The sequence below is a fragment of the Arthrobacter sp. zg-Y895 genome, assembly GCF_020731025.1.
Classification (GTDB): Bacteria; Actinomycetota; Actinomycetes; order Actinomycetales; family Micrococcaceae; genus Arthrobacter_B.
On sequence record NZ_JAJFZY010000001.1, the window covers coordinates 57,672 to 287,168 of the forward strand.

Consider the following 229,497-nt stretch of genomic DNA (forward strand, 5'->3'; position numbering starts at 1 on the left):
TCCAGGTACGGGATGCCGTAGACGGCCACCGGACGGCCCTCGGCGGGCAGGATCACGGGCCGGGCAATGTCCTCATACCGGGTGCGCAGGTGCACGCCGGCCCGCTCGAAGAGTGCGCTGCCAAAACCCAGCCGGGCGGCGGAATCGTGGTTGCCGCTGGACAGCACCACCACCGCGCCGGCACCCGTGATGCGTTCCAGTGCCGAATCCAGCAGGCGCACGGTGTCCACCGCCGGAAGCGCCCGGTCATATACGTCTCCCGCGATCAGCACGGCATCCACCCGCTGTTCCCGGACAGTGTCCACCAGGCGGTCGATGAAGTCCGCCTGGGCATCGAGCATGCCCACGCCGTGGAAGGATCGGCCCAGGTGCCAGTCTGAAGTGTGCAGTAAACGCATGTCTTAAAAACTACAGCCCGGCTCCGACAGTTAACGGATCGGGGGCAGCGGCGTGTGCCGCTGCCCCCGGGGGTGTCCTGCTGTTAAGTGCCTTAGGTCCTAGGCGCGGTTGCCCGGCGTACCGTCCTCCGGACGGGCGGTGCCGTCGGCAGGCTTGTCGAAGAAGCCGCGTGCTTCCTCGTCAACAACCGGCTTCGTGCTGCCGGTTGCCGGCTTGGTGACAACGGGCTTCACGGTATCGGCGTCGTCCGTATCCTCGCCCAGCTCGGCGGCGGCGGCGTTGTTGCTGTGTGCGTCGATGGTCATGTCCACGCTCCGGAAAATCAGGCCGGCAATCACTGCGCCGAGCAAGGGTGCAACCCAGAAGAGCCATACCTGTTCCAGCGCCCAGCCTTCGGAGAAGATGGCGACGGCGGTGGAACGGGCGGGGTTGATACCGCCGTTGGTGACGGGAACAAGGACGGTCAGCAGGACGGCATAGGTCACGCCGACGGCGAAGGCGCCTGACACGGCGAGGGACTTGCGGGAGCCCGTGCCTGCCTTGCGGGACGCTGCGCCGAGGAAGACGGCGGTCAGCAGGGCACCGGCAACAACCTCCATCAGCAGCGCGCTGGGAAGCGGGAAGAGGTTCGTCGAGTGCTCGCCGTAACCGTTGGCCGTACCGCTCAGGAACTGACGGGCCTGCTCACCGATCTGGTCATGGCCGGTGATAACCACCCACAGGATCGCAACACCGAGGATGGCGCCGACCAGCTGGGCCAGGATGTACGGCAGGACGAACTTCCAGGCCGTGCGTCCGGCCACTGCGCTGCCGAGCGTGATTGCGGGGTTGAAGTGGCCGCCGGAAATGTAACCGAAAGCCACCATCGCACCGGCAAGGGCCAGGCCGAAGGCCAGCGGCGAGCCGATGCCGCCACCGGCGGTGTTGCCGAAGATGGCAATCCCGATGCCGACGAAGAGAAGCAGGAACGAACCGATGGCCTCGGCTACCGTCCGTCCGACAAACCCGTAGTTGTAGCCACCGTTCGCAGGCGCTGCATCGCGGGCGGGCACTGCGGCCCGGGCTCCGCTGAGTGGTAAGGACTCAGATGACATGGAAGAAGGATTCCTAACGTGTGGGTGGCGGCACCGGATTCACGGCTGCCGGTATAAAACAGAAGCGGTACTCGGCATGGCCTGCACCAAACGGTACGGAAGCGGGACATGCGCGGACTCACTACAAACTACCCCACCGTGTCAGCGCAGCCTGTTAACTTCCTGAATTTGCCCTGTACGCCACTGGGACGCTGTGCTTCCTGGACCCCGGCCCTGCGCTCCTATCGGACACAGGATCCCACCCGGTGGTGCTGCTGTTGCCAGTGGGACCACACCAGCGCACACCCGCCCCACACGCTGGGACGCTGTGCTGCCAGGACCCGGCAGAGCCCGGGCCCGGCCCCGAACCCGGCCCCGAACACAGGATCCCACCCGGTGGTGCTGCTGTATGTACGGATTCCCGCCGATTGTCCCCGCAAGGTGTCCGAATCCCCGCAGTATGTCCGGATCCCCGCACCGCGCGGCGCAGGAATTGTCACAAACCGCGGGGATCGCGACAAACCGAAGGGCTTTTCCCGACCGATGCGCCCTGCTGATCCGCGCACTGCCGGTGGGACTACAGGAGGGCGCTCCAGCCCCACACGCTGGACGCTGTGCTGCCAGGGCCAGGTCGGCCCGGCTCCTTAGCGACACAGACCCCCTGCCCCCGCAACCCGGCGCCGACATCCCCCTCCGGAGCCGGCATTATGCTGGAAGAGTGATCCCCGAACCCGCTTCCGCTCCTGTTTTCCTTTCCTCCGCTGCCCTGTCGCCGAAGATCCGAGGCTGCCTGCTCGGCGGCGCATTGGGCGATGCCGCCGGCCATGCCTCCGGGGAGCCCGCCGTCTCCGGCACCTCGATCACCGCGGATACTGAGCTGGCCCTGTATTCCCTCGACGGGCTGCTTGAGGCGATCGAATGGGCAAATCAGGGAGTGGGAGCGGACGAGACGGCGTGCATCTGGCTGGCCTATCTCCGCTGGATGCGGGGCCGAGGCCTGCCGCTTCCCGAGAACGGCCCGTCGCCGCTGCCCCGCCCCATCGATGCGGAGCCGCTGCTGCCGCCGGCCGGAACCGAGCAGTCCGCAGACCTGGATCCCGACGTCCTGCAGGCGCTCTCCACCGGGGAAATGGGTACCCGGCAGCGCCCGCTCAACACCGGTGTCGACACTCCTGCCGCGCTGGTGCGCTCGGCTCCGTTCGGACTGCTCCCCTATGTCGGGACCGAAACGGTCTACAAGCTGGCCCTTGACGCTGCCTCGCTGACGCACGGACATCCTTCGGCCCGGCACAGCGCAGCAGTCTTCGCGTCGATGGTGCACGGCCTGCTGGCGCCGCGGGCAACGCTCCGCAGCGCGGCAAAGGAGGCGTTGGCGCAGGCCCGCGCCAACGGAGTTCCGGAGCTCGCGGACCGGCTGCAGGCGGTACTGGCCGACGACGGCGGTGCGGGCGCAGCAGGCGCCGGCACCTCGGGCGGGACGCCCACATCGGAAGAAGCACTGGCGATCGGACTGCATGCCGCCCAGGCCGTGGAAGACGCAGCGGACGCCGCCGTGGGGGACGGGGACCCCGGTGCCGCAACAGCAGCTGCCATCCAGGACGCGGCGACGGCAGGCGGCGCGCCGGCCGCCGTCGTAACGGGAAGCCTGCTGGGGACCCGGTACGGCACCCTTCCGGAAACCGGCCTCGACGCGCTGCGGGAGCGCGGCGTTATTGAGAACCTGGCCGCGGGGTTCATTGCGGCCACGGTCGCACCCTAGGAAATTCTCCCGGCGCCTGGTCCCGCTACTGCGATGCCCGCGGCCAAATGCCGCCTAGGGTCTGCAGGAATTCGGCTTCCGACAGGACTTCGATGCGCTGGCCGCGCTCGTGCAGGTCCAGCACCCGCCGTGCCTTGCCGGTCAGCCGCCCGCTGCGCAGGTCCCCGGGCTCAAAGCCGTCCCCGACCACCAGCACACTGGTGGCGCGGGTGACGTTGCTGGCCGTACGGGCACCCACCTCCGCCGCCCGGTCCTTGGCGGCCTGCCGGGCCATGCCCAGGTTGCCGGTGAACACAACAGTCTGGCCGAACAGCGGATGCGCCGGGTCCGCCAGCGGATTAGGCGGCGGATTCTCGCCCTCCGACGGCCAGCCCTGCCACCCGCCGCCGGCCGCGGCCGCAGCCGGAGTACCGGTCCCCCGGGCCAGGGCATCCCTCGTGGCCTTGGAGAGCGGGTGCTGCCCCGGCACGTAGGCCGGCAGGTGGGACGCAGGCCGGCCGTCGCGCAGGAAAAACTCCGGCATGGACCGGGCGCCGCTGCGGCGGGCAATATCCACCATGATCCCGGCGCAGGCGCGTGCGTCCTCGGTGGCGTCGTGGTGGTTCAGCAGGGGCACTCCGGCCGCTTCGGCGGCAAAGGGCAGTGAATGCGAAGGCAACTGGTAGGTGCGCCGCGAATGGACGACTGTGCAGGTGTAGTCATACGCCGGTCCGGCCAGCTCGGAGACCTCCAGCGCGGAACGGATAACGCCCAGGTCAAAGGCGGCATTGTGCGCCACCAGCAGGTCATCACCGATGAAGGCGCCGATCTCCGGAAAGAGTTCACCGAACCGGGGAGCTCCTGCCACCATCCCGGGTTCAATGCCGTGGATCCGCACGTTACGCGGGTCAAAGTAGTCGTGCCCCTCCGGAGGCCGCATCAGCCAGGACGCTTCCTCGACTACCTCTCCCCCGCGGACCCGGACGAGGCCCACCGAACACGGCGAGCCGCGGAAGCCGTTGGCTGTTTCAAAATCTATTGCGGTAAAACTGAGCCCTGCCTCAGGCATTGCCGCGGGCCGCCTGCTTCCGCCGGGAGCTACGCACCTTGGAAACCACGAACCATACCGCCGCGGCAATTACCGCCACGATGACGATCTTCTGGAAAACGCCGGCGTACTCTTCGACGATGTGCCAGCTTTCACCCAAGTAGTAACCGGCCGCGATGAAGATTGCGTTCCAGATCAGGCTGCCTGCAGTGGTCAGGGCCGTGAAGGTCAGCAGGTGCATCCGTTCGATGCCGGCAGGTATCGAAATGAGGCTGCGGAACAGCGGGATCATCCGGCCGAAGAACACGGCCTTGTTCCCGTGCCGCCCAAACCAGGCCTCGACTTTGTCCACGTCCTCCAGGTCCACCAGCGGCACCTTCGCCACCAGCCTGCGCATCCGGTTCCGGCCCAGCCACGCGCCGAGGCCGTAGAGCGCCAGGGCCCCGACGACGGACCCCAGCGTGGTCCAGAACAGCGCGGCGGCAATGGAGAAGTTGCCCTGGCTGGCGGTGAAGCCGGCCAGCGGCAGGATGATCTCGCTCGGCAGCGGGGGGAAGAGGTTTTCCAGGGCGATGGCCAGCCCGGCGCCGGGAGCGCCGATGGTTTCCATCATGCCGACCGCCCAGTCCGCCACACCCCCGAGGGCTGAGGGGTCGCCTGAGGCTTCGGCGAGGACGGAGGTGGCTGGGGTAACGGCTTGTGTAATAGTCATCTCGCGCTCAATTCTGCCCTAGGCTCCCTGACAGGGAAGAATCCGGGTCGCATTCCCGGGCGTGTTTGGGACACATCACACACCCGGGAAGCAGGTCAGGAAATCGCCGGTGCCCCGTCGTCCAGGGCGGCGACGAGGGCGGGCAGCAGGGCGCGGAAGGCCTGGCCGCGGTGGCTGATGGCGTTCTTTTCCGCACTGCTCAGTTCGGCGCAGGTGCGGTCCATTCCGGCCGGCTGCAGGATCGGATCGTAGCCGAACCCGCCCGCTCCCCGCGGTGAGTCCTGCAGTGTTCCGCGCAGCTCGCCGCGTTCCACGGTCTCGCCGCCGTCGGGCAGTGCCAGGGCAGCAGCGCAGACGAACGCCGCCCCGCGGTGCTCGGCGGAAATGTCACCCAGCTGGGCCAGGAGCAGTTCGAGGTTCGCCGCGTCATCGCCGTGCCGGCCGGACCAGCGCGCCGAAAAGATCCCGGGCGCTCCCCCGAGGACGTCTACGGCGAGCCCGGAATCGTCGGCGACAGCGGGCAGGCCGGTGGCTGCGGCTACTGCATGGGCCTTGAGCAGCGCGTTCTGTTCAAAGGTCACGCCGGTTTCGGCGACATCGGGGACGCCGGCCGCGGCGGCATCGATCACCTGCGTGTCGACGTCGAGGCCGGGCACCTGCCCGCGGAGCAGTTCCCGCAGCTCGCGCAGCTTGCCCGGGTTGCGGGTGGCCAGGACCAGACGCGCTGTTGGCTGCGGCATTTAGGCCAGGCCCAGGGTCTGGCGCTGGATGACGGCCAGTTCTGCGGTACCTGCCAGGGCCAGGTCGAGGAGGGCGTCAAGCTCTGCACGGTCGAACGGGGCGCCCTCCGCGGTGCCCTGCACCTCGACAAACTTGCCCGAACCGGTGACCACCACGTTCATGTCGGTTTCGGCGCGGACATCTTCGACGTACGGCAGGTCCAGCATCGGGACCCCGTCGATGATACCCACGCTGATGGCTGCCACGGTGTCCAGCAGCGGTGAAGCGTTGCGGGCAATGAGCTTGTTTTCCTTGGCCCAGGCCACGGCGTCGGCGAGGGCCACATAGGCGCCCGTGATGGCGGCCGTGCGGGTGCCGCCGTCTGCCTGCAGGACGTCGCAGTCCAGGACAAGCGTGTTCTCGCCCAGGGCCTTGGTGTCGATGATGGAGCGCAGCGAGCGGCCGATCAGCCGGGAGATCTCGTGCGTGCGCCCGCCCAGTTTCCCCTTGACCGATTCGCGGTCGTTGCGGGTGTTGGTGGCCCGCGGGAGCATGGCGTATTCGGCGGTGACCCAGCCCTTGCCTTCACCCTTGAGCCAGCGCGGAACGCCGGGGGTCAGCGACGCGGTGCACAGCACCCGGGTATTGCCGAACTCGATCAGCGCCGAACCTTCGGCCTGCTTCGACCAGCCACGCGTAATGGTGATGCTCCGCAGCTGGTCGGGAGTACGGCCATCGGAGCGGACGACGGTGGAAGAAGAGGTGGAAACAGGGCTGTTTGCGGCGGTTGTCATAGGCCCAGTCTATCGGCCGGGCGGCGGCGTGCCCGGCGGTCGGGCCGGACCATAATGCGCCCCTACCCTTTCTCTCCCGCTGCCCCGCTCCTAGGGTGGCGCCGTACCGTCGGACCCGGAACTCCTGCAATGACGCAGAAAGGATCGGCACGCACATGCGCAGACTTTCATCTTTGGGAATTGCCGTTTCGCTGGCCCTGGCAACCGCCCCGGCAACGGCAACAGCGGCAGAACCCGCCGTCACGGAGCTCGGGGGGACGCTTCCCGGCGGAGCAACGTGGGCAGCTCAACTGCCGCAGGCCTGGAACGGCAAGCTGGTGCTCTACAGTCACGGCTTCCGGCCCGGACCCGACAATCCGGCCAGGGACCCGGGTTTCGAATCCACCGCCCAGGCACTGACCTCCCGGGGATTCGCGGTGGCATCCTCGTCCTATGCAGCCACCGGCTGGGCCCTTGGAACAGCGCTCGAGGACCAGTTGGGCACCTTGGCCGCCTTCTCGGCTGCGGCGGGCGAGCCTGTCCGGACCATCGCCTTCGGCACCTCGATGGGCGGCCTGGTCAGCAGCCTCATCGCCGAAACCCCGGACAGCGGCGTGGACGGAGCGGTGAGCACCTGCGGGCTGCTCGGCGGCGGAATCAACCTGAACAATTACCAGCTCGACGGCATCCACACTCTCGCAGAGCTGCTCCTGCCCGGAGCGGACCTGCAGTTGACGGGATTCCGCACCGCCGAGGAAGCCGGCGTCACCATCAATGCCCTGATGGGTGCGGTACAACAGGCTCAGGCGACGCCGGAGGGCCGGGCCCGGCTGGCCTTGGCGGCGGCCCTGATGAACACACCGACCTGGTTCAGCGGGGACATGGAACCGGACCGGAAGGATTACGCCGCGCAGCAGGAGGCGCAGTACAACTGGCTGCTGCAGACGATCCCGTTTGTGGTCGGTTCCCGTGCCTCGATAGTCAACGCCGCGGACGGTGACAGCGGCTGGAACCAAGGGGTGGATTACCGCTCCCTGCTGCGGGACTCGGCGCAGCGGCAGCAGGTTAAGGCGCTGTACCGCAGTGCCGGCCTGGATCTGCGCCGGGACCTGCATACCCTCACCTCCACCGCGGACACCGCACCGGATCCGGAAGCCCTGGAGTGGATGGACCGCACCTCGACCCCGCACGGGGAGCTCCTCATGCCGGTGCTGACCATGCATACCCTGGCCGACATCCTGGCGCCGGTGGAGTACATGGAGGAGTACGCGGAGACGGTTCGGGAAGCCGGCGCCGGTGCGCTGCTGCGCCAGTCCTACGTCGAACGGACCGGGCACTGCACCTTCACCGACGCGGAGCGGGTCGGCGCGGTGCTGGCAATGGACGAGCGCCTTGACACCGGCCGCTGGGGGAACCTGGCCGAGCCCCGGCAGCTTGACCGGGCAGCCGAATCACTGGGACTGGGGGAAGCGGACTTCATCAGGTACCGCCCCGAGGAGTTCGTCAACGACCGGGACTACCCGCAGGATCCGGGCTCCGGTCACGGCCACGGGCACGGACACGGGAACGGGAAGGGCCGCTGACGGCGGGCCTATCCCGCCGGATGCGCCCCGCCCTGCACGGCGAGCGGTGCGCTGAAGGGGCTGCCGACGTCGTAGGAGACACCGGCGACGGCGACGGCGAGGTCCCCGCTGTAGGTTTCGCGTGCTTCCGAGACGCTGACGCTGGCGTCGTTCCAAACCGGCAGGTGCGTGAGCAGCAGGCGCCGGGCCTGCGCTGCGGTGGCCGCCGCTCCCGCGCGGCGCCCGGTCAGATGCACCCCTTCGATGGCGTCATCCCGGCCCTCATGGAACGCAGCTTCGCAGAGGAAGACATCGGTGTCCCGGGCAGCATCTTCCAGCCCGGGGCAGGAATCGGTATCCCCGGAATACGCCAGGGTCCGGAGCACGGGTTCGCCGGCGGCGTCCAGGGTGCGGGCCTCCACGCGCAGCGCGTAGGCCTCATCGGCCGGGTGCCGCACCGGGTAGGGGGTCACGGTGAACGGCCCGATCTGCACTGCGCTGCCGGCGGTCCAGTTGGAGAACTCGAAATCCTCGTGCATGCCCGGGTCCAGCTCCAGCCCGTAGGCCGTTGCCATCCGGTCCGCCGTTGCCGCCGGCCCCCAGACCTTGATCCGGTCCCGGTTCCAGCCGGAGGGATCCCAGTGCACGGCTACGTGGAGGCCGCACAGATCCATGCAGTGGTCCGGATGCAGATGGGTCAGCAGGACTGCGTCTATGTCCCGCAGGTCCATGTAGCGCTGCAGCGCACCCAGCGAACCGTTGCCGAGGTCCAGCAGGATCCGCCAGTCGCGGACGCCGTCGTTGGCGGTCACGAGGTAGCACGACGCCGGCGAGGCCGGGCCGGGGAAGGATCCGCTGCAGCCCACAATGGTCAGTTTCATACCTTGCCGTTCCAAGAGGCGCCGATGTGCGCCTCCGTGCGTTCAGGGGCGTCAGCCCGGGCTGCGGCAATCATCTGCGGGGTCACCCGCGCCATGCTGCCCGTGGGGTAATGCGCGGCCACATGTTCCACCTGCTGGACGCTGAGCACCTCGGGGCCAAGGAAACGCCGGGCAAGCAGCTCGAAGGAGGCCGAGTCTCCGGTGGCAACGAAGGTGTGCTGCGGCGGGGTCTGCGAGCGCCGTTCGATCCCGTGCGAGATCAGGGCGCGGTAGACATCCTTCGCGGTCTCCTCGGCACTGGAAACGAGCGTGACGCCGTCGCCCATCACATAGGAGATGACGCCGGTGAGCAGCGGGTAGTGGGTGCAGCCAAGGACCAGCGTGTCCACGTCCCGGGCCTTCAGCGGAGCCAGGTATTCCTCGGCCGTGGCCAGCACATCGGGGCCGGACGTGATGCCGGCTTCGACGAACTCCACGAACGCCGGGCAGGCCACCGAAGACACCTGCAGGTGCGGGGCCGCGGCAAAGGTGTCGTCGTAGGCCCGCGAACCAACAGTGGCAGCCGTTCCGATGACACCGATCCGTCCGGTCCGGGTAGCAGCCACTGCGCGGCGGACCGCCGGCTGGATGACCTCGATGACGGGGATGCCGTACCGGTGCGTGTAACGCTCGCGGGCGTCACGCAGGACGGCGGCGGAGGCGGAGTTGCACGCAATCACCAGGAGCTTGACGCCGGAATCCACCAGTTCGTCCATCACGCCCAGGGCTTTGGCCCGGACTTCGGCGATCGGCAGGGGCCCGTAGGGTCCGTTGGCGGTATCCCCCACGTACATAACGGCTTCGTTGGGCAGCTGGTCCAGGACCGCGCGTGCCACTGTCAGGCCGCCGACACCGGAGTCAAAGATGCCGATCGGGGCGTCCGGGTCCTTGACCCGGACTGCTTCGTGCACGGACGTGCCCAGTGGATGGGTGGAGGAGCTGGCCGGGTTCGAACTCATAATGTAACGACCATAGTCCTCCCCCGCGCACGGGCACATTCACCGGGCCGTGCCGTTGCTCACAAAGTCGCCTGCGGACGCAGTCGATTCCCTATCAGGGCAGGGAGTCGAGCAGCGCCTGCATCAGTGTCTCCTGCAGCCATGTGACGAAGTTGTACACCAGCGCAAGGTAGCCGTCCAAGTCCTCGGCCTTGGACGGGTCAGTGATGTCATGCAGCCGCTCGGCGTCTTCGTCATCTTCCAGTCCCAGGCGGTCGGCCAGCACCAGCCGGACATCGTTCAAGGCGCGGGCAAAGAGCTGCGCCTGCTCGGTGTCCAGGCGCAGCGGTGCCGCTTCCAGCTGCAGCGCGGCGGCGCGCAGGGCGCCTTGTTTTGATTCGCGCAGCGTCCGTTCGGTAAACCGCCGGAACTCCAGCGCGTCGTCGTCGTTCCCCGTGGTGCCGGCGGGGAGTAGCCGCAGCAGGGCGGAGTCGTCCGGAACGGCCGCCGACGGGTCGATGCCGACCATGGCCGCGAGGGGATCGGTGTCCGCTGCAGTGTCAGGTTCCAGCAAAGCCTGCACATCGGAAAAGAGCTTGCGCAGCAGGTCCCGCTCCCCCGGTTCCAGGTTTGCGGTAATGCCCTTACGGGTGAGCTTGAAGCCGGTGGCCACGAATATCCGTTTCTGTTCTGCGTACTGGTTCTGCGGAGTACTGGGTTCTGCGGCTGAGGCGGCCTAGGCCGCGTCCGCCTTCTGGAAGGTGGCCCACAGCCCGTAGGAATGCATGGCGAGGGTATCGCGTTCTGCGGATTCCCGGGATCCGGTGGCCACTACGGACTTCCCGGCCTGGTGGACCTCCAGCATGAGGCGGTGGGACTTGGCCTCCGAATAGCCGAAATAGCTCTGGAAGACGTAACTGACATAGCTCATCAGGTTCACCGGGTCGTTCCAGACAATCACGACCCAGGGAACGTCCGAAGACGTGAGGGTATCCGTCTCCTCACGTGTCAAAGTGTCCGTTCCGGTCGCGGTGCTGGTAGCCATAGGTCCAATTGTAGTGAGGAATCGGTTGCGAACCTCCGCAGTGCGGCCTTCTACTCAATGGGTATCCGCGGGTTAGAGTTTTGCCTGTGAACAGTCCCGCCGTCCGGCACACCCCGAATTCAGCCCTCTATACGGACCACTACGAGCTCACCATGCTCCAGGCCGCCCTCCACTCGGGTACGGCTTCCCGCCGGTCCGTGTTCGAAGTCTTTGCCCGGCGGCTGCCTGAAGGCCGCCGCTACGGCATCGCGGCGGGAACGGGCCGCATTCTCGAAGCCCTGGAAAACTTCCGCTTCGAACAAACGCAGCTGGACTTCCTGGCCAGGACCAACGTGGTGGACGAACGCACGCTGGCGTGGCTCGCGGACTTCCGTTTCTCCGGCAACATCTACGGCTACGCCGAGGGCGAGGCATACTTCCCGCAGTCCCCCCTGCTGATCGTTGAATCCACCTTCGGCGAAGCCTGCATCCTCGAAACCATGATCCTGTCCATGCTCAACCATGACAGTGCCATTGCCTCCGCGGCTTCCCGCATGACCTCCGCAGCCGACGGACGTCCGTGCATCGAAATGGGTTCACGGCGCACGCATGAGGAAGCAGCCGTTGCCGCTGCCCGCGCGGCAGTGATCGCCGGTTTCGACAGCACTTCCAACCTCGAGGCGGGCCTGCGCTACGGCCTGAAAACCGTGGGCACCGCCGCGCATTCCTTCACCCTGCTGCACGATTCCGAAAAGGAAGCCTTCACCGCGCAGACAGCATCGCTGGGTTTGGGCACCTCCCTCCTGGTGGACACGTACGACGTCGAGCGGGGGGTCCGCACCGCGGTGGAAGTTGCCGGACCGTCACTGGGCGGCGTGCGGCTGGATTCCGGCGACCTCGTAGCGCAGGCGCGCTGGGTCCGGGACCTGCTCAACGAACTGGGCAACACCAAGACGCGCATCATGGTCACGTCCGACCTGGACGAGTTTGCGATTGCAGCGCTAGCTTCGGCTCCCGTGGATGCCTACGGCGTCGGCACCTCCCTGGTCACCGGCTCCGGGGCTCCGACCGCCGGCATGGTCTACAAACTGGTCAGCCGTGAGGGAGACGACCACGAGTTCGTCTCCGTTGCCAAGGCCGCGAAGAACAAGGTCTCGCTCGGCGGGCGCAAGTACGCACTGCGCCGGCTGGACGAACACGGCACGGCAACCGCCGAGGTCATCGGCATCGGCCACGCGCCGGCGGACGACGGCAACGACCGTAGCCTGCTGCACCAGTTCGTGGCCGACGGCGTTGTCCTGCCCGGCTGGACGGGACCGGAGGCCGTGACGCGTGCTGCCAAGCAGCACGAGGCGTCCCTTGCCGAACTGCCAACCTCGGTGAACCGCCTGCAGCGCGGCGAGCCGGTCATCCCCACCGAATACGAGGAGTAAGCAATGGCCCGCGCCCTGATAATCGTTGACGTGCAGAACGACTTCTGTGAAGGCGGCTCGCTGGCTGTGGCCGGCGGGGCCGACCTCGCGGGGGAAATCACCGACTACGTGGAAACTTCCGCCGGCCGGTACGATCTGGTCGCCGCCACCCAGGACTGGCACATCGATCCCGGTGCGCATTTCTCGGATACCCCGGACTTCGTGGACTCCTGGCCTCCGCACTGCGTCGCCGGCACCCCGGGCGCCCAGCCGCATCCGGATCTGGACACCGAACTGGTGGATGCCTTCTTCCGCAAGGGCCAGTACGAAGCAGCGTATTCCGGTTTTGAGGGCGTCCTGGCCCCGGACGTTGAGGTTCCCCTCGGGGAGCCGGAAGCCGAGCCGGAGACCGAGGCCGAGACGTTGAGCCTTGACGACTGGCTGCGGGACAACGACGTGGACGAGGTCGTGGTGCTGGGCCTGGCCGCTGACTACTGCGTACGCGCCACTGCCCTGGACGCCATCGCTGCCGGCTACACCACCGCGGTGATCCCGGAACTGTGCCGCGGCATCAAGCGCGAGACCACGCTCGCGGCCTGGGCCGAACTCGAAGACGCCGGCGTGGAGATCATCGACCTTTAGCAGAGGCGCAAAACAGAGGGGCGGGCCCGGGGGGGGGCGGCCCCCGGCTGTTGCCTTGGGCGGCTCCGTTGGGCTGGTCCCGGGGGGCGCCGCTACTTGCGGCCGATGAACCAGTCCTGCAGCTTCTTCAGCCGCTTGTTGAGCTGTTCCTCGTTGGCCTGGGCCACGGGCGGTCCGCCGCAGATCCGGCGCAGCTCGCTGTGCACCACGCCGTGGGGCATGCCGGAGCGGGCGGACCAGGCGGAAACGTTCTTTGCCAGCTCGCCCCGCAGTTCGGTCAGCCGGCGGTGGTCCACCACTTCGGGGGCTTCCACCGGGGCTTCCTCAGCTGCGGCACCGAAACGGCGGCCCCTGCGGGAAAGCTGCTCGTGCTGGCGCTGGCGCAGCAACGTGCTCATCTGGTCCGCGTCCAGGAGGCCGGGGATGCCGATGAAATCCTGTTCCTCCTCGCTGCCCAACGCACCGCCGGTGCCGAACTCGCCGCCGTCGAACAGTACGCGGTCGAAGGACGCCTGGGATTCCAGGGCTTCGAACTTCTGCTTGGTCAGCTCGCCGGAGGCCTTTTCCTCACGGTTGGCCGCCTCCATCAGGCTGTCCTCGAGGCCGAAGCCTTCCTCCTCCAGATGGTTGTCCGGGCGGTCCAGTGCGTGGTCGCGTTCGACTTCCATCTGGTTGGCCAGCGCCATCAGGTTCGGCACGGAGGGCAGGAACACCGACGCCGTCTCGCCGCGCTTGCGGGCACGCACGAAACGTCCCACGGCCTGTGCGAAGAACAGCGGGGTGGCGGTGGAGGTGGCATACACGCCGACGGCGAGGCGCGGCACGTCCACGCCTTCGGACACCATCCGCACGGCCACCATCCAGCGCTGGGTGCCGGCGGAGAATTCCTCGATCTTTTCCGAGGCCTTGGCATCGTCGGAGAGGATGACCGTAGGTGATTCGCCCATGATCTTCTTCAGCCAGCCGGCGTAGGCACGGGCGTCGTCGTGGTCCGTGGCGATCACCAGCCCGCCGGCGTCGGGCACGGACCGGCGGACCTCCGTGAGGCGGCGGTCCGCTGCGGCCAGCACGGCGGGAATCCACTCGCCGGTGGGATTCAGGGCGGTGCGCCAGGCCTGCGCCGTGATGTCCTTGGTCACCGCGGCTTCGCCAAGCGACGCCGCCATCTCGTCGCCGGCACTGGTCCGCCAGCGCATCTGCCCCGAATAGGCCATGAACATCACCGGGCGGACCACATGGTCCTTCAGCGCCTGTCCGTAGCCGTAGGTGTAGTCCGCCTTGGAACGGCGGATGCCGTCCCGGTCCTCGACGTACTCCACGAACGGGATGGCGGCGGTGTCCGAGCGGAACGGCGTACCCGTGAGGGAAAGCCGCTTGACGGCCGGCTCAAACGCTTCGCGGATGCCGTCACCCCATGACAGGGCGTCACCGCCGTGGTGGATCTCGTCCAGGATCACCAGGGTGCGGGCGGCCTCGGTCTTGGCACGGTGCAGCATCGGCTTGGACGCCACCTGCGCGTAGGTGACGGCCACGCCGATGAACCCGTGCCCGTGCCGTCCGTCGGCGTTCTTGAAGTTCGGGTCGATGGCCAGGCCCACCTTCGCGGCGGCGTCGGCCCACTGCCGTTTCAGGTGGTCCGTGGGAGCGACAACGGTGATGCGGTTGACGATTCCACGCTCCACCAGCTCGTTGGCTACGCGCAGGGCGAAAGTGGTTTTACCAGCGCCCGGGGTTGCGACGGCCAGGAAATCACTGGCATTGGATGCGAAGTACTTCTCCAGGGCCTCTGCCTGCCACTGACGCAGCTTCGGGGCGGTGCCCCAGGCGGCGCGTTCGGGGTAGGCGGGCGGCAGGGACGCACCGGCGCCGAACAGGGTTTCGGAACTCACGCGGGAAACGCAACCTTTCTCATTGCTCGATTGGTTGTTGCCGTGCGGGCACCGGACGGGCGCAGCGCTGAGCGACTGCGCACGGGCGCAGGCGTAAACACATAGGTCATGCAGGCATCAGGACTAACTGCCTTCGCGGAGGAAGGCTGGGAAACGGAGCGAGCAGAAAATCGGCCGGAGAGGACGAACTACTTCTTGCCCTTGGGGTTGTCGCCTTCGGGACGCAGGCCCTCGTAGATTTCCTTGCAGGTGGGGCAGACGGGGAACTTCTGGGGATCCCGGCCGGGCGTCCAGACCTTGCCGCAGAGAGCAATCACCGGTTCGCCCGAAAGCGCCGATTCCATGATCTTTTCCTTGCGCACATAGTGGGCAAAGCGCTCGCTGTCGCCGGGTTCCAGCTCTTCGCGCAGTTCTTCGCGCTCGATGGTGGCCGTGGACGTACCGTTGTCATCCAGGCGGCGGGGATCGTTTTCGAAAGGATCGGGAGGCAGGCTCATGCGTTCCATCTTAGTACCCGCCGACTATTTGTTGATGGAGACCTGCTGCAGCAGTTCCGGCCCGCGCGCGTCCAGCCACCGCCCGCCCAGCCGGATCCCGAGGATCAGCACCGCCGCACCCAGCAGCAGTCCCGCGAGCAGGGTCACAACACCCCAGAGAGTGCTTTCCAGAACGACGGCGGCCACTCCCGGAACGAGCACAGGCACCAGCAGCGCGAAGGTCACCAGGCTGAAGGCGCCCTGTACCAGCAGGGCCCGGCCGGTGGAACCGGGCGGGGTCTTGAAGGCGTTTTCCCCGGGCAGCGGCACGTTGTAGGTGTAGCGCGCGGACACCGCGCTGGAGACTCCCAGCCCGATCATCAGCGCCGCCAGGGAAACCCCCAGTACGGGGGCTATGAGATCCGCGTGCCCGGTCAGGGCCGCCGGCAGGACGGCTGCGGCAAGCACGGCCGGCACGCTTACCACCGCGCAGGCCAGTGCCCGGCCGGCGCGGTCCGCCCGCCCGGACACACCGGTGGCCAGATGCAGGGCGAACGCCGTGTTGTCATAGGAGACGTCCGCGCTGATGGAGAAGCCCAGCATAAAAGCCACCAGCGGCCCCAGCGCCAGCGGTACCATCAGCCCCGCCTCTGCGCCGGCGTTGTTTCCCGCGAACAGCAGGACCACAACGAGCAGCGGGACAATAAGCAGTGAAGCGCTGTAGCGGGGGTCGCGCAGCCAGTAGATCAATGCCCGCGCGGCCACCGCTCCGGTGGGAGTGGCCGGGAAACGCGAGAAGAGCCCGAGCCCGGCGCTCTTCCGCCCGGCGGCGGCCTGCGGCGGGCTGACCAGCGCCCGCAGCAGCAGGGCCTTCCAGGCCAGTACCAATACCGACAGAAAAGCTCCAGCGATAAGTGCCTTGGCACCCGCCGCGCCGTAATGGCCGAGTGCAATGTCGCCGGGTACTGCCCAGACGGCGCCCAACGGCGTCCATGCGAGCACGTCGGCCAGGCCCGGAAGGAACTCTGCGCCGGCCCGGATTCCGTCGGCTACACCGGCAATGATGGGCCCCAGGAGCACCAACGGGATGACCAGCAGCAGCCCGGTAAAGTCGCGGAACCTGCGGGAGCCGGTGAGGGAGACGGCTGCGGCCACGGTAACGCGCGCGGCGATCAGGCAGGTGAAGACCGCCACGACGGAAAGCACCAGTGCTGCGGCCAGCGCCCCCGGAAAGCGGTACCAACTCGCCGCCTGCGCGAGTACGGCCAGCAGCATGGCGGCCCCGGGAATACCGATCAGCCCGCCCGCGGCCAGACCGGTCAGCAGCTGCGGGGTGGGGACGGCATAGGTGGTGAACCGGGCCGGATCCAGGGTGAGGTCCAGGCCGGAGAACACCACCGGGATCAGGGCCCAGCCCGCAACCGCTGCGGCTCCGGCCAGGATGACCGCTGTTCGGGCCGCCGCCGGATCATCCCCCACGATAAACAGAGCCGCGATCAGCACGGCCAGGATACCCAGCGCATAGAGCGCACCGAGGACAACCCCGACCAGCTGCCAGGGACTGCGCTTCAAAGAGTTGCGCAGCAGCAGCAGCTTCAGCCTCAGAAGGTGCGCAACCATTCCAGCCCCTCCGAGTGGGTCCGGCCGCCGACCAGCGACACAAAGCGGTCCTCCAGGGTAGCGCCGCCGCGGACCTCGTCCACCGTTCCTGCGGCCAGCAGGTTACCGCCCGCAACCACTGCGACGTGGTCACACATCCGCTGGACGAGGTCCATCACATGACTGGAGACAATGACTGTTCCTCCGGAGGAAACGTACCCGGCGAGAATGTCGCGGATATTGGCCGCAGAGACCGGGTCCACAGCCTCGAACGGTTCGTCCAGGACCAGCAGGCGCGGGGCGTGGATCAAGGCGGACGCCAGGGCTACTTTCTTCGTCATGCCCGCGGAGTAATCCACCACGAGCTTGCCTGCGTCAGCACTGAGGTCCATGGCGGCCAGCAGGTCCTTGGTGCGCGTCCGGACCGTCTCCCGGTCCATGCCGCGCAGCAGTCCCGCGTACGTCACCAGCTGCTCACCGGTCAGCCGGTCGAAAAGGCGGACGCCGTCCGGCAGGATCCCCATCAGCCGCTTGGCCTCGAGGGGGCTGGCCCACACATCGGTGCCGTGCACCCAGGCGGAGCCCGCGTCCGGACGCAGCAGCCCGGTAGCCAGGGACAGCAGGGTGGTCTTGCCGGCTCCGTTGGGGCCCACCAGCCCGTAGAACGAGCCCTGCGGCACATCCAAGGTGATGCCGTTGACGGCCGTCTTGGAACCGAAGCGCTTGGTGAGTCCGCGCACGGACAGCGCCGGGACGGAGTCCGGTTGTGATGTCATGGGCCCAGCCTATCCACCCGGCGCCGGGACGTCCTCGGCCCAAAGGACCAATTCAGCGCCCCTCCGGACCGCGGTATCCGTCGCGGGGACTAGCCTGTCCGGTTAGAAGGTACCGGGGCGTGCGGCGCGCTCGTACTGCGGCACCCAGGGCAGCTTGGCGTCCAGTTCGGCCGCTGCACGCATCCACCAGTGCGGATCCCGCAGGGCGGCACGGGCGATGAGGACCGCGTCCGCGGAGCCGGCCTGCAGGATCTCCTCCGCCTGCGTGCCGAAATCGATGAGCCCGACGGCGGCGGTAGGCACGCCTGCGCCGTGCCGGACCGCTTCGGCGTACTCCACCTGGTAATTCGGTGCCACGGGAATCACGGCTCCGGGAACGGCGCCGCCGGTGGAAACGTCCACCAGGTCCACTCCGCGTTCCCGCGCGGCGCGTGCCAGGACCACCGAGGACTGGGCATCCACTCCCCCGGGTATCCAGTCCGTCGCGGAGATCCGCAGCAGGAGCGGCATGGAATCGGGGATGACAGCACGTACCGCATCGATGACCTCGAGGGTCAGCCGGTTCCTCCCTGCCTCGTCCCCGCCCCACGCATCGGTGCGGGTATTGACCAGCGGGCTGAGGAACTGGTGCAGCAGGTAGCCGTGTGCGCCGTGGATTTCGATGGTGTCGAAGCCCGCGTCAACCGAGCGGACAGCCGCGTCGGCGAAGTCGCGGATTACCTGGCGGATGCCCGCTTCATCCAGCGCCGCGGGAGCCGCGTAGCTGCCGAACGGGTCCGCCGTGGGGCCGACGGTCTGCCAGCCGCCGTCGGACAGTGGAACGCTGCCGGTCCCGGGTGCGAACGGAGCATAGGTGGAGGCCTTGCGTCCGGCATGGGCCAGCTGGATGCCGATACGCGCCTGGACGGCGCCGTGCCGGTGGACAAAGTCCGTGATGCGCTGCCAGCCGGCGGCCTGCTCCTCGTTCCAGATCCCGGCGTCCTGCGGGCTGATCCGTCCTTCCGGGGAAACTGCTGCGGCCTCGGTGATGATCAGGGCCGCCCCGCCTGCGGCGAAGGAGCCCAGATGCATCAGGTGCCAGTCATTGGGTACGCCGGGCGCATTGGCGGGGTCCGCGGGATCTACGGAGTCCGCGGAATACTGGCACATGGCGGCTACCCATCCGCGGTGGGCCAGCTCCATTCCGCGCAGGGTGATGGGGTCAAAAAGCGATGCCGTCTCCATGGAAAAGCCGGGCCGCCTAGAACAGCGCCCGGGCGAGGGCGGAGCGGGCCTTGGTGACCCGGGGATCGGCGATGCCCACCACTTCGAAGAGGTCCAGCAGCCGCAGCCTGGCGGTTTCGCGGTCTTCGCCGTGCACCCGGCCGATCAGGCCGGTAATCCGGCGGAAGGCGTCCTCGACGTGCCCGCCGGCAATGTCCAGGTCCGCGACGGCCAGCTGCGCCTGCACGTTGTCGGGCTCTTCGGCGCCTGCCCGGCGGACGGCCTCCGCATCGGCATCACGCAGCCGGGCCATGAGTTCCACCTGCGCAAGGCCGGCTTTCGCTTCCGCGTCGGCCGGCTGCTCGGCAAGGGCACGGCGGTAGGCGGCAGCCGCGGCGTCGTAGTCCTCGGCGTTGATGGCGTCAAAGGCCTCCTGGTGGAGCGGAGACAGCGGCACTTCCGGTGCCTCTTCCGGGGTGCCGCCTTCGAGGGTTCCGTTGACGCCGTTGGCGGCGGCCACCTGCATCAGCTCGCCGACCAGGGCGCGGATCTGTTCCTCCGGCATCAGCCGGTCCAGGAGCGGCACCGGCTGGCCCTTGATCACCGCTGCCACGGTGGGCACGGCGACGGCGGAGAAGGCCTGTGCAATCTGCGGGTACGCTTGCGCGTCCACGCGTGCCAGCAGCATCCGCCCGTTCTGTTCCACGGCGATGGACGCGAGGATTGCGGACACCTGCTGCGAGTCGGGGCTCGCATCCGAATACAGGTCAATGACCACCGGTACTTCGGCGGAAAGCTGGACAACCTGGGGGAAGGTCTGTTCCGAGACCTGCACCACGAACGGTGACGGCGCGGGAGCGGTTCCGGGGGCAGCGCCACCCGGAGCGGCTCCGCTCGGGGCCGCCGGGGCCGCGGGCGCTGCCGGGGCCGCGGAACGTGCCTTGAGTGCGGAGAGGTCAACTGCACCCCGCAGGTTCATGGATGAGGGGGCTGCCGGTGACGGGCGATGGTTCGGTGTGCTCATTTCTTCACCTTATTACGCCGTGCCCGTCCACCGGCAAGCCTCACGCTTTCCGCTACTTGAGGTTGGCGGACAGCAGTTCCTGCGCTGCACCCACTACCAGGGCCTGGCCGGTGCCGCCGGAAGCCGGAACGTAGAGCATTACGGCTTCGCCGTGGGTGACGTCGATGCCCTTGTCGGTGTTCGTCTCGCCGGTCAGTGCCTGGTAGACGGTACCTTCAAGGTTGACCGAGTCGCCGGCTTCCTTGGGTGTGCTGGAGAACGTGTTGGACAGGTAGCCGAACACGATCGCCCCGCCGTCGTCGGTCCGCAGTGCGTACGTTTCCTTCGGATCCGCGGCGTGCTGGAACGTGTTGGTGGCGAACTCATTCTTCGGGTCGCTCTGCACCTGCTGCTGGAACTTGACCACGTCCTCGCTGAACCGGTTGGCGCCGAAGGTGTCCTTCTTTTCACCCTCCGGATTGGTCAGGGAGTCCGCCAGCGCAGCGACGGCGTCCTGCGGCGACATGGCCAGCCCGTTGTCCGAGTCTGCGGGAATCTGGGCCGAGCCGTCGGTGGCAGCGGGCGGCTGCGGGAACGTGCTCGCGGGCAGCATCTGGACAGCGGAAACGAGCTTGTAATTGTCCCTGGCCGACTCCTGGACCAGCAGCAGCGCCTGGGGCACCGGGTTCCCCTCGCCCTGGGTCACGGCGACGACGGTGCGCGGCCAATCGGCAGCGGTGCCGATCGACTGGGTCCGCAGCGTTTCGGCAGCCACCGGCACCGGGGCTTCATGATCGGCGGACTTCGCGGCCACGGCGTAGTTCGCTGCACGCATGGCGTAGGCGGCCCCGCCGACGCGCGGCGTCAGCATCGATGCGTCCTTGGCTGCGTCGCCCGCCTCGACCGTGCCGGCCACGGAATCCAGGATGCGGGTCAGCTGGGAGTCCACGATGACCGGCTGGCTTCCGGCGGACTCGTCGGCCATGGCCGCTGCGGGGGCAGAGCCCGCTGCCAGTACGGCGGCGGCAGCAGCGGCCAGGAAGGCCGGACGACGGCGGCGGGAGACAGCGGCGGCAGTGAAGGCCGACGTCGTTCCCGAGACGCTGGGCTGCCTGTCAGCCGTTCCGGCATCCGGACCGGCGCTGCGGCGGCTGCTGCGCCGCGGACCGTCGGAGCCGCTGCGCAGGAAGGCAAGGGCCAGGCCCAGGACGGCCAGCAGGGCACCGATGACAATCAGCGGCACGGCGAACGGGCGGGTGGCGTCGTTCTCCCAGGTCAGGGTCACGTCGGTGGGTGCGGGAGCGGTGCCGTCCGTGGCGAGCAGGATCCGCCAGTCGCCTTCGCCCGGCGCTTTCCAGTCGTAGGACAGTTCGCCTTCACCGGACTCTTCAACGACCCAGAGATCGGAACCGGCTGGATTCGGAGCGGTCTTCCCGGTCTTATCGGTGCCGACTGCCAGGGACGAGCTGTCCTCTCCCGGAGTGAGCCGGGCGGCGGCGGCGTCTGCCACCCAGGCCTGGACATCGTTGGCCCGGCCGACCGCCAGCGTGAAGGGAGCGTCGGAACGGACGGTAATCTCCGTACCGTCGGAGTATTCGGCCAGCAGTTCCGGTTCCAGTACGGTGACCACGGCGTCCTCCGCGCCCTCGGCTTCCATGGAAACCGACTGGGTCTCGGGGGGCGCCCAGAATGTGCGCTGGCCAATGCCTATCAGCATCAGCAGCACCCCAAGGACGATCAGCGGAACTGCAAATTTGTTTCGCACAACTTACCTATCTTCAGTCTGGGCAAATGACATGGCAGGGCGGCGGATTTTCCGGGCCGGCAGGCCCGAACGCGGGCTCCGGAATGCGGCGGCTAATTCGCAGCTGGTCATTGATGTCCTGGCACTTGATAACCCAATGGTAACGAAATCCCATCAGAGCACCCATTCGGGCGATGCCCCCGAGCGGTAACCGCCGCATGTGCCTAAGGGGAAAGCGGTTTCTGCGGCGCGTCGGCTGGTAAGGTTTCGGTTCGTATCAGCAGCCCAATCAGGCAGAGGAGAAACGCGCGAAATGAGCGACAACGAGGACGTGCCCGTCCACGCGCCGCTCCCCGGCCCTGCGGACAAAAAACCGGAGGGCGGGAATGCCGCCGGGGGAAATACGCCCCGTACCCCTCTGCCCGGATTCCTTTCCACGGCTGCGGACCGCGTGCGCTACAGCCTGCGCCACGGTGTTCCCGGGGCCCGGCCGCGGCCGCGCTTCGAATTCCCGCCCGAGGACGCCGCGGGACCGGAGATTACGGTCGACGACGACGTGCGGCTTCCCGATGAACGGCTCAGCATCAGCGGCGGCGGACAGGGGCATGACGCGGAAGGGGGGAGCCTGCGCGCCCACCCCATCTACTTCGGTTTTATGCTCACGGTCGGCGTTGGCCTGGCCCTGCTGCTGTTCTTCGTCATCACCAATGTCGGCGAGCTGCTGGTCTGGATCGGCGCTGCCCTGTTCATTGCCCTGGGGCTGGATCCGGTGGTCCGCTGGCTGGCCGCGCGGCGGATCCCCCGCCCCGCCGGCATCGCCATCACCGTACTGGTGCTCGCCGGCGTCGTCACGGCCTTCTTTGCGACACTGATCCCCACCATCGTCAGCCAGTCGACCGAAATCATCGCCAACGCTCCGGGCTACATCAACAACTTCCTTGCCTCGGATTTCTTCGTCAACATCGACAAGCAGTTCCAGATCCGTGACCGCATCGAGCAGGAAGTCGGCAGCTTCTTCTCCAACAGCTCCGCCGTGGGCGGCATTTTCGGCGGGGTCCTCAGCGTGGGCACGGTGATTGCCAACGGTTTGTTCGGCGCACTGATCATCCTCGTCCTGACCCTCTACTTCCTGGCTTCGCTGCCGTCGATGAAGAAGTGGGCCTACCGGCTCGCCCCGCGCAGCCGCCGCCGCCGGGTGGAGGCACTCTCAGAGGAAATCACCGGCAGCGTCGGCAACTACGTGATCGGCCAGGGCCTGGTCGCGATCCTGGACGCCACCTATGCCTTCATCGTGATGACCATCACCGGCGTGCCGTTCTCGGTACTGCTGGCCTTCCTGGTGGCGCTGCTGGCCTTCATCCCGCTGGTGGGCCCGCCCATAGCGCTGGTGCTGGTCTCGCTGGTGGCCCTGACCGAGGGCTGGCAGACGGCGGTGGTTTTCGCCATCCTCTACATGGCCTACCTGCAGTTCGAGGCGTATTTTGTCTCCCCGCGCGTGATGCAGCGGGCCGTGGCGGTGCCCGGCGCCGTCGCCGTCATCGCCGTGATTGCCGGCGGCAGCCTGCTCGGCGTACTGGGGGCGCTGATAGCCATCCCGACGGCGGCCGCCACCCTGCTGCTGCTCAAGGAAGTCTTCATCGCCCGGCAGGACCGGCAGTAGCCCCTCAGTACCTGCGGCGGATCCGCCAGCAGTGGTTGTGCCAGTGCCGCCGGCCCTCGACGGCAGTCTGGCGGCCCAGCAGCGAGTCCTCCTGCCACACCACCAGGTGCGCGGTTCCGGGCGGGATGACCTGCCCGCAGCCGGGGCACCGGTAGTCCTTTGCGGCGTTGCCGGCCGTGATCTGCCGCACCGACCATTCGCCGTCGGGACCGCTTTCACGGCGCGGAATACCGGCACGCGTGCGTTCCAAATCCCCCTCCGGCGGGGCGGACGCCCACTTGCGGCGGGCGTTCCGGCCGGCGGCGCTGCCGGCGGCAGGCGTGCGGCGGGGATGGTTCGAACGGGGCATAGAAGTCATTTTGCCGCAGTTCAGCCGGTAAAGTGCAACTGTGCGTTTAGTAATAGCCCGCTGCTCCGTTGACTACGTCGGCCGCCTCCGTGCCCATCTGCCCCTGGCCGTAAGGCTGCTTATGGTGAAGGCCGACGGTTCCGTCCTGATCCATTCCGACGGCGGATCCTACAAACCGCTGAACTGGATGAGCCCGCCGGCCACCATGCGCAGCGTGGAACCGGACGAGACGGACGCCGAAGCCGGCGTGACCGAAGTCTGGAATGTCCAAAGCGCGAAGACCGACGACCGCCTGATCATCAGCATCCACGAGCGGTTCTCCGATGTCTCCCATGACCTCGGAACCGACCCGGGCCTCATCAAGGACGGCGTGGAAGCGGACCTGCAGCGACTGCTGGCCGAACAGATCAACCGGTTGGGCGAAGGCCACACGCTGATCCGCCGCGAATACATGACGGCCATTGGCCCCGTGGACATCCTGGCGCGCGACGCCACGGGCGCCACCGTGGCCGTGGAGCTGAAGCGACGCGGAGACATCGACGGCGTGGAGCAGCTGACCCGCTACCTGGAACTTCTCAACCGGGACCCGCTGCTGGCTCCGGTCCGCGGTATTTTCGCCGCCCAGCAGATCAAGCCGCAGGCACGCGTGCTGGCCGAGGACCGCGGGATCACCTGCCTGACGCTCGACTACGACGCGATGCGCGGCGTGGATGACCGGGATTCCCGCCTCTTCTGACTCCCCGCCCCGCTCCCGGCCGCCGGGCAACATGCCTAGAATCGGTGCATGAACCCCACAGCACGCAGCCGGGACCGCGGCTACCTCCGCGGCAGCCTGCTGACCCCGGACGAGCTGGTTCCCGACGGCGCACTCGCGTTTGTCGGCGACCGGATCACCTACGCCGGCCCGGCCAGCGGTTTTGACGGCGCCGGCTGGCCGGAGCCCGCGCACCTGCCGGCCGGGTCGCTCATCCTTCCCGGACTCGTTGACCTGCACTGCCACGGCGCAGCGGGAAGCGATTTCACCACCTCCGACGCAGCGGGAATCCGGCGGGCAGCTTCCTTCCTGCATTCGGCGGGAACCACCACGTTGCTCGCCAGCATGGTGACCGCGTCCCGTCAGGACATGCTCGCTGCCGCCGCCCGTCTCGGCGCCCTGGCGAGGGAAGGACTCATTGCCGGAATCCATGCCGAAGGGCCGTTCCTGTCCCCGGAGCGCTGCGGTGCGCAGGACCCGAAGTTCCTGATCCCGCCGGACCCCGGCTTCGTGGATGAGCTGCTTGCGGCCGCGGACAGCGAACTGGTCACCATGACCTATGCGCCTGAACTGCCCGGAGCAGATGACCTCGTGGACCGCTTGGTCCTCCACGGCGTGACGCCTTCGCTGGGGCATACCGCCGCTGCGGACCCCGTTGCTGCCGAGTCGCTGGAGTCCGCCCGGGACGAAATGGAAGAGGCCGGTTTCGGAGGCTACGCTCCCCGGCCCACGGTGACGCACCTGTTCAACGGCATGGACCCGCTGCACCACCGCTCCCCCGGCGCCGTCGCAGCGAGCCTGCGGGCCGCACGGAGCGGAGCGGCCGTAGTGGAGCTGATCGCCGACGGTGCGCACCTTGACCCCGCACTCGTACGCACCGTCTTCGAGCTCGCAGGAGGCGCCAACGTGGCCCTCGTGAGTGACTCCATGGCGGCCACCGGGCTTGGCGACGGCACCTACCGGCTTGGGCCTGCCGGCGTTGTGGTGGGGAACGGGACGGCCCGCCTGCCCGACGGCACGCTGGCCGGTGGCACGGCCACCCTGCTCCAGTGCGTACGCACGGCTGTCGCTGCCGGTGTGCCGCTCGCGGAAGCAGTGGGCGCAGCCACTGCGGTACCCGCGGATGTGCTTCGGCTCGCCGATGAAGTAGGTGCCCTGCGCCGCGGCCTGCGGGCCGATGCCCTGGTGGTCTCACCGGACCTGGAGCTGCACGCAGTCCTGCGCTGCGGAACGTGGCTGCCGCGCTGAAAAAACACGGTAAAAAAAGTTCCAAATATTTCGTTTCGAGCATTGACCAGGCATTTCGGTTATGCAACGCTGTTACCAAGTCTTTGTGTAGGTGTTTTTTCATGCTCGCAAGACCGTTGCGAGTGAGAAGCTCCTCAAGGAACTGCTGAACGGCAAGAACTTGGGCTTTCTTGCTTCAGTAACATATCCGGCACGGACTGTGCAGGTAAGTTCCACATTATGAGGAGAAACAAATGGCTCAGGGTACCGTCAAATGGTTTAACGCCGAAAAGGGCTTCGGCTTCATCACCCCGGACGACTCAGACGGCGATGTCTTCGTTCACTACTCCGAAATCCAGACCAACGGATTCAAGACCCTCGACGAAAACCAGCGCGTTTCCTTCGAGATCGGCCAGGGCGCCAAGGGCCCCCAGGCCACCGGCGTTACCGCCCTCTAGGGTATAACCCTAAAAAGGTTCCGCTCTTTCTTCCGCAAGGAAACAAGGAAAGCCCCCGGCAAATGCCGGGGGCTTTCCTTGTTTTCCATTCGCTTTCTTACCCGCGGCTTACATACCCACGGCCTACTTACCCGCCGCCTACTTACCCACGGCGGCGGACTACGTTCGCACCGAGACCCCGGAGATTCTCCATGAATCTTTCATATCCGCGGTCAATATGGTCCACGCCCCGCACTTCAGTGGTTCCGTCAGCAGCCAGGCCTGCTATGACAAGGGCCGCGCCGGCCCGGATGTCGTTGGCAACCACCGGTGCACCGGAAAGCAGCTCGACACCCTGGATCAGGGCGTGGTGCCCGTCCAGCCGCACCACTGCTCCGAGCCGCGCCAGTTCGGAGGTGAAGCCCCAGCGGGCCTCGAAAACATTCTCGGTGACCATGCCCGAACCGTTCGCGACGGCGTTGAGGGCCACCACGAAGGGCTGCAGATCGGTCGGGAATCCGGGGTACGGCAGTGTGGACACGTTGATGGGCTCGGGACGGGCCGGTCCCTTCACCGTGAAGCCGTTCTCCCCCGTGCTGACTTCGCACCCCGCCTGGGTGAGCTTGTCCAGAACCACTGCCAGAGCTGAGGCATCCGCGGAGCGCACCTCGATCTCGCCGCCGGTGATCGCTGCGGCGAAGGCCCAGGTGCCGGCAACAATCCGGTCCGGCACCACGCGGTGTTCCACGGGGTGCAGCTCCTGGACGCCGTCGATGATGAGCGTGTTGGTGCCCACGCCGCTGATCCGGGCCCCCATGCTGTTGAGCATGCGGGCAATGTCAGTGATTTCCGGTTCCCGGGCAGCGTTATCGATCACCGTGCGTCCGCGGGCCAGAGTGGCGGCCATCATGAGGTTTTCGGTGGCGCCGACGGACGGAAAGTCCAGGATATGGTCCGCTCCGTGCAGGCCTTCCGGGACCGAGGCCACCAGGTAGCCGTGATCGATGCCGATCTCGGCACCCATGAGTTCCAGTCCGGCGCGGTGCATGTCCAGTCCACGGGAACCGATGGCGTCTCCACCCGGCAGCGCCACCTCTGCCCGCCGGCAACGGGCCACCAGCGGGCCCAGCACGGAGATGGAGGCCCGCATGGCCCGGACGAGGTCATAGTCCGCCTGGTGGCCCAGCTCCTGCGGTACGTCCACGGCAACGGAGGCGGCGTCGACGTCGTAATCCACCGAGCATCCCAGCCGGCGCAGCAGCTCCGCCATGATCCAGACATCCTGGATGTTGGGGACATTCGTGATGACGGACCGGCCCTGCGCAAGCAGCGTCGCCGCCATCAGCTTCAGGACGCTGTTCTTGGCACCCGGGACAGTGACGGCTCCGCGAAGGGTGGACGGGCCGGTAACAACAATGACGTCTTCCATTACTCCATAGTAGGGGGCCGGAGCAGGCACCCGCGGGGCGGCAAAAAGGGGCAGCAAAAAAGGCACAGGGAGAATTCCCTGTGCCTTCTAAGCAAGACTCTATTGCCCGGCCCGGCGCTAGCGCCAGGTACCGATGCCGACCACGGGGCCGGCTTCCACCCATGAAGACAGGCCCGTATAGGCCTCGTATTTCATGGCCACCAGGATGATGCTGCCCTGGTAGTTCAAGCTGACGACGACGGCTCCTGGCTGGATTCGGGCACGCTCAGCCTCGGTGGGCTCCCGCCAGCCGGCCATTTCCAGCGAACTGCGCAGGAAACGGTACGGGGGACGCGGACTCAGCGAGACCAGGCGCAGCCATTCCAGATGGGTGTCCGTATAACGGCAAACCCCCATCCGCCACCCCGCAGGGGGGAGGCAGATGGAGGCATCGAAGGTCCCCAGGGCGCGCCGCAGCTGGCTGCGGCGCACCCCGAAGAGCACTACTGCAAGGACAAGCAGCCCAAAGAGGGCGGCCAACGCAATGAACACATAGGAGCTGTCCATCGGAAGGAGTCAGCGGGTCCCGGCGGTTGCTTCGTTGGTCACCTTGGCATTGTCGGCCACGATGACCACCCGGTTGTTGTCCACGGAGAAGAATCCTCCGTCAACGCTTACCTCAATGCGGGAACCGGACACCGGTTCGATGGCCAGTCCGCCCTCTGCCAGGATGGCCAGCACCGGTGAGTGCCCGGGAAGGATCCCGATCTCGCCGTCGCTGGTGCGGGCCTTGACCATCTTTGCCGCTCCCGACCACACGAAGTGGTCGGCAGCAACAATCTCAACTTCGAGTTCAGCAGCGTCCGCCATGGGGCTCACTTCCCGGTCTGCTCTTGGATCTTCGCCCACTGACGCTCAACGTCATCCATGCCGCCGACGTTGAAGAACGCCTGCTCGGCAATGTGGTCAACGTCGCCGTCGCAGATGGCCCGGAAGCCTTCGATGGTGTCCTTGATGGAAACCGTCGAACCCTCAACGCCGGTGAACTGCTTGGCGGTGTAGGTGTTCTGGGAGAGGAACTGCTGGATGCGGCGTGCACGCGACACGACGATCTTGTCCTCTTCGCCGAGCTCGTCGATGCCGAGGATGGCGATGATGTCCTGCAGTTCCTTGTTCTTCTGGAGGATCTGCTTGACGCGGATGGCCGTGTCGTAGTGCGCCTGGCCGACGTACTGCGGGTCGAGGATACGCGACGTCGAGGTCAGCGGATCCACGGCCGGGTACAGGCCACGGGAAGCGATTTCACGGGAAAGTTCCGTGGTCGCGTCCAGGTGGGCGAACGTGGTGGCCGGGGCCGGGTCGGTGTAGTCATCTGCAGGCACGTAAATGGCCTGCATGGACGTGATCGAGTGGCCCTTGGTGGACGTGATGCGCTCCTGCAGCAGACCCATCTCGTCAGCCAGGTTCGGCTGGTAGCCCACAGCGGAAGGCATGCGGCCGAGAAGGGTGGAAACCTCGGAGCCTGCCTGCGTGAAGCGGAAGATGTTGTCGATGAAGAGAAGCACGTCCTGGTTCTGCACATCGCGGAAGTATTCCGCCATGGTCAGAGCCGACAGTGCCACACGGAGGCGCGTTCCCGGCGGCTCATCCATCTGGCCGAATACAAGGGCGGTGTCCTTCAGGACGTTCGCCTCTTCCATTTCAACCCAGAGGTCGTTGCCTTCACGGGTACGCTCGCCGACACCGGCGAATACCGAGGTACCGCCGAAGTTACGGGCAACACGGGTGATCATTTCCTGGATCAGCACGGTCTTGCCGACACCGGCACCGCCGAACAGGCCGATCTTGCCGCCCTTGATGTACGGGGTGAGAAGGTCAATCACCTTGATGCCGGTTTCCAGCATCTCGGTGGAGCCTTCAAGGTCCGCGAAGTTCGGAGCCGAACGGTGGATCGGCCAGCGCTCGGTGATCTCCAGCTGGTCTTCGGTAACGTCAAGGGGCTCGCCCAGGACGTTGAAGATGTGCCCCTTGACGCCGTCGCCTACGGGGACGGAGATGGGAGCACCCGTGTCGTACACGGCAGCGCCGCGGACCAGGCCGTCGGTGGCCTGCAGGGAGATGGCACGAACGAGGTTGTCACCCAGGTGCTGGGAGGTCTCGAACGTGATGGTGCGGGTCTGGCCGTCGAGCGTCAGCTCGGTGGTCAGGGCGTTGTAGATGGTGGGGATTGCGTCAGCCGGGAATTCGACGTCGACAACCGGGCCGATGACACGGGCGATACGGCCGGTGGCACCCGAGGCTACGGAATCAGATCCGTGCTCGACAGTTTGGGCAGTCATCTCTCTCACTTCACTCAGTTAGATGGCGTGTGGACTAAGTTTTTTATGCGTTGGAACTTATCTTCGAGCGGGGCAGGCTAGGAGGCGCTGAGCGCGTCCGCACCGGCTACGATCTCGGAAAGTTCCTGGGTGATTTCGGCCTGACGGGCGTTGTTGCGAAGTCGCGTGTACTTCTTGATCAGGTCCGTGGCGTTGTCCCCTGCGGACTTCATGGCGCGCTGGCGGGCAGCAAGCTCGGAAGCGGCGGCCTGGAGCATGGCTGCAAAGATGCGCGACTCGATGTAGCGCGGCAGCAGTGCGTCCAGGACCTTTTCCGGCTCGGGCTCGTATTCGTAGAGAGGCAGGAACTCAGCGTCTGACTGGGCTTCTTCCTCCACTACCTCCAGCGGCAGCAGTCGGATGACCGCAGGTTCCTGAATAACCATGGACTTGAAGCGCGTGTAGACGATGTGGATTTCGTCCACGCCGCCGTCTTCGTAGGCCGTGTTGAAGTCATCGAGGAGTGCCTTGCCGATTTCACGGGCTGTTTCGAACTCGGGTGCGTCGGTACCGCCGGTCCAGACCCGTTCCACTGAACGGTTCCGGAATTCGTAGTACGCCTGCGCCTTGCGTCCAACAAGGTAGGTCTTTACTTCCTTGCCCTCGTCACGGAGCAATTCATTCAGTGCTTCGCCCTGCTTGAGGACACCGGCGGAGTACGATCCGGCAAGACCGCGGTCGGAGGTCATGATGACCACGGCTGCGCGCCGGATCTGCTCCGGTTCGGTGGTCAGCGGATGATCGATCTCCGACTGGGATGCCACAGCAGAAACGGCACGGGTGATCGCATTGGCGTAAGGCAGTGACGCAGCCACACGGGTGCGCGCCTTTCCAATGCGAGAGGCAGCAATCAGCTCCATCGCCTTGAAGATCTTCTGCATCGACGTGGTCGACGCGATCTTCTGGCGGTAGACCCGAATTTGGGCTCCCATACTCTTCCTTTCAGTTCCTAGCGTTGAAGCTAGGGGCTAAGGCAATGGCCTAAGGTTCCGCTGCCGGGCGCACGGCCCGGCAGCGGAACTTCAAAGCCGCTAGCGCTTCTGCTTGACGATCTTTTCCTGGTCTACGGCGTCCTCGTCCAAGGCGGAGGTAGCTTCGTTGCCGGCGGCGACCATGCGGTCGTCACCTTCGCCGAAGAAACCCTGCTTGAACTTGGTGATGAGGCTCTTCATCTCATCAACCGTGGAGTCCTCGAGCTTGTTCGTCTCGGCCAGGACGGTCATGACGGACGAGGAGTGGCGTACGTGTTCCAGGAACTCGGACTCGAAGCGGCGGACGTCCTCAACGGGAACATCATCCAGGTAGCCGTTGGTGCCCATCCAGATGGAGACAACCTGGTCTTCCACCGGGTACGGGGCGTACTGGCCCTGCTTGAGCAGTTCCATGAGGCGTGCACCGCGGGTCAGCTGCTGGCGGGAAGCCGCATCCAGGTCCGAGGCAAACATGGCGAACGCCTGCATGTCGCGGTACTGGGCCAGTTCCAGCTTCAACGTACCGGAGACCTTCTTCATGGCCTTCTGCTGTGCAGCACCACCGACGCGCGAGACGGAGATACCGACGTCGACGGCGGGGCGCTGGTTGGCGTTGAAGAGGTCCGACTGGAGGAAGATCTGGCCGTCGGTGATGGAAATAACGTTGGTCGGGATGTAGGCCGAGACGTCATTTGCCTTGGTTTCGATGATCGGCAGACCGGTCATCGAGCCGGCACCGAGCTCGTCGGAGAGCTTGGCGCAACGCTCCAGCAGGCGGGAGTGCAAGTAGAAGACGTCGCCCGGGTAGGCTTCGCGTCCCGGCGGGCGCCGCAGCAGCAGCGACACGGCGCGGTAGGCTTCAGCCTGCTTCGACAGATCATCAAAGATGATCAGGACGTGCTTGCCGCCGTACATCCAGTGCTGGCCGATGGCCGAGCCGGCGTACGGTGCCAGGTACTTGAAGCCGGCGGGGTCGGATGCCGGGGAGGCCACGATCGTGGTGTACTCCATGGCGCCCTTGTCTTCCAGCGTGCGCTTGATTTCAGCGATCGTGGAAGCCTTCTGGCCGATGGCTACGTAGATGCAGCGAACCTGCTTCTGGACGTCACCGGAATCCCAGTTGGCCTTCTGGTTCAGGATGGTGTCAACGGCAATGGCGGTCTTACCCGTCTTGCGGTCACCGATGATCAGCTGGCGCTGGCCGCGGCCGATCGGGATCATGGCGTCGATTGCCTTGAGGCCGGTCTGAAGCGGCTCGTGGACCGACTTGCGCTGGGTAACGCCCGGCGCCTGGAGTTCCAGTGCACGGCGTGCCTCAGCGGTGATCGGGCCGAGGTCATCCATCGGCTCGCCCAGCGGGTCGACAACGCGTCCCAGGAAGGCATCGCCTACGGGTACGGACAGGACTTCACCGGTGCGGTGAACTTCCTGGCCTTCTTCGATACCGGCGAAATCGCCAAGTACAACGACACCGATTTCACGGGTGTCAAGGTTCTGGGCGAGGCCCAGCGTGCCGTCCTCAAACCGAAGCAGCTCATTCGCCATAACGGAGGGCAGGCCCTCCACACGGGCAATGCCGTCGCTGGCGGTTGTTACGCGGCCAACTTCAACGCGCTCTGCGTTTCCGGGTTCGTAGGACGCCGCGAATTCATTCAACGCATTACGGACGTCGTCGGCGTTGATGGTCAATTCGGCCATCTGCAGTCCCTGCTCTCCTATGTTGTGATCATCGCGTAAGTGCCGATGACCGTGATTGGTTCTCAAAAATTCTGAAGGCCGTTTAGGGCCGTCAAGGTGACTAGACAGCGAGCTTTCGGCGAAGTTCAGTCAGGCGCGTCGTAACGGTGGAATCAACTACTTCATCCCCCACTGTGACACGAATGCCGCCGAGAATCGCCGGGTCCACATTGACGTTGATCTTCAGCTCGCGGCCATACAGTCCGTTGAGAGAGGACTGCAGACGCTTTTGCTGTTCCTGCGTCAGCGGACGGCTGGACTGCACTTCTGCAATCCACCGCTGCTGGCGGCCGGCTACCAGTTCCGCGAAGCGAGCTACCAGTGCTGCCGGACGCAGTCCGCGCGGGGCGGTTACTGCCTGCGTGACCAGCACCTTGGCTTCGGCTCCCATGCCCGGCACGAGCTTCTGTGCCAGCGTGGCCTTGGCCGAGGCGGAGGCCTGCGGTTCCTGCAGCGCACGCTGCACCTCATGGTTGGCTGCAACGGCCTGGTTGAAGCGGAACAAATCGCTTTCCAGTGCTTCAAGGCCGGACAGGCCGGGACCCTTGTTCTCCGCTACAGCGGAGACAACCGTTGCACCCAGGGTTTCCAGGGCATCGCCCAGGTCACGCGAAGTGCGCCACCGGGACTCCACCAGAGAAGCAACCAGCTGCTCGGCGTCGGACGAAACCTTGCCGCCGACCAGCTTGGAGACCAAGGCTGCCTTGGCAGAGGCTTCACGAGCCGGATCCGTCAGGGCACGCATGAGTCCAGCGTCGCTGTCCAGCAGGCCCAGAATTCCAAAGAGTTCCTCGGCCAGGGACAGGGTTGCACCGGGAAGCTTTGCTTCCAGCTTCTCCTGCGCCGCGGCCAGTGACTCGCTCGATATACCTGCCATTACTTAACCGCACCTGCGTTCTGGGATTCCAGGTCGTCAAGGAAGCGGTCAACCACACGGGCGGCACGCGCATCGTCTGCGAGGGACTCGCCGACGATCTTGCCGGCCAGCTCGGTGGCGAGCGTCCCCACTTCGCTGCGGAGGGAAACGACAGCTGCCTGGCGTTCCGCTTCGATGGCGACGTGGGACTGTTCCATGATGCGGGCGGATTCGGCGCCTGCCTTGGCCTTCAGGTCAGCGAGGATCTGGGCGCCTTCGGCGCGTGCTTCCTCGCGGATCCGGTTGGCCTCGGTACGGGCGTCGATGAGCTGCTGCTTGTATTCATCCAGGGCCGCGCTGGCTTCAGCCTGTGCGGCTTCGGCCTTCTTGAGTCCGCCTTCGATGGCCTCGGTACGCTCTGCATACGTCTTCTCGAACATCGGGACGACGAACTTGACGACGATGTACATCAGCACGGCGAAGCCAAGCAGTGTTACGAGGATCTCCCAGATGTTTGGGATCAGAGGATTCGCGCCTTCTTCGGCGGCGAGGATTAGTGCCTCGTTCATTTCAATCCGTCCTATCTACTTGGTTGGAAAATACGCGCTGACGTTAGAGAACGAACGCGAAAACCAGACCAAGGATAGCCAGTGCTTCGGTCAGAGCCAGGCCCAGGAAGGCGATGGGCTGCAGGACGCGCTGGGCTTCCGGCTGGCGGGCAACGCCGTTGATGTAGGCCGCGAAGACCAGGCCCACGCCGATGGCGCCGCCGATAGCGGACAGGCCGTAGCCGACGAGGTTGATGTTGCCTTCGATATCCAAAACACCAGTCATTTGGTTTTGTTCCTTTCAAGATGCCCGTTGGGCAGGTTGCATGGTTCAGGGGGTTCCCCGGTGAGGGGAGGTTTAGTGTTCCTCGGCCAGGGAGCCTTGGATGTAGATCGCGGTCAGCAGGGTAAAGACGTAGGCCTGCAGGACCTGGATCAAAACTTCGAACAGGAACATGGCGACGCCGCCTACCAGGGTGAGCGCACCCAGCGGCTTCAACAGTCCTTCAGCCTCGAGCAGCAGGAACGCGGTTCCGCTGCCGGCAAGCATGATGATGAGGTGGCCCGACAGCATGGTCGCGAAGAGTCGCAGGCTGTGCGTGATCGGACGGACCAGGAAGGTGGAGATGATTTCGATCAGCACCACGAGGGGCAGGATCGCCATCGGCACGCCGGACGGGACGGTGGCGAACTTGAAGTAACCCAGACCGTGCTTCCGGATCCCGACGATAATCCAGGTGAAGTAGACAATCGCGGCCAGTGCATAGGCCGTACCCACGTGCGACGTGGTCGGCAGCTGGGCCAGCGGGATGGTGCCCCACAGGTTGTTGATCAGGATGAAGAAGAACAGCGCGAACAGCAGCGGAGTGAAGGACCGGAAGTCCTTTTCACCGATGATGTCCCGGCCGATCGAGTTGCGGACGAAGTTATAGCTCCATTCGCCCAGGAACTGCAGCCGGCCCGGGACCATCTGGCCCTTGCGGGCTGCGGCTATGAAGAACCACCCGATAAGGATGACGGAAAGGAGGATAAGCAGCATCTGCTTTCCGAATCCTTCACCGCTTTCGGCGCCCCAGGGAAGGATCTCAGGGAGGTGCATGTCTTCGAGGGTAGGTGCGACGAATCCCTCGTCATTGGAGGCGGGAAGCGCAAGCGCGATCAACGCGTTTCCTCTCTGCTGTGTCCATCGTTGGGCATATCATTGGTGGGCACGCATGATGTGCGCCCATTAGTTCGGTTTTGTGAAATCAATTCGATTTATCCGTATCCGGCTGTTTTCCGCCCGTGACGGGTCGGTCCGCACCCGAGGTGCGCCTGTGTGCGGAGGCCACATAGTAGCCACTGACCGCGCCCAGAACGATACCGGCCGGTAAAATCCAGCGAGTTCCCAGGAGACTATCCAGGCTCCACCCTATCAAACCCAAGGCGATGATTCCCGCCAGGACATACTGGAGCAGTGCGCGCCGCCTGGAGGACGGCGCCTGGAAGGCCGCAGGGCCGGACGAAGGCCGATTCTTAGGCATTTGCGCCTCCTTGGGGACTGGAATCGTCAGCATCGTTGTAAATCAGGTGGCGGGTCGTCGAAAAGGCGCGGATTTCCGCCGCCTGCCAAAGGACCACTGCACCGACGGCCGTCAAGGCGAACCATTCCCGGTGCAGCCAAACAGGTGTTCCGAGCCCGAAAAGAATAACGGCAAAACCCACAACCTTTATGGCATAGGTAACGGCGAACATTCCAATGGCTCCGGAGGGATTGCGCCGTCCGACGACGTGGCCGACCAGGAGGCTGATTCCGAAGAATGCGGCAATAACGAACCAGCCCAGAAGGGAGCTCGCCGCTGCAAACAGATCCGCCGTGAGAGCCGCCGCGGCTGCTGCCAGGACGGCGGCGGAGCCGGTCACGGCAAGGGCCTTCCAGAGGATCCCCAACCAGGGGGCCTTCGTTGGCCCGGAGGGGGTCAGGTATCCGCCGGGGCGGGTACCGTCTGCGGATCTCATGGTGGAGGCAATCTTCCTTGCTGGTTCTGCTGGAGCCGGAGGGCTTCGTGACGGGGCGGGCTACCGCGACCCTTGAATTCTACAGTACATAGAAGATGCCCCCGGCAGGGCGTGCGCTGCCTCTGGTCAGGCCACTGTCCGCCGGGCGAACAGGCGCGGCGACGCGAGGTAGAAGGCCAGCACCGCGACGGCGAAGAGGACCCCGCCTACCGTCGCACCTGCACCGGCACCGGCAGTGAGCAGCCCGGTAACTCCGACGGCCACGGTGCAGCCGGTGACAACCAGGGACACCTGAACGTGGCTCAGCCCGGCATCGGTCAGCCGCTGGTAGACGTGCTGGCGGTGCGCCGAGTACCACCGCTCCCCGCGACGCATGCGGCGCAGGAGCGTGGTGAAGGTGTCCGCCAGATAGATAACGATCGGGAACAGCAGGTATTCCACGTAGACACCGGCCAGGAACGCGGCGACGGCAATACCGGCGATGGATGACCCCAGCAGGTAGCTGCCGACGTCGCCCAGGAAAACCTGTCCCCTGCCGAGGTTCCAGGGCAGGAAGGCGGCAAAAGCCGCGGCCACCACTGCTCCCGTAACGGTCAGCCAGACGTGGTCCGACAGCACGCCGCTGATGGAGTACAGGGTGCCCACCACCAGTCCATGCAGCCCGGAGATTCCGTTGATGCCGTCCATGAAGTTGGCGACGTTGATGTAGGCCGCTATTGCAAGGCCGCCCACGGGAACCCACCACCAGCTTTGCTCCATGGTCCAGGCCAGTCCGGCCGTTCCAAGCAGGCCGATGGCGAGCTGGGTAGCCGCCCGGGTCCGGACGGAGACGCCGCGCCAGTCCTCGATCCAGCCCAGCAGCGATGCCGCGCCGATCACGGCAATCAGAATGGCGAGCACCGAACGGTCAACGGCCACCAGCCCCGTCAGCAGCGCCAGCAGGAGGCCGGCCAGGACACCGGCGGCAGTGGTTGCACCCACTCCGCGGATGACTGCCTTGGTGTGCGAGGACCGCTCATTGGGGACATCGAGGACACCCAGCCGGCGCAGCAGGGGGATAAAAAGGAAGGGCAGCAGCAGGCTCGCCAGGAAAGCCGCAGCGGCGCACAGCACCAGCAGCATTAGCCGGTCCGCCGTTCGCTGTAGGGTTCCCCGGGCTCATTTGCCGCGTCACCGGGGGCGCCGGGATGGCGGGCACCCGGAATGCGCACAATCTCGCCGGCATCGGTTGCGGCGCCGTCCGTCGGCACGCTGCCGGGTTCGATCCCGCAGCGCCGCAGCCAGTCGGTCAGGTCCAGCTCATCGGGATCCAGCACGGCAACCGCGGCGTGGGAGATCTTCGGATGCAGGGGACGGGAGTCCTCTTCCCCGGTGCCGACGAGGATCTCGTGCAGCTTTTCGCCCTGGCGCAGTCCGGTGAAGACAATTTCGATGTCCTTGCCGGACATCGCGATCATGCGGCGGGCGACGTCGAGGATCTTCACGGGCTCGCCCATGTCCAGGATCATCACCTCTCCCCCGCGGCCGATCGCGCCGGCCTGGATCACCAGCTGGCAGGCCTCGGGGATCGTCATGAAGAACCGGGTCACCTCCGGGTCGGTCACGGTGACCGGTCCGCCCTGCCGGATCTGTTCGCTGAAGAGCGGCAGCATGGAGCCCCGGCTGCCGATTACATTGCCGAACCGCACGGACACGTACCGCTCGCCGGTGGCGCGGGCCATCCATGCAGTCAGCTTTTCGGCGACCCGCTTGGAATGGCCGAGGACGGTGGTGGGGTTGGCTGCCTTGTCGGTGGAGATATTCACGAAGTGGCGCACGTTGGCCTTGCGGGCCGCGGCCAGCACGTTCGCGGTGCCGATGATATTGGTCTTCCAGGCTTCCTGCGGGTACTGCTCCAGCAGGGAGACATGCTTCAGGGCGGCGGCGTGGAAAACGACGTCGGGGCGGCGTTCGCGGAAGATACGGTCCAGTGCTTCGGGGTCGCGGATGTCCGCCAGGACCGTGTCCGGGCCGTCCAGCAGGCCGCGGCCGGTGATGGAGAGCTGGGTCAGCTGCAGGCCGGTCTCGTCCCGGTCCACCATGATCAGTTCGCCGGGATTGAAGGCGGTGATCTGGCGGCAGAGTTCGGAGCCGATGGAACCGCCGGCACCCGTGACGAGGACCTTCTTCCCGGACAGGTAGCCGGCAACTTCGTCCACATGGATGTCGACCGGCCGGCGCCCGATGAGGTCTTCGACCGCCACGTCGCGGAAGTCGCCCAGTCCGGCGCCGTCGCCCTTCGAGAGCATGTCCTTGAGCGGCGGAAGCACCAGGACGCGCAGGTCCAGGCCTTCGGCGAGATCGGAAATCTCACGGACCTGCTTCGCTTCCACATCGGCAATGGCCACCACCAGCACCGTGGCACGGGTCCGCTGCACCAGTTCGGGAAGGTCTACGAGTTTGCCGAGCACCGGAACAGTAGCCAGCCTCAGGTGCTTCTTGGACGGGTCGTCGTCGACCAGGCCAACCGGGTAGTACGGCGACTCCGGGTCCTTCATCATCCGTGACACCAGGGAACCGCCAAGGAATCCCGCGCCGTACACAAGGGCACGCTGGGCTTCTTCCCCCGGCCGTGCCTTGCTCTCCACGTACATCCGCTTGACGTACCTGATTGCCGCCATAAACAGGCAGGCGAAGGGGAAGGCGATCATTCCGGTGCTGCGCGGGATATCGATCACGAGTCCGAACAAGGCGCTTGCGAGGACCAGGATGGCGGAGACAATGAGCGTCACCACCGCCAGCAGGCGCATCTCATGGAAACTGCCGAAGCTGTAGCGGCCGCGGTAGAGGGCAAACGAATAGCCGACTATCAGCTGGGTCAGGACGGCTACGCCGCAGAAGACGGCCAGTCCGCCCGGGTTGATCTGCTCGACAGTGAGTTCATAGCGGAGCACCAGCGCGAGGCCGATGGACACGATCCAGGCCAGGGAGTCCAGCATGTACTGCGACCAGAGCCACAGGACGGGCTTTTCCTCCCTGGGAAGGTGACTGTTGTCCGTAGGTTTTTGCCTCATGGTCCTCAACGGGTAGGTACCCGGCTTTCTTCTCGGTGATGCGAAGAGCTGGCGGAAGAATCCGGTGTAATAGACTGGAATCTATTCAGCATACTAACTGCACACCCTCTCCGGTTTCGGTCTTGGCCGATCCCCCGGGTTGCCTGAAAGGACCATCTTGCCGGACTCAGTGGCCGTAGCAGCAGTGACCTTCGACCGTCCGGACGATGTGAAGATCCTACTGGAGGCACTGGCCGCGCAGAGCGGCAACATCACGTCCGTGGCGCTCGTGGACTCCGGCAAGAGCCCGGTTTCGGAGATCGCCGAAGCGTCGTCGGCACCGGTCAATTACATCCGGTCAAACACCAATCTGGGCGGAGCCGGCGGTTTTTCGCTCGCCATCCTTTCGGCCATGGCCTCCGGCGCCGAGTGGATCTGGATCATGGACGACGACGCCCATCCCGAAGATCCCGAATGCGTCGCCACCCTGTTGGCTGCAGCGAAGGAACGCGGCCTCGACGTCGTCCTGCCGCTCGTGGTTGCCCCGGGTGCGCCGGACACGCTGTCCTTCCACTTCCGCCTCGACGGGAAGCTGACCCATGACCGGGCCGAAGTTGCCGCCCGCAGGTTCCTGCCCAATGTGGGGCACTTCTTCAACGGCGCCCTGATCCGCGCGGATGTCTTCTACCGGGTGGGACTGCCGGACCTCCGCCTGTTCATCCGCGGCGACGAGACGGACTTCATGATCCGGCTGCGCCGGGCGGGCATCGAATTCGGCACGGTCACCACGGTGGCCCTGACGCATCCGGCAGCCTGGGCCGAAGTGCAGCCCGTCCTGGGCGACCGGATGCATGTCCTGGTCCCCGAGACCCCGTTCAAGCAGTTCTACTTCTACCGCAACCGGGGCCACCTCACCCGCCGCTACACGAGGGTGAAGTCCTTCGTGGCCGACGCCGTGGGATACCCCATCCACTTCGCTCGAACCCGGGATCCCCGCGGCTTCGCCAACTGGCTGCGCGCCTACGCGGCAGGCATGGGCGGGCGCCGGTTCGGTCCGCCGTCGGACTTCGGGTTCTAACGTGGACGTCGTCCAGGAACCGGTCCCGCTGACGATCGTCATCACGACGTTCAACCGCTCCGGCTACCTCACCGGCCTGCTGGAGAGCATCAAGCGGCTCGACCCCGCACCTGCGTCGGTTGTTGTGGTGGACAATGCCAGCACCGATGACACGCCCGAGGTTCTGGAAGCAGCCCGCGCCGGGTTCCCCGTCCCGCTGACCGTCCTGCGGCTGGAGACCAACACCGGCGGTGCCGGCGGGTTCGCAGCCGGGGTCGAGGCTGCCCTGGACTCCGGCGCACAGTGGCTGTGGCTGATGGACGACGACGTCGAGGTCCTCCCGGGTGCCGTGGCTGCGCTGCGCAAGTGGACCGGCAGTTACGACTGCATCCACGGCCGGCGGTTCGATGCCGGCGGGGAACCGTTCTTCTGGCAGCACCGCTTCGTCCCGTTCCTGGGCGTGCACCTGCCGGTGCCGGGCAACGTTTTCCGCGATTCCCCCGTTTTCGACACCAACGTGGGCTGCTTTGAGGGAATGCTGATCAGCGCCGGCCAGGTGCGCCGGATAGGCCTCCCGGATGCCCGCTACTTCATCAACGGCGACGATGTAATATACGGCTGGCTCGCCTCCCTGGACCGGCCGGTGGCCTATGTCAACGATTTCGTCATCCGCAAGGTCCGGGTGCAGAGACAGATCGATCTCGGTATCCGCCACCTCAACGATTCCAGCGACCTCGGCCGCTTCACTGCCATGCGCAACCGCGGCCATACAGCCCGGTACCTGCAGGTCCACGGCCGGTATCACCGGTTCGGATTCGGACTCGGGACCTTCCTGACCGCAGGCAAGGAACTGCTCAGGCTGGTTGCCGTGGAGCATTCACTGCGCGGTGCCGGGCGCCTCTGGGCCGGCTGGCGCGGTGCCCGGCGCATCCTCCGGGACCGGTCCTGGTCCCCGATGCCCCCGTTGTCCGCGCCGGAGCAGCCATCGACACGAAAGCAGCAGGTTTGAGCACTCCTTCTCCAGGCCCCGTCCCTTCCCCCGCCACCCCCTCGGTGTGGACGGTCCTGGGCGGCACCGGATTCATTGGTTCAGCCGTCCGCGCCGCCCTGGCTGCGCGCGGGGTCGAGGTCCGGTCCGTTTCCGCTCCCCGGCTGCGTACCGACGCTGCGGACGTAGCCGGTTTACTTTCGGATGCCGCAGCACTGGACACGGAGCGGAGCCGCCTGGCCGATGCCTTCGCGGGTGCCGACGTCGTAGTGAATGCCGCTGGACTGGCGACGCCGGGAGCAACGGACTCCCCCGAACTCCGGGGTGCGAACTCGCTGCTGCCTGCGTTGGTTGCCGATGCCGCGGATGCCGCCGGTGTCCGCCGGTTCGTCCACCTGAGCAGCGCCGCGGTGCAGGGGCACCGTCCGTTCCTGGACGAAAGCCCGCATGTGGAGCCGTTTTCGGCCTACTCCCGTTCCAAGGCGCTCGGCGAACAGGTCCTTTCCGCCCGGAACGGCGGGTCCTGCAGCGTTGCCACGGTCCGTGCCACATCGGTCCAGGGGCCGGGCCGGGCGACGACGGCTAAGCTAAGCCGGCTCGCGGCCTCGCCGCTGGCATCCGTAGCCGGTCGCGGAACCGCACCCAGCCCCGTAAGTTCAGTAGATTCACTGGTCGACTTCGTCCTGCGGGTAGGCACCCACATCGGCCCGGTTCCTGCAGTGGTGCTGCAGCCCTGGGAACAGGCGTCGGTGTCCTCCGTCCTTGAAGCCGCAGGCGGCCGGCGTCCGGCACATCTGCCGGTCTGGTTCTGCCGCATGGCACTGCGGTCCGGCTATGCGCTCTCCTCATTGGCCGGGGAGCGGCTGCACGGAGCACTGCGACGCGTGGAGATGATGTGGTTCGGGCAGCGCCAGGAGCCCGGCTGGGCCGAGGCCACGGGCAACGTCCCGGTACCCCGCGTCCGCGAGGTCCTGGAAGCTTCCCGGAACTAAACCGGCTTCTGGTCTTTGGCCAGGGAGGGCGCAGTACCGGCGGCTGCGGGTTCTTCGCCCAGATCCAGGATCCCCGGAACCACTTCGCGCAGGGCGGCAATGCTGATCGCACCGCTGCGCACCACCCGCATCGGTTCGCTGGTGGCGTCCACAATGGTGGACGGCACTCCGTCGCTGCCGGCCACCGGACGGTGTCCGGCCTCCAGATAGACCTCCACGGATTCGCCCAGCTGTTCGCGGGCCTGCGCCGCGGTCTGTCCGGCCGGTGATCCCGTACGGTTGGCCGAGGACACGGCCAGCGGCCCGGTCACAGCCAGCAGGTCCAGCGCAACGCTGTCGTCGGGCATCCGCAGGGCGACGGTTCCCATGGTGTCGCCCAGGTCCCAGCTCAGGGACGGCTGGGCGTGGAAGATCAGTGTCAACCCGCCCGGCCAGAACATACGCGCCAGGCTGCGGGCGTCGTCGGAAATGTCCATGGCCAGGCCGTCCATGGTCTGGAGGCGCGGGATCAGCACGGGCGGGGGCATGCTCCGGCCGCGTCCCTTGGCTGCCAGCAGCGTAGCCACTCCCTGCGGGGAGAAAGCGTCGGCACCGATTCCGTACACGGTGTCGGTGGGAAGCACCACGCAGGACTTGGCGGCTATGGCGCGCTGGGCTGCCGCCAGCCCCTCACTGAGTTCATCGGGATTACTGCAGTCATAACTGGTGCTCACGTCTTCATTCTTTCACTAGGGGATGCCATCGATACGGAGCGCCGGACAGCCGACGTCGCCCGCGGGCGGTTATTGAGGTCCCGGTGGGACTGGACATCGGTCCAGGCCGGATCGTCGGCCAGCAGCCGGGCGATGGCCGGCGCCTGCACCTCGGCATGTTCCATCACGAAGTAGCCGCCTCCGGCAAGCAGCCGTGCCGCGGTCCGTGCCGCGGCCATCGGCAGTTCCAGACCGTCCGCTCCCCCGCCGTACAACGCCATGGCCGGATCATGCTCGGCGGCCTCCGGCTCGTTCGGAACGGCTTCGGCAGGGATGTACGGGGGGTTGGACACCACCACGTCGAAGCTGGATTCGTGGCCGGGCAGGGCGGTCCGGAGGTCTTCCAGGACCAGGTGGACGCCCAGCGGAGCCAGGTTCCGTTCCGCCCACGCGAAGGCGAGGGGGCTCAGTTCCACGGCATGCACCTCGGCTGCGGGAACTTCCGAGGCCACCGCAGCCGCAATGGCGCCGGAGCCGGTGCCGAGGTCCACGACCTTGGCCGACCCGGCCCGCCGCGCAGCATCGATCGCCAGCTGCGCCACCGTTTCGGTTTCCGGCCGAGGCACAAATACTCCGGGGCCGACGGCCAGTTCCAGGTACCGGAAATGGGCCTTTCCGGTCAGGTGCTGCAGCGGCACCCGCGCGGCGCGTTCGGACACCAGTGCGGCGTATCCCTGAGGTGCCGGCACATCGGTGAAGGCCAGCGCCCGGATCCGGCCGGGGCTTTCTCCCAGCAGGTGCGCCGCCAGCAGCTCGGCGTCCACCCGCGGTGACGGTACCCCGGCCGCGGCGAGTTCCGCCGTCGCACGGCGCAGCGCCTCGGCCAGGGTGCCGCCGCCACCGGTCGCGGAACCGGTAAGGCTATTAGCTTTCGTCACCGATGGCGTCCAGCCGTGCCTGCTCGTCCATTTCAATGGCGGCCTGCACCACTGCTTCAAGCTCGCCGTTCAGTACGGTGTCCAGGTTGTAGGCCTTGTAGCCGGTGCGGTGGTCCACAATCCGGTTTTCCGGGTAGTTGTAGGTCCGGATCCGCTCCGAACGGTCCATGGTGCGGATCTGCGACTTCCGGATGTCCGAGTTCGCGGCGTCGATCTTCTCCTGCTCGTGCGCGAGGATGCGTGAGCGCAGCACGCGCATGGCCGCTTCGCGGTTCTGCAGCTGCGACTTTTCGTTCTGCATGGCCACAACAATGCCCGTGGGCAGGTGGGTGATGCGCACGGCCGAGTCGGTGGTGTTCACCGACTGTCCGCCGGGACCGGAGGAACGGTAGACGTCGATCTTCAGGTCATTCTGACTGATCGCGACCTCTTCCGGCTCGTCCACTTCGGGCAGCACCAGGACGCCGGCAGCCGAAGTGTGGATCCGGCCCTGGGACTCCGTGACGGGGACGCGCTGCACGCGGTGCACGCCGCCTTCATACTTCAGGCGTGCATAAACGCCTTCGGCCGGATCGTTGGAGTTGCCCTTGATGGCCATGGAAACGTCCTTGTAGCCGCCCAGGTCCGACTCGGTGGCCGAGATGATTTCCGTACGCCAGCCGCGGTGCTCGGCGTAACGGGTGTACATACGCAGCAGGTCACCGGCGAACAGGGCAGCTTCGTCGCCGCCTTCGCCGCCCTTGACCTCGATGATGACGTCGCGGCCATCATTGGGGTCGCGGGGAATCAGCAGGCGGCGCAGCTTCTCCTGCGCGTCTGCGAGCTGCTCTTTGAGCACGGGTACCTCGGCGGCGAATTCCGGGTCCTCATCCGCCATTTCGACGGCGGCGGCAAGGTCATCCTCGAGTCCGTGCCAACGGTTGTAGGCGTCCACAATCCGGCTGAGCTCGGCGTAGCGCCGTCCCAGCCGGCGGGCCAGGCCCTGGTCCGCGTGCACTGCCGGGTCGGACAGGCGCAACTGAAGTTCAGCGTGCTCATCCAACAGGCCCTGTATGGACTCAAACATGTTCTAGATTCCTCTTTCAGCTGGGTTTCCCACATGGAAGTTTATCGGTTCGCGCGCCCGTCGGTCCCCGGGCGTTAACGAACGAGCCGCCCAGGCCCCCTGCCCGCGTTAGCGGGAGGGGGCATGAGCGGCTCGTAAGGCAGCTAGTTGTCCTTGGTGCCCAGGGTGGTCTGCTGGACCTGCATCAGGAACTCGACGTTGGACTGCGTCTCCCGGATCTTGCCGGTGAGCAGTTCCAGCGCCTGCTGGGTGTCCAGTCCGGACAGGACCCGGCGCAGCTTCCACATGATCTTGACTTCATCCGGGGAGAGCAGGTTCTCTTCGCGGCGGGTACCCGACGCGTTGACATCCACGGCCGGGAAGATGCGCTTGTCCGCAAGGTTGCGGGACAGGCGCAGCTCCATGTTGCCGGTGCCCTTGAATTCCTCGAAGATGACCTCGTCCATCTTGGATCCGGTCTCCACCAGGGCCGTAGCCAGGATGGTCAGCGAGCCGCCGTTTTCGATGTTGCGGGCAGCACCGAAGAAACGCTTGGGCGGGTACAGTGCGGACGAATCCACACCGCCGGAGAGGATACGGCCCGACGCCGGAGCGGCCAGGTTGTAGGCGCGTCCCAGGCGGGTCATGGAGTCAAGCAGCACCACGACGTCGTTACCCATTTCCACCAGGCGCTTGGCGCGCTCGATGGCGAGTTCGGCAACAGTGGTGTGGTCATCGGCGGGGCGGTCGAAGGTGGAGGCAATGACCTCGCCCTTGACCGTGCGCTGCATGTCCGTGACTTCCTCGGGACGCTCGTCCACGAGGACCATCATGAGGTGGACCTCAGGGTTGTTGATCGTGATCGCGTTGGCAATTGCCTGCAGGATCAGCGTCTTTCCGGCCTTCGGCGGGGAAACGATGAGGCCGCGCTGGCCCTTGCCGATCGGTGCCACGAGGTCAATGACACGCGGGCCGATCACCTTGGCGGACGTCTCCAGGCGCAGGCGCTCGGAGGGGTACAGCGGAACCAGCTTGGAGAACTCCACGCGGTCCTTGTTGTCCTCGGCGGGCTTGCCGTTGACGGAGGTGAGGCGTACCAGTGCGTTGAACTTCTGGCGCTGGTTTCCGCCCTGGTTTTCGCCTTCACGCGGGGCGCGGATGGCGCCGACGACGGCGTCGCCCTTGCGCAGGTTGTACTTCTTCACCTGGGCGAGGGAAACGTAGACATCGTTCGGGCCCGGCAGGTAACCGGAGGTCCGTACGAAGGCGTAGTTCTCCAGGACGTCGAGGATGCCAGCCACGGGCAGCAGGACGTCGTCTTCGGTGACCTCGACGTCGTCGACCTCGGGGTTCTGGTTGCGGTTGCGGCGGCGCTCGTTGCGGTCGCGGAAACGATCGTTCCGGTCACCGCGGTCGTTGCGGTCATTGCGCTCGTTGCGGTTCCGGTTGCGGCGGTTACGCCCGCGCCCGTTCTCGTCGTTGTCGTCGCGGTTGTTGTCGCGGTCGCGGTTGTTTTCGCGGTTGCCGCCGTTGTCGCGGTTGTTGTCGCGGTCCCGGTTGTTCTCGCGGTTGCCGCCGTTGTCGCGGTTGTTGTCGCGGTCCCGGTTGTTCTCGCGGTTGCCGCCGTTGTCGCGGTTGCCGCCGTTGTCGCGGTCCGAACGGTTGCGGTCACGGCGTTCACGGCGTTCGCCGCGCTCGTCGTCGCCCTGGGTCCGGGCCTCGGCACCGTTGGCAGCGCCGTTGTTGGAGGCAGCACCGTTGCTGGCAGCGCCGTTGCTGGAGGCGTCCTCTGCAGGCGCCTCGGCGGAAGCGTTGTTGACCGTGCCGTTGGACTCGTTGGAGTCGCTGCGGCGGTTGCGGCTGCGGCGGTTGCCGCGCTCGCGCTGGCCCTCTTCACGTCCGTTGTCTTCGCGTGCCTCGCGGTTCCGGGCCGGAGCCGCGTCTGCTTCCGGCGAGGCGGCGGGTGCCGGTGCCTCGGCCGCCGCAGTTTCCGCGGGGGCGGAAGTGACGACGCCGTCACTGGCTGCACGCCGGTTGCGGTTACGGGTACGCGTCGGGCGGGTCGTCTCGGCCTCTGCGGACTGCTCCGCGGGTGCTGCTGCCGCCTTCTCGGGCGCCGAAGCACCCTTGGCTGCGTCGTCGCCGGCCTCGCCGCGGGAACCGCGGACCGGTCGGTCGGCTACTGCGCCGCCGCGCTGGTGGTTGGAGATGGCCGTAACCAGATCTCCCTTACGCATGCGGGAGCCCCCGGTGATGCCGAGCTGGCCGGCAAGCGCCTGGAGCTGCGCGAGCTTAAGGCCTGCAAGGCCTGCGCTCTTTGATGCGTTCTCGCCGGTTGAACCGGCGGATGCTGAATCCACGCCTGCAGTCAGGCTAGTGGTATCTGTCACGAAGGATCCTTCCCCCTCGTCGGGCGGTCCGGCGCAATGCCGGCCGCGGTGATTGGCCCTGGTCCCAAAATCAGACATTGGGTCAGGGTTCGCTTGACTACCGGCCCGATGGCCGGAGAAAGGCGAATCTGCTGGGTGCCTTATGTAAAGAAGAATCCACGCAGAGTCTGGTCAGCTTCGCTGCCGAACACGCGGCATTCAAGCGGGACACGCCGCTTCTTGGCGGTTCCTTTGAAGGCTGCACCGGAGACTGCGCCTCCGCGGGTGGGCATTTGAATCAACGGAAATCACCGCGGGACGAGTGCAATCACACCTGACGGCGGCAAAGTGTTTTCAACTAAAGCCCGGGGCGGCCCGAAATGGACGGCTACCTGCGGGAGCACAGGACGGAAAATTACCGCTGGTGCCCTTCCACTCTAGCACCATCTCGCTCGACGCCAAGCCGCAGAACACGCCAATTTTCGCCGAATTCCGCTGCCTGCAAATGTTTGGTCATGGCCTGCTCCGCTTCCAGGGCGGCCTCCTCGCCGTGGGCTAGGCACATCACCGTGGGACCGGCACCGGAAATCACGGCAGCGAATCCCGCAGAGCGCAGTGACTGCAGCAGCCGGGCACTCGGGAGCATCGCAGGTGCCCGGAAGTCCTGGTGAAGCGCGTCCTGCGTTCCCTCAAGCAGCAGCGACGGATCCACCGTCAAGGCGTGGATCAACAGCGCCGCACGGCCGGCATTGGCCGCTGCCGTCCGGTGGGCCACGGTGGCCGGCAGCAGGCCGCGGGCACTCTCGGTGGAAAGTTCCACGGCCGGTATGGCGACGACGGGAACCACATCGGGATGGACTGAGGCCCGCACGGAGCGGAAGACGCCGTCGTCCTCCCAGGAAATGGCGAGGTCACCGACGAGTGCGGGAGCCACATTGTCCGGGTGGCCCTCCAGCGCCGAGCAACTGTGCAGCACACCTGCGGCATCGAGCCGGGCTTCGACCGGCAGCAGGGAATTCGCAGCCAGGACGCCGGACACAATAGCCGACGCCGAAGAGCCCAGACCGCGGCCGTGCGGAATAGCGTTCTCTGCGCTCAGGTGCAGCCCCTGGGCGCTGTACCCGGCGGCGGCCAGAGTGGACAGCAGGGTGCGGACCACCAGGTGGGAGGAATCCAAGGGAACGTTTCCGGCGCCTTCACCCGCGACCTCGACGAAAATGCCTTCATCCTCGGAGGTGCGCACCCGGACCGTGTCATACAACGTGAGCGCCAGCCCAAGGGAGTCGAACCCCGGGCCGAGGTTGGCGCTCGTTGCGGGCACGGACACGGTCACGTCCTGCCCCGGCGCAATGATGCGGGAACCGGAGCGGGAACCGGAGCGCTGCCCGCCGGGCAGATCCACCTGCATGCTTCAGCCCTACTTGCCGGATCCGGCGGGCTGCGCCGCTTCCAGGCCCAGCGCTGCCGCCACGCTCACAACATCGAAGTCCACCTTGGTGGGCTCGACGTCGGAACCGTCGGCGGTGCGCAGTGCCCACTGCGGGTCCTTCAAGCCGTGGCCGGTGACCGTAATGACGATGGTCTTGCCGGCCGGGACTTCCCCGGCAGCGTGCTTCTTGAGCAGCCCGGCCACGCCGGCGGCGGAGGCCGGTTCCACGAAGACGCCCTCGCGGGAGGACAGCCAGCGGTGCGCGTCGAGGATTTCGGTGTCCGTGACGGCTTCGATCAGGCCGCCGGATTCGTCGCGGGCGGCAATGGCCTGATCCCAGGAGGCCGGGTTGCCGATCCGGATGGCGGTGGCAATGGTGTCCGGATCGGTGATCGGGTGCCCCTTCACCAGGGGCGAGGCGCCTTCGGCCTGGAAGCCCCACATGTGCGGGGTCTTCGTGGCCACCGGAGCCAGTTCCTCGCCGGCCACGTTGGTCCAGGGCTTCGCGTATTCGGAGTAGCCCTTCCAGTAGGCGGTGATGTTTCCGGCGTTGCCGACGGGCAGCAGGTGGTAGTCGGGGGCATCTCCGAGGTAGTCCACCACTTCGAAGGAGGCCGTCTTCTGGCCCTCGATGCGTGCCGGATTGACGGAGTTCACCAGGAACACCGGGTAGGCCTCGGCAAGCTTGCGGGCCACCTCCAGGCAGTTGTCGAAATTTCCGCGGACCTGGAGCAGCTGGGCGCCGTGTGCAATGGCCTGGCTGAGCTTGCCCATGGAGATCTTGCCGTCCGGCACCAGCACGGCGCAGGTGATGCCCGCCTGCGTGGCGTAGGCGGCGGCCGAGGCGCTGGTGTTGCCGGTGGACGCGCACACCACAGCCTTGGCACCGGATTCCACGGCAGCGGTCATGGCCATGGTCATTCCGCGGTCCTTGAAGGAGCCGGTCGGGTTCATGCCTTCGACCTTGAGGTACACCTCCGAGCCGGTCAGCGCGGACAGCGCCTTCGCACGGACCAGCGGCGTACCGCCCTCACCGAGGGTAATGACCTCGGTGCTCTCGGTGACCGGAAGACGGTCGGCGTATTCGCGGATAACGCCGCGCCATTGGTGAGCCACGGCTCAGACTCCTTCTACCCGCAGGACGGATTTGACGTTCTTGATGACGTCCAGGCCCTTGATGGCCTCGACGGTGGCCGCAAGGGCGGCCTCGGAAGCACGATGCGTGACGAAACGCAGTTCAGCGCTGGCCCCTTCACCGTGGATGGTCTGGCGCATGGTTTCGATGGAGACGCCGTGCTCGGAGAACACCCGGGCGACGGCGGCCAGGACGCCGGGCTGATCGGCCACTTCCAGGCCGATCGAGTAGCTGGTGGTGACCTTTTCCAGCGGCAGGGCCGGCAGCGAACCGCTCGGACAGCCGGCGGGAACGGGACCGCCCAGGACGAGCCTGCGGGCGGCGGTGACGACGTCGCCCATGACGGCGGACGCGGTGGGCGCACCGCCGGCACCCTGGCCGTAGAACATCAGTTCACCGGCGTTTTCCGCTTCGACGAACACGGCGTTGAACGCGCCGTGCACTGCGGCCAGCGGATGCAGGCGGGGCAGCAGGGTGGGATGCACGCGTACGCTGACGCCTTCGGTGCCGTCCGTGTCCGTAAACTTCTCGGCGATGGCGAGCAGCTTGATGACGAATCCGGCTTCCTTGGCGGCGCTGATGTCCTCCGCAGTAACCGAGCTGATGCCCTCGCAGGAAACGGCGGAGAGGTCGAACCCGGTGTGGAACGCCAGGGACGCGAGGATGGCACCCTTCGCGGCGGCGTCGTGCCCCTCGACATCCGCGGTGGGATCCGCCTCGGCGTAGCCAAGCCGCTGGGCCTCGCCCAGGGCATCTGCGAACTGGGCTCCGGTGGAATCCATGGCGTCGAGGATGTAGTTGGTGGTGCCGTTGACGATGCCCATGACCTTGGTGATCCGGTCCCCGGAGAGGCTGTCCCGGATGGGGCGGAGGATCGGGATGGCCCCGGCTACGGCGGCCTCATAGGAGAGCTGGACACCGGCGGCGTCGGCCTTCTCGTAGAGGGCGGCGCCGTCTGCGGCGAGCAGGGCCTTGTTGCCGGTCACGACCGCGGCGCCGGAGTCCAGTGCGTGCAGGATCAGGGTGCGGGCCGGCTCGATGCCGCCCATCAGCTCAATCACGATGTCCGCGTTGCGGACCAGGGTCTCGGCATCGGTGGTGAACAGTTCCTTAGGCAGGTCCACGTCGCGGGGAGCATCAACATTGCGCACCGCGATGCCGGAGAGCTCCAGCCGCGCGCCGAGGCGTGACGTGAGGTCCGCGGCGTCGTCAATAAGGATCCGGGCAACCTGCGAACCCACGTTTCCGCACCCCAGCAGGGCTACTTTCAGGGTCTTCATATGTTGTGCCAACTCCTCTAAGAATTAGGAAACGTCCCGGGCCAGCAGGTCGTCTTCGGTTTCGCCGCGGACTATCAGCCGCGCAGCGCCGTCCCGCACCGCAACAACGGGCGGGCGGGCCACATAGTTGTAATTGCTGGACAGGACCCAGCAGTAGGCGCCGGTACCCGGAACAGCCAGCAGATCCGACGCCGTGACATCGGCAGGCAGGTAGGCGTCCCTCACCACTATGTCGCCGCTTTCGCAGTGTTTGCCAACTACGCGCGAAATAACCGCGTCATCTTCGGAGGTCCGCGACGCCAGCACGGCGGAGTAGTCCGCCCCGTAGAGCACGGGCCGGGCGTTGTCGCTCATCCCGCCGTCCACGGAAACGTACCGCCGCGGCGAGGTGCCGCCGTCGGGCGTGTCCACCCGGACCGTCTTGGTGGTGCCTGCCCGGTAAAGCGTGAAGGTGCTCGGGCCTACGATGGCACGGCCGGGCTCAATGGAGATCCGCGGAACCGCCAGTCCCAGCTCGGTGCAGGTACTGCCGACGACGGCGGCCATCGCGTTGGCGATCTCGGCCGGCGGACGCGGGGCGTCTGCCTCCGTGTAGGCGATACCGTAGCCGCCGCCCAGGTCCAGTTCGGCCAGCTCAACGCCGTAACCCTGCTTCACCTCGGCCAGGAAACCGAGCAGCCGGCGGGCGGCCAGTTCAAAACCGGCCGATTCGAAGATCTGCGAACCGATGTGGCAGTGCACGCCCACCAGGTTCACACCGTCGTGCTTGAGTGCGGTTTCCACGGCGGCCATGGCCGGGGACATTCCGTCCAGCTCCGGGTCGGCCACCATGGACAGGCCGAACTTCTGGTCCTCATGGGCGGTGGCAATGAACTCGTGCGTGGAGGCATGTACACCCGGGGTCAGCCGCAGCATGACGTTGGCGCGTTCACCGCGGGAGGCGGCCAGGTCCCCCAGCATTTTCAGCTCGCCCAGGCTGTCCACCACAATCCGGCCCAGCTCCATGTCCAGGGCACGGGCCAGCTCGGCCAGAGACTTGTTGTTGCCGTGCAGTCCGAGCTGGCTGCCGTGGAGCCCTGCACGCCGGGCCACTGCCAGCTCCCCGCCGGAGCAGGTGTCCAGGCGCAGCCCCTCGGAGGAGACCCAGCGGGCCACCTCGGTGCAGAGGAAGGATTTGCCGGCGTAGTAGACATCCACTCCCCCGCACAGCCCCGCGAACGCAGCGTCGAAGGAGTCCTTGAAGTCCCGGGCACGGGCCCGGAAATCCGCTTCCGACATCACGAACACGGGGGTGCCGAATTCCTCGGCGATCCGGGAGACGGGGATGCCGGAGATCTCCAGCTCGCCGCCGTCGCCGCGCATGACGTCCTGCGCCCACATCTGCGGGCGCAGGGCGTTGCTGTCTTCCGGGTGGCTCAGCCATGCGGGAGCCAGGGGTGAAGCAGTCATGAATTACATCCGTTCGGGTGCGGAGACTCCCAAGAGGCCCAGGCCGTTGGCCAGGACCTGGCGTGCGGCAAGGTTCAGCCACAGGCGGGTGCGGTTGGTGTCGGTGATTTCCTCGTCGCCCTGGGGTGCAATGCGGCAGGCGTCGTACCAGCGGTGGTAGGTGCCGGCGATGACCTCGAGGTGGCGGGCCACGCGGTGCGGTTCGCGGAAGGCGCTGGCCTGCGCGACGACGCCGGGGTACTGCCCCAGTGCGGCCAGCAGCGCGCTCTCGGTGGGGTGGCTCAGCAGCGAGGCATCAAACGCGGAATCGTCGACGCCGGCGGCCTCGGCGTTGCGGGCCAGGGCGTGGGTGCGGGCGTGGGCGTACTGGACGTAGAACACGGGGTTCTCGTTGCTGCGCTTGGTCAGCAGGTCCAGGTCAACGTCGATGTTGGAATCGGCGGAGAAGCGGGCCAGCGTGTAGCGGGCGGCGTCCACGCCCACGGCGTCGACCAGGTCCTCAAGGGTGACCACGGTGCCGGCGCGCTTGGACATGCGCACGGGCTTGCCGTCCTTGACCAGGTTCACCATCTGGCCGATGAGTACCTCGACGCACTCCGGGTCGTGGCCCAGGGCTGCGGCGGCGGCCTTCAGGCGCGCTACGTAGCCGTGGTGGTCGGCACCCAGCATGTAGACGTTCAGGTCGAAGCCGCGCTCGCGCTTGTTGTGGATGTAGGCAATGTCACCGGCAATGTAGGCGGCGTTGCCGTCCGACTTGATGACCACGCGGTCCTTGTCGTCGCCGAACGCGGTGGAGTTCAGCCACCAGGCGCCGTCCTTCTCGTACAGGTTCTCGGAGCCCTTGAGCTGCTCCAGCAGCTTGGCGACCTGGCCGTTTTCGTGCAGCGAATCCTCGTGGAAGAACACATCGAAGTCCACGCCGAAGTTGTGCAGGGATTCCTTGATGTCGCCGAACATGAAGTCCACACCGACGGCGCGGAAACGTTCCTGCGCCTCGGCGTCGGGCAGCTCGGTGATGTTCGGCTCTGCGGCCAGCACGCGGTTGGCAATATCCACGATGTACTCGCCGGCGTAACCGTCTTCCGGCGCAGGTTCGCCCTTGGCCGAGGCGAGCAGGGAGCGGGCGAAGCGGTCAATCTGCGCGCCGTGGTCATTGAAGTAGTACTCGCGGGTGACCTCCGCGCCCTGGGACTGGAAGACCCGGGCCAGGGCATCGCCGACGGCGGCCCAGCGGGTGCCGCCCAGGTGGATGGGTCCCGTGGGGTTGGCGGAGACGAACTCCAGGTTGATCCGGGTGCCCTTGAGGATTTCCGAGGTGCCGTAGGCGGGTCCGGCCTCGACGATGGCCTTGGCCAGTTCACCGGCTGCACCGGCGTCGAGGGTGATGTTCAGGAAGCCCGGGCCGGCAATATCGACCTTGGCCACTCCGGCGATCTTTTCCAGCCGGCCCTTGAGGATCTCGGCGAACTGGCGGGGATTCATGCCGGCCTGCTTGGACAGCTGCAGGGCGATGTTGGTGGCCCAGTCACCGTGGTCCCGGTTCTTCGGGCGCTCGACCCGCACCTCACCGGGCAGCTCGATGCTGAACTCACCGGCATCGATGGCGTCTTGGAGGCAGGCAGTTACGGCGGAGGAAAGTTCTTCAGGAGTCACCGGTTAAGCATAGCCGGGTGCAGCACGGGTCCTGTTTTGTATGACAGGCCTTACGCTGTGCGGATCCAGCACCGGCACCAATGATGCGATGTAATGAAAGGGAACGTTCCCAAGCGCCCCCACTCCAAGGAGAACCGTGAACCGAGCGAGCAAGTCCCTGCTGTGTGCCGCCGCCGGCCTGTCCCTGCTGTCTGCCGCCGGCTGTGCCGCGGGCGAGGAAACCGTCGACGCCGGCGAGGCTCCGGCGAAGTCCCCCGCGTCATCCCCCGCTTCCTCCCCTGAGTCTTCCGCAGCATCCTCCGACGCTGCAGCCGGTTCCGGCAGCTACGCCGACGGTGAGTACTCCGGCACCGGAAGCTACATCCCGCCGTCGGGCACTTCCGAAGACGTGGACGTAACGCTGCGGCTCGAGGGCGGCGTGGTGACGGAGCTGGAGGTGGAGACCTCGCAGAAGAACCCGACGTCCAAGCAGTACCAGCGTGAGTTCACCGCCGGTGTCAAGGAGCAGGTGGTCGGCAGGAACCTCGACGAGCTGGACGTGGACAAGGTGGCCGGATCCTCGCTGACCAGCGAGGGCTTCAACCGCGCCTTGGACGCCATCCGGTCCGAAGCTGCCTCCTAGGACAGCACCCGTGCACACCCTGGGGTTCGAGGCGATCGGCACGCAGTGGTCCCTCTCCACTGCCGCGCCTTTGGATTCCGCCACCCGGGCTGCGGTCGCGGACGTGGTCGACAGTTATGACCGCACCTATTCGCGCTTCCGCTCCGATTCCACGGTTGCGCGGATGGCCGAGGCTGCGGGCAGCTTTGCCCTGCCCGCTTCGGCCGCGCCGCTGCTGCGGCTCTTCGATTCGCTGCAGCGGATCACCCGTGGCGCGGTTAACCCGCTGGTGGGGCGCTCGCTGGAGGTGTTGGGGTACGACGCCGGATACAGCTTCCTGCCCTCCGGGCCGCCTGCTCCCGCAGCTGCTTGGACGGATACCGTGTCCTGGACCGCCGACGGCCGGGGAACCACGCTGACCACTGCCGTGCCGGTGACCTTCGATATCGGTGCCGCCGGAAAGGGCCAGCTGGTGGACCTGGTCAGCGAGGTCCTGGAAACCGCAGGTCACCGGGAGTATGTGGTGGACGCCGGTTCGGACCTGCGCCATGCCGGCGCCGCTCCCCTGCGGATTGCGTTGGAGCATCCGTATGACGCGAAGCGGGCCCTCGGGGTGCTGACCCTCTCGGACCGTGCACTGTGCGCCTCGGCCGTCAACCGCCGGCAGTGGGGAGACGGACTGCACCACGTGCTCGACGCCCGCACCGGTTCCCCTGTGGATACCGTGGCGGCCACGTGGGTGCTGGCGGCGGACGCCATGACGGCGGACGGCCTGGCCACTGCCCTGTTCTTCGCCGATCCGCAGGAACTGGCCGGTACGTTCACCTTTGACTATGTCCGGATGTTCACTGACGGCCGGGCCGACTATTCCCCTGCAATGGCTGGAGTCCTATTCCCATGAGCATTTCCGCCCCCGCCGCTCCCCGCACCCTGAACACCTTCCTGGGGCGTTGGACCATGTACCGGTTCACGGTCTGGGTGCTGCTGGCAATTGCTGCCTGGTCCTTTGTCCTCTCCTTTGCCGGCGTGCTGTTCTACACACCGGCAGAGCTGGGAGCGACGGCGGTGACGGCGGTGGCCTCCACCCTCGTCACCAGCCGTGTGGCCGGGCTGCTGCTTCGCACCCGTCCGCAGACCGACTCCTCACTGATCACCGGCCTGCTCCTGTTTTTCCTCTTCTGGCCCAGCACCGACGGTGTACAGCTGGGTTGCGTGGCCCTGGCCGGAGCAGTGGCGACGGCTTCCAAATATCTCCTGGTGTTCCGGCGGCGGCACATCCTCAACCCGGCTGCGGCGGGTGCGTTTGCGGTCGCAGTGACCGGGCTGGGCGGTGCCGTCTGGTGGGTGGCGACTCCGGGCATGCTGATCGCGATCCTTCCGGCCGCCATCCTGGTGCTGTACCGGAACCGCCTGCTGCCAATGGCCGGGGTTTTCGTCCTTACTGCCGGGGTTATTGTCCTGGCCCGCTTCCTCGCGGGCGGTGAGTCCGTCTCCTACGCCCTGGCCACCATCGTCGGAAGCTATCCCCTGGTGTTCCTGGCCGGCTTCATGCTTACCGAACCGCTGACCCTGCCTCCGTTGCGCGCCCAGCGCCTGGCGGAGGCCGTCGTCGTTGGTGTTCTCTTCGCCGTTCCGCTGTCCCTTGGCCCGGTGATGATGTCCCCGGAGCTGGCGCTGCTGGTCGGGAATGTCCTCGCGTTCGTCGTGGGCCAGCGCGGAGCTGTCCGGCTGCGGCTGCGCGAAACCCGGGAGCTGACCCCTACGGCCCGTGAACTGGTGTTCGAGCCGACTCATCCTGTCCGCTTCCGTGCCGGCCAGTACATGGAACTTGCCGTGCCGCATTTTGAGCCGGACTCGCGGGGGTCGCGGCGCATTTTCAGCATCACTACCGCGCCGTCGGAACCCGGCACGGTGGCGGTGGGGCTTCGCGTGGCCGAACCGGGCAGCACTTTCAAGACTGCCCTGTTGAAGATGCGCCCCGGAGCGGAGGTGGCCGCCACGACCATTGCCGGTGACTTCCTCTTGCCGCGGGACGCCCGGACACCGGTGCTGATGATCGCTTCGGGTATCGGCATCACTCCTTTCATCAGCCAGCTGCGGCAGGTCCGCGGGGAGGGCCGGGACATTGTGCTGGTCTACGCGGCATCCTCTGTTGACGAGCTTGCCTATGCCGGGGAACTGCAGGAACTGGGGGTTCGGGTTCTGGTCTGCACGCCGTCGGATCCGGGGATCCCGGGCTGGACCTGGTTGGGTCCGGGGCTTCCCGATGCTGCGGTCCTGCGTGCGGAAGTTCCCGACCTGGCTGCTCGGACAATCTATGTTTCGGGTTCGCCGCAGGCGGTGGCTGCTGCCCGCAAGGCCGTCCGCGGTGCCGGCGGCAAGCGGATCCGCACCGACCCGTTTCTGGGGTACTAGTCCGCTCGGCCGCTGGAAGTGTTGTCCCAGCGGCCCATACGTCTGACAATCTCCAAGTGTTTACCCGGCGGCATAGCCTGCAGAGCAACAAGCTGTTCCAGCTCTGAGACTCCATAAAGAGCACGGGAAAGGCCGCCGGCCCGCTAGACGCAGGCCGCTAGATGTCGGCTCCTCTAGGTGCGGGTCCAGGCTTGTTCCCGCGGACCTGCTGCCGGGGTTGCGACAGCGGTCCTCCTGTGCGGGCCGCTCAGAACGGCGGCACTTGTTCCGGTTGCGTCTGCTCAGGGTTCGTTCGCGCGTGGTCCTGCCGCGGATCAGGTGCCGTGTCCGGTGAGTCGAATTCCAAAAACGGTTCTGTGCGATAGACACGTCCGGTAGGCGAAGTCCACTCGATCACCCCGGGTTCGGGCTGGCACGCTTTCCAGAAACCCAGGGTCTTGAACCGGTGGTGACGCCGGCACAGGTGTTCCAGGTTTCCGTGATCGGTGGGACCTCCTTTTGCCCAATCGATGGTGTGGTCAATGTCCGCGTTCGCGGTGCTGACCCGGCAGCCGGGGAATCTGCAGGTTCCGTCCCGGGCCCGGAGCCATCGGCGGAGCCCGGCCGGGACTTTTCGCCGCCGTCCCACGCCCAGGATTTCTCCGGTCTGCGGATCCTGGGCCAGCCCGGTCCATCCGACGGCGTTGCGGGCGAGCCTGCGGGCCGCTTCGGCGCTGATGGGCCCGTAACCATGCAGCTCTGCTGGCTGGTCATCGGCGCCAAAGAGGGTTTCCGCGCTGATCAGGACCATGATTTCCGCCCGAGGGACGATCCCCTCGTCTGGTCCAGCGTCGCCTCCCCCGGTTCCGTGCGCACCTGTTGCTGCTCCGCCACCGGTTCCACTCTCACCGGCTGCCTCTCCCGCCTCGCCAGCTCGAGCCGGGCCGCGACTGGCAGCACCGCCACTCCGGCCGGTCCAGCCTGCACCGTCACCCGTATGGCCTGCCCCGTCGCTACCGCGACTGCCGGCCCCGCCGGTATCCGTGACACGGGTTGAGCCGAGGCCGCCCATCAGCAACTGAGCCAGAATGTCCGCACGCAACTGATCCGTAGTCCGGGAATCCCCGGCGGACTGTTCGCCATGGGCCGCAGTGCTCAGTGCCGTGTAGATCTGCTGCGCTTCCGCAGCTCGCAGGTGGGCGGAGAGGCAGGACATTCCGTCCTCTTCCCGGTCCAGGGTGACCTTCCGCTGTTCGAACGCGGTCAGGTGCCGTTTGCTGACGGTGTCCGGAAACTTCCTTTCGCGCAGGCGGCGGGCTTTGCAGGAGAACTGTGCCCGGGTCTGGCCCTCCGCAGCTGCCAGTAGGTCGGCTTCAAACCCAGGCAGTTTCGCCTCTGGCACGTCTTGGCATTGGTCCAGCACAACCAGGGCGTGCTGGTAGGACAGCCGTCCTTCCTCCAGCCCGGCCAAGGTGGCGGTGTGGGTCCCGCAAAGTTTGCCCGCTTCGAACATCATCCGCTGGGCGGTGACCTGCGGAATGTTCAAAATGGCTGCACATTCTGACGCTGCCAGGCTGAACGCCATCCCGGGTTCGAGCCGCCCCGAAGCGGCGTGGAAGTCCTCCCGGAAGATCTCCTGCATCCGGACCATCAAACGTGCCTCCAGCGCCTGCACCCAGGACATCAAATGCGCCATCCGGGACAGGGCTTCACCAACCGTGTGCTCGTCGAAGGCTTCAATGTTCTGCAGCGCCAACCTCCCGGTGAACCCGTCCGGGTAGGAGGCAGAACTATCAGCTCCGGAATCGGGGGTGGCGGGAGCCTCTGATTCGGGGGCGGGAGATCCGGAATCAGATGGCTCTGCGTCGGATGGATCGGGAAGGCCAGGCCCGGCATCAGGAACAGGATTGCCGGCTGGCCCGGTGCCGGACTCGGCGTCGTTCTCGGGAGTGGCAGCAGAAGCAGGGGTACCCGCGGCAGCGGCCCCGGCAGGGCCGGCAGGTTCGACGGCAGGTTCCGCCCAGTAGACCGCCAAAGTGACGGGAGAGCAGGGCGCCTCCGAGTCACCGGCCTGCCCTTCCGGCTGCCGGCCCTGACCGCCCTGCTCTTCAGTTGTCGGTTCTGTATTCCCGAGCTGATCCATACCTCAGGATTTCATCCGGCACTGACATTTCCGGCCGATAAAAGTCTCAAAAACGTCCCTTCCGGAAACCGGAAATACCTGTCTTTCGACGGTCACTACCTACCCGCACAAACGAACCAACGGGGCCGGTTTTCAGACGACGAAATTAAGCCTTCGGGAACAACACCGGAAACGAGTCCGGCGCCCGGCCCATCCGCGGTAGGAGCAGGTTTTCCCCGCCCGCCTGAAACCTGCTAAGCTTCTTGAGTCCCACAGGACCTGCCGGTTTACCGGAGTCCTTGCCCTCGTAGCTCAGGGGATAGAGCGGTTGCCTCCGGAGCAACAGGCCGTAGGTTCGAATCCTATCGAGGGCACATTGAGACATAAGAGAAGAACCCCGCAGCCCCCGGCTGCGGGGTTCTTCTTGTTTTGCGCCTGCGCCTAGGCCCCGGAGTCCCCGGCAGCGCCGGCAACACCCTCTGCCCCGGCAGCTCCGACGGCCCTGGCAACACCCTCTGCCCCGGCAGCTCCGACGGCCCTGGCAACACCCTCAGCCCCGGCAGCCCCGGCATCCTCGACGGCGGCACGCACTGCCGGCGGGCAAAGGAAGAACCGCGGCTGAAGCTCCTCCCACCCGGGATGCTTGGTCAGTTTCCCGTACTCCAGATGTGCCTGGTCCAAGGGGTTGTCGGGTACGAGCCCGGGGCTCGCATTTCCCATCAGCTGGAAGTGGTACATCCACCAGGACCCGTCCGCCTCCTGGTTCAGGAACGTGGCTTCCAGCGCCATGAGTTCCCTGCCCAGCGTGGCCAGGCATTCGTCGTAGCGCTCGTGGAGCATTGTCATCCAGTCGTCGAACGAAGACTCGCGGGAATCCAGCAGCCGTGCCCTGCTCAACTCCATCCGCATGCCCTGCGGCACGGACGGCGGCATGGTCCAGCCGGGGAAGTCCCGGGCAGCAGGCTCGAACGGAATGGGCGGGTGCACGGAAGGAGTCATGCGCACGACTTTAGGGGAACCGCCGGGGACGCATGGGACGCTTCACGCACGGGCTGAAGGGGTGTCGGGACCGCCCGCCGGAATTCTTTCGGCCAAACCCTTGCGCAGCCTGCCCCCTTCGGGGTTATGGTGTTCGCACATACCAACCGGTCGGTTCCTACCGCCGGTCCGCATCACGAGAAACCCGGACACCACCCCGCATGAAGACCCTGAACATCAAGGAAGAGCTCGCACGGACCTCCGTGGAGCTTTTCGCGCGGCACGGCTACGCAAAAACGAGCGTGCAGCAGATCGTTGACGCGGCAGGGGTGACGAAAGGCGCTCTCTATCACTACTTCAATTCCAAGGACGACCTGCTCTTTGACATCTACGACCGCATCCTGACCCTCCAGCGCGAGCACCTGACCGAGATTATCGGGCGGGGGCTGCCGGCGGTTGAAACCATGCGCCTGGTCTGCGAGGACGTGATCATGACGTCCATCGACTGGATCCGTGAAGGATCCGTGTTCTTCCGCTCCCAGCACATGCTCAGCGAGGACCGTCAAGAGGAAGTGAAGCGGAGGCGACGCGAATACAACGAGGCGTTCACCGCCCTACTGGTCCGCGGCCAGTCCGACGGCGTCTTCCGCACCGATATTCCGATACCTGTGCTGGCGGCCAACTTCTTCTCCGACCCGCATTATCTCTCGTACTGGTACTCCCCCGGCGGGTCCATCAGCCGCGAACAGGCAGCGGCGCAACTGACCGATCTTTACCTGGCCGGACTGCAGGCAAAGTAACCGATTTACCGCACCAGATCACCACAGCACCTCCTCAATACCGCACCACCGCACCTCCCGCACCACCTTCAAGACAGCACCATGCAAGGTTAGAGCAGAGACGATGGAGTACTCATGCAGGAGCAACATACCGACCGGTCGGAACCGCCGCGTCTCCGCTTGGACGGGATCACCGTTCGGTTCGGCGGACTCACCGCGCTGGACTCGGTGTCCCTGGACATCCCCGCAGGCAGGATCGTGGGGGTCATGGGTCCCAACGGAGCAGGAAAGACCACCCTGTTCAACGTGATCTGCGGGGTGTTCCCACCCACGGAAGGCAGCTTGGAGCTGGATGGACAGGGATTCATCCCTCGTCCGCACCGCCTGACCCGCTTCGGAGTAGCACGCACCCTGCAGGGGCTCGGCCTGTTCCCCGGGTTGACCGTGCTGCAGAACGTCACGGCAGGTTTGGCAGCCGGCTCACGCGGAGGGCTCGATCTCCTGGCCCTGCCGGGCTCCGTCCGACGCGAAGCCCGGCTCGCGGAGCGGTCGATGGAAGCACTGGAGGCCCTCGGCATTGCCGGGTACGCTGCCTCCCTGCCCGACACCCTCCCCTACGGAATCCGCAAGAAGGTGGCCCTGGCCCGGGCACTGGTCAGCGAACCGAGGCTGCTGCTGCTGGATGAACCTGCCGGCGGACTGAGCCATGACGACATTGAGGAACTGGCTTCCATCATCCGCACCGTACCCGGAGACGGGTGTTCGGTGGTGCTCGTGGAACATCACGTGGACCTGGTCATGGAGGTCTGCGACCGCATCGCCGTGCTGGACTTCGGCCGCCTCATCGCCGAAGGCACACCAGCCGAAATCGGCGCCGATCCGGCCGTCGCAGATGCCTATCTGGGAGTTGAGGTGGCATGACCGGCGCACTGGTATTGGAAGGCGTCAGTGCAGGCTACGGCGCCGTCCGCGTACTGCACGGGATCGACCTGTCCGTTCCGGAAGGCTCCATCACCACTGTTGTGGGGGCCAACGGCGCCGGAAAGACCACCCTCCTGCGGACCATCACCGGCCAGCTGCGGCCCTCGGCCGGCAGCATCCGCATCAAGGACGGCAAGGACCTGACCCGGGTGCCGGTCGAGGACATGGTGCGCCACGGCGTCGCGCTGGTTCCCGAAGGCCGCGGCGTCATCACCGAACTGACGGTGGATGAAAACCTGCGCCTGGGCGGACTGTGGCGGAAGGACCGTAAGGCAGCGGATGAGGTGCTCACTGGGATGTACGAACTCTTCGAGCCGCTTGCACGACGCCGGAAGGCTGCCGGACACCAGCTCTCCGGCGGCGAGCGCCAGATGCTTGCGCTGGGGCGGGCCCTGATGGCCGCACCGTCGCTCCTCCTGCTGGACGAGCCGTCCCTGGGGCTGGCACCCAAGGTGACCGCACAGATCCTGGGCATGCTGCGCCGCCTCCGCGACGACACCGGCCTGACCGTACTGCTGATCGAGCAGAACGTCCGGAGCGCGCTCGCGGTCGCGGACCACGGCGTCGTACTCAACCTGGGCCGGATTGTCGCCTCACGGCCGGCGGCCGAGCTGGCCGAAGACACCGACCTCCGCCACACCTACCTGGGGTTCTAATGGACAGATTTCTTTTCCTCACCTTTGACGGCCTCGCCCGCGGGGCAGTACTTGCTGCCTTCGCGCTCTCCCTGGTGCTGATCTGGCGTGCCGCCCGGATCGTGAACTTTGCGCAGGGCGCCATGGCGGTGGCGGCAACCTACATCGCCTTCACGGTCACCGCCCTCACCGGGAGCTACTGGGCGGGACTTGCCGCAGCGCTCCTAGCGGGTTTCCTGATCGGAGCCCTGGTGGAACGCGGCGTTATGCGCTTTGTGGGCAACGGCTCCGCCTTGAATCCGGTCATTGCCGGCCTCGGCCTGCTGATGCTGATCCAGGCCATCCTGGGCATGGTGTTCGGGAACAGCTACCGGACCATGGTGACGCCGTTCAGCTCAAACCCGGTGGAGATCTTCGGCATCACCGTCTTCTCCTCCTATGACCTCTTCGTGTTTGCCTGCATAGCCCTTTTGGTCGGCGGCCTGGTCCTGCTGTTCACGAAGACGCCGCTGGGACTGCGGCTGCGGGCCTCCGCCTTCGCCCCCGATCTGGCCCGGCTCCTCGGCGTGCGGACCTCGCGGATGCTCACCCTTGGCTGGGCCATGTCCTCCGCCCTGGGCGCACTCGCCGCCCTGCTGGTCATCCCCACCGAACTGGGGCTCAACCCGCATGCCGCGGACACGGTCTTCGTCTATGCGTTCACCGTTGCCGTCATCGGCGGACTGGACTCCCCCGCCGGTGCCGTCCTGGGCGGATTGGCGGTGGGCGTGCTGCTGAGCTGGGTCAGCGGCTACGGGGGCGCCACGCTGGCTCCCATCGCCATCCTGGTCCTGCTGCTGGCCGTGCTGCTGGTCCGCCCCGGCGGAATCTTCTCAATGACCAAGGAGCGGACGGTATGAGCGTCACCAAGCGGTACGGCTTTGCCGGGGCAGCGATGGTCCTGCTGATTGGCCTCACGTTCGTCATCCCGTCGTTCTCCTCGTATCAGCTCGCCATTGCCTGCGCCTATCTGTGCGGCATCGCCGGACTCACCCTGCTGACGGGCGCCGGCGGCCAGCTGTCCCTTGGGCAGGCAGCCCTCATGGCCGCCGGAGCGTACAGCTACGCGTTGACCGCCAACACGATGGCCGACGCCGGCACGGAGGGCCCGCTGCTGCTCCTGGTGCCGCTGGTTGCAGCCGTCATCGGTGCAGCCGTCCTCGGCCTGGTGATCGGACTCGCTGCCGGGCGGCTTCACGGCCCCTATCTGGCCGGGTTCACCATGGCGCTGGTGGTGGCCCTTCCCGCGGTCACCAGCACCTTTTCCTCAGTGCTCGGCGGCGACCAGGGTTTGTGGATCTCCGTGGAAAAACGCCCGTCCTCGCTGCGCGGCATGGTGTCGAATGAAGCGTGGCAGGCGTGGCTCGCCGTCGTCTGTTCCGTCCTGGTCCTGACCCTGCTGGCGAACCTGCTGCACGGACGCTTCGGCCGGCACTTGAGGGCCGTGCGGGACAACCCGGTGGCGGCGGCACTCGCCGGCATCAACCCGGCCCGCACCAAAGTCACCGCCTTCGTCCTCAGCTCGGCCGCAGCCGGCATGGGCGGCGGCCTGCTGGCGTACACCACGCAGAGTGCCAGTCCAGGGGCCTATTCACTGGTGTTCTCCCTCTTCCTGCTCATGGCCGCCGTGGTCGGCGGCATCGGTTCCCTGACCGGAGCAGTCTGGGGCGCCGTGCTCCTGGTTGCCCTGCCGCATCTGATCAGCACGGCCACTTCCCGGCTCGAACTCTCCACGGACCTGGCCCAGCGGCTGGACGGCAACCTTGCGGTTGCCATCTTCGGACTGGTCCTGGTCCTCGTGGTGCTGCTGGCCCCGCAGGGCATCCAGGGCCTGCTGGTCCGGGCCGGCCGCCGGCTGGGTCCGTCCCGTTCCGTTTCCGTTCCGCCGCAGTCCCCCAAAACCGCACCATCACCAGCATCCAGTACACCAACCCGGTTATCCGCCCGGCACGAGCCCGAGCAGCTACCGGCAACCCCGAAAGGTCAATGATGATCCGTTCCAAGCTCCGACTGGGTACCGCCGTCCTTGCAGCCGCTGCCCTCGGCCTGGCTTCATGTGCTTCACCGGACGAAGGGGGCGAGCCAGCTGCCGAAGACGTTCCCGGAATCACCGACACCACCGTCACCGTCGGCACCCACCAGCCGCTCACCGGACCGGCAGCGGCCGGCTACTCCACGATTTCACCGGCCACGAAGGCGTACTTCGACTACGTGAACGATAACGGCGGAGTCAACGGCCGCACCATTGAGTACATCGTGAAGGATGACGGCTACAACCCCGCCAACACCCAGACAGCGGTACGCGAGATGGTGCTCCAGGACGAGGTCTTCGCCCTGGTGGGCGGTCTCGGCACGCCGCCGCACAGCGCCGTCCTGGACTTCGTGAACGACAACGAGGTGCCGGATCTCTTCGTGGCTTCCGGCAGTCCCACCTGGAACCAGCCCGAGGACTACCCGTACACCTACGGTTTCATGGTGGATTACCCCACCGAGTCCCGGATCCTGGCCACTTACGCGCAGGAAGAGTTCCCGGACAAGACCTACTGCTTCTTCGGCCAGGATGATGACTTCGGCGAGGAATTCCAGGCGGGGCTTGAAGCGGTGCTCGGAGAGGACGGCCTGGCCGACGCCCAGGTCTATTCCACGGCCAATACCGACATCGCGGCGCAGATCAGTGCGATGAAGGAAGCCGGCTGCGAGGTGAACTTCCTGGCCACCATCAACGGCTTCAGCGCCCAGGCAGTGGGGACGGCCGCAAAGCTCGGCTACTTCCCGCAGTGGATGGCGTCCTCGGCCGGCGGAGACTACAACACCCTGTCCGGATACCTGGGCGAGAACACGAACAAGCTGCTCCAGGGCTTCGTCAGCGCCAACTACCTCCCTGCCTACTCGGACACCGAGGACGAATGGACGGCAAAATTCGCCGAGATCAACGAGGAATACAACGCCGGGGCTCCGTTTGACGGCAACACCATTTTCGGAATGTCCATCGGCTACCTCTTCGTTGAGGCACTCAAGGAAGCCGGGGAGAACCCGACCCGGGAGTCCCTGCTCGAAGCACTCGAATCCGGCAACGTCACCGGCAACGGCCACGCACCGCTGGGCTTCGGCGAAGACAGCCACCAGGGATACACCGGCGCAATGCTGACCCGGGTGGACAACGGCGTGCAGTCCTACTTCGGCACCCCGTTCGTCGTAACAGGTGACGAGGTGGAGGAGTACACCGAAGAACGGCCTGCCATGCCGGCAGACGGCCTGCCCGAGTAGGGGCGGCGCCGGCCAACCGGCAAGCAAAGCCGGCAACCGGCACGCAGGCAGCCCAACAGAAACGAGGGCCCGTCCAAATCGGACGGGCCCTCGTTTCTGTTGCAGCGGTGCCGGGTCAGCTACCCCAGCACGTAAAGCGAAATCGACTCCGCGACGCAGGCAGGCTTGTCCACGCCCTCAATCTCGATGGTGACCAGGAGTTTGACCCGCACGCCCTGTGCCACGGTCTCCACCGAGATGACCTCCGACCGGGCACGCACCCGGCTGCCCACCGGCACCGGGTGGGGGAAACGCACCCGGTCCAGGCCGTAGTTCACCCCCATCACCATCCCGTCCACCCGGAACCGGCCGGAGGCGAGCGCCGGCAGCAGGGCCAGGCTCAGATAGCCGTGCGCAATGGTGCCGCCGAAGGGACCCTTGGCCGCCCGTTCGGAATCCACATGGATCCACTGGTGGTCATCAGTGGCCTCGGCGAACAGGTTCACGCGTTCCTGGTCAATGAGGACCCACTCGCTGGTCTCCTGGTGCCCCACTGCCTCCTCGAGTTCCTGCACGGAACCGAAATGCGCCACCGCTAGGCCTTCGGTCCGCCGGCGACGTAGAGCACCTGTCCCGAAACGAACGAGGCCTCTTCGCGGGCAAAGAAGGACGCCGCCGCAGCGATGTCCGCCGGGTTCCCGGCCCGTCCCACGGGAATCTCCTTCGCCGCATGCGCCACGAAGTCTTCGAACGGCACTCCCACGCGTTCCGCCGTCGCCCGCGTCATGTCCGTCTGGATGAAGCCGGGGGCAATCGCGTTGACCGTGACGTTGTAGCGGCCCAGTTCGATGGCCAGCGTCTTGGTGAAACCCTGGATGCCGGCCTTCGCGGCGGCGTAGTTCGCCTGGCCCCGGTTGCCGAGGGCGGAAGTGCTGGAGAGGTTGATGATGCGCCCCCATTTCTGCTGCACCTGGTGCGCCTGCACCGCCCGGCTCATGAGGAACGCTCCGCGCAGGTGCACGCCCATCACGGCATCCCAGTCCGTGTCCGTCATCTTGAACAGCAGGTTGTCCCGGAGGATGCCGGCGTTGTTGACCAGAATGGTGGGCGCCCCCAGTTCCTCGGCGATGCGGCCCACTGCCTGCTCGACGGCGGCGGCATCGGCGACGTCGGCGCCTACGCCCACGGCCTTGCCCCCGGAGTTGTTGATGGCCTCCACGGTGGCGGCCGTGTCCTCCTCCCGCAGGTCAAGGACGGCGACGCGGTGTCCGTCCGCTGCGAGCCGCATGGCAACCGCTGCGCCGATCCCGCGTCCTGCTCCGGTGACGACGGCGGTGCGCTGGTCCAATTGTGCTGGTGCCTCTGTCATGTTTCTCCTGCCGGTGGCGGCAGCCCACGGAGTGTGTGCTGCGTCTCTTTTGCCGAGGGTACCGACCGGACGGTACGGGCGCAACGGGAGGCCGGCAAGCCCGGGTCTCAGCGGGGCTGGCGTACGGTGCCGCCCCGGAAGGTCCGACGGTAGGCGGCAGGGCTGGCCCCGACATCCCGGTGGAAGTGGTGGCGCAGCAGTTCGGGCTGGCCGAATCCTGCAGCCCGCGCCACCTCCTCGATGCCGAGGTCCGTGTCTTCCAGCAGTTCCTGCGCGTAAAGCACCCGCTGCGCGTTGATCCAGGCAGCCGGAGTTGCCCCGGTTTCGGCCCGGAAGCGGCGGGCGAAGGTCCGCGGCGACATGGCCGCCCGTGCTGCCAGCGCCTTGACGGAATGTTCCTGCGCCAGATGTTCACCGATCCATTCCAGTACCGGCTCAAGGGTGTCGCCGACACCGCCCGGCACGGCGCGGTCAATGTACTGTGCCTGTCCCCCGTCCCGATGGGGCGGCACCACCATGTCGCGGGCAATGGCGGCAGCGGTCTTTGCCCCGCATTCAACGCGGACCAGATGCAGCGCCGCGTCAATCCCGGCCGCGGTGCCGGCGCTGGTGATGACGGTGCCGTCCTGGACGTACAGCACATCCTCGTCCACGTGGACGGCCGGATAGCGGGCGGCCAGATCCGCCGAGTACATCCAGTGCGTGGTGGCCCGCCGGCCGTCCAGCAGCCCGGCCTCGGCGAGGCGGAAGGCGCCCGTACAGATACTCATTACCCAGGCACCGCGCTGATGGGCGTCGCGCAGTACATCCAGGACCCGTGTATCCGTTCCCATCGCGTCGTAGTCCCCGCCGGGGGCCATCACTACGAGGTCTGCCTCCGCCGCTGCCTCCAGCCCGGCGTCTACGGTGATGCTGAAGCCGGTCTTGGTGGACACCAGGCCGGGGTCCGGAGTGCAGAGCCGGAAATCAAAGGCGGGCACTCCCCCGCCGCGGCGGGATCGGTCGATGCCGAACACCTCTGCCATCACGCTGAACTCGAACGGTGACACGCCGTCCAGGACTATGACCGCTACCGATTGGAGCATGCCGCCAGTGTGCTCCTCCGATGGCAGGATTTCTACGGTAATGGGCATTTCAGCCACTTATTCTCCTGCGGATCCGGCGCCAGCATGGAGGCATGGTTATCGTGCTCTTGATCCTCGCCGCAGCTGTTGCGTTCGCACTTGTTCTCCGCGCGACCGTCCGTGCGTTGTCCAGTGACGGTCACGGCCGGCTCCCCAACGTCCCGTCCCACCGTTCGTGGGACGGGACCGTCTACTGACCCGCCTACTGACCCGCCGACTCCCCGCCGACAAAGGCAGCCACCCGGCCGGAATAGTTCCGGAACAGGTCAGCTTTCGACCGCATTGGCGCGTAGTTTTGATTCCATGTTGGAGACTTCCGCTCGGCTCCTGCAGCTGCTTTCGCTGCTGCAGCTGCGGCGCGAGTGGACCGGGGCAGCGCTCGCGGAACGGTTGTCCATTACCGAACGCACGGTACGCCGGGACATCGGCAAGCTGCGCACCCTCGGGTATCCCATCTCAGCATCCCCGGGCATTGCCGGCGGTTACCAGCTCGGGGCCGGCGCGCAGCTGCCGCCGCTGCTGCTCGACGACGACGAAGCCCTCGCCGTCGCACTCGGGCTTGCCGCCGTGGCAACCGGGCCGGTGACCGGGATCGGGGAAGCCTCGGTCCGGGCACTGGCAAAGCTGGAACAGGTCCTGCCCGGGCGGCTCCGGCCCAAGTTCTCCGCCCTGCGCGAATCCGTCTCCACGTTGGCCGGGCCGCCGGGCGGCGTCGACCCGGTGATCCTCACCGCCTTTTCCGCCGGCATCACCGAGCACCGGGTCCTGAGCTTCCGTTACACCGCGGCCGACGGCGGCTCCGGACGCCGGATCGTGGAACCCTACCGGCTGGTCGGCACAGGCCGGCGCTGGTACGCCGTCGCGTGGGACCTGGACCGCTCCGACTGGCGGACCTTCCGGGTGGACCGCTGCACCAGTACGCCCGCCCCGCGCGAGCGGTTCGCGCCCCGGCCCCTCCCGGCCCGGGACCTCGCCGCGTACGTCCAGGAATCGATTACCCGCAACCCCTACCGCTACACCGTGGTGGTGCGGCTGGCTGCACCGCTGGCGGCGGTTGCCGAGCGGGTGCCCCCGGATGTGGCCAGCATCGAAGCGGACGGCCCCGGGCACACCATCGTGCGCGGCGGCTGGGATTCCCTGGACCTGCCCCTGATCAACCTGACCGCCTGGGGTGTGCCCTTCGAAATCCTCGACCCGCCGGAGATGCGCGAGCGGGCCCGCCGCGCAGTCGCCCTGCTGCAGCGCGCCATCGAAATCCCGCCCACGGCGGAATCCGGAAAGACCGTCCGGCCAAGCCACTAGACTGGTGGCAATCATGGCACTGACAATTTCCTATCCCGAACAGCTGCCCGTTTCCGAGCGCCGCGAAGACATCATGGCAGCGATTGCCGCCAACCAGGTCACCGTCATCGCGGGCGAAACCGGGTCCGGAAAAACCACGCAGATTCCGAAGATGTGCCTGGAACTGGGCCTGGCCGAGAACGGCCTGATCGGGCACACCCAGCCCCGGCGCCTTGCCGCGCGCACCGTCGCGGAGCGGATCGCTTCCGAGCTCGACGTCGAGCTCGGCGAGGAAGTGGGCTTCCAGGTCCGCTTCACCGGTGAGACCGGCCGGAAAACCAAGGTCAAGCTGATGACCGACGGCATCCTGCTGGCCGAGATCCGCCATGATCCGAAGCTGAAGAAGTACAGCACCATCATCATCGATGAGGCCCACGAGCGCAGCCTGAACATCGACTTCATTCTCGGGTACCTGCGCCGGCTGCTGCCGGCACGCCCTGACCTGAAGGTCATCATCACCTCGGCCACCATCGATCCGCAGCGGTTCGCCGAACACTTCGCCCTCAACGGCACCCCGGCACCCATCATCGAGGTGTCCGGCCGTACCTTCCCCGTGGAGATCCGCTACCGCCCGCTGAACCAGCCGGCGGACGGGGGCAGCGACGAAGACGGCATCGAAGACGAGCTGGAAGAGGACCGGGACCCGGTGGACGCCGTCTGCGACGCCGTCGACGAGCTTTCCCGCGAGGCACCCGGCGACGTCCTGGTGTTCTTCTCGGGCGAGCGGGAAATCCGTGATGCCGCAGAAGCCCTGCGTTCCTCCGTTTCCCGCAATCCCCGGCTGGCCAACACCGAAATCCTGCCGCTCTTCGCCCGGCTTTCCCTTGCCGAGCAGCACAAGGTCTTTTCCCCGGGCCGGAACCGCCGGATTGTCCTGGCCACCAACGTTGCCGAGACCTCCCTGACGGTTCCGGGCATCAAATACGTGATCGACACCGGCACGGCGCGCATCTCGCGCTATTCCCACCGCACCAAGGTCCAGCGGCTTCCGATCGAGCGGATTTCCCAGGCCTCCGCCAACCAGCGGTCAGGCCGCTGCGGCCGCGTTTCCGACGGCATCGCCATCCGGCTGTATTCGCAGGAGGACTTTGAGGCCCGGCCCGAATTCACCGATCCCGAAATCCTGCGCACCAACCTCGCCGCCGTGATCCTGCAGATGGCCGCCATGGGCGTGGCCAAGGGACCCAAGGACGTTGCCGACTTCCCGTTCGTCCAGCCTCCGGACTCCAAGGCAATCAACGACGGCGCCGTGCTGCTGCGCGAACTCGGGGCGCTGCACCCCCAGGGCGGCATCACCGAGGTGGGCCGCAAGCTCTCCCAGCTTCCGGTGGACCCCCGCCTGGGCCGGATGATTGTCGAAGCGGGCAACCGCGGCTGCACCAAGGAAGTCATGGTGCTCACTGCCGCCCTGACCATCCAGGATCCCCGCGAGCGCCCCTCCAAGGATGATCCCGCCCGGGCCCAGAAGGCCGCCGAAATGCACAAGCGGTTCGTGGACGAGAACTCCGACTTCACCGGCTTCCTGAACCTGTGGCGCTATGTGGAGGAAAAGCAGAAGGAGCTCTCCTCCTCGGCCTTCCGCCGCCTGTGCAAAAACGAGTTCCTGAACTTCCTGCGCATCCGCGAATGGCAGGACCTCTTTGCCCAGCTGCGGCAGCTGGCCAAGCCGCTGGGAATCACGCTCGCCCCGGAGCCGGTGGACCCGGTCGGCAAGTACCGGGAGATCCACATGTCCCTGCTGGCCGGCCTGCTCAGCCACATCGGCCTCTACGACCAGCGCAAGCGCGAATACGCCGGTGCACGCGGTACCCGGTTCGCGGTCTTCCCGGGCTCTGCGTTGTTCAAGAAGTCCCCGGACTGGGTGATGGCCGCCGAACTCGTGGAAACCTCGCGCCTGTGGGCACGGGTGGCGGCGAAGTTCGATCCGCTGTGGGCCGAGGAAGTGGCCCCGCACCTGGTCAAGCGCAGCTACAGCGAACCGCACTGGTCCAAGAGCCGCGGAGCCGTGATGGCCTATGAGAAGGTCACCCTCTACGGCGTACCGGTGGTTCCGCAGCGGAGCATCAACTACGGCCGCATCGACCCGGTGCTCTCCCGCGAAATGTTCATCCGTCATGCCCTGGTCGAGGGCGACTGGCGCACGCACCACAAGTTCTTCCACCGCAACCAGGCGCTGCTGGCCGAGGTGGAGGAGCTGGAGAACCGGGTCCGGCGCCGCGGGCTGCGCGTGGACGATGAAACCCTCTTCGAGTTCTACGACGAGCGGGTGGGCGCCGACGTCGTCTCCGAGCGGCACTTCGACAAGTGGTGGAAGCACGCCCGGCACGAAAACCCGTCCCTGCTGGACTTCGACCCGGACGCGCTGCGGACCGACGATGCCGAGGGCCTCGACGAGAACGACTTCCCGAAGTCCTTCTTCTACGGGTCCTTCGAACTCCCGCTCACCTACGAATTCACCCCCGGCGTCCCCTCGGCCAACGACGGCGTGACCGTCGAGGTGCCCGTATTGTTCCTGAACCAGCTCACCCCGGGGCCGTTTGCCTGGCAGATCCCGGGCCTCCGCGCGGAGCTGATTACGGCCCTGATCAAGTCCCTGCCCAAGGCGGTGCGGAAGAACTTCGTCCCGGCGCCCGACGTCGCCCGCTCGGCTGCCGCTGCGCTGGCTGCGGATTTCGACCCGGCATCGGACGAGCTGGAACCGTCCCTGGAGCTGGTGCTGCGCCGGTTGAAGGGTTCCATCATTCCCCCGGGGTCCTGGAACTGGGATGCCGTGCCGGACCACCTGCGGATGACGTTCACCGTGGTGGATTCCGCCGGACGGGTGCTGGACGAAGGCAAGGACCTGGCGGCGCTGCAGGAGTCCCTGGCCCCGGCCACGCGCCGCGCCATTGCCGAATCCCTCGGCGCCACCCCGTCCACCGTGCAGCCGCGCGGGCCCAAGGGCAAGGCCTCAGCTGCCGCAACCGGCAACGGTTCCATCGGCGCCGGCGGCGCTGGTTCCGGTTCCTCCGTAGCGGAGCAGACCGGCCTCACCGAGTGGAGCATCGGCACCTTGGAGAAGCAGGTCCAGCGGCTCGTGGCCGGCCACACCGTGACCGGCTACCCTGCGCTGGTGGACGAGGGCAGCACCGCCGGGGTGCGGATCTTCCAGAGTGCCGGCGAGCAGCAGGCCGCCATGCGTGCCGGCGTCATCCGGCTGCTGGTGCTGCGCGTTCCCAGCCCGGCCAAGTACGTGCTCGAGCACCTGAGCAACACCGAAAAGCTGACCTTCAGCCAGAACCCGCACGGCAGTGTGGCTGCGCTCATCGAGGACTGCACGCTGGCCGCGGTGGACAAGCTCACGCCGGAGAAACTCCCGTGGACGCGGGCCGAGTTCGACGCCCTGTATGAAACAGTGCGGGCCGAACTGATCGACACCGTCTTCACCGTCACGGCGATCGTGGAGAAGATCCTGGCCAGCACCCGGCGGATCACCAAGGCGCTCAAGGGCACCACCTCGCTGGCGCTGATCAGTGCCCTGAATGACATCAGGGCGCAGCTGGATGCCCTGGTGTACCCCGGTTTCGTGGCCCGCACCGGCTATGCGCAGCTGATGCACCTGCCCCGGTACCTGGCCGGTATTGAACGGCGGCTGGAGAAGCTTCCGGGCAACGTACAGCGGGACGGCCTGTCCATGGCCGTGATCCACCGCCTCGAGGACGAGTACGACGACGCCGTGGCGGCGCTTGCGCCCGGCCGCGGCACTCCCCCGGAACTCGCGGAGGTCCGCTGGTTGATCGAGGAGCTGCGGATCAGCTTCTTTGCACAGGAACTGGGAACGGCCCGGACCGTTTCGGAGAAACGGATCCGGACCGCCCTGAACTCAGCGCTGGCTCCGGCCTAGGCCGGGGCCCTCCCGGGCGCCTGGGCCGGGGCCTTCCCGGCTGCCTAGGCTGCGGGAACGAATTCCCCGTGCCCGGCGTCGCGCAGGCCCCGGCGCAGCTTTTCCGCGTTGGCCGCCATCCGCTCGGGATCCGGGTTGGATTCCGCCCGGCTGAAGTCGAAGTCCTGCAGCGAGTTGGCCGGCCAGACGTGCAGGTGCAGGTGGTCCACCTCGAAGCCGGCAATGCTGAGCCCGGCCCGCTCCGAGCCGAAGACGGCCACCTGCGACTGGCCGATGGCCTGCGCCACCGTGGTGAGCTTGCGCATCAGCTCCGCCGGTGCGTCCGTCCACTTGTTGATCTCCGCGCGCGGCACTACCAGGGTGTGTCCGTCGCTGAGCGGACCGATGCTGAGGAACGCGACGACGTCGTCGTCCTTCCAGACGAAATGTCCGGGAATCTCGCCGTTGATGATCCGGGTAAAGAGTGTAGGCATGGGTGCTCCTTCAGGTTGTCCCTTTGCGGCGGCAGCGGGCAGGGGTGCCCGCAGCGGCGGAGGAACGGGTCGGCCGGTAAACATGATTCGACGCTACCCCTTTTCCGGCGGGTTTTCGGGCCGGCCCGGATCCGCGCCAACGGCCGCAGGGGTGCCGGGGGTGTTGGACCACTGTGACCAGGAGCCCGGGTAGAGCGCCGCCGTGATGCCGGCCTGCGCCAGTGCGGCAACCTCGTGGGAGGCGAAGATCCCCGAACCGCAGTACGCCGCAACGGGCCGGTCCGGCCGCACGCCGAGGTCTTCGAAGGCGCGGGACAGTTCCCCAGGTGCACGGAAGCTGCCGTCCGGAGTGAGGTTGTCGGTGGAGGGCCGGTTGACCGCTCCCGGAATATGTCCGGCCCGGGGATCCACCGGTTCGGTTTCTCCGCGGTAACGTTCCGGTGCCCGGGCGTCGATGAGTACTCCCTCGGCGGCCACCCGGCTGACGTCCCGGCGGGAAGCCACCGGCATGTGCCCCCAGGACAGGTGCGCCGTCCCGGGCTTCGGCTGCACCGGACCGCTGTCCAGCGGCAGTCCTGACCTGCGCCAGGCCGCGAGGCCGCCGTCGAGCAGGAACACGTCCTTACAGCCGGCGTGCCGCAGCAGCCACCAGGCGCGTGCGGCGGCCGTGCCCCCGGCGTCGTCGTACACCACCACTGTGTCCCCGTCATTCAGGCCCCAGCTGCGGGCAGCCTCGGCGAAGGCAGCGGGATCCGGCAGGGGATGCCGCCCTTCCTCGGGAACGGCGGGGGCCGAAAGTGCGGTGTCCATATCCACGTACACCGCACCGGGCAGATGTTCGTGCAGGTACTTTTCCTCGCCGTCGGCAGCGCCCAGGACCCAGCGCACATCCAGCAGCACGGGCGGACGCGCCGTGCCGAGGCGTTCGTGCAGCTGCTGCGGGGAGATCAGGACATCCATTACAGGTCCACGATTTCCCCGGCGTCCAGATGCCGGAACTCGGTGCCGTAAACCTTGCCGAACCGGGTGACATGGCCCTCGACCATCCCCAGCCCCCGCTCATTCAAAAGCGCGTCGTGGATGGGATAGGCCCGCTCCGCACCGGTGGCGATGACGAAGTCGATGACCTCCCCCGCCTTGGACCAGGGTGCATGCATCGGCACCAGCACGGTCCGCGGCCGCAGCCCGTTGGGGACTACGAACGAATCCCCCGGGTGGTAGACCCGGCCTTCCACGAGGTAGCCGATGTTGGCCACGACCGGAATCAGCGGATGGATCAGGGCGTGCTGGCCGCCGAAGGACTGGATGCCGAAGCCGGCAACGGTGAAGCTGGTGTTGGGTTCAACATCGTGGATGCGGCCGCCCACCTCCTGCGGGGCTTCACTGCGAAGGAGTGCAGCGAGACCCGCCGGGGCATGGAGCTCCAGCGACGGCTGTTCCTGCATCGCGGCAAGCACCCGCGGGCGGTCCAGATGGTCCGCATGCTCGTGGGTCACCAGGATGGCATCGGCATCCTGCAGCGCTGTTTCAACTTCGGAAAAGGTGCCGGGATCCAGCACCAGGACGTGCCCGCCCTGCTCGAACCGGACACAGGAGTGCGTGAACTTCGTCATTTTCATAGCGCCACCCTACTCCGGAGGCGTTCGGCCGTGCAGGACGGGCGTTGCGGTACTGCTGATAATCTTGGGGTCTATCCATCCCTGCGGCCACGGTGCCGCCCGCCTGCCGTCCCACCCGCTGGAGGAACCTCCGTGTCACCCGAGACATCCCGGACATCCAAGCGCGCACCGGAGCAGCGTGTGACCCGCCAGCGCCTGGCAGTGGGCCGCACCCTGGATGAACTCGACGACTTTGTCAGCACCCAGGAACTCTTCCGGCTGTTGCAGGAGCGCGGCGAACGGGTTTCCCTGGCTACTACCTACCGGGTCCTGCAGTCCATGGCGGACGAAAACCTCGTGGACGTGCTGCGGGGCGGCGACGGCGAGGCGCTGTACCGCCGGTGCGCCGTCGAGCACCACCACCACCATCTGGTCTGCCGGAACTGCGGCAAGGCCGTGGAGGTGGAAGCACCTGAGGTGGAGAGCTGGGCCGCGGGCCTGGGCGCCAAGTACGGCTTCACCGAAGTGGCGCACACCGTTGAGGTCTTCGGCCTGTGCCCGGAGTGCAGCGCCCGTAAGGGCTAGGCTGCGGCCGTAGCCGTGTTGGCGCTGAGCTCCCTGCGCCGGTGCCCGCCGCGCGTGCGCCGGATGATCCGGCAGACCAGGTAGATCGCGAAGGACACCGTGGTGACGTACGGGCTGATTGGAATCCGGCCGCCCAGCGCCAGCAGGATGCCGCCGACCGAGGAGGCCAGCGCGAAGAGCACGCTCAGGAACACCACCAGGCGCGGCGAGGACGTCACGAGCAGGGCTGCCGCCGCGGGAGTAATCAGCAGGGAGAGCACCAGCAGGGCCCCCACCACCTGGATGGACAGTGCCACGGCCAGGCCTAACAGGAACATAAAGACAATCGACAGCATCCGCACGGGCACGCCGCGGGCCTCTGCGAGGTCCGGGTCCGCGCTGGCGAAGGTCAGGGGGCGCCAGATGAAGAGCAGGGCAGCCACCACGACGGCGGCAACCCCTGCCAGCAGGTTCAGCTGCACGGTATCCACCGCGACTATCTGGCCCGTCAGCAGCCCGAACTTGTTGGCGGAGCGGCCCTCGTAGAGGCCAAGGAACAGGATGCCCAGGCCCAGCCCGAAGGGCATGATGACGCCTATGATCGAGTTCCGGTCCCGGGCCCGCAGGCCCATGACCGCCAGCAGGACGGCTGCCGCCACCGATCCGACCAGCGAACCGACCACCACGTTCACTCCGATCAGCAGGGCAAAGGACGCCCCGGCGAAAGAGAGCTCGGCAATGCCGTGCACGGCGAAGGCCAGGTCACGCATCAGGACGAAGGTGCCGATCAGCCCGCCGACCAGGCCGAGGATCGCGGCGGCCCAGATGGAATTGCTCACCAGCGGAAGCAGCTCGCCGTAATCGCTGAAATCAAAAACCGCATCGAAGAAACTACGCAGGTCCAAGGTCGCCCTCGCTTTCTCCGTGGTGGTGGGTGGTGGCGTCCGGGATGCCCAGGACCACAATCCTGCCGTGGCTGCGCAGGACTTCGACGCGGCTGCCGTACATTTCCGAAAGCACGTCGCTGCGCAGGACTTCGGCGGGAGTGCCGGTGCGGAACTGTCCGCCGGCCAGGTACAGCACGCGGTCCACGTACTCGATGACGGGATTGATTTCGTGGGTCACGAAAACGACGGCGGCGCCGTCGTCATGGCAGCGCCGTTCGATCAGGGAGCTGATGGCCTGCTGGTGGTGCAGGTCCAGGGAGAGCAGCGGCTCGTCGCAGAGCAGCAGATCCGGGTTGGTGGCCAGTGCCTGGGCCGCGCGCAGGCGCTGCAGCTCGCCGCCGGAGAGCCGTCCCACGGGTTCATCCGCGTAGGACGTGGCCCCCACCTGCTCGAGCAGCCGGTCCACGCGGCGGCGCACCGGCTTTCCGCGCAGCCGCAGGCCCCAGCGGTCGCCGTCGACGCCGAGTCCCACCAGGTCCCGTCCACGCAGCGGGGTGCCGGGACTGAAGGACTTCTGCTGCGGGATGTAGCCGATGTCCTTGCTGCCCCGCTGCACGTTGCGGCCGTTGACGGTGACGGTGCCGCCGGTGAGCGGCTGCAGGCCCAGCAGGACCTTCAGGAAACTCGTTTTGCCTGATCCGTTTGGGCCGAGGACGGCGAGGAATTCACCGGCATTGATGTCCAGGTCCAGGTTCTTCCACAGGGTACGGTCCCCGTAGGACAGGCCTGCGTCCCGCAGGCGCACCACCGGGGCGGGCTGCCCGGAAGCATTCACTGCAGCACGCTTTCCATGTTGGCTGTGTTATCGGCCATCCACTGCAGGTAGTCCTGGCCCTCGGGAAGGGTTTCGGAGAAGTCCACCACGGGAACGCCAGCGTCCAGCGCGGCCTGGCGTACCGCCTCCGTCTGCGAGGTAGAGGTCTGTTGGTTGTAGCCAAGGAAGGCAATGGAGCCGCCCGTCACCAGGTCCTGCATGTCCTTCAGTACGTGCGGCGGAACATCCGAGCCTTCCTCGACGGCCTCCGTGAAGTCCGCCGGGGTGGCGTTGTGCAGCCCCGCCGCTTCCACGAGGTAGTCCGGCACAGGTTCGGTCAGGGCGACGTCGCGTCCGCCGGCGGTTTCCCGAACCGCGGCAAGGGAAGCGTCGATGTCCGCAATGCCCGCATTGAAGTCCGCGGCGTTGCTGCGGAACGTGCCTGCGGCATCGGCGTCCAGTTCGCCGAGGCGTTCGGCGGCGGCGTCGGCAAGCCGCCCCATGGCCTCGGGGCTGTACCAGACGTGTTCGTTGAAGGAGCCGTGGTGATGGCCGTGGTGGTCATCGCCCTCGTCGTGGCTCTCTTCCTCTTCTGCTGAGTCGGAGTCGGAGTCCTCGAGGCCGGAGATCTCCACGGCATTGAGGATGTTCTCGGCGGGGATGCCTTCGTCCGCCGCGAGCTTCTCCAGGAAGGTGTCGTAACCGCCGCCGTTGAGCACCACCAGGTCCGCCTTGGATACCGCGAGCCGGTCCCGCGCCGAGGCCTCGTAGGAGTGCGGATCCTGGCTGGGCCGGTCAATCAGGGCGGTCACTTCGACGTTGTCCCCGCCGATCCCGGTGAGGATGCTGCCGTAGACGTCGGTGGACGCCACCACGTTGATGACTCCTTCACTGCCCTCGGCTTCACCGCCGTCGCCCCCATTGCCGCCGCTGCAGCCGGTCAGGGCGAGTGCGGTTGCTGCAAGGAAGGTTCCGGCCAGGCGGACGGGAAAGCGGCGCATAAGGTTTGGTATCCCTGGGTAGGCGGTTCATGGCGGCGAAAACGGGCCCCGGCACCGCCGAAGCTTTTTCAGCATAACCTAAACGCGAATCATTCGCATCTAGGCGTTAGAGGCTTTCGCCGGTCCTGCGGATGCCCTGTGCCTGGGTGGCATCCCTGATCTCGCCGACCAGCTGTTCAATGATGTCTTCCAGGAACAGGACGCCGCGGGTGGTTCCGTCCGGGCCCAGCACGCGGGCCAGATGGGAGCCGGTCCGCTGCATCACGGCCAGGGCGTCCTCGATTTCGTCGTCCAGGCGGAGGTTGGCAAGGGTACGGACCTTGTTCTCCGTGATCGGCCGTTCATAGGCCTCCAGCGGGATGGACATAACGTCCTTCAGGTGCATGTACCCGGTGAGGTTCCCGGCGTCGTCCACGAGGACGAAGCGGGAGAAGCCGGTCCGGCCCACCGCGCGCTCGAATTCCGCCGGAGTGGAGTCCGTGCCCAGGCTCACGAGTTCATCCAACGGCACCATCACCGTCCCCGCGGTCTGTCCGGAGAACTCAAGTGCTCCCGAGATCAGGCCGGAATTGTCGGCGACGGTCCCGTGCTTCGTGGATTCCTCCACGATGGACTGCATCTCCTCCAGCGTGAAGGCCGAGGCGACTTCGTCCTTCGGGGTGATCCCCATGAGGCGCAGCGCGTGGTTGGCCATCCAGTTGAGCGTGCCGATGATCGGGCGTACCAGGCGGGAAATGAAGACCAGCGGCGGGGCGAGCAGCAGCACGGCGCGGTCCGCAACGGACACCGAGATGTTCTTCGGAACCATCTCGCCGATGGTGACGTGCAGGAAGGTCACGAGCAGCAGCGCCACCAGGAAACCGGCTCCGTCGGCTATTTCGATCGGCAGGCCCACGGCCTTCAGCGGCACCGAAAGCAGGTGGTGGATAGCGGGTTCGGCCACCGAGAGGATAAGCAGGGAGCAGACGGTGATACCCAGCTGCGCACACGCGAGCATCAGGGACACGTGCTCCATGGCCCACAGGGTGGTCTTGGCCCGCTTCGATCCGGCTTCGGCATGCGGCTCGATCTGGCTGCGCCGCGCGGACATCACCGCGAATTCGCTGCCGACGAAGAACGCGTTGCCCAGGAGCAGGACAACCAGCCAGAAGATTCCCGCCAGGTCGCCGCTCATCGGATGCCTTCCCTGCGTGCCGGGCGCTCCGTGCTTCGGCCGGCTTTGTCTTCGTCTTCAATGTGTTCGGGCTGGCCGGAACCGGCCCCCTCGTCGGCGGGGATGAAGCTGACGCGGTCAATGCGCCGACCGTCCATCCGTTCCACCTCGAGCACGCCGCCGGGCACCTCTACGCGGTCCCCTGCCTCGGCGATGCGGCCGAGCTCGGCCATGATGTAGCCGCCCACGGTTTCGTATCCGGCTTCGTCCGGCATCCGCAGCAGCGGAACCAGAGCGGTGACTTCGTCGGGGCGCATGATGCCCGGGAAGTACCAGGCGCCGGATGCGCTTTGCAGCACGCCGGGCTTGGCTTTGTCGTGCTCGTCGGAAACTTCGCCGACGATCTCTTCCACCAGGTCCTCCAGGGTGGCGACGCCGGCGGTTCCGCCGTATTCGTCCAGGACGACGGCGAGCTGCAGGTTGGCGTTGCGGAGTTCGGAAAGCAGTGAGTCCAGATGGACCGTTTCCGGCACCCGGAGGATCTCGCTCATGATCGCGGCCGCAGGCAGGGTGGCCCGCCGGCTGCGCGGCACGGCCACGGCCTTCTTGACGTGGACAACGCCGCGGATATCGTCCGGTGAATCTCCGAGGACCGGGAAGCGGGAGTACCCGGTGCGCCGCGCCGCCTCGATGACATCAGCCACGGGCTGCTCGGCGTCGATCGTTTCGAGCCGGATGCGCGGCGTCATGACATCGGCAGCGGTTCGTCCGGCGAAGGAGAAGGTCCGGGAGAGGAAGTCGGCAGTGCCCTTGTCCAGGGTGCCCATCTCCGCGGAGCGCCGCGCCATGGAGGACAGCTCGGCCGGCGTGCGCGCTCCGCTGACCTCTTCCTTGGCCTCAAGGCCGAAGAGGTGGAGGATCTTGTTCGCGAAACCGTTCAGCAGGAGCACCGCGGGCTTGAAGACCACGGTGAAAGCCAGCTGCGGCCGTGCCAGTGCCTTACCGACACGGAACGGCATGGCGATGGACATGTTCTTGGGGATCAGTTCGCCCAGCAGCATCGAAAGGAAGGTCGCCAGGATCATCGCAACGGTCACGGACACCGAGTCCACGGCCACGGGCGGCAGGCCAAGGGAGGCCAAGGGCCCCTCCAGCAGGCGCCCAACGGAGGGTTCCATAACGAACCCGGTCAGCAGGGTGGTCATGGTGATGCCCAGCTGGCAGCTGGAGAGCTGGGTGGAGAGGGTGGTCAGGCAGCGCAGCAGTGGTTCAGCTGCTTTGTCGCCCTCGTCCACTGCCCGGCGGACGGCAGGCTGGTCCAGCGCCACGAGGGCAAATTCGACGGCGACGAAGAATCCGGTGCCGAGAATAAGAAGGAGGCCAAAGAGAAGGTAAAGCCACTCCATGTCAGCACTCCCCTGCCGTCGGGGCAGACGGCCTTAAAAGAGAGGGATGAATCGCTGCACGGAAACGTTCAGACGGAGGGTGGTCGGCTGCGGCCGGACTGGAAGGCTCCGATGACGAGGCAGGTGAATGCTGGGCCGTGGGTGTGCGGGCGTTGCCGGCTCGTGGCGCACCGACTGCGGCAACCGCAGTCCGTGACGCAGGCCGGCGCCTAGAGAAACTGTCCATAGAAAGCCCAGTTTACAGGTTTGCTCCGGGGCCGCCACAGCGGCTTCCCTGGGCAGTTCCCGCCGGTCTGCAGCCACCGCCGCCTTCATCAAGCGGTGCGGGATTGGCCACATGTTCGACTATGTCACTAGACTGGCATGAAGTCTCGGTCACTGCGCACCGGGCCGCACCAGTACTTGAGGCGGAAGCGTCAGAACATGGTGCCATCAGGGCAAACGGCAACTCATGGAAGAGGCGTATATCTAGTGCCAGACCAATCCAACCACCGCCTGCCGGAGGAATTCGGCGGCAACGAGTGGCTTGTCGATGAACTGTACGAGCAGTATCTGTCGAACAAGGACTCCGTTGACAAAAAGTGGTGGAGCATCTTCGAATCCTTCAAGGCTGAAGACTCCCAGTCCGGCAACGGCTCCAACGGAAACGGCGCCGGCTCCCCGGACGGTTCCCGGCCCGCCACCCGCCAACTTCCGGTAGTGAAAGCCGAGAGCACGGCACCCAACGCGCCGAAGGCATCAGGCGAATCGCCCGCTGCAACGCAGCAGTCGGGCAAGCCGCCGGTAGCCAAGGAACCGGCGAAGGCCGAGCCCGCTGCGAAGAGCGAGCCGAAGGCCGAGGCCAAGGCCGCCCCGATTCCCGCGCAGCTGCCCAAGACCCAGCCCAGCGACGCCGCTGCGGAAGAGGACAAGGTCACCGTGCTGCGTGGTCCGGCCAAGGCCATCGCCACGAACATGGACCTCAGCCTCAGCGTCCCCACGGCAACCACCGTGCGTGCCATTCCGGCCAAGCTGCTGATTGACAACCGCATTGTCATCAACAGCCATCTGGAACGTGCCCGCGGCGGCAAGATCTCCTTCACCCACCTGCTGGGCTACGCCATCATCCGCGCTGCCGCCCAGTTCCCGTCGATGAACGTGCACTACGACGAAGTGGACGGCAAGCCCGTTGCCGTCCAGCCCGCACACGTCAACTTCGGCCTGGCTATCGACATGCCCAAGCCGGACGGAACCCGTCTGCTGGTAGTGCCGAACATCAAGAAGGCCGAAACCCTGAACTTCTCGGAGTTCTGGCACGCCTATGAAGAGCTGGTCAAGCGGGCCCGCAACGGCAAGCTCGGCGCGGACGACTACCGCGGCACCACCATCTCCCTGACCAACCCGGGCGGCATCGGCACCGTACACTCGGTGCCCCGCCTCTCCAAGGGACAGGCCGCCATCATCGGCGCCGGCGCCCTTGAGTACCCGGCTGAATTCCAGGGTGCCAACGAGAAGATCCTGGCCCGCAACGCCATCAGCAAGATCATCACCCTGACCTCCACCTATGACCACCGCGTCATCCAGGGTGCCGGCAGCGGCGAGTTCCTGCGCATCATCCACCAGTTGCTGCTGGGTGAGCAGAACTTCTACGACGAGATCTTCGAGTCCCTGCGGATCCCGTACGAGCCGGTCCGTTGGAGCCCGGACATCCAGGTCAACCCGGACGAGCAGATCAACAAGGTTGCCCGCATCCAGCAGCTGATCCACGCCTACCGGGTCCGCGGCCATCTGATGGCGGACACGAACCCGCTGGAATACGTCCAGCGCCGGCATGCCGACCTGGACATCCTGAACCACGGCCTGACGCTCTGGGACCTGGACCGGGAGTGGCCCACGGGCGGCTTCGGCGGCAAGCCGATGCTTAAGCTCCGCAAGATCCTCGGAGTGCTGCGGGACGCGTACTGCCGCACGGCCGGCATCGAATACATGCACATCCAGGATCCCGAGGAACGCCTCTGGTTCCAGGACCGCCTGGAGACCAAGTACACGAAGCCGACCCGCGAAGAGCAGCTGCGCATCCTCAGCAAGCTCAACGCTGCCGAGGCCTTCGAGACCTTCCTCCAGACGAAGTTCGTTGGACAGAAGCGCTTCTCGCTTGAGGGCGGCGAATCCCTGATTCCGCTGCTGGACGCCGTGATTTCCGGTGCCGCCGACGACGGCCTCGAGGAAGTCGGCATCGGCATGGCCCACCGCGGCCGCCTCAACGTCCTGACAAACATCGCAGGCAAGACCTACGCACAGGTCTTCCGCGAATTCGAAGGCACCCAGGACCCCCGCAGCGTGCAGGGTTCGGGCGACGTGAAGTACCACCTCGGCACCGAGGGAACCTTCACTTCGGACAACGGGAAGCAGACCAAGGTCTACCTGGCGGCCAACCCGTCCCACCTCGAAGCCGGCGATTCCGTGCTGGAGGGCATTGTCCGCGCCAAGCAGGACCGGCTGGACAAGGGCGACGAGTTCCCCGTGCTGCCGATCCTCGTGCACGGCGATGCAGCCTTCGCGGGCCAGGGCGTGGTGGCGGAAACGCTCAACCTCTCCCAGCTGCGCGGCTACCGCACCGGCGGCACCATCCACATAGTGGTCAACAACCAGGTGGGCTTCACGACGTCGCCCACGTCCTCGCGTTCGTCGGTCTACTCCACCGACGTCGCGAAGATGGTCCAGGCACCGATCTTCCACGTCAACGGCGATGATCCCGAAGCAGTCGTACGGGTTGGCCAGCTGGCCTACGAGTACCGTCAGCGCTTCCACAAGGACGTCGTCATCGACATGGTCTGCTACCGCCGCCGCGGCCACAACGAAGGCGATGACCCTTCGATGACCCAGCCGATGATGTACAGCCTGATCGAGGCCAAGCGTTCCGTGCGCAAGCTGTACACCGAGTCCCTGATCGGACGAGGCGACATCAGCCAGGACGAGGCCGAGCAGGCGCTGCGTGACTACCAGGGCCGCCTCGAGCGCGTCTTCGCGGAAACGCATGCCGCCCAGACCTCGCCCATCCCGGTGATCACCAAGGATTCCGAAGCGGTTTCCGATCTGGAACGTCCTGCTGCCCAGCAGGAAGGTACGACGATCATCAAGCCGGCAAGCACTGCGGTCTCCGCCGAGGTCCTGGCGCACATCGGCAAGGCCCACGTGGCCGTTCCCGAGGGCTTTACGGTCCACCCGAAGCTGAAGTCCCTGCTGGAAAAGCGTGACCAGATGTCCCGTGAGGGCAACATTGACTGGGGCTTTGCCGAAATCGCCGCCTTCGGTTCGCTGCTGATGGAAGGCGTCCCCGTACGCCTCGCCGGGCAGGATTCACGCCGCGGAACCTTCACGCAGCGCCACGCCGTCTTCCACGACCGCGCCACCGGCGCAGAGTGGATGCCGCTGGCTGAGCTGGACCCGAACCAGGCCAAGCTGTGGATCTACGACTCCCTGCTTTCCGAATTCGCCGCCATGGGCTTCGAATACGGCTACTCGGTGGAGCGTCCGGACGCCCTCGTGCTCTGGGAAGCCCAGTTCGGCGACTTCGTCAACGGCGCCCAGACCATCATTGACGAGTTCATCTCGTCGGCCGAGCAGAAGTGGGGCCAGCGGTCCTCGCTGGTGCTGATGCTTCCGCACGGCTACGAGGGACAGGGACCGGACCACTCGTCCGCACGGATCGAGCGTTTCCTGCAGATGTGTGCCGAGGACAACATGATTGTTGCCAACCCGACCACGGGCGCCTCGCACTTCCACCTGCTTCGCCGCCAGGCGTACAGCCGTCCGCGCAAGCCGCTGGTGGTCTTTACTCCCAAGCAGCTGCTGCGCCTGAAGGCGGCCGCGACGTCGGTGGAGGAGTTCACGCACGGCGAGTTCCAGCCGGTCATCGCCGAGCATGCCGAACTGGATGCCAACGCCGTCGACCGTGTGCTGCTGGTGTCCGGCCGCCTGTACTACGATCTGCTGGCAAACCGCCAGAAGACCGGCGACGACAAGACGGCGATCGTCCGCGTGGAGCAGCTCTACCCGCTCCCCGTCGATGAGATCCGGGCCGCTGTGGGCAAGTACCCCAACGCCGACATCGTCTGGGCGCAGGACGAGCCGGCGAACCAGGGTCCGTGGCCCTTCATCGGCCTCAACCTGCCCCAGCACCTGGACAGCCGCCTGCGCCTGGTCTCACGCCCGGCGTCGGCCTCCACCGCTACGGGCTCTGCCAAGCGCCACGCAGTGGAGCAGGACATCCTGGTGAAAAAAGCCTTCGAACGTCAGTAGGCTAGATTTAGGGTGGGGCGCTTCGGCGTCCCACCCTGTTTTTTTGATTCGAGAAGGTGACTAGTGGAACAACGCAGAATTCGGCTTGCTGCTGTGGGTGATGAGCTGCTGGCCGGACACGGGGATCCGCGCGCACTCGGCTGGCTGGGACGTGTCCTGGCACGAACATCGCCCGAGAACGTCAACCTCCAGGCATACAGCCTGGCTGCACCCAACGAGGGCACCGAGGCGCTGGCCAACAGATGGCTCGCCGAAGCCGGGAGACGATTCGAGGACGGGTGCGAAAACCGCCTCGTGATCGGGCTGTCGGACCGGGACCTGGACCTTCAACTGACGACGGCGCGAAGCCGCCTGAACCTGGCGAACATCCTCGACGGCGCCGCACAGATGAGCATCAAGGTCTTCGTGGTGGGCCCTCCCCCGGGCCTGGACCCGGAACGGAACCGGAAGCTCGCGGATCTCTCCGCAGCGTTCGGCGACGTGACCACGCGGCGGAAGCACGTCTATGTGGACACCCTCAACCCGCTGCTGAACCATGAGCAGTGGCGTACGGACCTGGCCGCCAACGGCGGAACGCCGGGCCAGGCCGGCTACGGCCTCATGGCGTGGCTGGTGCTTCACCGAGGCTGGTACCAGTGGCTCGACCTGCCCGACATGAACTGAAAATTCCGTCATAAACAGACGCCCAAAAACCCTCCCGGCTATTGCCGGGAGGGTTTTTGCGCATGCCGGGGCGGTCTCGGGTAGAAAAACCCCCGTGTCCGTCATAACGATCGGTTAACAACGTGTAACTTGTCTCACAGTGGAAACAATATGTGGCTAGTGTTGCTCCACATGCGGCGGTCATCACGGCCGCTTTGGGGGGCCATCATTGGTGGTTCCTGACTCCTCATCACCAGTTAGGACTACTTATGCGTACTAAGCGCACGGCAGCTCTTGCCGCACTCTCCGTGGGGGCCCTGTTCCTGGGCGCCTGCGGCTCCGCCGGGGGCGGAACCGAAAGTGAAGGCGGCTCGGAGGAAACAACCGAGAACATCGCTTCCACCATCAATATCGCCATCAGCCAGGCACCTGATGCCTACAACTCGAGCACCGCCAACACCAACAGCACTTACAACAGCTACGTCGACAACCTGGTGCACAGCAACTTCGTCGAGTACAGCCCCAACGGCGTCATCCACGATGAAGAGTTCGGCACCTTCGAAAAGACCAGCGACGACCCGCTGACGGTGCACTACAAGATCAACGAGGACGCCAAGTGGTCCGACGGCACCCCCATCGACTTCGATGACATGCTGCTGAACTGGGCCGCTTTCTCAGGCCAGGTCGGTCCCGCCGAAGGCGAAAACATCTTCCAGCCGTCCTCCACCAACGGTTTCTCCCAGACCAAGATGCTCGAGGGCGAGGCCGGCGACAAAGAGTTCGACATGGTCTTCGAAACCCCGTACGCGGACTGGGAAGCTTTGATGATCGGCCCCATCATGCCCGCACATGTCGCAGCGGAAAAGGGCGGCCTCGCCACCGATAACGACGGCGAAGCCCTGATCAAGGCCATCCAGGACAAGGACGTCGCGGCGCTGACCCCGCTGGCCGAATTCTGGAACACCGGCTGGAACTACGAAGCCGATCTCACCAAGCTTCCGGACGCCGAAATGATCCCGTCCTCCGGCCCCTACATGCTGGACAACGCCACCGACGGCACCCTGACCCTCAAGCGCAACGAGAACTACTGGGGCGAAGAGCGCAAGGGCAAGACGGACACCATCGTCTTCAAGACCATTGCAGACACCGAAGCAGTCCAGGCCCTGGAGAACGGCGAGGTCGATATCATCGAGCCGTCCGGCCCCACGGTTGACACCAAGACCGCCATCCAGAACATCGGCGAGACCGTCGAGATGCTCACCGGCCCCGAGCTGACCTTCAGCCACATCGACCTGGACCAGTCCGAGAACGGCGTATTCAAGGACCTGGCCGTACGCCAGGCCTTCGCCAAGTGCGTACCGCGCGAAGACATCGTCGAGAAGTTCGCCAAGCCCATCGATGAAAACGCCACGGTGGACAACCTGCGCGAATACCAGCCGGGCCAGGAGGAGTACGAGGAAGTCCTCGAAGGTGCTCCGTCCGCCAGCGAGTACGACGAAGTGGACATCGACGGCGCCAAGAAGCTGCTTGCCGATGCAGGTAAGACCGAACCCGTATCGGTCCGCCTGATGTTCTCCTCCACGAGCCAGCTGCGCGCTGACATCGTCACCCTGATCAAGACCTCCTGCGACCAGGCCGGCTTCAACATTGTTCCCACCCCGGACCCCAAGTGGAGCGCCAAGCTCGCCGAGCCCGGAGCCTGGGACGCCATCCTGTTCGCCTGGGCCGGTTCCGGCCTGGCCGCCAGCGCACAGTCGATCTACGTCTCCGACGGCGAGCAGAACTACGGCAAGTTCGCCAACGCTGAACTCGACAAGCTCTGGGACCAGATTGCCACCTCCACTGACGAAGAAGAGGTCAAGGAACTGAAGACCAAGGCAGAGGAAATCCTCGCCGCCGAGGTCTACAACGTGGTCCTGTACGCGAACTCCGGTGTGGTTGCACACTCCTCCAAGCTGGAGAACGTGGAACTGAACCCGAGCCAGAACGGCATCACCTGGAACGCCTACAAGTGGACAAAGCAGGTCTAGCCGCAGCACCACGCTAGCCGCATCCTAAGCGGGGATGGGCAGACACAAAGTCTGCCCATCCCCCTGCTTATGTCCGCGGCGTTCTTTAGTCCCACCCCAAGGAGCCCCACGGTGTTCTACTTCATTCTTAAAAGAGCGGTCACTTCGTTCTTTATCCTCCTGGCCGCCACGGCACTGATGTTTGTCCTGGCCGTCAACTCCGGCGATCCCCTCCATGACCTCGCCGAGCTGCGCAACGATGACCGGGAATCCCGCATAGCCGCCCGTACCGAAGCCATGCACCTGGATCAGCCGATCCACATCCGTTACCTCCTCTGGCTGCAGGAAATCGGCCGCTGCATCATGCCCGGCGGCGCACAGTGCACGCTGGGCCTGGACCGCGTGGGCAACCCCGTCATCGAGCAGCTGCAATCCGCCGTCGGTTCAACCTTCCGCCTGGTGGTCGTAGCAACGGTGCTCGCGATCATCCTGGGCGTGCTCATCGGTGTTGTGACCGCCCTGCGGCAGTACAGCGTGTTCGACTACTCGATCACGTTCGTTGCCTTCCTCCTGTTCTCCATGCCGCTCTTCTGGCTTTCCACACTCCTCAAGCAGTACCTCGCCATCGGTCTCAACACGTGGCTGGAGAATCCAACCATGTCCTATCTGGGCATAGTGCTGCTGGGGTTGGTGGCCGGGGTGATCTGGATGGTTGTCGTCGGCGGCGACCGCCGACGCCGGATCCAGGTATTCGCGGTAGCAGCCGTGGCAACTTCGGCGACCATGCTCCTGTTGCTGATGTCCGGTTGGTTCAAGACCCCCGGCTTCGGTCCCGTCGGCATCCTGGTGAGCGCCTTCGCCATCGCCCTCGGAGTCACTGCATTGTTCGCCGGGTTCCGGCGTCACCGGATTGTCTACGCAGCCCTTGCTACGGCCGCAGCAGGTTTTGTCGGCTATCTGGTCACGATGAACATCATGAAAGACCCCGACTGGCTGACCATTGCCGGCCTGGCACTGGTGACCGTTGCCGTTTCCGCTGCCATCGGGCACTTCGTGGGCGGACCGTACGCCAAGCAGACCCGGCAGATTACCGCCGTCGTCGGCCTGCTGATCGGTTTCATCGTGTTCCTGGATTCGCTCCTGCACGCCTACCCGACGCTGTCCCGCAAGACCGGCGGCCGGCCCATTCCCACTACCGGTTCCTCCACACCCAACCTCGAGGGAACCTTCTGGGAAGTAAATCTCGATTACGCGCTGTACCTGGTTCTGCCGACCATCGCGATCATGCTGATTTCGTTTGCCATGTACACCCGCTACACCCGCGCCAGCCAGCTGGACGTCATGACCCAGGACTACATCCGCACCGCTCGGGCCAAGGGCCTCAGCGAGCGGACCGTCGTGGTCAAGCACGCCTTCCGCAACGCGATGATCCCGATCACCACCCTGATGGCCTTCGACTTCGCCGGTGTGCTCGGCGGCGCCGTGGTCACGGAATCCGTGTTCGGCTGGAACGGCATGGGCAAGATGTTCACCGACGGACTCTCCAACGTGGACCCCAATGTCATCATGGCGTTCTTCCTCGTCACGGGCGTGGCTGCGGTGACCTTCAACATGCTGGCTGACATCGCGTACGCGTTCCTCGATCCGCGCATCAGCCTGAACTGATTGGTAGAGCAATGACTGATAACAAGATTCCCGCGGACGGGCCGAAGGAAAGCAGCCCGGAGCTGACGGCCATGACGCTGGAGAGCCAGCGGACCGTCACGGCGGACTCCCCCGCAACCAGGGGCGTCGTAGCTGAACCTAGAATCACCGAGGCCAAAAGCCAGTCCAAGCTGGTCCGCGAACGCTTCCTGCGGCATAAGGGCGCCATGGGCGGAATGATCGGCCTGCTCTTTATCGTGCTGCTGGCATTCTCCTCAATCGGCTTCAACGTCGGCCCGCTGCATATTCCGGGCTGGTGGCAGCACACCTTCTACGAAGTGCAGGAAACCGCCGACGGCGGGAAGCCGACCCTGTCCTGGACCGGACTGGGCGACCATCCGTTCGGCCAGGACGCCCTGGGCCGGGACTACTTCGCGATGACCATGCGCGGGGCGCAGATCTCCCTGATCATTGCCTTCATCGTGGGCATTGTCGGCACCGCCATCGGCACCGTCGTCGGTGCCCTGGCCGGCTATTACCGCGGCCGGGTCGAAGCCGTCCTGATGCGCTTCACCGACGTCATCATCACCATCCCGCTCCTGGTGGTCGCCGCAGTGCTGGCCACCATCGTGGCCGACTTCGGAATCGTGGTCTTCGCGGTCTTCCTAGGCATGCTCACCTGGACCAACCTCGCCCGGATTGTCCGCGGCGAGTTCCTTTCCCTTCGGGAAAAGGAGTTCGTGGAGGCGGCGAAGTCCGTGGGCGCCAGCTCGGCGCGGATCATCTTCAAGCACATCCTGCCCAACACCGTGGGCGTCATCATCGTCTCGGCCACGCTCGCCATCTCGGGCGCCATCCTGCTGGAAACGGCGCTCGGCTTCCTGGGCCTGGGCGTGCAGGAGCCGGACACCTCGCTGGGCAAGCTGATCAATGACAACCGGTCAGCCATGACCGTGCGCCCCTGGGTTTTCCTCTGGCCCGGCGTGTTTATCGTGGCCATTGCCCTCGCCGTCAACTTCATCGGCGACGGGCTCCGGGATGCGTTTGATCCCCGACAGACAAGGAACAAGCAATGACCTCCACACCGGTATACAGCGACACCCCGGCAACGGGAACCGGTTCCCCCATCCTTGAGGTCACCGGACTCGGCGTCGATTTCAACGTTGACAACGAATGGGTCATGGCCGCCGAAGACGTGAACTACAAGGTTTATCCCGGGGAGATCCTGGCGATCGTCGGCGAATCCGGCTCGGGAAAGAGCATGTCCTCCATGGCACTGCTCGGCCTGCTGCCCGGCAACGGGCGGTCCACCGGCAGTGCGAAACTGCACGGCAAGGAACTCATCGGGGCCCCGCAGTCGGCGCTGCGGAAGATCCGCGGCAATGACATTGCCATGATTTTCCAGGAACCCATGACGGCCCTGAACCCGGTCCTCACGGTGGGTGAACAGGTGAAGGAGATCATCGAGCAGCACACCGATGCGTCCCCCGCCGATGCCAAGGCACGCGCCATTGAGCTGCTGCGCATGGTGGAGATTCCGGATCCGGAGACCCGTTACGACAGCTACCCGCACCAGTTCTCCGGCGGGCAGCGCCAGCGGGCCATGATTGCCATTGCCATTGCCAATGATCCGATCCTGCTGATCGCCGATGAACCCACGACCGCCCTGGACGTTACGGTCCAGGCGGAAGTACTCGAGCTGCTTCGCAAGCTCAACAAACGCCTGAACAGCGCCATCCTGCTCATCACCCATGACATGGGCGTAGTGGCCGACCTTGCGGACAACGTGGTGGTGATGCAGAACGGGCGGATCGTGGAAGCCTCCGCCGTGGTGGATCTCTTCGCTGCACCGCAGCAGGACTACACCAAGGCCCTGCTCGACGCCGTGCCGCACCTCGGTTCCAAGGTGGGCGGCGTGCTGGCAGCCGTCGAGGTGGAGGATGACGGATCGCTGCAGATCACCGACGCGCCCCTGTCGGTCATGAAGGCCTCCGAGGAAGTGGCCGAACCGACGTCGTCGCAGACGCCCGCCCTGCAGCTGGAGAATGTGGCCATCGAGTATCCGGGACGGTTCCGCACCGCGGCCTTCCGTGCGGTGTCAGATGTTTCCTTCACGATCATGCCCGGCGAAGTCATGGGTTTGGTGGGCGAATCCGGTTCCGGCAAGTCCACAATCGGACGCGCCGTCACCGGTCTGCTGCCGGTGGCCGAGGGAAGTGTGCGGATCAACGGAACAGACATCGCAGGGCTGTCGCCGAAGAAAATGCGGCCCCTGCGGCGGAAGTTCGCCATCGTCTTCCAGGACCCGGCGGCATCGCTGAATCCTCGGATGTCCATCGGCGAGAGCATCGGCGAGCCGCTGTTCCTGCATGAGAAGCTGTCCAAGGCCGAGCTGGATAAGCGGGTGGAGAACCTGCTCGATGACGTCCAGCTGCCCAAGAGCTTCCGCAACCGGTACCCGCACGAACTCTCCGGCGGCCAGCGCCAGCGTGTGGGCATTGCCCGGGCGCTCTCGCTGCGGCCGTCCCTGCTCGTGGCGGATGAGCCGACGTCGGCGCTGGATGTGTCAGTGCAGGCACGGGTGCTGGCGCTGCTGCAGGACCTGCAGAAGGAGTACGGCTTTGCCTGCCTGTTCGTCAGCCACGACCTGGCGGTGGTCGAGATCCTGGCCAGCCATATCGCCGTGCTGAACAAGGGCAGGATGGTGGAGCAGGGTTCCACCGAGCAGGTCCTGAAGTACCCGCAGGATCCCTACACCCGCCGCCTGCTGGCCGCGGCACCGGTGCCGGACCCGGCCGAGCAGGCCTACCGCCGCGAGCAGCGCTACGCGCTCCTCGCGGCCGGCAACACCGAATAGGGCACGTTGCCCAGCAGGTAAACACAGCAGAACGAAACCGCGGCGGCGTCAGTGGCGGAAGACCATCTTCCCCACGGCGCCGCCGTCGTCGTTGCCCCGGCAGTACGGGCAGTATGGAATTTACTTGGATGTCCGACTATGTTGGGGTGGGAAGATAATGTCACGGCTCACACCCGGCCGGGATGCAGCTTCGAAATTCCACGGTGCAAAGGAGCATTCCATGATGGTTCGCGAGCTATCGCATTACGTTGACGGACAGCATGTTGGAGGCAGCTCCGGGCGCTTCAGCGATGTCTACGATCCCTGCACGGGCAAGATCTCCGCCAGGGTGCCCCTGGCCAGCACCGAGGAAGTCCGCAACGTGGTTTCCAACGCGGAGAAGGGCCAGCTGGAATGGGCGGCCATGAACCCGCAGCGGCGCGGACGGATACTGCTTCGGTTCGTTGACCTGGTGAACCAGAACCTGGATGAACTGGCCACCCTGTTGTCCTCGGAACACGGCAAGACCCTCCTCGACGCGAAGGGCGACATCCAGCGGGGCATCGAGGTGGTGGAATTCGCTGCCGGCGCCCCGCACCTGCTCAAGGGCGAGTTCTCGGACAACGCGGGGGCCGGCATCGATGTCCACTCGCTGCGCCAGCCGCTCGGCGTCGTAGCCGGAATCACGCCGTTCAACTTTCCGGCCATGATTCCGCTGTGGAAATCCGGTCCGGCACTGGCTGCAGGCAATTCCTTCATCCTCAAGCCCTCCGAGCGGGACCCTTCCGTGCCGCTGCGCCTCGCCGAGCTCTTTACGGAGGCAGGCCTTCCGGCCGGCGTCTTCAATGTGGTCAACGGCGACAAGGAAGCGGTTGATGCACTGCTGGAGGATCCGCGGGTATCGGCCATCGGGTTTGTCGGCTCCACCCCGATTGCGCAGTACATCTATGCCACTGCCGCTGCCCACGGAAAGCGCGCCCAGTGCTTCGGCGGCGCAAAAAACCACATGGTGATCATGCCGGATGCCGACTTGGACATGGCAGCAGATGCCCTGATCGGTGCCGGCTTCGGCTCGGCCGGTGAACGCTGCATGGCCATCTCCGTGGCCGTGCCGGTCGGCAAGGACACCGGCGACGCGCTCGTCGCGAAGCTTGAGGAACGGATCGCGGCTCTGAAGGTAGGCCACAGCCTCGCAGATGATTCGGATTTCGGCCCGGTGGTCGCGGCTTCCGCGAAGGAACGGATCGAGGGGTACATCCAGGCCGGCGTGGAGGAGGGCGCCACCCTCCTGGCCGACGGGCGCGGCCTCGCGGTAGAGGGCTACGAGGGCGGCTTCTGGGTGGGGCCCACTCTCTTCGACAACGTCACCAAGGACATGACGATCTACAAGGAAGAGATCTTCGGGCCCGTGCTCAGCGTGCTCCGCGCGGAGGACTACGACGAAGCCCTGCGCCTGTGCAGCGAGCACGAGTTCGGCAACGGAGTGGCCATCTTCACCCGGGACGGTGACGCCGCCCGTGATTTCGCAAGCCGCGTCCAGGTCGGCATGGTGGGCATCAACGTCCCCATCCCGGTCCCTATTGCCTACTACACCTTCGGCGGCTGGAAGGCTTCCGGATTCGGCGACCTCAACCAGCACGGCGCGGATGCCTTCCGCTTCTATACCAAGACCAAAACGGTCACCACGCGCTGGCCGTCGGGGATCCGCACCGGTGCCAGCTTCGTGATGCCGGAAGGCAGCTGATGGCAGGCATGGGCCCCGGGACGCCTGTCACGGACGAGGTGCTGTTCGAATGCCGCGGCCGGCTGGGCGTAATCACGCTTAACCGCCCACGAGCCGTCAATGCGCTTACGGCCGGCATGGCATCGGCCATGCTGGAGCAGCTCCGGCTCTGGGCCCACGACGACGCCGTCGCAGCCGTGCTGGTACGCGGCGCCGGCGAACGGGGATTGTGCGCGGGCGGCGACATAGTGGCCATCTACCGCGACATGCTCGACGGCGGCAGCGCCACGGCCGCGTTCTGGGCGGAGGAATACACGCTCAACTCGCTCATTTCGAACTACTCCAAGCCTTACGTGGCCTTTATGGACGGACTGGTGCTCGGGGGCGGAGTAGGGATCTCCGCCCACGGCTCAGTCCGGATCGTCACCGAGCGCACCCGGCTGGGCATGCCGGAAACCACCATCGGCTTCGTGCCCGACGTCGGCGGAACCCTGCTGCTCTCCCGCGCGCCCGGGGAGGCCGGCACCCATGCAGCACTCACCGGCGCCCATCTGAACGCCGGCGATGCGGTATTCCTGGGGTTCGCGGACCGCTACGTTCCGTCGGCGAAACTGGCGGACCTCGCCAAGGCGCTCGAAAGCGAACCCGTGGACTCCGCCGTCGCACGCTTCGCGGAGGAGGCCCCGCCGTCCGGACTCGCAGGGCAGGAATGGATAGAGGCCTGTTACGCGGGGAACGATGCCGAGGAGATTCTGCGGCGGCTGCAGGCCTTCGAGGGGCAGGCACAAGCAGCCAAGGCTGCCGAGGCAATGGCAGCCAAGTCACCGACAGCGGTGAAAGTGGCGCTGGAATCGCTGCGCCGGGTGAAGGGGCTAAGCCTGGAGGAAGCCCTGGAACAGGAGTACCGGGTGGGCCTGCGGTTCCTCGCCGGAACCGATTTCCGGGAGGGCATCCGTGCCCAGGTGGTGGATAAGGACTATTCCCCGCGCTGGCAGCCCGCCACGCTGGCAGAGGTCAGCGACGACGACGTCGAATCCTATTTCGCGCCGCTGGGGAACCGTGAACTCATACTTTCCAAGGAGCACAACAATGTCTGAACCATTCGCTTCGGCGCTGGGTGCTGCGGAGCAGACCGCTCCGGTCGCCTTCCTCGGGCTGGGCCACATGGGCGGGCCGATGGCCGTTCGTCTCGTAAACGCCGGATACTCCGTGACCGGCTTCGACGTAATGCCCGCCGCCCTCGAGACGGCGAAGGCAAACGGCATCGCCACAGCCGGCAGTGCCGCCGCCGCGGTGGCCGGCGCCGGCGTGGTCCTCACCATGCTGCCCAGCGGCAAACATCTGCTGGACGCGTATCGGGGCACCGGAGACCAGCCGGGCCTGCTCGCCGCTGCCGCGCCCAACACCCTTTTCCTGGATTGCTCCACCATCAACGTGAAGGAAGCCCGGGAAGCTGCAGAACTCGCGGTTACTGCCGGCCACCGTGCCGTAGACGCGCCGGTCTCAGGCGGCGTCGTGGGCGCCGAGGCAGGCACTCTGACCTTTATGGTGGGCGCGCTGCCGGAGGACTTCAAAGCAGTCAGCCCGATGCTTGAAGTGATGGGCCGGCGCGTAGTGCACTGCGGAGATCACGGTGCAGGCCAGGCCGCCAAGATCTGCAACAACATGATCCTCGGAATCTCGATGATCGCGGTCAGCGAAGCCTTCGTGCTGGGCGAAAAGCTGGGCCTGACGCACCAGGCCCTCTTCGACGTTGCCTCCGCGGCCTCCGGCCAGTGCTGGGCGCTGACCACCAACTGTCCCGTGCCGGGTCCGGTGCCCGCCAGCCCCGCCAACCGCGACTACCAGCCGGGTTTCGCCGGAGCCCTGATGGCCAAGGACCTGAAGCTCGCCCTCAACGCACTCGAAAGCACAGGCGTCGCCGCGCAGTTAGGACCGCTCGCTTCCGCAATTTACGATGACTTTGCTGCGGAAGGCGGCGCGGGCCGGGATTTCTCCGGCATCATCACCGATATCCGGGACAAGTCCGCGCACTAGGTTTTTGCACACCGGACAGACCTGAACAACACGATTTGAAACAGCAGCTGAGGGGCCAGAAATGACGGAGCAGTACACCAGTATTCTCGTAGAGCAGCGCGGGCGGGTGGGGCTCGTAACGCTCAACCGGCCCGAGGCGCTGAACGCGCTGAACAAGGCAACCATGGACGAACTCGTGGGCGCCGTGACCGCCATGGATGCCGACCCCGCCATCGGGGCGGTCGTGGTGACCGGCTCCGGCAAGGCCTTCGCCGCCGGGGCGGATATCAAGGAAATGCAGTCCAAGGGCTACATGGACATGTATGCCGCGGACTGGTTCCGCGGCTGGGAAGACTTCACCCGCCTGCGCATCCCGGTGATAGCTGCGGTGTCCGGATTCGCCCTCGGCGGCGGCTGCGAACTCGCGATGATGTGCGATTTCGTCATTGCCGGTGACAATGCCAAATTCGGCCAGCCGGAAATCAATCTCGGGGTGCTCCCCGGCATGGGCGGCTCCCAGCGGCTCACCCGCGCCGTGGGAAAGTCCAAGGCGATGGACATGATCCTGACCGGGCGCTTCATGGGTGCCGAGGAAGCCGAACGCGCCGGCCTCGTTTCCCGGGTGGTTCCGGCCGCGGACGTGGTCGAGGAGGCGATGGAGGCCGCCGCGGTCATTGCCTCCAAATCCAAGCCGGTGGCGATGGTTGCCAAGGAAGCCGTCAACGCAGCGTTCGAGACAGGGCTGGCCCAGGGAGTGCTCTTCGAACGGCGCGTCTTCCACTCGCTGTTTGCCACCGAGGACCAGAAGGAAGGCATGGCGGCCTTCGTCGAGAAGCGCAAGCCGGACTTCTCCCACCGCTGAGGCGGCGCGTCCGGCCGTGCCGTTCAGTCGCTGAAGTCGCCGGCGTTCCTGCGGAAGCTGCCGAGGATCTGGATCAGCTGGTCCACATCCTGCTCTCCGAATCCGGATTGTGCGAACACCGCCGAGTTCAGGGCCAGGGTTGCCTGCTTGGCCAGCGTCCGGCCGGCCGGAGTCAGCTCAATCAAGGTGGTACGCCCGTCCGTGGGATGCGGTGAACGGATCACCAGTTCCGCGTCCTGCAGGCGGTCGACGGCGTTCGTCACCGATGTGGGGTGCACCTGGAGAAGCGCGCTGGCCTTGTTCATGGGCAGCGCGCCGCTGCGGGCAAAGCTGAGCAGGGCGAGGAGTTCGTACCGGGCAAACGTCAGCCCGAACGGCTTCAGGACCCCCTCGATCCGGGCCAGCAGGATCTGCTGGGTCCGCATGATGGCAGTGATGGCAGCCATCGGTGCGGCGACGTCGGACCAACCGTGCCGTTCCCAATTTCCCCTGGCATCCGCAATGGGATCACGCGGCAGCGGCGTTGCCACGGCACCCCCGGCTTCCCGTTCTGGATTTCATAGGCCCAGCCTAGCTTTTCAGCGTCGGAAAGTCGGCGTCGGCGGCTTGCGGCCTGCGGCCTGCCGCCGTGGTCCGGGCTCCGGACCCTGGCCGGCTTCCGACGGGATGGTGATCTGCGTCACCCTGCAATATAGTAGGACGTCCAAGGGTTAGGCGGATCCGGTTCCTTTATGCCGGGTCACTACGAAGGGATGCTCGCCCGTGCAGCCACAGAGACGTGCCACCGGACAGAACCGCACAGTTGCGGACGACGCGTTTGTCCCGCCTTTCCCGGACGTTGACCTGATGTACATCGTTGACCTGCTTTCGCCGGAGGAACAGTCCCGTTACCTGGAGGTCCGCAGCTTCCTCCAGTCCCGGATCCGGGCTGCTTCGATCGACTACTGGAACAGGGAGGAATTCCCCTTCGAGCTGGTCGCGGAGCTGGGCAAGTACGGCCTCGGCGGCCTGCAGACAGACGGAACCTCAAAGCTGTTCAAGGGACTGATGTACGCGGAAGTGGCGCGGGCCGATGTGTCCCTCTCCGCGCTGGTGGGGATCCACAACGAGCTGATCGTCGGCATGGTTCACCAGCTCGGCTCCGAGGAGCAGAAGGCACGCTGGCTGCCGGGCCTCACCGCCCTCACGCAGATCGGTGCCTTCGCACTGACCGAACCGGACCACGGCTCGGACATAGCCGGCGGACTGGCCACTACGGCGCGCCTCGAGGGGGACGAGTGGGTGATCAACGGCGCCAAACGGTGGATCGGCGCCGGTACCATCGCCGACTTCGCCCTGGTCTGGGCGAGGGACGTCGCCGACCAGCAGATAAAGTGCTTCCTCGTCGAAACCGACCGCCCCGGCTACACCGCCGCAAAGATCGCAAACAAAATCGGCCTGCGCATCATGCAGAACGCGGACATCGTCCTTGACGAAGTCCGCATCCCGGCGGCGAACCTCCTGCCGGGTGCCACCGACTTTTCCAAAGCCAATGAGCTGCTGCGCGATTCGCGTGCCTGGGTGGGCTGGCAGGCCGCCGGCATCCAGCTGGCCGCATTCGACGTCGCACGTTCCTACGCCTTGAACCGGAAGCAGTTCGGCAAGGAGCTCGCCCGGTTCCAGCTGATCCAGCAGCAGCTGGCCGAAATCCTGGGCAACGCCTCCGTCTCGCTCGCACTGATGGCACAGCTTGCCCGGATCCAGCAGGACGGCAAGCTCGAAATGGTGCAGGCGGCGATGGCCAAGTCAACCACTACCCGGCTGGCCCGGGCATCGGTGGCCATGGGGCGGTCCCTGCTGGGCGGCAACGGGATCAGCACGGACTATGAGATGGGCAAGCTTTTCGGCGATGCCGAAATCCTCTACACCTACGAGGGCAGCTACGAGATCAATTCCCTGATCGTGGCGCGGGCCGTGACCGGGAAATCGGCATTCGTCTAGGCCGCCGGATCCGCGTTAGGCGTGCGCGTGAGGCATGTGGGACACTGGAGGGCAGAACTTTACGAATCAAAGGAGGCAGCTATGAGCAAGCGTGCACGCAAGCGTCGTGACCGTAAGCGCGGCGGCGCTAACCACGGTAAGCGTCCCAACGCCTAAGCAGAGCTTAGGTAGCCGCGTGACCATTCTGGTCAGGCAAAAAGAACCCCCGGAACCAATTGGCACCGGGGGTTCTTTGTGTCTGCGATGGTGACCTGCGGAATTAGTGGTCCGCCGTCTGGATCTGGCTGATGCGGGTAAGGATGCTGGCCTTCAGCGTCTCGGGAGCTGCCTCAGTGCAGGACCGTTTCACGACCGAACGGATGACGCACTCAAGGTCATGTTCCTGGGCGCATTCGGGACATCCGTCGAGGTGTTCCTTGATTTCCACCAGGTCCTCGTGGGACAGGGCGCCGTCCAGGTACTCGTACAGCCGTTCGATGCGGGCGTCGTCGCAATCGCCCAGGCTCTGGCAATCGCTCATAGCTCATTCCCCTGTTTCTTGGTTGATGCGCCGGCGGCTTCGGCTGCGGGCACTTTGCCCTTGATACCGCGCTCGTGTGCATACTCCGCCAAGAGCTCGCGGAGCATCTTGCGTCCACGGTGCAGCCGGGACATCACGGTGCCGATCGGCGTATTCATGATTTCTGAAATTTCCTTGTACGCGAAGCCCTCCACATCGGAGAAATACACGGCAAGCCGGAACTCCTCCGGAATGGACTGCAGGGCATCCTTGACATCGGAATCCGGCAGGTGGTCCAAAGCAACTGCTTCAGCGGACCGGAGTCCGGTTGAGCTGTGCTCGGCCGCACGGGCCAGCTGCCAGTCCTCCACGCCGTCGGAGTTGGCCTGCAGGGGTTCCCGCTGCCGCTTCCGATAGAGGTTGATGTACGTGTTGGTCAGGATGCGGTACAGCCAGGCCTTGAGGTTGGTCCCCGGCCGGTACTGGTGGAAAGCGGAGAACGCCTTCGTGTAGGCCTCCTGTACGAGGTCCTCCGCGTCCGAGGGATTGCGAGCCATGCGCATGGCGGCTGAATAGAGCTGGTCCACATACTGCATGGCGTCCTGCTCAAAACGAAGCTTGCGTGCCTCATCCGATTCGGTGGCAACGTCGAGTTCGAAGTTTTCCACGTGGGGGCTGCCTTCCGGCGCATCAGTTCTCATCACCTCCCAGTCTACGGTGCGGGCGGGAACCCGCACGTGTAGCTTCGGCCCGCGGGCAGTCGGCGCTGAGGTCAGCGTGGCGGCTGGCACGATGCTTTTCTCCTGACTGTCGACGAAGCACATCCTGATACTGGTGCCAACGACGACGCCGGGCCCGCTATTCCCGCACTCCCCTCCCCCTTCCCCCCCGGCGGGCGGCGGGAAAGGCCAGCCGAGAGGCCGCGGGACGAAACGTGTGCCGCAGGCCGCAGAATGCCAGACTAAGGTGGAAGCAGCACCACATGTTGTTTTTTCGCGTAACTGAGGGATTTCCCAGGAGGCACTATGTCGATAGTCCGTTTGATCGCCCGTCCTTTGCTCGCAACCGGCTTCGTGGCGGTAGGCGTGGAGCGCCTTCGCAACGCTGACCAGACCGCCGAACAGCTCGCCCCCACGCTGAAGAAGATCGGCAGCACGGTTCCTGCCGCCGCAGCATTCACGTCCAATCCGGCACTCGTAGCCAAGGTTGTCGGCTTCACGCAGGTTGGCGCTGCCTCGATGCTCGGCACGGGCAAGTTCGCCCGCCTGGCGTCCCTCCTGCTCGCCGGAACCGCCGCACTGAACTCCGTGGTGGAATACCGCAATGCCGAGGCTTCCACCGCGGCCGCGCGCAAGGAACGCCGCAACCAGCTGCTCAAGAACCTCTCCCTGATCGGCGGCGTCCTGCTCGCTGCCGTTGACACCAACGGCCGTCCGGGCCTTGCCTGGCGCGCCGGGCACCTTGCCTCGGGCACCAGCCGCAAGACCCGCGCCGTCTCCAAGTCGGTTTCGAAGAGCACGCGCAAGCAGCTCAAGGCAGTGTCCAACGCCGCTTCGGACATCGTCGGTTCCTAGCAGCAATGAGTGCTCCGAATGCCGGGGTGCCGGCTACCTGGCCGGCACCCTTCGTCACCTCGCCCGTGGACGCAACAATCGCGGTGCCGGGTTCGAAATCGCTGACCAACCGATATCTGGTCCTCGCCGCCCTTGCAGACGGCAGGTCCCGGCTGCGGGCACCCCTGCATTCGCGGGACTCGGAGCTTATGGTCTCCGCCCTGCGCTCCCTCGGAGCAACAGTTACCGAAATTCCCGGCGACGGCAGCTTCGGCCCTGACCTGCTCATAGATCCGGTCCCGGCAGCAGCCCCGGGCACCCGGCAGATTGACTGCGGCCTGGCCGGGACGGTCATGCGCTTCGTCCCTCCCCTGGCAGGACTCGTCACCGGAACCACCGGGTTCGACGGCGATCCGCACGCCCGCACCCGGCCCATGTCCGCCATCATCGACGCCCTGCGCTCGCTCGGGGTGCAGGTGGACGACGGCGGCGCCGGTTCCCTGCCCTTCACCGTCACCGGCTCCGGCCGCATTGCAGGCGGCCGCCTGGAAATAGATGCCGGTGCCTCCTCCCAGTTCGTCTCGGCCCTGCTGCTGGCAGCGCCCCGTTTCGACAACGGCCTGCACCTGGTCCACCGCGGCAGCACGCTGCCCAGCCCGGACCACATTGCCATGACGGTCTCCGTCCTGCGCGGCGTCGGCGTGGACGTTGATGATTCCGTTCCCCACGAATGGCGGGTGGCCCCCGGCCCCATTGCCGCCTTCGACACCGTGATTGAACCGGATCTGTCCAATGCCGGGCCCTTCCTCGCCGCGGCGCTGGTGGCCGGCGGAACCGTACGCGTGACCGGCTGGCCCGCCTCAACCACGCAGGTGGGCGATAAGTGGCGGAGTATCCTCCCGGCCCTGGGCGCGTCCGTGGACCTGGCCGACGGCACCCTCACCGTCACCGGCACCGGCCGCATCCGCGGCGCCGACCTGGCCGACACCAGCGAGCTGGCCCCCACGGTGGCCGCGCTCTGCGCCCTCGGAAGCACGCCGTCCCGCCTCACCGGGATAGCCCACCTCCGCGGCCACGAGACGGACCGGCTGGCCGCACTCGTCACGGAAATTAACCGGCTCGGCGGCGATGCGGAAGAAACAACAGACGGCCTGGTCATCCGGCCGTCGGCACTGCACGGAGGCACCTGGGAAACCTACGCGGACCACCGGATGGCCACCGCCGGCGCCCTGATCGGCCTGGCCGTGCCCGGCGTCGTCGTACGCGATATCTCCACAACAGCCAAGACCCTGCCGCAGTTCCCCGAACTCTGGCAGCAGCTGACCCGATCGGCGGAAGCATGACACGCAGTACAAGCGGCTGGGACGAGTCCGATGTCCGGGTCCGCCCGAACAAAAAAGGCTCCCGGCCCCGCACCAAGGACCGCCCCGCCCACGACGACGCCGTCATCGGGCGGATCATCACCGTGGACCGCGGCCGGTACACCGCCGTGGTTGATGAAGACACCGCCAACGAGCGCACCGTCATTGCCGCCCGTGCCAGGGAGCTGCGGCGCACGCCGGTAGTGGCCGGAGACCTGGTGGCGCTGGTCGGTGACGTAAGCGGCGCTCCGGACACCCTCGCCCGGCTTGTCCGGGTCGAGGAACGCCGAACCCTGCTGCGGCGCAGCGCCGACGACACAGACCCCGTGGAACGCGTGGTGGTGGCCAACGCCGACCAGCTGGTGATCGTGGTGGCCGCCGCCAACCCCGAACCCCGCACCGGCTTCATCGACCGCGCCCTCGTTGCTGCGTACGACGCCGGGATCTCCCCCGTCCTCTGCATCACCAAGGCGGACATCAAGGACCCCGCCGACCTGCTGGCCAACTACGAACACCTGGACATGGACGTCATTATCAGCCGCACCGCGGCAGCTGACGCCTCGGGCATCGATGCCCGCTCCGACGACGGCCTTTCCGCACGCCTTCAGGGAACCGCCGTCGAGGCCCTCCACGAGGTGCTGAAGGGCAACGTCAGCGTCCTGGTGGGTCCCTCCGGCGTAGGCAAATCCACCCTGGTCAATGCCCTGACCGGCTCGGCCCGCGCCACCGGCGGCGTCAACGCCGTCACCGGGCGCGGCAGGCACACGTCCTCCTCGGCCCTGGCCCTGCGGTTGAGCGATTCCCCCGCGGGCAGCTGGATCATCGACACCCCGGGCATCCGCTCCTTCGGCCTGGCCCATGTGGACCCGGACCGGATCCTGCAGGCCTTCCCCGACCTTGAGCCGGGAACGGCCGACTGTGAGCGCGGCTGCCGGCACGATTCCGTCGCCGTCGGCTGCGGTCTGGACCCGTGGGTGGAAGGCGGCCATGCCGGGCCGGCGGGCCCCGCGCGGCTCGCGTCGCTGCGGCGGCTGCTGGGCACCGGAACCCGCACGGAGAACAAGTCGTCCGCGAAGGAGCTCGGCGAGCAATAGCCCCATCCGGACGGCGGAGTTCCCGCCGCCGAAGAATCCACCTTGGAATCATGAGGACACCGCCCGCTAACGGGCCTAATGCGGGGCTGTGCCCGCCGAATAAGGATAAGTTGAAGAGTATGCCCTTCGTTCAGAACTACAACGATGACCTGCGCTTGGCCCATGTGATGGCTGATTCCGTGGATGACCAGACCATGTCGCGCTTCCGGGCCCTGGATTTGAAGATCGAGACCAAGCCGGACTTCACACCGGTAACCGACGCCGACAAGGCCGCCGAAGACGCCATCCGCGGGCAGCTATCCCGTGCCCGGCCCCGCGATGCCGTACTGGGTGAGGAATTCGGGTCCAGCGGCTCGGGCCCGCGGCGCTGGATCATCGATCCGATCGACGGCACCAAGAACTTCATCCGCGGCGTCCCCGTGTGGGCCACCCTGATTGCACTGGTGGACGACGGCGTCCCGGTGGTCGGCCTGGTCAGCGCACCTGCGCTGGGCAAGCGCTGGTGGGCAGCCACCGGCACGGGGGCCTATATGGGCCGGTCCCTGGCTGCGGCCACCCGCCTGCACGTCTCCAACGTTTCCCGGCTGTCCGATGCCTCGATGTCCTACTCCAGCCTCGGCGGCTGGAAGGACCGGGGCAACCTCGAAGAGTTCCTGGACCTGACCGAGTCCGTTTGGCGTACCCGCGCCTACGGCGATTTCTGGTCCTACTGCATGGTGGCCGAGGGTGCCGTGGACATTGCCTGCGAACCTGAACTGAACCTTTATGACATGGCGGCCCTCGTTCCGATCGTGACCGAGGCCGGCGGCCGCTTTTCCTCACTCGACGGCGAGGACGGCCCCTTCGGTGGAAACGCGCTGGCGACCAACGGGACGCTGCACAGCGAAGTGCTGCAGCGCCTGAATCCCGACCTGGACGACCTCCTGTAACTGTGGGTACCTCCGGACCGCGGCTCGAGGCACTGCGCCGCCGGCAGCTGGCGGACAGCTACCAGGCGGGCGGGGAACACTACGACCGCATCCGCCCCGGCTATCCCGCCGAGGCCGTGCACTGGTTGTTCGCCCGTCCCGGCGTCCCTGACGGCCCCGCGGTCCGGGACGTGGCCGACGTCGGCGCCGGCACCGGCAAGTACACCCGGGAGCTGCATGCCGCCGGACTGGATGTCTGCGCCGTCGACCCGTCCCGCGACATGCTCGACCAGCTTTCCCGGCTGCTGCCTGACGTTCCGGTGCGGGTCGGCACGGCGGAGGAGACGGGTCTGCCCGCCGCTTCGCTGGACGCCGTGACCGTGGCCCAGGCCTGGCACTGGTGCGATCCTGCCGCGGCGAGCCGGGAGTTCGCCCGCATCCTGCGGCCGCACGGGATCCTCGGCCTGGTCTGGAACCAGCTCGATGTAAGCATCCCGTGGGTCCACCGCTATTCGCGCATCATCCACGCCGGAGATGTCCTGCGCCCGGGCTTCCGGCCTGAGCTGGGACCGGAGTTCACGCTGGAAGAGTCCTCCACCGTGGCCTGGACGCAGCCGATGACCCCGGAAGACCTGTTTGAGCTGGCCCGGTCACGTGCGTTCTATCTGTCGGCCGGCGCCGCCGCGCGGGAGAAACTGTACTCGAACCTGTCCTGGTACCTCTACGAACACCTCGGACACGCACCGGGGGATGTCCTGGACCTGCCTTACCTCACGCTGACGTGGCGGGCAGTACGGACGGGGCTGCCCGTCTGACCCCTGGTGCGCCGGCTCCCCCGCCTACCTACAATTGTCCAAGTCCGGCATGGCTGGTGCTTAGGAGAAATGCGTATGGTCTCCACCTTCGGCATCGAAGAAGAGTTCCTCCTCATGGATGCCTCCACCGGGTTCCCCACCGGAGCCCAGGTGACACGCGCCCTGATCTCCCCGGAGCACGGCGCCTTCACCAGTTCCGCCGAGCTATTGGACGCACAGGTTGAGAGCTCCACCCGGGTCTGCACCACCCGCGAGGAGGCCCTGGATGCCCTGTTGGGGTTCCGCGCCCGGTTGGCCGAAGCAGCAGCGTCAGCGGGCGTACGGGTTGCCGCCACCGGAGCAGCGCCGCGGATCGCGGAGGGACCGCCGGTGCTCAATTCCTCCGACCGGTACCAGCGGATGGGAATCCTGACCGGAGCCGTCGCGCACGAACAATACGTCAACGGCACCCACATCCACGTCGGCATCCCCTCCCGCGACACAGGGGTACGCGTGCTGAACGGGATCCGCCCGTGGCTCGCGCTGCTCGGTGCCGTTGCCGCGAATTCCCCCTATTGGCGGGGTCAGGACAGCAGCTTCGCCAGCTGGCGCATGGTCCATTACCGGCGCTGGTCCGTACAGGGCTGCCCTCCGCTCTTCGCCGATGCGCAGGACTACGCCCGACGGCTGGAAAGCCTGCTCGCCACCGATGTGGTGCTCGACGCCGGCCACGTGGGCTGGGCGGCACGGCTCTCCGATACCTTTCCCACGGTGGAGGTCCGCATTGCGGATGCCCAGCTCCAAGCCCGGGACTCCCTGCTGCTGGCAACCCTGGTGCGGGCGCTGGTGGACACGCTGGCGTCCGCCGGCCCCGCGGTCCCGGCAGCCGTCCCGGATCCGGAACTGCTCGACGTCGGCCTCTGGCAGGCTGCCCGCTTCGGTATGAGCGGGAACCTGGTTTCGCATCCCGGCGGCAGCGTGCCCGCGGCCGATCACCTCTCTGCGCTGCTGGACTATGTTGCCCCGGCGCTGGAGGACGCCGGAGACCGGGAATACGCGGCTGCCGGCGTCGCCCGGGTCCTTGCCGGCGGTACCGGCGCGGAACGGCAACGCGCCGCCTTCCGGTCCGGCGGTTACGCAGGGCTCGCGGACCTGTACACCCGCAGCCTCAGCGCCGAATAGCCGGCCTAGCCCCCCGCATAGGTGGAGATATCCAGGATCCGGGCTTCCCAGGGGCGCAGCAGGTGACGGTCGCCGGCGTCGGGGTAGTTGCCCAGGACGAGGCTTCCGGCCGCCAGGTTGGACGGCACTCCCAGCTCTGTGCCGGACACGTTGCCCAGGACCAGCAACGCCCGGTCCCCGCGGGTGCGCTTATAGGCAAACAGCGTCGGATGCCCCGGGTCCAGCAGGTGGAAGTCCCCGAGCGACACCAGGTCCGATTCGTGCCGGAGCCGAACCAGCTCACGGTAGTAGCCGAAGACGGACTGCTCGGCGGCCCGGTCCGTCTCCACGTTGACGGCGGGGTAGTTCGCAGCCACCGGAATCCACGGTTCCACTTCGGAAAAACCCGCATTCTCGCCCGCGGTCCACTGCATGGGCGTGCGTGCGTTGTCCCTGCTCATCCGGCGCAGCGCTTCCAGGACCAGTTCCCGGTCCATCCCCTGTTCGAGCGCCTCCGCATAGTAGTTCAGTGATTCCACGTCCCGGTATTGGTCTATCGAGGTGAACCCGGCGTTCGTCATGCCGATCTCCTCGCCTTGGTAGATGTAGGGGGTCCCCCGCTGCAGGTGCAGCAGGGTGGCCCACAGCGTGGCCGATTCGTACCGGTACTGCTGGTCATCACCGAAGCGGGACACGACGCGCGGCTGGTCATGGTTGTTCAGGTACAGGCTGTTCCAGCCCTTTTCGGCGAGTCCGCGCTGCCAGCGGTTCCAGCTCGTTTTCAGGTCCGGCAGGGACAGCGGCCGGTGATCGAATTTGCCGGCGCCCTGGTCGAGGCTGACGTGTTCAAACTGGAACACCATGTCCAGTTCCCGCCGCTGCGCATCGGTGAACAGCAGCGCCTGTTCGACCGTGGCTCCGGGTGTCTCCCCCACCGTCAGGTACTGGCCGCTGCGACCGCCGAAGACCTCCCGGTGCATTTCCTGCAGGAATTCATGGATACGCGGCCCCGATACGAAGTACGGCGATCCGTCACCCCAGATCCCTGACGAGTCCACCACTCCGTCCGGCAATGCCGGATCCTTCGAAATGAAGTTGATGACGTCCATCCGGAAACCGTCCACGCCCCGGTCCAGCCACCAGTTCATCATTGCGTACACCTTGGCCCGGACCCGCGGGTTTTCCCAGTTCAGGTCCGGCTGCTGCGGGGTGAAAAGGTGCAGGTAGTACTGGCTGGTACGCGGTTCGAAGGTCCATGCCGAGCCGCCGAAAAAGGAGCGCCAGTTGTTCGGCTCCGCCCCCGGTTCCCCTGGTTCGAAGCCGGGGCGGGCATCCCGCCACCAATAGCCGTCCCGCTCCGGTGACGTCCTGGAGGACTTGGAGGACTGGAATCCCGGGTATTCGCTGGAGGTGTGGTTGACCACCAGGTCCATGATCAGGCGGATGCCGCGTTTATGCAGGCCCTGAAGCAGGAGGTCAAACTGTTCCTCCGTGCCGAACATTTCATCGATCCGGCGGTAATCACTGATGTCATAGCCGTTATCGAACTGCGGCGACTGCTGGATCGGCGACAACCACACCACGTCCACGCCCAGCTCGGCCAGATGGTCCAGGTGCTCGATGATGCCGCCGATGTCACCGATGCCGTCACCGGTCGAGTCGGCAAAGCTGCGGGGATAGATCTGGTAAACGACGGCGCTCGTCCACCAGGCGGGATCGTTGCGAGGCAGCATGGACGGCCGTCCTTTCACCGTGTCCTGTGCATAATACGTCCGAGCCGTCAGCCCGCACAGGGCTGCCGGGCGTTACAGTGCAGGCTCTGCCCGGGACGGCCGTTTTCCTTGTACGTGCCCGGACACGGCACTAACGTTGGCGCTGCCGATGGGTCCCGTATGCGGACCTGTCGAAGAACCCTAACGTTTGGAGTAACTGCCATGGCAACACTGACCGTTTGGAAATTCTCGGATGCGGACGCTGCGGAACGCGCCACGCAGACCCTCGCCAGCCTCCAGTCCCAGGGCCTCATCACTGTCCAGGACGAAGCCATCGTGACCTGGCCCGAAGGGCGCAAGAAGCCCAAGACCATCCAGGAACACAACATGGTGGGGGCCGGCGCCTTGGGCGGCGGCTTCTGGGGACTTCTTTTTGGGCTCATCTTCTTTGTTCCGCTCATCGGTGCAGCGGTGGGCGCTGCCATCGGCGCGATGTCGGGCTCCATGGTGGACGTGGGGATCAACGACGATTTCATCTCGCGGGTACGCCAGGAGGTCACTCCCGGCACCTCGGCGTTGTTCGTCCTGTCCTCCAATGCGGTGGAGGACCGGGTGGCCGAAGCCTTCAAGGACTTCTCGGGGGTGAAGCTGATCTACACGAACCTCTCGAAGGATGAGGAAGCCAACCTGCGGGATGCCTTCTTCGAGTCCACGCCGGCCTAAGGCGGTTATTTCCCCTGCACGACGGCGGGGCGGCGGCCGGGCGGCCGCCGCCCCGCGGTGCGTGCGGCGATGCTTCAACGCGTATCGTTTAACTGATGACTACTCGACGCCAGGCAGCCCAGATCCTTGATATTCCGCTTGAAATGGCCATCCGCCACGGTATTCCCGCGCACGTGGATGACGCGGAGCTGGCACGGATGCAGGCCGACCCGCCCGGGTGGCTGGTCCAGTCCAGGGCCAACCGCACCGGAAAACGCCCCGTTTGGGTGCAGCTTTCCTGCACTGTCTGCGGATACACGGAAGCTGCCCGGCCCAAGAAGTGGTGGCCGGAGTTCACGTTCATAGCGTGCGAAGACCACCGGGTACGGGAACTTCCCGAGCTGGCCGTCGGAGCCGTCCGCACAGAGTATCCGGGAGTGGGCTCCCGCTTCATCGGGGTTGTGGACTCCCCGGCTGAGCCGGCCGAGGCCTGAGCCGTTGCCCCGCCGGACGGTTCCGGCGGGGTCTGTTTGGGCCGGCGCGGGCCGGCGCGAAAGCGCCGGCCGGTCAGGTTTCTAGCGTGCAGCCGTCAGCCCGGTGCGGGCCATGGCGTCGGTATAGGCAGCGCGCATATCGTCCAGCGCCTCCTGCTGACGTTCCGCGGTGGCGCCGAAGGAACGCCCGGAAAGCGAGCGGGCCTTGTAGACCTTGATACTGCGGCGGTAGATCATCCGGTTCTCGGTCTTGAGGAACAGCGCGGCGAGCCGCTGAGCCTCGGTACCGTGGGCCACGATGACGGAAGCGCGGGGCACCAGGGCAAGGAAGCGCAGCAGCGGCCGCAGCCCCTCCTGGACCTGTTCCTTGCTCAGCTTGCCGTTGGGCTCGCCCGGCACATGCCAGGGGTAGGCGTTCCACGGCATAACGAACTCCGGCCGCAGTCCGGCCTGCCAGTGCACGCCAAGCAGCCGTGCCACGGCCTCATTGTCACCGGCCGTGATGAACCCCGACTCGTGGGCGGTGCCGATGTTGGAGAACAGGCTGACGATCCGGCATTCCCCGATATCGTGCATGGGATCGATGTAGGGCACCTGGCTGCCCGGCTTCATTTCAGCCAAGGAGTCGCAAAGCTGGTTCACCTCAGCGACATTGGGCTCATAGCGTCGGTTCCAAAGGTCGTCATGCTGGGATTCGAGTGCCGGGCTTTGCATAAAGTGGTGCGTCTCCTACAAGGTCTTCCGACCGGTTATATCGCCCGCTCCGGGTCCTGCCGGCGCGGGTACTGCCTACGACAAAGTTTACCAACGCACCTTGCCCTGCCGGACGGGAAGAGGCCCCGCAACGGGGTAAACCGCACGGGTGTGAGAAACAACTCTCCCGTGCAACCCGGCTTAAACCAGCAAAGCGGCGAACGCCCTAAGGCGCTCCCCGCTTTGGCTGGAGATTTCTCAGTGGAGATGGGGGGAATCGAACCCCCGTCCGATGTCGCTTTGTCAGGGCTTCTCCGGGCGCAGTCTGCTGCGGATTTTCTCGGTCCCAGCCATCACGCAGACAAGTGGCTGATCCGGACCCAGCCGTCTAAAAGTCCCGAACACCCCAACGGCGAAAGTGTTCAGCAGTGGCCCTCTAAATGACGCCAGGCACCGGGGCGAGAGCATCCCCGGGCTGACGGACTATGCCTTACTGCTTAGGCAGCAAGAGCGAAGTCAGTGCGCTTTGATTCGGCACTTATTGGTTTACAGAGATCGTTAACGAGATAACCCTGTATCCTCGGCCCGCTTCCCCTGTCTCAACAAAACATCGTCGAAACCGGTCATCCCCTTATTGAGTTACCAATCCGACCGAAGCCGGAACACTCATTGTACCGCAGAATTCACGGGGCGGTTCAGAGCCGGATGCCGAAGACCACTACGGGTGAACCCCAAACGACCAGCAGTATCCAGGAGACGAGCACGAAGAGGACCGAGAGGATGCTCAGCGCGGTCATGCCGGGTGCCTTGCTGCGGAAGGCCCAGGCGAACAAGGCGATGTTCGCCAGGACCAGCACCGGCGCGAGCCATACCAGCACGTGTGCAAGGAACAGGTAGTACGCGGCAAAGAACGGAACCACTACAAGGATGACCACCGGCAGCACCGCCAGGACTATCAGGAGGTCGACGGCCGTAACGATCCACGTCCAGGCGGGCTTCCGGGCCGCGGCTTCCTCGTCCGCTTCTACCTGCGGCTCCCAGAACGTTCCACTCATGCGCCGCGGTTCTTCTCGCGCATCGCGCGAAGTGCCTCGCGGTTGTCCTGCTTCTCCCGCAGGGTTTGGCGCTTGTCGTACTCCCGCTTACCGCGGGCGACGGCGATCTCCACCTTGGCCCGTCCGTCCAGGAAATACAGCTGCAGCGGCACGATGGTAAAACCCGATTCGCTGGTCTTGCGCATGATCTTTTCCAGCTGCTCGCGGTGCAGCAGCAGCTTGCGGCGGCGGCGGGCGGAGTGGTTGGTCCAGCTACCGTTGAGGTACTCGGGAATGTAGGCGGCTTCGAGCCAGAGCTCGTTGTTATAGAACGTGGCAAACCCGTCCACCAATGAGGCCCTGCCCTCTCGCAGCGACTTCACCTCGGTCCCCATCAAAACCATTCCGGCCTCGTAGGTATCGAGGATTTCGTAGTCGTGCCGGGCCTTGCGATTGGTGGCCACTACCTTACGGCCACTTTCCTTAGGCACGGGGCAACTCCTTAGTAGGTTCTAGCGAAAGCTCCATTGTAGGCCTAGAGCAACGTCCTCGGGTCCACCAGGGCACCATTGAGCACCGTCTCGAAATGCAGGTGGCAACCGGTGGAGTTTCCGGTGTTCCCCACATATCCGATCAGCTGGCCCTGCTCCACCCACTGATTGACTGACACCGCGAAGCCGTTGAGGTGGTAGTAGTTGGTGGCTAAGGCGTTGCCCTGCACCACACCGTGGTTGAGGACAATCCGGTTGCCGGTTCCGATCATTTCCCCGCCGCCCTGGTCGGCCCGCCAGACGTGGCCTGAGGCAGGCGCATAGACCGGTGTGTTGCAGGTCGGTGCATAGTCGATGCCGGAGTGCAGGTAGCCGCCGTTGCCGAAGAAGTCGATGGATCCGGGCGGGGTTGCACGCCAGCCGAAGCCGGAGGAAATAGGAGCTCCGACTACCGGAGGGCGCAGCCCGAAGGAGGACGGGTTGCCCGGCTGCGGAATGTTCTGGGCCGGCGGGGCGGGGCGGTTGTTCCGGGCCGCTTCTTCAGCTGCCGCACGGTTGATTTCGTCGATCCGGGCCTGTTCGCGTTTGCGGTGTTCCTCGAGCAGGACCCGCTGCCGCTCCGCGATGTCCGCGGTGACCTGGGCGCTTTCCTTTTCCAGGCTGGCCATCTGGGACTGGAGCTTCGGCTTCTGTGCCTCAAGCTCCTGGTTCATCGCCGTGGTCTGGGCAACCAGGTCGTCCACCTTCTGCTTCTCCGCGGCTGCCGCGTCACGCGCGGACTGCTCGGCCTTGAGGGCTTCTTCCGCCTGGGCCTTGAGCTTGCTGATCTCTTCGGCCACGGCTGACAGCCGCGCCTCGGAGTTCACGTTATTGGCGTTCTGCTGGGACAGCTTTTCGACGGCGGCGTTCTGGCCCTTTAGCGCTTGTTCCGCCATGCCGAGCGAATCGCTGAGGCTGTCCGCACCCTTGGCGCCGAACATCAGCGAGAGCGTGGAGGGAACACCACCGTTTTTGTAGGCCTGGGACGCAATCTGTCCGATCGCCTTTTCAGTGGCCGCAATGTTCTCACGGTCCTTCTCGATCTGCGCCGTGATGGTTTCGTGGGTGTTCTGGGCGAGGGCAACCCGTTCGTTCAGGGCGGCCACCTTGCCGGCGGCACTGTCGACACGTCCCTCGGCATCCGCGAGCTGCTGCTGCGCGGCCGGGAGCTGGCCCTTGTAGATGTTGAGCTTGGCTACCGTCTCGGCAATATCTTCTCCGAGGTACTCGTAGTCCTCCTGGACCTTCTGCTTCTCGGCTTCGATGGCCGCCTTGCGGTCCTCGAGGTCGTCAGCACTTGCCGTGCTGCTGAACGCAACGGAGAGCGTCAGCGCCAGGAGGGCGACAACCGCCGCCAGGGCCCGGGACGCCGGCGCACGTCCGATCCGTTTAGGCACAGCATTATCCATTGATGAGACTCTCCATGATCTTGCAGATTCCATTCCCAGTGCTCATGACTCTAGACCTTCAGGTACCGGCGGAGTGTCAACAGCGAGGATACTCCCGCCAACAGCGCTCCGAGAACAAGTAGAACGGGTGTCAGGTACAGGACCTGTTCCGAGGAGATAAAGGCCGTGGTGGGGTATTGCCGGGCCAGGTTTCCGATAAAGAAGTGGGCGGTGCTCCATAGTGCCACTGAGGCCAGCACTGCACCGATGACGGCCGCGATCACGCCTTCCAGCACGAACGGCAGCTGGATGACGGCCTTGGAGGCGCCGACCAGGCGCATGATGCCCGTTTCCCGCCGTCGGCTGAACGCCGAAAGCCGGATGGTGGTGGCAATCAGCAGGATGGCGCAGACCAGCATTACGCCGGCGATGGACAGCGCAGCAACCGAGGCAAGGTTCAGGTACGTAAACATTTTTTCGAAAAGTTCACGCTGGTCGCTGACGGACTCGACTCCAGGCTTGGAGGAGAACGCCTCGTTGATGACCTCATACTTTTCGGGGTCCACCAGGGACACCCGGAAGGACTCCGGCAGCATGTCGGCGGTGATGCTGTCCACGATCGGGGAGTTCGCGAACTGCTCGCGGAAGTGGGTCAGCGCGGTTTCCTGGTCTTCATACTCAACGGTTTCCACGTAACGGTCCGCCTGCAGGTCCGCTTCGATGGCAGAGCGCTGCTCGTCGGTGACGGCACCGGAAGCGCAGGACGCGGAGGTGTCGTTCTCCGTGCACAGGTAGACCGCAACCTGCACGCGGTCATACCAATAGCCCTTCATCTGGCCGATCTGCAGCTGCAGCAGCCCTGCCGCCCCCACAAAGGTCAGCGATACGAAGGTCACGAGGATTACGGAGACAACCATGGACAGGTTCCGGCGGAGCCCTGAACCGATCTCGCCCAGGACGAATGCGAGCCTCATTCGGCTACCCCGCTCTCCGTGCGGCGGGATCCATCCGACACGTCCGATCCGTCCCGCGGTTCCCGTTCCGGCTCCGGTTCGCCCAGGTAGATGCCCTCATGCTCGTCACGGATGATCTTGCCGTTGCGCAGTTCCACCACGCGCTTGCGCATGGCGTTGACGATATCGTCGTCGTGCGTAGCCATCACCACAGTGGTGCCGTTCTGGTTCACCCGGTCCAGCACCTTCATGATGCCCAAGGACGTGGTGGGGTCCAGGTTTCCGGTCGGCTCATCGGCGAGCAGGATGCCGGGCTTATTCACAATCGCCCGCGCGATTGCCACGCGCTGCTGCTCACCGCCGGAAAGTTCGTGCGGCATGCGGTTACCCTTCCCCTCCAGCCCGACCGTCTTGAGGACTTCGGGCACCGAGTCACGGATAACGGCACGGCTGCGGCCGATCACCTGCATGGCAAAGGCAACGTTCGCAAAAACCGTCTTGTTGGGAAGCAGGCGGAAATCCTGGAATACGACGCCGATCCCCCGGCGGAGCCGCGGCACCCGCCAGCTCGGAATCTTCGCCACGTTGGCGCCGGCTACGTAGACGGTGCCCTTGGTGGCGTGCTCCTCTTTCATGATCAGCCGGATAAACGTCGATTTACCGGAGCCGGAAGCGCCCACGAGAAACACGAACTCGCCGCGGTCCACGTCAAGGCTGACCGAGTTGAGCGCAGGCCGGGAGTTCCGGTCATAGAGCTTGGTGACATTGTCGAAAGTGATCATCACTACTTAGTGCCCATGAAGCGGCCGGAGACACGGGCCTTGGTTCGGGGTATGGGCACCGGCCTCTCGACTATAGCCAGCTTCCGACGCAGTGAGCCACAACCCGGCAGCGCGTGTCGGACTGCACACCGGTGCCAGGGGACCGGGAACCTGCACCCAGCTGAGGAAACGGGCGGGGTCCGGGCGGCACCGGGTCCAGGCGCCGCCGCAGGCCCAGCGTCCTATTTGCGGGCGGAAACGCTGCCGTGCGCACGCCAGCGGATGCCGGCATCGATGAAGTCGTCAATCTCGCCGTCGAACACTGCGGAGGTGTTGCCTACCTCGTGTTCGGTGCGGAGGTCCTTGACCATCTGGTACGGGTTGAGCACGTAGGAACGCATCTGGTCACCCCAGGACGCCTTGACATCGCCGGCAAAGGCCTTCTTCTCGGCGTCCTCCTGCTCCTTCTTCAACAGCAGCAGGCGGGACTGCAGCACGCGCATGGCGGCGGCACGGTTCTGCAGCTGAGACTTTTCGTTCTGCATGGAGACCACTGTGCCGGTGGGAAGGTGGGTGAGCCGGACGGCGGAGTCGGTGGTGTTCACGGACTGGCCGCCTGGACCGGAGGAGCGGAAGACGTCCACGCGGATTTCGTTGTCCGGAATGTCGATGTGGTCCGTGGGTGCGATCAGCGGAATGACCTCGACGGCGGCAAAGGACGTCTGCCGGCGGCCTTGGTTGTCGAACGGGCTGATGCGGACCAGGCGGTGCGTACCGGCCTCCACCACCAGGGTGCCGTAGGCGTAGGGCGCCTTGACCTCGAAGGTGGCGGACTTCAGGCCGGCCTCTTCGGCGTAGGAGGTATCCAGGACGGTGGTGGGGTATCCGTGGCGTTCGGCCCAGCGCAGGTACATGCGCAGCAGCATCTCGGCGAAGTCGGCGGCGTCCACTCCCCCGGCACCGGAGCGGATGGTCACCACGGCTTCGCGTTCGTCGTATTCACCGGAAAGCAGGGTGACGACTTCCAGCTGGGACAGGGACCTGCGCAGGGACTCCAGCTCCGTCACGGCCTCGGCCTTGGAATCCGCGTCGGCCTCGTTCTGGGCCAGTTCCACCAGGACCTCAAGGTCGTCGATGCGGGATTCGATGGTCTGCAGGCGTTCCAGCTCCGACTGGCGGTGCGAGAGCTTGGAGGTGATCTTCTGCGCCTCGGAGGGGTCGTCCCAAAGATCGGGGACGCCGGCCATCTCGCTCAGCTCTTCGATGTCCTCTTTGATCTTTGCCACGTCCGAGACCTCTTCAATGGAGGCGAAAGTGGAGCGGAGGGCGCGGATTTCTGCGGGAAAATCTATTTCTGCCATGGTGCTTACAGACTACGCCATGTCCCTGCGCCGCTGCCCGCCGTCGTCGTGCCGGGCGATGCCGGCTCCGGGACGCGCCGGGGCCGATGCGCGCGGCGGTGTCCGCGGGCGGCGTTAGATTAAGGAGACGGATATGGAATGTACGCCCTTTCGAAGGAGCCTCCCTTGACCCATCCCGAGCGCGGACGCATGTACACCCTGGACGAACTCAACGACCTTGCCGAGCAGGGCGATCCCTGGGCCATGGGGAAAGTGGACGAGTGGGAGCAGCACTTCTCCAACGAGTACGTGGGCAATATGAAGGACAAGTGTCCCGACAGCGACTGCGAACAGTTCGGCGAGCCCGTGACCATTTGCTACGGCGAGGACGGCAGGATCCTGGACGTGGACCACGGCGGATGGGGCCACGGCCCGATGCGCGAGGCGCAGGAGCAGCGGAAGGCCTCCTAGGTTTTCACTGCAGCAGCCGGGCCCGGGCCTCACTGACTGCAGTGATGGAGATTCCCTCCGGCACCAGGAAATTGACGATGGGCGGATGGACCCGCGCCGCCAGGACCACGCGCGCGGTCCGGCCGTCCGCCGTGCCGGTCTCTTCGGTTACCGCAAGCTCCGTGAACCGTTCCTCCGCACCCGTTTCGGCAAGATAGCTGCGGGCCGCGCTGCGGACGGCGTCTGCCTCCAGCACGGCCGCCGGCCCCGTTCCTGCGGCGGCCTCCCCCAGCGAGAACGTGTCCGCCGCAGCCACGGCCGCACCGTCGGCAGCCGAGAGCAGCTTTTTCTGCCCGAGATAGACGGACGATGCCGCCATCACCACCGTGACGGTCAGCAGCGCCAGCACGGAGTACCCGATGATCAGCACCCCGACCTGCCCCCGCTCTCCGTCCTCCCGCTGCCCGGCCGGCGGTCGTTTCCGAAACCCCCGGCTCATCCGAAGCGCTCCACAACCTGTGTGGACTCGGAGTCCACTACTACCGGGGACCCGTCGGTCCACGGAAGCCCGGGAAGCGGCACGGCAAACCGGATGCTGACAGAGACGGTCGAGCCGGGTGCAAGGCAGGTTTCGGAGCAGCTGATATCCATCAGCATGCCGTCCGTTTGCAGCCCGAAGTCGCTCAGCGCGAGTTCGGCCGCATCTGCCGCCTGCTGTTCGCCGACCACAGCGTCGGGTGCTGCAGCATAGACCTTGGCCGCGGCGTCGGCCGCACCGACCACCGCGAAGGACGCCGCCTGAATCCGGCCGACGGTGATCACGAGATACACCACGGGCACCAGCAGGAGCAGTCCCAGGAAAATGAACTCGACGACGGCGCTGCCGGCGTCGTCCGGCGCCTGTCTCGTCCCTCCCTCACCGCCGGGCCGCATGCCCCTTGACCTCGATTCCGTCACCGAGACCGATGAAACCGATAACCGGCAGCGGTGCCCGCACCGTGATCTCCAGCAGGCGGGCGCCGTCCACGGTCTGCTCTGAGTAGCTGACGTCCTCGGCATATTCCTCGCCGAGTGAACCGCCGATCACGGCGGCCGTACGCGCCACGCCGTCCGCCGGAGTGCGGTCAGCGAGCGTGCCGTAGCGCGCACCCGTGGCTGCGGCGTCAATCAAGGTGTTGCGAACGTGCAGTACCAGCGCCAACTGCACCACAGCCATAAACACCAAACTCACCAGCGCTCCCACCATCACGAAGTCGACGACGGCGGATCCCCGTTCCCGCTCCGGACCGCAGCCGGTTGCATCGGACCGGCGCGACCGGCCGCCGCCCCGGTGACCCTGCCAGCGGTTTATGGCTGTACCTGTTCTATTGCGGATTCGAACAGCCGCTCAAGGGCCGGCTGCACCAGGAGCAGCAGTCCAGCCACGAGGATGGCGGACATAAGTGTGATCATCACCCACCCGGGTACATCGCCGCGCTCCGGGTCCTTCGGGTGCACCGCTGCCTGGCACTGCCGCATCAGCCGGTACCACCATCCCGCTGCCAGCGCGACGGCCCTTTTCCATCCCTCACCCGGCGCATGTGCGCTGTTCCGTTGCCTGCCCGCATTACTGCTGGTCATCTTGTCTCCATCCCTCGACATGCTTTGCCTTGCCTTGTTCTTGCGCAGTGTTTTTTGCGCGGTGATCTTCCCCGGTGATGCCGTTTCATCTGCCGCCTCACAGCCCCAACCTCAGCAGCGCCAGGCCCGGGAATACCGCAAACAGCACGGTCAACGGCAGGATCCCGAAAACCACGGGCACCATCATGGCTATTTCCTTCTTGCCTGCGGTCTCCATCAGTTCACGCTTGGCGCTGTCCCTCACGTCCTGGGCCTGTGCACGCATAACATCTGCCAATGGCGTTCCGCGGTCGACGGCGACGGTGACCCCGTCCACGAAACGGGTCAACGGTGCCAGGCGGATCCGGTCGGAGAAATCCTGCAGGGCTGTGGTGAGCGGATGTCCTGAGCGGGTCTGGGCAAGGACACGGTTGAACTCGTCCGCCAGTTCACCCTGCGCAGCGACGGAAACGCGTTCCAGTGCACCGACGGCGCTTTCCCCGGCGCTGACGGCGAGCGCCATCATTTCGGCAAGGCTGGGGAATTCGGCCAGGATGCGGCTGTTGCGCCGCTCGATCTGGCGGGTCAGGAGGTAGTCCCGCAGCAGGAACCCTGCAACGGCGCAGGCACACGTACCGAAGGCCACCGATACAAGACCCATCCGACCGCTCCCGGCGAGAAGCGCGCCTGCGGCACCCCCGGCCAGGAACCCCGAACCGGCACACAGGACCTGCTCTGCACGGTAGTCCGAAACAGACTTGTTCCCGCCGGCCTGCTGCAGCCGCAGCCCGAGGGTCCGGTTGGCCGGAGACCACCGGGCCAGCCGGCGTACGGCATCGTGGAGCAACGGACGCAGGATCCGCTCCAGCGGGCCGAAGGGCGTGATGTCCGGGGCGGATAACAGGAGCCCCGACGCGGGGCGAACCGAACGCAGCTGCGGTTCCACGCGGGCAGCGAATGTCCTCTGCCGCAGCAGCGGCAGCCGGTGCAGGACCAGCAACAGTCCGGTGCCCATCAGGGCTCCAGCCAGTACCGCTGCCGCCGCCCCGGGCGTCATCGCAGCACCCGCACATCTTCGGGCAAGGCACCTATCCGCAGCATCAGGCGGTAGCAAAGAACGGAGATGCCGATTCCGGCGACCAGGACCGTCGCGCCGGCAGCGGAGTTGTAGGCTGCGGCTGTTTCCGGGCGCGCCGCCAGCAGCAGCAACACCGCCCAGGGAGCCGCCACGGCCAGCCTCGCCGCGTTGACGGTCCAGGACTGCCGGGCCAGCAGCTCGCTCCGGGTCCGGGCATTTTCACGGAGAAAACCGGCCAAGGTGCCGAGGAGCCGGCCCAGATCGGTGCCGCCTACCTGGCGGGTTATCCGCAGTGCTTCGATGATGCGGTCCGCCACCGGATCCGCCAGGTTGTCCTTAAGCCGGGTCAGCGAATCCTCGAAGTTGCCTCCGGACCGGTAGTCGGCGGCAAATGCCCGGAAATATCCCCGCAGCTCCTCCGGCCCGTTCCCGGCCAATTGGATGAGCGCCTCCGGCAGCGACAGGCCTGCCCGGATCGCAGAGCGCAGGTGGTCGACGACGTCGGGCCACAGTTCCGCCAACGAGGCTCTCCTGCGGCGGGCCTGCATACGCACTAACGCGTAAGGCAGTCCCGCCCCGAAAAGCGCGAAGCAGGCCGCGATGGGTAACGACAGGGTCAGGACGAAGAACAGGAGAAGGACAAAAGCTCCCGTGACGGCGCATGCGGCGAGGAGTCCGGCGGCCCTGACCCGTTCGATGCCTGCCTGCCGCAGCAGATCGTCCAGGTATCCGGTTCGACGCCGCCGGGATGGTATGCGGGCTGTCGGGCTCCAGCAGGACTGCCACAGCAGCAACAATCCCATGCCCAGGGTCAATCCCGCTGCGGCGCTCATGCTGCCGCCCCGAGCAGGGCGGCGACGTTCACGCCGGCGGAGGCGAATTTGTCAGCAGACGGCATGGAGGAAGCCGTTACGGCCAGCTTGCCGTCGACCGGGCCGAATACCGGGGACGACTCGATGATTCCGCCTTCCACCCGCCGTCCCAAGGCCAGGATTTCGGTGACCTCGCGTCGTCCTGTGCCGGTCCTGGAGCAGTGGACCACCAGGTCGATGCACGACGCGACGGTTGGAACCACGAAGGCACTGGTAATATTGTTTCCCGCTAGCAGGGGCAGCGTGCACAGCTTGGTTACCGCGTCCCGGGCGCTGTTCGCGTGGATGGTGCACATGCCGGGCAAGCCCGCGTTCAGCGCGATCAGCATGTCCAGGCTCTCGGCTTCGCGGACCTCCCCCACAATCAGCCGATCCGGGCGCATGCGCAACGCTTCCTTCACGAGCCGGCGAAGCGGGATCTCGCCCTGTCCCTCCAGATTCGGCTGACGGCACTGCAGCCCCACCACGTCCCGCAGCGGGAGCTGCAGTTCAAAGATCTCCTCGACCGTAACCACTCGTTCCCTCGGTCCGATGGCGGCAGCGAGACAGTTGAGCATGGTGGTTTTCCCCGCCTGTGTGGCGCCGGAGACGAGGATGTTCAAGCCTGCAGCCACTGCGGCTCCGAGAAAGCGCGCGGCCGCCGGGGTCAGCGTGCCCAGTTCCACCAGGTGGTCGAGGCGGCGGGCCCGGGCTACGAACTTGCGGATATTCACCGCCCAGTGCCGCCTGGTTACGTCCGGAATGGCCACGTGCAGGCGGGACCCGTCCGGCAACGCAGCGTCTACGAACGGGGAGGAAAGATCAAGCCGCCGGCCGGAGGACTTCAGCATCCGCTCCACCAGCAGCCGGACCTGCTCGGACGTCAGCGTCAGGGAAGTCAGCTCGGACCGGCCGTCCCGTGCAACATAAACCTCGGAGGGTGAATTGATCCACACTTCTTCGACCGTGGGATCATCCAGCAGCGGCTGGAGCGCACCGAAGCCCGCCACGGCGTCGAACACCTGCCGGCGAACGGATTCCGGCCGGCCCAGCGGCGGCAGGGTCCCCAGCAGGGAGCGCTCGTCGTAATCGGAAACGGCAGCATCCACGAGCCGCCGAACCTCAGCGGACTGTTCCTGCGGATCCAGCCCGCGCACACGGATGAGCTCGCGCACCTCGTCTTCGACTATCCGCGCTGCTTCCATCGCTACCCCCGGCATGGCCGCTGCCCGATGGCACCGGCACGAGACTGGCGCTGGCCGGCTCCGGCCAACGGGCCACACAGTAAAGGCTGGGCTGGACGAAGGCGAGGGTAGTGCCCGGCAGCTGTGGATAAAATCCGCCCCGGTGGATGCGGCCCGCAAAACTACGCAGCAGAATCACCGAAAGCAGGTACCACTTAGGTAGTTTTCTATTGTTGGCTAGGTACCCGCATCCTAAACTAGCCGTATTCGAGGCAGCCGGGATTCTCTGTTTTCCCGGCGCCAAAGGCGCGATTCAAGGGCGGCGCCATGGCTGCGGTCGACATTCTGCTCCCCTATTACGGCGACGAAGATTTGATGCGGCAATCCGTCCGCAGCATCCAGGACCAGGAAAGTCCGGACTGGCGGCTGCTGGTGCTGGATGATGCGTATCCCGGCGCTGATCCGCGCCGATGGTTCACCGCGCTGCAGGATCCGCGGATCCATTACGAACGCAACGAAGAGAACCTCGGTGCCAACCGGAATTTCCAGAAGGCACTTGGCCTTGCCGAGGCTCCGGTAGTGGTCATGATGGGCGCCGACGACGTGATGCTCCCCGGCTACCTGGGCGCCGTCCTGGGATTGCTGGACGCCCACCCCGGAGCCGCCGTCGTACAGCCGGGGGTCAGCGTCATCGACGGTGACGGGCTGGCCGTCTCGACCCTGGTGGACCGGATCAAATCCGTGCTGACGCCGGGCTCCGGGGAAACGGTCTCCCTCGAGGGAGAAGAAATGGCAGTCAGCCTCCTGCACGCCGGCTGGCATTACTTTCCCTCGCTGGCCTGGCGCCGGGAGGTGATCCAGGGATTCGGCTTCCGGCCGGAGTACGACGTCGTGCAGGACCTTGCGCTGCTGATGGACATTGCCGCTTCGGGCGGCTCCATTGTGGTGTCCACCGGCGACGTTGTTTTCAACTACCGCCGCCATGAAGCCTCGGACTCCTCGGTCCGGGCGATGGACGGCCGCCGCTTTGATGAGGAACGCCGGTTCTTCCAGGACCAGGCGCTGCGCTTCGCCGGGCTCGGCTGGAACCGGGCGGCCCGCGCCGCCCGGCTGCACTGGACGTCCCGGCTGCACGCCGTCTCACTGCTGGTGCGTTCCCTGCCGCGGCCCACGTCCGCCGGTATCCAGGTCCTGGGCCGCCACGCACTGACCTAGCCCGGGGGATCTTCCCCGTTCCCGCCGGCCCTGCCTCCGGATTCCTGCCCGCCGTCGCCCGGCAGTCCCCTGCCCGGTTCGCCGTGCTGCTGTGCCTGTTCGAACTGTGCGCGCAAAATCGAAAGTTCCTCGGCCAATATGCGGCTTTCGTCTTCCACTGCTGTCACCTCGAGTGAAAGGTGGAGGCACACCCCGGCCAGAAAAACAATTGCCACGGCAAAAAGCAGATTGGAGGGCACCTGAACGCCCAGAAGTTCACTCGCCCACCGCAGGATCCCGGGGAACAGCGCGAGTACCAGGGTCACCGTCCCGACGATCAGCCAAAGAAACGTGTATTTCTCCCGCAGCTTCCGCCGGCGAAGCAGGACAGTAATGGCCGCCAGCACTACGACCGCACCGGCGATTACCGGAAAACCGGTCATTGTTCGGGGTGGATCGAGGTGAGCCGCACGGGGTATTGGTCCTTACTTCCTGTGATGACCTGATGCCCGACACTAGAAGATCACTCCACTAAAAACGAGTGTTACGGGCACAATTCGTACTTCGACAGGCGCTTCTCCGGCTTATTGCCGATATCCCGAAACGTCCCGGTTCTTCCGGTATTCTCTTCTCACCCGCCCCTTCTTTAACTTTTGCCCCACCGGAGTTCCCATGACACGCACCCTTTCCCTTAAATGGCTTTCCGGGGTCGCCCTCGCCGTTGCCTTGACCTCCGGCACACTTCCCGCCGTAGCCGCGGAACAACCTGATGCCGTCCAGCAGCCGGCACCAGTCGAAACACCGGCAACCAGCCCGGCACCCACCGCTAACCCCGCCGAGAGCACTGCGCCGGCACCCCAGCCGACGGAAGCTCCGGCGCCCGCCGCACCGTCCGCGCCCGCTGAGAGCGTGCCCGAGGCGACCCCGCCGGCGGAGCCCGAAAGCGGCGCCGTCGAGGAAGACTGGCTGGCCGAACTCATCGGACCGCTCGGAGCGAAAATGGGGCAGGGCCTGGAGCGGCTGGAAGAAACGGGAAATGCCCAGGTGCCCACCGCTGAAGAAACAGCGCTGGAAGCAAAAGTCGAGCGGCTCGCAGAGGACGGCGTGCTGCCGGACGCTGCGGCAACGGAAACCCCTCAGGCTGCCCCGGCAGCCTCCATTTCACTGGCAGCCAACATCCAGCTCGCAGCGGACTGGCGGCCGCCGGGCATCCAGGGCATGGATGTCAGCAGCCACCAGCTTGACGTCGACTGGCGCCATGCCTGGAACCAGGGATCCCGGTTCGCGTACGTGAAGGCAACCGAAGCGACGTCGTACAAAAACCCTTACTACAACCAGCAGTACAACGGCTCGGTGGACGTAGGCATGTACCGAGGGGCCTACCACTTTGCCATTCCCGGTGTCTCTTCGGGCGCCGAGCAGGCAAACTACTTCGTCAACAACGGCGGCGGGTGGTCCGCCGACGGCCGCACCCTGCCCCCGCTGCTGGATATCGAGTACAACCCCTACGCCGAGCTGGGCAACACCTGCTACAACCTGTCCGCGGCGCAGATGGTGTCCTGGATCCGGGACTTCTCCAATACGGTGAAGGCACGGACCGGCCGGCTGCCCATGATCTATTCCACGACGGACTGGTGGAACCGGTGCACGGGCAGCAGCACGGCGTTTGCCGACCACCCGCTGCACATCGCCAACTACAACCAGGTCGGTGCAGGCACCCTGCCCGCAGGCTGGTCAAGCTACAACGTCTGGCAGTACAGCAGCAGCGGACCGTTCGCCGGCGACTCCAACGTCTTCAACGGCAGCTCCACCCAGCTCCACGAATTCAGCCGCCGCGCCGACAGCTACAACGTGGATACCCGCAGGCCGATCGGTGCGGCCTGGCAGGCAGCCAGCGGCGTTGACGGCTCCTGGGGGCTGCCGACAGCCAATGAAAGCTGCTATCCGACCTACTGCGTTCAGACGTTCGACCGGACGACGGCCTATTTGCTTACCTCCACAGGAGAAGTCAGGACCGTTTACACCGCCGGAGCCATCGGCAATGCCTGGAAGGCCGCCGGAACCATTTACGGCGCCTCGTCCTGGGGCCTGCCCACCGGCGCCGAAGTCTGTTACGGCAGCGTCTACTGCACGCAGAGCTACGAGCGGGCGGTGGCCTACTTCAGGCCGTCCTCAGGGGTCAGCGCGGTCCTCCTCAACACGGAGATCGGCCGGGCATGGACCGCAGCAGGCACCATCTACGGTTCTGCGTCCTGGGGCATCCCGAGCAGCAACCACCTGTGCGAGCCCACCTACTGCACGCAGTCGTTTGAACGTACTGCCGCCTACCGCGGCAACGACGGCGCCGTACGCACCATTTATCTGCCCGGCGCCATCGGCAGCGCCTGGAAGGCTGCCGGGACCATCTACGGCGCTGCTTCCTGGGGTATGCCCACCAGCGGGGAAACCTGCACCGGCGGCGTCTGCACCCAGACCTTCGAACGGGACACCGCATTCTGGACCCAGGCTTCGGGAGTCCACACCGTCAGGACGTCCTCCCTCATCGGCGGCGCCTGGACCGGCGCAGGCAAAACCTCCGGCTGGGGCAGGCCCACCGGCAACCAGGCCTGCTACCCGAGCTACTGCACGCAGGAGTTCGAGAGCCGTTCCGTCTATTCGATGCCGGCCACCGGCGTCACCTCCGTGGCACTGAATGAGAGTGTCGGCAAGGCCTGGAAGGCCTCCGGCGGGCTCGGCGGCGCCGCGTCCTGGGGTATCCCGCTCACCAATCAGGCGTGCTACCCGACCTACTGCACGCAGGTATTCGAACGCCACACGGCCTACTGGCCGAAAAACGGAGCCGTAACCACGGTCCAGACCACCGGCCACATCGGCAAGGCCTGGACGGCCTCGGGAACCATCTTCGGTTCCTCCTCCTGGGGCCTGCCCCAGTCTCCTGAGACCTGCGAGCCCACCTACTGCACACAGGTCTTTGAACGGACCGTCGCGTACTGGACTGCGGCCAAGGGCGTCAAGACCGTTGTCCTTGCGGATCCCATCGGCAAGGCCTGGACCGCGTCGGGCAGGATCCACGGAACGTGGGGCATGCCGACGGAAAACCAGGTGTGCTACCCGACCTACTGCACGCAGAACTTTGAACGGACCACCGCGTACTGGACCCAGGCCAACGGAGTGAGCAGCATCTACCTGCCCGGCCAGATCGGCACCGCGTGGACCGCCTCCGGCGGAATCCACGGCGCCTGGGGCATGTCGACAGGAAACCAGACCTGCTCCGGCAGCACCTCCTGCACCCAGAACTTCGAGCGGACAACCGTTACGTGGACCTCTTCAGGCGGTGTCCGGGTAACCCCGCGCCGGGCCTAGGGTACCGCGGGTAAAGTAGACTGGCTGGGGCACCGACAGGACAAGAGGCAGTGATTTTGACGCGACGTGAAACCAACCCCACCACGGCAGTCCCAGGACCGGGCGGCGGTGGCTTCACCGGAAAAAGCGCCTCCAGGGTAGGGATTTCGTCCATCATCTCCGCCCTCGCCGGCGTCCTCATCCTCCTCGTGACCAGCAGGACGCTTTCCATTGAGGAGAACGCAGACTTCCTGGCGTTCTGGGCGGCCCTGTTTTTCGTCCAGGGAACGCTGGGCGGCATTCAGGCAGAGTCCACACGGTCCACTCATGCGGTGGTTCTGGGTGCTCCTGCGCACGGCGGATGGTTCTCCCGTCCGATCCTTTCGGGGGCGCTCATCGGAGTGGGTGCGGCCGCCGTGATACTGGCCCTCTGGCCGCTCGGCCAGCATCTGTTCCCCGGCAACACCGGACTGGTGATGACGGCGCTTGCCGTCTTCGCCGTCCTGTATTCCGGGCACGCAGCCCTCGCCGGCAGCCTGCAGGGAACCGACCGCTGGGGAACCTTCGCGAACCTGGTGACCCTGGAATCGCTGATCCGGTTTGCCGCCATCGCCGCGGCGGCACTCCTGGCTGCTCCGCTGATCGGCGTCGAGCTGGCCTGCATCGCTTCCCTGGCGGCATGGCTTTCGCTGATCATTTTCTCCCCCGCAGCGCGTTCAGCGGCGGGGGCACGTTCGGACGTTGGCCTGGGCGGCACGCTGCGCCAAACCGGTTACGCCTTGCTGTCAGCGGCGTCCTCGGCCACCCTGGTGGTTGGTTTTCCCATTCTGGTCAAGATAACCGCAACGCCGGAGGAGTACGCACTTTCGGCGCCGCTGCTGCTTGCCGTCTCCATGACCCGCGCGCCGATCATGATTCCGCTGCAGGCCTTCCAGGGCGTGGCGATGAACCTGATCATGCAGGCACGCGGGAGCCTCTCCGGCTTCGTAAAGCCGGTCGGGGCCATCCTGCTTGTCGGACTGGTAGGTGCCGGACTGGCCGCCCTGGTCGGACCGTCCCTGATGGGCATTTTCGGGCCTGACTACCGTATTTCCGGCTGGGTCCTGGCCGGGCTGACGTTCGCCGCGAGCCTGATCGCCCTGATCACCCTGACCGGTACGGCGGCCATCGCCCTGGGCCATCACCGGGTCTACTCGATCGGTTGGATTCTCGGTACCGTCGTGTCCGTCCTGCTGCTGCTGCTTCCGGTCCCGCTGGACCTGCGGTGTGTCCTGAGCCTGACGGTCGGGCCGCTGGCCGGGATAGCCGTCCACGTAATTGCCCTGCTCCGGCGGCCCTCCGGCAATAACGCCTCAAAGTAGCGGCAACGCACGTAACGGGCAGCGCCGACACCGAAAAGGCGGCGCCGCCCAATAGGCAGCGCCGCCGAAGCAGGCAGTGAAGGGGCGGCTTTAGGCCTTGAGGATGAAGTCCTTCAGCTTACCCAGCACGATGTTCCGTTCCAGGTTCTCGAAGTGGTAGGCCCGGCCTGACTCCCCCAGGGCAACACGTTCAGCATCGCTCATCCGGTAGAGCTTGACCACGTTGTCCGCCAGCGCACGGGCGTCTTCCGTGGGTCCCACGAGACCGCAGCCGGCTTCGTCCATCACGAGGCGGCGGACCTCGCCGTCCATCGCCAGGACCAGCGGCTTGCCGGAGGCAATATAGGAAAGCACCTTCGCTGGGATGGTCGCTTCGAGAAGGTCGCTGGTCACCAGGCATCCCACCAGCGCGTCAGCGATGCCCGTGTAGCGGGGAATGTCCCCGACCGGCCGCTGGCCTTCGAAGTGGAAGCTGTCGGAGAGGCCCTTCTCCTGCACCTTGGCTTCCACCTCGGCCCTGCTCATTCCATCACCCACAATCACCCACTGGACGTCGTTGATGCCTTCGTCGCGGATCAGGCGGGCAGCCTCGATCATGGTGTCGAAGGACTGGGCAGGGCTGATGTTGCCTGCGAAAACCACCTTGAAGCCGTCCTCGAACCGGCGGGCAAGATCCTCGTCGACAATCTGCTCTTCGTAGAGTTTCTCGCAGGCCTGCGGAATGACAGTGATCTTCTCGGCAGGAAGCCCGGACACTCCCGACAGCCGTTCCTTCATCAGGTCCGAAAGAACCACGATTTTATCCACGTTGCGGTAGTGCCAGTGGGAAACCTTCTCGAGCATCCGGCGAAGGAATTTGTTCTTCACGTTGATGACCGAGTAGAGGTTCTCCGGCCAAAGGTCCAGGACGTACATCGTGGTTTCGATCCTGCGGATCTTGCCCACGATGATGCCTGCCAGCGACATCATGACCGGGGAAAGCTGGTACAGGAAGATCCGGTCATACTTCCCGAACAGCATCCTGGGGATGTGGAACAGGCTGAAGAAGGGGAACGAAACGTAGTTCAGGAAGATCCTGGCGCTGGTGTTGCCGCGCCGGGGAATCTCAAGCGTCCGGTGGACATCGATCCCGTTGTGGTTCTCCCGGTAAGGACCCTTGAACGTGTACCCCGGGAACAGTTCGCCCTTGGGGTAGTTGGGCAGCCCGCACAGCACCTCGACCTCGAGGCCGTTCTCCACGAAATACGCCGCAATATCATTGAGCCTGAATCCTTCAGGCCAAAAGTGCTGGCAGACAACCAGGATTCTCTCGTTGGGCACGTTCAAGGCTCCTCACCTGATGTTTACTGCTGGACTCCGCTGCCGGCGGGCAGCCGGACTTAGCTGACCGCAGGTTCCTCGGCAAGCAGGTCACGCATGTACTGAGTGGTCATCACCTTGGTGACGACCTCGTCAATCGTGAGGCGCTCAGTGTTTTCCGACGTGTATTCCTCGGGAACCTGTGCCATGTCCTGGCCGTCGTCGAAGAACTTTCCGTAGTTCAGGTCACGCGTGTCGGCCGGAACGCGGAAGTAACCGCCGAGGTCCTCCGACTTGGCCCGCTCTTCGCGGGTCAGCAGGGTCTCGTGCGCCTTCTCGCCGTGCCGGGTGCCGATGGTGCGGATTTCGACGTCGGCGCGCATGATCTGCTTCATGGCTGCGGCGAGGTCCCCCACCGTTGACGCCGGAGCCTTCTGCACGAACAGGTCGCCTTGGTTCGCGTGTTCGAAAGCGAAGAGGACCAGGTCCACTGCCTCGTCGAGGTTCATGAGGAAACGGGTCATATCCGGATCGGTAACCGTCAGGTCCTTGCCGGCCTTGATCTGCTCGACAAAGAGCGGAATGACCGAACCGCGCGAAGCCATGACGTTTCCGTAGCGGGTGCAGGAAATCAGGGTGTCCTTGGGATCCACGTTCCGCGACTTGGCGATGACCACCTTTTCCATCATCGCCTTGGAGGTGCCCATGGCGTTGATCGGGTAGGCAGCCTTGTCCGTGGACAGGCAGACGACCTTCTTCACGCCGGCGTCAATGGCTGCCGTCAGGACATTGTCGGTCCCGATGACGTTGGTGCGCACTGCTTCCATGGGGAAGAACTCGCACGAGGGTACCTGCTTCAGTGCAGCTGCGTGGAAGATGTAGTCCACGCCGCGTACGGCTTCGCGCACGCTGTTGATGTCCCGCACGTCCCCGATGTAGAACTTGAGCTTGGGGCTGTTGAATTCCCGGCGCATGTCGTCCTGCTTCTTCTCATCACGGGAGAAGATCCGGATTTCAGCGATATCTGTGTGGAGGAAGTGCTTCAGCACAGCATTGCCGAACGAGCCGGTACCTCCGGTGATTAGCAGAGTCTTGTTCCTGAACAACTGGTCTCCTCAGGGATAGAAAATGTCGCGGGTTGATCCAATGCCGGACCCCGGAACCCCCTAGATGATATCAGCGGTTATGCCTTGGATCTGCCTGACGGGACGCGCGCCACATCACTTGAATGCCCCGCCGGGCGCCCGTCGATTAATGGCTGGCCGCATTCGCCGAGTAAACTCTAGGCATGTCATCTGAAATTTCCCCTCGTGTGCTGGTCATCATGCCTGCCTGGAATGAGTCCGAAACGGTAGGCCGGACCGTTCAGGAGATCCAGGACACGGACCGCGGCTACGACGTCTTGGTTGTGGATGACGGTTCCACCGACGGTACCGGCGTCGTAGCCGAAGCCGCCGGGGCCACCGTCCTGAAACTCCCCTTCAATATGGGCGTCGGCGGCGCGATGCGCGCCGGTTTCAAATACGCCCAGCGCCTTGGCTACGAAACGGTAATCCAGGTCGACGCCGACGGGCAGCATGATCCCGCCGAAATTGAAACCGTCCTGGCCGGACTGCAGCATGCGGATATTTCCATTGGCGCACGTTTCGCGGAGAAGGGAAACTATTCGGTTTCCGGCCCCCGGAAATGGGCAATGGTATTTCTTGCAGCCGTTATTTCCCGTCTCGCCAAGACCAAGCTGACAGATGTCACTTCCGGTTTCAGGGCGGGAAATGTCAAGGCGATAAACCAGTACATTGCGCATTATCCGGCCGAGTACCTCGGGGATACCATCGACTCCCTGGTGGTGGCTATCAAGTCCGGCTGCACAGTGACTCAGGTCCCGGTCGCCATGCGTGCCCGGCAGGGCGGACAGCCCAGCCACAACCCGGCCAAGGCAGCGATCTACCTGCTGCGTTCCGTATTCGCCCTCCTCTTTGCGTTGAGCCGCAGCGGGAGCAAGCCGCACCAGGCGGAGGTTGCCTCAAAATGATCAATATTGCCGCGTTTATATTCGCATTCGTTGTCGTCGCCCTCGTGCTCGAGTTGGTCCGGCGCAAGCACTTCAAGGAGAAATACGCTGCCCTCTGGCTGGTGGTCGGCATAGCGTCGCTGGTCCTGGCCGGCTGGCCCAACCTGCTGAACATCGTCAGTTCCGCAATCGGGGTACAGGTGGGTTCAAACTTCCTGTTCGGCATGTCTTTCCTGCTCCTGATCGGCGTCTGCCTGCACCTGTCCTGGGAACAGTCCGTCAGCGAAGAGGAAATCCGGGTTCTGGCGGAGGAAGTCGCTATCCTGCGGTCCTCGGTCCTGGCCCTGGAGGAGAAGGCCTCAGGCACCCCTTCCGACGCCGGACAGCTGCTGCGCAGCGATACCTCCCCGCAGGCCGGGGTGCAGCAAGCGCCCGGCCACTAGGCCCGCCGCGTCCAACGCAAAAAAGCTCCCCCCGCTGCCTGGCAGCGGGGGGAGCTTTTTAGTTGGGAGCTTAGGCCTTGTTCATGTTCAGCCCGGCCCGGCGGTGATGGCTGTGCGCCGTGGACCGGATGAAGTTGACCGTACGGCGCGAGGTATCCGCGATCTGGTACTCCGCAGGTGCATCGGCCAGCCCGTCGGTACCGGCCTGGTCCAGAACGATTTCGATCGCGTCAACGATCGAGTCCGTCTCGACGCCCGTGGTGATGATGACGCCGGAGTCCAGCGACTCGGGGCGCTCGATCCAGTCACGCAGGGTCACGGCCGGGAAGCCGAGGATGGAGGACTCTTCGCTGATCGTCCCGCTGTCGGAGAGAACCAGCTTTGCGGACATCTGCAGCTGGACGTAGTCGTTAAAGCCGAAGGGTGCGTGGAACCGCAGGCCCTGCTTCAGCTCCTCCGGCTGGTCCTCAAGCCGCTTGCGGGTGCGCGGGTGGGTGGAAACCAGCACCGGCAGACCGTAGTGCTCCGCAAGATGCTGCAGGGCACCCAGCACCTCCTTGAGGCGCTTGGGGTTGTCCACGTTTTCTTCGCGGTGCAGGCTGACCAGGAAGTACTCCCCGGCAGTCAGCCCCTGGTCTTCGAGGATATTGCTCTCGGCGATCTGCTTGGCGTTGGCTTCCAGCACCTCGCGCATCGGCGAACCGGTGAGCAGGATGCGGGACGGATGGATACCCTCGGCCAGCAGGTTACGGCGGGCATGTTCGGTGTAGACAAGGTTGTAGTCCGCAACGTGGTCCACCAGCCGGCGGTTGACTTCCTCCGGGACGTTCTCATCGAAGCAGCGGTTGCCTGCTTCCATGTGGTACACGGGAACCTTCAGGCGGCGCGCGATGAGCGCCGAGATGCAGCTGTTGGTATCACCCAGCACCACCATGGCGTCCGGCTTTTCCTGCAGCAGCACAGTCTCGAGCTTGGCGAGGATGCTGCCGAGGACCGCTCCGAGCGAACTCGTGTCCGCAGCAAGGAAGTGGTCCGGGCGGCGAAGGCCCAGGTCCTCGAAGAAGACCTCGTTGAGTTCGTAGTCGTAGTTCTGCCCGGTGTGCACAAGCACGTGTTCCGTAGACCGGTCAAGACGCCGGATGGTTGCGGCGAGACGGATGATCTCAGGCCGTGTTCCAACTACGGTGAGGACCTTGAGCTTGCGTGACGGGGTATTCATACTTCCTCCGGGAAGGTATCGGGTGATGCGGGATCAAAGATTTCGTTGACCCAGAATGCTGTGTAGAGCTCGTTGGGTCCGACGTTCGTAATGTTGTGCGACCACATTGTCGGCATGTCTATGGCAACAGGCTGTTCTCCGTTTACAGAATATCGAACGACCTCATCCGAGAACATTCGGCGCATGGCGATCTCGCCGGTGCCCGACATGACGACAAACCGCTCAATCTTGTGCCGGTGGTAGTGCTGCCCCCGGGTAATCCCCGGTTTGGTGGTGGAGAAGGAACTCTGTCCTTCGCCGCCTTCCGAGCGGATCAGTTCGACAAAGGACCCGCGCGGGTCCGTCTTGAGTTCCAGCACGCGCGGCAGGCCGTCGCCGGTCAGGAACGAACGGTAGGTATTGAAGAGGTTGCGCTCGAAATCGGAATCCAGCCGGGGGATGGTCCCGGTTGCGTAAGCCGCAGCCATGTCCTGGATACGCTCCAGCAGACCGCTCACGGAGCACTGCACCTCCACGAGCTCCTGCTCTTCGTGCCGGCGGACACCGAGCAGGACCTCGGCCGCGTCCTGCGCATGGAGCAGGGTGAGGACCTTGTCATCCTGGACGGTCGGCGTTTCACCGGCAGCGACAAGGTGGCAGAAGGTTGCCACCACGGAATTGTAGAAGGGCACACCGTGCTCGCCGAAGAGGTTCGGAAGGACTACGTCCTTGAACTCTGCCCCGGCACGGCCGGCGGCCTCGGCCAGGACGGCACCTGCTTCGCGCTTGGCCAGGCCGTAGACACTGTCGTTGTCCTGCTGGACCGAGTTGGCGTAGACGACGGTTTTGAGGTTCGCGGTATCAGCCGCTTCCAGCGCCTGTTCCATCTGGCGCGCGAAGCGGCGGTTCCCTTCGGCTACCTCTTCGTCGCTGCCGCGGTTCACGCCGGCAATATGGACCAGGATTTCCGCTCCGGACAGCGCGGCCGCTGCTTCGTCCAGGTTGAACCGATCCCCCACCCCGAGGCTCGTGCAGGATCGGCCGAGGCTGTGGGCAAGCACCCGCGTGTGCCATCCCAGGAAGCCGTTGCCGCCTGTGATTACGATACTCATGCTGTATTCCTTCTGTCTGTTATGTCTGAACGGACTGACGCAGCAGGTCCTACCTGCACGCCGTAATCTCGTAGAGTTTGGCTTCGCCCACCTGGTCCACCACGCGGCCCGCCCCGGTCTCTTCCAGGTCGCGGAGTCCTACGAATCCGTGATCGATGCCGTGGACTTCCTTCGTTCCGAAGTCCAGCACGTAATCCACGCCCGTGGATTCCACGGCCTGGCATACCTCGGGGTCCGCCGGAGCGTCCCGCAGCCGGTTGTAGATCGTATCGACGTCGTCGCCGTAGGTGGCGAGGATGTGCAGCTGGAGGGTTTGGCGGTCGGCAAGGGCGTAAGCCAGTGAGCTGCCGGTCCAGGGGTTCCCTGCGATCAGCGCGTCCTCGGGCACTTCATCGTCCAGCCGCTCCAGGAGTTCCAGTTCATCGTTGGAAATCAGGCTGGCGTCGGGAGTGACCTCGTAGCTTCGCTTGGCCGACTCGGCCGCCTGCCGGATGTTCGCCTTCTGCGTCAGATAGGCGGAGACCCCGACAAGCGCCACGGCCCCGACAAGGACGACTGCTACGTAGGCCGGACCTGCCGCTTTATTACGGATCCGTGCCAGGCCGGCGGCAACAGCCGGGAGGCGGGACGCCCAATCCAGCAGCTTCCATCCGCCGTACGCGGCAACCGGGACGGCCATTACCGGAATGAGGGCGGCGAGGCGCGGCGAGTCGTTGTACCAGACACCGGTCAGGTACATGCGGAGGTCGTCCTGCGGGAAGGACGAGACCACAACGTAGAAGCCCGTGAGGACCAGATACATGGAGGCGATCCATCGTGTCCCGCGCTGGGACAGGAGGAACGCCAAGCCGAAGGCGGTCAGGATAAACACTGCCCACGTCACCGGCCGCCCCAGGGCAGTGCCGGTGACGGCTTCGCCGATGGCCTGTCCGGTGGACTGGATAGGAACCCAGGTGGACGCAGCTTCAACAGGCCTGGCGACGGTCCACAGGTAGGCCACGACGCCGATATAGGCAGCGACCCCCAGCCACGGCCAGACCTTGTGCACCGGGCTGCGGCCGTCTGCGGGTTTCAGCGACTTCCTGAAGGCCAGCGCAAAGGCGGCAGGAATGAGCACGGCCAGCAGGGCCATCGTGGTGCTGGGATGCGCCAGGGTCATGCCCGGACTCACGGCGACGAGCAGCAGCCAGCGCACCAGCGGCGGGTAGGACACTTCAGCGGCCAGTCCCAGCGCATTCACCGCGGCGCCCAGCGCGACGGGGAGCAGCGCAATGGCCAGCACATTCGGGTTGAGGACGCCGTGGTCCAGCATCAGCAGCGGGAAGGAACCAAACGCCGCCGAGAGGACGCCGGCCAGCAGCACGAGTGCGCTCTTGCGGCCGAAGAGCTGCTGCACGAGATAGATGCATCCGAGCGGCCAGATAACGGCACCCGCGAACAGGTTTACGGCATTGACGGCAACCGGAATCCCTGCCGATCCGAGCTCGGCGACGAGGGCCACCATGTCATGCCACGCAGCAGGGTAGTAGTCGTTGCCGGCCATGCGGCCGACCTCGAACGTAGAAGCTGCGCCGGTCTCGAGGATGTACCGGATGGCGTTGAGGTGGAAGACATTGTCGAAGGTCTGGGAGAACGAATCCGGCTCACCAAACACCCAAAGCAGCCGTCGCCCGATAAGGACCACGGCTACTGCGACGGCAGCCGCGAGGGCCGCCGTGTACTTCCAGTCCCGCGGCTGGTCCCTCCGGGTTACGCTGCGCCGGGTCCACCACGACGCCGCGAACGCCGCCGCACACGCCAGCACGGTTACCAGCACGCTGCCGGCGATCCAGCCCAGGCCGACCATGGGCGCAACGATCGACCCCACGGACACCAGGGAGACGGTCAGCGCCGGGGCCAATGCCAGCAGCGGATAGCCTCGAACTCCGCCCAGCAGGGCAACCAGCAGCCCTGGAAGCAGGAAGATTCCGGTGGTCGCAAGCAACAATGGAACTTCGGACCACCAGGACACTCTTACCTACCTCAGATTGCTAAAAGAATACGATCAGCGTAATACATGGGCCGCACCCGGCCGGGAGCGGCGCAGCGGATTCGACAGAATCAGTTGGCGTTATTGCCGCGCAGGCGGTCGACGACGTCGCGCACTGGCCCGTCCATCACCACTTCGCCATGTTCAAGCAGCACGCCGCGCTCACAGATCCGTGACACCAGATCGAGGTCATGGCTGACCACTACGAGGGTCTTGCCCTCCCCCGCCAGCTGCTTGATCTTGTCGATGCACTTCCGCTGGAACGGCTCGTCACCCACGGCGAGGATCTCGTCCACGAGGAAGACCTCGGGATCCGTGTGGACCGCGACGGAAAACGCGAGCCTGAGATACATGCCCGAGGAATAGAACTTCACCTCGGTATCTATGAAGTGGCCGATCTCCGAGAACTCCACGATGGAATCGAACTTCGCGTTGATCTCGTCCTCGGTCATCCCGAGGATCGCGCCGTTCAGGTAGACGTTGTCCCTGCCGCTCAGATCGTGGTGGAAACCTGCACCCACCTCGATCAGGCCGGCCACGCGGCCGCGGGTTCCCACGGTTCCGGTGTCCGGGCGCATAACGCCCGATATGTGCTTCAGCAGGGTGGATTTGCCGGAGCCGTTCAGGCCCAGCAGTGCCACTGTCTCACCCTGCTCGATGTCGAGGGATACACCCTTGAGCGCATGGAACTTTTCGGATAGGTCGCCCTTCCGGCCCTTGACCAGCCAGACGAAGGCTTCCTTCATGGAGCGGGTGTGCCGCAAAACAAACTGCTTGCTTACGTTATGTACTTCGATGGCGTTTGCCACGGTCACAGCTCCTGCGCGAAACGGCCTTCAAGGCGACGGAAGACGAGCTGGCCGATCAGCAGTACAGCTGCCGATACAACCAGTGCGATAGGTATCCACATGGACAACAGGTTCGGCGGAATCGCCTCCGCACCGTCGGTGGTGGGAAGCCAGAACGCGAAGTGGAACGTTTCCACGGCCACGGTGATCGGGTTCAGCTGGTAGAGGTTGAAGAACGTATCCCCCAGCTTCGTCTGGACCATGTTCCAGGAGTACAGCACCGGAGATGCCCAGGTTGCGATCATGAGCAGCATGTCCACCAGGTTCTCCGCGTCGCGGAAGTAGACGTTCACCGCTCCGAAGAGCAGCCCCAGTCCGGTGGCGAGCATTCCCACGATGATGAAGCCGGCAGCGCCGGCCGCCAACTGCAGCAGGGAGGGCCTCCAGCCGTTGAATAGGCACGCAACGAGGAGGATCAGGATCTGCGGCACGAAGTGGACGCCCGAGACCCACACCGACGCTACGGGGAACAGCTGCCGCGGCAGATAGATCTTCTTGATCAATCCGCCGTTCCCCACAATGGACCGCGACGCGTTCCCCAAGGCTTCGGTGAAGAAGTTGATCAGCACGATGCCCGAGAAGAGGTAGATGGCGTAGTTCGGCAGGCCGCGGGGGTTACCGGGGCTCTGTTCCAAATTCAGGAAGACACCCAGGGCGATGTAGAAGACAACAAACTGGACGCCCGGCTTGACGTAGGACCAGAGAAGGCCCAGCACCGATCCCCGGTACCTGACCTTGAGTTCCTTGGATACCAGGAGCTTAAGCAGGAAACGGTGCTTCAGGATATCCCCGAGGCTTCCGCTCCGCCCCGGTACCGTGAGCTCGTCATTCATAGGGGCTGCCCCTGACTTCGTGGCGCGGATACTAGTCACCGGGGTTCTCATCGAAGGTCTTCTGCCACGCTTCCATGGACGTAATGTCCGGCAGGGCGTCGCGGTACCGTGCACTGAGCTCTTCCCAGTCGGCGAAGAGCTTCGCCTTCAGCATCGCCGCTTCGGAAAGCATGCTGCGGACCTTCTTCGGGTCACGCTGGTACCAGGAGGCACCCGTACCGTCGGCATTGGACACGATCGCGCTGTCCAGCTTGGAAAGAACCCACCACTTGCTGTCCTGATTGGCGACGACGAGCTGCGGCTTTTCCCGCGATTCGGCGGCGGGCGGAATGACCGCCTGCTTCAGGACCGTTTTGGCAGCCCACGGAATCAGGCCGGCCAGGGAAGGCGACTTGGTGCTGATGGGCTTCTTCGGCGGCTTGCGCATGTGCGGCTCGGGGAAGGCCGAGGGCTCCTGCTTGACAACGCTGTCCGTGTACTCGGACCGCATGGCACGAAGCTGGGGCATCATGGCCGGCAGGGATTCGTGCAGCTTTTCAGGCCCCTGGAGAACGTCCCGCAGGGCCATGAGACGGGCCTTCTGCGGGTAGTACTGCATCGAGAACAGGTGCTTGACGTCGGTGTTCATGCTTTCGCGCAGGATCCGGCCGCCCTTGGCATACGGAGAATGCAGCAGCGTTGCAATCAGTCGGTTGCGCTCGTGGAAATACGCCTGCCAGTCGACGGAGTCGTCCTTGTCGGCCCAGGAAACGTGCCAGACCGCAGCACCGGGAAGCGAAACCGTGGCGTAGCCCATTGACCGTGCACGCAGGGAGTACTCGGCGTCGTCCCACTTGATGAAGACCGGCAGGGACAACCCAATTTCCCTGATGATCTGGGTCGGAATGAGGCACATCCACCAGCCGTTGTAGTCGGCATCCCAGCGGCGGTGCAGGATGGAGGAGGACCGCAGGCCTTCGAGAGCGAAGTCGTGGTTGGCCAGGCCGTCCACCGGTCCCCACCGGAAGCGGTACTGGTTAACGACCTCGGCGTAGGCGTTGAGGACCGACTTGTTGTACATGTCGAACATGTGCCCGCCCACGATGGTGGGCTTCCGGCACATGTCCGCGAATGCGGCCGCCCGCAGGATGCCTTCGGTCTCGAGGACAATGTCGTCGTCGAGCAGCATCACATAGTCGGAGCGCCCGGCTTTCACGGTCTCGCTCATGTTCCGGGCGAAGCCGCCGGACCCGCCCAGGTTGCCCTGGTTGATGATGCGCAGCTGACTGCCCATCGCAGCCGCAACGTCGCTGAACCCGGCCTCGTCTGCAACCTTCTGGTTGCCCTGGTCCACAATGATCAGTTCGTCCAGGATCGCCAGGACGCCGTCGTCGCCCTGGATCGCCTTGATGGTGTTCAGGCAGTAGTCCGGGCGGTTGAACGTGGTAACACCAAGGGTGATGCTGCCGGCGGGCTTGTCGGAAACGGCGCTCCAGTCCGCAGACTCCAGCTCCATCCCCTCGGAATCGGCAATGAGGTCGAACCAGTACCAGCCGCCGTCGCCGAACGGTGCAAGCGTGAGCTCGAAATCGCACGTACCGGAACCGGTTACCTGGCGGGATTCCACCCGCTGGGCCGCGCCGCGGGCGTTGGACTTGTAGACAACTACAGTGCCTTCACCGGCAGTGGATACGCGCAGGATGACGCTCTCCACGGTCGTCCAGCGGCGCCAGTAGCTGGCCGGGAACGCGTTGAAGTAGGAGCCGAAGGAAAGGCGCTCACCAGGACGGACGCGGACCGATGAACGGCCGAGAATGTCCTCGGGGTGCAGTTGACGGCCGGAAGGAGCGACGACGCTGCGCTTCCGGGTGGAGTTTTCGTCCAGGCCGCCCTTGCCCGTGTCGCTGTCGATGTAGAGCGGCAAGGTGTCGAGGTCCTTGTCATTGGGCAATACGACCCGCTGGAGGATCCGCAGCCCGGAGTCGTCACGCCCGGGACGCGCCGTCGTAATACCGGGAAGGTAGCCCGTCTCGTCTATTGTCTCGCTGCTCACGCGTCCACTCCTCCGCTTTCCAGCTTTGCGCCACCGGTGAAGTGGGGCTTGATCTTATTGTCATACATCGACAAGGCAGAGCCGATCGCCATGTGCATGTCCAGGTACTTGTAGGTACCCAGGCGTCCGCCGAAGAGAACGGACTTTTCCCCCTTGGCCAGGTCGCGGTAAGCCAGGAGCTTCGCCCGGTCCTCGGCCGTGTTCACGGGGTAGTACGGCTCGTCGCCCTTCTCCGCGAAGCGTGAGTACTCACGCATGATGACGGTTGCGTCCTTGGTGTATTCACGCTCGGGGTGGAAGTGCCGGAACTCGTGGATCCGGGTGTAGGGAACATCCTCGTCCGGGTAGTTCATGACCGACGTGCCCTGGAAGTCCTCCATCGGCAGCACCTCTTCTTCGAGGTCGATCGTGCGCCAGGACAGGTCCCCTTCGGCGTAGTCGAAGTAGCGGTCCACGGCGCCGGTGTAGATGACCGGAACCTGGCCCAGGGTGCTGTTGCGGGAGAACTCGTGGCCCTCATCGAAGAAGTCGGTCTTCAGGTGCACCTGGATGTTCGGGTGATCGGCCATCCGCTCGATCCACGCCGTGTAACCGTCGACAGGCAGGCCCTCGTACTTGTCATTGAAGTACCGGTTGTCGTAGTTGTACCGGACGGGAAGGCGGCTGATGATTTCAGCCGGCAGGTCCTTGGGATCCGTCTGCCACTGCTTGCCCGTGTAGTACTTGATGAAAGCCTCGTACAGCGGGCGTCCAATGAGCTGGATCCCCTTGTCGTTAAGGTTTGCCGGGTCGGTGCCGGCGAGCTCTCCGGCCTGTTCCAGGATCAGGGCCTTTGCCTCGGCCGGACCCATGGAAGCGCGGAAGAACTGGTTGATCGTGCCCAGGTTGATGGGCATGGAGTACACCTCGCCCTTGTGGCTGGTGTAGACCTTGTGCACGTAGTTGGTGAATTCGGTGAACCGGTTGACGTATTCCCAGACGCGCTCGTTGGAGGTGTGGAACAGGTGGGCACCGTACCGGTGCACCTCGATTCCCGTCTGGGCTTCGTTCTCGCTATAGGCGTTGCCGCCAATGTGATGGCGGCGGTCCAGGACGGCGACCTTCAGGCCCAGTTCCTTTGCAGCACGCTCGGCTACGGTCAGGCCGAAAAAGCCCGACCCAACGACGACGAGGTCAACGTTCACTTGTTTCTCCTGTTTGGTACGGTATGGCCGAACCGGCGTATACCCGGGTCAAGGGTATCCGACTATTGCCGCGCAGGCACTTTCAGCGCACCCTGCGGACCGGCGTCGGCGGCCCTGGCGGCCACTTGCAGGGTGCCGCTACCAGCTGACCGCCTGGTGGAATCTTTGCTCGAATTCCGTGGCCATGGACGCCGTAAAGCCGGCGGTCAGGTGGTTGTCGTCGAGGTAGACGTAGGTGTTCCCGATCACCGGCGTGCAGAGCCCCCCGGGACAGATCAGATCCGAGAAGTCGATGAATGAAGTGCCTCCGGCGTATTCGGCGGGCGGAAACACCGGGGACAGCTGGAGCGGAACGGCGCAGTCTTCGGGACCATTCACCTCGGCACAGACCTGCATGTCGAAGGCGAAGCGGGGATTGTCGCGGATACCGACGACTTCGATTCCAGCGTCACTGAGCTGTTCGGCCGCATCCGGGAAACCGTCCATCATGGGGTCGGCGCCTTGGTCGGCCCTCGCCGCAGTGGCAACGGTAACCACGGCATCGGGCTTCATCTCCAGGGCGTAGTCAGTTGCCGCCTCGTTGAACCGGCTGCAGCCCTGCGGATCATTATCCGAAACGTCACCGTAGGGACAGCCGCCCCGCAGTAACGCTACGATCCGATAGTTGTGCGTTTCGGCCATCGGTTCGATCGCTTCGATCCACTGCTGCGCATGCGAGCTGCCGATGATAAGGATCGTCCGCTCCGCCGAACCGGTGTTCGAGGTGCTGAAGCAGCCGTCTTCGAGAATCGGGTCCGACGGGCCGTCCGGGATCTGCGAGCATTTCAGCGGGAGGTCTCCCCAGCTCTGCGGATCGGCGGCCGATGCCGGACGGACCGGCACTCCCGTCGGCGCGCCGTCGTATCCCGGAAGGAGGACCCGCGCCCCGGGGTAGTTGATCTCGGCTTCCGCCTGCAGCTTGTCATCCTGCACCTTGAGCGCATATTGCAAGCCCGCCAACGGCACCGCCACCACGGCTAAGCAGGCCACTATCACGGTGACGGCGCGCTTCCCGGCAGCCGGTCCCTGCACCGCACGGAGGGGATTGTCTACAAAGCGGGTTGTCAGATACGCCAGTGCCAGTGAAAGCGCAATGATGAACGAACCCCCGACAAGCCCCACTTCCTGCCGGTCCCGCCAGGCAAGGTAAATGACCAGCACGGGCCAGTGCCACAGATAAAGCGCATAGGACATATCCCCCATCCGCACCAGGGGGCCCCAGGACAGGAACCGGTCCACACCGAAACGGCTGCCGGTCTGTCCGGCCAGGATTACCAGCGCCGCCGCCACCAGGGGCCAAAGCGCCACAAACCCGGGGAACTGCCCCTGCACGTCGAGGATGAACCCGCCGCTAAGGATCGCGGCCAGGCCGATCCATCCGGCGGCTACCCTCAGGCCCCTGCCCGGATGCAGGTAGGGAAGGGCAAGGGCGAGCAAGGTGCCGAAGGCAAATTCCCACAACCGCGTACGGGTATCGAAGTAGGCGTGGGCCTGGTTTGTGTAGGTCTCAATGACAGAGAAGGCCAGAGACGCTGCAAAGACCACCCCGAAAACCCCTAGGACAACACTGCGGAACCGCTTCCGCCATGCCCTGGCAATCAGGGCACAGAGCGCAAACAGCAACGGCCAGAGGATGAAGACCTGGCCCTGTACCGACAGCGACCAGAAATGCTGGAACGGGCTCGCGACGCTGTGGTCTGCCGCGTAGTAGTCCACGGAGTTCGCGGCCAGGGCCCAGTTCTGTACGTACAGCAGCGACGTCCAGGCCTGGGAGAAGATCTCCGTCCACCGGCTTCGGGGCACGAACAGCACCGTAGCGACGAGCGTACCCAGGATCACGACCGCCGCGGCGGGCAGCAGGCGTTTGAAAACACGCGTCCAGTACTGCCGCAGGTACAGTCCCTGGCCGGTCTCGCCTTTCCGGATGAAGGAGAGCGAGAGCAGGAAAGCAGAGACCAGGAGGAAGACGTCCACACCCCCGGACACCCGGCCGAACCAGATGTGGTAGCTGGCCACCATGAGGACTGCCAGCGCCCGGAGGCCCTGTACCTCTGGTCGGTATCCGGGTTTGGCTGCCGTCGGCGAAAGCCGGTCCGCTGACTGCGGGAAAAACGAAATCTGGCGGGTCACACTGGCCTTTCTGAAGTGAGAATCCCCCACATGGAGTTTACTGCTGCCAGCTCACCTTCCCTGCACAGGCGGTGCCCTCCGAGCCGTTATCCCCAGGTCCGGACTGCGGCGACTGATGCCGCCGGGCGGTCCGTACGCTGAATTTCCTCAACAGCAGGCTCGGCGAAACTGCCGCACGGTTTGGAGGGAATTTGCTGCTTCATGTGACCATTGCCTCGGCGCCGGGCACGGTTCCGCCGGCGGGCATGACCCGGCGTGAGTTGGTGATCAAGATGACTGCAGCACTTTCCGGAAGCGCTGTAGCGGCCCTCCTTGAGCAGCGCTACGGCCAGGGACGGTATACGATCCACGGTTCCGCGCTGGAGGAGCTGACGCCAGGCGAAGCCCCGTTCATCACCGGAGCCGTGATCCTCCATTCCACGGGATCACCCGACGGCGTCCCCGGCGCCGATACGGCTCACCCAGGCGCCCCTCCCCTGCGCCTGGCTGTCTGCGCCGGACCGGATGCCGGGAGCATCATTGCCCTGCAACGGGGTATCCACACCATCGGCAGGGCGGGACCGGCGGACGGCGGGGCCCCGCCGCAGATCGGCATTGCCGACCCGGCCTTGTCCCGGCAGCACGCGGAGCTGGTTGTGGGAGCCGAAACAGTGCTGCTTAGGGATCTGGGTTCCGCCAACGGCACCTGGGTCGACGGCCGCCGCGTCCGCAGGGCCGCTGTGGATACCGGCTCTACCCTGAGGTTTGGCTACAGCAGTTGCCGGCTGTTCCTTCCCTCCGCGTGGCAGGAGACACCGGGTCCTCCGGAAGACCCCTTCCAGCCACTGACCGTCCGGTTTCCGGAGCACGGAGCCAAAACCGGGCTTCTCCTGGTGGGGGCGCTGCTTCCGTTGGTCCTGGGCATCGTGCTCGCATTGGCGACCGGCATGTGGATGTTCCTCGCCTTCAGCGCCGTCTCCGCAGTCACCGCCCTGATTACCGCTGCTGGTGCCCGCCGCCGGCGCCGCGAACAGGCCGCTGAAATTGCCCGGGCTGCGGAAGAGGACGGTCGACGGCGGAGACTGGCTGCACCGGATCCCGGAGCGACCGCATTGGCCGTGGAATCAGTGCTGCAGCGGAACGGCCGGGTGCCCAGCACCCCGGAGTGTCCGGTGCGGATCGGAGCGGGCACGCAGCCGGCGAACCTGGAGGCGGTTCCGCCGCAGCCGCATTTCGCACCGCCGCAGCTGACTGAGGTACCGGTGGTCCTGTTCCTGGGGAAGGACCGGGAGATCTGCCTGCAGGGGTCCGCGCGTGATACTGCTGCCCTGGGGAGAACACTGCTCCTGCAGGCGTCCGCCGCGGCCGGCCCGCTCATTGTCTGTGTCGGGACCGCCGCAGAACTGGAAACATCCGCCAGGTTCCTGCCCCGCGTCGCCCTTGCGGCGCTGCCGGCGGCTTCGCCTGCGGCCGTCGGTTCCGCTTCCGCCCGCTTACGCACCCTTATAAGCGATCTCCCCGTTCCCGCCGGAGACGACCCGTTCGTCCTGTTCGTCCACCGTTCCTGGGCGGAGCACGCCGGGCAGCTGCTCCAGGCCCTGCCCGAACCCCACTTTGCACACGCGGGCATCATCAGGATCGGGGGGCCGCCCGCGCCGGTGACCGTGACGCTGCTGGGAGGCCGTGGAACCTTTGCGTCGGGGGGATCCACTTTCGACTTTGTTCCCGACTTGATCCAGCCTGGCACCTTCGAGCGGCTCAGTCGGCGGCTGGCGGCCCGCCGGCTCCCGATCCCGCTGCCCGCCGAGGCACCGGGCAGGCTCCCATCCTCAGCCGCTTTCGACGAATTCCATCCGCTGTCACCGGATCAGCTCCTGGGCGGTTGGCAGGCAAATGCCCGGGTTGACGGCGGCGCGGCCGTCGTCGGTGTCTCACCATCCGGGCCGGTAACCCTGGACCTGGATAAGGACGGCCCGCATTTCCTGGTGGCGGGAACCACCGGGTCCGGAAAATCCGAGTTCCTGCGCACCTTCGTGGGTTCCCTGGCTGCTTCGCATCCCCCAACACTGTTCACCGTCCTGCTGATCGATTTCAAGGGAGGGTCCGGCCTTGGCCCCCTCGCCCCGTTGCCGCACTCCGTGGGGCTCCTGACCGATTTCTCCGCAGAGACCGTAGCGCGGGCGCTTGTCTCCCTGCGTGCCGAGGTCCGCCGCCGGGAAGTTCTTCTCGCCGGCGCGGGGGCGGACAACCTTTCCGCCTACAACGCGGGACGCAGCCCGGCGGAGGGGCTCCCCCGGTTGCTGGTGGTGGTTGACGAATTCCGGATGCTCGCGGACGAGGTGCCTGCTGCCCTTCCCGAGCTGCTGCGGATTGCCGCCATCGGACGTTCGCTCGGGCTGCATCTCCTGCTGGCAACGCAGCGCCCCCAGGGAGCCATCACCACCGACATCCGGGCGAACATTGCCACGAGCATCGCACTGCGCGTTCAGTCCGGCGTCGAGTCCCGCGACGTCATCAACACGGACACGGCGGCCGCCATCCCTCCGGATATCCCGGGACGGGCCTACGTCAGCAAAGGAGGCCTGCCCCCGCACCTGTTTCAAAGCCTGTCCACGTCCCTGCGCGGCGGGACGGGCGAGAGCCCCCTCAAGGAACTGGCGGAGCATTACCGTTCCCCGGGTGCCGACGCCGTGGGAGACCCGAAGGCGCTGAACCGGGTGGTTTCCGCAGTTCGGGCGGCAGCTGCCATCGGGGGATTTCCTGTTCCGTTCAGCCCAGTACGGCCGCCCCTCCCCTCTTCCTTGACCGCGGACCAGCTCACCCGCTGCGCCGACGACATCCTGGAGCGGCTGCCGGGTGGCCTAGTGCTCGGCCTGCTGGACGAACCGGGAAAACAACGGCAGCGCACACTGTGCTGGCGTCCGGCTGCAGACTCGCATCTGGCGCTCCTGGGTGCCCCGAGGTCCGGGGCACCGGACGCCCTTGAGCTCATCGCCGGGATGCACCTCGCCGAATTGCCCGGCCGGCATCTGTACATTCTGGACTCGGACGGCAGCCTTGCCTGGCTCGCGGCCGCAGAGCAGACCGGCGCCTATGTGGGCGCCGATGACACGGCCCGCGCCGCCCGTGTCCTGGCCTATCTGGGTTCCCTGATCCTCCAGGCTCCGGCGCCTGCGACGTCCCGGGCACCGGGCCGCCGCAGGCAGGCCGGAAGCGTCGACCCGCAGCACTCCGGCATTGGCATGGCCGCCGACGGCAGAGCCGCTGGAGGGACCACGCTAATCATTACCGGCTGGGCCCGCTGGTGTACGGCGTTCCGGGCCGGCCGCGGGCTGTCCGGGGAAGAGGATCTGGCGGACCTTGTCCGAGACGGGGAACGGGCCGGTATCTGCGTCGTGCTGGCCGGGGACCGGGAGGTCCTCAATGCCCGCTTCTTTCCCCACATCCCCAACCGCATGTTCTTCCCCGCGGATGCCAGCGCCGAAACACTGCTGATCTGGCCACGGCTTCCGCCCATGGACCGGGTGAGGGGACGCGCCTTGGTTCAAGGACGATGCGGAACCGCAGAAGGTCTGTCTGCCCAGCTGCTCGCGCACGACCCACGGGAAGATCCGGAGCAGCTGATGCCGCTGCCGCCGGGCCGCCGGCGGCCGCACCGGATTGAAAACCTGCCTGTGTCCGTCCTACCCTCAGCACTGGGGCCGGCTCCGACGACGGACCATCTGCCCGTTGGTGTGTACGGAGACGAACTCGACACCGCTTCAGTCCGGATGCCGCCCGGATCGGTTTTCCTGGTGGCCGGGCCGCGGGCTTCGGGCCGAACTTCGTTCCTGCGTCAACTGCAGCGCGCCGCCGACTCCTCCCTGGAGTGTTGCCTGGTGTCGACCCAGGAAGAACTGGAACCGGTGTTTTCCGCCATGGAACGGCAGCAGGAGGATCTGCGCCGCTTCCTGATCCTGGTGGACGACTCGGATTCCCTGCCGGCGCCGGCCCATCAAAGACTCGCCGGGGTCCAGGCACGAGGCGCCAGGATTGTCCTCGCGGCAGTGTCCGGGCACCAGTTGACTGCGCGCGTCCCGCTGGCCTTGCACATCCGATCGGCACCGCACGGGGCACTGCTGCGGCCCGTGACGCAGGCGGACGGGGACGTGTTCGGCGTGCGGGTTGATCCGGCCGCCCGCCGTCCGCCGGGCCGGTGCTACCTCGTCGACGGGACCGAGGTCCTCGAAGCGCAGGCAGCCTATGATCCTGCCGACTAACGACGCGTGCTCCGGACGGTTGGTTTTCCGGGGACCGGCGGGACCGGGATGCCGGCTAGAAGGTTTTGCTGCTGTCCGTGAGCCGGCTGGTGTGAGCCAGGACAGGCTTTGTGAACAGGAGCAGCAGGACCGCCGCAGCGGGCAGCAGCAACCCGAGGCCGGCCAGGACCAGGCCTGCCTGCAGGGTCGGAACCGCCAGGATCACCACGAAGAGCTGCCAGACCAGGGCTGCGGAGCGGGTCCAGCGGTAACCGCGGAAAAAGAAGTGCCCCACTGCCAGCAGCCACACTGCGAGGGCCACGGCGAAGACCAGCGTGAAGACGGCGCCGCCCATGGACAGCGGCGTGGAGGTCGCCAGTTGGTAGCCGTACCACGCCGCGAAACCAAGCAGGCAAAGGGCTTCGAGTACGAGCACGGCGGCGATGGCAAGCACAGCGGGGGCACGCTGCACCGAGGGAGGTTTCTGGGGTGTTGACACACTGGCAGAATACCGGACATAGTTCCCCTTGGAGCCCCGAAGGAGCTCGGCGGCCCAGCAGACAACTCTTCACGGCCCCCGGCAAAGGGACCGGTTCGGCCCTGTCCTTACGTCACGTTGACCACCCGACCGACACCCGAGGTAAGCCGCGGGTAAGCCGCAACAATGGCTGGTTGTGTGACTTCCGGAACTGGAACTAATAGCAATTCCCGGTTCGCTGCACACAGGTAATGTGATGCATCCCTCAGCCCTGCGGCCATATTTTCCGCTTGTTACCCCTTGTTTGCTTTGGCCGGACGTGCCACGCTAGAAGAAGGGAAAACAGGGGCCGAAACCGGCCCCTTTAGTTTGTAGTTGCTCGTGAATGTTTTCACAAACACGTAGGAGTCAACTTTTCAGAGGAGATAGTGATCAACATGGATTGGCGGAGCCGCGCAGCTTGCCTGGATAAAGATCCGGAGCTTTTCTTTCCCGTGGGCAATACCGGCCCGGCTCTTCTTCAGATCGAAGAAGCCAAGAGCGTCTGTCGCCGCTGCCCGGTGATCGACACCTGCCTCCAGTGGGCAATCGAAACCGGCCAGGACGCCGGCGTATGGGGCGGCATGAGCGAAGACGAACGCCGCGCGTTGAAGCGCCGCGCAGCGCGCGCCCGCCGCGCCTCGTAAGCAGGACTTCCCCGGCGGAAATGATGCCGGTACAACAAAGGGCCGCTGCCATTGGCAGCGGCCCTTTGTTGTACCGGGAGCATCCCTGCTTAGATCAAGTACGCCGGTATTCGGTATCCAGGCCCATGTCGATCCGGACTTCCGTGCCGCCGCTTTCGCCTGCGGACCACTCGATGGTGCCGTCCAGTTCGCTCTGGACCAGGGTCCGGACAATCTGCAGGCCCAGGCCCTCCCGCCGCGGTCCGGGCGGCAGGCCCACGCCGTCGTCGCTCACCGTCACGGTGAGCCGTTCCTCACGGCCGGCTTCGCCGTGCCGCTGCGCAGCCAGTCCGACTGTGCCGCGACGGCCCGCCAGCCCGTGTTCAACCGCGTTGGTCACCAGTTCGTTGATGACCAGGGCCAGTGGAGTGGCAAGGTCGCTCGGAAGTTCGCCGAAGGATCCTTCGCGGCGGGTCCGGACTTCCTGCGTCGGCGAGGCAACTTCGGCGGACAGCCGGAACTGGCGGTCGATCAGCTCGTCGAAGTCCACGTTCTGCGTCAGGCCCTGGGACAGGGTCTCGTGCACCAGCGCGATGGTGGACACGCGGCGCATGGCCTGGGCAAGGCCCAGCTTGCCTTCATCGCTCTCCATCCGCCGTGACTGCATCCGCAGCAACGCCGCAACGGTCTGGAGGTTGTTCTTCACCCGGTGGTGGATTTCGCGGATGGTGGCGTCTTTTGACACCAGTTCCATCTCGCGGCGGCGCAGTTCGGAGACATCGCGGCACAGAACCAGGGCACCGAAACGTTCCTTTTCGTCCCGCAGCGGGATGGCACGCAGGGAGAGGCTTACGCCGCGGGACTCGATCTCCGTCCGCCACGGCATCCGCCCGGTGACCACCAGCGGCAGCGTTTCATCAACCATGCGGCGGTCCTTGAGCAGCGCCGTGGTGATCTCCGCAAGGGAACGCCCCTCGAGGGTCTCCATGTCGCCCAGCCGGCGGAAAGCAGAGACGCCGTTAGGACTGGCGTACTGCACTATCCCTTCGGCATCAAGCCGGATCAGCCCGTCTCCCACGCGGGGAGCACCCCGGCGCGACCCGGTAGGCGTGGCGAAGTCGGGCCAGAGGCCCAGCGTTCCCATCCGCAGCAGGTCGTAGGCACATTGCCGGTACGTCAGTTCCAGGCGCGAGGGCATCCGGGAGCTGGACAGGTCCATGTGTGAGGTCACCACAGCCAGGGTCCGGCCGTTGCGGACGAACGGAATCGCTTCCACCCGCATGGCTGTTTCCGCGGTCCAGCTGGTTTCGCTGGACCGCTCTATGTGCTGGCTTCGCCAGGCAGCGTCGACCAGCGGGTGCAGGTCCGCGCGGATGCGTTCGCCGACAAAGTCGCTGTGGAACACCGTGTGCGACGTCGACGGGCGGGCATGCGCCAGCGCCACGTAGCCGCCGTCGGGCACGGGGAACCACAAGGCCAGGTCGGCGAACGCGAGATCGGCAACAAGCTGCCAGTCCCCCACCAGCAGGTGCAGCCATTCGGCGTCGCCGGGGCCGAAATCCGCATGGTCCTTGATCGGATCGGTAAAGATTGCCACTGGTACCCCGAACTAGCGGCGGACGATGGAACGAAGCAGGCGAAGGGCGACTGAAAGCGATGCCATGTCGTCCTCCTCCAGGCGGTTTACTTCGCTGAACATCTTGGAGGCGCGCTGCAGGTGGTCGGCATTCTCCTGCTCCCATGCCTGCAGGCGCTCCGACGGATCCGCGCCGGACCGGTCAGGAGTAGCCTCCAGCACAGCCACCGTCATATCGGCCACCGTCGAGTACAGGTCATCACGCAGGGCTGCGCGGGCCAGCGACTGCCACCTGTCTTCCCGGGGCAGCTTCGTGATCCGGTTCAGCAGGTCGTCAATCCCGTACTGGTCGTAGACGGCGTAGTACACGCCGGCGACTTCGTCAGCCGGAACTCCGGTTGCCTTGCTGGACAGGGCAACATCGAGCAGGCCGAACGACTCGAACTGCTCAGCCCAGTACGTCCCCAGGTCCTTCGGGATGTCCAGCTCGCGGGCCTTCTGCAGCATGCCTTCCACCCGCTCGGCATCGGAGCCGCGCAGGAAACGCGTCAGGTCCGAGATCAACGGCTGGACGACGGGCCGGAACGCCTCGATGTCCTCGGCGATGGTTGTTCCCCGGCCAACGTGGTTGACGAACCAGCGCACCGCGCGGTCCAGCAGGCGCCGCAGGTCCAAATGCACCATGGACCAGGTGTCCGTCGGGAAGCCGGCGGGAAGGCCGCCTAGTTCCGCCAGGACCTTGTCAATGCCGTAGATCTCCCGCAGCGCGGTGAAGGCGCGGGCCGTCTCCGCTTCGGTCGCTGAGGTTTCCTCGATCACCCGGAAGGCGAAAGTAATGCCGCCGATGTTGATCATGTCGTTGGCCACCACAGTGGAGATGATTTCGCGGCGCAGCGGATGGGTGTCCAGCTGGTCCCCGAAACGCTCGACAATCTGCTTCGGGAAATACCGGCGCAGGGTGCCGGCAAAGTAGGGGTCGTCGGCCAGGTTCGAGCGCGTCAGGGCCTTCGTGAGCTCGATCTTTGCGTACGCCGCAAGCACGGCCAGTTCCGGCGACGTCAGGCCGCCCTCGCCCGCCGCAATGCGTGCGTGCAGTTCCTGGTTGCCGGGCAGCGCCTCGAGCTCGCGGTCAAGGTCCGCATGTTCCTCGAGCCAGTCCATCAGGCGCTCGAAACTCGGGCTGGATTCCACGACCCGCTGCCGGTCGTTGAGCAGCAGCATGTTCTGGTCGATGTTGTCCTGCAGGACGAGCTGCCCGACTTCGTCCGTCATCGAGTGAAGGAACTCCGCACGCTCCTGCGGATCCAACCGGCCGGCCGCGACCATCCGGTCCACGAAGATCTTGATGTTCACTTCGTGGTCCGAGCAGTCCACGCCTGCGGAGTTGTCGATCGCGTCGGTATTGAGGATGACCCCGGCGCGGGCTGCCTCGATGCGTCCGCGCTGCGTCATTCCCAGGTTTCCGCCTTCGCCGACAACCTTGACCCGGAGGTCACGGCCGTCCACGCGGATGGCGTCATTTGCCTTGTCTCCGACATCGGCGGAGGTCTCGGCCGAGGACTTCACGTAGGTGCCGATACCGCCGTTGTAGAGCAGGTCCACCGGTGCCGTAAGGATGGCTTTCAACAACTCGGGCGGGCTCATCTTGGTTGCCGTGTCGGGCAGGCCCAGAACCTTGCGAACCTCCGACGACAGCGGAATGCTCTTGGACTGGCGCGGGAAAATGCCGCCGCCGGCGCTGATCAAGGACTCGTCATAGTCCGCCCACGACGAGCGGGGAAGCTCGAAGAGGCGCTGCCGTTCGGCATGGGACCGGGCGGCGTCGGGGTTCGGATCCAGGAAGATGTGCCGGTGGTCGAAGGCGGCCACCAGCTTGATGTGTTCGGACAAAAGCATGCCGTTGCCGAACACGTCGCCGCTCATGTCGCCGACACCCACCACGGTGAAGTCCTGGCTCTGGGTGTCGATACCGAGTTCGCTGAAGTGCCGCTTGACCGACTCCCACGCGCCGCGGGCGGTGATGCCCATGGCCTTGTGGTCGTAACCCACGGATCCGCCCGAGGCGAAGGCGTCACCAAGCCAGAAGCCGTAGTCGGCGGAGATGGAGTTGGCAATGTCGGAGAACGACGCCGTGCCCTTGTCCGCAGCCACCACCAGGTAGCTGTCGTCACCGTCGTGGCGGACCACGCGCTCCGGCGGCACTACTTCCTCACCGGACTCCTTGACCACGAGGTTGTCAGTCAGGTCCAGCATGCCCCGGATGAAGGTGCGGTAGCTGTTCTTCCCCTCTTCCATCCAGGCACCGCGGTCCACTGCGGGATCGGGAAGCTTCTTGGCGTAAAAACCGCCCTTGGCGCCGGTCGGAACGATCACTGCGTTCTTGACCGTCTGGGCCTTGACCAGCCCCAGGACTTCGGTGCGGAAGTCTTCGCGCCGGTCGGACCAGCGCAGCCCGCCGCGGGCTACCTCGCCGAAGCGCAGGTGCACGCCTTCCACCCGTGGCGAGTAGACCCAGATTTCGTACTTCGGGCGGGGGAACGGAGCGCCGTCGATGGCTCCGGTGTTCAGCTTGAAACTGACGTACGCCTTGTCCTGGTAGAAATTGGTGCGCAGCGTGGCGTTGATCAGGGTGGCAAAGGTACGCAGCACGCGGTCGGCGTCGAGCGTCGGCACCTGCTCGAGGCCAGCCTCCAGGGCGGCGCCGGCCTGCTCGACGGCGGCCCGCCGCTCGTCCTCCGTCAGGTCCGGATCAAAGCGTCCTTCGAAGAGCGCGATCAGCGCACGGGCGACGTCGGGGTTCGCCAGCAGTGTGCCTGCCACGAAACCGTAGGAGTTCGCCGTGCCGACCTGGCGCATGTACTTTGCGTACGCCCGAAGGATGACCACCTGGCGCCAGCGCAGTCCCTGCCGCAGGATCAACCGGTCAAAAGCGTCGGACTCGGCAGTCCCGGACAAACCGGCACGGAAGGCTTCGGCCAGCAGGGAACCGGTCTCCATCGGATCGATGCCGGCCGGGTAAACGAGGCCCAGGTCGTAAAGGTAGAAGGTCGTACCGTCGCCCCGCCGGATCTCGAAGGGCCGTTCGTCGAGCACTTCCAACCCGAGGTTGTGCAGGAACGGCAGGATCTGGGTCAGCGATTTCGGCTCGGTCAGGTAAAGCTTCAGCCGGGCGTCCTCGGGCCCTTCACCTTCGGTGCCGGCGTCGTCGGTGCCGGACGGAATGTAGACGAACAGTTCCGGCGCGGTTTCGGGGCGGGCGAGCCGTGCTTCGAAGCGGGCAATGTCCTCCAGTGCGTCTTCGACTTCGTAGGCCACGCGGTAGGCGGCCGGGAAGGCGTCAGCCCAGAGAGCGGAGAGCTTTTCTGCCTCCTGGCGGGAGAACTGGGTGCGGACTACCTCTTCGATGCCCTCGCTCCATGACCGTGTCGCCTGCACGAGCCGTGCCTGAAGTTCAGCGGCGTCAACGTCGGTGATTTCCTGGCCGCGGGGAAGCCGGATCCGGAAGAAGAGGCGGGCGAGGGCGGATTCCGTCATCCGTGCTTCGAAATCGATGGACTCTGCGTTGAAGGTGGAGCGCAGTTCATCCTGGATACGCAGCCGGACCGGCGTGGTGTAGCGGTCGCGGGGCAGGAAGACGATGGCGGACATGAACCGGCCGTAGATGTCCGGCCGGAGGAACAACCGCGTGCGCCGCCGCTCCTGCAGGCGAAGGATGGCCAGGGACGTATCCAGCAGCGTCGAGGGGTCGATCTGGAAGAGTTCGTCGCGCGGGTAGGTTTCCAGGATGGAGAGCAGGTCCTTGCCCGAATGCGAATCGGCCGGGAAACCGCAGGTACGCATCACATCGCGGACCTTGTCCCGAACGATCGGGATGCTGCGCACGGAGCCGGTATAGGCACCGGTGGCGAAGAGCCCGATAAAACGGCGTTCACCGTTGACGTTGCCCTGCTCGTCGAATCGCTTGACCCCGAGGTAATCGAGGTAGGCAGGCCGGTGCACGGTGGAACGTGAGTTGGCTTTCGTAATCACCAGGGCGCGCTTTTCACGTGCCTTTGCGCGGCCTGCACCTGTCAGTCGCTGGACCCGCCGGGTGGAGTGCAGGCGCAGCAGCCCCAGACCGCTGCCTTCAGTGGGGCGGAGGGCATCTTCGCCGTCTTCGGTGATGAGGTCGTATTCCCGGTAGCCCAGGAAGGTGAAGTTACCGTTGTCCAGCCACGTCAGCAGTTCGCGTGCCTGCTGCAGGTCGGGGATGTCCCGGGCCCCGGGCACCGCTTCGAGGGAACGCGCAATCTCGTGCACCTTCGAGCGCATGGCCGGCCAGTCCGAGACCGCGATCCGCACGTCGCCCAGCACCTTCTGCAGGCCTTCGACGAGTTCGGAGCGCTTCTCCTCGTCGGTAATGCGGGCAACATCGATGGCTATCCAGGATTCCACCTTGGTGGTGCCGCCGTCGCCGCCCAAGAGGTCGGCCAGGTTCGGCAGGGCGGCGGTGTCGCCGCTGGAGACGCCGGCTGCAGCGGGAACCCGCTGCACCTGCTGCAGCTCCCCGGTCCGGGGATCCCGGGTGGCCAGGAAAATGGGGTGCACTACCAGCCGGATAGCGGCGTTGCGGCGCACCACCTCTGCCGTAACGGAGTCGACAAGGAAGGGCATGTCATCCGTGACAATAAGGATGACGCTGGTGTCGCCTTGATCCACCATGTCGACGGCGGCGGTGCCTTCGGCGCGGGTCAGCGCCAGTTCCATGTGCTTCTGCGCCCGCTCCCTTAGGACCGACGGCGCGTAGGCCTGCGCATCTTCACGCGCCAGATGCTCGTAGTAGTTCCCGATGAATTCATCCAGGGAAGTGTCCGAACTGAAAAGATCCGCGATGCGGGATCCTGACGACATGTAATACGCCTCCGATAGTACTTACATCCGGCTGCCCCGTTGCAGCCTCTTCTTATCGAGCCTAGCCTCGAATGCGCCAAAGGTCACTTTGCCCCGTCCGGCGTGCGCCGCGGCGGCGTCGGGGAACCTGCACGCCTGCCAGCTCCGCTATGGCCAACCGGAGGACCGACGCCGGCGCGGTTTCCAGCAGCGCGGTCCCGGAGAGCAGGGAAGCATCGGCGGCGTCGTAGTCGGCCGGAAGGAAAGCGGCGATTTCCCCTCCCGGCCCAAACCTTTCCCACGCTCCGCGCAGCTGGCTTTCGGGCTGCCGTCCAACGGATGAGGCTCGGACCTTGTTCAACACGACCCGCGGCTCCACGGTCGGAACCGCCGCGGTGAGATCCGACAGGGCCCGGACCAGGCGGGGAACTCCCACGGAGTCGGCGGCACCCACCGCGTAAACGGTGTCCGCGGCGTCGAGTAGCAGCAGGGTGGAGGCGTTGCGGCGCGGGGCCATGGTGTCGAAGCTCAGTTCCTCGTCTGTCTCCAGGGAGAATCCGCAGTCCACGATGGTCAGGTCGGCAACCCGGCGTGCCGCATCGAGGACGCCCGCGAGCGCCGCCGGGCGCAGTTCCACCCAACGGTCAGAGCGGGTGATACCGGTAAGCACTGCCAGCCGCTGCCCCCGCAGGGAAACACTGGCCGAAATCCTGCGCAGCGCGGCGTCGTCGAGCAGCCCCTGGTCGGCAAGGCGGCAGGCCTGTGCCACTCCGGCGGATTCGTCTAGGAGGCCGAGGCTCACCGCCACGCTGGAGCCGTAGGTGTCTGCGTCAATAAGGAGCACCTCCGCGCCGGCAGCAGCCGCTTCGGCCGCCAGATTGACGGCCAGCGTGGTCCTGCCCGGTGCCCCTGCCGGACCCCAGACAGCGGTGACGGTGCCCCTGCCACCCTCCGGTTCCGCGGCGTCTGCCGGTCCCGGTCCCGTGCTGCCGGCACCAAATGCCGAGGCAGGGTCGGCGAGCGCGTTGCTGCCTGCCGCAGCCCTGCCTTCCACATCCTGGTCCAACGCCCGTACGGCAGCGGCAATCAATTCGGCGAGCGCGCCCGGGTCAACTCCGCCGGGGGCATTGACTATCCGCAGGGCGTCCAGCCGGGGCCGAAGCACCGGATCGTCGGTGAGCGCCACGAGGGCCACCCCGGCCGCGGCCAGCCGTTCCGCCAGTGCCGCGGTAAGGTCCCCGGCCTCGTCGACGACGACGGCGGCACGCACGATCCCGCTTTGCGACACAGCCACGAGCTCCGTCAGTTCCGTGCACCGCCGGACCACTGTGACAGGTCCCTGCAGGCGTTCCAACCCGTCAAGGACACCGGCGGTGGCGGCCCCCACCGTAGCGACAGGGATATTCACGAGCCTGAGGAGGGGTTGTGGACCACGGTGATCTTGGCCTGGTTGGACAACGCGCTCAGGAGCAGCGGGAGGTCCGAATCGTCAACGAGGACCAGGAGCTCCGTACTGCGGTTGGCGCCCAGGGCGGACTCCGTGACGGTTAGCTCCGATATTTCGGCCGCTTCGATCAGCTGCTTCGGCTCGTCGAACCCGTTGCGGGCATTGGGCATGGCCGCCCAGATGTCCACGCGTGATCCTGCCTCGGTGCTGGCAGGCAGCGGGTCCTCGACCCGCAGGCCGACGGGCTTGCGGTCCAGCGAGTCCCGTTCCACCAGTGCGGACCGGGCCACCAGTTCCCCCTGCCGAAGCGCTGCACCCGCTACGGCGTCCACCGGCAGGCCCGCGGCAATGGGGAGGTAAAGCTCTTCGGCGTTACCCAGCCGGACCGGCACCGCAACCAGGTCTTCGGCACCGATAGGCGCCCCCGGAGGAATATCGTGCTTCACGGCATAGACGTCCGTGGTCCGGTCGGCGCTGTCCACCAGCGTCACGACGCCGGCGATGGACCCGAGCACCAACAGGATCCCGAGCAGGAGCCGCGGGTCCCTCCATGACGGCTTGCGCAGCCGTGCCGCCGCCGGCTCCGCCCCCGGTGTGCGGTGGTCAGTCAGACTCATGCTCCCCCGTTTCCACTGCAATCCCCCTCGCCCCGCGCCGGGGGCCTCATTCGGGTCATTGTGGAGGAAGCGCAGCGGGAAGGAAACGGTGGTTTTCAGGAAAGTCGAATCTGTGGATAACCCATCAGCAGCATCCTGCTGGTGCCACACTGGTGCTGCTGGTATACAACGGGTGCAAGCCGCAGTGGTGCGGTGCGAAAGGTGAGTGCCGTGGGCGATAAGAGATTCCTGACGCTGGCAGATGTCGCCGAGGTGCTGAACATATCCTCCTCGCAGACGTATGCCCTGGTCCGCAGCGGAGAACTTCCCGCCATTCAGATCGGCGGCAGGGGCCAGTGGCGGGTCGAGTCGCAGCAGCTCGAAGACTATATTTCCCGGGCCTACCGGAAGTCCGCTGCGGCAGTCCGGCAGGGTATCCCGGTGGAGGAGAACGCGGGGAGCTGAACAGGAGCAGGCTGCGTCGCCGTCTCCGGGACCCGGTCACTCCCATCCGTTGTGCTGTTGTGACAGCACCGCTGCCACCGTGGCAGTCGGCAGGACATAGACACCCGTGACATTTGCGCTGCGCCGAGGCTGGTCAGACGGCATAACCGCCAGTTCCAGGAAGTCGCCCCCCACCCTGTCGATCGTCCCGTACAGGGCACGGTCAGCCGGCGCCCCGGCGGAACGGACGACGACGGCGCTGCGGTCCCGGGCGATGCTGCGCAGTGCGGAGGTCACCCCTAGCCGCACGTTCCCCGCCGTCGGACTCGCGAACCGGTCCATGCCCCTGACGGCAACCACCTGGGACAACACCGCCAACGCTGCACCGCGTTCCTGCTCAAGCGACACCCATCCTTCCCCAACATGCCTCAGGATCCCGCGCAGCATCCCTGCTGTTCCGAGATCGAAGACCAGTTGCTTCCCGCTTTGGCTGCGCAGCCTGTCCTGCAAACTGATTCCGCGCAGTTCCATCCGCACACGGTCTGAAATCTCGCTCTCGGCTGCCAGCCCGGAAGCTGCGGCAAGCTGTGCCTCCATGTCCCTGAACAGGGCGTCCCATCGCATCGCCCAAGGCTAGCGTCCACGAAGCCTGTTCAACCACTCTGGACACCGGTCGAACCGAAGTGTAGACACGGGCATCACACAGGCCAGACGGCACCAAAAAACCTCTAGAGCTATCAAACGTCAGCTAATCGAATCGAAACGAACCAAATAAGCCTAAACGGCTAGAACGATCCCCCGAGTACCTCGGCTCTCCTCTCCAGATCGGAGAATGCAATGACCGGATCCACCTCCCGCCCCGGGCTGGCTGCGGACGCACTTGCAACCGCAGCCGCAGCAGCGTTTGGCCTGCTGCTCTTGTGGTGCGGAACCCGAATGCTGCCGGACGCTGCCGTAGCAGGTTCGGTCTTGTTCTCCCCCGGTCCGCTCTCCGAAGCTCCGCTTTCCCGGGCCTCGCTGACCCAGCTTGCCGGGTTCTGCGCCGCCGCGGCAGGCCTGCTGCTCACGTTCTGGTGGGTGCTGGGATTTACCTGCGCCCTGGCCGGGTGCCTCCTGCACCGCTTCGGGTTCCGGACAGCCGGCACGTGGACCCTCTCCCTGGCCCCGGGGCCGCTGCGCCGGCTGGCAACAGCTGCGCTGGGAATCTCGCTGGCGGCCGGCGGCGCGTTGGGCGCGGTGCCGGGGGCAGGCGCAACCACGGCAGCGGTGCCCGGGGCACCGGCGTTCGCCCGCACGGGCATCCCGGTTGGACAGGATGCCGCGCAAACCACTCCTCCGGAGCCGGGATCCGCTGATCCTGCCGAAGCCATTTCTCCGCTTTGGCGTCCTTCGCCCCCGCAGCCTGCGGCCGGCGGCCTGCTCACGGGTGTTCCTCGGCCGGACGAGCGCGAAGTCGTGGTTGCAGCGGGAGACACCCTGTGGTCCCTGGCCGCTTCGCAACTGGGGCCCCAGGCCACGGACGCGGAGACGGCCGCCCTCTGGCCCCGCTGGTACGAACTGAACCGCGAGGTCATTGGTCCGGATCCCGGCCTGATCCGTCCCGGCCAGGTTCTGGCCGTCCCGCCTCCTTGAACCTCTCCCCCGCTGTCCACCGGCCGGCGGTGCTCCAGCGCACCGGCCCGCCATCGGAATCCACCAACCGGAATCCACCAACCGCACCGCTCCCGCGCAAGGAAAGGACGCACCATGACCAGCGTGATATTCCTTCCCGCTCCCGATGCCCCGGCCGGACCGGCGCAACCGGGCCAGCCGGGTGCTGAAGGCGATGCGGGGCCCATCGCTGTCTATCTGGCCCCTTCACAGGAGCTGCTTCCAGCTCCCGTCCCCGCAAGACCGCGCGAACGTTACGCTGTCCCCGGCGAAGCGGATCCGCTGCACCGTCCTGCCGCCGGAGCCGCCAACTGGGCATCGAACCCCGCAGACGATGCCCGGGTGAAAGCCATCAGCCAATCCGTGGCACTCGCCGCGCTGGAGGTCCTGGGCGGTGCCCGCCCGCTGCAGCAGATGGCCCGTTGGCTCGATCCCGAAAACTACGAACGGCTGCAGCTGCGCGCCAACCTCGTCCGCGGGCTGCAGCACAATCCCCAGGGGCGGTCCAGGACAGCGCCCGATCCGCAGCTGCTGCACCGCAGCGTACGCATCCGATCCTGCCGCCTCTGCCCGGTGTCGGAAGGAATCTACGAGGCCACGGTAGTGGCACTGGAACACGAAAGAGCCCGCGCCGTCGCGCTGAGGGTTCAGCTGCGGCGCGGGCTCTGGAAGGTTACTGCCTTGGAGATCGGCTAACTGGCCAGGTAAAGCGGGTTTACTTGCGGCGTTTGGCCTTCTTCGCGGCGGACTTGCTGCCGGCCGCCGGAGCGGTCTTGGTGTCCTGCTTGTCGCGGGACGTCCGTTCCACCCTGGTCTCCACCCCGCCCTGGCTGTTCGGAGCGGTGAACTGCAGGCTGGCAGGCTGCTGCGGAGCTTCGAGTCCCGCCGCCTTGATGACCGGGGTGCCGACGACGCCGCGGGCGTCCTTGACTCCCGGCAACCCGTTCGCTGCCGGGGCGGCAGGTTCGCTGACCTGCACGTCGGCGTTGAAGAGGTAGCCCACGCTTTCCTCGCGGATGGCCTCCATCATGGTCTGGAACATAACGAACCCTTCACGCTGGTATTCCACCAGCGGATCGCGCTGCGCCATGGCCCGCAGCCCGATGCCCTCCTTGAGGTAGTCCATCTCGTAGAGGTGCTCCTGCCACTTACGGCCGATGACGGAGAGCACCACGCGGCGCTCCAGCTCGCGCATGGTGGCCGAGCCCAGGGCTTCCTCGCGTGCCTGGTAGGCAAGTTTCGCGTCGGAGAGGATCTCGCTGTGCAGGAAGTCGCGGGACAGCCGGGACCGGCCGCCGGCTTCTTCAACCACTTCGTCGATGGTCAGGCTGATCGGGTAAAGCGTCTTGAGGTTGGTCCACAGCTGCTCGAGGTCCCAGTCATCTCCGTGGCCCTCCGCGGTTGCCTCGTTGACCATCGCCGTGACTACGTCCTCCAGGAAGAAACTGATCTTCTCCTGCAGGTCGTCACCTTCAAGGATCCGACGGCGGTCACCGTAGATCGCCTCGCGCTGGCGGTTCAGGACGTCGTCGTACTTCAGGACGTTCTTGCGCTGTTCGGCGTTGCGGCCCTCAACCTGTCCCTGCGCGTTCTGGATCGCCTTGGAGACCAACTTGGACTCCAGCGCCACGTCGTCGGGCATGGACGAGCTGTTCATGATCCGTTCGGCAGCACCGGAGTTGAACAGCCGCATCAAATCGTCGGTGAGCGAGAGGTAGAACCGGGATTCGCCCGGGTCGCCCTGGCGCCCGGACCGTCCACGGAGCTGGTTATCGATACGGCGGGACTCGTGGCGCTCGGTGCCGAGGACGTAAAGCCCGCCGAGTTCGACTACTTCCTGCTGCTCGGCGGCGACGGCGGTCCGTGCCTTCTCCAGCGCATCCGGCCAGGCGGCCTCGTAGTCCTCGGGGTTTTCGTTCGGGTCCAGTCCGCGGCGTTCCAGTTCGGCAATCGCGTTGAACTCGGCGTTGCCGCCCAGCATGATGTCGGTGCCGCGGCCGGCCATGTTCGTGGCTACGGTGACCGCTCCCTTGCGGCCCGCCTGCGCGACGATGGCGGCTTCACGTGCATGGTTCTTAGCGTTCAGCACTTCGTGCCGGATGCCTGCCTTGGCCAGCTGCTTGGAAAGGTACTCGCTCTTCTCCACGCTGGTGGTGCCGACCAGCACGGGCTGGCCTGAGGCGTGGCGCTCGGCAATGTCCTTCACGACGGCGTCGAACTTTGCCACTTCGTTCTTGTAGATCAGGTCCGCCTGGTCAATGCGGGCCATGGGCTTGTTGGTGGGAATGGGCACCACGCCAAGCTTGTACGTGCTCATGAACTCGGCGGCTTCGGTTTCGGCCGTGCCGGTCATGCCGGCGAGCTTTTCGTAGAGGCGGAAGTAGTTCTGCAGGGTGACCGTAGCGAGCGTCTGGTTCTCGGCCTTGATGACCACCCCTTCCTTCGCCTCGATTGCCTGGTGCATGCCCTCGTTGTACCGGCGTCCGGCCAGGATGCGGCCGGTGTGCTCGTCGACGATCATGACCTCACCGTTGAGGACCACGTAGTCCTTATCCCGCTTGAAGAGTTCCTTGGCCTTGATGGCGTTGTTCAGGAAGCCGATCAGGGGCGTGTTGGCCGCTTCATACAGGTTGGAGATACCGAGGTAGTCCTCGACCTTCTCGATGCCCGGCTCGAGGATGCCGACGGTGCGCTTCTTCTCGTCCACTTCATAGTCGGTGTCCTGCTTCAGCCGCTGGACGACCTTGGAGAACTCGGTGTACCACCGGTTCACGTCGCCGCTGGCCGCACCGGAGATGATCAGCGGAGTACGGGCTTCGTCAATCAGGATGGAGTCGACTTCGTCGACGATGGCATAGTGGTGGCCGCGCTGGACCAGCTCGGCAGCGCTCCAGGCCATGTTGTCGCGCAGGTAATCGAACCCGAACTCGTTGTTGGTTCCGTACGTGATGTCGGCGGCATACTGTTCGCGCCGGGTCGCGGGGTCCTGATTGGAGAGGATGCAGCCGCTGGTCATGCCGAGGAAGCGGAAAACGCGCCCCATCAGGTCCGACTGGTACTCCGCCAGGTAGTCATTCACCGTGACGATATGGACGCCGCGTCCGGTCAGCGCATTCAGGTAGGCCGGGGCCGTTGCCACCAGGGTCTTGCCTTCACCGGTTTTCATTTCGGCAATGTTGCCCAGGTGCAGGGCGGCGCCGCCCATCAGCTGGACGTCGAAGTGCCGCATGCCGAGCGTACGCCCGGCAGCCTCACGGACAGCGGCAAACGCTTCGGGAAGGAGGTCGTCGAGGGACTCACCGCCGTTGTAGCGCTCCTTGAGGCGATCCGTTTCACCCCTGAGCTCGGCATCGGTCATGCCCTTGAACTCATCCTCGAGCACGTTGATCGCGTCGGCGTAGTTACGCAGTGTCTTCAGCGTCTTCTTGTCGCCGGTACGAAGAACTCGTTCGAGTAGTGATGCCACTGATTTGCTCCCAATCTAGTTGCCGAAATCTGGCGTCCTCAGTCTACGTGAGAGACGTACCGTGAAGGTCCGTGATTCCCTAAAGACCTTTATTCCCTGCATACTGCCAGCTTCAGGGCGGGAGCCAGGTCTCCCACGGGTTTCACCATTATCTGCCCGAGCCCCAGCCACTGTGCCATGAGCTGCAGCTCTGCAGCGAGTTGACGCGCCGTCTGCGGCGGTGCACCCGGTTCCGAAAAGGCTGCCTGAACAAGCAGCATACCCGCGGCACGGTCCGCTTTGAGGTCCACTCTGGCCACCATCTCCTCTCCCAGCAGGAACGGCAGCACATAGTAGCCGAACCGGCGGGCCTGGGGCGGAGTATAGATCTCGATCCGGTAGTGGAAGCCGAACAGTTCCTCGAGCCGACGACGCTCGAAGATGAGGGAATCGAACGGACTCAGCAGCGCCTGGCCGGATACGGACCTCGGAACCACCGCCTCAGCGTGCAGGTAGGCCGGCTGCTGCCAGCCCGCCACCTCCACCCGCTCGAGCATGCCCTTCCTTGCAAGGACCTCCGCAGCGATGGCCGTCTCACGCTGCTGCAGACGGAAATAATCGGCAAGCCCCCGAACCGTCGCGACGCCGTGTGCCCGGGCTGCAACCTCGGTCAGGCGCAGCACTGCCTGCTCTGGATCGGATTGTTCCAGCGCCGCGGCGCCTGCGGGATGGACCAGCGCAGTCGGGGCATACAACCGTTCGAACTGCGGGGTCCGCCCGGCGGATCCGATCTGTCCGGAAGCGAACAGATCCTCCAGCACGCGCTTGGCGGTATTCCAGTTCCATCCCCAGCCGGAGGTATCCCGCACGGCGCTGTGGCCGAGGAGGTCCATTACCTGGCGGGAGGTCAAAGGCCTGCCCGCGTTCTGCAGAAGCCCGAGGATACGTTGACGAAGATCCTCGGCGACCGCGGAAGGCAGGGAATGGGCGGTCATCCAGGTTCGCCGTTGGACAGCGCGAAGATCAGCAAAAAGCCCGGGCCGGACAAAGCTTGCCTCGTGGGCCCAGTATTCGACCATGCGCCGCGGCCGCCGGGTCCCCAGCCGGTCCAGGATTGCCTGGTCGTAGGGGCCGAGCCTGGAAAACAACGGAAGGTAATGGCTGCGGGCAAGCACATTCACCGAGTCGATCTGCAATAAGGCAAGCCGCTCAAAGGTACGGCCCACCTGCCTTGCGGTGACAAGGCCGGCGGGCCGTTCCCGAGCCAGTCCCTGCGCCGCCAGCGCCGTACGGCGGGCCTGTCGGAGCGAGAGCTGGGTTTTCATCCCCTCATCCTAGGGGAGCCGTCCGGCTGGACGGTCAGGCGGTGGACGGTCAGGCAGTGGCGCGGTCGTCCACGGGAGTTTCCGCTACACGGTAGCCGCGGGTCTCTTCCCGTGGCTCTTCCGCGCCTTCCGCGCACTTGGAGTCCAGGGTGATGACCCCGTAGGTCCAGCCGCGGCGGCGGTACACCACGGAAGGAGCGCCGGTTGCGGAATCCACAAACAGGTAGAAGTCGTGGCCGACCATCTCCATATTGTCCACGGCGTCATCAAGGCTCATGGGGGCACCCGGGAAAACCTTGCGCCGGATCAATACGGGGCAGTCGCCGGTGGCGTCTTCCTCTGCCGCGTTCTGGGCGTTCTCTTCGTTGGCCCGTTCCTCTGCAGCGGCCGCGACCTGCGCGTAGAGCGGCTCCGAGGTGCTCACGGGGCCAAGATCAGCGGTGGCAACCCGGACGGGTACCGGTGCGTGGCGCCCGTGGTGCACCTTGCGCCTGTCGCTTGCCCGACGCAGCCGTTCCAGCAGCTTTCCGTACGCGAGGTCGAACGCCGCGAACTTGTCCCCGGATGTTGCCTCGGCACGAACAACGGGGCCGCGGCCGGTGACCGTGATTTCCACGGTGAGGGCGCTGTCTGCGTCCCGGACGTTGCCCTGCTTCGTGACCCTGGCCTCCACCCGCTGGACCTTGTCGCCGAGCGCCTCCACTTTGCCGATTTTCTCTTCGGCGTACTCGCGGAACCGGTCTGATACTGCAACGTTACGTCCGCTGATCATGAATTCCATGGTGCCCTCCAATAGATTTCGGTGACACAACAACGGCCGCTGTCAGTTGCCTTCGCGACCGTTGCCGCAGGATAACCCCGCTACTTGAAGCTATCCATACTCAACACGTTAGATCACCGTCGAGCTTTATTCACGTCCCGCGTTTCCGTTTCCGGCGCCCATGGAACGTGCCCCCGGAACAGCAGGGTCTGTGGGAGTTGTGTTACGTGCCGGGGCCGGTGTGGCTGCCAGGACCGCTGCACCCACTACCCGGGCGCCCGCCCCGCGCAGCGCCCGCACCGTCTCCGCGATAGTGGCTCCCGTGGTCAACACGTCATCAACCACCAGGCAGTTGACTCCGGCCAGTCCTCCGGGCGGACCGGCGGTCATGGTGTTCCGGACGTTGCGCCGCCGCGCGCTGCGGCCGAGCCCCTTTTGCGGGCCGGACACGCCGGCAGGTCCTCCCCCGTGGCTCCGCAGCCAGCCGGCAGTGCCGTACCCGGCCGGTATGGACACAAGGGAAACCACGGCACAGCCGGCCGGCAACAACCGCCGGCGCCGGAGCCGCGCCAGCAGCAGTGCCAGCGGAAAGTAGCCGCGCCTGCGAAGCGAGCCGCCCGTGCCGGGAACCGGAACCAGCACCAGTGGAACATCCCCCGCCCTTCTGCGTGCATCCGTTACCGCCGCCTGCAGGACGCCCGCCAGGACCGGGGCCAGGAACCCGGCCAGGTCGGTGTGCCCCCGGTTCTTGAAAGCCAGGAGGGTCCGCGCGAGCCCGCCCGAATACACTCCTGCTGCCAGGACCGGCAGCGGGACAAAGAGGCCAGGACCGACGCCGGCGGGAATCTGTCTGTTCGGGTCCGCGCCATCGGCCAGGTCAGCGCCATCGGCCTCTTCCGTGTCACCGACCGGTTCCATGCCAGCGACCGGCGCTCCCGGTTCTGCGGCCGGAAGCGCATCGGCACCTTCCTGCGCGGAATACGGATGCAGCGTGCCCCGCCGGATGCTCACCGCACAGCCCATGCACAAAGAATGATCCGGCGTTCCGCAGGCCACGCATGACACAGGTGCCAGCCCGGCGGCCAAGCCGGACACCGCCGCGGCGATCCCCTGTCCCGCCGGGGAGTAAAGCAGACGATCCAGCTGCCGGTTCCGCATCTTCATCCGTCCACAATGGGACCAGCCGGAACCGGTGAGCAGCAAAGCCGCCCGCCAGGGGACATCCACCCGGGCGTATGAGGCCATCAGGCCGCTGTGGAGGAAAACAAAGAGCGCTGCATCAGCCCGGGAAAGCCGGGTCCCGGATTCCTTCCGTCCGGAGCGTCCAGCTACTGCCGACCTTGTTGAAGATGCCCTCGGAGGTCTGGATGAAAATGTCCTCAGCGCCGTTTCCTGCGCTCAGTCCCGTAATTCCTTCCTTCGCAGACAGCAGATCAGGAACCCGTGCGGTGCTGAGGATTACCGGCGCGGCTTCCTCCGCACCGGACTGCACGGCAACCACCGTGTCCTCCGAGGCCCATTTGACCCGGTTCACGGCCCCCGCTTCCGGAGGCACCTGAAGGATCGTCGGAACCGTGAGGGAGACGGGGACTCCTTCGGATGACCGGACGACGCCGGTAATCATGACTTCACTGCGACCGTCCCGGTTCGCCGCCACCAATGCCCGGGTACCGTCGCGGGAAATCCGCAGCTCGGTCACGGTTTGCCCCTCCAGCCACGGCGCAGAAAGGACAGCCGCGGAACTCCGGTCTCCCCCGGGCGGTACCGCAAGAACCTGGGATCCGGTGCCCGTGGGTTGGGAAGTCCACACCCACCGGCGTGGATCCACGCTGGGCGCCGTAAACCTTTCGGCCTCGGCCACCACTGCAACTTCCTGTCCGGTTCCCGTGACCAGCAGCGCGTTCTCCTGGCTGTTCAGGAAGGCGATGACCGATCCGTCCACCGACATGGCCGGATGCCGAGGGCCGTATTCCGCCACTGAGGGAATATCCCCGATCGGCTCGGGGCCGTCGGCGTAGTAGGCCAGTTCGTCCTGATAGACCACGATCTGGGTGGCTCCGGCGGATGGATCGGCCACGGCGGACTGCAGCTCACCGCTGCCCTTGCCGAGGTCTACGTCCCGCTGGTCCACTGTCATCCTCACAGCGGTGACGTTGTTGAGGCTGCGCAGGTTCTGCTCAAGCTGCAACACCATCTGTTGGCGGTTCCGGTCGCTGGAGTCCCGCAGCGATTCGTCCGCGAAATCCACGACAGCCTTTCCCGAGGCCACCGGGACCGCATCGCGTGCCAAGGCGGTTCCGGCAGGGAAGGCGCTGAGGACTGCACCCTGGAGGTACGGAGCGGGCCCGACGAGAAGTTCCTTGACAATGTTGGCGGCAATGCCGGCACGCTGAATGAACCACCGCGTATCCGGGACCCAGTACTGGTAATCACTCGAATAGAAGTAGAGGTTGTGGGCGATGAAAATCGCAGGGAAACTCGCCAGGGACACGATGATCCCGTCGGGGACGGCGCTGAGCCTCCACTGTCCCTTCACCTTTTCGAGCTGGACGGGGAATGCTTCGGTGCTGCCCTCCGGGGCGTCCGTCCGGATGCCCCGGGCATCCACGCGACCCTGCACTTCCAGCTGAATCTGGAACAGGTCCGGTTCCGGCATGGCCACGATGCGTGAGGACCGGTAAATGGTCACCCGTTCCGAGGGCGACCAGGTAGTCGCCAGCTCCGGGGCCAGGAATTGCCGGGCCACGCTGTAATCGTCTGCGGCGCCCCTGCCTGCCTCCATAAAGCCGCGGACGATGTCCTGCGGCGAGGCATCGTCAGCCGGACCTTCGGGTGAGAAAACCGCGTCCTCGCCCGTTTCCCCGTTGTTCTCCGCCGACGCCGTGCCTACCGGTCCAACGGTGGGTATCGAGGAGCAGCCGACCAGGACAAGGACGATACTGATCCACAGGACAAGCATCCTTCCGGCCCGTCCCCGCTGTGCCTTGGGCGGCACCTTCCGCTTAGTACGCATCAATATCCTCTTCCCGGGCCGGAGCCGCAGCAGTGAGCGCCCGGGGTTCGGCCACGACCTCGCGGGGAGACAGCGGCACCGGGGATGATTCAAAGCCCGCACCGTGACGGCGGGGAAGTGTCAGGCGGAAGCAGGATCCGTTTCCCGGTTCGCCCCAGGCCTCGAGCCAGCCGTTGTGAAGCCGTGTGTCTTCGGTGGCGATGGACAAGCCCAGCCCGCTGCCGCCCGTGGTGCGTGCACGTGCCGGATCCGCCCTCCAAAAGCGGTCGAAGACATGCTCGGCGTCTTCTTCGGTCATCCCGATGCCATGGTCGCGGACCGCTATGCCCACGGCATCCTCGGAAGCTGCTATCGCAATTTCGATGGGTTCCCCTTCACCATGCTCCAACGCGTTGACCAGCAGGTTGCGCAGGATGCGTTCGATCCGGCGCGGGTCGGCATCCACAACGCAGCTCGCCTCCTTGGAGACCACAACCACCTCGGAGCCGCAGTTGTTCGCGAGCGGCTCGGTGGCGTCAATCACGTCACGGACAATATGGAAGACATCGGTGGGTTCCAAATCGAGCGCGGCGGCCCCGGCGTCGAACCGGGAAATCTCCAGCAGGTCCGCCAGCAGCGCCTGGAACCGTTCCACTTGGTGATAGAGCAGTTCCGTGGAGCGCCGGTACATCGGATCAAAGCTATCGCGTGCTTCGTAGAGCACCTCCGCGGCCATGCGCACAGTGGTGAGCGGAGTCCGCAGCTCGTGTGAGACGTCGGAAACGAACACCTGCTGCATACGCGAAAGTGTAGCCAGCTGGGTGATCTGGTCCTGGAGCGTGCCGGCCATGCGGTTGAACGACGCCGCCAGGCGTGCGACTTCATCCTCGCCCTTGACCTCCATGCGCTCCTGCAGCTCCCCTGCTGCCAGCTTCTCCGACACCGCTGCCGCATCGCTGACCGCACCCAGGCCGGCCTTGGCTACGATCCACGCGATCGTGCCGCTGATGGCAAGCAGCAGGAATCCGGCAATCCAGAGAATCCGGTGGATGTCGTCGAGCGTTTCCTGCATCGAATGCAGGTCATAGATCAGGTAGAGGGCATATTCGGAGCTGTCCGGGGGCAGTGTGACCTTGGTGCCGAACGCAATGCCTGGCTCTCCGTTGGCGAGCTCAAGCGGAGACCAGAAAACGTAATCCGTCTCGGACGCTGTGGCATCGCTGGCAATAACGGCGTCGCTGAGGGCCACCGGAATACCGCTGGCGGTGATGGTTCCGCTGTTCACCGAGGACGTGACATAGAGGGGGTCGGAGGTCGGCAACGGGGTGAGCAGATAGGTCCGCTGAGCGTCTGCACCCTGGCCTTCCAGCAACGGAAGGGTGTCCATGACCAGCCGGTCGGTGCCCTCCCGATCGCTCGCGGCGGTGTCCCGGAAGTTGTCCTTCACTTTGGACAGACCGCCCGTCGCTTCGGTCCGGAACTGGGTCAGCCGCTCTTCATAGAGGGAATCGGCAATCTGGTGGGAGAGGAAAGCACCGATCCCCGCGCCGGCGAGCGCCACCAGGAGGAGCGTGGAAACGACCGTCTTGAACTGAAGGGACCTCCGCCACTGGCGGGCGATCCGATGGAAAGTGGCGCGCCGGAAGGAATCGCGCAGATGCGCCAGGCCCTGCAGGGCCCTGTCCAATTTAGGGGATTTCCCGGCCATCCCGGCCAGGAACCCCGGCACCTTAGCTCTGACCCGCTTTGTATCCGACACCGCGCACCGTCAATACAATCTCGGGTGCTTCGGGGTCGCGTTCGATCTTTGAGCGGAGCCTCTGCACATGCACGTTCACCAGCCGCGTGTCGGCGGCGTGGCGGTATCCCCAGACCTGTTCGAGCAGCATCTCACGGGTGAAAACCTGCCAGGGCTTGCGTGCGAGTGCCACGAGCAGGTCGAATTCCAGCGGCGTGAGGGAAACGCTGTCGCTGCCCCGGGTCACGGAGTGGCCCGCAACATCAATGGAGACTTCGCCGATCCGCAGGGTCTCCGGCGATTTCTGGTCGCCCGGGCGCAGCCGGGCGCGCACACGCGCCACCAGTTCTGCGGGCTTGAAGGGCTTGGGCACATAATCGTCGGCGCCGGATTCGAGGCCGCGCACGACGTCGGACGTGTCGGACTTGGCGGTGAGCATCACGATGGGGGTGTCGGACTCGCTGCGGATCTGCCGGCACACTTCGATGCCGTCGATGCCGGGAAGCATCAGGTCCAGCAGCACCAGATCCGGCTTGCTGTTGCGGAACACTTCAAGTGCGGAGGAACCGTCGGCACAGAACACCGGTTCAAACCCGTCGTTGCGCAGCACGATACCGATCATTTCGGCAAGTGCTTCGTCGTCGTCTACGACCAGTATGCGTGCCTTCATAACTCCCTGTTTCCGCTGCTTGACTGCCGCGCCGCTGCGCGCCCGGAGCAGCATCGGCTGCCGCTCCCCCGGCGTTAAAGCCGACTAGGTTAATCCCTATCATCCTAAGGGACACATATCCCGCCACGGCTCGCCGGGTGCTGTTTGGGCGGAGCGTCACTATAGTCGAGGTAAACAAACGCTAGTGCCTGCGGGGGAACGGCTGAGGATGAGCGAGCAAGAACACAACAACCGGAACAACAGTGGCCCGGACAGCGGACCGGAGAACAGCGCGCTGAACGACGGCGTCCCGGGGCCTGTGCCCGGATTAGCGCAACCGCCGGTAAATCCGTGGGCGCAGCAGGCACCGCCGCCGCCCGGAATACCGCAGCCGCCGGTGAACCCCTGGGCGCAGCAGCAGGGTAATCCGTGGACACAGCAACCCCCTGCACCGGGCTACGCGCCGCCGGCATCCGCCTGGGACCAGCCCAATCCCTACCGGGGAGGCCCCCTCCCCCAGCCCGGCTACACGCCGCCGCCGAAACCGGGCATCATTCCCCTGCGTCCCCTGGGACTGGGTGAAATCCTGGACGGAGCGTTCCAGGCGTGCCGCCGCAACGCGTTGGCCGCCTTCGGCAACGCGTTTGTGGTCCAGGCCGTCATAACGGTGCTGGTTATCGTATTGGGCGCGGGCTTCTTCGTCTCCGTAGACGGGTGGCTGCAGAGCGGATCGGCGGGCGGAGAAGTCACGGGCCCGGTCCTGGGGACGGCTGTGGGGGCGGTTTCGACCCTCGGCGGCCTGTCACTGGCCGGGGTCCTGATTGTCCAGGGCCTCCTGGTCCTTCCGGTGGTGCGGTCCACCCTGAACCTGCGGACCGGCTTCGGCCAGGTCTGGCGGCTGGCCCGCGGCACCCTCGGTCCGCTTGCCGGCCTCGGATTACTGATGCTGGCCGGTGCCGCCGTGGGCGTCACGGTCCTCGCCATGCTGGCTTACCTGATCATCGACACTCTCGGTCCAGCCGGGCTGCTCGTGGTGATCCCGGCCCTGTTCGCGGTGGTTGCCGCGGCTGTGTGGGTCTCGGTTAAACTCTCCCTCGCACCGGCAGCACTGGTATTGGAAGGTATCGGTGTCTTTCCTGCGATCCGGCGGTCCTGGCGCCTGACCGGGCGCAACTGGTGGCGCACCTTCGGGATCATGGCCCTGACGAGCCTGATCGTCAACATCCTGTCCCAGGTCCTTACGGTGCCGCTCTCCTTCGCCGCGAGCATGCTCACCCTGACGGAGAGCACCGTCCTCATCGGCGTCAGCGTTGTCCTGATCTTCGCCTTCACCCTGCTCCTGACCGCGGTGGCCTGTGCCTTCCAAAGTGCCGTCACGGCCCTGCTGTATATCGACCTCCGAATCCGCCGGGAAGGCTTCGACCTTGCCTTGATGAAGGATCAGGAGAATCCGCAGGCACAGGATTCCGACTTCCTGCCCGGCCGGAATGCCGTGCCCATGGCCCGGAACACGCCGTTCGGTCCCCCTGCGGGCATGAAGTAGACATGCCGTCCACAGCACGCCCATGGTCCGACGCCGCCGGGGAAGCCCCGATCGAGCCCGATGCAGACCAGGCACGGGACTGGGCGCGCGACGAGTTGTCCAAGCGCGTGTACGAGGATGCCCAACCCGGCCTGCTCGACCGGTTCTGGGCTCGGGTCGGCAAGTGGCTGAACGAGTTGTTCGAGGATGCGGACGGGCTCGGCGCGGGTCCCGGAGTCCTGATACTGGTCCTGGCCGCCGTCGTGCTGGTGGCCGTCGCAATTCTCGTGATTCGCCCCCGGTTGAATGCGTCCGTGAAGAAGCGGACCGAGGTCTTCGCCCACGACGTCGTGGAACGGGCAACCGACCACCGTATCCGCGCAGAGCAGGCCGCCGCGGAGCACCGCTGGAATGACGCCCTTGCCGAGTCTTTCCGTGCGATGGTCCGCTCGGCGGAGGAACGGGTCATCTTCGATGCCCGGCCGGCCCGAACGGCAGCCGAAGCCGGCACCCGGCTGGCCGCCGCCTTCCCGGACCACCGCCCGGAGATCACGTGGATCCAGCAGCGGTTCGATGAGGTGCTCTACGGTAAGGGGGTTGCCGCGGAACCGGATTACGAACGCGCAGCCGCCCTTGATACGGCTTTGGAAGCAGCCCGTCCGGCAACTCCGGCATCGGCGGAGCCTTCGTCCCTGGCGGTGCCGAAGTGAGCCGGGTTGCCAGTGAAGCGGCGCCCGCCGGCAGCATCGATGCTTCGGGAAGCGGCAATGAGGAGTCAGGGCCGCCCGGGGCCCGCAGCCGCTTCGCGGCCTGGCTGCGCCGGCACCGGGTCCCGCTTCTGCTTCTGCTGCTGCTCGGCGCAGTTGCGATTGCTTCGGTCTGGGGACGTGCTGACCACGACACCACTGCGCTCTCCCCCGCCAACCCTGCACCGGACGGAGCCATGGCCGCCGCCGAAATCCTGGCGGACCAGGGAGTGGACGTACAGCACCACCAGACGATGGCGGAAGCGCAGGCCGCCCTGGAGGACAATCCCGGGGCGACTTTGCTGTTCCTTGATCCCGCAGGCTTCCTCACCGGTGAACAACGCCAGGACCTCGCCGACGCTGCCGGACGGGTAGTGCTCGTGGAACCGTCCTTTGAGCAGCTGGCGGATTTCGCCCCCCAGATCCGTTCCGCCGGGCTCCTTCCCGAGGAGCCCGACAGTCACCGGCTCGACGCCGGCTGCAGCAACGAGGATGCCGAGGCGGCCGGTGCCATTGAAGCCGGCGGGAAAACCTACCGGGGGCCGGTCACCTGTTTCCCGGCTCCGGGCAGCGAGGGCAGCGACGCTGCAGGTTCCTATGCGGCGACCACGGGCGGATCCGCCGTGGTGCTGGGCAGCGCGGACCTGATCGCCAACGAAAGCGTTGCCCGCGAGGGCAACGCCGCCCTGGCGTTTCGAACGCTCGGCTCGGACGACACACTGGTCTGGTACCAGGCCGGCCCCTTCGACGTTCCCCCTTCGGAAGGGCCTGCCGATCCCTTCTCCTTACTGCCCGCATGGGTGAATCCGCTCCTGTTCTGGCTCCTGCTGGTCGCCGGCGCGGCTGCTTTCTGGCGGGGCCGCAGGCTCGGCCCCCTGATGGAGGAACCCATGCCCGTTATCGTCCATGCGGCTGAGACCGCTGAGGGCCGGGCCCGCCTGTACCAGGACAGCCAGGCTGTAGCCCATGCTGCCGCCACCCTGCGTGCGGCGGCCTTGACCCGGCTGGCGGCACACCTGCGGGTGGGCCCGGGAGCCGGCGTTGACGCGGTCACGCGTGCGACGGCGAACGCATCCGGCCGCAGCTATACCGAGACTGACCACCTGCTCAACCAGCGACTGCCCGGAACCGGCGCGGAACTCGTGCGCTGGGCCCAGGACCTGAAAGACCTAGAGGAAGAGGCCACTTCATCATGAGCCAGCAGTACGAGCCCTACGCACCCGCAGCCTCCGGAGCCGCCAACGGCACCGCGCCGGCGCCTCCCCCGTCCCCGGGAGCGGACCCTGTGCGGGAAGCCCTGGCGCAGGTCCGGCGTGAGGTTGCCAAGGCGGTGGTGGGGCAGGACGCGGCCGTGACGGGCTTGATCATTGCCCTGCTGGCCAAGGGGCATGTGCTCCTGGAGGGTGTGCCCGGCGTAGCCAAGACGCTGCTGGTGCGAAGCCTTTCCGCGGCACTGGACCTGGATACGAAGCGCGTCCAGTTCACCCCCGACCTCATGCCCGGCGACGTCACCGGCTCGCTGATCTACGACAACCGTTCCTCCGAGTTCTCCTTCCGGGAGGGACCGGTGTTCACCAACATCTTGCTCGCGGATGAAATCAACCGCACGCCGCCCAAGACGCAGGCGTCCCTGCTGGAAGCAATGGAAGAACGCCAGGTAACCGTGGACGGCGTCACCCGTCCCCTGCCCGAACCGTTCATTGTTGCGGCAACCCAGAACCCGGTGGAGTACGAGGGAACGTACCCGCTCCCCGAAGCCCAGCTCGACCGGTTCCTGCTCAAGATGACACTTGACCTGCCCGGCCGGGAGGACGAGATCGAAGTGATCCGCCGGCACAGCGGCGGCTTCGATCCGCGGAACCTCGCCGCCGCCGGTGTCCGGCCTGTCGCGTCGGCCCGGGACCTGGAACTGGCACGCGAGGCAGTGGCCAGGGTAACCGTTGCGCCCGAGGTCCTCGCCTACATAGTGGACCTCGTCCGGGCGACGCGGTCGGCGCCGTCGTTCCAGCTCGGGGTGTCCCCCCGCGGGGCCACTGCCCTCCTGAATACTGCGCGGGCCTGGGCCTGGCTCTCGGGGCGGGCCTTCGTGACTCCCGACGACGTCAAGGCACTCACCCTTCCCGCCCTGCGGCACCGTGTGGCGCTTCGGCCCGAGGCCCAGATGGACGGGGTCAACGTGGACGATGTGCTGGGAAGCATCCTCGCCACAGTGCCGGTTCCCCGGTAACGCCGATGGCTGTTTCGGGCCGCTTTGTCCTGCTGGCGCTCCTGGGCTCCGTAGCCGTGGTGCTTTATCCCGGCGCCGTCTCGATCCTGCTCTGGCTGGCCTTCCTGGCCGCCGCTGCCGGACTGGACCTGCTGCTGGCTGCCCCCGTGCGGCGGCTCCGCGTGGAGCGGCGCCTGCCGGACAGCGTGCGGCTGAGCGAAACGACGGCGGGAACCCTGGTGGTCCGCAATGACGCCAAAGCCCGGCTGCGGGCCGTGGTCCGGGACGGCTGGCAGCCTTCCGCCGGTGCCCGCAACCCGCAGCAGCGCCTGGCCGTTCCGGCCGGTGAAGCCCGGACCATGGACGTGGTGCTGGAACCTGCCCGCCGCGGGATCCTGAAAAGCGGACATGTGGCGGTCCGCAGTTTCGGGCCTTTCGGGCTCGCGGCCCGCCAGCGGACGCTGCCTGTGCCCGGAGAAATCCGGGTGCTTCCTCCCTTCCATGCCAAGCGGCACCTGCCCTCGAAACTGCGCAGGCTAAGGGAGCTGGACGGGAACGCCTCGGTGCAGCTGCGCGGAGCCGGGACCGAATTCGACTCGCTGCGCGAATATGTGCGGGGCGACGACGTCCGCTCCATTGACTGGCGGGCCACCGCCCGGCGGCAGGACACCGTGGTGCGGACCTGGCGGCCCGAACGCGACCGCCGGGTGGTCATTGCCCTGGACACCTCCCGGACGTCCGCCGCCCGGATCGAGGACGAACCCCGCCTGGACACCGGCATTGAAGCTACCCTGCTCCTGGCCGTGCTTGCCCGCAGCGGCGGCGACCGGGTGGACTTCCTAGCCTTCGACCGGCGGATCCGGGCGCGCGTGGACTCCGGCGGCAAGGAAAACCTGCTGAGCCGGCTCGTCACTGCCGCGGCACCGCTGGAACCGGAACTCATCGAAGCGGACTTCTCCCTGCTGCCCGGGGCCGTGCACGCCGTGTCCGCACGCCGCTCCCTGGTCGTCCTGATCACCGCGCTGGATTCCGGAGCTGTTGAGGAGGGGCTGGTGCAGGTCCTGCCCCGGCTGCTGGAAAAGCACGTGGTCGTGGTTGCCTCCGTGCGGGATCCCGGCCTGGACGAGCTGCGTTCCGGCGGAGGTACGACGCCGGCAGTCTTCCGTGCCGCGGCAGCCGAGCGGGCCCTCCTGGACCGGGCTGCGGTCAGCGCGCAGCTGCGGTCGATGGGAGCGGAAGTTGTGGATGAGCCGCCGCACGAGCTGGCTCCGAAACTTGCGGATATGTATCTCCGCCTCAAGGCCGCCGGAAGGCTGTAGCCGTGGACTCGGTGTACCAGCAGGTCCTCGGAGCAGGGTTCCTCCGCCTGCAGCCCCAGCTGCAGGCGTATTTCAGCCTTGGCCCGGGCAGCGGCCGGTTCGGCGAAGGAACCGGCGTCTTTCTCCGTGCCGGTTGTCCGCGGCCCTGGCTGCGTCCGCTGCTGCCGCTGGTTCCGGTGTCCAACGCCTTTTTCCCGGAGTACGGGACCTCCGTCCCCTTCTCCGTCCGCAACTATCCGCACCTCGACCCGTGGGGCCGGCCGGCCCTGACTGCGGTCCGCCGCTTTGATTTCCCGGGCCGCCAGCGGACCTTCGAGGACACCACGGTGCTGACCGGGCCCGGAGTCCTGACGGACTATCTGGGCCGACGCCGCAACCTGGCCACGAACCTGCTGCTGCGGGTTTCGGACGACGGCCATCTGCACATGAATTCCCCGGGAAGCCGGCTGTTCCTCGGTCCGCTGCGGCTGCCCCTGCCGGACTTCGCCGGTGCCGACGCCCAGGTGGAACAGTGGTGGGATACACAGCAGGATCAGTTCCGGATCCGCACCCGGGTCATCCAGCGGCAGGTCGGCACGGTTTTCGAGTACGACGGCGCGTTCAGCTACGCCTGCCGCGATTTCGACGGCGGCCTGCCTGCCGACGTCGAACCGGCACGCTGGGAGCGCCGGACCTAGGCCGGCGCGGACTTAGGCCCCGGGCAGGTTTACCCCTCGGCTGCCACCTGGTCCAGTGCAGACGCCGTCTGTGTGAGGCGGGCCAGGACTTTCCGCGCCGCTGCCGGTGAAATATCGGCCAGTCCGGCGGCAGGTGTCAGGCGAAGCGCCGGCAGGTCTTGTTGCGAGAGCCCCAGTTTCCGCCAGGGCCTCAGCACCCGTTCCACGAGGTCCGTGACCTGGGGCAGTGCGGCTCCGTCGGCGGGAACCGGAAGGATGCCGAGCCAGATCCGGCGTCCGCCTTCAACGGCTTCGGCGATGCCTTCCCAGTCACGGGCGTCCAGCCCGTCGGCGGCGAGGGCCGCGCCCTGCGCTCCGGCACCGACGGCAAGCTCGAACGGTGACTGCGTGCCGGTCCGCAGCGGTCCGAATCCCTCCGCACGGGGCAGGGTGAAGACAGTGTCCGCGCCGACGGCTTCGATTGCCTCGCGGACCTGCTGCCAGGCGCTGGATACCTCCGAAGACGGCACGGAACGCAGTGTGCGGTAGCCGCTGGCGGTGGGGATCCCGCCGGCCAGGACGGCGGCGACGTCGGGCTCGTCGACCTGCACAGTGATCCGTGCGCCCGGTGCCGACGACGACGCGCGCGCCACATAGTCGCCCACGCCGGCGGTGAAGGACTGGAGAATGTCCCGGCGGGCACCGGCGTCGGACAACGCCCGTTCGCCGTTGTGCAGATAAAGGTTCGCGGCGAGCGAGAGCGGTCCGCGGACGGAGATCTTCAACGCTTCGCCCGTGCGTTCTTCGGTTCCGACGACGTCGGCAAGTGCGTTCAGGTCCTGGGTCAGCAGGGACGCCGCGCGGCGGTGGTCCTTGCCCGGGCGCTCCACCAGGCGCCAGCCGTGCGGTTGGACATCCACGAAAAGGTCCACGAGCAGGGCAGCGCTCCGTCCGAGTGCGTCCGCCCCCGGTCCGCGCTGCGGCAGTTCGACCAGGAAGGGCAGGTGCGGGTCCCCCAGCTCGCCTCTGACTACCCGGCTCGATTCGACCGGATCAGTCCCCGGCCAGCTGCCGAGCGCCGTGGCCGTGACCATGCCGTTTCGTGCTTCGGGTCGGGCGGGCTGTTCCGGAGGAACTGCTTCCCCGCGCCGGTCCTCAGGCCTCCGGGACATCTGTTCCGCCGTTGCGGGTCTGCGAGATCGCCTGATGGTGGCGGATCACTTCGCTGATGATGAAGTTCAGGAATTTCTCCGCGAAGGCGGGGTCCAGGTGCGCGTCCGCGGCCAGGCGGCGCAGGCGTGCAATCTGCGCCACTTCCCGTCCCGGGTCCGCCGGCGGCAAGTGGTGCTCCGCCTTCAGATGGCCCACCCGCTGGGTCGCTTTGAAGCGTTCGGCAAGAAGGTACACGAGAGTGGCGTCGATGTTGTCGATGCTGCTGCGCATGGCAAGCAGCTCTTCCATGACGTCCTCGGCAACCTTCCCGGAGAGGGAACTTGCCCGCGGATCGAACTCATGGTCCGGTGATTCGCTCATTGGTCCTGTCTGGCTCATTGGTCCAGTTTAGGTGGAGCGGCTCCCGGCCCGGAGCAGATTACGCCCGGCTTCGCCGAGGCGCCGCGCCGGTACCGGGAAACGGTCGTGAAACCAGGGCTTTACGAAACCGCTGCGGGGTCCCATTCAAGGGAACGTGCCGAGTCGATGGTGGCCTGTCCCAGCACGCGGGTTCCCTGGTAAAGCACCATGGACTGGCCGGGGGCAACCCCGCGCATGGGTTCGGCCAGCCGGACCACAAGCTCTTCACGTCTTGCTCCGGTGGCCTCGTCGGCTACGTCTTCCATCCAGCCGGTGGCTGCCACGGGGTCTCCGTGGGCGCGGACCTGGACCTTGCAGTCGAAGGTGGTCCGGGCGGCGATCTCGGGGATCGGCAGTCCGGCCCAGGAAATCTTGATGCCGCGCATCTGGTCGATGTTCAGCAGCTGCTCGGGTCCGACCACGACCTTGTTTTCCTTCGGCCGGATTTCCAGGACGAAGCGGGGCTTGCCGTCCGCGGCCGGCGTGCCGAGCTTCAGTCCACGCCGCTGGCCCACGGTGAACGCGTTGGCTCCGGGGTGGGTGCCGAGCTTCTCCCCCGTCTCATCCACGATGTCGCCCTCGGTCATGTCGATGCGCTCTTCGAGCCAGCCGCGGGTATCACCGTCGGGAATGAAGCAGATGTCGTGGCTGTCGGGCTTGTTCGCCACGGACAGGCCGCGGCGTTCGGCTTCGGCCCGCACTTCGGCCTTGGACGGGGTTTCGGCCAGCGGGAACATGCAGTGTCGCAGCTGCTCCTCCGTGAGCACGCCCAGAACGTAGGACTGGTCCTTGGCCCAGTCCGCGGCTCGGTGCAGCTCCGGGTTGCCCTCGGCGTTCGTGATCACCTTGGCGTAGTGGCCGGTGCACACGGCGTCGAAGCCCAGCGCCAGCGCCTTTTCCAGCAGGGCGGCGAACTTGATCCGTTCGTTGCAGCGCATGCAGGGATTGGGGGTGCGGCCGGCGGCGTATTCGGCCACGAAGTCGTCCACCACGTCTTCCTTGAACCGTTCGGAGAAGTCCCAGACGTAGTACGGAATACCGAGGATGTCGCAGGCGCGCCAGGCGTCGCGGGAGTCTTCGATGGTGCAGCAGCCGCGGCTGCCGGTGCGCAGGGTGCCCGGCATCCGGGACAGCGCAAGGTGGACGCCGACGACGTCGTGTCCAGCCTCGACTGCCCGTGCCGCGGCCACGGCGGAATCGACTCCGCCACTCATTGCTGCCAAAACCTTCATGAAGTAAAACCTGTTCCTGCTGTTTGGATGCTGCTTACGTGTCCGGCCATGCCGGCCTTCTTGGCCCGCTCATACGCTTCGGGAAGTGCCTGCAACAAAGTGTCAACGTCTTCGGCGGTGGTTGTATGCCCGAGGCTGAACCGTTGGGCACCGCGTGCCTCGGTTTCGGTGAGTCCCATCGCCAGGAGGACGTGCGAGGGCCTCGGGACGCCGGCTGTGCAGGCAGACCCCGTTGAGGACTCCACTCCGGCCAGGTCCAGCAGGAAAAGCAGTGAATCGCCCTCGCAGCCGGGGAACGTGAAGTGGGCGTTGCCCGGCAGCCGGCGCGCGCCGCCGTCGTCGTCCCGGGCTCCCCGCAGGACTGCCTCGGGAATGGCCCGTTCGACGCCGGTGATGAGGTAGTCCCGGAGCGTGCGCAGGCGTTCGGACTCGTCCGTCAGGTGCTCGGCTGCGTCCTGCGCTGCCGCGGCGAACGCTGCGATTCCCGCGGTGTCCAGGGTGCCGGAGCGGATGTCCCGTTCCTGTCCGCCGCCGTGCTGGACCGGCGTGAGCTTGACGGCGCGGCCCACGACCAGTGCACCCACTCCCACCGGGCCACCGATCTTGTGGGCGCTGAGCGCCATCGTGTCCAAACCTGCGGATCGGAAGCCGATCGGCAGCGCGCCGAAAGCCTGGACCGCGTCCGAATGGACAGGGACACCGTATTCGTGGGCCAGGGAGGCGATGGCCCGGATGTCCTGGACGGTACCGACCTCGTTGTTGGCCCACATGGCGGTGAGCAGGGCCGTGCTGTCTGCGTTGGCAACGAGTTCCCGGCGGATGGCTTCGAGGGAAATGACGCCGTCGTGATCCACCGGGATCCACACCGGCACCGCGCCTTCATGTTTCTCCAGCCATTCGACGGCGTCCAGCACGGCATGGTGTTCAATGCCGGAGACCAGGATGCGGTTGCGTGCCGGGTCGGCATCGCGCCGGGCCCAGAAAAGACCCTTGATGGCCAGGTTGTCCGCTTCGGTACCGCCGGAGGTGAAAATGATCTCCGAGGGATGGCAGCCTGCGGCGGCGGCCAGGACTTCCCTGGAGTCCTCCACAACCATCCGGGCGCGTCGGCCCGAACCGTGCAGGGACGAAGGGTTGCCGCTGCGGCTGAGTTCTGAGGTGAGTGCGGCGAGGGCCGAAGCCGAAATCGGCGTGGTCGCCGCGTGATCTAGATACACGGGCACCAGCTAATTCTAGCGGTCATGACGGCTCCTGCCGATTCGGGCGGCTGGGACTTTCCTGACGTTTCCCGCGGCGTGCCCGGCCTCACTCCGCAACAGTTTCCTGACCGGCGCCGGTCCGTCGAGTTGGCGCGGAAAATTCGTCGGCCCGAATAGCCCTTCCCCTCCCAGCCGCGGTGCAGGGACGACCGGTAGACTTGCCTGACGCAGCCGGACCAGCCGCCCGAGAGGAACCGCTTTGAGCCCGTCAGACCCGACCCTCTATGAGGTCTTAGGCCTGACCCGCGCGGCATCGGCGGTCGAAATCAAGACCGCCTACCGGAAGGCAGCCCGGAACGCCCATCCGGACCAGGGCGGCACGAGCGAGAGCTTCCATCGGGTCACGGAAGCTTACCGGGTGCTTTCCGATCCGCGGCTAAAGGCCGCTTACGATCGCCGGTTCGGCCAGGGCACGGACGCGGGCAGCACCGGCGCCGCTGCCGGCACCAGCTCCGGCAGCCCGGCCAGCCGGGCCGCGGGAACCCGGTCCGCGGGAACCCGGTCCGCGCCGGAACGGACCATGGCAGACCTGGACCGGCCACCGGTGTTTGTCCCGGATTTCTCCCCGAAGGATCCTCCCCTCATCCCCCTGGCCCTGGCCGGACAGCAGGTCCACGGCGCGCCGCGCCGTCCCGGTTTCTTCGCGCGGATCGGCTCCAACGCCGCGGGACGCTTCGACGCCGAAAACCGGACCATCCACCTGCTGGAACGCGATTTGCTCCAGGACTACCCGGCCGCGCGCCTGGTCAACGGCCTCCATATTCCGGACACAGGACCGCGCGGCGGCAACCTAGATGTCAGCCACGTGCTGCTGGGCGGCTACCGCATGGCAGTCCTGGGTTCGCTGATGGCCTCGCCCGGCAACTACCGGTGGGACGGACAGCATCTGCTGCACCGCGGCCGGGAGGTGTCCACCCTGCGGCTGGCCGATGCGGTGCGCACCCTCCAGTCCCGCTTTCCGGAGTGCAATGCCACGGGCTGGCTTGTCCTCCACAGCCCCAACGGCAATCCTTTCGAGCCCATCGTCGATTACCCGCCGAGGCTGAGCCGCTCAGCACCTGCGACCCTGCATGTCGCCAACCCCGGCGGCCTGCTGCGGGAACTGCGTAGGTTCTTTGCCGAAGGCCCCTCGCCTAACACCGTCCAGCTGCCGGTACTGGCGCCGTTGATCGACGCGTCCACCCGTTGACCGATGCGTTGGGGCCCCGGCGCCGGGCATAGGATGTATTCGTGTTCCGTATCCTCTTCCATTCCCCTGAAATCCCCGGCAACACCGGAAATGCCATTCGCCTTGCCGCCATCACGGGGGCCGAGCTCCACCTGGTTGAGCCCCTCGGCTTCAGCCTGGAGGATTCCAAACTTCGGCGCGCAGGCCTGGATTACCACGACCTCGCCGTCCTGCATGTCCATGCAAGCCTGCAGGACGCCTGGGAAGCCCTGAAACCCGAACGCGTATACGCCTTCACCTCGGACGGTGACACTTCCTACACGGATATCGAGTATCGTGCCGGAGACGTCCTGATGTTCGGCCGCGAGTCGGTCGGACTTTCGGACGAGGTGAAGAAGGACCCGCATGTCACCGCCCGGGTACGGCTGCCCATGCTGCCCACCCTGCGCTCCCTGAACCTTGCAAATTCAGCCTCCATAGCCGTTTACGAAGCCTGGCGCCAGCACGGCTTCGCCGGTGCCCAGCTCTAGCGAAGGATTCTTCCCATGCCTGAACTCCACATCGGCAACGCGTTCGACGACGGCGCCGCCGACTTCGAGCGGCTCGCGCCGTCGCTCTGGAATCCCATGGGAAATGCGCTCGTGGCCGCGGCGGACATCACGCTCGGCGACCGGGTCCTGGACGCAGGCTGCGGCACCGGTGCCACCACCATCCCGGCCGCGCAGTTCGCCGGTCCCGACGGCGTCGTCGACGGGGTGGACCTCAGCGCAGAGATGCTTGCCCTGACCCAGGCCAAGGCAGACACCCTCTCGCTCAACAATGTCCACCTTGCACAGGCCGACCTCACCTCGTGGCAGGCCGAGGCACCCTATGACGCGGTGGTCTGCGCCTACTCCCTGTTCTTCCTTCCGGAAATGGATGCCGGCGCCGCCCACCTCGTGTCGCTGCTTCGCAGCGGCGGGCGCTTCGCCCTCAGCACATGGGCCGAAGGATCCTGGGAGCCGTTCAGGGAACTGCTGTGGAAAGCCTGCCTGCAGGAACGGCCCGACCTTGAGGCCCTCCCCCAGTCGGGAGCCGAAAACGCCCAGCGGCTTCAGACGCCGGAGCAGCTCACCTCTTGGCTCGAATCCCTCGGCCTGGCCGAAATCACCGTGGTCCCCACGCCCGGACAGGTCCAGCTCAGCCCGTCCCTCGCCTGGTCGCTGGTGCTCGGCGGCGGCTACCGGATGCTGCTGCCCGAAGACCCGGCAGCCGTGGACCGGGTCCGGACCGCGTTCCTGGCCGAACTCGGCGACGACTTTGCACTGAATACCGACACCCTGATCGCCACGGCCGTCCGCCCGTAAACCAGGCAACGGCAGGCCCGCCGTCCACTGGAGGGACGGCGGGCAGGGCAGGGACAAGCGGCAGTAGCTGCGGCGGCTAGAATCCGGCGATGGTCTCCGGGGTGTTCACGCCTACGGCATGGAATGTTTCCGCGCTGACTCCCTCAGCCAGGCCGTGCCGGCGGGCGTTGTCCTGCAGGAACCGCCGGACCGAGGCGTCCATGCCCTCGATGTCCGGATGCTGGCTCGCATGGACCCGGATGGCGGCAAGCTTGACGTCTACCGTGGAACTGACGTCCACGGCAGTGTTCTCCCGCTCCCGCGGCGCACCGTAAAACCACAGCCACGGCACCTTGTACGCTTCCAGCCCCTGTTCCGCGAGCTCCGGATAGGCGAAGGGATTCTCAGCGGCCGGGTACACGGCCCGAGTCACTATTTCGCCGCAGGCCAGATGGTCGGGGTGGCTCGCCTGGAGGCGGTCCCAGTTCCGCTCGGGGTGCATGGACAGCACGACGTCGGGACGCACGCGCCGGATCTGCTCCACCACGCGGGCGATCACCGAGTGGTTGGCTTCCAAGTAGCCGTCCCGCTCCCCCAGAAACACTATGTCTTGCACTCCCACCTGCCGGGCGGCTTCCCGCTGTTCCCCGCTCCGCAGGGCAGTAACGCCGGAGCGGTCCGTAGGATCGAAGCCCCCGGCATCACCGGAGGTCATGATGCAGTAGGTGATTTCCGTGCCCTCGCGTGCCCAGCGGGCCAGGGTGCCGGCGGCACCGAAATCGATGTCGTCCGGATGAGCTGCGAAGGCCAGGACCCGGGCAGGGGCCGACGTCGGGAACATGTCAGGCCCTGCGCTTCCGGATCTCTTCGGCGGCCTGGGGCAGCACGGAGAACACATCGCCGACAATGCCGAAGTCCGCGATCTCGAACACCGGTGCATCGGCGTCCTTGTTGACCGCGACGATCACCTTGGCGGTCTGCATACCGGCCTTCTGCTGGATGGCGCCGGAAATGCCGGCGGAAATGTACAACTGCGGGGAGACGGTCTTGCCGGTCTGTCCCACCTGGGCGGAATGTTCAATCCAGCCCGCGTCCGTGGCCGCACGGGAAGCGCCCACCGCTCCGCCGAGGAGGTCCGCGAGTTCCTCCACGGGACCGAAGTTCCCGTCCATGCCGCGTCCGCCCGCAACGATCACCCGCGCCTCGGCCAGTTCGGGACGTCCGCTCACGCGCTTGCCGGAGCGGCCGGTGACCCGTGCGGCAGGACCGGTTTCCGAGAGCGGAACCTCGACCCGCTGCGGAGCCGCGGCTGACGGATCGGCCGGTGCGGGCTCGATACTGTTGGCTTTCACGGTGATGATGGGTGTGCCGGTGCGTACCCGGCAGGTCGAGGTGTAGGACCCGGCCAGCACCGACTTGGTGACGGCAAGGTCCGGCGCCACCGCAACGGCGTCAGTGATGACGCCGGAGCCGAGCTTGATTCCGGCGCGGGCTGCAATCTCGCGGTCCTCGAAGGAGTTGCCCAGCAGGATCGCGGCGGGCTGCTCGCTCTTGGCGGCATCCGCCAGGAAGGCGGCCTTCGCGGCCACCAGGACGGTGTCCAGTTCCCCGGCCGGCTCGTAAACCTTCACGGCGCCGTGGGAGGCAAGTGCTTCGAGCATGGCCGGATCCACGCGGTGGGCGGCAGCCACCGCGGGTTCCCCCACCGTGGCGGCAAGGGTCAGCAGTTCGCGGGCAGCCCGCGGCAGGGGAAGGGCTGGGACATCGAGAAAAACCAGGACGGACGCCATGGTGCGCTCCTTAGGACGTAGGCGGCGGCGCCTGCGAAGCGCCGGTTCAAGCAGGAGAAGTCTTAGATCAGTTTCTGCGCGGCAAGGTAGTCCACCAGCTGCACGCCGGCGGTGCCGTCGTCGGTGATGATGGTTCCCTGCGAGCGCGGCGGCCGCGGAGCGGAGGCGGCTACTGCCGTCCAGGCGCCGTCGTGCCCCACCTGCGCCGGGTCCACTCCGATCTCGGCGAGTGTCAGCACCGTAACGGGTTTCTTCTTCGCTGCCATGATGCCCTTGAAGTTCGGATAGCGGGGACTGTTGGCCTGGTCCGTCACCGATACCAGGGCCGGCAGCGGCGCCTCAACGGTTTCGGTGAAGGAGTCACCGTCGCGGCGCGCCTTCACAACCGGGGCGCCGTCGACGTCCACTACGTCGAGTTCGGAAGCAAAGGTCACCTGTGCCAGCTGCAGCCTTTCGGCGAGCTGCGCGGGAACCAGCGAGGTCTCACCGTCCGTGGAGGCCATGCCCGTGATGACCAGGTCCACCGGCCCCTGGGATTCAGCGATGGTGCGTACCGCAGCGGCAAGAGCCAGCGAGGTGCCGGCTGCATCGGAACCGGCCAGGGCGTCGTCGGCCAGGTGCACGCCTGCATAGGCGCCGATCTGCAGGGACTTCTTCACCGCGTTCACTGCTGCCGCCGGGCCCATGGCCAGGGCAGTCACCCGGTTCCCGGCACTCTCCCCGCCGCGGGCCTCGGCCAGCTGCAGTGCCGCCTCAAGGGCGTACTCGTCCAGTTCGGAGAGGATGCTCTCGGCGCGGTTCAAGGTATGCCCGGGGCCGGTGAGGTGCCGGTCAAACTGCGCGTCGGGGACATGCTTTACCAAGACAACAATGTTCAGCGGATGGGTGGCTGACTCCTGCATTCCGGCCTTTCCGATAGGAAAATCGTTTCCCGGCGGCCTGGAGATCCTCCCGCCGACGCGCGCCGCCAAGGAGCGGCGCGTTTAAAGCTAATCACACACTGGCCGGGCTTTCGCGTCCGCGCAAATGCAGGGCGGGTGCAAACGGAAGGGCCGCGCCCGGATACTCCCGGCGCGGCCCTTCGTTGCCTGCTCGAACTATGGAGTCCGGCTATGGCGGTGTTACTGCTTTGCCGAATCCCCGAGGGTGGCGTCAACGCTGTCCGTTTTACCGTCCCGGGTGAAGTCGATCGTCGCCTTGCCGCCGGCGGGCTGCATCCGGATGGCTGCAGTCAGCGACTGGGCATCCGTAACCGGGATGCCGTTGACGGACGTGACCACATCGCCCTTGCGCAGGCCGGCTTTTTCGCCCGGCGACCCGGATACCACTTCGGCGACCTCGGCACCCACGGTGAACGTCGACGACGAATCGGATGCGGTTGCCGGCGTCACCGAGACCCCAAGGTAACCGTGGGTCGCGGACCCGTTGTCGATGATTTCTTCCGCTACCCGCTCGGCGTAGGTGATGGGAACGGCGAACCCGACACCGATGTTGCCGCTGTCCTCGCCTGCGGCACCGGAGGCGGCGGAGGCAATCGCGACGTTTACGCCGATGACTTCACCGTCGGTGTTGACCAGCGCGCCGCCGGAGTTGCCGTGGTTGATGGCGGCGTCGGTCTGCACCACGTTGAGGAAGATCGAGCTCTCCGCGGTGCTCTGGTCCTGCGAGGATCCGTCCGGCGGAGCGAACCGGAAACCGAAACCGTTGTCTTCGGGTTCGTCTGAGCTTTCCGACTCTTCCGGCGCGGCCGAGGACTGGACGCTGATGGTGCGGTTGAGGGTGGAGACGATGCCGTCAGTCACTGTCCCGGACAGGCCGAGCGGGGCGCCGATGGCAATCACGGTGTCCCCGACATTCAGGTTCCCGGAATCGCCCAGGGCAGCGGGTGTCAGGTCCGGGGCGTCCACCTTGATGACCGCGAGGTCGGACAGGGGGTCCGTCCCGACGATGGTCGCGGTCAGGACCCGTCCGTCCGCCGTCTGGACTTCGACGACGGGATCGGCGGCGGTGCCTCCGAGGGTGACTACGTGGGTGTTGGTCAGGATGTGGCCGTCCTCGTCCAGGATGATCCCGGAACCGGTGCCCGTGCTGCCGGAGGCGGCAACTTCAATGGTGACCACACTCGGTGAGGCCTTCACTGCCGCCGCCGTGACCGAGTTGACGCTGTCTTCGTCATTCACCACGACTGTCTGCGGCTGGCTGGCCTGGCCGGCAGTATTGCCGTCATCCATGAGCGTGTTGGCCCCGACGGCCACGCCGCCGCCGAACAGACCTGCAAGCAGCATGCCCGCAACCAGTGTTCCCGTCCCGAACTTCTTTGCCCGGGATTCAGGGGCCGGCGTAGTTCCCGCCGGTGCATGGAAGGCGCTGCCCGAGTCCGTGGACCCGTACGCGGAAGACCCGTAAGCGGCCGGGCCGTTTCCGTGGCCCGGCTGTCCCTGCGCAGGGACAGCATTCGCCAGGGGTTCGGTCTGCGGGTTGCCCGGCGTATCCCCCTGTGTTCCGCTGTAAGTTTCCCCCGCAGCGGTCCCCGAATATGACGGCGGCGCCGGCGGCCGGGGCGGCAACGGGCGTTCGGGGCCCTCGGGACCGCCGTGTTGCTCAGTCATGTGGGTTGTCCTTTCAAAGTTCGTTTACCCATGGTGTAGCCACATCGTTCTTTTTATCCACTATGGCAGTGCTAGCTGGGATGTACGGGGACGATTGCTGGACATCCGCTGTGAACAAACCGAACGCCGTCGTACTGGCAGGCTACTCGAGAAATAGGGTAAAGGTGCAGGTCAGGCGGGCGTTCCCCGGCCACGCTGCCGACTCTCCCGCTCCGGTCGCGGTGGACGCGGCATAGGGCGGCCCCTAGAATCGGTACCAAGGTCCGGGGCCGCATAAGCTGCCCCTTACGGCAGCTGGAACCGAGCGAGATTAAAACCAAAGGACGTTGTATGCGGTCACGGAACAGGTTGGCGGCCGTACTAGGCCTGAGCGCAGTTACGGTCCTGGTCCCCGCCGCTGCTTTTGCCGGGCCCGCGGATCCCGTCCAGGCCGCCGCCGGTTCGGTGGTCCAGGTGCCGGCGGAATCCCCCGTACGCATACCGCCGGGCGAATTCGTCGTGGACCCCGCGAATGTGCTGGGCAGTGATGCTTCCGAGGTGGAGGAAGCAATTTCGGAGGTACAGCGGAACAGCGGCTACACCCTCTACGTGGTTTACGTGGATTCCTTCACCAGTCCCGCAGACCCGGCCGCCTGGTCGGAGCAGGTGGTGGAGGGCAAGGGCATGGGCGCTAAGGAAGCACTCCTGAGCATCGCCACCGAGGACCGCAAGATACAGGTCTCCACCGGGGACCAGAGCGTCCTGAACCAGGAGCGGCGCAATGCCATTCTCGCTGCTGCAACCGACCCCCTGCTGGGCTCGCAGGACATTTCCTCCGCCCAGTGGGCCAACAGCGCAGTGAACGCTGCGGAGTCCTTGGAAGACATTGCCCGCGGCGGAGACGGAGAGGTTGCCGCCGCGGAGGAATCCGGCGGAGCCGACGTGGCTCCCCTGCTGGTTGGCGGCGTAGTCGTCGCCGGTGGACTGGGGACCGCCCTGCTGATCCGCAGCCGCCGCCGCAAGTCCGCCGCCACTGCGCCCGTACAGCAGCAGGGCCCCGCCGCCCCGGTGGATCCGCTGGACACCATGAGCGTGCCGGACCTGCGCAAGCGCGCCGGCAGCCTGCTCGTGGCGGCCGACGACGCGATCAAGTCCAGCGAGCAGGAACTTGGATTTGCCATGGCCGCCTACGGCGAGGATGCCGTCACAACCTTCTCCGAGGACCTGGCCGCAGCACGCGCGCACATGGGCGAGTCCTTCAAGCTGCAGCAGCAGCTTGACGACCACATACCCGACACCGAGCAGCAGCAACGGACCTGGCTGAAGGAAATCATCCGCCGGTGCGAGGCAGTGAACGAGTCGCTGCAGGCACACAAGGAAGAGTTCGATTCCCTCCGGGAACTGGAGAAGAACGCCCCCGCCGCCCTGGCCGCGGCACAGGCAGCCGCTGACCAGGCCGCCTCGCGCCTGAGCACCTCGGCGGCGACACTCGATTCGCTGCGGTCCCGCTACGCCGCATCCGCCGTCAGCCAGATCAGCGACAACATCGACCAGGCCCATGAACGCCTGGCGTTCGTGTCCAATGCCGCCGCGACGGCGAATGAAAAGCTGGCCGAAGGGGATACTTCTTCGGCAGTGGTTTCCGTCCGGGCGGCCGAAGAGTCCGTCCACCAGGCCGATGTGCTGCTGGATGCGATCGACAAGCGGAGCCAGGAACTCGACGCCGCACGCCAGGAGCTCCAGCGCGCGGTGGCCGATGCCAACCAGGACCTGGCACAGGCCGGCGCTATTGCCGCCGGCGGAAGCACTCCCGGTCTTGCCGGTCCGGCAGCCGGGGTCCGTGCCGCCCTCGATGCCGTGAACCAGGCCACGCAGGCCGGCCCCATTGACCCGGTGGACCTGCTGCGCCGGCTGGAAACGGCCAACAACCAACTCGATGCCGCATTGGAAGGCATCCGGGACCGCCAGGAGCAGGAACGCCGGGCACGGGATTCCCTGCAGCACGCCATGATGGCCGCGCAGGCGCAGATTTCCGGCACCTCGGACTACATCCGGGCACGCCGCGGCGGCGTCGGCAGCGAAGCCCGGACCCGGCTGGCCGAGGCTGAGCGCAATCTGCAGCAGGCCGTGGCAATGCAGTCCTCAGATCCGGTGAGCGCCCTCGCCTACGCCCAGCAGGCCAATGCCCTGGCTGCCCAGGCAGCGGAAATGGCGCAGCAGGACGTCGACGGTTTCGGCGGAGGTTTCGGCGGAGGCGGCTTCGGCGGCGGAATCGGCGGAGGCGGCGGCAATGGTCTGGGCGGCGCCATCCTCGGAGGTATCCTCATTGATTCCATCCTGCGCGGCGGCTCGCACGGCGGCGGATGGGGCGGCGGCGGGTTCGGCGGCTTCGGCGGAGGCGGCGGCGGGTTCGGCGGAGGCGGCGGGTTCGGCTCATCCGGCGGAAACTTCTAGCCAACACGGGCCAAAGACGCAAAAGTGCACCAAGATGTACCCGTAACGCTCCATGGCGGAGGCGGGCTTTTTCCGAACACAGCAGATTGAAAGGCAGACACCGTGGTTAAGCAGTCGATTTTCGGACGTATCACTCAATTGGCCAAGGCCAACATCAATGCCATCCTCGACCAGGCCGAGGATCCGCAGAAGATGCTCGACCAGATGGTGCGGGATTACAGCAACAACATCGCTGAGGCCGAGAGCGCCGTCGCGCAGACCATCGGGAACCTTCGGATGCTCCAGGACGACTACAACGAGGACATCCAGAACGCCCAGAACTGGGGCAACAAGGCGCTGGCGGCTTCCCGCAAGGCCGATGAGTTCCGCGCGGCCGGGAACACCGCCGACGCCGAGAAGTTCGACAACCTTGCCAAGGTGGCCCTTCAGCGCCAGATCGCCTCCGAAAACGAAGCCAAGGGCGCACAGCCGACCATTGCTTCCCAGGAAGAGATCGTTGAACGCCTCAAGACCGGCCTGAACCAGATGAAGGGCAAGCTGGACCAGCTCACCAGCAAGCGCGACGAACTGATTGCCCGCGCCCGCAACGCCTCCGCGCAGACGCAGATGCATGAGGCCATGAAGAGCATCGACGTCATGGACTCGACCTCTGAGGTGGGCCGTTTCGAGGAAAAGATCCGCCGCGAAGAAGCCCGCGTCCGCGGCGCCAACGAGCTGGCTTCCTCCAGCCTTGATTCGCAGTTCGAGTCACTTGAGGATCTCGGCGAGCAGACCGAGGTCGAAGCCCGTCTGGCGGCCCTGAAGTCTTCCGGCACAACGCAGTCCGCCATCGAGGACTAGCCGCAGCTGCTTCCAGTACTGCCGAAGGGCGGGTGCCGCTACCGGCGCCCGCCCTTCGTCCGTCTGGTGCGTTCCCGCCGGGGCCGGCGCTGCCGGGCCGTGCGTCGGCGCAGGGCCTGCCGCCTCAGGAGAAGAGGCAGGAGCAGCCACAGCAGGGCCACGACAACCGCCACCGATACTGCGGCTATGGCGCCGGCTGCACCGGAGAGTACGAGGTCGAACACCAGGCCGATGGTCCCGACCAGGATCAGGCCCACCAGTACCAAGGTAAGGCGCAGCAGCAGGTCCGCGCTGTCCACGAGGTTCCCCTTGATCCGCCGCTGGAAGAAGGCGCGGTGCATCACCACCGTTGACAGCAGCAGCGCGGTGACAAGCACCGAAAGCACCACCAGGCACAGGTAGATGCCCACCTGGACCGGGTTCAGTTCGGTGAAGCGCTGCTGGAACGGCAGCGTCAGCAGGAATCCGGTCAGGATCTGGATGCCGGCCTGGAGCACCCGCAGCTCCTGCAGCAGGTCCGTCCAGTTCCGGTCCTGCTTCTGCAGCGGGGTCTCACCGCGGTCCGGGTCCCGTTCCGCCGGAGTATCGCCCATGTGGGAAGTGTAGTGGGTCCATTGGCGGGCAAAACAAAAGTCCCCCGAGGTTCCTTGCGGAACCTCGAGGGACTTTCCTTTGTTGCGGGGGCAAGATTTGAACTTGCGACCTCTGGGTTATGAGCCCAGCGAGCTACCGAACTGCTCCACCCCGCGGCGTGATATCTAACTCTACCCGCCGCAGGACCCCGGCGCAAACCGGAACCCTCCGGTCCAAAGCTGCGGGGCCCGAGGCCCGGCCGGCAAGCCGGCGGCGGAGCACCCTGGGTGCGCCGCCGCCGGTCCGCTAGTTGCCGCCGTCGCTGTCTTCCGCCGGAGCAGTGGCGCCGTCGGCAGGCGCCTCGGTGGCGTCGCCGCCGGCAGCACCTTCCATCCGTTCCTGGGCTGCAGTAGCCCGGGCAATGGCGTCCTGGAGGCGGGCCTGGGACTCGCCGTAGGCGGCAAAGTCACCGCGGCCAAGGGCAGCCTGGCCGTCCTGGATGGCCTGCCCGGCATCGGAAAGCGCCGTAGCCAGTTCGGACTGGGCGGTCACGTCGCCGCCGCCTTCCGCTGTCGGAGGCGTAGCCCCGACGTTGCCGGCATCTCCCGTGGACGCGCCGGAGTCTCCGCCGAAGATCTGGTCCAGGGCTTCTTCCAGGGTGGGTGCGAAGCCCACCTTCTCGCCGAAGTTCACCAGCACCCGCTGCAGCGTCGGATATGAGGCCTCACCCGAGGACTGGACGTACACGGGCTGCACGTACAGGATGCCGTCACCGACCGGCAAGGTCAGCAGGTTGCCGTTGATGACTTCCGAAGCACCCTGGCGCAGGAGGTTCAACGCGTTAGAGACGGTGGGGTCGGAGTTGAAGGTGTTCTGCGCCTGGCCCGGCCCGGGAACAGCCGTATCCGTGGGCAGGGCCAGCAGCCGAAGCTTGCCGTAGTCCTCGCTCCTGACACCCGCTTCCCCGGTGCCGGCGTCTGCCTCAGCGGAGAGGAAACCGTAGAGCACGTTGCGGGGGTCGCCGCCTTCGCTCACGAACGGAATGAAAGGCGTCGTCAGCGAGAAGGTCGCTTCATCCTGGCCCGGCATCTGCAGCGACAGGTAGTACGGAGGCTGCTTGACGCTGCCGTTGCCGCCCGTGGGATCGGCCGGAACGCTCCAGGCGTCGTCGTTCTTGTAGAAGGAATCCGGATCGGTGACGTGGTACTTGCCGAGCAGTTCACGCTGGACCTTGAACTGGTCTTCCGGGTAACGCACGTGCGCCATCAGGTCAGCGGACATGTCGCTGTACTTTTTCAGGGTGGAGGGGAAGACGCTCTGCCAGGACTTCAGCAGCGGATCCTCATCGTCCCAGGCGTACAACTCGACGGAACCGTCGTAGGCATCAACAGTGGCCTTCACCGCGTTGCGGATGTAGTTCACCTGTTCCTGCGGCAGCGCCGCAGCGCCCGGAGTCAGCGAGTCCGTGGTGGCATCCTGCAGCTCCTGCTGCGTGGAGTAGGGGAAGTACTTGCTCGTGGTGTAGCCGTCCACGATCCACTTCACCCGGCCGTCAATGACAGCGGGGTACGCGTTGGAATCCACGGTCAGGTACGGCGCAACCTTTTCCACCCGCTCGCGGGGGTCGCGGTCATAGAGGATCTGGGATTCCTCGTTGATCGCGTCCGCGAGCAGCAGTTCGGTGGACTGGAACTTGATCGCGTAGACCAGCTGGTTGAAGAAGTTCCCGACGCTCGGGCCGCCCTCGCCGCTGAAGGTGGTCTGCGATTCCTCTTCCGAGTTGCCCGTCTGCGGGCGGTCGATTTCCACCGGCGGGGTGCCCTCCGGTGCGCCGACCACCGAGTACTGCGGAGAGTTTTCGCCGAAGTAGATCCGCGGCTCGTACTCGCCGCCGTCGGTGAGCACACCGGTGGAGGGAATGCCGGACTCCATGAAGCTGGGCTTGCCGTCCGCCCCGACCGTTGAACCGCGCGCCGCCACCACGCCGTAGCCGTGGGTGTAGAGGATGTGTTCGTTGACCCAGCCTGCGGGCACGCCGCCGACGTTCAGCTCGCGGACAGCGATGACCGTGTCCTGGACTTCGCCGTCGATCTCGTAGCGGTCCACGTTCAGGGTTTGCGGGAACTGGTAGTACTGGCGGAACTGCTGCAGCTGGCCGAACGCGTCGGAGACGACATTCGGGTCCAGGAGGCGGATGTTGGCCGTGGTGCCGGCGTCCTGTTCAAGGGCTCCGGCGTTGGCGTTCACCGTGGCGTCGTACGGGATGACCTCGGTGTCGGTCAGGCCGTAGGCCTCCCGCGTGAGGTCGATGTTGCGCTGGATGTATTCGCGCTCGAGGCTCAGTTCCGAAGGCTGCACCTGGTAGCGCTGGACAATCCAGGGGTAGACGCCGCCGGCCACGATGGCCGTGATGATCAGCATTGCGGTGCCGATAATCGGCAGGCGCCAGCGGCCGATGACGGCGGAGAGGATAAACAGGACGGCAACGATGACCGAGGCAACAGCCAGGATCGCCTTGGTCGGGATGACGGCCTCGACGTCGGTGTAGAGGGCGCCGGTCCAGGTTCCCGAGGTGCTCAGCAGGGTGTCGTAGCGGTCGAGCCAGAAGTTGATGCCCTGCAGGATGAGGAACGCTGCGGCGATGATGGCCAGGTGCAGGCGGGCCGGGCGGCTGACGAACACGCCCTTCTCCTCCAGCCGGATGCCGCCGTAAAGGTAGTGGGTCATCAGGCCGGCAATACCGGCAATGACGACGACGCTGATCAGGAAGCCCACCAGGAACCCGATGAAGGGCAGCGTGTTCAGGTAGAAGCTGTAGTCCATGTTGAACTGCGGATCTGTCTGTCCGAAATCGCGCCGGTTGAAGAAGAGCAGGGCCTGCTGCCACATGGACATGGCGGCCGTGCCGGCGAAGCCGCCGACCACGATCGGAATACCGATCATCAGCAGCTTGCGGATGGGCTCAAGCTGGGCCTGGTACCGGTTGAGGTTGTCCTGGAGTGCACTGTCCGGCGCATAGATCGGCCGCGACGTGTAGGCCACCCGGATACTGGTGAACACTCCGGCTGCCATCACGAGGAAGGCTGCAAGGAACATGGAGATACGGGTCAGGTTCTCCTTGACGAAGACTTCCAGATACCCCAGCTGGTTGTACCACAGGACATTCGCGTAAACCTGGGAAAAGTACACAAAGCCAATGACCAGGACGGCAACTACGATCAGCGTTGCGATCAGCGGGCTGCGCCGCCGTCGCCTGCCGACGGCCGTGGCCGTACCGGGTCGGGAAAATGGGCCGTTTGGTCCGGAAGTCACAGTTACCTCATCGTTCGGTGCGTCGGCTCGCGGCCTGACCGGGATGCGCCGGCGGGAATGCTTTCGGGTCGTGTTTCCAGCCCTGTTTCCCCACCGGTTACCCCGGAAGCCGTCCGTAAATCATTCTGCCTTGGATTGCTCTGCGGCTGCCACTTAGATCCGGTGCCGCAAACAACCTTGTCCCGATCGTAACTAGGCCGGGCCGTCTACTACTAGGGGGTGCACTGTGGCAGGTCCGCCGCACTCCCGCCGGCGGCGAGCTTTTCTACCGCCTGGATGGCCTCGTCCAGGGTGGAAACCCGCACCACGTCCAGGCCTGCCGGAATATGGCCGACGACCTCGCCGCAGTTGTCGGCGGGGGCCAGGAAATACTCGGCACCGGCGTCGGACGCCCCGATCAGTTTCTGCCGGATCCCGCCGATGGGGCCAACGTTCCCGGCCGCGTCGATGGTCCCGGTTCCGGCGAAGTGCCTGCCGCCGGTCAACGGTTCCGGGGTGAGCCGGTCCACGATCCCCAGGGCGAACATCATGCCCGCGGACGGACCGCCTACACGTTCCATTCCTGCACCGATGTTGACCTCGAAAGGGAATTCGAAGGAGGTCGCCAGTTCGATGCCGAGCTGATAGGTACCGGAATCGGATTCCCGCGGCGTCACGGATTCGGTTACTTCGTCCCCGTCCCGCCGTACCGTGATTGCCGCAGGCGAGCCGCCGCCGTCGTTCAGGACCGCGCGCAGGCTCTCGATGCCGTCGATCCGGGTGTCATTCACTGCAACCACGGTGTCTCCGGCCTCCAGCACGCCTTCGGCCGGCGCCCCCTCAACCACGGCTGCCACGGTAAGTTCCTGCGTATAGCCGATATCCAGCTGGGTCAGGGCTGCGGCGACGGCGGATTCCTGGGACGACGTCATGGCGGCGGCGTTTTCCTCGTCCACCTCGTCGCTGGTGGTTCCCGGCGCGTAGAGGAATTCGGTGGGATAGACGACGTCGTCATTGTTCGCCCAGCCGCCCACGGCCTGGAAGATGCTGATGTTGGTGCTCGGGCCGCCGGAAACGTAGACCGTGGTCAGGTCCAGCTCGCCCTCCGTGGGATAGCTCGGGCGCCCCTCGATCTCGATGATTTCTGCATCGCCGGCGCTTCCCAGCGTATTGAACGTAGGTCCCGGAGACTCCACCACGTACTGGGCGGGCAGCAGCAGGCCGGCGGCGCCGAGGACGGCGGCAAGCGCACCGGAAGCAATCATCGCCCGGGAACGGGCGGAGCGTTTCGCCGGTGCGGGGCGGCCCGCACCCAGGCCCTGGTACGGATAAACGGAGTAGCTGCCGTCCGGCTGCGGGGCCGGGACGGGAGACTCCCCGGGCACGGGATCACCTGGCCGGCCCTGCGCCGCGGTCCTGCTGTCGTCATGAGAGTGGCGCAACTGACCAACCTTTTCCTGCGCTCGTATGCTGTGCTCGTTTAGTTGTGCTCGTTATATGGTGCTCGTTTACAGAGCCGGCGCCCTCGGGCTGCCAACCCTGCAAGCCTACGCCCGGCCCCCGCCCGTGGCGTGCAGGGCAGGCTTTGCCTACAGCGAACGAAAACGGCCTGTGCAGGACAGGGGTTGGACGCTGCGGGTAGCGTAAGGGGAATATGGTCGGCAGGTGCCGGGCATCGCACACATTATCTTCCGCAGTATCTTTCCGCTTTATCTTCTTTCACAGGACCGGTGGTATCCCATGAGTTCCAATCCATCCGACCGCGGGGACAACCCGCAGGATCCGCTGTCCGAAATGCTCGCGCGCCTGTTCGGCGCCGGCGGGGCGGGCGGCATGGATCCCACCGAGCTGGCAAAGGCGGCCGGGCTGCCCTCGGACCCCAACGCCATGGCCATGATTTTCCAGCAGGTCCAGGCCATGTTCAGCGCTTCTTCGGACGGTCCGGTGAACTGGCAGCTGGCCAAGGACAACGCCCGGCGGGTGGCAGCAACCGGCAGCGACCCTTCCACTGGCCCGACGGCGGCCCGCGAGGTTGACGAGGCACTGCACCTGGCCGAACTCTGGCTGGACCCGGCCACCGATTTCGCGTCCACCGCCAGCCTTGGCCGCGCCTGGTCGCGGGCGGAGTGGGTTGAAGCCACGATGGATTCCTGGCGCCGCCTGACCGAACCGGTGGCGGTGAGCATTTCTGAAGCCCTGTCCAATGCCATCACCACGCAGATGCCCGAAGAAATGAAGTCCATGATGGGCGGAGCGTCCTCCATGCTCGCCAACATGGGCGGCGCAATGTTCGGCATCCAGCTCGGCCAGGCCGTAGGGGCGCTGTCCAAGGAAGTGGTGAGCTCCACCGACGTCGGCCTGCCCCTCGCGGCCGGAACCATGGCACTGCTGCCCGCCAACGTTGCAGCCTTCGGCGAAGGCCTGGATATCCCGGAAGCGGAAATCCGCCTGTACCTTGCCGTCCGGGAAGCAGCGCATGCCCGCCTCTTCGCACAGGCACCCTGGTTGGCGTCCCACCTCTTCGGCACCATCGAAAGCTATGCCCGCGGCATCCACATCGACATGTCAAAGATCGAGGAAGCCGCCCGGGAGATCGACCCGGCCAATCCCGAGTCCATCCAGGCTGCCCTGTCCGGCGGAGTCTTCCAGCCTCAGCGCACGCCGGCCCAGGATGCCGCCCTTGAACGGCTGGAGACCGCCCTGGCCCTGGTGGAAGGCTGGGTGGACGAGGTCACGGCCGCTGCCACCGCGAACCTGCCCTCGGCGGGGGCCCTTCGGGAAATGATCCGCCGGCGTCGTGCCAGCGGTGGTCCCGCTGAGCACACATTCGCCTCCCTGGTGGGCCTGGAGCTGCGGCCGCGGCGCCTGCGCGATGCCGCTGCACTCTGGGCGCATCTCACGGAGGAACGCGGCATTGAGGGCCGCGATGCCATCTGGCAGCACCCGGATCTCCTGCCGACCTCCGAGGACCTCGATGATCCCAAGGGCTTCAGCCGGCGGCGTGAACTTCTCGAGGCGGCCGACTCCGACGTTGATGCCGCCCTGAAGCGCCTCCTCGACGGCGGATTCGACACGCCTGCCGACGAATCCGGCCCTGAAGAAGAGGGTTCCGGGGAAACTGCAACGGATGCGCCAGCAGCCGGAAACACCGACGGCGGCTCGGACAGCGGCTCGGATAGCGGCTCGGACAAGACCGACGGCGGTTCGGACAAAGCCGACGGCGACGACGGGAAGCCCGGCGCCAGCTAGCTGACCGGCAGCACCCGCAGCTGCTCCAGGGGCAACAGCCTCTGGAGCAGCTGTGTTTAAGGACTGGTCAGTCCTCCCCCATCTCGCCCTTCAGGCCGCGGGCGCTGGCGAACGCTGCTCCGGAGAGGAAGGCCTTGGCTGTCTCCGTCTGCGGATAGCTTTCCAGCAGGCGCCAGAACGCCGGACCGTGCGAGGGCACCAGCAAGTGTGCGAGTTCGTGAAGCAGCACGTAGTCGATAACCCATTCGGGCATGCCCTGCAGCTTGTCGGAAAGCCGGATGGTTCCCCTGCCGGGCGTGGCCGATCCCCAGCGCGAGTTCTGGTTGCTCACCCAGCGGACGGACTGCGGGCGCGCACGGCCGGAGAGGTAGGACCGGGATAGTTCCGCGGCACGCAGCATCAGCTCGCTCTCGCTGGTCTCCGGATCCGGCACACCGGCCGAGCGCTCTTCCAGCCGCGCGACCATCCGGCGCACCCATTCCGCCTCCTGTGCAGTGGAGAAATGCGCGGGGATCGAAATCAGCGCCACCCCGTCACGGAAGACGGCGTTGACCGTCCGCTTCCGCCGGGCGGACCGGCGGACCTGGATCGGTATTCCGGTGCTGGTGGTGGCCGGGATGGAAACGTCGGCGGTCCGGTGCGGGGAAGGCATATTCCAAGCCTAGCCGCCGCCGCCGGCGGCCCTGCAGCCTGTGGATAACCCGGAACGGCTGCGAACACCGTGCCAGCATGGGCAGCAACCCGGCCGAGCGGGCAGTGTCGACAGCCCGGAGGACAAGGGCGGGCAACAGGGCAGGAAGAACCAGACCAACGGGAGCAGGCCATGCGGATCAATCCTGGAATTCATGTGCTGGAAGTTTCACCGGGAGCCCGGCAACTGGGAATCGGCTCAGGATCCCTGCTGCTGCGCAACCTCCAGGACGCCGACCTCGCTTTCCTGGCGGCGCTGCGTCAAGGCGTTCCGGACGGTGCCGAAGCGGCCACAGCAGCAGGACTGTCCCTCCCGCCGGACCGCGCAGCGTCGCTCCTGCAGGTCCTGGGCCCGTTGCTTGTACCGCAGGAGGGAACCGCGGACCCCATTCCCTCCCTGCGCTCGGAACGGCTCCTCCCGGACGCACAGCGCCTTTCCTCCGCCTACCGCGTCAACGGTGAGGAATCGATCCGGCGGCGCGCCGCTGCGGCCGTCTCAGTGGATGGATTGGGCCGCGCAGGAGCCCTGGTGGCACGCACCCTTGCCTCCGCAGGCATTGGCACCGTGCTGCTCACCGACCCCGGGGTGGTGAGCCCGGCAGATGTCGGCACGGCCTATGCCATGACCGATATCGGAATGAACCGGGCAGCCGCCGTCAAACGGCACCTGTTCCGGATCGACCCCACCCTTCAGGTGCTGACCATGGCGCCGGGCGGAAGCCGCCAGGTTCCGCCCGCAGTGGATCTGGCGGTGACCGTCCGCGCGGTCGGGGCCGGTCCCGGACGGCCGGGACGGCAGTCGGAGCTGCCGGACGGCGACGAGGGTGTTCCCCGACTGGTACTGACCGCCCAGGAAGGCGGATGGGATATCGGCCCGTTGGTCGTTCCGGGCGTCACGCCCTGCCTGGAATGCCTGGACCGGCACCGGGCAGATACCGATCCCGGGTGGTACGCCGCAATGGAAGCCCTGACGGCGGACGAGGATAAAGCCCCCGGGCAGGGGCATGCGGGCACGCCGGACTCGTCGGGTCCCTCGGGCGAGGAACTTGCCGGGTCGGTCCTGGCCGCCGGAGCGGCGGCCATGGCGGCACTGGTCTTCCTGGATGGAATCAATCAACCGGCGGTGTTCTCCGCAGTCCTGCGGCTGCGGACTTCCGACGGTTACCCGCAGCTGCGGAAACTGGACTACCACCCCGCCTGCGGCTGCCGCCTGCAACGCAGCAGCAACCGGGTGGCGTAGCCGGCGGCCCAAGGTCCGGCGCCATTGGCCCGGCTGCAAGGGCCCGCGTCAAGGTCCGGCGGCCGGCGGGCGGCCAGGCGGCTAGGCTCCGGCGCTTTCCTCGAGCACCTTCAGTACCGCCTCGCCGTAGCGTTCCAGTTTCGACGGACCGACGCCGGGCAGGGTGGCCAGCCGGTTCAGTGACGGCGGCCGGTCTTCCGCGATGGCGACCAGGGTGGCATCCGTGAACACCACAAAGGCCGGAATACCTGCTTCGGCGGCCGCTTCACGGCGCCATTCCCGCAGCGCGTCGAAGGTCGCTTCCTCATAGGTCACCGGGCAGTCCCCGCAGCGCCCGACCTTGCGTTCGGCGCCGGTATTCAGCAGGGCACCGCAGCTGCGGCACTTCGCCGGCCCGGTGACCTTGCGCCGGGCCTGCTTGGCCGGTCCGGCCGTCCGTCCGGCGTCCCGCTCCGTCCGGGGACGCAGTCCGTCCAGGAACCTTGACGGTTTCCGGTTGGCACGCCCGCCCGGTGTCCGGGCCGTGGACCAGGACAGAGCCAGGTGTTCCCGGGCACGGGTAATGCCCACGTAGAGCAGCCGACGTTCCTCGTCGACGGCTTCGGGGGTGTCGGCAAAGGAAATGGGCATCAGGCCTTCGCTCAGTCCTACCAGGAACACCGCATCCCACTCCAGGCCCTTGGCCGAGTGCAGGGACGCCAGGGTCACCCCCTGGACGCGGGGTGCATGCTGTGCCGCGGCACGTTCCTCCAGTTCCGCCACGAAGTCCTGCATGGTGAAGATGCTGTCCGGGTCACGGGTCCGGGTGACCTGCAGCTCTTCGGCGAGCGCCACGAGCGCCGCCAGGGATTCCCAGCGTTCCCGCGTGGCGCCGCCCCCTGTCGGCGCCTCGGACGTGTAGCCCAGGGAAGCCAGGATGTCCCGCACCATCTGGGGCACGGGCTCGTTGCCCACGGACCGGGACGCTGCGCGGAGCTGCAGCACCGCGTCGCGGACCTCGCGGCGGGCGAAGAACCGCTCGCCGCCGCGCAGCTGGTAACCGATACCCGCTGACGCCAGCGCCTGCTCATAGGCCTGCGACTGTCCGTTGGTACGGAAGAGGACGGCGATCTCGCTGGCCTGGACCCCCTGTTCGATCAGTGCCTTGATGGAGGAGGCCACGTGCGCGGCTTCTGCTTCGTCGTCGGCGCATTCGGTAAACGTCGGCTCCGGACCGGCCGGCCGCTGCGCCACCAGCTCCAGCGGCGTGGGCCAGGCCGGCGCCGTCCGGTTCCGCTCCCCCTCGGCCGTGCGGGCTGCGAGGATCCGGTTCGCCAGGCCGACCACCTGCGGCGTGGAGCGGTAATCGCGGACCAGCTTGATGACGTCGGCGCCGGGGAACCGCTTGGTGAAGTCCAGCAGGTGCCGCGGGGTGGCGCCGGTGAAGGAGTAGATGGTCTGGCTGGAATCGCCCACCACGCAGAGTTCGTTACGGGCGCCCAGCCACAGGTCCAAGAGCCGCTGCTGCAGCGGTGAAACGTCCTGGTACTCGTCCACCACGAAGTGCCGGTACTGGTCCCGCACCATGGCTGCCACCCGCTCGTCTTCCTGGAGGATTCCCACCATGATCAGCAGGACGTCTTCGAAGTCGATGATGTTGCGGTCCACTTTTACGTCCTCGTAGGACTGGAAGATCCGCGAAATGGCCGTCAGGTCAAACCCTGCCGGGGGTTCCCGGTCACCGGCGGCCCGCACGTAGCTGTCCGGCGTAAGCATGGAAACCTTCGCCCATTCGATTTCCGCGGCAACGTCGCGGATGGCGGCCCGGTCGGTGGACAGCCTCAGGCGCCGCGCGGCTTCCGCGATGATCTGGGCCTTGTGGTCCAGCAGGCCGGGCATCGCTCCGCCGACGGTATGCGGCCAGAAGTACTGCAGCTGCTTCAGCGCGGCAGCGTGGAAGGTCCGCGCCTGGACGCCGCCGGCCCCGAGGTCCCGGAGCCTGGTGCGCATTTCCGCTGCGGCCCGCGCCGTGAAGGTAACCGCGAGCACCTGCTGCGGCTTGTAGACGCCGGTGGCCACGCCGTAGGCCATCCGGTGCGTGATGGCACGGGTCTTACCGGTACCGGCACCTGCCAGGACGCAGAGGGGGCCGGTGAGGGTGGTGGCTACTGCCCGCTGCTCGTCGTCGAGCCCTGCAAGGATTCGTGCTTCTGGTGATTCACTGCTCATGCGCGGGCGTTGGCCTCCGGTTCGGTTATGGTGCCGCCGTACCAGCGCTCGATCAGGTTACGGGCGATGGATATGGGGCCTGCAATGGTGATTTCGCCGCTGGCCACGGCATCGGTGAGTTCCGTCCGGCTGAACCAGCGGACATCGGACATTTCGACGCCGTCGGCCTTCGCTTCCGCGTTCTGTGCGCGGGCGGTGAAGCCCAGCATGAGTGAACACGGGAACGGCCACGGCTGCGAACCGAGGTACTGCGGGCTGTGGACAACCACGTTGGACTCTTCAGCCACCTCGCGGATGACGGCGGCCTCCAGCGATTCCCCGGGCTCAACGAATCCGGCGAGGGTGGAATACCGGTTCCCCGCCCAGGCAGCTGCCGAGCCAAGCAGGATACGGTCCTGCTCGTCAATAACGGCAACGATGATGGCGGGGTCGGTGCGCGGGAAGTGTGAGCTGCCGTCCTCGGGACAGCGGCGGACCCAGCCGCCCTGCTCCGGAACAGTCCGTGCACCGCAGCGCGGGCAGTGGGTGTGCACGGAGTGCCAGTTGGCGATGGAAGCTGCCTCGACGAACAGCCCTGCGTCCAGGGCACCCAGATGGGTTGCGGCTTCACGCAGGCTCACCCAGGCGGCGCCGTCCACGGCGAGCGCTTCATCAGGTTCGGGCAGGGTCACCAGCACGACGTCGGTTCCCAGCGGCACCTGCGCATCTTCAAGCGTCCGGCCCAGATAGACGGGATCGTCGCCAAAGCCCGCCGCAGGCGGTTCAAAGAGCACCAGGGCGCCGTCGCGGACGAGCGTGCGGCCTGAAGCCAGGTACATGACCCGGGTTCCGGCGTCGGCACGGATGGTTTCGAAGAGATCCGGTGCCACGCGGCGCTCCGAGCCCCGGTCCACGGCCGTGCGCGCCAGCGGTAATAAACCCAATGGAGTTGCTTCTGCTGCCGGTGCCGGGATACTCATACCACCTACCGTACTGACTCCCTCCCCCCAAACTGTAGTTGGCCCCCGGCGCCGTGCCCGGTCTGAGGTTTTCCTCACGGTTTGGACGACTCGCCGCCCGGCAATGGTTATTCGGACCACATCTGCCCATACGGTTGAAGATGTGAAACGGACCCCCATGGAATTGGCTGCAATGGCCAGCGCTGCCGTCCCAGGGCTGACCCCTACCGGCGTTGCCGGTTCCCCGGACGACGCTGCCGATTTTGACGCGGCGCTGCTGATTGACGACGCCGGGCGCCGGTGGCGCGTCCGGTCCCCCAAACACCTCGAGGCCAGTATGCGCCTGGAGACCGAACTGCTGGTCCTGCGCACGTTTGTCCCGGCGGTGAGGGCCGAATTGCCGTTTGCCCTGCCCTATGTTGCCGGCACCGTCCGCCAGGGCGAGCTCTGCACTTTCGTCTATTCCCACCTTCCGGGCGCCCTCCGGAGCATTGATGCCCTGGTGACGGCCGGGCGTTCCGTCGCCACGGAGATCGGCCGGGCCATGGCCGCGATCCATGCCATTCCCCGGGAGCTGGTTACCTCCGCGGATCTGCCGAGCTACAGCGCGAACGAGTTCAGGCAGCGGCGCCTGAATGAGCTGGACCAGGCGGCCACCACCGGCAAGATCCCCGCCGTACTGCTGCGCCGCTGGGAGCACGCACTGGAAGACGTCTCGCTGTGGCGTTTCAAGCCCACCGTGGTCCACGGCGACCTGCATGAAGACAACATCCTGCTCACCGGCGAACGGGTCAGCGCGGTGACCGGCTGGACCGATCTCCGGGTGGGCGACCCGGCAGATGATTTCGCGTGGTTGATCGCGGCCAACGATCCCCGGTTCACGGAGACCGTGCACGCGGCCTATTTGGAAGCCAGCAACGATCCCGAGGATCCGCACCTGATCCGCCGGGCAGCATTGTCTGCGGAATTCGCCCTCGCGCAGTGGCTGGTGCGCGGCGTCGCCGCGGAGAACTCCACCATGGTCGATGAAGCTGTGGAGATGCTCGGCACCCTCGAAGAAGACGTACTGGCGCAGGAAGCGTCTGACCGGCGGGACAGCCAGGCCCGCGCTGCGGACGCCCGGGCCGCGGAAGCCGAAGCCGCGGCCGCGGCGGCAGTCCGGCCGGCTGCCGCCAAGGTTACCGTTGTCCCCATTGCCCCGGACGCGGCACCCACGGCGTCAGGCGCTAACGACGCCGGCCCGGACACCGGCAGCGTCAGCCGCGTGGTCGGTACCGAAACAGGGTTCGACACGGAAAACGACACCGAAACCGCAGCGGCCACGGACCGCCGCGAACCTGATGAGAGCGTGCGGGGAACCCTGTCCCCCGACGAGGGAACACCCGGGGAAGCCGAAGCGGATGAAGCCGCAGCTTCCGGCGTGGCCACTGGCTCCGGGAACGATCCGGAAACCGACGCCGCGGCGGACAACGCTTCCGGTGACAGCGCTTCCCGCGACGGGCAGTCCGACAAGAGCCAGCCGGGCACCGAAACGACGGCCCTCCCGCTGGCCCCGGTTCCGGAGAAATAGCCCCGCACGCCCGCACTCCGGTGCCCCGCCGATTTTCGGCGGGGCACCTTTTTTCTTTTAGAAGCTGTTGCAATGTCCCGGCTCCTGCCCTAGGTTAGTTACATCAGTAATGAACCAAGCAAGTAGTGAACCGGGGACTTGGGTCCCCGGCACGAAAACACAGGAGCCGCTTTGATAGATGACAGCAGGCCGATCTTTCAACAGATCGCCGAACGCGTCGAAGGCGACATCCTTGACGAAACCCTCAAGGAGGAAAGCCAGGTGCCTTCCACCAATGAGTTCGCAGCCTTTTACCGGATCAACCCGGCGACGGCGGCCAAGGGCATCAATCTCCTTGTGGATGAGGGCATCCTCTATAAGCGCAGGGGCATCGGCATGTTCGTGGCGCCCGGAGCCAGGGAAGCCGTCCTCAAAAAGCGGCGGGAACAGTTCTACGAGCAGTACGTCCGTCCGCTGACAATCGAAGCGCGGAAGCTGGGTATTGACGGCACCCAGCTCGCCGGATTGATTCAGCGCAGTGCCGTCGACACCGAAGGGAGCATGGCGCCATGACTGCCGGCACCACGAACGTGATAGAAACCCGGAACCTTACGCGCCGTTACCGGGACCAGCTAGCGCTCGACAACGTTGACCTGGATATCTCCGGCGGCCGCATTTACGGGCTGCTCGGACGCAACGGAGCGGGCAAGACCACCCTGATGTCCATCCTCACGGCCCAGGGCTTTGAGTCTTCCGGCGAGGTACGGGTCTTCGGAGAACACCCCTTCGAAAATGACCGGGTCCTGCAACGGCTGTGCTTCGTCCGCGAATCACAGAAATACCCGGACGATTTCACCGCGGCCAACGCTTTTGCATCCGCCGCGCTTCTTTATCCCAACTGGGATGCCGGGTTCGCCGCCTCGCTCGCGGAAGAATTCCACCTGCCGGTCAAGCGCCGGTTGAAGAAGCTTTCCCGCGGCCAGCTTTCCGCCGTCGGAGTGGTTCTCGGACTGGCCTCACGGGCGGAAATCACCTTCTTTGATGAGCCCTACCTGGGGCTCGACGCCGTGGCCCGGCAGATTTTCTACGACCGGCTGGTTGAAGACTTCGCAGAGCATCCCCGCACCATCGTGCTTTCCTCGCATCTGATCGACGAAGTGGCCCTTCTCCTGGAGCACGTGATCGTGATCGACAACGGCAGGATTGTCCTGGATGACGACGCAGAGAACATCAGGGGCAGCGCCGTAACCATCACCGGAACTGCGGACGTCGTCGAGTCCTTCATCACCGGGTACCCGGTGCTGCACCGCGAATCCCTGGGGTCCCTTGCCTCGGTGACCGTAGAGCACCGGCTGGACGACGCCGGGCGCCGGGAGGCCGCAGAGCTTGGGTTGCAGCTGACCCCGGTATCCCTGCAGCAACTCATTGTCCGCAAGACCCTGCAGGCCGATGGCGTAGAGAAGCCGTCCGGCACTGCGGCAACAGACAGCCTGGAGGCGTTCCAATGAACCGTGCAGTAGCCGTGGCGCGAATGCAGCTGACCAATAAATGGATCTACCTGTGGATTCCGCTGATTATCCTGGCTGCCTCCACACTGATTTCGCTGGCCATCTTCGCGATGATCCCGGACGACGCCTCGAACGTCATTTCGGGCTCCGGGCAGGCCGTGATGTGGTATTTCTTTGCCCTGGGCATCCAGGCCATGACCCTGCTCTTCCCCTTCTCGCAGGCCCTCAGCGTCAGCCGGCGCGCCTTCTACATCGGCACCATCGGATTGTTCTCCCTGGTCGCCCTGGCTCTCGCGGTCCTGTATTGGGTACTGGGCCTGGTGGAGCAGGCAACCGACGGCTGGGGCATGAAGGGCGCCATCTTCGCCATCCCGTGGATTGCCGAGGGCACCTGGTACAGCCTGATCCTCTTCTATTTCGCGGTCGCCATCCTGCTGTTCCTGCTGGGCTTCTGGAGTTCGACCATCTACAAGCGGTGGCGGACGATTGGACTCACGGCAGCGCTGGTGGGTGCCGGGGCCGTCCTGCTGGGAGTTATCGCCCTGATCACCTGGCGGGAGGCCTGGCCTTCGGTCGGCGCCTGGATAGTGCAGCTGACGCCCCTGTCGCTGGCCGGCTGGCTGCTGGCTGCCGGTGCACTGCTTGCCCTCACGTCCTATGCCACGCTTCGGCGTGCCGTTCCCTGATCCGCCCTTCCGGTCCAGCTCCCCGAACCCCGTCCGCCGAATCAGTATCCGGCGGACGGGGTTTTTGCTGCCTCCCGGATGATCTCCTCGAGTTCGTCTTCGCCGGCCAGGTTGTACGGCCGGACCAGCTTGTCGGCGGCCACATAGTAGAAGGCAGCCCGTACCTGCTCCAGCGGAACACCCTTGAGCCGTGCCCAGGCCAGCCGGTACACGGCGAGCTGCACGGACCGCACATCGAGCTTCTGCGACGACGGCGGAGCGCCGGTTTTCCAGTCGATGAGGTCCCACGTGCCGTCCGCGTCCTGGAACACGGCGTCAATCCGGCCGCGGACGACGACGGTGTCCACCTTGGTCTCCACCGGCACTTCGATGAAGGCCGGCGTCCGCTGCGCCCAGTCCGAGGCCTCGAACGTGGCAATCATGTCTTCCAGCTGATAGGCCTCATCCACATAGGCGTCGGCGGCCCCGGGGTATTCGTCGATGTCCAGCATGCCGCTGGCACCGAAGAACTCCTCGACCCAGGCGTGGAAGGCGGTGCCCTTGCGGGCGGCCATGCCCGGTTGCCGGGGAACCGGGCGGCGGAGCTGCCGGGTAACCTCCGCCGGGTTGTCCTTCAGATCCACCAGCATGGATGCCGAAATGTGGGCGGGGAGTTCCACCTGCACCACCTCGTTCGGCGGACGGTGCCTCGCCAGCACCAGTTCCGTTTCGCGGCTCCAGCGCCCGATCAGGGACGCAGCAGCGGTATCAGCAGGCTCGGGATCCTGCCCGGGCAGGCGTTCTTCTCCCTGGCCCGGCCCCTCTCCCACGGTCCCGTCCAAGTTCCGGGCCTTTGCCGCCCGGCTGCCGGCCGATTCCAGCACGGCTTCCGCTGCGGCCTCCATTGCCTGCCGGCGCGGTCCCAGCGGGTCGACCGGCCAGACTGCCCGTTCCGCCTCGGCGTTGGCCGGGTTTTCCGTCCCTTCGTCCTCGGGCAGGACCCAGTGCAGGAGCCGGTAACCCGACGCTCCGGACTGCTCCAGGTCGTAGAGGTCCTGCAGGTACCGCGAGGGGGCCAGTGGTTTGGACCGTCCCCCGCCCCAGGCGGAGGAGGTGCAGATCAGCACGGACTTGGCGCGGGTGAACGCCACGTAGGCCAGCCGGCGTTCCTCACGTTCTGCATGGCCCTTGGCATCTTCGCTGAAGAGCTTTTCGCTTTCCAGCCAGGACTTCTGGTCTACCTGTTCCCAGTCCCACTGCGGCAGGTCCAGGCTGTCGCCGCGCAGGGTCCACGGGATGGCGGCGTCACCGCTGCTCCAGCGCGAATCCTTGTCATTGGGGAACGAAGCCTCGTTCAGGCCCGGAACCACCACGATGTCCCATTCCAGGCCCTTGGATGCGTGGACCGTGAGGAGCTGGACCGCTTCCCGGCTCGGCTCAAGCGGCGTCACGGGCAGGCCGTTTTCCTCGGAGTTGGCCGCTTCCAGCCACGCCAGGAACGCGGCCAGATCCACCCGTTCGGCGGACGAGCTGAAGGTGGCTGCGGCGTCGATGAAGGCGTCGAGGTTCCGCCGGGACTCGTGCAGGCTCACCCCGGGCTTGGCGGCGACCTCGATGTCGAGCAGGATCCGGCGTTCCACTTCCCCGATCAGCGTGGTCAGGTCCTCGCCGACAAAACCGCGCAGGTCCCGGAGCTCGTTCCGCAGCCGGGTCAGGCGCTTCAGCCCCTCTTCGGAGAGGGACCTTCCGGCGTTGGACACCCAGCCGGGACGCGGCAGTGAGTCCACGGCTTCCACTAGGCTGCCGGCCTCCACCAAATCCGCCTCCACTACGAGGTCCGGCCCTTCGTCCGGGCCGTGGATATCCGCAGCGTCGGCAACCCGCACGGCCCGTTCACGGACGCGGACCAGGTGCCGGGACCAATCAGCCAGTGCCATGAGGTCCGCCGGCCCGATCCGCCACCGGGCTCCGGCCAGGATCCGCAGCATCGAATCGGAACGTCCCGGGTCACCCAGAACCCGCAGGACAGCGAGCAGGTCAACCACTTCCGGGGTGGACAGCAGTCCGCCCAGGCCGACAATCTGCACCGGAATCCCCCGCTGCTCAAGTTCCTTGCGGATCGGTTCGAACTGCTTCCGCCCCCGGCACAGCACCGCCACCGTGGGCGTCAGTTCCTTCCCGCGGTCATCGTGCCCGCCGAGCTCCGCTTTGCGGCTGCGGTGGAACGCCACCTGCTCAGCTACGGCCTCGGCTTCCCCCAGGATTCGTTCCGACGTGCCCTTGCCCGGCTCCACCGAGACATCACAGAGGTAGCGGCCCAGATACACCTCGCCCACGGGGGCGTTGGGCTTGGCCTGCAGCTCGGGTACGTGCGGCAGGCGCTGGTGCTTAAGCCACGGGGCAACCCCGTTGAGCGGGGTGGAGACGGTGTTGGCTGCCGCCAGCACGGAGGTGGAGTTCCGCCAGGCGACGGACAGGTTCGCCAGCGGCGCCAGTTCCCGGCCGGTGTCGGTGAACAGCGGGAACTTCTCCCGGAAGGTGCCGAGCTGGCCGGCCGAGGCCCCGCGGAACCCGTAAATGGACTGATGCGGGTCACCCACGGCGGTGACGGAACGCCCGTCGCCGAACAGGTTGGAGAAAAGCACCATCTGCGCGTGGGAGGTGTCCTGGAACTCGTCCAGCAGCACCACCTTGAACTTGGCGCGCTCCATTTCCACGGCTTCGGGGATGGTGGCGGCAATCCGGGCGGCCAGTTCCACGAGGTCGCCGAAGTCGAGCTGCCGGCGTTCCGCCTTGGCCTGCCGGTACGCTTCCACCAGTTCGGTCACGGAGATGCGCGTGCGGAGGCGGTTGATCAGCTTCCTGGCTGCCTGGGTGGGTTCCTTCGGCTTGCCGAACTGATACGGCAGGGCCGTCACCGCGGCCACGTGGGATTCGAGCTCGGCGCGTACTTGGGCGGGGGTGCGCAGGTGTTCGGAGCATTCGCCGGCCATCTGCAGCACCGCGCCGACCAGGGTGGACTTGGCTGCGGTGAAGTGTTCGTATTCCCCGGAATAGGCTTCCACCACTTCATTGGCCAGCTGCCAGGACTGCGCGCCGCCGAGCATGACGGAATCGCGTTCGACGCCGATCCGCAGGCCGTAGTCGTTCACGATGCCGTTCGCGTAGGAATGGTAGGTGGAAACGCTTGGTTCCATCCGTTCCTCGCCGCCGCCGGCAGTGTCCGGGTCCGCTGCTCCGCCGGGTCCGGCGTCGAGCTGGTGGTAGAGCAGGTTCAGGCGCGCGCGGATGCGGGTGGCCAGCTCGCCGGCCGCCTTGCGCGTGAAGGTGACCCCGAGGATCTGTTCGGGCCGGACCAGTTCGTTGGCCACGAGCCAGACAACCCGGTCCGCCATGGTCTTGGTTTTGCCCGACCCGGCACCGGCAATGACCAGCAGGGGTTCGAGGGGACCTTCGATGATTCCGGCCTGGTCCTCGGTGGGGTACTGCACCGGCGAATTCGGATCGGTGTGCAGCAGTTCCGCCAGCTCCCGGGCGGAGTACTTCGGAACGGGCGCCGCTTCCGGCAGCTCCCCCGGTACCGTTACGGGCGCACTCACTCGGTGACCTGCTTTCCTTCAGCACAGATGGGACAGATTTCGGGCAGCCGGCAGCCGTTCCCGCCAAAACCGCTGCGGCCCGGGTCGTGAACGGTCTCGAAGAACGCGGCGGACATCAGGGCCGCCGCATTGCGGACCATATCGCGCGCCGTGGTGTCATCGGGATCCAGCGGCGGCTGTTCCTGGACGGAAACACCCTTGTTCGTGGTGCCCAGCTGCACCAGGGCGGCTCCGCCAGGCGCCGGAGGGGCGTCCGGCAGCGCACCTTCCCGCACCGCCTCCTGGTAGGCGGCCAGCTGCGGGTGGCCCTGCAGGTCGTCCTTTTTCGGGGCCGATTTGCCGGTCTTCAGGTCCACGATGAACAGCCGGCCGTACTCGTCGGCTTCCAGCCGGTCGATCTGCCCGCGCAGCAGGGCGGTGCGGACGGCGCCGTCGATCTCCACCGGCAGTTCCACCTCGAAGTCTTTTTCGACCGCGATGAGGGATCGGCCGCTGCGGCGCATGGTGAGGACGTATTCGGCGAGCTTGCGGACCATGGTTTCGGCCCGCTGATAGTCCATCTGGCCCTCCCAATTGTCCTTCATGCCCAGGGACGGCCAGCGTTTCTGCAGCTCCTGCACGTACTCACTGCCGGCGGCGTCGGGCATGTCCTGCGCAATGGAATGCACCAGCGTGCCCAGGGAACGGGCGAAGTCGGTGGCCTGCTCGCCGCCCGCAGCGGAGACGAACCAGCTCAGGGGCGACTTCAGCACGGCGTCGACCTTGGAGGGCGAGACCGGGATCCGCGCATCCGGGGGCAGGATCGGAGCGGTGCTGGACAGCGGCGCGAGGCCCCACCATTGCTCCGGATGGGCTCCGGGGACCGGAACGGGATGGTTCAGCATGGTCCCCAAGTGATGGACGGCTTCGGCGGCTGCTTCCGGATCTTCCGCGGGCTGCTGGGCGTAACGGCGCAGTTCCGCCACCAGCGAGCGCAGGGTGTGCGGGCGCAGGACTTCGGTGCGCTGCCGTTTTTCCGCCCCCGGTTCCAGCGGTGCCACGAGGTCCAGGAAGGACGAGGGCTGCTCGTCTTCGGACGAGACGGCCGTGCAGATCAGTACTTCGCGGGCACGCGAAATGGCGGTGGAGAAGCTGCGCAGTTCGTCAAAGCGGATGGACTGCATGAGTGTCAGCGGGCTGCGGTGTGCCCGGAAATTGTCGCCGTGCTCGACCGCTGCCACCAGCTCGCCGCTGCCCAGCAGTTCACCGCGCAGGCGCAGGTTGGGCCACACATCCTGCTGGATGCCGGCGACTATCACCATCGGCCATTCCCGGCCGGCAGCACTGGCCGGGGTAAGCAGCTCCACCGCCTCGCGGCGCTGGGCACGGGCGGCCAACGTATCCATGGGCAGCTCGGAACTGGTGAGGTAATCCAGGAACTGGGCCGGGGTGGAGCCGGGCAGCTGGTCGACATAGCGTTCCGCGGTCTGGAACAAGGCCATGATCGCGTCCAGGTCCCGGTCCGCGCGGGAGGCGCCCGGACCTCCGGACAGCGCCGTTTCCGCCCAGCGCTTGGACCAGCCGGAAACGGACCACAAAGCCCACAGGACGGTCTCCGCCGTGGCTCCCGGCTCCTGGACTGCTGTCCGGCCAGCGGCCAGCATGGCGGAAATGCGCTGGGCGGCCGGGCGGGCATCCCAGCTCAGGCCCGCAAGGGCCCGGCCGGATTCCGATTCCGGGTCCAGCAGCGACTCCACCAGCAGTACGTCGCTGGTCCGTCCGCCGCCGGCGCCGCGCTCTTCCCGGCGCAGGGCCTGCCGCAGCCGGCGCAGTTCCAGCGTGCTGGCGCCGCCGATCCGTGAAGTCAGCAGGGACACTGCCAGCTCGGGAGTCAGCAGGTCCGGATCCAGCACGACGGCGAACGCGTCCAGCAGCGGGCGGACGGCGGCTTCATCGCGGACCGCCCGTTCGGCGACGGGGACCTTGACTTCGATCCCCTGGCCGGTGAGGTAGCGCTGGAGGGCAGCCAGCTGGGCGCCGGTCCGGACAATGACGGCGATGTCCTCGAGCGAACGGCCCTGCAGCAGCTGCGCTTCCAGGATCCGCTGCGCCACGTAACGCTGCTCATGCATGGGGGTGTCCACCACATGGGCCTCGGCAGTACCCGCCGCCGGAGCGGCATCGGGTTCCGGCGCGTCGGGGCCCGGTGCGTTGTCGGGGGTTCCGCCGCCGGCTGGAACATTCGCCGGCGCTTTCCCGATGAACCGGGCATCGGCCACGGCGGTCCGGTAGGACGGCAGGGAGCCGACCACGGAAATCCGTGAGGCCGTCCGGGTCCAGGCTCCCGCCAGCGAACCGGTCAGCCGGTGTGAGGTGGTCAGGACGCTGGTCTGGAGGCGGCCGTCAAAATGCCTGCCCAGCTGGCCCACCAGATCCGGGCGGGCGCCGCGGAAGCCCTGGACCACGGTGTCGGGGCAGGCGGCGGCGATGGAGTCCCCGGTGCCGGCGAGCAGCGCGTAGAGGCTGTGGATGGCCGGGTTGGCTTCCTGCAGGTCATCCACCAGCACCAGCTGCTGGCGTTCCCGCTCGGCGGCCAGGAATTCCGGATCCGAGTGCAGGATGTTGAGGGCTGAAGTGATAATCCCTGCCGGATCGAAGGACTCCGGCATGCGCAGGTCCAGGACGTCCCGGTACTCGGCGTAGAGTTCCGCGGCGGCCACCCAGTCCGGACGTCCGTGCCGCTGTCCCAGCTCGCGCAGCTCCTCGGCGGAGATGCCGTACTCAATGACGCGGTCGAAGAGCTGGCGGATTTCCTGCCGGAAGCCGCGGGTCCCCAGGGCAAGGTCCAGACTGTCCGGCCAGGGCAGTTCCGGCACCCCCTGCTGTCCGTGCCCGGCCAGCAGTTCCTTGATGATGACGTCCTGTTCAGCGCCGGAGAGCAGCTTCGGAGCCCGCGTGATGTAGGGCAGGCGGCCTTCGGTCTTGGCGCGCCGGATCAGGTCGAAGGCGTAGGAGGCCCAGGTGCGGGCGGGCGCGGTGCTCAGGGTTCCCTGCAGCCGTGCCGAGAGCGCATCCCGCAGGCCGGCAGCGGCGAGCCGTGAAGGGGCGAGCATCAGCAGATGGGAAGGATCAAGCCCGTCGCGTTCAATCCGTGCGACGGCGGCTTCCACCAGGACGGTGGACTTGCCGGTTCCCGGCGCTCCGAGGACGAGCACGGGGCCGCTGCCCGTGGGCAGGTCCACCACGGCCTGCTGGTCTGCGCTGAGCCGGGGCGCTGACAATGCGCTTGCAGCCGGACCGACGAGTTGGAGTTCAACGCTCATGGTTCCACTTCATCATGTCCCTCCGACATTCCTGATATCGGTGCCCCCGGTGGTTGCCGGCCGGTGGAGTCCGGCGTCTCCGGGGCAGCCCGCTGGGTGTTCTGCAGACCGGTCCGCAGGCGGTCCAAACGGTCCCATTCCGCCTCGTCGGGCTGCCAGCGGGCGGCTTCGATCCGCACCCGGTAGCCCGCGCCGTCGTCGTCCGCCGTCCCGCGCACCGGGGTGCCCTCGAGCCGGTAGTGTTCCCAGGCGCGCCCTTCATGGCAGCGCGGGGGTTGTCCCGACGATCGCAGGACCCGCCACCAGCACACCTCGGAGCCGCGTGCGGACATTACTGCGCCCACCTGCCGCGGGCCGCCGGCGTCGAGCAGTTCGGCAATGTCCCCATAGGAGAGCACCCGTCCGGGCGGTATGAGATCGGCCACAGCCAGCACCGCGTCGGCGTAGTCCCTGCGCATATCCAGTAGGGTACCGACGCCGGCGGCGCCGCCGCCAATCCCGGGAATGTCACCGCTCCCCGATAGGTTTGAGGCATGAACAGCTGGCATGAACTTCCCCGGGCGGCCTTCGACCTGGAGACCACGGGCCGGGACCCGCAGACCGCGCGGATCGTCACCGCATCCATCATCCTGGTCAACGGCCGGGGCGAAACCCTGCAGCACCACGAGTGGCTGGCCTGCCCCGAGATCCCGATCCCCGCCGAGGCGGCAGCCATCCACGGCATCACCAATGAACGCGCCCGGGCGGAGGGCGGGAACCCTGCCGCCGTCACGGCCGAGGTGGCCGAGGTGCTGGCCGGCATGTTCGCAGCAGGCATTCCCGTCCTGGCTTTCAACGCCTGCTATGACTTCACGGTCCTGGCCCGCGAATGCGAACGCTTCGGCCTCACGGCTCCCCATCCGGTTCCCGTCATCGACCCGTACATCCTGGACAAGCAGGTGGACCGGTTCCGCCGCGGCAAGCGCACCCTCACCGCCATGGCCGAGCACTACGGCGTGGGGTTCGAGAATGCGCATACCTCAGCGGCCGACGTCGCGGCCACCCTTTCCGTGGCAGCAGTCATGGCCGCGAAGTATCCGGAACTGCAGTGCGATGCGCGCACCCTCCACGAGTCCCAGGTCGGCTGGGCCGCAGCCCAGGCTGCCAGCTTCCAGGAATACCTCCGGCGCCGGGAACCGGAAGCCGTGATCGACGGCAGCTGGCCGTTCCGTGCCGCGCCGGACCACGCGCCCGGGTCCGTCCTCGACCCGGCCTGACCCTTCCGCGGCTGCCGTCCCGGCTCCTTCACGGGCCGTCACTTTGGCCGGAGCGCGGCAGCCAACATGCGATACTGGTAACTGTGTTTGGCGCTGATGGCGCCCCAGGCGTACCCGCGTTCTTACGCGCGCGTACCGTCTCGCGCCACGAGATTGGCAGGCACCCTCCGCACAGCCGGCATTTGGGCACGGCACAGAACCGTGCCCCTTTCCCCATGCTCCGGTCCGGCCATTGAACGCATATGACGAGGACGAATGATCACAGTTACCGACCTTCGCAAGGTCTACCGGCAGGGCGACCGCATGGTCACTGCACTGGACGGCGTGAGCCTGAGCGTGCCCAAGGGTTCGATCCACGGGATCATCGGCCACTCCGGTGCCGGAAAGTCCACTCTGGTCCGCTGCCTGACCCTGCTGGACCGGCCGACGTCGGGCTCGGTCACCATCGACGGCCGTGAGCTGACCGCTGTGAAGGACTCCGAGATCCGCGCGGCCCGCCGCCGGATCGGCATGGTGTTCCAGCACGCGAACCTCATGGACTCCCGCACCGCCGCCGCAAACATCGCCCACCCGCTGGAGCTGGTGGGCACGAAGAAGAGCGTCATCGACGCCCGGGTAAAGGAACTGCTGGCCCTCGTTGGCCTCGAAGGCAGCGCCGGAGCATACCCCGCCCAGCTTTCCGGCGGACAGAAGCAGCGCGTGGGCATCGCCCGGGCACTGGCCTCCGATCCGGATGTGCTCCTTTGCGATGAGCCGACCTCGGCCCTGGACCCCAGCACCACGGACGACATCCTGGACCTGATTTCCGATCTCACCCGCCGCCTGGACCTGACGGTCCTGATCATCACGCACGAGATGAACGTGGTGAAGCGGATCTGCGATTCGGTATCCCTGCTCGAGGCAGGACGGGTGGTGGAACACGGCCCGCTGCGCGAGGTTGCCTCCGACCTGCGCGGCCGGCTGGCCAAACAGCTGATCCCGCTGCCCGTAACGCCGCCGTCGCCCGGCGGCCCGGTCCTGGAACTGCTCTTCACGGGCCAGACCACGTCGGACCCGGTGCTTTCCGCGCTCACCCGCCGGTTCGACACCGATGTAAACGTCCTTGCCGGCAGCGTCGAGCTGCTGGCCGGCACCCGCTTCGGACGGCTGCGCATCCAGTTGGACACGCACACCGACATGGCCGCCGTCCATGAATACCTCGCCCTGCAGGGCGTCACCGTGGAGGTGGCAGCATGAACTTCCTGACCGGACTCTTCGACAACCCCGGAATCACCAAGGCACTGCCCGAAGCCGTGCTGGAAACCCTCCAGATGGTCGGCATCTCCGGCTTCTTCACCCTGCTGATCGGCCTGCCGCTTGGCGTGTTCCTGCACGTCAGTGCGCCCGGGGGCCTGCTCCCGATGAAGGTCGTCAACCGGATTGTCAGCGACATCATCGTCAACATCACCCGGTCGGTGCCCTTCGCCATCCTCATGGTCACCCTGATTCCGCTGGCACGCCTCATCACCGGGACCTCGATCGGCCCCGTGGCCGCCTCCGTTTCGCTGAGCATCGCGACCATCCCGTTCTTTGCACGGCTGGTGGAAAACGCGCTCCGCGACGTCAGCGGCGGCAAGATCGATGCAGCCCTGGTGATGGGATCGACGAAGATGCAGGTGGTCACCAAGGTGCTGCTGCGCGAGGCCCTGCCCGGCCTCGTCGCTGCCCTGACCACCACGCTGGTAACCCTCGTGGGTTACTCCGCCATGGCCGGCATTGTCGGCGGCGGCGGTCTCGGCCGACTGGCCTATAACTACGGCGTCCAGCGCTTTGACACGCAGGTCATGGTGGTCACGATCATCATCATCGTGGCCCTCGTGCAGATCATCCAGCTTGCCGGCGATTTCGTTTCCCGCCGGGTGGACCACCGGTCCGCCGCGGGCACCGGCCGGCGCAGCCGTCCGGCCACTGCGGTCACCGACGCCGCCGCCGATCCCCGCACCGGCACGGACCGCGAATTCGACAAGACCTCTGTCTAGTCTCCGTCTTCGGCAGTCCGGGGCCCTGCCCCGGCCCTGCCGGATCTGCAGCCAGTAGCCGCTAGCTGCACCTTCCCCGGACAGCGGAGTTCCGCTTCCCGGGTCACGTGAAAGGAACGCACTCGATGCGTAAAGCACTTACCCTCGTTGCCACTTCAGTGGCCACGGCTCTGGCGCTGACGGCTTGCGGTGGATCCGATTCCGCCTCCAGCGCCGTGGAGAGCCTTGACCCCGCAAACCCGGTAACCCTGACCGTGGGCGCCAGCCCCACCCCGCACGCCCGGATCCTCGAGTTTGTCCGTGACAACCTCGCCGAGGACACCGGCCTGGAAATCGAGATCCAGGAGTTTGACGACTACGTCACGCCGAACATCTCCCTGAACGACGGCGACAGCGACGTCAACTTCTACCAGCACCTGCCCTACCTGGAATCCCAGATGCAAAAGCAGGGCTACGACTTCGAGCACGGCGCAGGCATCCACGTGGAGCCGTACGCCGCTTTCTCCGATAAGCACGACGACGTCTCCTCCATCAAGGACGGCGCCCGGGTGATGGTCACCAATGACCCCTCGAACCAGGCCCGCGCCCTGAAGATGCTTGAGGAGGCCGACCTCGTGAAGGACATCGCCGACGACTCCTCGGTGCTGACCCTCACCGAGGAGCAGAACTTCAAGAACCTGGACTTCCAGGAAAACAATCCTGAGCTGCTGGTCAACGACCTCGGGGATCCCACCGTGGACCTCGCCATCATCAACGGCAACTACATCCTCGAAGCCGGGCTGAACACCGACGACGCCCTGCTGGTGGAATCCGCCGAGGACAACCCGTACGCCAACTTCCTGGTCTGGAAGACCGGCAACAAGGACGCACGGATCGACAAGCTCGAGGAACTGCTCCACTCCCCCGAAACCAAGGCCTTCATTGAAGAGACCTGGCCGAACGGCGATGTGACTGCCGCTTTCTAAGGCAGGACGACAAAAACCCCGCACTTCCCGTTTCAAAGGGAGGTGCGGGGTTTTTCGTTGTCCTGGGCTAGGCCAGCTACAGCCGGGCCGGCCTTACGGCTGGGCCGCAGCAGCGGCTTGGGCGGCAGCCGGCAGCGCGGCGTAGATCCGGTTCATCGCGGCGTCGTCATGGGCGCCGGACAGGAACCAGGCCTCGAACACCGACGGCGGCAGGTACACGCCGGCGTCGAGCATCGAGTGGAAGAACGGCTTATACCGGAAGGCTTCCTGCGCCTGGGCCTGCTCGTAGTTGTGCACGCCGGTGGCGGACGTGCCGAAGGCGACGCTGAAGAGGCTGCCGGCGCGCTGGATGCTGTGGTCCACGCCGGCCTTGTCCAGTTCGGCGGACACGGCGGCGGAGAGCTCCGCGGAACGGGCGTCGACGTTGGCGTAGACCTCGGCGGTGGCGGCCTTCAGCGTTGCGACGCCGGCCGCCATCGCAATCGGGTTACCCGACAGGGTGCCGGCCTGGTAGACCGGGCCCAGCGGGGCGAGGTAATCCATCACGTCGGCCCGGCCGCCCAGGGCTGCCACGGGCATGCCGCCGCCGATCACCTTGCCGAAGGTGAACAGGTCCGGCGTCCACGGTTCCGTTGCGTCGGCTGCGCCGCCGGTCAGGCCCCAGTAGCCGGCCGGTCCGGTGCGGAACCCGGTGAGTACCTCGTCGAGGATCAGCAGCGCGCCGTGCGCGGCGGTGATCCGGGAGAGGGCGGCGTTGAAGCCCTCGTCCGGAGTAACCACGCCCATGTTCGCCGGGGCGGCTTCGGTGATGACTGCGGCAATGTTGGCTCCGTGCTCGGCGAACGCCTTTTCGACGGCGGCCACGTCGTTGTACGGCAGCACCAGGGTTTCCGCGGCGGTCGCTTCGGTGACGCCGGCCGATCCGGGCAATGCCAGGGTGGCCAGGCCGGAGCCGGCGGAGGCGAGCAGCCCGTCGAGGTGGCCGTGGTAGCAGCCGGCGAACTTGATGACCAGGTTCCGGCCGGTGAACCCGCGGGCCAGCCGGATGGCGGTCATGGTGGCTTCGGTGCCGGTGGACACCATGCGCAGGCGCTTCACACCCGGCACGCGGTCCATGACCAGCTGCGCCAGCTCGGCTTCGGCCGGGGTGGACGCACCGAAGGACAGTCCGTTGTCGACGGCTGCGTGGACGGCGGCCAGGACGTCCGGGTGGGAGTGGCCCACCAGCGCCGGTCCCCAGGAGCAGACCAGGTCCACGTATTCGCGGCCCTCGGAGTCGGTGATGTACGGGCCCTTGGCGGAAACCATGAAGCGCGGTGTGCCGCCCACGGAGCCGAAGGCCCGGACCGGGGAGTTCACGCCTCCGGGCATCAGGGCCCGGGCGCGGTCAAAGAGTTCTTCGGACGAGGAGACAGGTGAGGACATTACTTGCTTTCCTTCAGCCAGGCCGCCAGCTCGGTGGCCCAGTAGGTGAGAATCATGTTGGCGCCGGCCCGCTTGATGCCCAGCACGGACTCTTCGATGGCCCGGCGGCGGTCAATCCAGCCGTTGGCGGCGGCAGCTTCAATCATCGCGTACTCGCCGGAGATCTGGTAAGCGCCCACCGGTACCGGGGACATGGCGGCCACGTCGGCCAGCACGTCGAGGTAGCTCATGGCCGGCTTGACCATCACCATGTCGGCGCCTTCTTCGAGGTCAAGCTCCACTTCGAGGAGGGCCTCACGGCGGTTCGAGGCATCCATCTGGTAGGTCCGGCGGTCACCCTTCAGCTGGGAGTCCACGGCTTCGCGGAAGGGACCGTAGAACGCGGAGGCGTACTTCGCGGCGTAGGCGAACAGGGAGACGTCGGTGAAACCGGCGGTATCCAGGGCGTGGCGGATGACGGCGATCTGTCCGTCCATCATGCCCGACGGGCCCAGCACGTGCGCGCCGGCGCGGGCCTGCTCCACCGCCATCCGGCCGTAGATTTCCAGGGTGGCGTCATTGTCCACCACACCGTTTTCGTCCAGCACGCCGCAGTGTCCGTGATCGGTGAATTCGTCCAGGCAGACATCGCTCATGATGACGAGGTCGTCGTCGACTTCCCCGCGGACGGCGGCGATGCCGCGGTTGAGGATGCCGTTGGGATCGGTGCCCGCGCTGCCGACGGCGTCACGCTCGGCGGGGATGCCGAACAGCATGATGCCGCCGATGCCCAGCCCTGCCGCTTCCGAAGCAGCCTTCTTCAGGCTGTCCATGGTGTGCTGGACGACGCCGGGCATGGAGGTGAGCGGGTTCGGCTCGGTGATGCCCTCCCGGACGAAGACCGGAAGGATCAGCTCGGCCGGGTCCAGCCGAAATTCAGCGGTCAGCCGCCGCATGGCGGGGGTGGTGCGGAGGCGGCGGGGACGGTGCTGGGGGAAGCTCATGGGGATGGTTCTGCCTTCCGGTAATGATGGGGAACTAGGGAGTAGGACCCGTAGACATAGCAACGGAGAGTGCGTGGGCTATTCCCGCCGGCGTTGGCTGCTTCGCCACGGCATCCGGCGCCGCACCCAGTTCACGCATTCGCGCAGCCGTGCTGTCGCCGATGGCCACCAGCAGCGTTCCGGCCGGTACCGGCACACAGCGCCGGACGAACCGTCGGGCGATGCTCGGGGAGGTGAGGACGACGGCGCGGCGTCCGGCCGGTGCCCACGCGGCGAAGGATTCGGGGTCCAGCAGTCCTCCCCCGGTCACCGCCGGGGTGAAGCGTACGCCGGTGGCCGGGTAGTCCACCGTGCAGTACGCGGTCACGGCGCGGACCTCCCAGCCCAGGGCGGTCAGTGCCTCGTGCAGGGACGGGTCGGCAACATCGGCCTGCGGCAGCAGCACCCGCAGGTCGCCGCCCTCCGGATCCGACCCGGAGGGATCCGGCCAGGATGCGGCCAGGCCGCGGGCCGACTGGTCGGTGTCCGGCAGGAAATCGATATCGAAGCCGACTTCTTCCAGGGCCTGCCGCGTTCCGGCACCTACTGCCGCGATCCGGGTGTCCGCGGGCACCAGGGCCTCGGGGCAGATGCCCAGCGCTGCACACCGGCGGGTCACGGCCCGCACGGTGGTGACACTGGTGAAGACCACCCAGGCGAACCGTCCGGCCTTCAATGAATTCAGTGCGCGGTCCAGCAGTGCGGTGTCCGCGGGGAACTGGAAATCGATCAGGGGCATCAGCGTCACCGACGCCCCGCAGTCCTGCAGTTCCCGGACCATGGCCGAAGCCCGGTCCGGGGTGCGTGGTAGGACAACGTTCAGTCCGGCGAGGTCCGGACCGTTGTGTCTGGCCGCCATCTCAGCAGCTCCGGAAGCGGGGCATCAGCTGGCAGGCAGGTCCGTGAGCTGCGCAGCGCCGGCCGCAAGCAGCTCCTCGGCAACCTGCACGCCCAAGGCGCGGGCGGCGTCTTCGGTGAGTTGCCCGGCAACGCCGGTGCGGCGCATCAGCCGGGTACCGTCGTCGCTGCAGACCACGGCTTCGAGCGTGATGCCTTCGGCTCCGACCCGGGCCAGCGCACCGACCGGAGCCGTGCACCCTGCTTCAAGCCTGCCGAGCATGGCCCGTTCCGCTGCCACCGTGAGGCGGCTTTCGCGGTGGTCGTATGCGGCAAGTGCCGTCGCGAGCTGCCCTTCAACGGCGTCTGCCGCACGGCATTCCACTGCCAGCGCTCCCTGCCCGGGGGCGGGAAGCATCACGGCGGGATCAATGAACTCGGTCACCATGTTCAGGCGGCCCAGCCGGGCCAGGCCGGCGGCAGCCAGCACCACGGCGTCGAGGTCACCGGGGGCGCCTTCCACCAGGCCGGCAACCCGGCCGAGGCGGGTATCCACGTTGCCGCGGATGTCCACGATCTCGATGTCCGGGCGGGCGGCGCGCAGCTGGGCTGCCCGGCGCGGGGAACCGGTGCCGATCTTCGCACCGGCGGGAAGCTGTGCCAGGGTCAGTCCGTCACGGGCACACAGCACGTCGCGGACATCCACCCGTTCCGGAATGGCGCCCAGGGCAAGGCCGTCCGCCGGGGAGGTGGGCAGGTCCTTGAGCGAGTGCACGGCAACATCGCAGTCTCCGCGCAGCAGCGACTCGCGCAGCGCGGCAACGAACACGCCGGTGCCGCCGATCTGCGACAGGGCGGCACGATTGATATCACCCTCGGTGCGCACGCGGACCAGCTCGACGTCGAAGCCGCCGAGCCCGGACAGGGCCTCGGCCACGGTGGTGGTTTGGGTGACGGCCAGGGCGCTGCCGCGGGTGCCGATCAGGACGGGCGAGTGCGCCACTACTGGACGCCCACAGTGGAATCGGCGCCTGCAATGGTCGGCTTTTCGCCGCGCAGGTTCGCGCAGCAGCCGGGGCGGCAGACGTCGTACCACGGTCCGAGTTCGGTCAGGGCGGGGCGGATGGCAATGTTGTTTTCCAGGGTGCGTTCCTGCAGCAGGTCCACCAGGCCGGACACGAAGGTCTCATGGATACCCGGGGTCGGAGTGCGGTCAGCCGCCAGGCCCAGTTCCCGGCAGGTAGCCATGGCCTCGGTATCGAGGTCCCAGAGGACTTCCATGTGGTCGCTGACGAAGCCCAGCGGAACAATCACCACGCCGTTGACGCCCTTGGCGGGCAGTTCGGCAATCGCGTCGTTGATGTCCGGTTCCAGCCAGGGGATGTGCGGGGCGCCGGAGCGGGACTGGTAGACCAGCTGCCAGTCCAGGCCTGCGGCTTCGGGGATCCGGTCCATGATGGCGCGGGCGTTGGCCAGGTGCTGGGCAACATAGGCGCTGCCTTCTTCGAACTCCCGGTCGCGCGGGCCGGAGGCTTCGGCGTCGGCGGTGGGGATGGAGTGGGTGGAGAAGAGGATCTCGATCTTCTCGTTTTCCACGCCCTTGGCCGCCAGCTGCTCGCGGACCTTCGCCACGGACCCGCGGACGCCTTCGATGAAGGGTTCCACGAAGCCCGGGTGGTCAAAGTACTGGCGGACCTTGTCCACGTGCAGCTTCTTGTCCAGGCCGGTCTTCAACAGGTTCATGCCCAGGTCTTCGCGGTACTGGCGGCAGCTCGAGTACGAGGAGTAGACACTGGTGGTGACCATGAGGATGCGGCGGTGGCCGGCGTCGTAGGCCTCCTGCAGGACGTCCTTGATGTAGGGAGCCCAGTTCCGGTTGCCCCAGAGGACAGGGAGTTCGACGCCGCGGCGTGCCAGCTCTGCTTCCAGGGCAGCCTTCAGCGCACGGTTCTGCTCGTTGATGGGGCTGATGCCGCCGTTGGCGCGGTAGTGGGTGGCCACTTCCTCCAGCCGCTCGTCAGGGATGCCGCGGCCGGCGGTGACGTTGCGCAGGAAGGGAATGACATCTTCCTGGCCTTCCGGGCCGCCGAAGGAGGCCAGCAGGATGGCGTCGTAATGCTTCGGGGCCATGCGGCCGTTTTCGTCGACGCCCTCAAAGGGGTCGAAGGCAGGCTCGTTGGAAACAGCGGATGTCATTTGAGTACCTCGGCAACTTCGGCGGCCGGGATACGCCGGCCGGTATAGAACGGGACTTCTTCACGGACGTGGTTGCGGGCCTCGGTGGCGCGCAGGTGGCGCATCATGTCGACGAGGTCCACCAGGTTGGGAGCTTCAAGGCCCAGGATCCATTCCCAGTCGCCCAGGGCGAAGGATGCCACGGTGTTGGCCAGGACCTGGGGGAATTCGCGGCCGAGCATGCCGTGGTCGCGCAGCATCTTGCCGCGTTCCTCGGCGGGCAGCTGGTACCACTCGTAGGAGCGGACAAACGGGTAAACGCAGATCCAGGTCTCGGGGTCGATGCCCCGGGCGAAGGACGGCCAGTGGTTCTTGGAGAACTCCGCGTCGCGGTGCACGCCCATGGCGGACCAGGCGATCTCGGTGCCGGCAAACAGCTCGGACCGGCGGATCTGCCGCAGGGCCGCCTGCAGCGCTTCCGGCGCGCTGCCGTGCAGCCACACCATAACGTCGGCATCCACGCGCATGGCGGAGACGTCGTACAGGCCGCGGAGCGTGACGTTGCTGGCTGCCAGGTCCTTGGTCAGGGTCTCGAACGCATCAACTGCACCGTTCGAGACAGGCGCTTTCGGCATGGAGGACCGTTTGAAAACGGTCCAGAGGGTAAAGAACTGTTCGTCGTTGCCGGCCGTTCCGGCGGCGCTGCGGTCCATCGTCTCACTCATGTTTAACAGTCTGCCCTTTGCGTATAGGTAAGTCGAAACACCGCACTTCTACAAAGTGTAGAAAGTGCGGAAGGTCACAGCAGTGCGTTGGCCAGCGCTGCCATTCGGGTGCGGGTGTCGGCGGTGACCGCGGCCAGTCCGGTTCCGGCCAGCCAGGCCCCCACCGCTTCCAGTCGGGGCGATTCGGCCACGGCTGCGCGGACGGCGTCCACCCGGTCCTTATGCCCTACGGCGGCGGAGGGCAGTGCGCCCACCCACCGGACCACGTCCCACCCCACAACGTCGTCGGCCTTGATTCCCACCTGCAGCAGACCGGACGCGTCGGCCACGGCCTGCCGGAAGAGGTCGTCGTCCGCGCGGTCCACGTGCGGGGGTTCCGCGGCGGATTCCTCGGGCGAGAGTGCCCGCCCGTAGGAAAGGCGCAGCACATGCGTTCCGGGCCCGGTGGAATCGGCGAGCCACTGCCATTTGGCGGTGGCGTGGGTCATTGCCTTCGCATCGATGCCGTCCACTTCCCGGGACACCAGGACGCCGGTGCCGCGCGGCATGGCGTCCAGCTCCGGCAGGTCCACCACCAGGGTTACCAGGGCAACCCCCGGCCCCGGCTGCGGCCGGTAGGCCGCCACCTCGGGCAGTGCGGTGGAAAGGAGGTCCACAGCTGACGGACCTTCGGCCGCCACCACCACGGCGTCGGCCGCCAGTTCCTGCCCGCCGCTGCAGCGGATCCGCCACCCTTCGGCACCCCCTGCCAGGGATTCGGCACGGACGCCGGAGCGCAGGCTTGCACCGGAGGTTTCCAGATCGGCGACCAGCGCCTCGGTCAGCCGGCCCATTCCGCCGTCGAGCCCGGCCACGGCCGAACCGGCAGGCGCCGCCGAGCGCATCGCACCGACTGCCGCCCCCAGGGAACCGTGCCGGGAGATGGCGGAACGCAGGCCCGGAGCCACGGAGTCGACGTCGAGCACGTCGGGGTCGGAGGAATAGACGCCGCCGACCACCGGAGTGACGAGCCGGCGAAGCACTGCTTCGCCCATTCGGGCCCGCACCACTTCCCCCAGGCTCATGGACGGGCGGCGGCTCAGGTTACCCACCGGCAGGACCTTGTCCATGGCTGCCCGGGCTGCTCCCGCGCGGCCCAGGGCACGGACAATGTCCGGGTGGCGAGGGTCTGCGGGAATGCCGAGCAGGCCGCTGCTCGGCATCTGCTGCGCTCCCGACGGCAGGTCCTGGGCCGCCAGCTGCAGCCATGACCCGGCAGGGTTGGGCAGGACCACCGCGTCCGCCAGTCCGAGCTCCTCAACCAGGTCCGGAACGGCCGGTGACCTGGTGGCGAAGGACTCCGCGCCGCTGTCCAGCTGCACGCCGGCCACCTCGTGCCGGCCCACGCAGCCGCCGAACCGGTCCGAGGCCTCCACCACGGTCACCTGCACGCCTGCGCGCTGCAGGTCCCTGGCTGCAATGAGGCCGGAGATGCCGCCGCCTACAACAACGGCCGTGGGACCGCTCGGGCCGCCGGTGATGCCCGAGGATTCCGCCTTTGCTGCTTTTTCCGGCTTGGTGAGGAAACGGTGGGGCATGCCTACGGCTCCACCGAATGGATCAGTTCAACCACCCGCGACAGGACGCCTGCGTCGGTTTCCGGCGGCACGCCGTGGCCCAGGTTGACCACGTGGCCCGGAGCGGCCGCGCCGGCAGCAAGGACCTCGCGGACGTGTGCCTCGAGGACGTCCCACGGTGCGCTCAGCAGTGCAGGGTCAATATTGCCCTGCAGCGGCGTCGTGCCGCCGAGGCGGCGGTTGGCTTCGTCCAGCGGCAGCCGGTAATCCACGCCGACAACGTCCACGCCGACGTCGCGCATGGCCACCAGCAGCTCGGACGTGCCGGTGCCGAAATGCACCAGCGGGGCGCCGAGGCCGCGCACATGGTCCAAGGCACGGGAGGAGGCAGGCGCTACGTGCTTGACGTAGTCGGCCAGGCCAAGGGAACCGGCCCAGGAGTCGAAGAGCTGGCCGGCGCTGGCACCCGCTTCCAGCTGCGCGCGCAGGAACATTCCGGACGCGTCGGCGGCCCAGGCGGTCAGCGCCTGCCAGGCGTCGGGGTCAGCGTGCATCATGGTGCGCGGGCCGAGGTGGTCGCGGGACGGCTTGCCCTCGACCATGTAGGCGGCCAGGGTGAACGGCGCGCCGGCGAATCCGATCAACGGCTTGGAACCAAGCTCGGCAACCGTCAGCCGGACGGCTTCCCGGATCGGCTCCAGTGCCTCTTCGGTCAGCCGCGGGAGGGCGGCGACGTCGGCGGCGGTACGCACCGGACTGCCCAGCACGGGTCCGACGCCGGGAACGATGTCAACGTCCACGCCGGCCAGTTTCAGCGGAATAACGATGTCGGAAAAGAAGATGCCCGCATCCACGTCGTGGCGGCGCACCGGCTGCAGGGTAATCTCCGCCGCCAGCTCGGGCCGGAGGCAGGATTCCAGCATCCCGATGCCCTGCCTGGCTTTCAGATACTCGGGCAGGGACCTGCCGGCCTGACGCATAAACCACACCGGGCGGCGGGCGGGGGTTCCGCCGCGGTACGCGGTGATCAGGGGGGAATCGGCCGTGCGGCCGTCCAGCAGCGGGTGCGTGGCGCTAAGAGTCATACCTTGATTCTCCCCAAAATCGGGGACAAGCCATAACCGGGCACCCACTGGCGGCCGCGGTGGCGCTTCTCACACCCTTAAAGGGCCAATTCCGGCAGGCCGATTGAAGGTATCCTCCCGGGCGTGGCTAGTATTGACCTACTGTGGTTCTACTTTCCCTCATTGCTACGCACACCGACGTAGACCTGGAGACTGTCGCCCGGCTGAGCGCCGGCGCATCCGAGGTCTCGTCTTCGCTGGTCGATTCCGGAACCGCCGTCTCCGGCTCCGTTGTCCTCGCTACCTGCAACCGGCTGGAGGTGTATTGCGAAACCGGCTCGGAAGCGGATATTGAAGCCGCCCGTTCCGCTGTCGTTGCAGAAATCAGCCGGCACTCCGGCATGAGCGAAGACCTTGTATCCCGCTCCTTTGCCACGAACACCGGCGAGTCCGTTCCCCAGCATCTGTTCGCCGTCGGCGCGGGGCTGGATTCCGCCGTCGTAGGCGAACGCGAAATCGCCGGCCAGGTGCGCCGTGCGCTGATTGAAGCCCAGGAGAGCGGAACCGCCAGCGGCGGCCTCACCCGCTTATTCCAGACCGCTTCCCGCACCGCCAAGGACGTCGGCGCCCTTACAGCCCTCGGTAAACGGGGGCTTTCCATTGTTTCGGTTGCCCTGGGCCTGGCCACGGACCTGTCCGAGGACCGCGACTGGTCCCGGAAGTCGGTGGTCGTGTTCGGCACCGGTGCCTACGCCGGCGCCACCATGGCCCTGCTCAAGGAGCGGGGCTGCACCGACATCAGTGTCTATTCCTCCTCCAACCGCGCCGAGTCCTTCGCGGCCTCCCGCGGCGGGAAGCCCCTGACCCGTTCGTCCCTGCCCGAGGCCCTGACCCGGGCCGACGTCGTCATCGGCTGCAGCGGCAGCGACAGCCAGGTCAGCGCCGAAGATGTCCGCCGCGTCCGTGCAGCAGCCGGCAAGCCGCTGATCATCATTGACCTTGCCCTGACGCACGACTTCGATCCGGCCGTCCGCGAGATCGACGGCGTCGAGCTGATCACCCTGGAATCCGTCCGGCTGGCCGCACCGGCCGAGCAGGCCGAATCGCTGAAGCAGGCAAGCACCATCGTCGCCGATGCCGCGAAGAACTTTTCCAAGCAGCAGCTCAGCCGCGAAATGGACTCAGCCATCGTCGCCCTGCGCCGGCACACCTTGGACGTGCTGGAATCGGAGTTGGAGAAGGTCCGCGCCCAGCACGGGTGCACCGGCGCCGCGCAGGAAGTGGAGTTCGCCATGCGCCGCATGGTAAAGCAGCTGCTCCACGTTCCCACCGTGCGCGCCCGGGAACTGGCCGCAAGCGGCCAGCAGGAGGACTACATCCGGGGCCTTGAAGCCCTGTACGGGATCACGGTGGAGCGCAGCGACGACGCTGCGCCCGCCAAGGGTGCCGGTTCCCCTGCGGACGCCGCCGGTTCGGACGACGACGCCGAGACGAAGTCCGCGTAGGGAACCTCAGTAGACCGGCTTCTCCGGTTCCACCCGGCGTACCCATTCCAGGATCCCGCCGGTGACGTTGTAGACCTCCGGATAGCCGACGCGGCGCAGGTAGGCCGCGACCTCGGCGGACCGCACCCCGGATTTGCAGTGCACGTATACCGGCCGTCCCGGCTCCGGCCGGAACTCCCCCGCCAGCACGGCACCCCGCGGCGCCAGCCGGGCCCCGTCGATGCGGACAATGTCATGTTCGCCCGGCTCCCGGACGTCCAGCAGTTCGAAGTCCCCGAACCCGGCCGAGCGTTCGGCCAGCAGGTCCCGCAGCACGGCCACGTCCACTTCCGCCCCGGCGGGTGCAGGCTCCGCCGGCGCGATGCCGCAGAACGCCTGGTAATCACTGAGCGCCGTCACGGGCAGGGCTTCCGGGTCCCGCCGGACCTTCAGCTCGCGCCAGCTCATCTCCAGGGCGTTGAAGACCAGGACCCGGCCCAGCAGGGTCCGGCCCGTTCCGGTGATCAACTTGATGGCCTCATTGACCATGACCGAGCCGATCTGCGCACAGAGCACTCCGAGCACACCCCCTTCCGCGCAGGAAGGAACGGAACCGGCCGGCGGCGCCTGCGGGAACAGGTCGCGGTAGGTGGGACCGTGTTTGCCCCAGAACACGCTGACCTGCCCGTCGTAGCGGAGGATCGACCCCCAGACGTACGGCTTGCCCAGGATTTCCGCGGCGTCGTTGATCAGGTAGCGGGTGGCAAAATTATCCGTGCCGTCCACAATCAGGTCATAACCGGAAAAGATTTCCAGGACATTGGAGTTGTTTAGCCGTTCCCGGTGCAGGACCACCTCGACCAGCGGATTCAGCTCCGCCACGGAGCGGGCCGCGGACTCCGCCTTGGGGGTACCGACGTCGGATACGCCGTGGATGACCTGGCGCTGCAGGTTGGAGACATCCACGACGTCGTCGTCGACAATGCCGAGCATGCCCACGCCCGCCGCAGCCAGATAGAGCAGCGCCGGAGAGCCCAGCCCGCCGGCCCCCACCACCAGCACCCTCGCGTTCTTCAGCCGGCGCTGTGCCGTGGACCCGAATCCGGGGATGATGAGGTGGCGGGAGTAGCGTTCGGTTTCGTCGCGGGTGAGGTCCTCGCCGGGGGCCACCAAAGCAGGTAGTTCCCCGACAGGGGCGGATGCACTTGCTAAGGTCATGAAGTCCAATCTAAGCCACAGGTATGGCGGTGGGACCTGTCGCTTCGAATACCCGCGGGTAAACTAAGGGTCATTGTCCGTGCAGCTAAGGGCTCCGGAACTGTTGAGAGGTCCACCAGTGAGTAACCAGGCAGCCGGCAAACCGGTTCGACTCCCCCGGGAGGAACGCCGCCGGCAGCTGCTAAGCGCAGCGCAGGAAGTGTTTGTCAGTAACGGCTTCCACGGTGCCGCCATGGACGAGATCGCCGAAGCGGCGCACGTCAGCAAACCCGTGCTCTACCAGCACTTCCCCGGCAAGCGCGAGCTGTACATGGCCCTGCTGGACAACCACCTGAATACGCTGACGGAGTTCCTGCGCAGCGCCCTGAACTCCACCACGGACAATAAGCTTCGGGTCCGGGAAACCATGCGGGCCTATTTCCGCTTCGTGGCGCAGGACAGCCAGGGGCACCGGATGGTTTTCGAATCCGACCTCACCAATGACGCCGAGGTCAGCGCCCGCATTGAGGAATTCAATGCCCGCTTCGCCAACAGCATTGCCGGCGTTATTGCCGAAGACACCAAACTTTCCCACCTCGAGGCCACCCTGCTCGGCCGCGCCCTGGCCGGAATGGCGCAGGTCAGCGCCCGGTACTGGCTGGAAACCGACGGCGGCCTGGACATCGATGCGGCAAGCGAGCTGGTTTACCGTTTAGCTTGGCGCGGAATCAGCCGGTTCCCCAAGGAGATCTAGAGTAGATTTCGATCAGTTCGTAAATCGTTAATCAGGAGGCACCACGGTGGAAGTAAAAATCGGCATTCAGA

Annotated in this window: 198 protein-coding genes, 2 tRNA genes, 1 other RNA gene and 1 pseudogene (2 of these 202 running past the window's edge); 79 read left to right on the forward strand and 123 right to left on the reverse strand. The window is 66.2% G+C overall.

Annotation, left to right across the window (positions count from 1 at the left end; all coding sequences use genetic code 11):
• A protein-coding gene (locus LJ760_RS00250) for a metallophosphoesterase family protein (RefSeq protein WP_227918234.1) crosses the window boundary here: on the reverse strand, nt 1–398 show its 5' portion. 766 nt of this gene lie to the left of the window's left edge; 398 of the gene's 1,164 nt are visible here — the first part of the coding sequence; the start codon lies at nt 396–398; its stop codon lies off the left edge, out of view.
• A 99-nt stretch (nt 399–497) separates the two neighbouring features.
• The gene (locus tag LJ760_RS00255) at nt 498–1,493 is read right to left on the reverse strand and encodes an aquaporin (protein WP_227918235.1); all 996 of its coding nucleotides are present in this window, start codon (nt 1,491–1,493) and stop codon (nt 498–500) included.
• A 697-nt stretch (nt 1,494–2,190) separates the two neighbouring features.
• On the opposite strand from LJ760_RS00255, the gene LJ760_RS00260 reads away from it, so the two are divergent.
• Nucleotides 2,191–3,231: an ADP-ribosylglycohydrolase family protein gene (locus LJ760_RS00260; RefSeq protein WP_227918236.1), complete on the forward strand. Its 1,041-nt coding sequence runs from the start codon at nt 2,191–2,193 to the stop codon at nt 3,229–3,231.
• 25 nt (nt 3,232–3,256) lie between these two features.
• Here the strand turns inward: LJ760_RS00260 and LJ760_RS00265 are convergent, their stop codons facing one another.
• From LJ760_RS00265 to rph, 4 genes are all read right to left on the reverse strand, one after another.
• On the reverse strand, nt 3,257–4,279 hold the full coding sequence (locus tag LJ760_RS00265) for an exonuclease domain-containing protein (RefSeq protein ID WP_227918237.1): 1,023 nt from the start codon (nt 4,277–4,279) through the stop codon (nt 3,257–3,259).
• The gene (locus tag LJ760_RS00270; protein WP_227918238.1) at nt 4,272–4,970 is read right to left on the reverse strand and encodes a DedA family protein; all 699 of its coding nucleotides are present in this window, start codon (nt 4,968–4,970) and stop codon (nt 4,272–4,274) included. The genes LJ760_RS00265 and LJ760_RS00270 overlap by 8 nt, the downstream gene beginning before the upstream one ends.
• Before the next feature lie 95 nt (nt 4,971–5,065).
• Nucleotides 5,066–5,710, reverse strand: a complete 645-nt coding sequence (gene rdgB / locus LJ760_RS00275; RefSeq protein WP_227918239.1) for an RdgB/HAM1 family non-canonical purine NTP pyrophosphatase — start codon at nt 5,708–5,710, stop codon at nt 5,066–5,068.
• Nucleotides 5,711–6,484 (reverse strand): ribonuclease PH, encoded by a 774-nt coding sequence (gene rph, locus LJ760_RS00280; protein WP_227918240.1) that lies wholly within the window; start codon nt 6,482–6,484, stop codon nt 5,711–5,713.
• 155 nt (nt 6,485–6,639) lie between these two features.
• On the opposite strand from rph, the gene LJ760_RS00285 reads away from it, so the two are divergent.
• Nucleotides 6,640–8,046, forward strand: coding sequence for an alpha/beta hydrolase family protein (locus tag LJ760_RS00285; protein WP_227918241.1), 1,407 nt, complete (start codon nt 6,640–6,642; stop codon nt 8,044–8,046).
• Between the two features lie 8 nt (nt 8,047–8,054).
• On the opposite strand, the gene LJ760_RS00290 is transcribed toward LJ760_RS00285, so the two are convergent.
• From LJ760_RS00290 to clpS, 4 genes are all read right to left on the reverse strand, one after another.
• Complete coding sequence (locus LJ760_RS00290) at nt 8,055–8,906, reverse strand: MBL fold metallo-hydrolase (RefSeq protein ID WP_227918242.1); 852 nt, start codon at nt 8,904–8,906, stop codon at nt 8,055–8,057.
• Complete coding sequence (murI, locus tag LJ760_RS00295; RefSeq protein ID WP_227918243.1) at nt 8,903–9,904, reverse strand: glutamate racemase; 1,002 nt, start codon at nt 9,902–9,904, stop codon at nt 8,903–8,905. Before murI ends, LJ760_RS00290 begins: the two co-directional genes overlap by 4 nt.
• A gap of 94 nt (nt 9,905–9,998) precedes the next feature.
• Complete coding sequence (locus LJ760_RS00300) at nt 9,999–10,556, reverse strand: DUF2017 domain-containing protein (protein ID WP_227918244.1); 558 nt, start codon at nt 10,554–10,556, stop codon at nt 9,999–10,001.
• Between the two features lie 63 nt (nt 10,557–10,619).
• The gene (gene clpS, locus LJ760_RS00305) at nt 10,620–10,928 is read right to left on the reverse strand and encodes an ATP-dependent Clp protease adapter ClpS (RefSeq protein WP_227918245.1); all 309 of its coding nucleotides are present in this window, start codon (nt 10,926–10,928) and stop codon (nt 10,620–10,622) included.
• A gap of 86 nt (nt 10,929–11,014) precedes the next feature.
• On the opposite strand from clpS, the gene LJ760_RS00310 reads away from it, so the two are divergent.
• Both LJ760_RS00310 and LJ760_RS00315 read left to right on the forward strand, forming a co-directional pair.
• Entirely contained in the window at nt 11,015–12,340 is a 1,326-nt protein-coding gene (locus LJ760_RS00310) for a nicotinate phosphoribosyltransferase (protein ID WP_227918246.1), read from the forward strand.
• Nucleotides 12,341–12,343: 3 nt separating this feature from the next.
• A complete protein-coding gene (locus LJ760_RS00315) occupies nt 12,344–12,961 on the forward strand; it encodes an isochorismatase family protein (protein ID WP_227918247.1) in 618 nt (205 codons plus the stop codon).
• Nucleotides 12,962–13,053: 92 nt separating this feature from the next.
• Here LJ760_RS00315 and LJ760_RS00320 read toward each other — a convergent pair whose 3' ends face one another.
• The 7 genes from LJ760_RS00320 to LJ760_RS00350 form a co-directional block, all read right to left on the reverse strand.
• Nucleotides 13,054–14,850, reverse strand: coding sequence for a DEAD/DEAH box helicase (locus LJ760_RS00320; RefSeq protein ID WP_227918248.1), 1,797 nt, complete (start codon nt 14,848–14,850; stop codon nt 13,054–13,056).
• Nucleotides 14,851–15,038: 188 nt separating this feature from the next.
• Entirely contained in the window at nt 15,039–15,347 is a 309-nt protein-coding gene (locus LJ760_RS00325; protein WP_227918249.1) for a DUF3039 domain-containing protein, read from the reverse strand.
• A 24-nt stretch (nt 15,348–15,371) separates the two neighbouring features.
• Nucleotides 15,372–16,946 (reverse strand): transporter, encoded by a 1,575-nt coding sequence (locus tag LJ760_RS00330; protein ID WP_227918250.1) that lies wholly within the window; start codon nt 16,944–16,946, stop codon nt 15,372–15,374.
• Nucleotides 16,928–17,701 carry an ABC transporter ATP-binding protein gene (locus LJ760_RS00335; protein ID WP_227918251.1) on the reverse strand — a complete coding sequence of 258 codons (774 nt, stop codon included), beginning with the start codon at nt 17,699–17,701 and terminating at the stop codon, nt 16,928–16,930. Before LJ760_RS00335 ends, LJ760_RS00330 begins: the two co-directional genes overlap by 19 nt.
• 102 nt (nt 17,702–17,803) lie before the next feature.
• Nucleotides 17,804–18,925, reverse strand: coding sequence for an NADH:flavin oxidoreductase/NADH oxidase (locus LJ760_RS00340; protein WP_227918252.1), 1,122 nt, complete (start codon nt 18,923–18,925; stop codon nt 17,804–17,806).
• A gap of 16 nt (nt 18,926–18,941) precedes the next feature.
• Nucleotides 18,942–19,928: a co-chaperone YbbN gene (locus tag LJ760_RS00345; protein ID WP_227918253.1), complete on the reverse strand. Its 987-nt coding sequence runs from the start codon at nt 19,926–19,928 to the stop codon at nt 18,942–18,944.
• 52 nt (nt 19,929–19,980) lie between these two features.
• Nucleotides 19,981–21,672, reverse strand: a complete 1,692-nt coding sequence (locus LJ760_RS00350; protein WP_227918254.1) for a hypothetical protein — start codon at nt 21,670–21,672, stop codon at nt 19,981–19,983.
• Nucleotides 21,673–21,964: 292 nt separating this feature from the next.
• Here LJ760_RS00350 and LJ760_RS00355 point away from each other — a divergent pair, with 292 nt between their 5' ends.
• Nucleotides 21,965–23,311 (forward strand): AI-2E family transporter, encoded by a 1,347-nt coding sequence (locus LJ760_RS00355; RefSeq protein ID WP_227918255.1) that lies wholly within the window; start codon nt 21,965–21,967, stop codon nt 23,309–23,311.
• A gap of 4 nt (nt 23,312–23,315) precedes the next feature.
• Here LJ760_RS00355 and LJ760_RS00360 read toward each other — a convergent pair whose 3' ends face one another.
• A complete protein-coding gene (locus LJ760_RS00360) occupies nt 23,316–23,660 on the reverse strand; it encodes a hypothetical protein (protein ID WP_227918256.1) in 345 nt (114 codons plus the stop codon).
• A gap of 40 nt (nt 23,661–23,700) precedes the next feature.
• Here LJ760_RS00360 and nucS point away from each other — a divergent pair, with 40 nt between their 5' ends.
• The 3 genes from nucS to LJ760_RS00375 all read left to right on the forward strand — a co-directional run bounded on the left by nucS (nt 23,701) and on the right by LJ760_RS00375 (nt 26,099).
• Nucleotides 23,701–24,396 carry an endonuclease NucS gene (gene nucS / locus LJ760_RS00365; RefSeq protein WP_227918257.1) on the forward strand — a complete coding sequence of 232 codons (696 nt, stop codon included), beginning with the start codon at nt 23,701–23,703 and terminating at the stop codon, nt 24,394–24,396.
• 48 nt (nt 24,397–24,444) lie between these two features.
• Nucleotides 24,445–25,662 carry an N-acetylglucosamine-6-phosphate deacetylase gene (locus tag LJ760_RS00370; RefSeq protein WP_227918258.1) on the forward strand — a complete coding sequence of 406 codons (1,218 nt, stop codon included), beginning with the start codon at nt 24,445–24,447 and terminating at the stop codon, nt 25,660–25,662.
• 233 nt (nt 25,663–25,895) lie between these two features.
• Complete coding sequence (locus LJ760_RS00375) at nt 25,896–26,099, forward strand: cold-shock protein (protein WP_146361532.1); 204 nt, start codon at nt 25,896–25,898, stop codon at nt 26,097–26,099.
• A gap of 142 nt (nt 26,100–26,241) precedes the next feature.
• Here LJ760_RS00375 and murA read toward each other — a convergent pair whose 3' ends face one another.
• From murA to LJ760_RS00440, 13 genes are all read right to left on the reverse strand, one after another.
• Nucleotides 26,242–27,507, reverse strand: a complete 1,266-nt coding sequence (murA, locus tag LJ760_RS00380) for a UDP-N-acetylglucosamine 1-carboxyvinyltransferase (RefSeq protein ID WP_227918259.1) — start codon at nt 27,505–27,507, stop codon at nt 26,242–26,244.
• A 117-nt stretch (nt 27,508–27,624) separates the two neighbouring features.
• On the reverse strand, nt 27,625–28,053 hold the full coding sequence (locus LJ760_RS00385) for a DUF2550 domain-containing protein (RefSeq protein ID WP_227918260.1): 429 nt from the start codon (nt 28,051–28,053) through the stop codon (nt 27,625–27,627).
• A 9-nt stretch (nt 28,054–28,062) separates the two neighbouring features.
• Entirely contained in the window at nt 28,063–28,356 is a 294-nt protein-coding gene (locus LJ760_RS00390) for a F0F1 ATP synthase subunit epsilon (protein ID WP_227918261.1), read from the reverse strand.
• 5 nt (nt 28,357–28,361) lie between these two features.
• Nucleotides 28,362–29,825 carry a F0F1 ATP synthase subunit beta gene (atpD, locus tag LJ760_RS00395; protein ID WP_227918262.1) on the reverse strand — a complete coding sequence of 488 codons (1,464 nt, stop codon included), beginning with the start codon at nt 29,823–29,825 and terminating at the stop codon, nt 28,362–28,364.
• A gap of 77 nt (nt 29,826–29,902) precedes the next feature.
• Nucleotides 29,903–30,796 carry a F0F1 ATP synthase subunit gamma gene (locus tag LJ760_RS00400; RefSeq protein ID WP_227918263.1) on the reverse strand — a complete coding sequence of 298 codons (894 nt, stop codon included), beginning with the start codon at nt 30,794–30,796 and terminating at the stop codon, nt 29,903–29,905.
• A gap of 99 nt (nt 30,797–30,895) precedes the next feature.
• The gene (atpA, locus tag LJ760_RS00405) at nt 30,896–32,533 is read right to left on the reverse strand and encodes a F0F1 ATP synthase subunit alpha (RefSeq protein WP_227918264.1); all 1,638 of its coding nucleotides are present in this window, start codon (nt 32,531–32,533) and stop codon (nt 30,896–30,898) included.
• Between the two features lie 100 nt (nt 32,534–32,633).
• Nucleotides 32,634–33,449: a F0F1 ATP synthase subunit delta gene (locus LJ760_RS00410; protein WP_227918265.1), complete on the reverse strand. Its 816-nt coding sequence runs from the start codon at nt 33,447–33,449 to the stop codon at nt 32,634–32,636.
• Nucleotides 33,449–33,997: a F0F1 ATP synthase subunit B gene (locus LJ760_RS00415; protein ID WP_227918266.1), complete on the reverse strand. Its 549-nt coding sequence runs from the start codon at nt 33,995–33,997 to the stop codon at nt 33,449–33,451. The genes LJ760_RS00410 and LJ760_RS00415 overlap by 1 nt, the downstream gene beginning before the upstream one ends.
• 43 nt (nt 33,998–34,040) lie before the next feature.
• Nucleotides 34,041–34,262, reverse strand: a complete 222-nt coding sequence (gene atpE, locus LJ760_RS00420) for an ATP synthase F0 subunit C (protein ID WP_227918267.1) — start codon at nt 34,260–34,262, stop codon at nt 34,041–34,043.
• Between the two features lie 72 nt (nt 34,263–34,334).
• Complete coding sequence (gene atpB / locus LJ760_RS00425) at nt 34,335–35,138, reverse strand: F0F1 ATP synthase subunit A (protein WP_227918268.1); 804 nt, start codon at nt 35,136–35,138, stop codon at nt 34,335–34,337.
• A 353-nt stretch (nt 35,139–35,491) separates the two neighbouring features.
• Nucleotides 35,492–35,974, reverse strand: a complete 483-nt coding sequence (locus tag LJ760_RS00430) for a hypothetical protein (RefSeq protein WP_227918269.1) — start codon at nt 35,972–35,974, stop codon at nt 35,492–35,494.
• A 126-nt stretch (nt 35,975–36,100) separates the two neighbouring features.
• Nucleotides 36,101–37,096 (reverse strand): MraY family glycosyltransferase, encoded by a 996-nt coding sequence (locus LJ760_RS00435; RefSeq protein ID WP_227918270.1) that lies wholly within the window; start codon nt 37,094–37,096, stop codon nt 36,101–36,103.
• On the reverse strand, nt 37,096–39,027 hold the full coding sequence (locus tag LJ760_RS00440; RefSeq protein ID WP_227918271.1) for a polysaccharide biosynthesis protein: 1,932 nt from the start codon (nt 39,025–39,027) through the stop codon (nt 37,096–37,098). The genes LJ760_RS00435 and LJ760_RS00440 overlap by 1 nt, the downstream gene beginning before the upstream one ends.
• Nucleotides 39,028–39,184: 157 nt before the next feature.
• On the opposite strand from LJ760_RS00440, the gene LJ760_RS00445 reads away from it, so the two are divergent.
• The 3 genes from LJ760_RS00445 to LJ760_RS00455 are packed head-to-tail and all read left to right on the forward strand — an operon-like array spanning nt 39,185 to nt 42,043.
• Nucleotides 39,185–40,084, forward strand: a complete 900-nt coding sequence (locus LJ760_RS00445; RefSeq protein ID WP_227918272.1) for a glycosyltransferase — start codon at nt 39,185–39,187, stop codon at nt 40,082–40,084.
• 1 nt (nt 40,085) lies between these two features.
• Nucleotides 40,086–41,072 carry a glycosyltransferase gene (locus LJ760_RS00450; RefSeq protein ID WP_227918273.1) on the forward strand — a complete coding sequence of 329 codons (987 nt, stop codon included), beginning with the start codon at nt 40,086–40,088 and terminating at the stop codon, nt 41,070–41,072.
• The gene (locus LJ760_RS00455; protein ID WP_227918274.1) at nt 41,069–42,043 is read left to right on the forward strand and encodes an NAD-dependent epimerase/dehydratase family protein; all 975 of its coding nucleotides are present in this window, start codon (nt 41,069–41,071) and stop codon (nt 42,041–42,043) included. Before LJ760_RS00450 ends, LJ760_RS00455 begins: the two co-directional genes overlap by 4 nt.
• Here the strand turns inward: LJ760_RS00455 and LJ760_RS00460 are convergent.
• The 9 genes from LJ760_RS00460 to argS form a co-directional block, all read right to left on the reverse strand.
• Entirely contained in the window at nt 42,040–42,756 is a 717-nt protein-coding gene (locus tag LJ760_RS00460) for an L-threonylcarbamoyladenylate synthase (RefSeq protein WP_227918275.1), read from the reverse strand. The genes LJ760_RS00455 and LJ760_RS00460 overlap by 4 nt on opposite strands.
• Nucleotides 42,753–43,673: a peptide chain release factor N(5)-glutamine methyltransferase gene (gene prmC / locus LJ760_RS00465; RefSeq protein WP_227918276.1), complete on the reverse strand. Its 921-nt coding sequence runs from the start codon at nt 43,671–43,673 to the stop codon at nt 42,753–42,755. The genes LJ760_RS00460 and prmC overlap by 4 nt, the downstream gene beginning before the upstream one ends.
• Nucleotides 43,660–44,739, reverse strand: coding sequence for a peptide chain release factor 1 (prfA, locus tag LJ760_RS00470; protein WP_227918277.1), 1,080 nt, complete (start codon nt 44,737–44,739; stop codon nt 43,660–43,662). The genes prmC and prfA overlap by 14 nt, the downstream gene beginning before the upstream one ends.
• A 143-nt stretch (nt 44,740–44,882) precedes the next feature.
• Entirely contained in the window at nt 44,883–47,108 is a 2,226-nt protein-coding gene (gene rho / locus LJ760_RS00475) for a transcription termination factor Rho (RefSeq protein ID WP_227918278.1), read from the reverse strand.
• A gap of 394 nt (nt 47,109–47,502) precedes the next feature.
• On the reverse strand, nt 47,503–48,495 hold the full coding sequence (gene thrB / locus LJ760_RS00480; protein WP_227918279.1) for a homoserine kinase: 993 nt from the start codon (nt 48,493–48,495) through the stop codon (nt 47,503–47,505).
• 9 nt (nt 48,496–48,504) lie between these two features.
• A complete protein-coding gene (gene thrC / locus LJ760_RS00485) occupies nt 48,505–49,632 on the reverse strand; it encodes a threonine synthase (RefSeq protein WP_227918280.1) in 1,128 nt (375 codons plus the stop codon).
• A 3-nt stretch (nt 49,633–49,635) separates the two neighbouring features.
• Complete coding sequence (locus LJ760_RS00490) at nt 49,636–50,931, reverse strand: homoserine dehydrogenase (RefSeq protein WP_227918281.1); 1,296 nt, start codon at nt 50,929–50,931, stop codon at nt 49,636–49,638.
• A 24-nt stretch (nt 50,932–50,955) separates the two neighbouring features.
• Entirely contained in the window at nt 50,956–52,380 is a 1,425-nt protein-coding gene (gene lysA, locus LJ760_RS00495; RefSeq protein ID WP_227918282.1) for a diaminopimelate decarboxylase, read from the reverse strand.
• Between the two features lie 3 nt (nt 52,381–52,383).
• A complete protein-coding gene (gene argS, locus LJ760_RS00500; protein ID WP_227918283.1) occupies nt 52,384–54,033 on the reverse strand; it encodes an arginine--tRNA ligase in 1,650 nt (549 codons plus the stop codon).
• Between the two features lie 136 nt (nt 54,034–54,169).
• Here argS and LJ760_RS00505 point away from each other — a divergent pair, with 136 nt between their 5' ends.
• From LJ760_RS00505 to LJ760_RS00515, 3 genes are read left to right on the forward strand one after another with little or no spacing between them, the layout of a single operon-like run.
• On the forward strand, nt 54,170–54,655 hold the full coding sequence (locus LJ760_RS00505; RefSeq protein WP_227918284.1) for an FMN-binding protein: 486 nt from the start codon (nt 54,170–54,172) through the stop codon (nt 54,653–54,655).
• Between the two features lie 10 nt (nt 54,656–54,665).
• Entirely contained in the window at nt 54,666–55,535 is an 870-nt protein-coding gene (locus LJ760_RS00510) for an FAD:protein FMN transferase (RefSeq protein WP_227918285.1), read from the forward strand.
• The gene (locus tag LJ760_RS00515) at nt 55,532–57,049 is read left to right on the forward strand and encodes an FAD-dependent oxidoreductase (protein WP_227918286.1); all 1,518 of its coding nucleotides are present in this window, start codon (nt 55,532–55,534) and stop codon (nt 57,047–57,049) included. The genes LJ760_RS00510 and LJ760_RS00515 overlap by 4 nt, the downstream gene beginning before the upstream one ends.
• A 247-nt stretch (nt 57,050–57,296) precedes the next feature.
• On the opposite strand, the gene LJ760_RS00520 is transcribed toward LJ760_RS00515, so the two are convergent.
• Nucleotides 57,297–58,784: an HNH endonuclease signature motif containing protein gene (locus LJ760_RS00520; RefSeq protein ID WP_227918287.1), complete on the reverse strand. Its 1,488-nt coding sequence runs from the start codon at nt 58,782–58,784 to the stop codon at nt 57,297–57,299.
• A 667-nt stretch (nt 58,785–59,451) separates the two neighbouring features.
• On the opposite strand from LJ760_RS00520, the gene LJ760_RS00525 reads away from it, so the two are divergent.
• Nucleotides 59,452–59,524: transfer RNA gene (locus LJ760_RS00525), tRNA-Arg, on the forward strand.
• Nucleotides 59,525–59,591: 67 nt separating this feature from the next.
• Here the strand turns inward: LJ760_RS00525 and LJ760_RS00530 are convergent.
• Nucleotides 59,592–60,149: a DUF6176 family protein gene (locus LJ760_RS00530; RefSeq protein WP_227918288.1), complete on the reverse strand. Its 558-nt coding sequence runs from the start codon at nt 60,147–60,149 to the stop codon at nt 59,592–59,594.
• 200 nt (nt 60,150–60,349) lie between these two features.
• On the opposite strand from LJ760_RS00530, the gene LJ760_RS00535 reads away from it, so the two are divergent.
• The 6 genes from LJ760_RS00535 (at nt 60,350) to LJ760_RS00560 (ending at nt 65,829) form a co-directional block, all read left to right on the forward strand.
• Nucleotides 60,350–60,928: a TetR/AcrR family transcriptional regulator gene (locus tag LJ760_RS00535; protein WP_227918289.1), complete on the forward strand. Its 579-nt coding sequence runs from the start codon at nt 60,350–60,352 to the stop codon at nt 60,926–60,928.
• Between the two features lie 114 nt (nt 60,929–61,042).
• Nucleotides 61,043–61,828, forward strand: coding sequence for an ABC transporter ATP-binding protein (locus LJ760_RS00540; RefSeq protein WP_227918290.1), 786 nt, complete (start codon nt 61,043–61,045; stop codon nt 61,826–61,828).
• Nucleotides 61,825–62,544 (forward strand): ABC transporter ATP-binding protein, encoded by a 720-nt coding sequence (locus LJ760_RS00545; RefSeq protein WP_227918291.1) that lies wholly within the window; start codon nt 61,825–61,827, stop codon nt 62,542–62,544. Before LJ760_RS00540 ends, LJ760_RS00545 begins: the two co-directional genes overlap by 4 nt.
• Entirely contained in the window at nt 62,544–63,422 is an 879-nt protein-coding gene (locus tag LJ760_RS00550) for a branched-chain amino acid ABC transporter permease (RefSeq protein WP_227918292.1), read from the forward strand. The genes LJ760_RS00545 and LJ760_RS00550 overlap by 1 nt, the downstream gene beginning before the upstream one ends.
• Nucleotides 63,419–64,552, forward strand: coding sequence for a branched-chain amino acid ABC transporter permease (locus LJ760_RS00555; protein WP_227918293.1), 1,134 nt, complete (start codon nt 63,419–63,421; stop codon nt 64,550–64,552). The genes LJ760_RS00550 and LJ760_RS00555 overlap by 4 nt, the downstream gene beginning before the upstream one ends.
• Nucleotides 64,552–65,829, forward strand: a complete 1,278-nt coding sequence (locus LJ760_RS00560; protein ID WP_227918294.1) for an ABC transporter substrate-binding protein — start codon at nt 64,552–64,554, stop codon at nt 65,827–65,829. The genes LJ760_RS00555 and LJ760_RS00560 overlap by 1 nt, the downstream gene beginning before the upstream one ends.
• A 119-nt stretch (nt 65,830–65,948) precedes the next feature.
• On the opposite strand, the gene LJ760_RS00565 is transcribed toward LJ760_RS00560, so the two are convergent.
• The 3 genes from LJ760_RS00565 to LJ760_RS00575 form a co-directional block, all read right to left on the reverse strand.
• Nucleotides 65,949–66,401 (reverse strand): MaoC family dehydratase, encoded by a 453-nt coding sequence (locus LJ760_RS00565; RefSeq protein ID WP_227918295.1) that lies wholly within the window; start codon nt 66,399–66,401, stop codon nt 65,949–65,951.
• 2 nt (nt 66,402–66,403) lie between these two features.
• A complete protein-coding gene (gene fabG / locus LJ760_RS00570; RefSeq protein WP_227918296.1) occupies nt 66,404–67,177 on the reverse strand; it encodes a 3-oxoacyl-ACP reductase FabG in 774 nt (257 codons plus the stop codon).
• A 107-nt stretch (nt 67,178–67,284) separates the two neighbouring features.
• Entirely contained in the window at nt 67,285–68,262 is a 978-nt protein-coding gene (locus LJ760_RS00575) for a GlxA family transcriptional regulator (protein ID WP_227918533.1), read from the reverse strand.
• Nucleotides 68,263–68,604: 342 nt separating this feature from the next.
• On the opposite strand from LJ760_RS00575, the gene LJ760_RS00580 reads away from it, so the two are divergent.
• Nucleotides 68,605–69,603, forward strand: a complete 999-nt coding sequence (locus tag LJ760_RS00580) for a helix-turn-helix transcriptional regulator (RefSeq protein WP_227918297.1) — start codon at nt 68,605–68,607, stop codon at nt 69,601–69,603.
• Between the two features lie 13 nt (nt 69,604–69,616).
• Nucleotides 69,617–73,525 carry an ATP-dependent RNA helicase HrpA gene (gene hrpA, locus LJ760_RS00585; protein ID WP_227918298.1) on the forward strand — a complete coding sequence of 1,303 codons (3,909 nt, stop codon included), beginning with the start codon at nt 69,617–69,619 and terminating at the stop codon, nt 73,523–73,525.
• A 44-nt stretch (nt 73,526–73,569) separates the two neighbouring features.
• On the opposite strand, the gene LJ760_RS00590 is transcribed toward hrpA, so the two are convergent.
• The 3 genes from LJ760_RS00590 to LJ760_RS00600 all read right to left on the reverse strand — a co-directional run bounded on the left by LJ760_RS00590 (nt 73,570) and on the right by LJ760_RS00600 (nt 75,617).
• Nucleotides 73,570–73,998 carry an HIT family protein gene (locus tag LJ760_RS00590; RefSeq protein ID WP_227918299.1) on the reverse strand — a complete coding sequence of 143 codons (429 nt, stop codon included), beginning with the start codon at nt 73,996–73,998 and terminating at the stop codon, nt 73,570–73,572.
• Between the two features lie 93 nt (nt 73,999–74,091).
• The gene (locus LJ760_RS00595; RefSeq protein ID WP_227918300.1) at nt 74,092–74,958 is read right to left on the reverse strand and encodes a sulfurtransferase; all 867 of its coding nucleotides are present in this window, start codon (nt 74,956–74,958) and stop codon (nt 74,092–74,094) included.
• On the reverse strand, nt 74,958–75,617 hold the full coding sequence (locus LJ760_RS00600; RefSeq protein ID WP_227918301.1) for an MBL fold metallo-hydrolase: 660 nt from the start codon (nt 75,615–75,617) through the stop codon (nt 74,958–74,960). The genes LJ760_RS00595 and LJ760_RS00600 overlap by 1 nt, the downstream gene beginning before the upstream one ends.
• Nucleotides 75,618–75,749: 132 nt before the next feature.
• On the opposite strand from LJ760_RS00600, the gene LJ760_RS00605 reads away from it, so the two are divergent.
• Nucleotides 75,750–76,181: a Fur family transcriptional regulator gene (locus LJ760_RS00605; protein ID WP_227918302.1), complete on the forward strand. Its 432-nt coding sequence runs from the start codon at nt 75,750–75,752 to the stop codon at nt 76,179–76,181.
• Here LJ760_RS00605 and LJ760_RS00610 read toward each other — a convergent pair.
• The 5 genes from LJ760_RS00610 to LJ760_RS00630 all read right to left on the reverse strand — a co-directional run bounded on the left by LJ760_RS00610 (nt 76,178) and on the right by LJ760_RS00630 (nt 81,421).
• Nucleotides 76,178–77,065, reverse strand: a complete 888-nt coding sequence (locus LJ760_RS00610; RefSeq protein WP_227918303.1) for a metal ABC transporter permease — start codon at nt 77,063–77,065, stop codon at nt 76,178–76,180. The genes LJ760_RS00605 and LJ760_RS00610 overlap by 4 nt on opposite strands.
• Nucleotides 77,052–77,852, reverse strand: a complete 801-nt coding sequence (locus tag LJ760_RS00615; RefSeq protein WP_227918534.1) for a metal ABC transporter ATP-binding protein — start codon at nt 77,850–77,852, stop codon at nt 77,052–77,054. The genes LJ760_RS00610 and LJ760_RS00615 overlap by 14 nt, the downstream gene beginning before the upstream one ends.
• Before the next feature lie 26 nt (nt 77,853–77,878).
• On the reverse strand, nt 77,879–78,862 hold the full coding sequence (locus LJ760_RS00620) for a metal ABC transporter solute-binding protein, Zn/Mn family (protein ID WP_227918304.1): 984 nt from the start codon (nt 78,860–78,862) through the stop codon (nt 77,879–77,881).
• 106 nt (nt 78,863–78,968) lie between these two features.
• Nucleotides 78,969–80,036, reverse strand: coding sequence for a hemolysin family protein (locus LJ760_RS00625; RefSeq protein ID WP_227918305.1), 1,068 nt, complete (start codon nt 80,034–80,036; stop codon nt 78,969–78,971).
• Complete coding sequence (locus LJ760_RS00630; RefSeq protein ID WP_227918306.1) at nt 80,033–81,421, reverse strand: hemolysin family protein; 1,389 nt, start codon at nt 81,419–81,421, stop codon at nt 80,033–80,035. The genes LJ760_RS00625 and LJ760_RS00630 overlap by 4 nt, the downstream gene beginning before the upstream one ends.
• 471 nt (nt 81,422–81,892) lie before the next feature.
• On the opposite strand from LJ760_RS00630, the gene LJ760_RS00635 reads away from it, so the two are divergent.
• The 10 genes from LJ760_RS00635 (at nt 81,893) to LJ760_RS00680 (ending at nt 97,434) form a co-directional block, all read left to right on the forward strand.
• Nucleotides 81,893–85,702, forward strand: coding sequence for a multifunctional oxoglutarate decarboxylase/oxoglutarate dehydrogenase thiamine pyrophosphate-binding subunit/dihydrolipoyllysine-residue succinyltransferase subunit (locus LJ760_RS00635; RefSeq protein ID WP_227918307.1), 3,810 nt, complete (start codon nt 81,893–81,895; stop codon nt 85,700–85,702).
• A gap of 63 nt (nt 85,703–85,765) precedes the next feature.
• A complete protein-coding gene (locus LJ760_RS00640) occupies nt 85,766–86,365 on the forward strand; it encodes a GDSL-type esterase/lipase family protein (protein ID WP_227918308.1) in 600 nt (199 codons plus the stop codon).
• Between the two features lie 248 nt (nt 86,366–86,613).
• Nucleotides 86,614–88,374, forward strand: coding sequence for an ABC transporter family substrate-binding protein (locus LJ760_RS00645; RefSeq protein WP_227918309.1), 1,761 nt, complete (start codon nt 86,614–86,616; stop codon nt 88,372–88,374).
• Nucleotides 88,375–88,485: 111 nt separating this feature from the next.
• Complete coding sequence (locus LJ760_RS00650; RefSeq protein ID WP_227918310.1) at nt 88,486–90,018, forward strand: ABC transporter permease; 1,533 nt, start codon at nt 88,486–88,488, stop codon at nt 90,016–90,018.
• An 11-nt stretch (nt 90,019–90,029) separates the two neighbouring features.
• A complete protein-coding gene (locus LJ760_RS00655; RefSeq protein WP_227918311.1) occupies nt 90,030–91,073 on the forward strand; it encodes an ABC transporter permease in 1,044 nt (347 codons plus the stop codon).
• Nucleotides 91,070–92,854, forward strand: coding sequence for an ABC transporter ATP-binding protein (locus LJ760_RS00660; RefSeq protein ID WP_227918312.1), 1,785 nt, complete (start codon nt 91,070–91,072; stop codon nt 92,852–92,854). The genes LJ760_RS00655 and LJ760_RS00660 overlap by 4 nt, the downstream gene beginning before the upstream one ends.
• Before the next feature lie 223 nt (nt 92,855–93,077).
• A complete protein-coding gene (locus LJ760_RS00665) occupies nt 93,078–94,577 on the forward strand; it encodes a CoA-acylating methylmalonate-semialdehyde dehydrogenase (protein WP_227918536.1) in 1,500 nt (499 codons plus the stop codon).
• A complete protein-coding gene (locus LJ760_RS00670) occupies nt 94,577–95,653 on the forward strand; it encodes an enoyl-CoA hydratase/isomerase family protein (RefSeq protein WP_227918313.1) in 1,077 nt (358 codons plus the stop codon). Before LJ760_RS00665 ends, LJ760_RS00670 begins: the two co-directional genes overlap by 1 nt.
• Nucleotides 95,646–96,593, forward strand: a complete 948-nt coding sequence (gene mmsB / locus LJ760_RS00675) for a 3-hydroxyisobutyrate dehydrogenase (RefSeq protein WP_227918314.1) — start codon at nt 95,646–95,648, stop codon at nt 96,591–96,593. Before LJ760_RS00670 ends, mmsB begins: the two co-directional genes overlap by 8 nt.
• 61 nt (nt 96,594–96,654) lie before the next feature.
• Nucleotides 96,655–97,434: an enoyl-CoA hydratase gene (locus tag LJ760_RS00680; protein WP_227918315.1), complete on the forward strand. Its 780-nt coding sequence runs from the start codon at nt 96,655–96,657 to the stop codon at nt 97,432–97,434.
• A 23-nt stretch (nt 97,435–97,457) separates the two neighbouring features.
• Here the strand turns inward: LJ760_RS00680 and LJ760_RS00685 are convergent, their stop codons facing one another.
• Complete coding sequence (locus LJ760_RS00685; protein ID WP_227918316.1) at nt 97,458–97,964, reverse strand: MarR family winged helix-turn-helix transcriptional regulator; 507 nt, start codon at nt 97,962–97,964, stop codon at nt 97,458–97,460.
• Between the two features lie 316 nt (nt 97,965–98,280).
• Between LJ760_RS00685 and LJ760_RS00690 the strand changes: the two genes are divergently transcribed.
• On the forward strand, nt 98,281–99,414 hold the full coding sequence (locus LJ760_RS00690) for an acyl-CoA dehydrogenase family protein (protein WP_227918539.1): 1,134 nt from the start codon (nt 98,281–98,283) through the stop codon (nt 99,412–99,414).
• Nucleotides 99,415–99,495: 81 nt separating this feature from the next.
• On the forward strand, nt 99,496–99,570 hold the full coding sequence (locus LJ760_RS17550) for a 50S ribosomal protein bL37 (RefSeq protein ID WP_104061284.1): 75 nt from the start codon (nt 99,496–99,498) through the stop codon (nt 99,568–99,570).
• 103 nt (nt 99,571–99,673) lie between these two features.
• Here LJ760_RS17550 and rsrA read toward each other — a convergent pair whose 3' ends face one another.
• Nucleotides 99,674–99,934: a mycothiol system anti-sigma-R factor gene (gene rsrA, locus LJ760_RS00695; protein WP_227918317.1), complete on the reverse strand. Its 261-nt coding sequence runs from the start codon at nt 99,932–99,934 to the stop codon at nt 99,674–99,676.
• Entirely contained in the window at nt 99,931–100,614 is a 684-nt protein-coding gene (locus LJ760_RS00700; RefSeq protein WP_227918318.1) for a sigma-70 family RNA polymerase sigma factor, read from the reverse strand. The genes rsrA and LJ760_RS00700 overlap by 4 nt, the downstream gene beginning before the upstream one ends.
• Nucleotides 100,615–100,938: 324 nt before the next feature.
• On the opposite strand from LJ760_RS00700, the gene LJ760_RS00705 reads away from it, so the two are divergent.
• The 6 genes from LJ760_RS00705 (at nt 100,939) to LJ760_RS00730 (ending at nt 106,805) form a co-directional block, all read left to right on the forward strand.
• Nucleotides 100,939–101,487 (forward strand): DoxX family protein, encoded by a 549-nt coding sequence (locus LJ760_RS00705; protein ID WP_227918319.1) that lies wholly within the window; start codon nt 100,939–100,941, stop codon nt 101,485–101,487.
• A 5-nt stretch (nt 101,488–101,492) separates the two neighbouring features.
• Nucleotides 101,493–102,809: a 3-phosphoshikimate 1-carboxyvinyltransferase gene (gene aroA / locus LJ760_RS00710; protein WP_227918320.1), complete on the forward strand. Its 1,317-nt coding sequence runs from the start codon at nt 101,493–101,495 to the stop codon at nt 102,807–102,809.
• Nucleotides 102,806–103,921 carry a ribosome small subunit-dependent GTPase A gene (gene rsgA, locus LJ760_RS00715; RefSeq protein ID WP_227918321.1) on the forward strand — a complete coding sequence of 372 codons (1,116 nt, stop codon included), beginning with the start codon at nt 102,806–102,808 and terminating at the stop codon, nt 103,919–103,921. Before aroA ends, rsgA begins: the two co-directional genes overlap by 4 nt.
• 119 nt (nt 103,922–104,040) lie before the next feature.
• Complete coding sequence (hisN, locus tag LJ760_RS00720; RefSeq protein ID WP_227918322.1) at nt 104,041–104,850, forward strand: histidinol-phosphatase; 810 nt, start codon at nt 104,041–104,043, stop codon at nt 104,848–104,850.
• Nucleotides 104,851–104,852: 2 nt separating this feature from the next.
• The gene (locus LJ760_RS00725) at nt 104,853–105,644 is read left to right on the forward strand and encodes a class I SAM-dependent methyltransferase (protein WP_227918323.1); all 792 of its coding nucleotides are present in this window, start codon (nt 104,853–104,855) and stop codon (nt 105,642–105,644) included.
• Nucleotides 105,645–105,713: 69 nt separating this feature from the next.
• Complete coding sequence (locus tag LJ760_RS00730; protein ID WP_227918324.1) at nt 105,714–106,805, forward strand: carboxylate-amine ligase; 1,092 nt, start codon at nt 105,714–105,716, stop codon at nt 106,803–106,805.
• 5 nt (nt 106,806–106,810) lie between these two features.
• Here LJ760_RS00730 and LJ760_RS00735 read toward each other — a convergent pair whose 3' ends face one another.
• Nucleotides 106,811–108,517, reverse strand: a complete 1,707-nt coding sequence (locus LJ760_RS00735) for a glycoside hydrolase family 13 protein (protein WP_227918325.1) — start codon at nt 108,515–108,517, stop codon at nt 106,811–106,813.
• A 201-nt stretch (nt 108,518–108,718) separates the two neighbouring features.
• Between LJ760_RS00735 and LJ760_RS00740 the strand changes: the two genes are divergently transcribed.
• Nucleotides 108,719–109,219 (forward strand): DUF1269 domain-containing protein, encoded by a 501-nt coding sequence (locus LJ760_RS00740; RefSeq protein ID WP_227918326.1) that lies wholly within the window; start codon nt 108,719–108,721, stop codon nt 109,217–109,219.
• A gap of 95 nt (nt 109,220–109,314) precedes the next feature.
• The gene (locus tag LJ760_RS00745) at nt 109,315–109,692 is read left to right on the forward strand and encodes a hypothetical protein (RefSeq protein ID WP_227918327.1); all 378 of its coding nucleotides are present in this window, start codon (nt 109,315–109,317) and stop codon (nt 109,690–109,692) included.
• Between the two features lie 81 nt (nt 109,693–109,773).
• On the opposite strand, the gene LJ760_RS00750 is transcribed toward LJ760_RS00745, so the two are convergent.
• From LJ760_RS00750 to prfB, 8 genes are all read right to left on the reverse strand, one after another.
• Complete coding sequence (locus LJ760_RS00750) at nt 109,774–110,406, reverse strand: uracil-DNA glycosylase (RefSeq protein WP_227918328.1); 633 nt, start codon at nt 110,404–110,406, stop codon at nt 109,774–109,776.
• 238 nt (nt 110,407–110,644) lie between these two features.
• Nucleotides 110,645–111,016, reverse strand: a transfer-messenger RNA (tmRNA) gene (gene ssrA / locus LJ760_RS00755).
• A gap of 64 nt (nt 111,017–111,080) precedes the next feature.
• The gene (locus LJ760_RS00760) at nt 111,081–111,440 is read right to left on the reverse strand and encodes a hypothetical protein (RefSeq protein WP_227918329.1); all 360 of its coding nucleotides are present in this window, start codon (nt 111,438–111,440) and stop codon (nt 111,081–111,083) included.
• Complete coding sequence (smpB, locus tag LJ760_RS00765) at nt 111,437–111,910, reverse strand: SsrA-binding protein SmpB (protein ID WP_227918330.1); 474 nt, start codon at nt 111,908–111,910, stop codon at nt 111,437–111,439. Before smpB ends, LJ760_RS00760 begins: the two co-directional genes overlap by 4 nt.
• A 44-nt stretch (nt 111,911–111,954) precedes the next feature.
• Nucleotides 111,955–113,346 carry a peptidoglycan DD-metalloendopeptidase family protein gene (locus tag LJ760_RS00770; RefSeq protein WP_227918331.1) on the reverse strand — a complete coding sequence of 464 codons (1,392 nt, stop codon included), beginning with the start codon at nt 113,344–113,346 and terminating at the stop codon, nt 111,955–111,957.
• 62 nt (nt 113,347–113,408) lie between these two features.
• The gene (ftsX, locus tag LJ760_RS00775; protein ID WP_227918332.1) at nt 113,409–114,311 is read right to left on the reverse strand and encodes a permease-like cell division protein FtsX; all 903 of its coding nucleotides are present in this window, start codon (nt 114,309–114,311) and stop codon (nt 113,409–113,411) included.
• The gene (gene ftsE, locus LJ760_RS00780) at nt 114,308–115,072 is read right to left on the reverse strand and encodes a cell division ATP-binding protein FtsE (protein ID WP_227918333.1); all 765 of its coding nucleotides are present in this window, start codon (nt 115,070–115,072) and stop codon (nt 114,308–114,310) included. Before ftsE ends, ftsX begins: the two co-directional genes overlap by 4 nt.
• Before the next feature lie 221 nt (nt 115,073–115,293).
• Nucleotides 115,294–116,412 carry a peptide chain release factor 2 gene (gene prfB, locus LJ760_RS00785; RefSeq protein WP_227918334.1) on the reverse strand — a complete coding sequence of 373 codons (1,119 nt, stop codon included), beginning with the start codon at nt 116,410–116,412 and terminating at the stop codon, nt 115,294–115,296.
• A 165-nt stretch (nt 116,413–116,577) separates the two neighbouring features.
• Between prfB and LJ760_RS00790 the strand changes: the two genes are divergently transcribed.
• Entirely contained in the window at nt 116,578–116,862 is a 285-nt protein-coding gene (locus tag LJ760_RS00790) for a hypothetical protein (protein WP_227918335.1), read from the forward strand.
• Nucleotides 116,863–116,866: 4 nt separating this feature from the next.
• On the opposite strand, the gene LJ760_RS00795 is transcribed toward LJ760_RS00790, so the two are convergent.
• From LJ760_RS00795 to LJ760_RS00825, 7 genes are all read right to left on the reverse strand, one after another.
• Nucleotides 116,867–117,340, reverse strand: a complete 474-nt coding sequence (locus LJ760_RS00795; protein ID WP_227918336.1) for a pilus assembly protein TadG-related protein — start codon at nt 117,338–117,340, stop codon at nt 116,867–116,869.
• Entirely contained in the window at nt 117,337–117,774 is a 438-nt protein-coding gene (locus LJ760_RS00800) for a hypothetical protein (protein ID WP_227918337.1), read from the reverse strand. Before LJ760_RS00800 ends, LJ760_RS00795 begins: the two co-directional genes overlap by 4 nt.
• A complete protein-coding gene (locus tag LJ760_RS00805) occupies nt 117,758–118,072 on the reverse strand; it encodes a TadE family protein (protein ID WP_331460693.1) in 315 nt (104 codons plus the stop codon). The genes LJ760_RS00800 and LJ760_RS00805 overlap by 17 nt, the downstream gene beginning before the upstream one ends.
• Nucleotides 118,073–118,188: 116 nt before the next feature.
• The gene (locus LJ760_RS00810; RefSeq protein ID WP_227918559.1) at nt 118,189–118,461 is read right to left on the reverse strand and encodes a hypothetical protein; all 273 of its coding nucleotides are present in this window, start codon (nt 118,459–118,461) and stop codon (nt 118,189–118,191) included.
• Between the two features lie 97 nt (nt 118,462–118,558).
• Entirely contained in the window at nt 118,559–119,497 is a 939-nt protein-coding gene (locus tag LJ760_RS00815) for a type II secretion system F family protein (protein ID WP_227918339.1), read from the reverse strand.
• Nucleotides 119,494–120,351: a type II secretion system F family protein gene (locus LJ760_RS00820; RefSeq protein WP_227918340.1), complete on the reverse strand. Its 858-nt coding sequence runs from the start codon at nt 120,349–120,351 to the stop codon at nt 119,494–119,496. The genes LJ760_RS00815 and LJ760_RS00820 overlap by 4 nt, the downstream gene beginning before the upstream one ends.
• Nucleotides 120,348–121,574, reverse strand: a complete 1,227-nt coding sequence (locus LJ760_RS00825; protein ID WP_227918542.1) for a CpaF family protein — start codon at nt 121,572–121,574, stop codon at nt 120,348–120,350. Before LJ760_RS00825 ends, LJ760_RS00820 begins: the two co-directional genes overlap by 4 nt.
• Before the next feature lie 306 nt (nt 121,575–121,880).
• On the opposite strand from LJ760_RS00825, the gene LJ760_RS00830 reads away from it, so the two are divergent.
• Nucleotides 121,881–122,768, forward strand: a complete 888-nt coding sequence (locus LJ760_RS00830) for a glycosyltransferase family 2 protein (RefSeq protein ID WP_227918341.1) — start codon at nt 121,881–121,883, stop codon at nt 122,766–122,768.
• Here the strand turns inward: LJ760_RS00830 and LJ760_RS00835 are convergent.
• Nucleotides 122,765–123,190 (reverse strand): DUF2304 domain-containing protein, encoded by a 426-nt coding sequence (locus LJ760_RS00835; protein WP_227918342.1) that lies wholly within the window; start codon nt 123,188–123,190, stop codon nt 122,765–122,767. The genes LJ760_RS00830 and LJ760_RS00835 overlap by 4 nt on opposite strands.
• Nucleotides 123,191–123,419: 229 nt before the next feature.
• Here LJ760_RS00835 and LJ760_RS00840 point away from each other — a divergent pair, with 229 nt between their 5' ends.
• Together LJ760_RS00840 and LJ760_RS00845 are read left to right on the forward strand one after the other, a co-directional pair.
• Entirely contained in the window at nt 123,420–126,110 is a 2,691-nt protein-coding gene (locus LJ760_RS00840) for a GH25 family lysozyme (RefSeq protein WP_227918343.1), read from the forward strand.
• Nucleotides 126,111–126,166: 56 nt separating this feature from the next.
• Nucleotides 126,167–127,450, forward strand: a complete 1,284-nt coding sequence (locus LJ760_RS00845) for a hypothetical protein (RefSeq protein WP_227918344.1) — start codon at nt 126,167–126,169, stop codon at nt 127,448–127,450.
• A 90-nt stretch (nt 127,451–127,540) separates the two neighbouring features.
• Here LJ760_RS00845 and LJ760_RS00850 read toward each other — a convergent pair whose 3' ends face one another.
• The gene (locus tag LJ760_RS00850; RefSeq protein ID WP_227918345.1) at nt 127,541–128,770 is read right to left on the reverse strand and encodes a glycosyltransferase family 4 protein; all 1,230 of its coding nucleotides are present in this window, start codon (nt 128,768–128,770) and stop codon (nt 127,541–127,543) included.
• 59 nt (nt 128,771–128,829) lie between these two features.
• A complete protein-coding gene (locus LJ760_RS00855) occupies nt 128,830–129,855 on the reverse strand; it encodes a polysaccharide biosynthesis protein (protein ID WP_227918346.1) in 1,026 nt (341 codons plus the stop codon).
• 182 nt (nt 129,856–130,037) lie between these two features.
• On the opposite strand from LJ760_RS00855, the gene LJ760_RS00860 reads away from it, so the two are divergent.
• Together LJ760_RS00860 and LJ760_RS00865 are read left to right on the forward strand one after the other, a co-directional pair.
• Nucleotides 130,038–130,781, forward strand: coding sequence for a glycosyltransferase family 2 protein (locus tag LJ760_RS00860; protein WP_227918347.1), 744 nt, complete (start codon nt 130,038–130,040; stop codon nt 130,779–130,781).
• The gene (locus LJ760_RS00865; RefSeq protein WP_227918348.1) at nt 130,778–131,203 is read left to right on the forward strand and encodes a DUF2304 domain-containing protein; all 426 of its coding nucleotides are present in this window, start codon (nt 130,778–130,780) and stop codon (nt 131,201–131,203) included. The genes LJ760_RS00860 and LJ760_RS00865 overlap by 4 nt, the downstream gene beginning before the upstream one ends.
• Before the next feature lie 70 nt (nt 131,204–131,273).
• Here the strand turns inward: LJ760_RS00865 and wecB are convergent, their stop codons facing one another.
• From wecB to LJ760_RS17450, 8 genes and pseudogenes are all read right to left on the reverse strand, one after another.
• Entirely contained in the window at nt 131,274–132,422 is a 1,149-nt protein-coding gene (wecB, locus tag LJ760_RS00870) for a non-hydrolyzing UDP-N-acetylglucosamine 2-epimerase (protein WP_227918349.1), read from the reverse strand.
• Nucleotides 132,419–133,513: a polysaccharide biosynthesis C-terminal domain-containing protein gene (locus tag LJ760_RS00875; protein WP_227918350.1), complete on the reverse strand. Its 1,095-nt coding sequence runs from the start codon at nt 133,511–133,513 to the stop codon at nt 132,419–132,421. Before LJ760_RS00875 ends, wecB begins: the two co-directional genes overlap by 4 nt.
• Nucleotides 133,514–133,562: 49 nt before the next feature.
• Nucleotides 133,563–135,497 (reverse strand): DUF6541 family protein, encoded by a 1,935-nt coding sequence (locus LJ760_RS00880; protein ID WP_227918351.1) that lies wholly within the window; start codon nt 135,495–135,497, stop codon nt 133,563–133,565.
• A gap of 116 nt (nt 135,498–135,613) precedes the next feature.
• Nucleotides 135,614–136,351 carry an ABC transporter ATP-binding protein gene (locus LJ760_RS00885; RefSeq protein ID WP_227918544.1) on the reverse strand — a complete coding sequence of 246 codons (738 nt, stop codon included), beginning with the start codon at nt 136,349–136,351 and terminating at the stop codon, nt 135,614–135,616.
• Nucleotides 136,352–136,353: 2 nt separating this feature from the next.
• On the reverse strand, nt 136,354–137,223 hold the full coding sequence (locus LJ760_RS00890) for an ABC transporter permease (RefSeq protein WP_227918352.1): 870 nt from the start codon (nt 137,221–137,223) through the stop codon (nt 136,354–136,356).
• Between the two features lie 31 nt (nt 137,224–137,254).
• The gene (locus LJ760_RS00895; RefSeq protein WP_374200034.1) at nt 137,255–139,255 is read right to left on the reverse strand and encodes a glycosyltransferase; all 2,001 of its coding nucleotides are present in this window, start codon (nt 139,253–139,255) and stop codon (nt 137,255–137,257) included.
• A pseudogene (gene glf / locus LJ760_RS00900) lies at nt 139,252–140,454 on the reverse strand (UDP-galactopyranose mutase); the annotation flags it as partial. The pseudogene glf and the gene LJ760_RS00895, both read right to left, overlap by 4 nt.
• Before the next feature lie 123 nt (nt 140,455–140,577).
• On the reverse strand, nt 140,578–142,608 hold the full coding sequence (locus LJ760_RS17450) for an acyltransferase family protein (RefSeq protein ID WP_227918354.1): 2,031 nt from the start codon (nt 142,606–142,608) through the stop codon (nt 140,578–140,580).
• A 191-nt stretch (nt 142,609–142,799) separates the two neighbouring features.
• Between LJ760_RS17450 and LJ760_RS00910 the strand changes: the two genes are divergently transcribed.
• Nucleotides 142,800–146,846 carry an FtsK/SpoIIIE domain-containing protein gene (locus LJ760_RS00910; protein WP_227918355.1) on the forward strand — a complete coding sequence of 1,349 codons (4,047 nt, stop codon included), beginning with the start codon at nt 142,800–142,802 and terminating at the stop codon, nt 146,844–146,846.
• A gap of 55 nt (nt 146,847–146,901) precedes the next feature.
• On the opposite strand, the gene LJ760_RS00915 is transcribed toward LJ760_RS00910, so the two are convergent.
• The gene (locus tag LJ760_RS00915; protein ID WP_227918356.1) at nt 146,902–147,324 is read right to left on the reverse strand and encodes a hypothetical protein; all 423 of its coding nucleotides are present in this window, start codon (nt 147,322–147,324) and stop codon (nt 146,902–146,904) included.
• A gap of 416 nt (nt 147,325–147,740) precedes the next feature.
• Here LJ760_RS00915 and LJ760_RS00920 point away from each other — a divergent pair, with 416 nt between their 5' ends.
• On the forward strand, nt 147,741–147,989 hold the full coding sequence (locus LJ760_RS00920) for a WhiB family transcriptional regulator (protein ID WP_055239553.1): 249 nt from the start codon (nt 147,741–147,743) through the stop codon (nt 147,987–147,989).
• Nucleotides 147,990–148,083: 94 nt separating this feature from the next.
• Here the strand turns inward: LJ760_RS00920 and LJ760_RS00925 are convergent, their stop codons facing one another.
• The 4 genes from LJ760_RS00925 to LJ760_RS00940 form a co-directional block, all read right to left on the reverse strand.
• A complete protein-coding gene (locus tag LJ760_RS00925; RefSeq protein WP_227918357.1) occupies nt 148,084–149,565 on the reverse strand; it encodes a sensor histidine kinase in 1,482 nt (493 codons plus the stop codon).
• A 12-nt stretch (nt 149,566–149,577) separates the two neighbouring features.
• On the reverse strand, nt 149,578–154,434 hold the full coding sequence (locus tag LJ760_RS00930; RefSeq protein WP_227918358.1) for an NAD-glutamate dehydrogenase: 4,857 nt from the start codon (nt 154,432–154,434) through the stop codon (nt 149,578–149,580).
• Nucleotides 154,435–154,495: 61 nt separating this feature from the next.
• Nucleotides 154,496–155,821, reverse strand: a complete 1,326-nt coding sequence (locus tag LJ760_RS00935) for an AAA family ATPase (RefSeq protein ID WP_227918359.1) — start codon at nt 155,819–155,821, stop codon at nt 154,496–154,498.
• Nucleotides 155,818–156,477: an SAF domain-containing protein gene (locus tag LJ760_RS00940; protein ID WP_227918360.1), complete on the reverse strand. Its 660-nt coding sequence runs from the start codon at nt 156,475–156,477 to the stop codon at nt 155,818–155,820. The genes LJ760_RS00935 and LJ760_RS00940 overlap by 4 nt, the downstream gene beginning before the upstream one ends.
• Before the next feature lie 210 nt (nt 156,478–156,687).
• On the opposite strand from LJ760_RS00940, the gene LJ760_RS00945 reads away from it, so the two are divergent.
• The gene (locus LJ760_RS00945; RefSeq protein WP_227918361.1) at nt 156,688–156,921 is read left to right on the forward strand and encodes a helix-turn-helix domain-containing protein; all 234 of its coding nucleotides are present in this window, start codon (nt 156,688–156,690) and stop codon (nt 156,919–156,921) included.
• Between the two features lie 36 nt (nt 156,922–156,957).
• On the opposite strand, the gene LJ760_RS00950 is transcribed toward LJ760_RS00945, so the two are convergent.
• Entirely contained in the window at nt 156,958–157,524 is a 567-nt protein-coding gene (locus LJ760_RS00950) for a hypothetical protein (protein ID WP_227918362.1), read from the reverse strand.
• Between the two features lie 213 nt (nt 157,525–157,737).
• On the opposite strand from LJ760_RS00950, the gene LJ760_RS00955 reads away from it, so the two are divergent.
• Complete coding sequence (locus tag LJ760_RS00955) at nt 157,738–158,532, forward strand: LysM peptidoglycan-binding domain-containing protein (RefSeq protein WP_227918363.1); 795 nt, start codon at nt 157,738–157,740, stop codon at nt 158,530–158,532.
• A gap of 114 nt (nt 158,533–158,646) precedes the next feature.
• The gene (locus LJ760_RS00960) at nt 158,647–159,246 is read left to right on the forward strand and encodes an Rv3235 family protein (protein WP_227918364.1); all 600 of its coding nucleotides are present in this window, start codon (nt 158,647–158,649) and stop codon (nt 159,244–159,246) included.
• Nucleotides 159,247–159,265: 19 nt separating this feature from the next.
• On the opposite strand, the gene secA is transcribed toward LJ760_RS00960, so the two are convergent.
• From secA to mtrA, 7 genes are all read right to left on the reverse strand, one after another.
• Nucleotides 159,266–162,016, reverse strand: coding sequence for a preprotein translocase subunit SecA (gene secA / locus LJ760_RS00965; protein ID WP_227918365.1), 2,751 nt, complete (start codon nt 162,014–162,016; stop codon nt 159,266–159,268).
• 89 nt (nt 162,017–162,105) lie between these two features.
• Entirely contained in the window at nt 162,106–163,320 is a 1,215-nt protein-coding gene (locus tag LJ760_RS00970) for a winged helix-turn-helix domain-containing protein (protein WP_227918366.1), read from the reverse strand.
• A gap of 49 nt (nt 163,321–163,369) precedes the next feature.
• Nucleotides 163,370–164,101: a ribosome hibernation-promoting factor, HPF/YfiA family gene (gene hpf / locus LJ760_RS00975; RefSeq protein ID WP_227918367.1), complete on the reverse strand. Its 732-nt coding sequence runs from the start codon at nt 164,099–164,101 to the stop codon at nt 163,370–163,372.
• 126 nt (nt 164,102–164,227) lie between these two features.
• Entirely contained in the window at nt 164,228–165,325 is a 1,098-nt protein-coding gene (locus LJ760_RS00980; RefSeq protein ID WP_227918368.1) for a ComF family protein, read from the reverse strand.
• Nucleotides 165,326–165,359: 34 nt separating this feature from the next.
• A complete protein-coding gene (locus tag LJ760_RS00985; RefSeq protein ID WP_227918369.1) occupies nt 165,360–167,093 on the reverse strand; it encodes an LpqB family beta-propeller domain-containing protein in 1,734 nt (577 codons plus the stop codon).
• Nucleotides 167,083–168,759, reverse strand: a complete 1,677-nt coding sequence (gene mtrB, locus LJ760_RS00990; RefSeq protein WP_227918370.1) for an MtrAB system histidine kinase MtrB — start codon at nt 168,757–168,759, stop codon at nt 167,083–167,085. Before mtrB ends, LJ760_RS00985 begins: the two co-directional genes overlap by 11 nt.
• Nucleotides 168,760–168,802: 43 nt before the next feature.
• A complete protein-coding gene (gene mtrA / locus LJ760_RS00995; RefSeq protein WP_227918371.1) occupies nt 168,803–169,480 on the reverse strand; it encodes an MtrAB system response regulator MtrA in 678 nt (225 codons plus the stop codon).
• 208 nt (nt 169,481–169,688) lie between these two features.
• Here mtrA and LJ760_RS01000 point away from each other — a divergent pair, with 208 nt between their 5' ends.
• The 6 genes from LJ760_RS01000 to LJ760_RS01025 are packed head-to-tail and all read left to right on the forward strand — an operon-like array spanning nt 169,689 to nt 175,929.
• Nucleotides 169,689–171,002, forward strand: coding sequence for a hypothetical protein (locus tag LJ760_RS01000; protein ID WP_227918372.1), 1,314 nt, complete (start codon nt 169,689–169,691; stop codon nt 171,000–171,002).
• Between the two features lie 2 nt (nt 171,003–171,004).
• Nucleotides 171,005–171,691: a DUF4129 domain-containing protein gene (locus LJ760_RS01005; protein WP_227918373.1), complete on the forward strand. Its 687-nt coding sequence runs from the start codon at nt 171,005–171,007 to the stop codon at nt 171,689–171,691.
• A complete protein-coding gene (locus LJ760_RS01010; RefSeq protein ID WP_227918374.1) occupies nt 171,688–172,923 on the forward strand; it encodes a DUF4350 domain-containing protein in 1,236 nt (411 codons plus the stop codon). Before LJ760_RS01005 ends, LJ760_RS01010 begins: the two co-directional genes overlap by 4 nt.
• Nucleotides 172,920–173,954: an AAA family ATPase gene (locus LJ760_RS01015; protein WP_227918375.1), complete on the forward strand. Its 1,035-nt coding sequence runs from the start codon at nt 172,920–172,922 to the stop codon at nt 173,952–173,954. Before LJ760_RS01010 ends, LJ760_RS01015 begins: the two co-directional genes overlap by 4 nt.
• 5 nt (nt 173,955–173,959) lie before the next feature.
• Nucleotides 173,960–175,252, forward strand: coding sequence for a DUF58 domain-containing protein (locus LJ760_RS01020; RefSeq protein ID WP_227918376.1), 1,293 nt, complete (start codon nt 173,960–173,962; stop codon nt 175,250–175,252).
• 2 nt (nt 175,253–175,254) lie between these two features.
• Nucleotides 175,255–175,929, forward strand: coding sequence for a DUF4166 domain-containing protein (locus LJ760_RS01025; protein WP_227918377.1), 675 nt, complete (start codon nt 175,255–175,257; stop codon nt 175,927–175,929).
• Between the two features lie 29 nt (nt 175,930–175,958).
• Here LJ760_RS01025 and LJ760_RS01030 read toward each other — a convergent pair whose 3' ends face one another.
• The 4 genes from LJ760_RS01030 to LJ760_RS01045 form a co-directional block, all read right to left on the reverse strand.
• Complete coding sequence (locus LJ760_RS01030) at nt 175,959–177,080, reverse strand: hypothetical protein (protein WP_331460694.1); 1,122 nt, start codon at nt 177,078–177,080, stop codon at nt 175,959–175,961.
• On the reverse strand, nt 177,064–177,459 hold the full coding sequence (locus tag LJ760_RS01035; protein WP_227918378.1) for a chorismate mutase: 396 nt from the start codon (nt 177,457–177,459) through the stop codon (nt 177,064–177,066). The genes LJ760_RS01030 and LJ760_RS01035 overlap by 17 nt, the downstream gene beginning before the upstream one ends.
• Nucleotides 177,460–177,560: 101 nt before the next feature.
• Nucleotides 177,561–178,712 carry a tRNA 2-thiouridine(34) synthase MnmA gene (mnmA, locus tag LJ760_RS01040; protein WP_227918379.1) on the reverse strand — a complete coding sequence of 384 codons (1,152 nt, stop codon included), beginning with the start codon at nt 178,710–178,712 and terminating at the stop codon, nt 177,561–177,563.
• Nucleotides 178,709–179,935: a cysteine desulfurase family protein gene (locus LJ760_RS01045; protein ID WP_227918380.1), complete on the reverse strand. Its 1,227-nt coding sequence runs from the start codon at nt 179,933–179,935 to the stop codon at nt 178,709–178,711. Before LJ760_RS01045 ends, mnmA begins: the two co-directional genes overlap by 4 nt.
• A 235-nt stretch (nt 179,936–180,170) precedes the next feature.
• On the opposite strand from LJ760_RS01045, the gene LJ760_RS01050 reads away from it, so the two are divergent.
• From LJ760_RS01050 to LJ760_RS01060, 3 genes are read left to right on the forward strand one after another with little or no spacing between them, the layout of a single operon-like run.
• The gene (locus LJ760_RS01050) at nt 180,171–181,160 is read left to right on the forward strand and encodes a J domain-containing protein (protein WP_227918381.1); all 990 of its coding nucleotides are present in this window, start codon (nt 180,171–180,173) and stop codon (nt 181,158–181,160) included.
• 41 nt (nt 181,161–181,201) lie between these two features.
• Nucleotides 181,202–181,669 carry a tRNA (cytidine(34)-2'-O)-methyltransferase gene (locus LJ760_RS01055; RefSeq protein WP_227918382.1) on the forward strand — a complete coding sequence of 156 codons (468 nt, stop codon included), beginning with the start codon at nt 181,202–181,204 and terminating at the stop codon, nt 181,667–181,669.
• Between the two features lie 15 nt (nt 181,670–181,684).
• The gene (locus LJ760_RS01060; RefSeq protein ID WP_227918383.1) at nt 181,685–182,485 is read left to right on the forward strand and encodes a class I SAM-dependent methyltransferase; all 801 of its coding nucleotides are present in this window, start codon (nt 181,685–181,687) and stop codon (nt 182,483–182,485) included.
• A 76-nt stretch (nt 182,486–182,561) separates the two neighbouring features.
• Here the strand turns inward: LJ760_RS01060 and LJ760_RS01065 are convergent, their stop codons facing one another.
• The 4 genes from LJ760_RS01065 to LJ760_RS01080 form a co-directional block, all read right to left on the reverse strand.
• Nucleotides 182,562–183,305: a PIG-L deacetylase family protein gene (locus LJ760_RS01065; RefSeq protein WP_227918384.1), complete on the reverse strand. Its 744-nt coding sequence runs from the start codon at nt 183,303–183,305 to the stop codon at nt 182,562–182,564.
• A gap of 1 nt (nt 183,306) precedes the next feature.
• On the reverse strand, nt 183,307–184,254 hold the full coding sequence (locus LJ760_RS01070) for an electron transfer flavoprotein subunit alpha/FixB family protein (protein WP_227918385.1): 948 nt from the start codon (nt 184,252–184,254) through the stop codon (nt 183,307–183,309).
• Nucleotides 184,255–184,316: 62 nt separating this feature from the next.
• On the reverse strand, nt 184,317–185,156 hold the full coding sequence (locus LJ760_RS01075) for an electron transfer flavoprotein subunit beta/FixA family protein (protein ID WP_227918386.1): 840 nt from the start codon (nt 185,154–185,156) through the stop codon (nt 184,317–184,319).
• 219 nt (nt 185,157–185,375) lie between these two features.
• Nucleotides 185,376–186,863 carry a S1C family serine protease gene (locus LJ760_RS01080; RefSeq protein WP_227918387.1) on the reverse strand — a complete coding sequence of 496 codons (1,488 nt, stop codon included), beginning with the start codon at nt 186,861–186,863 and terminating at the stop codon, nt 185,376–185,378.
• A gap of 330 nt (nt 186,864–187,193) precedes the next feature.
• Here LJ760_RS01080 and LJ760_RS01085 point away from each other — a divergent pair, with 330 nt between their 5' ends.
• Nucleotides 187,194–189,296, forward strand: coding sequence for a TPM domain-containing protein (locus LJ760_RS01085; protein ID WP_227918388.1), 2,103 nt, complete (start codon nt 187,194–187,196; stop codon nt 189,294–189,296).
• A gap of 102 nt (nt 189,297–189,398) precedes the next feature.
• On the forward strand, nt 189,399–190,136 hold the full coding sequence (locus tag LJ760_RS01090; RefSeq protein ID WP_227918389.1) for a PspA/IM30 family protein: 738 nt from the start codon (nt 189,399–189,401) through the stop codon (nt 190,134–190,136).
• A 38-nt stretch (nt 190,137–190,174) separates the two neighbouring features.
• Here LJ760_RS01090 and LJ760_RS01095 read toward each other — a convergent pair whose 3' ends face one another.
• The 4 genes from LJ760_RS01095 to LJ760_RS17455 all read right to left on the reverse strand — a co-directional run bounded on the left by LJ760_RS01095 (nt 190,175) and on the right by LJ760_RS17455 (nt 195,385).
• Entirely contained in the window at nt 190,175–190,729 is a 555-nt protein-coding gene (locus LJ760_RS01095; RefSeq protein ID WP_227918390.1) for a DUF6328 family protein, read from the reverse strand.
• An 82-nt stretch (nt 190,730–190,811) separates the two neighbouring features.
• Nucleotides 190,812–190,885 (reverse strand) — tRNA-Met (locus LJ760_RS01100).
• A gap of 130 nt (nt 190,886–191,015) precedes the next feature.
• Nucleotides 191,016–194,021 (reverse strand): UPF0182 family membrane protein, encoded by a 3,006-nt coding sequence (locus LJ760_RS01105; RefSeq protein WP_374200033.1) that lies wholly within the window; start codon nt 194,019–194,021, stop codon nt 191,016–191,018.
• 212 nt (nt 194,022–194,233) lie between these two features.
• The gene (locus tag LJ760_RS17455) at nt 194,234–195,385 is read right to left on the reverse strand and encodes a YlbL family protein (RefSeq protein WP_227918391.1); all 1,152 of its coding nucleotides are present in this window, start codon (nt 195,383–195,385) and stop codon (nt 194,234–194,236) included.
• A 355-nt stretch (nt 195,386–195,740) separates the two neighbouring features.
• Between LJ760_RS17455 and LJ760_RS01115 the strand changes: the two genes are divergently transcribed.
• Nucleotides 195,741–197,249, forward strand: coding sequence for a zinc-dependent metalloprotease (locus tag LJ760_RS01115; protein ID WP_227918392.1), 1,509 nt, complete (start codon nt 195,741–195,743; stop codon nt 197,247–197,249).
• A gap of 67 nt (nt 197,250–197,316) precedes the next feature.
• On the opposite strand, the gene LJ760_RS01120 is transcribed toward LJ760_RS01115, so the two are convergent.
• Nucleotides 197,317–197,901 (reverse strand): M48 family metallopeptidase, encoded by a 585-nt coding sequence (locus tag LJ760_RS01120; protein ID WP_227918393.1) that lies wholly within the window; start codon nt 197,899–197,901, stop codon nt 197,317–197,319.
• A 171-nt stretch (nt 197,902–198,072) separates the two neighbouring features.
• On the opposite strand from LJ760_RS01120, the gene LJ760_RS01125 reads away from it, so the two are divergent.
• The gene (locus tag LJ760_RS01125; RefSeq protein ID WP_227918394.1) at nt 198,073–199,179 is read left to right on the forward strand and encodes a ThiF family adenylyltransferase; all 1,107 of its coding nucleotides are present in this window, start codon (nt 198,073–198,075) and stop codon (nt 199,177–199,179) included.
• A gap of 81 nt (nt 199,180–199,260) precedes the next feature.
• On the opposite strand, the gene LJ760_RS01130 is transcribed toward LJ760_RS01125, so the two are convergent.
• Together LJ760_RS01130 and nudC are read right to left on the reverse strand one after the other, a co-directional pair.
• Nucleotides 199,261–201,387 (reverse strand): ATP-dependent DNA helicase UvrD2, encoded by a 2,127-nt coding sequence (locus LJ760_RS01130; protein WP_227918395.1) that lies wholly within the window; start codon nt 201,385–201,387, stop codon nt 199,261–199,263.
• On the reverse strand, nt 201,384–202,346 hold the full coding sequence (nudC, locus tag LJ760_RS01135) for an NAD(+) diphosphatase (protein ID WP_227918396.1): 963 nt from the start codon (nt 202,344–202,346) through the stop codon (nt 201,384–201,386). The genes LJ760_RS01130 and nudC overlap by 4 nt, the downstream gene beginning before the upstream one ends.
• Before the next feature lie 142 nt (nt 202,347–202,488).
• Between nudC and LJ760_RS17460 the strand changes: the two genes are divergently transcribed.
• The 4 genes from LJ760_RS17460 to LJ760_RS01155 all read left to right on the forward strand — a co-directional run bounded on the left by LJ760_RS17460 (nt 202,489) and on the right by LJ760_RS01155 (nt 206,068).
• On the forward strand, nt 202,489–203,895 hold the full coding sequence (locus LJ760_RS17460) for a phosphotransferase (protein WP_227918397.1): 1,407 nt from the start codon (nt 202,489–202,491) through the stop codon (nt 203,893–203,895).
• A gap of 171 nt (nt 203,896–204,066) precedes the next feature.
• The gene (locus LJ760_RS01145; protein ID WP_227918398.1) at nt 204,067–204,447 is read left to right on the forward strand and encodes a GntR family transcriptional regulator; all 381 of its coding nucleotides are present in this window, start codon (nt 204,067–204,069) and stop codon (nt 204,445–204,447) included.
• On the forward strand, nt 204,444–205,382 hold the full coding sequence (locus tag LJ760_RS01150; RefSeq protein WP_227918399.1) for an ABC transporter ATP-binding protein: 939 nt from the start codon (nt 204,444–204,446) through the stop codon (nt 205,380–205,382). The genes LJ760_RS01145 and LJ760_RS01150 overlap by 4 nt, the downstream gene beginning before the upstream one ends.
• The gene (locus tag LJ760_RS01155; RefSeq protein ID WP_227918400.1) at nt 205,379–206,068 is read left to right on the forward strand and encodes a hypothetical protein; all 690 of its coding nucleotides are present in this window, start codon (nt 205,379–205,381) and stop codon (nt 206,066–206,068) included. The genes LJ760_RS01150 and LJ760_RS01155 overlap by 4 nt, the downstream gene beginning before the upstream one ends.
• A 41-nt stretch (nt 206,069–206,109) precedes the next feature.
• Here LJ760_RS01155 and LJ760_RS01160 read toward each other — a convergent pair whose 3' ends face one another.
• From LJ760_RS01160 to LJ760_RS01170, 3 genes are read right to left on the reverse strand one after another with little or no spacing between them, the layout of a single operon-like run.
• Nucleotides 206,110–209,646 carry an ATP-dependent helicase gene (locus tag LJ760_RS01160; RefSeq protein ID WP_227918401.1) on the reverse strand — a complete coding sequence of 1,179 codons (3,537 nt, stop codon included), beginning with the start codon at nt 209,644–209,646 and terminating at the stop codon, nt 206,110–206,112.
• A complete protein-coding gene (locus LJ760_RS01165; protein WP_227918402.1) occupies nt 209,643–212,948 on the reverse strand; it encodes an ATP-dependent helicase in 3,306 nt (1,101 codons plus the stop codon). The genes LJ760_RS01160 and LJ760_RS01165 overlap by 4 nt, the downstream gene beginning before the upstream one ends.
• Nucleotides 212,945–213,406 carry an MGMT family protein gene (locus tag LJ760_RS01170; protein WP_227918403.1) on the reverse strand — a complete coding sequence of 154 codons (462 nt, stop codon included), beginning with the start codon at nt 213,404–213,406 and terminating at the stop codon, nt 212,945–212,947. The genes LJ760_RS01165 and LJ760_RS01170 overlap by 4 nt, the downstream gene beginning before the upstream one ends.
• A 75-nt stretch (nt 213,407–213,481) precedes the next feature.
• On the opposite strand from LJ760_RS01170, the gene LJ760_RS01175 reads away from it, so the two are divergent.
• The 4 genes from LJ760_RS01175 to LJ760_RS01190 all read left to right on the forward strand — a co-directional run bounded on the left by LJ760_RS01175 (nt 213,482) and on the right by LJ760_RS01190 (nt 217,187).
• Complete coding sequence (locus tag LJ760_RS01175) at nt 213,482–214,204, forward strand: 3'-5' exonuclease (RefSeq protein WP_227918404.1); 723 nt, start codon at nt 213,482–213,484, stop codon at nt 214,202–214,204.
• Between the two features lie 255 nt (nt 214,205–214,459).
• Nucleotides 214,460–215,440: a methionine ABC transporter ATP-binding protein gene (locus LJ760_RS01180; protein ID WP_227918405.1), complete on the forward strand. Its 981-nt coding sequence runs from the start codon at nt 214,460–214,462 to the stop codon at nt 215,438–215,440.
• The gene (locus tag LJ760_RS01185; RefSeq protein ID WP_227918406.1) at nt 215,437–216,222 is read left to right on the forward strand and encodes a methionine ABC transporter permease; all 786 of its coding nucleotides are present in this window, start codon (nt 215,437–215,439) and stop codon (nt 216,220–216,222) included. The genes LJ760_RS01180 and LJ760_RS01185 overlap by 4 nt, the downstream gene beginning before the upstream one ends.
• Before the next feature lie 125 nt (nt 216,223–216,347).
• On the forward strand, nt 216,348–217,187 hold the full coding sequence (locus tag LJ760_RS01190) for a MetQ/NlpA family ABC transporter substrate-binding protein (protein WP_227918407.1): 840 nt from the start codon (nt 216,348–216,350) through the stop codon (nt 217,185–217,187).
• A 93-nt stretch (nt 217,188–217,280) separates the two neighbouring features.
• Here the strand turns inward: LJ760_RS01190 and hemL are convergent, their stop codons facing one another.
• The 8 genes from hemL to hemE all read right to left on the reverse strand — a co-directional run bounded on the left by hemL (nt 217,281) and on the right by hemE (nt 226,012).
• The gene (gene hemL, locus LJ760_RS01195; RefSeq protein WP_227918408.1) at nt 217,281–218,612 is read right to left on the reverse strand and encodes a glutamate-1-semialdehyde 2,1-aminomutase; all 1,332 of its coding nucleotides are present in this window, start codon (nt 218,610–218,612) and stop codon (nt 217,281–217,283) included.
• Nucleotides 218,612–219,595: a porphobilinogen synthase gene (gene hemB, locus LJ760_RS01200; RefSeq protein WP_227918409.1), complete on the reverse strand. Its 984-nt coding sequence runs from the start codon at nt 219,593–219,595 to the stop codon at nt 218,612–218,614. Before hemB ends, hemL begins: the two co-directional genes overlap by 1 nt.
• A 34-nt stretch (nt 219,596–219,629) precedes the next feature.
• The gene (locus LJ760_RS01205) at nt 219,630–220,493 is read right to left on the reverse strand and encodes a uroporphyrinogen-III synthase (RefSeq protein WP_227918410.1); all 864 of its coding nucleotides are present in this window, start codon (nt 220,491–220,493) and stop codon (nt 219,630–219,632) included.
• A gap of 24 nt (nt 220,494–220,517) precedes the next feature.
• Nucleotides 220,518–221,474, reverse strand: coding sequence for a hydroxymethylbilane synthase (gene hemC, locus LJ760_RS01210; protein WP_227918411.1), 957 nt, complete (start codon nt 221,472–221,474; stop codon nt 220,518–220,520).
• Nucleotides 221,474–222,667: a ferrochelatase gene (locus LJ760_RS01215; protein ID WP_227918412.1), complete on the reverse strand. Its 1,194-nt coding sequence runs from the start codon at nt 222,665–222,667 to the stop codon at nt 221,474–221,476. Before LJ760_RS01215 ends, hemC begins: the two co-directional genes overlap by 1 nt.
• Complete coding sequence (gene hemQ / locus LJ760_RS01220; protein WP_227918413.1) at nt 222,664–223,371, reverse strand: hydrogen peroxide-dependent heme synthase; 708 nt, start codon at nt 223,369–223,371, stop codon at nt 222,664–222,666. The genes LJ760_RS01215 and hemQ overlap by 4 nt, the downstream gene beginning before the upstream one ends.
• A gap of 74 nt (nt 223,372–223,445) precedes the next feature.
• Nucleotides 223,446–224,948, reverse strand: coding sequence for a protoporphyrinogen oxidase (hemG, locus tag LJ760_RS01225; RefSeq protein WP_227918414.1), 1,503 nt, complete (start codon nt 224,946–224,948; stop codon nt 223,446–223,448).
• A 2-nt stretch (nt 224,949–224,950) separates the two neighbouring features.
• The gene (hemE, locus tag LJ760_RS01230; RefSeq protein WP_227918415.1) at nt 224,951–226,012 is read right to left on the reverse strand and encodes a uroporphyrinogen decarboxylase; all 1,062 of its coding nucleotides are present in this window, start codon (nt 226,010–226,012) and stop codon (nt 224,951–224,953) included.
• A gap of 143 nt (nt 226,013–226,155) precedes the next feature.
• Here hemE and LJ760_RS01235 point away from each other — a divergent pair, with 143 nt between their 5' ends.
• The gene (locus tag LJ760_RS01235; protein WP_227918416.1) at nt 226,156–227,496 is read left to right on the forward strand and encodes a glutamyl-tRNA reductase; all 1,341 of its coding nucleotides are present in this window, start codon (nt 226,156–226,158) and stop codon (nt 227,494–227,496) included.
• A 6-nt stretch (nt 227,497–227,502) separates the two neighbouring features.
• Here LJ760_RS01235 and moeB read toward each other — a convergent pair whose 3' ends face one another.
• On the reverse strand, nt 227,503–228,693 hold the full coding sequence (moeB, locus tag LJ760_RS01240) for a molybdopterin-synthase adenylyltransferase MoeB (protein ID WP_227918417.1): 1,191 nt from the start codon (nt 228,691–228,693) through the stop codon (nt 227,503–227,505).
• Nucleotides 228,694–228,811: 118 nt separating this feature from the next.
• Between moeB and LJ760_RS01245 the strand changes: the two genes are divergently transcribed.
• Together LJ760_RS01245 and LJ760_RS01250 are read left to right on the forward strand one after the other, a co-directional pair.
• Complete coding sequence (locus tag LJ760_RS01245; RefSeq protein ID WP_227918418.1) at nt 228,812–229,426, forward strand: TetR/AcrR family transcriptional regulator; 615 nt, start codon at nt 228,812–228,814, stop codon at nt 229,424–229,426.
• A 46-nt stretch (nt 229,427–229,472) separates the two neighbouring features.
• A protein-coding gene (locus LJ760_RS01250) for a DUF3107 domain-containing protein (RefSeq protein WP_227918419.1) crosses the window boundary here: on the forward strand, nt 229,473–229,497 show its beginning. The gene runs 200 nt beyond the window's last position; 25 of the gene's 225 nt are visible here — the first part of the coding sequence; its start codon is at nt 229,473–229,475; its stop codon lies off the right edge, out of view.

What these genes read in the sequence shown, in the direction of transcription:
- LJ760_RS00255 (WP_227918235.1), bottom strand. Translation starts at nt 1,493, where the DNA reads ATGTCATCTGAGTCCTTACCACTCAGCGGAGCCCGGGCCGCAGTGCCC.
- LJ760_RS00265 (WP_227918237.1), bottom strand. Translation starts at nt 4,279, where the DNA reads ATGCCTGAGGCAGGGCTCAGTTTTACCGCAATAGATTTTGAAACAGCC.
- LJ760_RS00270 (WP_227918238.1), bottom strand. Translation starts at nt 4,970, where the DNA reads ATGACTATTACACAAGCCGTTACCCCAGCCACCTCCGTCCTCGCCGAA.
- rdgB (WP_227918239.1), bottom strand. Translation starts at nt 5,710, where the DNA reads ATGCCGCAGCCAACAGCGCGTCTGGTCCTGGCCACCCGCAACCCGGGC.
- rph (WP_227918240.1), bottom strand. Translation starts at nt 6,484, where the DNA reads ATGACAACCGCCGCAAACAGCCCTGTTTCCACCTCTTCTTCCACCGTC.
- LJ760_RS00285 (WP_227918241.1), top strand. Translation starts at nt 6,640, where the DNA reads ATGCGCAGACTTTCATCTTTGGGAATTGCCGTTTCGCTGGCCCTGGCA.
- LJ760_RS00290 (WP_227918242.1), bottom strand. Translation starts at nt 8,906, where the DNA reads ATGAAACTGACCATTGTGGGCTGCAGCGGATCCTTCCCCGGCCCGGCC.
- murI (WP_227918243.1), bottom strand. Translation starts at nt 9,904, where the DNA reads ATGAGTTCGAACCCGGCCAGCTCCTCCACCCATCCACTGGGCACGTCC.
- clpS (WP_227918245.1), bottom strand. Translation starts at nt 10,928, where the DNA reads ATGGCTACCAGCACCGCGACCGGAACGGACACTTTGACACGTGAGGAG.
- LJ760_RS00315 (WP_227918247.1), top strand. Translation starts at nt 12,344, where the DNA reads ATGGCCCGCGCCCTGATAATCGTTGACGTGCAGAACGACTTCTGTGAA.
- LJ760_RS00325 (WP_227918249.1), bottom strand. Translation starts at nt 15,347, where the DNA reads ATGAGCCTGCCTCCCGATCCTTTCGAAAACGATCCCCGCCGCCTGGAT.
- LJ760_RS00330 (WP_227918250.1), bottom strand. Translation starts at nt 16,946, where the DNA reads ATGGTTGCGCACCTTCTGAGGCTGAAGCTGCTGCTGCTGCGCAACTCT.
- LJ760_RS00335 (WP_227918251.1), bottom strand. Translation starts at nt 17,701, where the DNA reads ATGACATCACAACCGGACTCCGTCCCGGCGCTGTCCGTGCGCGGACTC.
- LJ760_RS00340 (WP_227918252.1), bottom strand. Translation starts at nt 18,925, where the DNA reads ATGGAGACGGCATCGCTTTTTGACCCCATCACCCTGCGCGGAATGGAG.
- LJ760_RS00345 (WP_227918253.1), bottom strand. Translation starts at nt 19,928, where the DNA reads ATGAGCACACCGAACCATCGCCCGTCACCGGCAGCCCCCTCATCCATG.
- LJ760_RS00355 (WP_227918255.1), top strand. Translation starts at nt 21,965, where the DNA reads ATGAGCGACAACGAGGACGTGCCCGTCCACGCGCCGCTCCCCGGCCCT.
- LJ760_RS00360 (WP_227918256.1), bottom strand. Translation starts at nt 23,660, where the DNA reads ATGCCCCGTTCGAACCATCCCCGCCGCACGCCTGCCGCCGGCAGCGCC.
- LJ760_RS00370 (WP_227918258.1), top strand. Translation starts at nt 24,445, where the DNA reads ATGAACCCCACAGCACGCAGCCGGGACCGCGGCTACCTCCGCGGCAGC.
- LJ760_RS00375 (WP_146361532.1), top strand. Translation starts at nt 25,896, where the DNA reads ATGGCTCAGGGTACCGTCAAATGGTTTAACGCCGAAAAGGGCTTCGGC.
- murA (WP_227918259.1), bottom strand. Translation starts at nt 27,507, where the DNA reads ATGGAAGACGTCATTGTTGTTACCGGCCCGTCCACCCTTCGCGGAGCC.
- LJ760_RS00385 (WP_227918260.1), bottom strand. Translation starts at nt 28,053, where the DNA reads ATGGACAGCTCCTATGTGTTCATTGCGTTGGCCGCCCTCTTTGGGCTG.
- LJ760_RS00390 (WP_227918261.1), bottom strand. Translation starts at nt 28,356, where the DNA reads ATGGCGGACGCTGCTGAACTCGAAGTTGAGATTGTTGCTGCCGACCAC.
- atpD (WP_227918262.1), bottom strand. Translation starts at nt 29,825, where the DNA reads ATGACTGCCCAAACTGTCGAGCACGGATCTGATTCCGTAGCCTCGGGT.
- LJ760_RS00400 (WP_227918263.1), bottom strand. Translation starts at nt 30,796, where the DNA reads ATGGGAGCCCAAATTCGGGTCTACCGCCAGAAGATCGCGTCGACCACG.
- atpA (WP_227918264.1), bottom strand. Translation starts at nt 32,533, where the DNA reads ATGGCCGAATTGACCATCAACGCCGACGACGTCCGTAATGCGTTGAAT.
- LJ760_RS00410 (WP_227918265.1), bottom strand. Translation starts at nt 33,449, where the DNA reads ATGGCAGGTATATCGAGCGAGTCACTGGCCGCGGCGCAGGAGAAGCTG.
- LJ760_RS00415 (WP_227918266.1), bottom strand. Translation starts at nt 33,997, where the DNA reads ATGAACGAGGCACTAATCCTCGCCGCCGAAGAAGGCGCGAATCCTCTG.
- atpE (WP_227918267.1), bottom strand. Translation starts at nt 34,262, where the DNA reads ATGACTGGTGTTTTGGATATCGAAGGCAACATCAACCTCGTCGGCTAC.
- LJ760_RS00430 (WP_227918269.1), bottom strand. Translation starts at nt 35,974, where the DNA reads ATGAGATCCGCAGACGGTACCCGCCCCGGCGGATACCTGACCCCCTCC.
- LJ760_RS00435 (WP_227918270.1), bottom strand. Translation starts at nt 37,096, where the DNA reads ATGCTGCTGGTGCTGTGCGCCGCTGCGGCTTTCCTGGCGAGCCTGCTG.
- LJ760_RS00440 (WP_227918271.1), bottom strand. Translation starts at nt 39,027, where the DNA reads ATGAGGCAAAAACCTACGGACAACAGTCACCTTCCCAGGGAGGAAAAG.
- prfA (WP_227918277.1), bottom strand. Translation starts at nt 44,739, where the DNA reads ATGTTTGAGTCCATACAGGGCCTGTTGGATGAGCACGCTGAACTTCAG.
- thrB (WP_227918279.1), bottom strand. Translation starts at nt 48,495, where the DNA reads ATGCAGGTGGATCTGCCCGGCGGGCAGCGCTCCGGTTCCCGCTCCGGT.
- LJ760_RS00490 (WP_227918281.1), bottom strand. Translation starts at nt 50,931, where the DNA reads ATGAAGACCCTGAAAGTAGCCCTGCTGGGGTGCGGAAACGTGGGTTCG.
- lysA (WP_227918282.1), bottom strand. Translation starts at nt 52,380, where the DNA reads ATGACTGCTTCACCCCTGGCTCCCGCATGGCTGAGCCACCCGGAAGAC.
- LJ760_RS00515 (WP_227918286.1), top strand. Translation starts at nt 55,532, where the DNA reads ATGAGCATTTCCGCCCCCGCCGCTCCCCGCACCCTGAACACCTTCCTG.
- LJ760_RS00530 (WP_227918288.1), bottom strand. Translation starts at nt 60,149, where the DNA reads ATGACTCCTTCCGTGCACCCGCCCATTCCGTTCGAGCCTGCTGCCCGG.
- LJ760_RS00535 (WP_227918289.1), top strand. Translation starts at nt 60,350, where the DNA reads ATGAAGACCCTGAACATCAAGGAAGAGCTCGCACGGACCTCCGTGGAG.
- LJ760_RS00540 (WP_227918290.1), top strand. Translation starts at nt 61,043, where the DNA reads ATGCAGGAGCAACATACCGACCGGTCGGAACCGCCGCGTCTCCGCTTG.
- LJ760_RS00545 (WP_227918291.1), top strand. Translation starts at nt 61,825, where the DNA reads ATGACCGGCGCACTGGTATTGGAAGGCGTCAGTGCAGGCTACGGCGCC.
- LJ760_RS00550 (WP_227918292.1), top strand. Translation starts at nt 62,544, where the DNA reads ATGGACAGATTTCTTTTCCTCACCTTTGACGGCCTCGCCCGCGGGGCA.
- LJ760_RS00555 (WP_227918293.1), top strand. Translation starts at nt 63,419, where the DNA reads ATGAGCGTCACCAAGCGGTACGGCTTTGCCGGGGCAGCGATGGTCCTG.
- LJ760_RS00560 (WP_227918294.1), top strand. Translation starts at nt 64,552, where the DNA reads ATGATCCGTTCCAAGCTCCGACTGGGTACCGCCGTCCTTGCAGCCGCT.
- fabG (WP_227918296.1), bottom strand. Translation starts at nt 67,177, where the DNA reads ATGACAGAGGCACCAGCACAATTGGACCAGCGCACCGCCGTCGTCACC.
- LJ760_RS00575 (WP_227918533.1), bottom strand. Translation starts at nt 68,262, where the DNA reads ATGCTCCAATCGGTAGCGGTCATAGTCCTGGACGGCGTGTCACCGTTC.
- LJ760_RS00580 (WP_227918297.1), top strand. Translation starts at nt 68,605, where the DNA reads ATGTTGGAGACTTCCGCTCGGCTCCTGCAGCTGCTTTCGCTGCTGCAG.
- hrpA (WP_227918298.1), top strand. Translation starts at nt 69,617, where the DNA reads ATGGCACTGACAATTTCCTATCCCGAACAGCTGCCCGTTTCCGAGCGC.
- LJ760_RS00590 (WP_227918299.1), bottom strand. Translation starts at nt 73,998, where the DNA reads ATGCCTACACTCTTTACCCGGATCATCAACGGCGAGATTCCCGGACAT.
- LJ760_RS00595 (WP_227918300.1), bottom strand. Translation starts at nt 74,958, where the DNA reads ATGGATGTCCTGATCTCCCCGCAGCAGCTGCACGAACGCCTCGGCACG.
- LJ760_RS00600 (WP_227918301.1), bottom strand. Translation starts at nt 75,617, where the DNA reads ATGAAAATGACGAAGTTCACGCACTCCTGTGTCCGGTTCGAGCAGGGC.
- LJ760_RS00620 (WP_227918304.1), bottom strand. Translation starts at nt 78,862, where the DNA reads ATGCGCCGCTTTCCCGTCCGCCTGGCCGGAACCTTCCTTGCAGCAACC.
- LJ760_RS00625 (WP_227918305.1), bottom strand. Translation starts at nt 80,036, where the DNA reads ATGAGCGGCGACCTGGCGGGAATCTTCTGGCTGGTTGTCCTGCTCCTG.
- LJ760_RS00630 (WP_227918306.1), bottom strand. Translation starts at nt 81,421, where the DNA reads ATGGAGTGGCTTTACCTTCTCTTTGGCCTCCTTCTTATTCTCGGCACC.
- LJ760_RS00645 (WP_227918309.1), top strand. Translation starts at nt 86,614, where the DNA reads ATGCGTACTAAGCGCACGGCAGCTCTTGCCGCACTCTCCGTGGGGGCC.
- LJ760_RS00655 (WP_227918311.1), top strand. Translation starts at nt 90,030, where the DNA reads ATGACTGATAACAAGATTCCCGCGGACGGGCCGAAGGAAAGCAGCCCG.
- LJ760_RS00660 (WP_227918312.1), top strand. Translation starts at nt 91,070, where the DNA reads ATGACCTCCACACCGGTATACAGCGACACCCCGGCAACGGGAACCGGT.
- LJ760_RS00665 (WP_227918536.1), top strand. Translation starts at nt 93,078, where the DNA reads ATGGTTCGCGAGCTATCGCATTACGTTGACGGACAGCATGTTGGAGGC.
- LJ760_RS00670 (WP_227918313.1), top strand. Translation starts at nt 94,577, where the DNA reads ATGGCAGGCATGGGCCCCGGGACGCCTGTCACGGACGAGGTGCTGTTC.
- mmsB (WP_227918314.1), top strand. Translation starts at nt 95,646, where the DNA reads ATGTCTGAACCATTCGCTTCGGCGCTGGGTGCTGCGGAGCAGACCGCT.
- LJ760_RS00680 (WP_227918315.1), top strand. Translation starts at nt 96,655, where the DNA reads ATGACGGAGCAGTACACCAGTATTCTCGTAGAGCAGCGCGGGCGGGTG.
- LJ760_RS00690 (WP_227918539.1), top strand. Translation starts at nt 98,281, where the DNA reads ATGTACATCGTTGACCTGCTTTCGCCGGAGGAACAGTCCCGTTACCTG.
- rsrA (WP_227918317.1), bottom strand. Translation starts at nt 99,934, where the DNA reads ATGAGCGATTGCCAGAGCCTGGGCGATTGCGACGACGCCCGCATCGAA.
- LJ760_RS00700 (WP_227918318.1), bottom strand. Translation starts at nt 100,614, where the DNA reads ATGAGAACTGATGCGCCGGAAGGCAGCCCCCACGTGGAAAACTTCGAA.
- LJ760_RS00705 (WP_227918319.1), top strand. Translation starts at nt 100,939, where the DNA reads ATGTCGATAGTCCGTTTGATCGCCCGTCCTTTGCTCGCAACCGGCTTC.
- aroA (WP_227918320.1), top strand. Translation starts at nt 101,493, where the DNA reads ATGAGTGCTCCGAATGCCGGGGTGCCGGCTACCTGGCCGGCACCCTTC.
- rsgA (WP_227918321.1), top strand. Translation starts at nt 102,806, where the DNA reads ATGACACGCAGTACAAGCGGCTGGGACGAGTCCGATGTCCGGGTCCGC.
- hisN (WP_227918322.1), top strand. Translation starts at nt 104,041, where the DNA reads ATGCCCTTCGTTCAGAACTACAACGATGACCTGCGCTTGGCCCATGTG.
- LJ760_RS00730 (WP_227918324.1), top strand. Translation starts at nt 105,714, where the DNA reads ATGCGTATGGTCTCCACCTTCGGCATCGAAGAAGAGTTCCTCCTCATG.
- LJ760_RS00735 (WP_227918325.1), bottom strand. Translation starts at nt 108,517, where the DNA reads ATGCTGCCTCGCAACGATCCCGCCTGGTGGACGAGCGCCGTCGTTTAC.
- LJ760_RS00740 (WP_227918326.1), top strand. Translation starts at nt 108,719, where the DNA reads ATGGCAACACTGACCGTTTGGAAATTCTCGGATGCGGACGCTGCGGAA.
- LJ760_RS00745 (WP_227918327.1), top strand. Translation starts at nt 109,315, where the DNA reads ATGACTACTCGACGCCAGGCAGCCCAGATCCTTGATATTCCGCTTGAA.
- LJ760_RS00750 (WP_227918328.1), bottom strand. Translation starts at nt 110,406, where the DNA reads ATGCAAAGCCCGGCACTCGAATCCCAGCATGACGACCTTTGGAACCGA.
- LJ760_RS00760 (WP_227918329.1), bottom strand. Translation starts at nt 111,440, where the DNA reads ATGAGTGGAACGTTCTGGGAGCCGCAGGTAGAAGCGGACGAGGAAGCC.
- ftsX (WP_227918332.1), bottom strand. Translation starts at nt 114,311, where the DNA reads ATGAGGCTCGCATTCGTCCTGGGCGAGATCGGTTCAGGGCTCCGCCGG.
- ftsE (WP_227918333.1), bottom strand. Translation starts at nt 115,072, where the DNA reads ATGATCACTTTCGACAATGTCACCAAGCTCTATGACCGGAACTCCCGG.
- prfB (WP_227918334.1), bottom strand. Translation starts at nt 116,412, where the DNA reads ATGGCAGAAATAGATTTTCCCGCAGAAATCCGCGCCCTCCGCTCCACT.
- LJ760_RS00795 (WP_227918336.1), bottom strand. Translation starts at nt 117,340, where the DNA reads ATGAGCCGGGGGTTTCGGAAACGACCGCCGGCCGGGCAGCGGGAGGAC.
- LJ760_RS00800 (WP_227918337.1), bottom strand. Translation starts at nt 117,774, where the DNA reads ATGCGGCCCGGCGGTGAGGGAGGGACGAGACAGGCGCCGGACGACGCC.
- LJ760_RS00810 (WP_227918559.1), bottom strand. Translation starts at nt 118,461, where the DNA reads ATGACCAGCAGTAATGCGGGCAGGCAACGGAACAGCGCACATGCGCCG.
- LJ760_RS00815 (WP_227918339.1), bottom strand. Translation starts at nt 119,497, where the DNA reads ATGACGCCCGGGGCGGCGGCAGCGGTACTGGCTGGAGCCCTGATGGGC.
- LJ760_RS00820 (WP_227918340.1), bottom strand. Translation starts at nt 120,351, where the DNA reads ATGAGCGCCGCAGCGGGATTGACCCTGGGCATGGGATTGTTGCTGCTG.
- LJ760_RS00825 (WP_227918542.1), bottom strand. Translation starts at nt 121,574, where the DNA reads ATGGAAGCAGCGCGGATAGTCGAAGACGAGGTGCGCGAGCTCATCCGT.
- LJ760_RS00830 (WP_227918341.1), top strand. Translation starts at nt 121,881, where the DNA reads ATGGCTGCGGTCGACATTCTGCTCCCCTATTACGGCGACGAAGATTTG.
- LJ760_RS00835 (WP_227918342.1), bottom strand. Translation starts at nt 123,190, where the DNA reads ATGACCGGTTTTCCGGTAATCGCCGGTGCGGTCGTAGTGCTGGCGGCC.
- LJ760_RS00840 (WP_227918343.1), top strand. Translation starts at nt 123,420, where the DNA reads ATGACACGCACCCTTTCCCTTAAATGGCTTTCCGGGGTCGCCCTCGCC.
- LJ760_RS00860 (WP_227918347.1), top strand. Translation starts at nt 130,038, where the DNA reads ATGTCATCTGAAATTTCCCCTCGTGTGCTGGTCATCATGCCTGCCTGG.
- LJ760_RS00865 (WP_227918348.1), top strand. Translation starts at nt 130,778, where the DNA reads ATGATCAATATTGCCGCGTTTATATTCGCATTCGTTGTCGTCGCCCTC.
- wecB (WP_227918349.1), bottom strand. Translation starts at nt 132,422, where the DNA reads ATGAATACCCCGTCACGCAAGCTCAAGGTCCTCACCGTAGTTGGAACA.
- LJ760_RS00875 (WP_227918350.1), bottom strand. Translation starts at nt 133,513, where the DNA reads ATGAGTATCGTAATCACAGGCGGCAACGGCTTCCTGGGATGGCACACG.
- LJ760_RS00890 (WP_227918352.1), bottom strand. Translation starts at nt 137,223, where the DNA reads ATGAATGACGAGCTCACGGTACCGGGGCGGAGCGGAAGCCTCGGGGAT.
- LJ760_RS00920 (WP_055239553.1), top strand. Translation starts at nt 147,741, where the DNA reads ATGGATTGGCGGAGCCGCGCAGCTTGCCTGGATAAAGATCCGGAGCTT.
- LJ760_RS00930 (WP_227918358.1), bottom strand. Translation starts at nt 154,434, where the DNA reads ATGTCGTCAGGATCCCGCATCGCGGATCTTTTCAGTTCGGACACTTCC.
- LJ760_RS00940 (WP_227918360.1), bottom strand. Translation starts at nt 156,477, where the DNA reads ATGAGTCTGACTGACCACCGCACACCGGGGGCGGAGCCGGCGGCGGCA.
- LJ760_RS00950 (WP_227918362.1), bottom strand. Translation starts at nt 157,524, where the DNA reads ATGCGATGGGACGCCCTGTTCAGGGACATGGAGGCACAGCTTGCCGCA.
- LJ760_RS00955 (WP_227918363.1), top strand. Translation starts at nt 157,738, where the DNA reads ATGACCGGATCCACCTCCCGCCCCGGGCTGGCTGCGGACGCACTTGCA.
- LJ760_RS00960 (WP_227918364.1), top strand. Translation starts at nt 158,647, where the DNA reads ATGACCAGCGTGATATTCCTTCCCGCTCCCGATGCCCCGGCCGGACCG.
- LJ760_RS00970 (WP_227918366.1), bottom strand. Translation starts at nt 163,320, where the DNA reads ATGAAAACCCAGCTCTCGCTCCGACAGGCCCGCCGTACGGCGCTGGCG.
- hpf (WP_227918367.1), bottom strand. Translation starts at nt 164,101, where the DNA reads ATGGAATTCATGATCAGCGGACGTAACGTTGCAGTATCAGACCGGTTC.
- LJ760_RS00980 (WP_227918368.1), bottom strand. Translation starts at nt 165,325, where the DNA reads ATGGCCTCATACGCCCGGGTGGATGTCCCCTGGCGGGCGGCTTTGCTG.
- LJ760_RS00985 (WP_227918369.1), bottom strand. Translation starts at nt 167,093, where the DNA reads ATGCGTACTAAGCGGAAGGTGCCGCCCAAGGCACAGCGGGGACGGGCC.
- mtrA (WP_227918371.1), bottom strand. Translation starts at nt 169,480, where the DNA reads ATGAAGGCACGCATACTGGTCGTAGACGACGACGAAGCACTTGCCGAA.
- LJ760_RS01000 (WP_227918372.1), top strand. Translation starts at nt 169,689, where the DNA reads ATGAGCGAGCAAGAACACAACAACCGGAACAACAGTGGCCCGGACAGC.
- LJ760_RS01005 (WP_227918373.1), top strand. Translation starts at nt 171,005, where the DNA reads ATGCCGTCCACAGCACGCCCATGGTCCGACGCCGCCGGGGAAGCCCCG.
- LJ760_RS01015 (WP_227918375.1), top strand. Translation starts at nt 172,920, where the DNA reads ATGAGCCAGCAGTACGAGCCCTACGCACCCGCAGCCTCCGGAGCCGCC.
- LJ760_RS01020 (WP_227918376.1), top strand. Translation starts at nt 173,960, where the DNA reads ATGGCTGTTTCGGGCCGCTTTGTCCTGCTGGCGCTCCTGGGCTCCGTA.
- LJ760_RS01030 (WP_331460694.1), bottom strand. Translation starts at nt 177,080, where the DNA reads ATGTCCCGGAGGCCTGAGGACCGGCGCGGGGAAGCAGTTCCTCCGGAA.
- LJ760_RS01035 (WP_227918378.1), bottom strand. Translation starts at nt 177,459, where the DNA reads ATGAGCCAGACAGGACCAATGAGCGAATCACCGGACCATGAGTTCGAT.
- mnmA (WP_227918379.1), bottom strand. Translation starts at nt 178,712, where the DNA reads ATGAAGGTTTTGGCAGCAATGAGTGGCGGAGTCGATTCCGCCGTGGCC.
- LJ760_RS01060 (WP_227918383.1), top strand. Translation starts at nt 181,685, where the DNA reads ATGCCTGAACTCCACATCGGCAACGCGTTCGACGACGGCGCCGCCGAC.
- LJ760_RS01065 (WP_227918384.1), bottom strand. Translation starts at nt 183,305, where the DNA reads ATGTTCCCGACGTCGGCCCCTGCCCGGGTCCTGGCCTTCGCAGCTCAT.
- LJ760_RS01070 (WP_227918385.1), bottom strand. Translation starts at nt 184,254, where the DNA reads ATGGCGTCCGTCCTGGTTTTTCTCGATGTCCCAGCCCTTCCCCTGCCG.
- LJ760_RS01075 (WP_227918386.1), bottom strand. Translation starts at nt 185,156, where the DNA reads ATGCAGGAGTCAGCCACCCATCCGCTGAACATTGTTGTCTTGGTAAAG.
- LJ760_RS01080 (WP_227918387.1), bottom strand. Translation starts at nt 186,863, where the DNA reads ATGACTGAGCAACACGGCGGTCCCGAGGGCCCCGAACGCCCGTTGCCG.
- LJ760_RS01085 (WP_227918388.1), top strand. Translation starts at nt 187,194, where the DNA reads ATGCGGTCACGGAACAGGTTGGCGGCCGTACTAGGCCTGAGCGCAGTT.
- LJ760_RS01095 (WP_227918390.1), bottom strand. Translation starts at nt 190,729, where the DNA reads ATGGGCGATACTCCGGCGGAACGGGACCCGGACCGCGGTGAGACCCCG.
- LJ760_RS01115 (WP_227918392.1), top strand. Translation starts at nt 195,741, where the DNA reads ATGAGTTCCAATCCATCCGACCGCGGGGACAACCCGCAGGATCCGCTG.
- LJ760_RS01120 (WP_227918393.1), bottom strand. Translation starts at nt 197,901, where the DNA reads ATGCCTTCCCCGCACCGGACCGCCGACGTTTCCATCCCGGCCACCACC.
- LJ760_RS01125 (WP_227918394.1), top strand. Translation starts at nt 198,073, where the DNA reads ATGCGGATCAATCCTGGAATTCATGTGCTGGAAGTTTCACCGGGAGCC.
- LJ760_RS01130 (WP_227918395.1), bottom strand. Translation starts at nt 201,387, where the DNA reads ATGAGCAGTGAATCACCAGAAGCACGAATCCTTGCAGGGCTCGACGAC.
- nudC (WP_227918396.1), bottom strand. Translation starts at nt 202,346, where the DNA reads ATGAGTATCCCGGCACCGGCAGCAGAAGCAACTCCATTGGGTTTATTA.
- LJ760_RS01150 (WP_227918399.1), top strand. Translation starts at nt 204,444, where the DNA reads ATGACTGCCGGCACCACGAACGTGATAGAAACCCGGAACCTTACGCGC.
- LJ760_RS01155 (WP_227918400.1), top strand. Translation starts at nt 205,379, where the DNA reads ATGAACCGTGCAGTAGCCGTGGCGCGAATGCAGCTGACCAATAAATGG.
- LJ760_RS01165 (WP_227918402.1), bottom strand. Translation starts at nt 212,948, where the DNA reads ATGAGCGTTGAACTCCAACTCGTCGGTCCGGCTGCAAGCGCATTGTCA.
- LJ760_RS01170 (WP_227918403.1), bottom strand. Translation starts at nt 213,406, where the DNA reads ATGCGCAGGGACTACGCCGACGCGGTGCTGGCTGTGGCCGATCTCATA.
- LJ760_RS01175 (WP_227918404.1), top strand. Translation starts at nt 213,482, where the DNA reads ATGAACAGCTGGCATGAACTTCCCCGGGCGGCCTTCGACCTGGAGACC.
- LJ760_RS01180 (WP_227918405.1), top strand. Translation starts at nt 214,460, where the DNA reads ATGATCACAGTTACCGACCTTCGCAAGGTCTACCGGCAGGGCGACCGC.
- LJ760_RS01185 (WP_227918406.1), top strand. Translation starts at nt 215,437, where the DNA reads ATGAACTTCCTGACCGGACTCTTCGACAACCCCGGAATCACCAAGGCA.
- LJ760_RS01190 (WP_227918407.1), top strand. Translation starts at nt 216,348, where the DNA reads ATGCGTAAAGCACTTACCCTCGTTGCCACTTCAGTGGCCACGGCTCTG.
- hemL (WP_227918408.1), bottom strand. Translation starts at nt 218,612, where the DNA reads ATGTCCTCACCTGTCTCCTCGTCCGAAGAACTCTTTGACCGCGCCCGG.
- hemB (WP_227918409.1), bottom strand. Translation starts at nt 219,595, where the DNA reads ATGAGCTTCCCCCAGCACCGTCCCCGCCGCCTCCGCACCACCCCCGCC.
- LJ760_RS01205 (WP_227918410.1), bottom strand. Translation starts at nt 220,493, where the DNA reads ATGGCGGCCAGACACAACGGTCCGGACCTCGCCGGACTGAACGTTGTC.
- LJ760_RS01215 (WP_227918412.1), bottom strand. Translation starts at nt 222,667, where the DNA reads ATGACATCCGCTGTTTCCAACGAGCCTGCCTTCGACCCCTTTGAGGGC.
- hemQ (WP_227918413.1), bottom strand. Translation starts at nt 223,371, where the DNA reads ATGAGTGAGACGATGGACCGCAGCGCCGCCGGAACGGCCGGCAACGAC.
- hemG (WP_227918414.1), bottom strand. Translation starts at nt 224,948, where the DNA reads ATGCCCCACCGTTTCCTCACCAAGCCGGAAAAAGCAGCAAAGGCGGAA.
- hemE (WP_227918415.1), bottom strand. Translation starts at nt 226,012, where the DNA reads ATGACTCTTAGCGCCACGCACCCGCTGCTGGACGGCCGCACGGCCGAT.
- moeB (WP_227918417.1), bottom strand. Translation starts at nt 228,693, where the DNA reads ATGACCTTAGCAAGTGCATCCGCCCCTGTCGGGGAACTACCTGCTTTG.